General features: G+C 62.5%; 195 protein-coding genes, 7 tRNA genes and 2 pseudogenes. 95 read left to right on the plus strand and 109 right to left on the minus strand.

The annotated features are described in order from the left end of the window. Window positions 1-98: 98 nt before the first annotated feature. From glsA to ACNFCI_RS09235, 3 genes and pseudogenes are all read right to left on the minus strand, one after another. Window positions 99-722 (minus strand): annotated as a pseudogene (glsA, locus tag ACNFCI_RS09225) (glutaminase A); the annotation flags it as partial. Window positions 723-1,568: 846 nt separating this feature from the next. Beyond that, window positions 1,569-2,531: a fimbrial protein gene (locus ACNFCI_RS09230; RefSeq protein WP_368829093.1), complete on the minus strand. Its 963-nt coding sequence runs from the start codon at window positions 2,529-2,531 to the stop codon at window positions 1,569-1,571. Between the two features lie 278 nt (window positions 2,532-2,809). Then, window positions 2,810-3,766: a fimbrial protein gene (locus ACNFCI_RS09235; protein WP_368829094.1), complete on the minus strand. Its 957-nt coding sequence runs from the start codon at window positions 3,764-3,766 to the stop codon at window positions 2,810-2,812. A gap of 370 nt (window positions 3,767-4,136) precedes the next feature. On the opposite strand from ACNFCI_RS09235, the gene ACNFCI_RS09240 reads away from it, so the two are divergent. Next, on the plus strand, window positions 4,137-4,514 hold the full coding sequence (locus tag ACNFCI_RS09240) for a type 1 fimbrial protein (RefSeq protein WP_368829095.1): 378 nt from the start codon (window positions 4,137-4,139) through the stop codon (window positions 4,512-4,514). A gap of 214 nt (window positions 4,515-4,728) precedes the next feature. Continuing rightward, window positions 4,729-5,640, plus strand: coding sequence for an FKBP-type peptidyl-prolyl cis-trans isomerase N-terminal domain-containing protein (locus ACNFCI_RS09245; RefSeq protein ID WP_368829096.1), 912 nt, complete (start codon window positions 4,729-4,731; stop codon window positions 5,638-5,640). Window positions 5,641-5,717: 77 nt separating this feature from the next. On the opposite strand, the gene ACNFCI_RS09250 is transcribed toward ACNFCI_RS09245, so the two are convergent. Beyond that, complete coding sequence (locus tag ACNFCI_RS09250; protein WP_368829097.1) at window positions 5,718-6,668, minus strand: LysR family transcriptional regulator; 951 nt, start codon at window positions 6,666-6,668, stop codon at window positions 5,718-5,720. 145 nt (window positions 6,669-6,813) lie between these two features. Between ACNFCI_RS09250 and ACNFCI_RS09255 the strand changes: the two genes are divergently transcribed. From ACNFCI_RS09255 to ACNFCI_RS09265, 3 genes are all read left to right on the plus strand, one after another. Continuing rightward, complete coding sequence (locus ACNFCI_RS09255) at window positions 6,814-7,989, plus strand: M20 aminoacylase family protein (RefSeq protein ID WP_368829098.1); 1,176 nt, start codon at window positions 6,814-6,816, stop codon at window positions 7,987-7,989. Between the two features lie 25 nt (window positions 7,990-8,014). After that, on the plus strand, window positions 8,015-9,331 hold the full coding sequence (locus ACNFCI_RS09260; RefSeq protein WP_368829099.1) for an MFS transporter: 1,317 nt from the start codon (window positions 8,015-8,017) through the stop codon (window positions 9,329-9,331). Between the two features lie 100 nt (window positions 9,332-9,431). Next, window positions 9,432-10,778: an OprD family porin gene (locus ACNFCI_RS09265; protein WP_368829100.1), complete on the plus strand. Its 1,347-nt coding sequence runs from the start codon at window positions 9,432-9,434 to the stop codon at window positions 10,776-10,778. 1,172 nt (window positions 10,779-11,950) lie between these two features. Here the strand turns inward: ACNFCI_RS09265 and ACNFCI_RS09270 are convergent. The 9 genes from ACNFCI_RS09270 to thrS form a co-directional block, all read right to left on the minus strand. Beyond that, window positions 11,951-12,027 (minus strand) — tRNA-Pro (locus tag ACNFCI_RS09270). A gap of 85 nt (window positions 12,028-12,112) precedes the next feature. Then, complete coding sequence (locus tag ACNFCI_RS09275) at window positions 12,113-12,469, minus strand: MerR family transcriptional regulator (protein ID WP_043213594.1); 357 nt, start codon at window positions 12,467-12,469, stop codon at window positions 12,113-12,115. Further along, window positions 12,450-12,752 carry an integration host factor subunit alpha gene (ihfA, locus tag ACNFCI_RS09280; protein WP_003250679.1) on the minus strand — a complete coding sequence of 101 codons (303 nt, stop codon included), beginning with the start codon at window positions 12,750-12,752 and terminating at the stop codon, window positions 12,450-12,452. Before ihfA ends, ACNFCI_RS09275 begins: the two co-directional genes overlap by 20 nt. A 3-nt stretch (window positions 12,753-12,755) precedes the next feature. Then, window positions 12,756-15,137 carry a phenylalanine--tRNA ligase subunit beta gene (gene pheT, locus ACNFCI_RS09285; protein WP_368829101.1) on the minus strand — a complete coding sequence of 794 codons (2,382 nt, stop codon included), beginning with the start codon at window positions 15,135-15,137 and terminating at the stop codon, window positions 12,756-12,758. 31 nt (window positions 15,138-15,168) lie between these two features. Next, window positions 15,169-16,185 (minus strand): phenylalanine--tRNA ligase subunit alpha, encoded by a 1,017-nt coding sequence (pheS, locus tag ACNFCI_RS09290; protein ID WP_084855587.1) that lies wholly within the window; start codon window positions 16,183-16,185, stop codon window positions 15,169-15,171. A 111-nt stretch (window positions 16,186-16,296) separates the two neighbouring features. Next, window positions 16,297-16,653 carry a 50S ribosomal protein L20 gene (gene rplT / locus ACNFCI_RS09295; protein WP_003250671.1) on the minus strand — a complete coding sequence of 119 codons (357 nt, stop codon included), beginning with the start codon at window positions 16,651-16,653 and terminating at the stop codon, window positions 16,297-16,299. A gap of 28 nt (window positions 16,654-16,681) precedes the next feature. Further along, on the minus strand, window positions 16,682-16,876 hold the full coding sequence (gene rpmI, locus ACNFCI_RS09300; RefSeq protein ID WP_003250667.1) for a 50S ribosomal protein L35: 195 nt from the start codon (window positions 16,874-16,876) through the stop codon (window positions 16,682-16,684). A gap of 60 nt (window positions 16,877-16,936) precedes the next feature. Further along, a complete protein-coding gene (gene infC, locus ACNFCI_RS09305; RefSeq protein ID WP_172402975.1) occupies window positions 16,937-17,488 on the minus strand; it encodes a translation initiation factor IF-3 in 552 nt (183 codons plus the stop codon). After that, window positions 17,488-19,410, minus strand: a complete 1,923-nt coding sequence (gene thrS / locus ACNFCI_RS09310; protein ID WP_084855588.1) for a threonine--tRNA ligase — start codon at window positions 19,408-19,410, stop codon at window positions 17,488-17,490. Before thrS ends, infC begins: the two co-directional genes overlap by 1 nt. Window positions 19,411-19,747: 337 nt before the next feature. On the opposite strand from thrS, the gene ACNFCI_RS09315 reads away from it, so the two are divergent. Both ACNFCI_RS09315 and ACNFCI_RS09320 read left to right on the plus strand, forming a co-directional pair. Next, window positions 19,748-20,050 carry a hypothetical protein gene (locus ACNFCI_RS09315; protein ID WP_368829102.1) on the plus strand — a complete coding sequence of 101 codons (303 nt, stop codon included), beginning with the start codon at window positions 19,748-19,750 and terminating at the stop codon, window positions 20,048-20,050. A 161-nt stretch (window positions 20,051-20,211) separates the two neighbouring features. Further along, a complete protein-coding gene (locus tag ACNFCI_RS09320) occupies window positions 20,212-20,424 on the plus strand; it encodes a cold-shock protein (RefSeq protein WP_084855590.1) in 213 nt (70 codons plus the stop codon). Between the two features lie 148 nt (window positions 20,425-20,572). Here ACNFCI_RS09320 and ACNFCI_RS09325 read toward each other — a convergent pair whose 3' ends face one another. Continuing rightward, on the minus strand, window positions 20,573-20,896 hold the full coding sequence (locus ACNFCI_RS09325) for an I78 family peptidase inhibitor (protein WP_084855591.1): 324 nt from the start codon (window positions 20,894-20,896) through the stop codon (window positions 20,573-20,575). Between the two features lie 263 nt (window positions 20,897-21,159). On the opposite strand from ACNFCI_RS09325, the gene ACNFCI_RS09330 reads away from it, so the two are divergent. Next, a complete protein-coding gene (locus ACNFCI_RS09330; RefSeq protein WP_084855592.1) occupies window positions 21,160-21,372 on the plus strand; it encodes a hypothetical protein in 213 nt (70 codons plus the stop codon). Here ACNFCI_RS09330 and ACNFCI_RS09335 read toward each other — a convergent pair. The 7 genes from ACNFCI_RS09335 to ACNFCI_RS09365 form a co-directional block, all read right to left on the minus strand. Continuing rightward, complete coding sequence (locus ACNFCI_RS09335; protein WP_368829103.1) at window positions 21,344-22,351, minus strand: nucleoside hydrolase; 1,008 nt, start codon at window positions 22,349-22,351, stop codon at window positions 21,344-21,346. The genes ACNFCI_RS09330 and ACNFCI_RS09335 overlap by 29 nt on opposite strands. Window positions 22,352-22,489: 138 nt before the next feature. Continuing rightward, the gene (rbsD, locus tag ACNFCI_RS09340) at window positions 22,490-22,888 is read right to left on the minus strand and encodes a D-ribose pyranase (protein ID WP_084855594.1); all 399 of its coding nucleotides are present in this window, start codon (window positions 22,886-22,888) and stop codon (window positions 22,490-22,492) included. Next, a complete protein-coding gene (gene rbsK / locus ACNFCI_RS09345) occupies window positions 22,885-23,793 on the minus strand; it encodes a ribokinase (RefSeq protein ID WP_368829104.1) in 909 nt (302 codons plus the stop codon). Before rbsK ends, rbsD begins: the two co-directional genes overlap by 4 nt. Window positions 23,794-23,802: 9 nt before the next feature. Next, window positions 23,803-24,825, minus strand: a complete 1,023-nt coding sequence (locus tag ACNFCI_RS09350; protein WP_368829105.1) for a LacI family DNA-binding transcriptional regulator — start codon at window positions 24,823-24,825, stop codon at window positions 23,803-23,805. A gap of 4 nt (window positions 24,826-24,829) precedes the next feature. Continuing rightward, a complete protein-coding gene (locus ACNFCI_RS09355; protein WP_084855597.1) occupies window positions 24,830-25,825 on the minus strand; it encodes an ABC transporter permease in 996 nt (331 codons plus the stop codon). After that, window positions 25,822-27,375, minus strand: coding sequence for a sugar ABC transporter ATP-binding protein (locus ACNFCI_RS09360; RefSeq protein ID WP_084855598.1), 1,554 nt, complete (start codon window positions 27,373-27,375; stop codon window positions 25,822-25,824). Before ACNFCI_RS09360 ends, ACNFCI_RS09355 begins: the two co-directional genes overlap by 4 nt. A gap of 18 nt (window positions 27,376-27,393) precedes the next feature. Further along, window positions 27,394-28,350, minus strand: coding sequence for a sugar ABC transporter substrate-binding protein (locus tag ACNFCI_RS09365; RefSeq protein WP_084855599.1), 957 nt, complete (start codon window positions 28,348-28,350; stop codon window positions 27,394-27,396). Window positions 28,351-28,704: 354 nt separating this feature from the next. On the opposite strand from ACNFCI_RS09365, the gene ACNFCI_RS09370 reads away from it, so the two are divergent. The 3 genes from ACNFCI_RS09370 (at window position 28,705) to ACNFCI_RS09380 (ending at window position 30,928) form a co-directional block, all read left to right on the plus strand. Next, window positions 28,705-29,793 (plus strand): asparaginase, encoded by a 1,089-nt coding sequence (locus ACNFCI_RS09370; RefSeq protein ID WP_084855600.1) that lies wholly within the window; start codon window positions 28,705-28,707, stop codon window positions 29,791-29,793. Between the two features lie 193 nt (window positions 29,794-29,986). Then, the gene (locus tag ACNFCI_RS09375; RefSeq protein WP_084855601.1) at window positions 29,987-30,229 is read left to right on the plus strand and encodes a DUF1654 domain-containing protein; all 243 of its coding nucleotides are present in this window, start codon (window positions 29,987-29,989) and stop codon (window positions 30,227-30,229) included. Between the two features lie 6 nt (window positions 30,230-30,235). Beyond that, window positions 30,236-30,928 (plus strand): endonuclease, encoded by a 693-nt coding sequence (locus tag ACNFCI_RS09380; protein ID WP_084855602.1) that lies wholly within the window; start codon window positions 30,236-30,238, stop codon window positions 30,926-30,928. Between the two features lie 3 nt (window positions 30,929-30,931). Here ACNFCI_RS09380 and ACNFCI_RS09385 read toward each other — a convergent pair whose 3' ends face one another. Together ACNFCI_RS09385 and ACNFCI_RS09390 are read right to left on the minus strand one after the other, a co-directional pair. Further along, window positions 30,932-31,357, minus strand: a complete 426-nt coding sequence (locus ACNFCI_RS09385; RefSeq protein WP_084855786.1) for a GTP pyrophosphokinase — start codon at window positions 31,355-31,357, stop codon at window positions 30,932-30,934. Between the two features lie 133 nt (window positions 31,358-31,490). Continuing rightward, window positions 31,491-32,060 carry an SPOR domain-containing protein gene (locus tag ACNFCI_RS09390; protein WP_084855603.1) on the minus strand — a complete coding sequence of 190 codons (570 nt, stop codon included), beginning with the start codon at window positions 32,058-32,060 and terminating at the stop codon, window positions 31,491-31,493. Between the two features lie 180 nt (window positions 32,061-32,240). Here ACNFCI_RS09390 and ACNFCI_RS09395 point away from each other — a divergent pair, with 180 nt between their 5' ends. From ACNFCI_RS09395 to ACNFCI_RS09415, 5 genes are all read left to right on the plus strand, one after another. Further along, window positions 32,241-33,662: an MFS transporter gene (locus ACNFCI_RS09395; protein WP_368829106.1), complete on the plus strand. Its 1,422-nt coding sequence runs from the start codon at window positions 32,241-32,243 to the stop codon at window positions 33,660-33,662. Window positions 33,663-33,745: 83 nt separating this feature from the next. Further along, window positions 33,746-35,152 (plus strand): NAD(P)/FAD-dependent oxidoreductase, encoded by a 1,407-nt coding sequence (locus ACNFCI_RS09400; RefSeq protein WP_324812652.1) that lies wholly within the window; start codon window positions 33,746-33,748, stop codon window positions 35,150-35,152. 10 nt (window positions 35,153-35,162) lie between these two features. Then, on the plus strand, window positions 35,163-35,498 hold the full coding sequence (locus ACNFCI_RS09405) for a cupin domain-containing protein (protein WP_084855606.1): 336 nt from the start codon (window positions 35,163-35,165) through the stop codon (window positions 35,496-35,498). Window positions 35,499-35,543: 45 nt separating this feature from the next. Continuing rightward, complete coding sequence (locus ACNFCI_RS09410) at window positions 35,544-36,776, plus strand: amino acid permease (protein WP_324812658.1); 1,233 nt, start codon at window positions 35,544-35,546, stop codon at window positions 36,774-36,776. 62 nt (window positions 36,777-36,838) lie between these two features. Beyond that, the gene (locus tag ACNFCI_RS09415) at window positions 36,839-38,335 is read left to right on the plus strand and encodes a PucR family transcriptional regulator (protein ID WP_084855787.1); all 1,497 of its coding nucleotides are present in this window, start codon (window positions 36,839-36,841) and stop codon (window positions 38,333-38,335) included. Window positions 38,336-38,358: 23 nt separating this feature from the next. On the opposite strand, the gene ACNFCI_RS09420 is transcribed toward ACNFCI_RS09415, so the two are convergent. Genes ACNFCI_RS09420 through ACNFCI_RS09430 form a run of 3 tightly spaced genes read right to left on the minus strand, consistent with a single transcriptional unit; the run spans window position 38,359 to window position 40,773 of the window. Then, window positions 38,359-39,234, minus strand: a complete 876-nt coding sequence (locus ACNFCI_RS09420) for a metal ABC transporter substrate-binding protein (RefSeq protein ID WP_084855608.1) — start codon at window positions 39,232-39,234, stop codon at window positions 38,359-38,361. Between the two features lie 9 nt (window positions 39,235-39,243). Beyond that, window positions 39,244-40,104 carry a metal ABC transporter permease gene (locus ACNFCI_RS09425; protein ID WP_084855609.1) on the minus strand — a complete coding sequence of 287 codons (861 nt, stop codon included), beginning with the start codon at window positions 40,102-40,104 and terminating at the stop codon, window positions 39,244-39,246. Next, window positions 40,105-40,773, minus strand: coding sequence for a metal ABC transporter ATP-binding protein (locus tag ACNFCI_RS09430; protein WP_084855610.1), 669 nt, complete (start codon window positions 40,771-40,773; stop codon window positions 40,105-40,107). Between the two features lie 190 nt (window positions 40,774-40,963). Between ACNFCI_RS09430 and ACNFCI_RS09435 the strand changes: the two genes are divergently transcribed. Further along, window positions 40,964-41,455, plus strand: coding sequence for a GNAT family N-acetyltransferase (locus ACNFCI_RS09435; RefSeq protein ID WP_368829107.1), 492 nt, complete (start codon window positions 40,964-40,966; stop codon window positions 41,453-41,455). Between the two features lie 169 nt (window positions 41,456-41,624). Here the strand turns inward: ACNFCI_RS09435 and ACNFCI_RS09440 are convergent. The 6 genes from ACNFCI_RS09440 to ACNFCI_RS09465 all read right to left on the minus strand — a co-directional run bounded on the left by ACNFCI_RS09440 (window position 41,625) and on the right by ACNFCI_RS09465 (window position 46,307). Then, window positions 41,625-41,701: transfer RNA gene (locus tag ACNFCI_RS09440), tRNA-Val, on the minus strand. A gap of 107 nt (window positions 41,702-41,808) precedes the next feature. Continuing rightward, a complete protein-coding gene (locus ACNFCI_RS09445; RefSeq protein ID WP_084855612.1) occupies window positions 41,809-42,744 on the minus strand; it encodes a Dyp-type peroxidase in 936 nt (311 codons plus the stop codon). Between the two features lie 73 nt (window positions 42,745-42,817). Beyond that, a complete protein-coding gene (locus ACNFCI_RS09450) occupies window positions 42,818-44,332 on the minus strand; it encodes a glucose/sorbosone family PQQ-dependent dehydrogenase (RefSeq protein WP_368829108.1) in 1,515 nt (504 codons plus the stop codon). A gap of 67 nt (window positions 44,333-44,399) precedes the next feature. Continuing rightward, window positions 44,400-44,471: a pyrroloquinoline quinone precursor peptide PqqA gene (gene pqqA, locus ACNFCI_RS09455; RefSeq protein WP_084855788.1), complete on the minus strand. Its 72-nt coding sequence runs from the start codon at window positions 44,469-44,471 to the stop codon at window positions 44,400-44,402. A gap of 136 nt (window positions 44,472-44,607) precedes the next feature. After that, window positions 44,608-45,534 (minus strand): SphA family protein, encoded by a 927-nt coding sequence (locus ACNFCI_RS09460; protein ID WP_084855614.1) that lies wholly within the window; start codon window positions 45,532-45,534, stop codon window positions 44,608-44,610. 134 nt (window positions 45,535-45,668) lie between these two features. Then, window positions 45,669-46,307, minus strand: coding sequence for a TetR/AcrR family transcriptional regulator (locus tag ACNFCI_RS09465; RefSeq protein ID WP_368829109.1), 639 nt, complete (start codon window positions 46,305-46,307; stop codon window positions 45,669-45,671). 293 nt (window positions 46,308-46,600) lie between these two features. Between ACNFCI_RS09465 and ACNFCI_RS09470 the strand changes: the two genes are divergently transcribed. From ACNFCI_RS09470 to ACNFCI_RS09495, 6 genes are all read left to right on the plus strand, one after another. After that, entirely contained in the window at window positions 46,601-47,467 is an 867-nt protein-coding gene (locus ACNFCI_RS09470; RefSeq protein ID WP_416767864.1) for a fumarylacetoacetate hydrolase family protein, read from the plus strand. Between the two features lie 193 nt (window positions 47,468-47,660). Beyond that, window positions 47,661-48,656, plus strand: coding sequence for a 2,4,5-trihydroxytoluene oxygenase (locus tag ACNFCI_RS09475; RefSeq protein WP_084855616.1), 996 nt, complete (start codon window positions 47,661-47,663; stop codon window positions 48,654-48,656). A gap of 20 nt (window positions 48,657-48,676) precedes the next feature. After that, window positions 48,677-49,288, plus strand: a complete 612-nt coding sequence (locus ACNFCI_RS09480) for a malonic semialdehyde reductase (protein WP_324812673.1) — start codon at window positions 48,677-48,679, stop codon at window positions 49,286-49,288. Window positions 49,289-49,413: 125 nt separating this feature from the next. After that, on the plus strand, window positions 49,414-50,646 hold the full coding sequence (locus ACNFCI_RS09485) for an MFS transporter (RefSeq protein WP_368829110.1): 1,233 nt from the start codon (window positions 49,414-49,416) through the stop codon (window positions 50,644-50,646). 79 nt (window positions 50,647-50,725) lie between these two features. Then, window positions 50,726-52,228, plus strand: coding sequence for a CoA-acylating methylmalonate-semialdehyde dehydrogenase (locus tag ACNFCI_RS09490; protein WP_084855619.1), 1,503 nt, complete (start codon window positions 50,726-50,728; stop codon window positions 52,226-52,228). Between the two features lie 75 nt (window positions 52,229-52,303). Further along, entirely contained in the window at window positions 52,304-53,158 is an 855-nt protein-coding gene (locus tag ACNFCI_RS09495; RefSeq protein ID WP_368829111.1) for a hypothetical protein, read from the plus strand. A 94-nt stretch (window positions 53,159-53,252) separates the two neighbouring features. On the opposite strand, the gene ACNFCI_RS09500 is transcribed toward ACNFCI_RS09495, so the two are convergent. Together ACNFCI_RS09500 and ACNFCI_RS09505 are read right to left on the minus strand one after the other, a co-directional pair. Continuing rightward, window positions 53,253-54,677 carry an OprD family porin gene (locus ACNFCI_RS09500; RefSeq protein WP_368829112.1) on the minus strand — a complete coding sequence of 475 codons (1,425 nt, stop codon included), beginning with the start codon at window positions 54,675-54,677 and terminating at the stop codon, window positions 53,253-53,255. A gap of 11 nt (window positions 54,678-54,688) precedes the next feature. Further along, on the minus strand, window positions 54,689-55,630 hold the full coding sequence (locus ACNFCI_RS09505) for a pirin family protein (RefSeq protein WP_368829113.1): 942 nt from the start codon (window positions 55,628-55,630) through the stop codon (window positions 54,689-54,691). A 254-nt stretch (window positions 55,631-55,884) separates the two neighbouring features. On the opposite strand from ACNFCI_RS09505, the gene ACNFCI_RS09510 reads away from it, so the two are divergent. After that, window positions 55,885-58,443, plus strand: a complete 2,559-nt coding sequence (locus ACNFCI_RS09510) for an excinuclease ABC subunit A (RefSeq protein WP_368829114.1) — start codon at window positions 55,885-55,887, stop codon at window positions 58,441-58,443. Here ACNFCI_RS09510 and ACNFCI_RS09515 read toward each other — a convergent pair. Beyond that, window positions 58,433-59,323, minus strand: a complete 891-nt coding sequence (locus tag ACNFCI_RS09515; protein ID WP_368829115.1) for a LysR substrate-binding domain-containing protein — start codon at window positions 59,321-59,323, stop codon at window positions 58,433-58,435. The genes ACNFCI_RS09510 and ACNFCI_RS09515 overlap by 11 nt on opposite strands. 112 nt (window positions 59,324-59,435) lie before the next feature. Here ACNFCI_RS09515 and ACNFCI_RS09520 point away from each other — a divergent pair, with 112 nt between their 5' ends. Beyond that, entirely contained in the window at window positions 59,436-60,158 is a 723-nt protein-coding gene (locus ACNFCI_RS09520; RefSeq protein ID WP_368829116.1) for an FMN-dependent NADH-azoreductase, read from the plus strand. Between the two features lie 79 nt (window positions 60,159-60,237). Here ACNFCI_RS09520 and ACNFCI_RS09525 read toward each other — a convergent pair. After that, window positions 60,238-60,314: transfer RNA gene (locus tag ACNFCI_RS09525), tRNA-Val, on the minus strand. 204 nt (window positions 60,315-60,518) lie between these two features. On the opposite strand from ACNFCI_RS09525, the gene ACNFCI_RS09530 reads away from it, so the two are divergent. Continuing rightward, on the plus strand, window positions 60,519-61,802 hold the full coding sequence (locus ACNFCI_RS09530; protein WP_368829117.1) for an NAD(P)/FAD-dependent oxidoreductase: 1,284 nt from the start codon (window positions 60,519-60,521) through the stop codon (window positions 61,800-61,802). Window positions 61,803-61,916: 114 nt separating this feature from the next. Here the strand turns inward: ACNFCI_RS09530 and ACNFCI_RS09535 are convergent, their stop codons facing one another. Next, window positions 61,917-62,591, minus strand: coding sequence for a peptidase C39 family protein (locus ACNFCI_RS09535; RefSeq protein ID WP_368829118.1), 675 nt, complete (start codon window positions 62,589-62,591; stop codon window positions 61,917-61,919). Window positions 62,592-62,804: 213 nt separating this feature from the next. On the opposite strand from ACNFCI_RS09535, the gene ACNFCI_RS09540 reads away from it, so the two are divergent. Then, window positions 62,805-62,981 carry a hypothetical protein gene (locus tag ACNFCI_RS09540; RefSeq protein ID WP_172402976.1) on the plus strand — a complete coding sequence of 59 codons (177 nt, stop codon included), beginning with the start codon at window positions 62,805-62,807 and terminating at the stop codon, window positions 62,979-62,981. A gap of 135 nt (window positions 62,982-63,116) precedes the next feature. On the opposite strand, the gene ACNFCI_RS09545 is transcribed toward ACNFCI_RS09540, so the two are convergent. Beyond that, a complete protein-coding gene (locus ACNFCI_RS09545; RefSeq protein WP_084855628.1) occupies window positions 63,117-63,869 on the minus strand; it encodes a TerC family protein in 753 nt (250 codons plus the stop codon). A 26-nt stretch (window positions 63,870-63,895) separates the two neighbouring features. Further along, a complete protein-coding gene (locus tag ACNFCI_RS09550; RefSeq protein WP_324812696.1) occupies window positions 63,896-64,135 on the minus strand; it encodes a hypothetical protein in 240 nt (79 codons plus the stop codon). Window positions 64,136-64,270: 135 nt separating this feature from the next. Between ACNFCI_RS09550 and nhaR the strand changes: the two genes are divergently transcribed. The 3 genes from nhaR (at window position 64,271) to ACNFCI_RS09565 (ending at window position 66,855) form a co-directional block, all read left to right on the plus strand. Continuing rightward, window positions 64,271-65,164 carry a transcriptional activator NhaR gene (gene nhaR, locus ACNFCI_RS09555; protein ID WP_084855630.1) on the plus strand — a complete coding sequence of 298 codons (894 nt, stop codon included), beginning with the start codon at window positions 64,271-64,273 and terminating at the stop codon, window positions 65,162-65,164. Between the two features lie 103 nt (window positions 65,165-65,267). Continuing rightward, complete coding sequence (gene sstT / locus ACNFCI_RS09560) at window positions 65,268-66,479, plus strand: serine/threonine transporter SstT (protein WP_084855631.1); 1,212 nt, start codon at window positions 65,268-65,270, stop codon at window positions 66,477-66,479. A gap of 205 nt (window positions 66,480-66,684) precedes the next feature. After that, window positions 66,685-66,855, plus strand: a complete 171-nt coding sequence (locus ACNFCI_RS09565; protein ID WP_324812703.1) for a hypothetical protein — start codon at window positions 66,685-66,687, stop codon at window positions 66,853-66,855. Between the two features lie 174 nt (window positions 66,856-67,029). On the opposite strand, the gene ACNFCI_RS09570 is transcribed toward ACNFCI_RS09565, so the two are convergent. The 9 genes from ACNFCI_RS09570 to ACNFCI_RS09610 all read right to left on the minus strand — a co-directional run bounded on the left by ACNFCI_RS09570 (window position 67,030) and on the right by ACNFCI_RS09610 (window position 73,146). After that, a tRNA-Gly gene (locus ACNFCI_RS09570) sits at window positions 67,030-67,105 on the minus strand. 64 nt (window positions 67,106-67,169) lie between these two features. After that, entirely contained in the window at window positions 67,170-67,730 is a 561-nt protein-coding gene (gene pgsA, locus ACNFCI_RS09575; RefSeq protein WP_084855632.1) for a CDP-diacylglycerol--glycerol-3-phosphate 3-phosphatidyltransferase, read from the minus strand. 33 nt (window positions 67,731-67,763) lie between these two features. Next, window positions 67,764-69,587, minus strand: coding sequence for an excinuclease ABC subunit UvrC (gene uvrC / locus ACNFCI_RS09580; protein ID WP_084855633.1), 1,824 nt, complete (start codon window positions 69,585-69,587; stop codon window positions 67,764-67,766). Window positions 69,588-69,593: 6 nt separating this feature from the next. After that, window positions 69,594-70,232 carry a UvrY/SirA/GacA family response regulator transcription factor gene (gene uvrY, locus ACNFCI_RS09585; RefSeq protein WP_084855634.1) on the minus strand — a complete coding sequence of 213 codons (639 nt, stop codon included), beginning with the start codon at window positions 70,230-70,232 and terminating at the stop codon, window positions 69,594-69,596. 58 nt (window positions 70,233-70,290) lie between these two features. Further along, window positions 70,291-70,674: a helix-turn-helix domain-containing protein gene (locus ACNFCI_RS09590; protein WP_324812708.1), complete on the minus strand. Its 384-nt coding sequence runs from the start codon at window positions 70,672-70,674 to the stop codon at window positions 70,291-70,293. Window positions 70,675-70,816: 142 nt separating this feature from the next. Then, the gene (locus tag ACNFCI_RS09595; RefSeq protein WP_084855636.1) at window positions 70,817-71,251 is read right to left on the minus strand and encodes a GNAT family N-acetyltransferase; all 435 of its coding nucleotides are present in this window, start codon (window positions 71,249-71,251) and stop codon (window positions 70,817-70,819) included. A 22-nt stretch (window positions 71,252-71,273) separates the two neighbouring features. Then, the gene (locus ACNFCI_RS09600; RefSeq protein WP_084855637.1) at window positions 71,274-71,660 is read right to left on the minus strand and encodes a DUF488 domain-containing protein; all 387 of its coding nucleotides are present in this window, start codon (window positions 71,658-71,660) and stop codon (window positions 71,274-71,276) included. Window positions 71,661-71,880: 220 nt separating this feature from the next. Beyond that, window positions 71,881-72,576 (minus strand): glutathione S-transferase N-terminal domain-containing protein, encoded by a 696-nt coding sequence (locus ACNFCI_RS09605; protein WP_084855638.1) that lies wholly within the window; start codon window positions 72,574-72,576, stop codon window positions 71,881-71,883. A 72-nt stretch (window positions 72,577-72,648) separates the two neighbouring features. Next, entirely contained in the window at window positions 72,649-73,146 is a 498-nt protein-coding gene (locus tag ACNFCI_RS09610) for a PaaI family thioesterase (protein WP_084855639.1), read from the minus strand. A 179-nt stretch (window positions 73,147-73,325) separates the two neighbouring features. Between ACNFCI_RS09610 and modA the strand changes: the two genes are divergently transcribed. The 5 genes from modA (at window position 73,326) to csrA (ending at window position 77,382) form a co-directional block, all read left to right on the plus strand. Then, window positions 73,326-74,084, plus strand: coding sequence for a molybdate ABC transporter substrate-binding protein (gene modA / locus ACNFCI_RS09615; protein WP_324815415.1), 759 nt, complete (start codon window positions 73,326-73,328; stop codon window positions 74,082-74,084). Then, window positions 74,084-74,764 carry a molybdate ABC transporter permease subunit gene (gene modB, locus ACNFCI_RS09620; RefSeq protein ID WP_368829119.1) on the plus strand — a complete coding sequence of 227 codons (681 nt, stop codon included), beginning with the start codon at window positions 74,084-74,086 and terminating at the stop codon, window positions 74,762-74,764. The genes modA and modB overlap by 1 nt, the downstream gene beginning before the upstream one ends. Before the next feature lies 1 nt (window position 74,765). Then, on the plus strand, window positions 74,766-75,854 hold the full coding sequence (modC, locus tag ACNFCI_RS09625) for a molybdenum ABC transporter ATP-binding protein (protein ID WP_368829120.1): 1,089 nt from the start codon (window positions 74,766-74,768) through the stop codon (window positions 75,852-75,854). 57 nt (window positions 75,855-75,911) lie between these two features. Beyond that, window positions 75,912-76,922 carry a DNA topoisomerase IB gene (locus ACNFCI_RS09630; RefSeq protein ID WP_324815424.1) on the plus strand — a complete coding sequence of 337 codons (1,011 nt, stop codon included), beginning with the start codon at window positions 75,912-75,914 and terminating at the stop codon, window positions 76,920-76,922. 262 nt (window positions 76,923-77,184) lie between these two features. Continuing rightward, the gene (csrA, locus tag ACNFCI_RS09635; RefSeq protein WP_043211735.1) at window positions 77,185-77,382 is read left to right on the plus strand and encodes a carbon storage regulator CsrA; all 198 of its coding nucleotides are present in this window, start codon (window positions 77,185-77,187) and stop codon (window positions 77,380-77,382) included. A 64-nt stretch (window positions 77,383-77,446) separates the two neighbouring features. Here the strand turns inward: csrA and ACNFCI_RS09640 are convergent, their stop codons facing one another. From ACNFCI_RS09640 to ACNFCI_RS09655, 4 genes are all read right to left on the minus strand, one after another. Then, window positions 77,447-77,806 (minus strand): response regulator, encoded by a 360-nt coding sequence (locus ACNFCI_RS09640; RefSeq protein ID WP_084855644.1) that lies wholly within the window; start codon window positions 77,804-77,806, stop codon window positions 77,447-77,449. Between the two features lie 12 nt (window positions 77,807-77,818). Then, complete coding sequence (locus ACNFCI_RS09645; protein ID WP_368829121.1) at window positions 77,819-79,264, minus strand: ATPase domain-containing protein; 1,446 nt, start codon at window positions 79,262-79,264, stop codon at window positions 77,819-77,821. 6 nt (window positions 79,265-79,270) lie between these two features. Further along, window positions 79,271-80,431, minus strand: a complete 1,161-nt coding sequence (locus ACNFCI_RS09650; RefSeq protein WP_416767874.1) for a two-component system sensor histidine kinase NtrB — start codon at window positions 80,429-80,431, stop codon at window positions 79,271-79,273. A gap of 82 nt (window positions 80,432-80,513) precedes the next feature. Further along, on the minus strand, window positions 80,514-80,789 hold the full coding sequence (locus ACNFCI_RS09655; protein ID WP_411969635.1) for a hypothetical protein: 276 nt from the start codon (window positions 80,787-80,789) through the stop codon (window positions 80,514-80,516). A gap of 110 nt (window positions 80,790-80,899) precedes the next feature. Here ACNFCI_RS09655 and ACNFCI_RS09660 point away from each other — a divergent pair, with 110 nt between their 5' ends. From ACNFCI_RS09660 to ACNFCI_RS09670, 3 genes are all read left to right on the plus strand, one after another. Continuing rightward, the gene (locus ACNFCI_RS09660) at window positions 80,900-81,112 is read left to right on the plus strand and encodes a hypothetical protein (RefSeq protein ID WP_143515179.1); all 213 of its coding nucleotides are present in this window, start codon (window positions 80,900-80,902) and stop codon (window positions 81,110-81,112) included. 107 nt (window positions 81,113-81,219) lie between these two features. Then, window positions 81,220-81,304: transfer RNA gene (locus ACNFCI_RS09665), tRNA-Leu, on the plus strand. 160 nt (window positions 81,305-81,464) lie between these two features. After that, a complete protein-coding gene (locus ACNFCI_RS09670; RefSeq protein WP_084855649.1) occupies window positions 81,465-81,878 on the plus strand; it encodes a DoxX family protein in 414 nt (137 codons plus the stop codon). Window positions 81,879-81,906: 28 nt separating this feature from the next. On the opposite strand, the gene ACNFCI_RS09675 is transcribed toward ACNFCI_RS09670, so the two are convergent. After that, window positions 81,907-82,095 carry a hypothetical protein gene (locus tag ACNFCI_RS09675; RefSeq protein WP_324815433.1) on the minus strand — a complete coding sequence of 63 codons (189 nt, stop codon included), beginning with the start codon at window positions 82,093-82,095 and terminating at the stop codon, window positions 81,907-81,909. Between the two features lie 252 nt (window positions 82,096-82,347). On the opposite strand from ACNFCI_RS09675, the gene ACNFCI_RS09680 reads away from it, so the two are divergent. The 3 genes from ACNFCI_RS09680 (at window position 82,348) to ACNFCI_RS09690 (ending at window position 84,347) form a co-directional block, all read left to right on the plus strand. Further along, window positions 82,348-83,019 (plus strand): polysaccharide lyase family 7 protein, encoded by a 672-nt coding sequence (locus ACNFCI_RS09680; RefSeq protein WP_084855651.1) that lies wholly within the window; start codon window positions 82,348-82,350, stop codon window positions 83,017-83,019. A 316-nt stretch (window positions 83,020-83,335) separates the two neighbouring features. Beyond that, window positions 83,336-83,926, plus strand: coding sequence for a hypothetical protein (locus ACNFCI_RS09685; RefSeq protein WP_143515180.1), 591 nt, complete (start codon window positions 83,336-83,338; stop codon window positions 83,924-83,926). A 124-nt stretch (window positions 83,927-84,050) separates the two neighbouring features. Then, window positions 84,051-84,347: a hypothetical protein gene (locus ACNFCI_RS09690; RefSeq protein WP_084855653.1), complete on the plus strand. Its 297-nt coding sequence runs from the start codon at window positions 84,051-84,053 to the stop codon at window positions 84,345-84,347. Between the two features lie 89 nt (window positions 84,348-84,436). On the opposite strand, the gene ACNFCI_RS09695 is transcribed toward ACNFCI_RS09690, so the two are convergent. Further along, entirely contained in the window at window positions 84,437-85,801 is a 1,365-nt protein-coding gene (locus ACNFCI_RS09695) for an HD domain-containing phosphohydrolase (protein WP_368829122.1), read from the minus strand. Window positions 85,802-86,038: 237 nt separating this feature from the next. On the opposite strand from ACNFCI_RS09695, the gene ACNFCI_RS09700 reads away from it, so the two are divergent. The 3 genes from ACNFCI_RS09700 to ACNFCI_RS09710 are packed head-to-tail and all read left to right on the plus strand — an operon-like array spanning window position 86,039 to window position 90,179. Next, on the plus strand, window positions 86,039-86,968 hold the full coding sequence (locus ACNFCI_RS09700; protein WP_368829161.1) for a cytochrome-c peroxidase: 930 nt from the start codon (window positions 86,039-86,041) through the stop codon (window positions 86,966-86,968). Beyond that, window positions 86,965-88,776, plus strand: coding sequence for a DAHL domain-containing protein (locus ACNFCI_RS09705; protein ID WP_368829123.1), 1,812 nt, complete (start codon window positions 86,965-86,967; stop codon window positions 88,774-88,776). The genes ACNFCI_RS09700 and ACNFCI_RS09705 overlap by 4 nt, the downstream gene beginning before the upstream one ends. Next, on the plus strand, window positions 88,773-90,179 hold the full coding sequence (locus ACNFCI_RS09710; RefSeq protein ID WP_368829124.1) for an ATP-binding protein: 1,407 nt from the start codon (window positions 88,773-88,775) through the stop codon (window positions 90,177-90,179). The genes ACNFCI_RS09705 and ACNFCI_RS09710 overlap by 4 nt, the downstream gene beginning before the upstream one ends. Window positions 90,180-90,212: 33 nt before the next feature. Here ACNFCI_RS09710 and ACNFCI_RS09715 read toward each other — a convergent pair whose 3' ends face one another. Next, on the minus strand, window positions 90,213-90,380 hold the full coding sequence (locus ACNFCI_RS09715; RefSeq protein WP_172402980.1) for a hypothetical protein: 168 nt from the start codon (window positions 90,378-90,380) through the stop codon (window positions 90,213-90,215). A gap of 199 nt (window positions 90,381-90,579) precedes the next feature. Here ACNFCI_RS09715 and ACNFCI_RS09720 point away from each other — a divergent pair, with 199 nt between their 5' ends. The 4 genes from ACNFCI_RS09720 (at window position 90,580) to ACNFCI_RS09735 (ending at window position 92,480) form a co-directional block, all read left to right on the plus strand. Beyond that, on the plus strand, window positions 90,580-91,248 hold the full coding sequence (locus tag ACNFCI_RS09720; RefSeq protein WP_084855658.1) for an isochorismatase family protein: 669 nt from the start codon (window positions 90,580-90,582) through the stop codon (window positions 91,246-91,248). 292 nt (window positions 91,249-91,540) lie between these two features. Continuing rightward, window positions 91,541-91,897 (plus strand): type II toxin-antitoxin system RelE/ParE family toxin, encoded by a 357-nt coding sequence (locus tag ACNFCI_RS09725; RefSeq protein WP_368829125.1) that lies wholly within the window; start codon window positions 91,541-91,543, stop codon window positions 91,895-91,897. After that, window positions 91,894-92,196 carry a Fis family transcriptional regulator gene (locus ACNFCI_RS09730; RefSeq protein ID WP_368829126.1) on the plus strand — a complete coding sequence of 101 codons (303 nt, stop codon included), beginning with the start codon at window positions 91,894-91,896 and terminating at the stop codon, window positions 92,194-92,196. The genes ACNFCI_RS09725 and ACNFCI_RS09730 overlap by 4 nt, the downstream gene beginning before the upstream one ends. A gap of 53 nt (window positions 92,197-92,249) precedes the next feature. After that, window positions 92,250-92,480 (plus strand): hypothetical protein, encoded by a 231-nt coding sequence (locus ACNFCI_RS09735; protein WP_368829127.1) that lies wholly within the window; start codon window positions 92,250-92,252, stop codon window positions 92,478-92,480. Between the two features lie 382 nt (window positions 92,481-92,862). On the opposite strand, the pseudogene ACNFCI_RS09740 reads toward ACNFCI_RS09735, so the two are convergent. Both ACNFCI_RS09740 and ACNFCI_RS09745 read right to left on the minus strand, forming a co-directional pair. Beyond that, window positions 92,863-93,060: pseudogene (locus tag ACNFCI_RS09740) on the minus strand (hypothetical protein); the annotation flags it as partial. Beyond that, window positions 93,053-93,361 carry a hypothetical protein gene (locus ACNFCI_RS09745; RefSeq protein WP_416767878.1) on the minus strand — a complete coding sequence of 103 codons (309 nt, stop codon included), beginning with the start codon at window positions 93,359-93,361 and terminating at the stop codon, window positions 93,053-93,055. The gene ACNFCI_RS09745 and the pseudogene ACNFCI_RS09740, both read right to left, overlap by 8 nt. 106 nt (window positions 93,362-93,467) lie before the next feature. Between ACNFCI_RS09745 and ACNFCI_RS09750 the strand changes: the two genes are divergently transcribed. Beyond that, window positions 93,468-94,130, plus strand: coding sequence for an SOS response-associated peptidase (locus ACNFCI_RS09750; protein WP_416767951.1), 663 nt, complete (start codon window positions 93,468-93,470; stop codon window positions 94,128-94,130). On the opposite strand, the gene ACNFCI_RS09755 is transcribed toward ACNFCI_RS09750, so the two are convergent. From ACNFCI_RS09755 to ACNFCI_RS09955, 41 genes are all read right to left on the minus strand, one after another. Then, complete coding sequence (locus ACNFCI_RS09755; RefSeq protein ID WP_416767879.1) at window positions 94,127-94,468, minus strand: hypothetical protein; 342 nt, start codon at window positions 94,466-94,468, stop codon at window positions 94,127-94,129. The genes ACNFCI_RS09750 and ACNFCI_RS09755 overlap by 4 nt on opposite strands. Next, window positions 94,465-94,827: a hypothetical protein gene (locus ACNFCI_RS09760; protein ID WP_416767880.1), complete on the minus strand. Its 363-nt coding sequence runs from the start codon at window positions 94,825-94,827 to the stop codon at window positions 94,465-94,467. Before ACNFCI_RS09760 ends, ACNFCI_RS09755 begins: the two co-directional genes overlap by 4 nt. Then, complete coding sequence (locus ACNFCI_RS09765; RefSeq protein WP_416767881.1) at window positions 94,824-95,255, minus strand: lysozyme; 432 nt, start codon at window positions 95,253-95,255, stop codon at window positions 94,824-94,826. The genes ACNFCI_RS09760 and ACNFCI_RS09765 overlap by 4 nt, the downstream gene beginning before the upstream one ends. 302 nt (window positions 95,256-95,557) lie before the next feature. Next, a complete protein-coding gene (locus ACNFCI_RS09770; RefSeq protein ID WP_416767883.1) occupies window positions 95,558-97,720 on the minus strand; it encodes an SGNH/GDSL hydrolase family protein in 2,163 nt (720 codons plus the stop codon). 60 nt (window positions 97,721-97,780) lie between these two features. Further along, a complete protein-coding gene (locus ACNFCI_RS09775; protein ID WP_416767885.1) occupies window positions 97,781-100,492 on the minus strand; it encodes a host specificity factor TipJ family phage tail protein in 2,712 nt (903 codons plus the stop codon). Then, window positions 100,461-100,865, minus strand: a complete 405-nt coding sequence (locus ACNFCI_RS09780) for a hypothetical protein (protein WP_416767886.1) — start codon at window positions 100,863-100,865, stop codon at window positions 100,461-100,463. The genes ACNFCI_RS09775 and ACNFCI_RS09780 overlap by 32 nt, the downstream gene beginning before the upstream one ends. Before the next feature lie 2 nt (window positions 100,866-100,867). Then, window positions 100,868-101,347: a DUF1833 family protein gene (locus ACNFCI_RS09785; protein ID WP_416767887.1), complete on the minus strand. Its 480-nt coding sequence runs from the start codon at window positions 101,345-101,347 to the stop codon at window positions 100,868-100,870. Then, window positions 101,344-101,856 (minus strand): transposase, encoded by a 513-nt coding sequence (locus tag ACNFCI_RS09790; RefSeq protein ID WP_416767889.1) that lies wholly within the window; start codon window positions 101,854-101,856, stop codon window positions 101,344-101,346. The genes ACNFCI_RS09785 and ACNFCI_RS09790 overlap by 4 nt, the downstream gene beginning before the upstream one ends. A gap of 12 nt (window positions 101,857-101,868) precedes the next feature. Continuing rightward, a complete protein-coding gene (locus ACNFCI_RS09795) occupies window positions 101,869-104,769 on the minus strand; it encodes a phage tail length tape measure family protein (protein ID WP_416767890.1) in 2,901 nt (966 codons plus the stop codon). 14 nt (window positions 104,770-104,783) lie between these two features. Beyond that, on the minus strand, window positions 104,784-105,065 hold the full coding sequence (locus ACNFCI_RS09800; RefSeq protein ID WP_416767892.1) for a hypothetical protein: 282 nt from the start codon (window positions 105,063-105,065) through the stop codon (window positions 104,784-104,786). Window positions 105,066-105,145: 80 nt separating this feature from the next. Beyond that, window positions 105,146-105,589, minus strand: a complete 444-nt coding sequence (locus ACNFCI_RS09805) for a hypothetical protein (RefSeq protein WP_416767894.1) — start codon at window positions 105,587-105,589, stop codon at window positions 105,146-105,148. 57 nt (window positions 105,590-105,646) lie between these two features. Beyond that, window positions 105,647-106,816, minus strand: a complete 1,170-nt coding sequence (locus ACNFCI_RS09810; protein WP_416767895.1) for a phage tail tube protein — start codon at window positions 106,814-106,816, stop codon at window positions 105,647-105,649. Between the two features lie 94 nt (window positions 106,817-106,910). Further along, window positions 106,911-107,162, minus strand: a complete 252-nt coding sequence (locus ACNFCI_RS09815) for a hypothetical protein (RefSeq protein WP_416767897.1) — start codon at window positions 107,160-107,162, stop codon at window positions 106,911-106,913. Window positions 107,163-107,319: 157 nt separating this feature from the next. Beyond that, window positions 107,320-107,517 carry a hypothetical protein gene (locus ACNFCI_RS09820; protein ID WP_416767899.1) on the minus strand — a complete coding sequence of 66 codons (198 nt, stop codon included), beginning with the start codon at window positions 107,515-107,517 and terminating at the stop codon, window positions 107,320-107,322. Window positions 107,518-107,580: 63 nt separating this feature from the next. Beyond that, window positions 107,581-107,988, minus strand: a complete 408-nt coding sequence (locus tag ACNFCI_RS09825) for a phage tail terminator-like protein (protein WP_416767900.1) — start codon at window positions 107,986-107,988, stop codon at window positions 107,581-107,583. Beyond that, window positions 107,985-108,371, minus strand: coding sequence for an HK97 gp10 family phage protein (locus ACNFCI_RS09830; protein ID WP_416767901.1), 387 nt, complete (start codon window positions 108,369-108,371; stop codon window positions 107,985-107,987). Before ACNFCI_RS09830 ends, ACNFCI_RS09825 begins: the two co-directional genes overlap by 4 nt. A gap of 2 nt (window positions 108,372-108,373) precedes the next feature. Further along, window positions 108,374-108,754, minus strand: a complete 381-nt coding sequence (locus ACNFCI_RS09835; RefSeq protein WP_416767902.1) for a glutamate 5-kinase — start codon at window positions 108,752-108,754, stop codon at window positions 108,374-108,376. Window positions 108,755-108,756: 2 nt separating this feature from the next. Next, window positions 108,757-109,149: a protein singed gene (locus ACNFCI_RS09840; protein WP_416767903.1), complete on the minus strand. Its 393-nt coding sequence runs from the start codon at window positions 109,147-109,149 to the stop codon at window positions 108,757-108,759. A 39-nt stretch (window positions 109,150-109,188) separates the two neighbouring features. After that, window positions 109,189-109,407: a hypothetical protein gene (locus ACNFCI_RS09845; RefSeq protein WP_416767904.1), complete on the minus strand. Its 219-nt coding sequence runs from the start codon at window positions 109,405-109,407 to the stop codon at window positions 109,189-109,191. 24 nt (window positions 109,408-109,431) lie between these two features. After that, window positions 109,432-110,463 carry a hypothetical protein gene (locus ACNFCI_RS09850; RefSeq protein ID WP_416767905.1) on the minus strand — a complete coding sequence of 344 codons (1,032 nt, stop codon included), beginning with the start codon at window positions 110,461-110,463 and terminating at the stop codon, window positions 109,432-109,434. Window positions 110,464-110,466: 3 nt separating this feature from the next. Then, complete coding sequence (locus tag ACNFCI_RS09855; RefSeq protein ID WP_416767906.1) at window positions 110,467-111,174, minus strand: hypothetical protein; 708 nt, start codon at window positions 111,172-111,174, stop codon at window positions 110,467-110,469. 67 nt (window positions 111,175-111,241) lie between these two features. Then, the gene (locus ACNFCI_RS09860) at window positions 111,242-112,285 is read right to left on the minus strand and encodes a phage minor head protein (protein ID WP_416767907.1); all 1,044 of its coding nucleotides are present in this window, start codon (window positions 112,283-112,285) and stop codon (window positions 111,242-111,244) included. Further along, window positions 112,275-113,726, minus strand: a complete 1,452-nt coding sequence (locus ACNFCI_RS09865; RefSeq protein ID WP_416767908.1) for a DUF4055 domain-containing protein — start codon at window positions 113,724-113,726, stop codon at window positions 112,275-112,277. The genes ACNFCI_RS09860 and ACNFCI_RS09865 overlap by 11 nt, the downstream gene beginning before the upstream one ends. Before the next feature lie 7 nt (window positions 113,727-113,733). Further along, window positions 113,734-115,221: a terminase gene (locus tag ACNFCI_RS09870; RefSeq protein WP_416767909.1), complete on the minus strand. Its 1,488-nt coding sequence runs from the start codon at window positions 115,219-115,221 to the stop codon at window positions 113,734-113,736. A gap of 2 nt (window positions 115,222-115,223) precedes the next feature. Next, a complete protein-coding gene (locus ACNFCI_RS09875; RefSeq protein WP_416767910.1) occupies window positions 115,224-115,745 on the minus strand; it encodes a hypothetical protein in 522 nt (173 codons plus the stop codon). 48 nt (window positions 115,746-115,793) lie between these two features. Next, entirely contained in the window at window positions 115,794-116,105 is a 312-nt protein-coding gene (locus ACNFCI_RS09880; protein WP_416767911.1) for a hypothetical protein, read from the minus strand. Beyond that, on the minus strand, window positions 116,102-116,428 hold the full coding sequence (locus ACNFCI_RS09885) for an MFS transporter (protein ID WP_084854855.1): 327 nt from the start codon (window positions 116,426-116,428) through the stop codon (window positions 116,102-116,104). The genes ACNFCI_RS09880 and ACNFCI_RS09885 overlap by 4 nt, the downstream gene beginning before the upstream one ends. A 103-nt stretch (window positions 116,429-116,531) precedes the next feature. Then, window positions 116,532-117,065, minus strand: a complete 534-nt coding sequence (locus ACNFCI_RS09890; RefSeq protein ID WP_038409511.1) for a GIY-YIG nuclease family protein — start codon at window positions 117,063-117,065, stop codon at window positions 116,532-116,534. Between the two features lie 92 nt (window positions 117,066-117,157). Further along, the gene (locus tag ACNFCI_RS09895; RefSeq protein WP_058160112.1) at window positions 117,158-117,703 is read right to left on the minus strand and encodes a hypothetical protein; all 546 of its coding nucleotides are present in this window, start codon (window positions 117,701-117,703) and stop codon (window positions 117,158-117,160) included. Between the two features lie 140 nt (window positions 117,704-117,843). Then, window positions 117,844-118,449 (minus strand): recombination protein NinG, encoded by a 606-nt coding sequence (locus ACNFCI_RS09900; protein WP_416767912.1) that lies wholly within the window; start codon window positions 118,447-118,449, stop codon window positions 117,844-117,846. After that, on the minus strand, window positions 118,449-118,697 hold the full coding sequence (locus tag ACNFCI_RS09905; RefSeq protein ID WP_039615284.1) for a hypothetical protein: 249 nt from the start codon (window positions 118,695-118,697) through the stop codon (window positions 118,449-118,451). Before ACNFCI_RS09905 ends, ACNFCI_RS09900 begins: the two co-directional genes overlap by 1 nt. Beyond that, window positions 118,694-119,164, minus strand: coding sequence for a hypothetical protein (locus tag ACNFCI_RS09910; protein ID WP_060514894.1), 471 nt, complete (start codon window positions 119,162-119,164; stop codon window positions 118,694-118,696). The genes ACNFCI_RS09905 and ACNFCI_RS09910 overlap by 4 nt, the downstream gene beginning before the upstream one ends. Continuing rightward, complete coding sequence (locus ACNFCI_RS09915) at window positions 119,161-119,445, minus strand: hypothetical protein (RefSeq protein WP_416767913.1); 285 nt, start codon at window positions 119,443-119,445, stop codon at window positions 119,161-119,163. The genes ACNFCI_RS09910 and ACNFCI_RS09915 overlap by 4 nt, the downstream gene beginning before the upstream one ends. After that, window positions 119,442-119,651 (minus strand): hypothetical protein, encoded by a 210-nt coding sequence (locus tag ACNFCI_RS09920; protein WP_416767914.1) that lies wholly within the window; start codon window positions 119,649-119,651, stop codon window positions 119,442-119,444. The genes ACNFCI_RS09915 and ACNFCI_RS09920 overlap by 4 nt, the downstream gene beginning before the upstream one ends. Continuing rightward, a complete protein-coding gene (locus tag ACNFCI_RS09925) occupies window positions 119,651-120,412 on the minus strand; it encodes a replication protein P (protein WP_416767915.1) in 762 nt (253 codons plus the stop codon). Before ACNFCI_RS09925 ends, ACNFCI_RS09920 begins: the two co-directional genes overlap by 1 nt. Beyond that, window positions 120,409-121,152, minus strand: coding sequence for a helix-turn-helix domain-containing protein (locus ACNFCI_RS09930; protein WP_416767916.1), 744 nt, complete (start codon window positions 121,150-121,152; stop codon window positions 120,409-120,411). The genes ACNFCI_RS09925 and ACNFCI_RS09930 overlap by 4 nt, the downstream gene beginning before the upstream one ends. After that, window positions 121,149-121,727 carry a hypothetical protein gene (locus ACNFCI_RS09935; protein WP_286595188.1) on the minus strand — a complete coding sequence of 193 codons (579 nt, stop codon included), beginning with the start codon at window positions 121,725-121,727 and terminating at the stop codon, window positions 121,149-121,151. The genes ACNFCI_RS09930 and ACNFCI_RS09935 overlap by 4 nt, the downstream gene beginning before the upstream one ends. Beyond that, window positions 121,724-122,074: a hypothetical protein gene (locus ACNFCI_RS09940; RefSeq protein WP_416767917.1), complete on the minus strand. Its 351-nt coding sequence runs from the start codon at window positions 122,072-122,074 to the stop codon at window positions 121,724-121,726. The genes ACNFCI_RS09935 and ACNFCI_RS09940 overlap by 4 nt, the downstream gene beginning before the upstream one ends. Window positions 122,075-122,076: 2 nt before the next feature. Then, entirely contained in the window at window positions 122,077-122,859 is a 783-nt protein-coding gene (locus ACNFCI_RS09945; protein ID WP_416767918.1) for a KilA-N domain-containing protein, read from the minus strand. Window positions 122,860-123,192: 333 nt separating this feature from the next. Further along, window positions 123,193-123,384, minus strand: coding sequence for a hypothetical protein (locus ACNFCI_RS09950; RefSeq protein WP_012053015.1), 192 nt, complete (start codon window positions 123,382-123,384; stop codon window positions 123,193-123,195). Between the two features lie 27 nt (window positions 123,385-123,411). Then, window positions 123,412-123,636 carry a hypothetical protein gene (locus ACNFCI_RS09955; RefSeq protein WP_012273061.1) on the minus strand — a complete coding sequence of 75 codons (225 nt, stop codon included), beginning with the start codon at window positions 123,634-123,636 and terminating at the stop codon, window positions 123,412-123,414. Between the two features lie 99 nt (window positions 123,637-123,735). Here ACNFCI_RS09955 and ACNFCI_RS09960 point away from each other — a divergent pair, with 99 nt between their 5' ends. From ACNFCI_RS09960 to ACNFCI_RS10065, 22 genes are all read left to right on the plus strand, one after another. Further along, on the plus strand, window positions 123,736-124,419 hold the full coding sequence (locus ACNFCI_RS09960) for a LexA family protein (RefSeq protein WP_416767919.1): 684 nt from the start codon (window positions 123,736-123,738) through the stop codon (window positions 124,417-124,419). Between the two features lie 54 nt (window positions 124,420-124,473). After that, the gene (locus ACNFCI_RS09965) at window positions 124,474-124,980 is read left to right on the plus strand and encodes a hypothetical protein (protein WP_416767920.1); all 507 of its coding nucleotides are present in this window, start codon (window positions 124,474-124,476) and stop codon (window positions 124,978-124,980) included. A 1,416-nt stretch (window positions 124,981-126,396) separates the two neighbouring features. Beyond that, on the plus strand, window positions 126,397-126,816 hold the full coding sequence (locus tag ACNFCI_RS09970) for a hypothetical protein (RefSeq protein ID WP_416767921.1): 420 nt from the start codon (window positions 126,397-126,399) through the stop codon (window positions 126,814-126,816). Continuing rightward, window positions 126,813-127,016 (plus strand): hypothetical protein, encoded by a 204-nt coding sequence (locus tag ACNFCI_RS09975; RefSeq protein WP_416767923.1) that lies wholly within the window; start codon window positions 126,813-126,815, stop codon window positions 127,014-127,016. The genes ACNFCI_RS09970 and ACNFCI_RS09975 overlap by 4 nt, the downstream gene beginning before the upstream one ends. After that, on the plus strand, window positions 127,013-127,228 hold the full coding sequence (locus tag ACNFCI_RS09980; protein ID WP_416767924.1) for a hypothetical protein: 216 nt from the start codon (window positions 127,013-127,015) through the stop codon (window positions 127,226-127,228). Before ACNFCI_RS09975 ends, ACNFCI_RS09980 begins: the two co-directional genes overlap by 4 nt. An 85-nt stretch (window positions 127,229-127,313) precedes the next feature. Continuing rightward, entirely contained in the window at window positions 127,314-127,853 is a 540-nt protein-coding gene (locus ACNFCI_RS09985) for an HNH endonuclease (RefSeq protein WP_367604032.1), read from the plus strand. Window positions 127,854-128,027: 174 nt separating this feature from the next. Next, entirely contained in the window at window positions 128,028-129,152 is a 1,125-nt protein-coding gene (locus tag ACNFCI_RS09990; RefSeq protein ID WP_200929262.1) for a hypothetical protein, read from the plus strand. 7 nt (window positions 129,153-129,159) lie between these two features. Beyond that, complete coding sequence (locus ACNFCI_RS09995; RefSeq protein WP_099593537.1) at window positions 129,160-130,104, plus strand: recombinase RecT; 945 nt, start codon at window positions 129,160-129,162, stop codon at window positions 130,102-130,104. Further along, complete coding sequence (locus ACNFCI_RS10000) at window positions 130,091-130,720, plus strand: lambda exonuclease family protein (protein ID WP_099593539.1); 630 nt, start codon at window positions 130,091-130,093, stop codon at window positions 130,718-130,720. The genes ACNFCI_RS09995 and ACNFCI_RS10000 overlap by 14 nt, the downstream gene beginning before the upstream one ends. Then, on the plus strand, window positions 130,717-131,229 hold the full coding sequence (locus ACNFCI_RS10005) for a hypothetical protein (RefSeq protein ID WP_416767927.1): 513 nt from the start codon (window positions 130,717-130,719) through the stop codon (window positions 131,227-131,229). Before ACNFCI_RS10000 ends, ACNFCI_RS10005 begins: the two co-directional genes overlap by 4 nt. Further along, window positions 131,226-131,420, plus strand: a complete 195-nt coding sequence (locus ACNFCI_RS10010) for a hypothetical protein (RefSeq protein ID WP_182815700.1) — start codon at window positions 131,226-131,228, stop codon at window positions 131,418-131,420. Before ACNFCI_RS10005 ends, ACNFCI_RS10010 begins: the two co-directional genes overlap by 4 nt. A 41-nt stretch (window positions 131,421-131,461) precedes the next feature. Continuing rightward, on the plus strand, window positions 131,462-131,809 hold the full coding sequence (locus ACNFCI_RS10015; protein WP_416767929.1) for a hypothetical protein: 348 nt from the start codon (window positions 131,462-131,464) through the stop codon (window positions 131,807-131,809). After that, window positions 131,784-132,146: a hypothetical protein gene (locus ACNFCI_RS10020; RefSeq protein WP_196184867.1), complete on the plus strand. Its 363-nt coding sequence runs from the start codon at window positions 131,784-131,786 to the stop codon at window positions 132,144-132,146. Before ACNFCI_RS10015 ends, ACNFCI_RS10020 begins: the two co-directional genes overlap by 26 nt. A gap of 67 nt (window positions 132,147-132,213) precedes the next feature. Further along, window positions 132,214-133,881 (plus strand): DNA cytosine methyltransferase, encoded by a 1,668-nt coding sequence (locus ACNFCI_RS10025; RefSeq protein WP_416767930.1) that lies wholly within the window; start codon window positions 132,214-132,216, stop codon window positions 133,879-133,881. Window positions 133,882-133,889: 8 nt separating this feature from the next. Next, window positions 133,890-135,014: a hypothetical protein gene (locus tag ACNFCI_RS10030; RefSeq protein ID WP_416767932.1), complete on the plus strand. Its 1,125-nt coding sequence runs from the start codon at window positions 133,890-133,892 to the stop codon at window positions 135,012-135,014. A gap of 83 nt (window positions 135,015-135,097) precedes the next feature. Further along, window positions 135,098-135,517, plus strand: a complete 420-nt coding sequence (locus ACNFCI_RS10035) for a hypothetical protein (protein WP_416767934.1) — start codon at window positions 135,098-135,100, stop codon at window positions 135,515-135,517. Further along, window positions 135,514-135,867, plus strand: a complete 354-nt coding sequence (locus ACNFCI_RS10040; RefSeq protein WP_416767935.1) for a hypothetical protein — start codon at window positions 135,514-135,516, stop codon at window positions 135,865-135,867. The genes ACNFCI_RS10035 and ACNFCI_RS10040 overlap by 4 nt, the downstream gene beginning before the upstream one ends. Then, window positions 135,864-136,064 (plus strand): hypothetical protein, encoded by a 201-nt coding sequence (locus tag ACNFCI_RS10045; RefSeq protein WP_416767936.1) that lies wholly within the window; start codon window positions 135,864-135,866, stop codon window positions 136,062-136,064. The genes ACNFCI_RS10040 and ACNFCI_RS10045 overlap by 4 nt, the downstream gene beginning before the upstream one ends. 94 nt (window positions 136,065-136,158) lie before the next feature. Next, window positions 136,159-136,359, plus strand: a complete 201-nt coding sequence (locus ACNFCI_RS10050; RefSeq protein WP_416767938.1) for a hypothetical protein — start codon at window positions 136,159-136,161, stop codon at window positions 136,357-136,359. 56 nt (window positions 136,360-136,415) lie between these two features. Further along, window positions 136,416-136,739 carry a hypothetical protein gene (locus tag ACNFCI_RS10055; protein WP_084859344.1) on the plus strand — a complete coding sequence of 108 codons (324 nt, stop codon included), beginning with the start codon at window positions 136,416-136,418 and terminating at the stop codon, window positions 136,737-136,739. A gap of 39 nt (window positions 136,740-136,778) precedes the next feature. Further along, a complete protein-coding gene (locus ACNFCI_RS10060; RefSeq protein ID WP_416767939.1) occupies window positions 136,779-137,024 on the plus strand; it encodes a DUF4224 domain-containing protein in 246 nt (81 codons plus the stop codon). A 1-nt stretch (window position 137,025) separates the two neighbouring features. Continuing rightward, on the plus strand, window positions 137,026-138,078 hold the full coding sequence (locus tag ACNFCI_RS10065) for a tyrosine-type recombinase/integrase (protein ID WP_416767941.1): 1,053 nt from the start codon (window positions 137,026-137,028) through the stop codon (window positions 138,076-138,078). Between the two features lie 96 nt (window positions 138,079-138,174). Here the strand turns inward: ACNFCI_RS10065 and ACNFCI_RS10070 are convergent. Together ACNFCI_RS10070 and sohB are read right to left on the minus strand one after the other, a co-directional pair. Then, window positions 138,175-138,248: transfer RNA gene (locus ACNFCI_RS10070), tRNA-Cys, on the minus strand. Window positions 138,249-138,401: 153 nt separating this feature from the next. After that, window positions 138,402-139,427 (minus strand): protease SohB, encoded by a 1,026-nt coding sequence (gene sohB / locus ACNFCI_RS10075; protein ID WP_368829162.1) that lies wholly within the window; start codon window positions 139,425-139,427, stop codon window positions 138,402-138,404. A 196-nt stretch (window positions 139,428-139,623) separates the two neighbouring features. Between sohB and ACNFCI_RS10080 the strand changes: the two genes are divergently transcribed. The 6 genes from ACNFCI_RS10080 to ACNFCI_RS10105 all read left to right on the plus strand — a co-directional run bounded on the left by ACNFCI_RS10080 (window position 139,624) and on the right by ACNFCI_RS10105 (window position 144,666). After that, a complete protein-coding gene (locus ACNFCI_RS10080) occupies window positions 139,624-140,334 on the plus strand; it encodes a histidine phosphatase family protein (RefSeq protein WP_224458761.1) in 711 nt (236 codons plus the stop codon). Window positions 140,335-140,388: 54 nt separating this feature from the next. Then, the gene (locus tag ACNFCI_RS10085; RefSeq protein ID WP_084855671.1) at window positions 140,389-140,706 is read left to right on the plus strand and encodes an SCP2 sterol-binding domain-containing protein; all 318 of its coding nucleotides are present in this window, start codon (window positions 140,389-140,391) and stop codon (window positions 140,704-140,706) included. A gap of 204 nt (window positions 140,707-140,910) precedes the next feature. Next, window positions 140,911-141,978, plus strand: coding sequence for a phosphotransferase family protein (locus ACNFCI_RS10090; RefSeq protein WP_368829128.1), 1,068 nt, complete (start codon window positions 140,911-140,913; stop codon window positions 141,976-141,978). Window positions 141,979-141,994: 16 nt separating this feature from the next. After that, window positions 141,995-142,762 carry an SDR family oxidoreductase gene (locus tag ACNFCI_RS10095; protein ID WP_084855673.1) on the plus strand — a complete coding sequence of 256 codons (768 nt, stop codon included), beginning with the start codon at window positions 141,995-141,997 and terminating at the stop codon, window positions 142,760-142,762. 115 nt (window positions 142,763-142,877) lie between these two features. Next, on the plus strand, window positions 142,878-143,951 hold the full coding sequence (locus ACNFCI_RS10100) for a helix-turn-helix domain-containing protein (RefSeq protein WP_084855674.1): 1,074 nt from the start codon (window positions 142,878-142,880) through the stop codon (window positions 143,949-143,951). Between the two features lie 16 nt (window positions 143,952-143,967). Next, complete coding sequence (locus tag ACNFCI_RS10105) at window positions 143,968-144,666, plus strand: YoaK family protein (RefSeq protein ID WP_084855675.1); 699 nt, start codon at window positions 143,968-143,970, stop codon at window positions 144,664-144,666. 1 nt (window position 144,667) lies between these two features. On the opposite strand, the gene ACNFCI_RS10110 is transcribed toward ACNFCI_RS10105, so the two are convergent. After that, complete coding sequence (locus ACNFCI_RS10110; protein ID WP_368829129.1) at window positions 144,668-145,018, minus strand: hypothetical protein; 351 nt, start codon at window positions 145,016-145,018, stop codon at window positions 144,668-144,670. A gap of 117 nt (window positions 145,019-145,135) precedes the next feature. Here ACNFCI_RS10110 and ACNFCI_RS10115 point away from each other — a divergent pair, with 117 nt between their 5' ends. The 5 genes from ACNFCI_RS10115 (at window position 145,136) to ACNFCI_RS10135 (ending at window position 149,895) form a co-directional block, all read left to right on the plus strand. Further along, window positions 145,136-145,438 (plus strand): RcnB family protein, encoded by a 303-nt coding sequence (locus tag ACNFCI_RS10115; RefSeq protein WP_368829130.1) that lies wholly within the window; start codon window positions 145,136-145,138, stop codon window positions 145,436-145,438. 187 nt (window positions 145,439-145,625) lie between these two features. Beyond that, window positions 145,626-145,850, plus strand: a complete 225-nt coding sequence (locus ACNFCI_RS10120) for a hypothetical protein (protein ID WP_324819085.1) — start codon at window positions 145,626-145,628, stop codon at window positions 145,848-145,850. Between the two features lie 71 nt (window positions 145,851-145,921). Next, window positions 145,922-146,320 carry a glycine zipper domain-containing protein gene (locus tag ACNFCI_RS10125; RefSeq protein ID WP_084855678.1) on the plus strand — a complete coding sequence of 133 codons (399 nt, stop codon included), beginning with the start codon at window positions 145,922-145,924 and terminating at the stop codon, window positions 146,318-146,320. 173 nt (window positions 146,321-146,493) lie between these two features. Beyond that, the gene (locus ACNFCI_RS10130) at window positions 146,494-148,323 is read left to right on the plus strand and encodes an SLC13 family permease (RefSeq protein WP_368829131.1); all 1,830 of its coding nucleotides are present in this window, start codon (window positions 146,494-146,496) and stop codon (window positions 148,321-148,323) included. A gap of 147 nt (window positions 148,324-148,470) precedes the next feature. Next, window positions 148,471-149,895, plus strand: coding sequence for a GGDEF domain-containing protein (locus ACNFCI_RS10135; protein ID WP_416767942.1), 1,425 nt, complete (start codon window positions 148,471-148,473; stop codon window positions 149,893-149,895). Window position 149,896: 1 nt separating this feature from the next. On the opposite strand, the gene ACNFCI_RS10140 is transcribed toward ACNFCI_RS10135, so the two are convergent. Then, a complete protein-coding gene (locus tag ACNFCI_RS10140; protein WP_324815906.1) occupies window positions 149,897-150,658 on the minus strand; it encodes a sulfite exporter TauE/SafE family protein in 762 nt (253 codons plus the stop codon). Between the two features lie 100 nt (window positions 150,659-150,758). Here ACNFCI_RS10140 and ACNFCI_RS10145 point away from each other — a divergent pair, with 100 nt between their 5' ends. Then, a complete protein-coding gene (locus tag ACNFCI_RS10145) occupies window positions 150,759-151,658 on the plus strand; it encodes a LysR family transcriptional regulator (RefSeq protein WP_084855682.1) in 900 nt (299 codons plus the stop codon). Window positions 151,659-152,267: 609 nt separating this feature from the next. Here ACNFCI_RS10145 and cfa read toward each other — a convergent pair. From cfa to ACNFCI_RS10160, 3 genes are all read right to left on the minus strand, one after another. Then, window positions 152,268-153,422 (minus strand): cyclopropane fatty acyl phospholipid synthase, encoded by a 1,155-nt coding sequence (cfa, locus tag ACNFCI_RS10150; protein ID WP_324815902.1) that lies wholly within the window; start codon window positions 153,420-153,422, stop codon window positions 152,268-152,270. Between the two features lie 36 nt (window positions 153,423-153,458). Beyond that, entirely contained in the window at window positions 153,459-153,884 is a 426-nt protein-coding gene (locus ACNFCI_RS10155; protein WP_143515182.1) for a DUF892 family protein, read from the minus strand. 244 nt (window positions 153,885-154,128) lie between these two features. Further along, window positions 154,129-154,299 (minus strand): hypothetical protein, encoded by a 171-nt coding sequence (locus ACNFCI_RS10160; RefSeq protein ID WP_172402982.1) that lies wholly within the window; start codon window positions 154,297-154,299, stop codon window positions 154,129-154,131. Between the two features lie 397 nt (window positions 154,300-154,696). Here ACNFCI_RS10160 and ACNFCI_RS10165 point away from each other — a divergent pair, with 397 nt between their 5' ends. Next, window positions 154,697-154,873, plus strand: a complete 177-nt coding sequence (locus ACNFCI_RS10165; RefSeq protein WP_172402983.1) for a hypothetical protein — start codon at window positions 154,697-154,699, stop codon at window positions 154,871-154,873. Window positions 154,874-154,888: 15 nt separating this feature from the next. On the opposite strand, the gene ACNFCI_RS10170 is transcribed toward ACNFCI_RS10165, so the two are convergent. The 3 genes from ACNFCI_RS10170 to ACNFCI_RS10180 all read right to left on the minus strand — a co-directional run bounded on the left by ACNFCI_RS10170 (window position 154,889) and on the right by ACNFCI_RS10180 (window position 158,011). Beyond that, window positions 154,889-155,641, minus strand: coding sequence for a hypothetical protein (locus ACNFCI_RS10170; RefSeq protein ID WP_368829133.1), 753 nt, complete (start codon window positions 155,639-155,641; stop codon window positions 154,889-154,891). Window positions 155,642-155,708: 67 nt separating this feature from the next. Further along, a complete protein-coding gene (locus ACNFCI_RS10175) occupies window positions 155,709-157,160 on the minus strand; it encodes a DUF5666 domain-containing protein (RefSeq protein ID WP_368829134.1) in 1,452 nt (483 codons plus the stop codon). Further along, complete coding sequence (locus tag ACNFCI_RS10180) at window positions 157,157-158,011, minus strand: DUF6502 family protein (RefSeq protein WP_084855688.1); 855 nt, start codon at window positions 158,009-158,011, stop codon at window positions 157,157-157,159. The genes ACNFCI_RS10175 and ACNFCI_RS10180 overlap by 4 nt, the downstream gene beginning before the upstream one ends. Before the next feature lie 213 nt (window positions 158,012-158,224). Between ACNFCI_RS10180 and ACNFCI_RS10185 the strand changes: the two genes are divergently transcribed. The 3 genes from ACNFCI_RS10185 (at window position 158,225) to ACNFCI_RS10195 (ending at window position 161,567) form a co-directional block, all read left to right on the plus strand. Further along, window positions 158,225-159,139, plus strand: a complete 915-nt coding sequence (locus tag ACNFCI_RS10185; protein WP_416767945.1) for a hypothetical protein — start codon at window positions 158,225-158,227, stop codon at window positions 159,137-159,139. A 250-nt stretch (window positions 159,140-159,389) separates the two neighbouring features. Further along, complete coding sequence (locus tag ACNFCI_RS10190) at window positions 159,390-159,626, plus strand: hypothetical protein (RefSeq protein WP_084855689.1); 237 nt, start codon at window positions 159,390-159,392, stop codon at window positions 159,624-159,626. 183 nt (window positions 159,627-159,809) lie between these two features. Continuing rightward, entirely contained in the window at window positions 159,810-161,567 is a 1,758-nt protein-coding gene (locus ACNFCI_RS10195) for an OPT family oligopeptide transporter (RefSeq protein ID WP_368829135.1), read from the plus strand. Window positions 161,568-161,625: 58 nt separating this feature from the next. Here ACNFCI_RS10195 and ACNFCI_RS10200 read toward each other — a convergent pair. Further along, window positions 161,626-161,713, minus strand: a tRNA-Ser gene (locus ACNFCI_RS10200). A gap of 134 nt (window positions 161,714-161,847) precedes the next feature. Between ACNFCI_RS10200 and ACNFCI_RS10205 the strand changes: the two genes are divergently transcribed. From ACNFCI_RS10205 to ACNFCI_RS10240, 8 genes are all read left to right on the plus strand, one after another. Beyond that, entirely contained in the window at window positions 161,848-162,519 is a 672-nt protein-coding gene (locus ACNFCI_RS10205) for a Bax inhibitor-1/YccA family protein (protein WP_084855691.1), read from the plus strand. A 147-nt stretch (window positions 162,520-162,666) separates the two neighbouring features. Then, window positions 162,667-164,046: a nucleobase:cation symporter-2 family protein gene (locus tag ACNFCI_RS10210; protein ID WP_084855692.1), complete on the plus strand. Its 1,380-nt coding sequence runs from the start codon at window positions 162,667-162,669 to the stop codon at window positions 164,044-164,046. 87 nt (window positions 164,047-164,133) lie between these two features. Continuing rightward, window positions 164,134-164,526: a sulfurtransferase complex subunit TusD gene (gene tusD / locus ACNFCI_RS10215; protein WP_368829136.1), complete on the plus strand. Its 393-nt coding sequence runs from the start codon at window positions 164,134-164,136 to the stop codon at window positions 164,524-164,526. 1 nt (window position 164,527) lies between these two features. After that, a complete protein-coding gene (tusC, locus tag ACNFCI_RS10220; protein WP_224458690.1) occupies window positions 164,528-164,887 on the plus strand; it encodes a sulfurtransferase complex subunit TusC in 360 nt (119 codons plus the stop codon). After that, entirely contained in the window at window positions 164,887-165,183 is a 297-nt protein-coding gene (gene tusB, locus ACNFCI_RS10225; protein WP_084855695.1) for a sulfurtransferase complex subunit TusB, read from the plus strand. The genes tusC and tusB overlap by 1 nt, the downstream gene beginning before the upstream one ends. Next, window positions 165,180-165,515, plus strand: a complete 336-nt coding sequence (locus ACNFCI_RS10230; RefSeq protein WP_084855696.1) for a TusE/DsrC/DsvC family sulfur relay protein — start codon at window positions 165,180-165,182, stop codon at window positions 165,513-165,515. Before tusB ends, ACNFCI_RS10230 begins: the two co-directional genes overlap by 4 nt. Beyond that, window positions 165,512-166,525 (plus strand): glycosyl transferase family protein, encoded by a 1,014-nt coding sequence (locus ACNFCI_RS10235; protein ID WP_368829137.1) that lies wholly within the window; start codon window positions 165,512-165,514, stop codon window positions 166,523-166,525. Before ACNFCI_RS10230 ends, ACNFCI_RS10235 begins: the two co-directional genes overlap by 4 nt. Before the next feature lie 96 nt (window positions 166,526-166,621). After that, window positions 166,622-167,581 carry a glutathione S-transferase family protein gene (locus ACNFCI_RS10240; protein WP_084855698.1) on the plus strand — a complete coding sequence of 320 codons (960 nt, stop codon included), beginning with the start codon at window positions 166,622-166,624 and terminating at the stop codon, window positions 167,579-167,581. Window positions 167,582-167,706 lie beyond the last annotated feature (125 nt).

Consider the following 167,706-nt stretch of genomic DNA (forward strand, 5'->3'; position numbering starts at 1 on the left):
GTACGACCGATTTGTATGGTGGCGCGCTCTTCAACGCTGAGTTCGGTATAAGACATAGGGGCAGCACCGTACCGGAAAGGTCAGGTGTTGCACTCAGTTTTTGCCGCCGCCCAGAATGCCCGGGCCAGATCCAGACAATTCATCTGCAGCGCGCAATAGCTGAAATAACTGCGCAGCACCGCCTCGACTTCGTTATGGAAGTTACCGAACGACTGCATCAGGTAAGCCATGGCCGCATTGCGCGCGCGGAACTGATACTCCGATTCAGCCACACGGGTATCGATCGAGATGTGTGGATTGCCCGACAACCGCCGTACGAAATCGCGCATCGACAACGTAGGTGCCGCGAAGCGCGATTGGTTGATATCGCAAATCACCAGTGCCCCCGCGTTGATGAAGGGATTGCGCGGACGCCCGCGCTCGAACTCCAGCTGCACCAGTGAGTTGAACGGCTGGCCCGAGGGCTCATGACCCAACCGCTCCCAGATCGCCTCCCCCGAGTGGCCAATCGCCTGAACCAGGCTGAACACCTTGGAAATACTCTGCACCGAAAACGGCACCCGCGCGTCGCCTGCGCAGTAATAGCTGCCATCGTTGCCATAGACCGCGATGCCCAGCTGGTTCGCCGGGACATCGGCCAGCGCAGGGATGTAGTCAGCCACTTTGCCCTTGCCGATCAAGGGACGCACTTCGTCGAGAATTTCGTTCAACAGCGTTTGCATGGAAGGCCTTATGTATCAGTCCCCCAGACGACAGCAAGGGGTGGCATTCTTGACGCAGGCTGTGGGGGAGAAATCACATGTTTGCGAAGAAATGGCTGACGCTATTCGCTGTTTGTAGATCGCCCGCCCCCCTTCAGCTCGAGCAGGGCGTTCATTGCACTCACCCCCAAAATGTCTGCCGCAATGCAAGAGCGGCCTTATGCCGCGAAAGGGCAAAGCGGTCCCGCGATGCCTACCCCATCACCGCCATCCAACCGACCCCACCCAAACACCGTCACCACAAAAACAAACGCCCCCGGCATCAGCCGGGGGCGCTTGAAAACCCAGGTGTTCGCCGCTCAAGACCAACCAGGGCAACCAAGCCGACCTACGCAACCCTACGCAGATCTCTGCCCGTAGCCTGGCCAGCCCTCGTCAGTGAAAAACGGCGAACCAGATGAAGCCTAGGAGGCCGCTCAGCCCACCTCAATACCAACCCGAGGGGGAGATCGCTTTTCGGAAACATCCTACGCATGTAGAAGAAAAGCCGTACACGACCTTGCCGATATCCGCCCCAAGGCGCTCGACCCCGGAAGATTGAGTAGCGCTACAGCATGATGAATGTGCAGCCCTCACCATTCCAGGTGGTTGACATCGAAGAACTCCATCAACGTGTGAGACAGAACAGGGACCGCGACCATGATCAAAGGTAGCACTAAAAGATATACAAATTTGCTTTCATCCTTCCTGCCATTGTGCAAATTTACTAGCCGCACGCAGAGTTTTGCTAGCAGCGCTAGCGATAATGCAACCAAGAGAGAGAACGCAATGCACATGCTGCCACCTAATGAGCGTGCTGGCCGAGATCTATAGATAACTCATGATGAAGGTCACCTCGGTATTGGCGGAGCCAGCTTTAAGCGACTCGGTACCGAGACGATAATAATTAGCAATTAAGGGAATCAGGAAGTTCCCGCCACTGGTGTTGTAGCCACTGAAATTGCGCGGTGTGTTCAAAGGTACAGGCACGCCGTTTGCGTCCTTGATCTGCAAGCCGATACCTCGGGCAGTCGATGTCGTATTAAGCCCGACGACACCTTGGGCAGAGTCGATGACCGGGGTAAGCGCCTGGAGTTGGTAATTGACCTTGGTGAGCCCTTGGGGACAGTTGTTCAGCTTGAGGTTGAAGGGCACTTCACGGGCGGTAGAGCCTGGGCCGCCGAAGTCGAACAATTTGTAGTCGTCGCCCATGGCCACCGCTACATCCGGTGTCTCGCAGGAGCCGACTACGATATTGATATCACGACCGAGCACGAGATCCACGATTCTTCTCGGACCGTATCTCACAAGACCTAAATCGCCTCCTCCAATGCCTTTAGCCGTCAAAGGGCCCGTCTTGTAGATCTCCAAGATCATGTCGCCTTCAAGTTTGTAATTGCCCGCCTTGAGTGGAGCCAGTGAGGCGATATAAGTACCGCCATTTACCAAGCCCGTCTTTATTCGAAAGGAAAGACCGCTATTGCCGAGGGGAAACTCTTGTGTTTTCGTCGTCGGGGCTGGACCCAGTCTGGGCGCTAACTCGAGCCCCCAAAGTTCTTGGGTTGTGCATTCAAACTCACTGAGAGGAATGGTCTGGGTTTCGCTGTAAACCAGCGTCCCATCCGGTGCATTAGGCGGAATCGTGAGATTGGCAGGTACGGCATAGGTTACGTAGCGCGTAGAGTGCCCGAAACATATGGCTTGTGCTGTATCAACGACCCCTAGCACTGCCGCCAGGACACTGAAGATGCGAATGGCTAGTTTGCCCCCGGGTAATTTGCCATGGCTCATGCTGCTTGTACCCTCCTACAGGCCTGTCGCTTCTCCTCGTTAGCCCAACAGATTGAGAGCGCTCGGAAAAAGAGCTCAAGTCTATTGAGCACTGATCACTCTCCCAATCAGACAAGTCTTAATACACTTGCCTTTCATCACCTAACCGGCAGAACGCGACAGCGCATGGCATGCGATGCATTTTCTCCTGACGCATGTGTGAAGGTTGCCCCCGAAATAGCATCGCGCTCGTTGCCACACGCCTCGCCCGCTCGCAGAGACCTGCGGGCGCTTTGGAGCTACAGGTAACTCATGATGAAGGTGATTTCGGTGTTGGCGGAGCCGGGTCTAAGTGATTCCATAGCCATGCGGTAGTAACTGGCCGTGAAAGGGATAAGAAAGTTACCACCACCGGTGTCATAGCCGGTGAATGTGCGCGGTGTATTTAAAGGCACAGGCTGACCATTGGCGTCCTTAATTTGCAGCCCGATGCCCACTGCAGTCGATGTTGCATTCAGTCCGACGACCCCTTGGGCAGCGTCAACCACAGGAGTGAGCGCCTGCAGTTGGTAATTGACCTTGGTGATTCCACTAGGACAGTTGTTCAGCGTGATGTTGAAAGGTACCGCACGGGCGGTGGAGCCTGGGTCACCGAAGTCGACTAGCGTGTAGTCGTCGCCCATGGCCACGTTTACATCCGGCGACTCGCAGGAGAGGGCCACTACGTTGATGTTCAGGCCAAGCGCGATATCAACAATGTTCTTGGAACCGAACTTCACGACCCCTAGGTCGCCGGCACGCACGACCCCGCTAGGCGCAAGAGCACCACGTTTGTAGATTTCTAGGATCATCTCGTCTCGAAGATAATAAGCACCCCATTTGAGTGGGTCTAGAGACGCGACATAGCCCATACCACTTCCCAGCCCTACCTTTATTCGGAAGGACAGTCCGGAAACACCGATGGGGAAATCTATCGTCTTCGACGTGGGAGATGGACCTCGCCCGGAGGCCAAATCTAACCCCCAGAGTTCTTGGCTAGTGCATTCAAAACTGCTGCGAGGCAGGGTTTTCGTCTCGCTGTAGAGCAAGGTCCCATCCGGCACATCGCGCGGTACTGAGATGTTTTCGGGTCCGGAATAGGAGATGAAGCGCGTGGGGTCTCCAAAACATATCGCTTGGGCCAACTCCACCCTCCCGAGCAGGATCGCTGCAACACCCAAGGCCAATTTGCCGAGAGACGAAGTACCATGACGCATGCTGCTTTTGCTCCCCAACGGGCCCACGCCCTGTCTTCGCTCAGCGCTTTAAGAACACTCTACAATGCGCCACAACCCTAGAGGCAGCTGCCGCCCTCCCACATCAGACGAACCTTATTCCACCTCGGCGGACACCGGGACAGACGCGCTCGCCGCTAAACGCTCTCAACCGATCCGTTTAGAGGGCACATCGATTCGCAGCGTTTCATGACTACTTTTAGCTGGGGCAGGCTGTACGCACAGATCGCCTAGCTATGCAGCCAATCGCCTTTGCATCTGCAAACTTATCGCCCCCGCAATAAGATAACTCTTAAGAACCCGAAAATTCGGTCGATACTCAAGACGAGGCAATTTTTCGAGGAGATTGGTCATGAACGGCAAGTTTCCGGTAGTGCTCACAATAGCAGTGCTGAGCGCGTTTCCGCTGACCCAGGCAGAAACACGCGTGGGGGCTGGTGTCATCCGCTTTACCGGTCATGTAGTTGAGTCGCCCTGTAGAACCTCGTCCGACTCCACCGGTTGGCGCATGGAGGCTTGTCCCATTCCCTCCCGTCACATTGATGTCAGTGTGCAGCAAGTCCGATCCCAATTGTCGCTCAGCTCAACGGACTTCACACCGGTGCAGGCTAAGTTAGTCGTCAGCCGAACGACCGAAAGCCGCTACTTCGATCAGCAATACACCTTGGTGGACCGCGCTGGCAAACCAATAACCACCGGCAATTTTCTCGTTACGGTGTCCATGCCCTGAGTGACCGAGGGCGTCCCTTGTATCGCGACGCCCTTTGCCTGCGACACCGTAGAAAATAGGATTCATCCTATTCTTCAGCCCACAACACCCATGACCTAATACCTCAGGCGAGTGCAAACTTTTGCCTCTAGCAGGAAAAGTTGCACGCCACCCGCGCTCAATCTAGCAACGCAGCTTTTCTACTCTTAGAAACTGCCAAGGATTCACATGAGCGATGGGAAAGTACTTAAGCGCCGCCGTTTTTAGCCTAACATTGCTGCATCATGCAGTCGCTGCCTCTAACGAAGACGCACACTTCACTCCTGCCCAGCAGAAGGAGTACGCTCGCATCGTCTACCTGCGCAAGCAGCTTGACGATGCACTTGAGCAGCGAAATGGCCTGATGGACACACTGGCCGATTTGGAACAGCGGGCTACCCAGTTGGTAACGGCGAATCTGCAGCTCGCGGACCGCCAAGCAGCACTCTTGGCTGCTCAAGGGCAACACGCGCCCGCTGACGCGGCAAGACAGTTTGTCTTGAGTGATGAGACATCGAACGATGCTCGTGCCAGCTATGTAATGGGCGCGCGCTATGCGGAAAGAGCCTCTCTCGAAACCGAACAACTCGCCTCCATTGGGAAGAAATTGGACCTTCTCGCGCTCACCCAAGGATTCAACGACCGCTTACACGCCCAGATGCAGTTGCCCAAGGATCAGGTTTCCGCAGAGCTCTCCAGCATCGACCTGCAGTTAGAAGAGGTGAATCGCGCCAGAGCTCAAAAGCACCGTCAGGCATTGCTATCAGCTGCCGCTAAGGAAAAAGGCGCGCTCGCATTGCCGGGAGGCGTGATCTATCGAATTCTCGATAAAGGCAAGGCGCCTACGGTGACTGATCAGAGCGACATCTTGTTCGAGTTCGATGAACAGCTCGGAACAGGCGAGATTTTAGCTAGCCGGGAGTCGAGGAACAGCAAGGTGAAACGCTTACCGCCACCGTTTCGAACAATACTCAAACAGCTTGGGCTCGGTGGCTCGGCTAAAATTCATATCCCTATAGACACAGCTGATGATGAACGAGCTGCTCCCAGAGGTATTCCCCCCGGCAACCTCTCAATCGTCACCATCAAGGTAATCGGCATCAAGTAGCTCAGCCTCACACTATTGGCCTGCTACCAACATGACTGTCAGGCACAGGCGGAATCGGCACCTGCCTTGCAGCCAACTTAGAAACTCAGCCGTAGCATCCCGGCCAGTTGCCGATCATCGGCATTGCGTGATCGGCTGCATGCCTTCAGGGCTTGTCGCAGACAACGCACCAAGCAGAGCGCAGCCGGGTCCAGGGCTTGGTCGCGCAGATGGATCACGCTGATCTCTCCCTCGCCCAGCAACTCGTCCAATGCCAACGCCTGCGCCTTGCCGCGAAGCGGCTCGCACAACAGCATCGGCCCGGGCGAATAGCCGAGCATGCCGGCGTCCACGATCAGGCTGCTGAGCATGGCGCTGGACTGGGCGCAGACGATACGCCCCGGCTCGATAGTCAGGCCATGGCGGCCGAACAGCTGATGCATCAACGCATGCTGCCCGGCCTGGGTGAAGTTCATGACCCACTCCTGCTCCAGCAACTGGCCGAGCGAGCGCGCGCCCTGCATCGGGTGTCCGATACGGGCCAGCACATGCATCGGGTAATGGGCCAGCACCTGGTGGCTGAACTCCTGCCCTGGCAAGCCCCCCATCGGCCCCAAGGCGAACTGCATCTGCCCATTGCGCAGCAGTGCCAGGCTGACCGCCTGCAGGCCTTCGTACAGCTCCAGCTGAACCGTTGGCATCTCCTGGCGGAAGGCTTGTAGCGCCGCACCCAACAAGGTCTGCCCGAACCACGGCGTGATGCCTACGCACAAGCGGGTCGGTGCCTCGCCACGCAGGCTCGCCAGGTCGCGCTGGGCCTTTTCCAGCTGGCTGGCGATCTGCCGCGCGTGAGGGAGCAAGGTCAGGCCCGCGCTGGCCAGGCGCGCACCGCCTGCATGGCGGGCCAGCAACGGCAGCCCCTGCTCTTCTTCCAGCTCACGCAAGGCGCGGGTGACCGCGGCCTGGGACAAGCCCAGGGCGCGTGCAGCCGACCGGATACCGCCGTGGTCGGCGACCGCGATCAAAGCCTGTAGCTGATGCAGCTTCACGAAAAGCCTCCCACCTGAACACCAAGGGTCGTCATGACAACATTTTTGCGGCTTATGTCCTACCGCCGCTGGCGCTAGGTTAGAGCACGAGGCCAAGGCCGCCAACGGGCCAGCAGTGTCGCCTCGCAGACCAGGAAAGCACAACATGAACAACACCTGCATCGCCCCCGGCATCGCTGCCATCATCCCTGCCATGGTCGAGCTGCGCCGCGCGATCCATCGCGAGCCTGAACTGGGCTTCGAAGAGTTCTCCACCTGCGCTCGTGTCATCAGCCATCTGCGTCAATGGGGCTACGAGGTTCATCAGGGCATGGCGGGCACCGCGGTAGTCGCCACTCTGCGCAACGGTACGGGCCCGACACTGGGTTTGCGCGCCGAGCTCGATGCCTTGCCCATCGAAGAGCAAAGCGGCCGCCCCTGGGCCAGCACCGTGCCTGGCAAGATGCACGCCTGCGGCCATGACGGGCATACCGCGATGCTACTGGCCGCCGCCTGCGAGCTGGCCCGCGAACGTCACTGGCGTGGCACCCTGCACCTGTTCTTCCAGCCCGCCGAAGAGGGCCATGGCGGCTCGGGCGCCAAGCGTATGCTCGATGAAGGGGTGTTCGAGCGCTTCCCCTGCGATGCGGTTTACGCCCTGCACAACTCCCCCGGCATGCCGTTGGGCATGTTCGGCGTACTCGCCGGGCCACGCATGGCCTCCACCGACAGCGTGACCATCGTCATCCAAGGCAACGGAGGCCATGGAGCCATGCCGGACAAGGCGATCGACCCTGTGGTGATCGGCGCATCGCTGGTGCTGGCGCTGCAGACCATCGTCTCGCGCAACGTCCCCCCCAGCGAGACGGCCATTATCACCGTGGGCGCCTTCCTGGCCGGCGATGCCGCCAATGTGATCCCCGGCCAGGCCGAGCTGCGCCTAAGCGTGCGCACGCTCGACCCAGCCGTGCGCGACCTGCTGCGCAAGCGCATCCAGGTCCTCGCCGAACACCACGCACTCAGCTATGGGGGCACCGCCACGGTGCGCTTCAGCGAAGGTTACCCAGTGCTGCTCAACGACCACGAGGCCACTCGGCTGGCCGAAACAGTCATACGCGAGTGGCTTGGCGACGAGGGATTGGCGTCGGGCCAAAAACCAATCTGCGCAAGCGATGACTTCGCTTTCTGGTTGGAGCGCGTGCCGGGTTGCTATGTGCTGATCGGCAATGGTGACGGCTACGGCAGCTGCGAAGTGCACAACCCCGGCTACGACTTCAACGACCTGGCACTCCCCCTTGGCGCAACCTTCTGGGTGCGCCTGGCACAGCGTTTCCTGGCCTGACGGCCACCGCAAGAGAGCAATGACGATGACAACAAGAACAACACACTTCGCCACCGACACCAGCACCACACAACCCAGCAGACGCCGGGCAATCGCCGCCATCTGCATGGGTAATGCCCTGGAGTTCTACGACTTTCTGGTCTACAGCCTGCTGGCCACGCTCATGGCCAGGCTGTTCTTCCCTTTCAGTGACCACCCACTGATCCCATTGATGCTATCACTGGCCGTGTTCGGCACCGGCTTCGTCATGCGCCCGCTGGGCGGCCTGGTGATCGGCCTGTATGCCGACCGTGTCGGACGCAAGGCTGCCATGCGTCTGACCTTGTGGCTGATGGCAATCGGTTCGCTGATGTTCACCGTTGCGCCCACCTATGCCCAGGCCGGCCTGCTAGGCCCGGCCGTGGTGATCACCGCCAGGCTCTTGCAGGGATTCGCCGTTGGTGGGCAGATCGGCACGTCGACCACCATGCTCATGGAATATGCCGACAAGCACTCGCGCGGCTACTACTGCAGTTGGCAGACCTTCAGTCAGAGCCTCGGCATCTGCCTGGGCGCACTGATGGTCACGCTGCTGAGCAATCTGCTCAGCCCGCAGGCCATGGACAGTTGGGGCTGGCGCGTGATCTTCGCCATCGGCATCCTGGCGATCCCCGTCAGCGAGTACATTCGCCACCGCCTGGAGGAAACCCATGCCCACCGCCAGGCCTCGCGCAGCCGCGCATCGGCGTCCCAAGGCAAACAGCTGGCCCAACTGCTGCAACATCCGCGGCAGATGCTGGCGGGCGTGCTGCTGGTGATCGGTGCCACGGTACCGATCTACACCATCCAGTTCTACCTGGCCAACCATGCCATCGGCGTGCTCGGCATGCCCCTGGCCAGCGGCACCTGGGCGGCGATCGTGGCCTGCCTGCCCCCCTTGCTGCTATCGGCCCATGCCGGGCGCTTGAGTGACCGCATCGGCAGGCGCAAGGCGATCTTCTGGCCCCTGCCCATCCTGCTGGTGGCAATCTACCCAGCCTTCCTGGTACTCAACCAGCACCCCAGCCTGCCCATGCTGCTGACCGTGGTGTTCGTGCTGAGCATCCCGCTGACCTACACCATCGTGCCCAACCTGGCGATCCTGCCGGAGCTGTTCCCCACGCGCATCCGCGCCAGCGGCATGTCCCTTGCCTACTGCATCGGCGTGGCCCTGTTCGGCGGCTTCGCCCAGTTCTTCGCCGCTGGCCTGGTCGGCCTCACCGGCAACACCAATGCTCCGGCGTTCTACATCATCGCGGCAATCCTGCTGTCGCTGGTCGGCCTGAAGCTGGCGCCGGAAACCGCCGGCAAAGACCTCGACTGATAACACCGGCTCACGGACGAGCCCTCCCCTTTCTACGACCACAGGCCAATGGCCTGCGGCACCCGGCTGCGCCCAGAACAAGAACAACAGGTAAACCTCGATGCTCCATCGCCATGCCACACTGCTTTGCAGCGCCCTGCTAGCCACCGACGCCCTGGCTGAACCCCATGGCCTCGTCGAAGACAGCCAGCTGGAGCTGCGCAACCGCAACTTCTATTTCAATCGCGACTTTCGCAACGGTGCCAGCAATGGCCAGGGCAACAATGCTGCCCTGCCTGCCAACCAACGCAACGGGTACCGCCAGGAATGGGCCCATGGTGTCATGCTTGGCCTGACCTCGGGCTTTACCCAGGGCACCCTGGGCCTAGGGCTCGATGCCCATGCCCAGCTCGGCCTCAAGCTCGACAGCGGCCCCGGACGCACCGGAACCCTACTGCTGCCGATCAGCCATAACCGCCAACGCAACGCAGAGGTGGCAGACGACTACAGCCACGCCGGTGCCGCGCTGAAGGCACACGGGCTCGGCGGTGAGTTGAAGTGGGGCCAGATGCGCACCTCGACCCCGGTGTTCACCACCGCCGACAGCCGCTTGCTGCCCGAGATGGCCACCGGCTTGTACCTGCGCCACGATGCTGTACCTGGGCTGCTGCTCGAAATGGGGCACTTCACCGCCTATCACGATTTCACGTCGAACAACGCAGACGACAGCCTGCGCACCCGCTATTCCGATGTAGAAGTGCGCAGCCTGGACTTTCTCGGTGCCACTTACCAAGTCAACGACACCTTATGCCTCAAGCTCTTTCACGCCCGGGCCGAGGACAACTGGTTGCAGCACTACATCAATCTCAACCAGGACGTGCCTCTTTCCTCCGCCAGCGGCCTGAACGTCGACCTACACCTGTACCGCAGTGACGATACCGGCCGCGCCTTGTCAGGCCGGGTGGACAACATCAGTTGGAGCCTCGCGACCGCCTGGCGATATGGCGCCCACCGCGTGACCCTGGCGTACCAGCAGGTCGATGGCGATACCCCTTTCGATTATGTCGGCGGATTGTCCATCGACTTGGCCAACTCGGTGCAGATTTCCGACTTCAACGCCCCCGGCATGAAGTCCCGACAAGTGAGATATGACCTTAACCTGGCCGGGTATGGCGTCCCCGGGTTGAGCTTCATGACCCGCTACGTCACCGGCAGCAGCGCCAGCGACGCGCATTGGCGTCCGGGGCCGCACTATGCCGGCGGCCCGCTGTCGAGCTATGGGGAGTACGACGGCGCTCGCTGGCACGAGCTGGACCTCGAGCTGCGTTACGTGGTGCAACAGGGCTTAGCTCGGGACCTCTCCGTGCGCACCCGCGTTGCCAACTACCGCGGCAACCGCGAGGCACAGGTCGACCTGCAGGATATCAACGAGGTGCGGTTGATCATTGAGTACCCGCTCACACTCTGAGACGCGCCCAGGCTGCGGCAGGGTGTACTGCCGCTTTTCAGGCCTGTGCCTGTCAATCAAAGAGGGAGGAGCTGAAGAGACGAGGCCTTCTAGTACGAACGTGCCGCAGGCATCGCCCTGGATGCTGTCGACCCGCGAGTTTGTCGATCAGGTTCACACTCGCCTTGTGCCGTGCAATGCCGTAGCCACTGGTATAGTTAAGGCCCCGAAAGGATAGCACCTCCGGACGTGGACACAACGTTGGGGCTATAGCAGATCGGTACGATGATCATGCCGTGGTGGCAATCTAGCCAACCGAGGCGCCCTTGGCTCACAAGCCGCCAGTCAGGCCAGGAAATTGCGCATCTGCCCGGACATTTCCGTTCGGAGCACCACACCGACGCGCATGCTGGCGAGCAAGAGCCCAAATACCGTGGGATCACCCTAGAGTGGCGATGGACCACAGTAACAAGGTACCCGCGTGACACCAACGAAGAACGGGAGGTCCGCGCCAGCACCGCTTGCAATAGGCGCAGACTGCGGCTCTAACGCCAGTCTGCACTAAGGCCCCGAGCTTCCGTTCTGCCGGAAACACACTAGCCACCATCCCGCTATTCCGGGTCATCCTAGGCCAGATACTTTGGATACTTCTCAGCAGCATCTCTGCCCCCTCGCACAACGCAGGTGCTGCTTCCACAGCCCGCGCAGCGTCTCGGGCATAAGGTTCCAGCACAGCGCACTTGGCGAGCCAGCGCATAGGCCTGCAATCGCCGAACCTGGCGCTCATCGACCAATCCGGCTTATTCATGCCCTCGCACGGCGCCTACTCAGGAAGGTTCACGCCCTTCAGACCGCGTAGATACCCACTCCGCACGTATTCTTTGCCCAGGCGGGCTGTTCACTTGTGCAGCTCGAACAGCGCGGCAAAGAATTGGCCTATGCCAATATCAGCCATTTAAAGATGGCATGTACCAGCGAGGCCCCCAAGCGTCCGCAGCAGGTCTCTTTGAACCGAATGGTGCTCACACACAACATTGGGGTCATTTAATCCAGACTCTGATGGTCAGGACGCATGAACGAGGTCGCTGAAATTCGGTGGGGTAAAAAGTGGGGTGAAAATAGACGCCGGCATCTATCGGTTGGCCATAAAAAAATCCAGTCACCATTAAGTGACTGGATTCTTTGGAGTTTTTTGGTCGGGACGGAGTGATTCGAACACTCGACCCCTTGCACCCCATGCAAGTGCGCTACCGGGCTGCGCTACGCCCCGACATCATTCTCGATGTTGCTGAGAACGGTGAAGAATTTACCCTAACCTTTTGAATAATGGAAGCTTTTTTTCAAAAAAAATCAGGTCACTTCTTCAACACCACCAGCACATCCTCCAATTCCGCAATCATCTGCCGAATCAATTGCTTGTACTGGGTAGTGTCATCCTTGGCTTCATCACTGGAGAGGCGCAATCGCGCACCGCCGATGGTGAAGCCCTGGTCATACAGCAGCGCGCGGATCTGGCGGATCATCAGCACATCTTGGCGCTGGTAATACCGCCGGTTGCCGCGGCGCTTGACCGGGTTGAGTTGCGGGAACTCCTGTTCCCAATAACGCAGCACGTGCGGTTTTACCGCACAGAGCTCACTGACCTCACCGATGGTGAAGTAGCGCTTGCCCGGAATGGGGGGCAGCTCGTCGTTATGGCTTGGTTCCAGCATAGGCCTCAACCCGGGCTTTCAGTTTCTGCCCTGGACGAAAGGTGACGACACGGCGAGCGGTGATCGGGATCTCTTCCCCCGTTTTGGGGTTGCGGCCCGGCCGCTGGCGTTTGTCGCGAAGGTCGAAGTTGCCGAAACCGGACAGCTTGACCTGCTCGTTCTCTTCAAGTGCGTGCCGAATTTCTTCGAAAAACAGCTCGACCAGCTCCTTGGCCTCTCTCTTGTTGAGCCCCAGCTCCTCGTACAGCCTTTCGGCCATCTCAGCTTTCGTCAGAGCACCCATACGCTATTTCCTTAACGTGGTGTTCAACCTTTGTTCAAGCGAGGTGAGGATGTTTTGCAGGGTAGTGTTCACCTCATCGTCGTTAAGAGTGCGCGATGGATGCTGCCAGGTCAAGCCGACGGCCAGGCTTTTTCTATCAGGATCAATACCTTTACCTTGGTAGACGTCAAACAGCCTGAGGTCTGTGAGCCATTCGCCCGCATTGTCACGAATTACTTCAAGCACCGAGCTAGAAGCTACATCACGTCCTGCGATCAACGCCAGGTCACGCCTCACTTCCGGGAACTTGGACAGCTCACTGAACTTCGGCAGGCGGCCTTCGACCACGTCGCCCAGTACCAGCTCGAAGACGAACACTGGGCGCTCCAGGCCCAGGGTCTTGGCCAGCTCTGGGTGGATAGCGCCGAGGTAGCCGACTTCCTTGCCGTCGCGCTCGATGCGGGCGGTCTGGCCAGGATGCAGAGCTGGGTGGTTGCCAGCGACGAAGGTGAAGTCGCCCAGGGCGCCCGAATAGCCCAGCAGGGCTTCGACATCGGCCTTCACATCGAAGAAGTCGATGCTGTCACGGCCGTTGGCCCAGCCTTCCGGCAGGCGGCTGCCGGTGGCGACGCCGGCGATCATCGGCTGCTGCTTGAGGTCGCCCAGCTGGCCGACGAAGCGCAGGCCGCTTTCGAACAGGCGTACCCGGTCCTGCTGGCGGTTGAGGTTGTGTTGCAGCGCCTTGACCAGGCCCGGCCACAGGGACGCGCGCATGGCGGCCATGTCGCTGGAGATGGGGTTGGCCAGCAGCAGCGGCTCGACGCCTGGGGTGAACAGCTCGAACAGTTTCGGGTCGATGAAGCTGTAGGTGATGGCTTCCTGGTAGCCACGGGCAACCAGCAGGCGGCGCAGGGTCGGCAGCTCGCCACGGGACTCCGGACGGGCCTGGGGAGCCAGGCGGGCCTGCGGGTAGCGTACCGGCAGGTTGTTGTAGCCGTACAGGCGGGCCAGTTCTTCGATCAGGTCGACTTCCAGGCTGATATCGAAGCGGTGGCTGGGGACTTCGACGGTCCACTGCCCTGCTCCGCTGGCGCTGGTTTTCAGTTCCAGGGCGTTGAGCAGCTGCTCGACCTGGGCAGCGTCCATGTCCATGCCGAGCATCTGGTTGATGCGTTCGGCGCGCAGGGTGACCGGCGCGACCTTGGGCAGGTGCTGCTCGCTCACGGCCTCGACGATGGGGCCGGCTTCGCCGCCGACGATTTCCAGTACCAGTGCGGTGGCGCGCTCCATGGCTTCACGGGCCAGCTGCGAGTCGACGCCGCGCTCGTAGCGGTGCGAGGCATCGGTGTGCAGGCCGTAGGAACGGGCCTTGCCAGCCACGGAAATCGGCTCGAAGAAGGCGCTTTCCAGGAACAGGTCGCGGGTCTTCTCGGTGTTCACACCGCTGTGCTCGCCCCCCATGACACCGGCGATGGCCAGGGCACGGGTGTGGTCGGCGATGACCAAGGTGTCGGCACGCAGGGCGACTTCCTGACCGTCCAGCAGAACGAGCTTCTCGCCCTCCTCGGCCATGCGCACGCGGATGCCGCCATTGATTTCGGCGAGGTCGAAGGCATGCATCGGCTGGCCAAGTTCGAGCATCACGTAGTTGGTGATGTCGACGGCGGCGTCGATGCTGCGCACGTCGCTGCGGCGCAGACGCTCGACCATCCACAGCGGGGTCGGCTTGCTCAGGTCGACGTTGCGGATCACGCGGCCCAGATAGCGCGGGCAAGCAGCCGGGGCCGAAACTTCGACCGGGCGCACTTCGTCGTGGGCGGCCGGTACGGCCGGCACCACTGGGCGGGTGACCGGGGTGTCGTACAGGGCGCTAACGTCACGGGCCAGGCCCGCGATGGACAGGCAGTCGCCGCGGTTCGGGGTCAGGCCGATCTCGATGCTGGCGTCGTCCAGGTTCAGGTAGGCGCGAATGTCTTCGCCGACCGGGGCGTCAGCTGCCAGCTCCAGCAGGCCGTCGTTCTCTTCGCTGATTTGCAGCTCTGCAGCCGAGCACAGCATGCCGAAGGACTCGACGCCACGCAGCTTGGCCTTCTTGATCTTGAAGTCGCCTGGCAGTTCGGCACCGATCATGGCGAACGGGATCTTGATGCCAGGGCGTGCGTTCGGGGCGCCGCAGACGACCTGGAAGGTTTCCTGGCCGTTGCTCACCTGGCACACGCGCAGCTTGTCGGCGTCCGGGTGTTGTTCGGTGGTGAGGATCTCGCCCACCACGATGCCGCTGAACTGGCCGGCAGCAGGGGTTACGCTGTCGACTTCGAGGCCGGCCATGGACAGGCGGGCGACCAGTTCGTCACGGGAGACTTGCGGGTTGACCCAACCGCGCAGCCACTGTTCACTGAATTTCATGCTGTTCTCCTAGAAAGTGCGTCGATCGGGCCTAGCGGAATTGGGCGAGGAACCGCAGGTCGTTGTCGAAGAACAGACGCAAATCGTTGACGCCATAGCGCAGCATGGCCAGGCGCTCGGCGCCCATGCCGAAGGCGAAGCCCTGGAATTCTTCAGGGTCGATGCCAGACATGCGCAGCACGTTCGGGTGCACCATGCCGCAGCCCATGACCTCGAGCCAGCCGGTCTGCTTGCACACGCGGCAGCCTTTGCCGGAGCACATCACGCACTCCATGTCAACTTCGGCAGACGGCTCGGTGAAGGGGAAGAACGACGGACGGAAGCGTACCGCCAGCTCTTTTTCGAAGAACACCCGCAGGAATTCCTCGATGGTGCCCTTGAGGTCGGCGAAGTTGATGCCGCGGTCGACCAGCAGGCCCTCGACCTGGTGGAACATCGGCGAATGGGTGATATCCGAGTCGCAGCGGTACACCCGGCCCGGGCAGACAATGCGGATCGGCGGCTGGCTGGCCTCCATGGTCCGCACCTGCACCGGCGAGGTGTGGGTGCGCAGCAGCATGTTGGCATTGAAGTAGAAGGTGTCGTGCATCGCCCGGGCCGGGTGGTGGCCGGGGATGTTGAGCGCTTCGAAGTTGTGGTAGTCGTCTTCGACCTCAGGGCCTTCGGCGATGCCGTAGCCGATGTGGGTGAAGAACTGCTCGATGCGCTCGAGAGTACGGGTGATCGGGTGCAGCCCACCGGTGGTCTGGCCACGGCCTGGCAGGGTCACGTCGATGCATTCGGCGGCCAGGCGAGCGTTGAGCTCGGCTTCTTCGAAGGCGGCCTTGCGTGCGTTGAGCACGTCGGTGACGCGTTCCTTGGCGTCGTTGATCAGCGCGCCGACCTTGGGGCGCTCGTCGGCTGGCAGGTTGCCCAGGGTCTTCATCACCTGGGTCAGCTCGCCCTTCTTGCCGAGGAATTGGACCCGGATCTGTTCCAGGGCAGTGATGTCTTCAGCGCGTTCCACGGCCTCGAGGGCTTGGGCAACCAGCGCGTCCAGGTTTTCCATGTACAGACTCCAGATACGAAAATAGGGGAAGAGCTTTTGAAAGCTCTTCCCCTATCGATGACGTTTTACACCCGACGGCGCACAGCGCCGCCGGATGATTGTCGTGGGTACTTAAGCCAGGACGGCTTTAGCTTTCTCGACAATCGCAGCAAACGCCGCTTTTTCGTTCACTGCCAGGTCGGCCAGAACCTTGCGGTCGATTTCGATCGACGCCTTTTTCAGGCCAGCAATCAGACGGCTGTAGGACAGACCGTTGGTGCGGGCACCGGCGTTGATACGAGCGATCCACAGAGCGCGGAACTGACGCTTCTTCTGGCGACGGTCACGGTAGGCGTATTGGCCAGCCTTGATGACCGCTTGCTTGGCAACGCGGAATACGCGCGAACGCGCACCGTAGTAGCCTTTAGCCAGTTTCAGAATTTTCTTGTGACGCTTACGAGCGATGACGCCACGCTTTACACGAGCCATGAGTAACTTCCTCTATCGTTGACCAGAATTAACGTACGCGCAGCATGCGCTCGACTTTTGCCACGTCAGACGGGTGCAGCAGGCTGGCACCGCGCAGTTGACGCTTACGCTTGGTCGACATTTTGGTCAGGATGTGGCTTTTGAAAGCGTGCTTGTGCTTGAAGCCGGAAGCGGTTTTCAGGAAACGCTTCGCAGCACCGCTCTTGGTTTTCATCTTTGGCATGTTGGAACTCCGCATTCGATAAAATTACACATAATCATCAGGCCTGCCGTGCCCGGGAGATTACTTCTTCTTTTTGGGGGCGATGACCATCATAAGCTGGCGTCCTTCCATCTTCGGATGCTGCTCAACGGTGCCGTATTCAGCGAGGTCAGCTTCGACCCGCTTCAACAGCTCCATGCCCAGCTCCTGGTGGGCCATCTCACGGCCGCGGAATCTCAGAGAGATCTTGGCCTTGTCCCCATCGCTAAGGAAACGTACCAGGTTGCGTAGTTTTACCTGGTAATCCCCTTCTTCCGTCCCTGGACGAAACTTGATTTCTTTGATCTGGATCTGCTTCTGGTTCTTCTTGGCCTCGGAAGCCTGCTTCTTCTTCTCGAAGAGGTGCTTGCCGTAGTCCATCACCTTGCAGACAGGCGGTTGCGCGTCTGCAGAGATCTCCACCAGATCCAGCTTCGCTTCATCAGCGATACGCAGCGCTTCATCAATCGAGACGATGCCAATCTGCTCGCCGTCAGCGCCAATTAACCGAACCTCGCGTGCCGAGATATTCTCGTTGATCGGGGCTTTCGGTGCAGTTCGTTTATCGTTTCTCATTTCACGCTTAATAGTCATTACTCCGATTCTAGGCGACCGCGCTGAGCCACGGCTTCAGCGAGCAGTTGGGTGAATTGGGAGACGGGCATGGAGCCCAGGTCTTTGCCATCACGGGTACGCACTGCAACGGTCTGCGTTTCGACTTCGCGGTCCCCTATAACCAGAAGGTATGGGACCTTGAGCAAAGTATGCTCGCGGATTTTAAAGCCGATCTTCTCATTTCTCAAGTCGGACTTGGCACGGAAACCGCTTCCGTTCAGCGTTTTTTCCACCTCGAGCGCGAAATCGGCCTGCTTGTCGGTGATATTCATGATCACCGCCTGGGTTGGCGCCAGCCACGCCGGGAACACGCCCGCGTAGTGCTCGATCAGCATACCGATGAAGCGCTCGAAGGAGCCGAGGATAGCACGGTGCAGCATGACCGGGCGCTTGCGGTTGTTGTCTTCGGCAATGTAGCTGGCGTCCAGACGCTCAGGCAGGTTCGGGTCGTACTGCAGGGTACCGCACTGCCAGTTACGGCCAAGGCAGTCGCGCAGGGTGAACTCGATCTTCGGGCCGTAGAAGGCGCCCTCGCCCGGCTGGTATTCCCACTCCAGGCCCGACTCGTTCAGCGCATCGGCCAGGGCGCCTTCGGCGCGATCCCACAGCTCTTCGGAGCCCACGCGCTTGGCGGGACGGGTGGAGAGCTTCATGGCGATGTCGGTGAAGCCGAAGTCCTTGTAGACGTCCAGGGTCAGCTTGATGAAGTCGGCAGCCTCCTTCTTCACCTGGTCTTCGGTGCAGAAGATGTGCGCGTCGTCTTGCACGAAGCCACGCACGCGCATGATGCCGTGCAGGGCGCCGGACGGCTCGTTGCGGTGGCAGGCACCGAACTCGGCCAGGCGCAGCGGCAGGTCGCGGTACGATTTGAGGCCCTGGTTGAACACTTGCACGTGGCACGGGCAGTTCATCGGCTTGACCGCGAAGTCGCGGCTTTCCGACGAGGTGGTGAACATGTTCTCGGCGTAGTTGGACCAGTGGCCGGAGCGCTCCCAGAGGATGCGGTCGACGACCTGCGGGGTCTTGATTTCCTGGTAGCCGTTCTCACGCTGGACCTTACGCATGTACTGCTCGAGCACCTGGTACACGGTCCAGCCGTTGGCATGCCAGAACACCATACCCGGAGCTTCTTCCTGCAGATGGAAGAGGTCGAGCTGCTTGCCGATCTTGCGGTGGTCGCGCTTCTCGGCTTCCTCGATGCGCTGGATGTAGGCGGCCAGCTGCTTCTTGTCGGCCCAGGCGGTGCCGTACACACGCTGCAGCTGCTCGTTCTTGGCATCGCCGCGCCAGTAGGCGCCGGACAGCTTGGTCAGCTTGAAGGCTTTGAGGAAGCGGGTGTTCGGCACGTGCGGGCCACGGCACATGTCGACGTATTCTTCGTGGTAGTACAGGCCCATGGCCTGCTCGTCGGGCATATCCTCGACCAGGCGCAGCTTGTAGTCTTCGCCACGACGCTTGAACACGTCGATGACTTCGGCGCGCGGGGTCATCTTCTTGACGACGTCGTAGTCCTTGTCGATCAGCTGCTGCATGCGCTGTTCGATGGCGGCCATGTCTTCAGGGGTGAAGGGGCGCTCGTAGGCGATGTCGTAGTAGAAGCCTTCGTCGATCACCGGGCCGATCACCATCTTGGCGGTCGGGTACAACTGCTTCACCGCGTGGCCGACCAGGTGGGCGCACGAGTGGCGGATGATCTCCAGTCCCTCTTCATCTTTAGGGGTGATGATCTGCAGGGTGGCGTCGTTCTCGATCAGGTCGCAGGCGTCGACCAGCTTGCCGTCGACCTTGCCGGCCAGGGTGGCCTTGGCCAGGCCCGCGCCAATGGAGGCGGCGACTTCGGCAACGGTGACGGCCTTGTCGAACGAACGTTGACTGCCATCGGGAAGAGTAATTACGGGCATGGCGCCTCCTCTCCTAGTGGTGACCCCTACCAAAGGTCACATGGGTTGGGATGAGCCAGTACAAGATCCGCCCTGCCTTTCCCGCGGGAAAGCCTGCCTCACAGTGGCAGAGACCTTTCGGCCTGCCAGGGACGAACCAGAGTGACTGGAAAATGATAAATGGAATGCAGGCCGCGTATGGATGCGCTGCAAGCCGAGCATCCTAGCACGCGGCTTGGGCGCCAGGCAGAAATATTTGGAAATTACACCGCTTCGGTGAACTTGTTCGGAAAATTCCACCTCAGAGTCTCTGAAGCATCCTACTCTTGATGAGACTCAACCCAAGGAGTGTGTGGTTATGCGACTTCAGTCTCTTCTGGCGCTGACGGCTGCCAGCGCCCTACTGCTGCCGCTGGCGGCCCAGGCAGAATGGCCTGCTGGCAAGAAAGGCGCCTACATGGACCAATGTGTCCGGGTGGCCACCGCGCAAGGCGTCGATGCCAAGACGGCCGACCAGCATTGCAAGTGTGGCGCCGACGCCATCGAGAAAAACTTCACCAAGGCGGAAATCGAAGACCTCGACAGCAAGGACGGCGTGGACGCCAAGCTGATGCAGCGGGCCCAGAGCGCCGTGAAACAGGCCTGCGCGCCAAAAGGCTGAGGCCTTTTGGCGGGCGATTTATACATTGTTTGTCGCAGATCAGTATCCTGCGAAGGTAACAGGCGCTAGATGCGCAGAATTAGACTATGATGTGGCCGGTGCTGCGTAGCCTCGGCGACATTGCACCCTCGATAAAAATCATGTTTCTGGAGATTCACCCCATGTCCAATCGCCAAAACGGCACCGTCAAATGGTTCAATGATGAAAAAGGCTACGGCTTCATCACCCCACAAGGCGGCGGCGACGACCTGTTCGTACACTTCAAGGCCATCGAATCCGACGGCTTCAAGAGCCTGAAAGAGGGCCAGTCCGTTTCCTTCGTTGCCGAGCGCGGTCAGAAGGGCATGCAGGCTGCGCAGGTTCGTCCGGAGTAATTCGGATAGAAACGCAAAAAACCCGCCTTCGTGGCGGGTTTTTTGTGGGTGTCATGCTGGTATTGCTGTGGCGGCGAAACTGCCCTATCGCCGGCAAGCCGGCTCCCCCAGGTGGCGCTGCACCTGAGAAGCAGGCTTCACGGGCTCGCTAGCCGCAGTTGACGCGGGTGACGACGCCTTTGTCATCGACGTTCAGGTTCAGCCGCTCGGAGCGGTACTCCAGGGTGATGACGTCGTGGGGCTTGAGGATGCGCGCCAGCTGCGAGCCGCTGGCCTTGCGGGCCTGCTCGAGCAATTCGGGGGTGGCCTGCTTACCGAGGGTGAAGTCGGCCGCGCTGGCTTCGCAGCGCCCGCCATTGTCGGCCGGGGTGGTCGGGGCCTTGTCGCCACCGCCCGAGGAACCGCCTGTGCTGCAACCTGCCAGGACTGCAGCCGCCAGCAAGGTCGCCAGGTAAGCACGGGTACGGAACATGAATCCTCCTAATCGATCACGGGAACTGCCTAATGCGACAGTTCCATTCCACATTTGTTGCAAAACCGGACAAGTCTGCCTGAAGCGAGGCCCCCAGGCCAAAAGCCAATCGTGACCGGATTTTGCGACGGATGCCCGGCATGCCACTGTGCGCCCAAGGCCAAGGCATGATTTACTGCTGCAAGCGGAGCGCACCACGCCTCCCTTCGAATGCCAAGGTCAGGTGTTCGACCCACAGCCCGGGCCCGCCACGAGAGCCTTCCATGAGCAGCCACAGCATCGATGCCGACATCAAGGTCAAATGGGCCGAGGGCCAGAGCGCCTACAGCCCCGGTACCCCCGAGGAATTGCTACTGATCGCCATCGACCTGCTGGTGCGCGACCGCGGCAGCGAGGCGGCGCGCAGCTTCATCGAGCAGGTGTTCGAGCGCTACGCACCGCACGCGGCTATCGCAATCGAGCCAGGCGCGCGCTGAGCAGGTCGAAGAAACCCTGGGCGTCGCCTTCGTTCAACCACAAAACGTTGGCAGGTTGCTTGAGCACGGCGTACCAGTCCACCACGGTCTGGCCGAAGGTCGGCCCTTCGCGGCTGTCGATCACCATGTGCGCGCGGCGGCCGCTGAACAGCTCGGGCTCGAGCAGGTAGGCGATGACGCTGGCGTCGTGCACCGGGCCGCCGGGCATGCCGTACAGGTCCATGTCGCGCTTGACGTAGACATTGAGGATATCCACCACGCGCCGGCTGGCCTGGTTGTTGACGGCGGCCAGCTGCTTGAAGCGGGCCTCGCTGGTGATCACCTTGTGAGTGAGGTCCAGGGGCACATACGTGAGCTTCACGCCGCTGGCCAGCACCACTTCGGCGGCATGGGGGTCGGCGTAGAGATTGAACTCGGCCACCGGGGTGATGTTGCCGCCGTTGAAGTGCGCACCGCCCATCACCACCACTTCCTTGATGCCCTTGGCGATCTCGGGCTTCTGGATCAAGGCCAGGGCCAGGTTGGTCTGTGGGCCGAGCATGGCGAGGGTGATGCTGTGGGGCTCGGCGCTGGACAGGGTGTCGACCAGGTACTGCACGGCGTTGCCCTGGGCCAGGCCTTGCCGGGGCTCATGGACCGTGACGCCTTCCAGGCCTTCTTCGCCGTGCACATCGGCAGCGTAGATCGGCTTGCGCACCAGCGGGCGCCCTGCCCCGGCGTAGACTGGGATATCCTCGCGACCCGCCCATTCACGGGCCAGGCGGGCGTTGCGCGAGGTCTTGGCCAGGCGCACGTTGCCGGCGACGGTGGTGATGGCGCGGATGTTGAGCTCGTCCGGGGAGGCCATGGCCAGGAACAGGGCCACCACGTCGTCGGCGCCGGGGTCGGTGTCGATGATCAGGTCGCGCGGGGCGGCCTGCAGGGGAGCAGTGGCGAGGATAGACATGAGGATGGCTCCTTGTAGCAGGTGCTTTAGCATGAGGCACTCCTTGTTGCCTTTGAGATGTTTTTGGGGCCGCGCTGCGGCCCAATCGCCGGCAAGCCGGCTCCCACCTGTCCTGTGCTGCTTCAAAGACACCGCCCTACCTGTGGGAGCAGGCTTGCCCTGCGCTGCGCCCTAGAAGGTAACGCCAGCTATCAGGGCAATATTGCTGTAGGGCTTGCACTCGCCGGTACGCACCACGGCCTTGGCCTGTCGGCAGAGCTCTTTGAACGCCTGGTGCGACAACAGTGCCTGCGAGCCGAGCTGCCCCGAGCATTGCTGCACCACCACCAGCGCTGGCGGTGCGATGTCGAGCATCTCTTCGGCCAGCACATGCCGCTCCACCTGCATCTCGGCCAACACCGCCCGCAGCACACTGGCGAAATCCGGCACACCCGGCACCACTGCCAGGTCGATCAACTCGATCCCAGGCGGTACTGGCAACCCGGCATCACCGATTACCAGCATATCGCCATGACCGAGCCCGGCGATCACCCGCGAAAGCGCGATGTTCAGCACCCCGGCCTTTTTCATGGCACCAGCTCCGCCAGGTAGGGAATCGAGGGCTGGGCACCGGCACGGGTCACCGACAAGGCCGCGGCACGCTGGCCAAAGGCAATGGCGTCGCCCTCCTCCAGACCGCGCACCAGGGCCGCGGCAAAGCCGCCGATGAAGGTATCGCCTGCCGCCGTGGTGTCCAGCGGCTGCACCACCGGCGCGGGGAAGTGGCGGCTACCCGCCGGCGTGACGAACAAAGCCCCCTGCGCGCCCAGGGTGACGATCACCTTGCCCGCGCCGAGGGCCAGCAACCGTTCGCCGGCGCTACGGGCGCTGTCGAGATCGGTGACGGCTAGCCCGGTCAGGGCATGGGCTTCGCTTTCGTTGGGGGTCAGGTAGTCGATATGCGTGAACCAGTCCGCCGGCAACGGGCCGGTGGCTGGTGCCGGGTTGAGGATCACTGTCTTGCCCAGTTCGCGCCCGCGGGCCAGGGTCCAGGCCACCGTGGCCATGGGCACTTCCAGCTGGCAGATGATCACCTCGGCCGCCTGCAGCAACGCATCGAAACGCTGCACGGCCTCCGGCGTCAGCAGCCCATTGCCGCCGGCAATGATGACGATGGCGTTCTGGCTCGCGGCATCCACGGTGATCAGCGCCACGCCACTGGAAACGCCCTCGCACACGCCGACCGCCCGGCAGTCGATGCCTTCGTGCGCCAAGGCCTGGCGCAATTGCTGGCCGTAGGCGTCGTCGCCGACGTTGCCGACCATCGCCACGCTCGTCCCCAGGCGTGCCACGGCCACCGCCTGGTTGGCACCTTTGCCGCCAGGCACGGTGAAGAAGCTGTCGCCGGCCAGGGTCTCGCCGGCCCGGGGCAGGCGCTGGGCGCGGGCCACCAGGTCCATGTTGAGGCTGCCGACCACCACGACCTTCGCGCTCATGGCACCTCCTTAGCGGTAATCATTGAACAGGTCCGGGCGCGGCCCGGTGGACTCGCGCAGCACGATGCGTGGGGCGACGATGCGTTGCTCGGCGTCACCACTGCGAGGCGTGGCGATGCGCGACAGCAGCAACTGCGCAGCGCTCTCGCCCAGCTCGCGAATCGACTGCCCGACCGTGGTCAACGGCGGGTAGACGTAGCGGCTGAGTTCGATGTCGTCGAAGCCGATCACCGATAGTTCGCCAGGCACGCTGATGTTGCGCTCGGCGGCGGCGCGCAATACGCCGAAGCCGATCATGTCGTTGCCGGCGAAGATCGCCGTCGGGCGCGCGCCGTCGAGCAGGCGCCCGGCGGCGACATGGCCACCGGGGCTGCTGAAGTCGCAATGCAGCACGCGGTCTTGCGGCACCTCCACTCCCTGCTCGGCCATGGCCCGACGAAAGCCCGCCAGGCGCAGCTGACTGGCACCGGTGTCCGCCGGCCCGCCGATGCAGGCGATGTCGCGATGGCCCAGGTCCAGCAGATGGCGGGTAGCGAGGTAGCCGCCCTGCTCGTGGTCGATGCGCACGAGGTCGGCATCCACACCTTCCAGGGCGCGGTCGACGATGACCATGGGCGTGCGTACGCCCGTCAGGCTCTCCAGCAGGTCGCGGTCCTCGCCCACCGAGGCGACGATCAGGCCGTCGATGCGTTTTTCCAGCAGCACGCGCAGGTAGCTACGCTGCTTCTGCGGGTTGTCGTCGGAGTTGCAGAGGATCACGCAGTAGCCGTTGCGTTCGCAGCCGTCCTCGATGCCCCGGGCCAGTTCGGCGAAGTACGGGTTGACGCTGTTGGGTACCAGCAGGCCGATGGTGGCCGTGCTGCGCGCTTTGAGCGAACGGGCTACGGCGCTGGGCACGTAGTCGAGCTCGGCGATGGCCGCCTCGACCTTCAGGCGCACCTGCTCGCTGACCGGGCGGGTCTTGTTCAGTACATGGGACACGGTGGTATAGGAGATACCTGCCAGTGCCGCGACGTCTTTGATGGTTGCCATGGGTTCAGTTCCGCCGGCCTGCACGCCGGCTACGGTAAGTGTCGAGCACCACGGCGATGACGATGACCGCCCCGGTGATGATGCGTTTGGTCGGCTCCGACGCGCCGATCTGCGCCAGCCCCGCGGCCAGCACGGAGATGATCAGCACGCCGAAGAAGGTGCTGATGACCGAGCCGCGCCCGCCCATCAGGCTGGTGCCACCGATCACCACGGCGGCGATCACCTGCAGCTCGAGGCCCGCGCCGGCATTGGGGTCGGCGGCCTCCAGGCGGGAGACCTGGAACAGCGCGGCCAGGCCCGCGAGCAGGCCCATCAGGGCGAACACCAGCACCTTGTACGGGCGCGGGTCGATGCCGGCCAGGCGCACGGCCTCCTCGTTGGTGCCGATGCCGATCAGGTAGCGGCCGAACACGGTGCGCGTCAGCACCAGCTGGGCGAGGACGATCACCAGCAAGGCGATGATGAAGGCTGGCGAGATGCCGAAGGCGATGGGGTTGGAGAACCAGGCGAAGGCATCGCCGATGTAAGCGGTGCGCGAGTCGGTGAATTGGTAGGCCAGGCCCCTGGCCATTTCCAGCACGCCCAGGGAGACGATGAATGAAGGAATGCGCCAAGCCACGGTGATGCCACCGGTAATGCTGCCGGCCAGCGCCGCCACGGCCATGCCCAGCAGCGCGGCGGGAAGCGGGCTCCAGCCCCAGCCGAGGATCGCCACGCTGACCGCCGAGGCCGCCAGCGCCAACACCGAGCCGACCGACAGGTCGATGCCGCCGATGATCAGCACGAAGGTCATGCCCACGGCCAGCACCATTAGGTCAGGGATTTGGTTGGCCAGGGTGCTGAAGGTGGCGTAGGACAAGAAGTGGCTGCTCAGGAACGAGAACAGCACGATCATCGCCAGCAAGGCGCCGGCCAGGCCCAGGTAGGTGCCCAGGCCGAAGTAGCTGGCGCTGCGGCGCACGGGCGCGTTGCCCGGGGTGTCGAGGGGTGTGATTTTCATGGGGCCATCCTGGGCGCTGCCTCATGCAGCAGCGCGTCACGTTTCTGGTAGCCGGCGAAGGCTGCGGCGAGCAGTTGGTCCTGGCTCCAGCGGTCGCGGTCGAAGGTGTCGACCAGACGGCCGGCGGACAACACCGCGATGCGGTCGCAGATCAGCATCAGCTCGCGCAGGTCACTGGACACCACCACCAAGGCCTTGCCCTGGCGGGCCAGCTCTGCCAGCAGACCGTAGATGTCGAACTTGGCACCCACGTCGATGCCGCGGGTAGGTTCATCGAACAGCAGCACCTGGCAGTCGCGCTCCAGCCAGCGGCCGATCACTACCTTCTGCTGGTTGCCGCCGGAGAGCTCACCCACTGCCTGCGCGGGGCTGGCACTGCGGATGCGCATGGCATTGATCTGCCGCTCGGCCAGGGCCCGTTCGGCATCAGCGTCGAGGATGCCGGCACGGGACACGGCGCCCAGGTTGCCCAGGGCGATGTTGGCGCTGATCGACTGGCTCAGCAGCAGGCCTTCGCCCTTGCGGTCCTCGGTGATCAGGGCGATGCCGGCGCGCACGGCCGCCTTGGGAGAGTCCAGGTTCACGTTCTGCAACGGCTGGCCAAGCTCGACATGACCGCTGTCGGCACGGTCGGCGCCGTAGATCAGGCGCAGCAGCTCGGTGCGCCCGGCGCCGATCAGCCCGGAGATGCCGAAGATCTCCCCTGACCTGACCTCGAACGACACGTCGCGCACCTTGTCGCCCCGGCTCAGGCCTTGGACCTTGAGCAGCGTCTGGCCGATTTCGCGGCGCCCCAGGTCGATGTGCTCGCCCAGCTCGCGCCCGACCATCAGGTTGACCAACTCGGCGCTGCTGTAGCGCTGGATCGGCTCGACGCATACCAGCGTGCCGTCGCGCAGCACGGCGATGCGCTGGGCCACGCGCTGCAGCTCTTCCAGGCGATGGGAGATGTACACGATGGCCACGCCGCGCTGGCGCAGACGCTCGATCTGGGTGAACAGCAGTTCCACCTCGCGGGCGGTGAGCATCGCCGTGGGTTCGTCGAAAATCAGCACATGGCAGTCGCCGATCAGGTTGCGGGCGATCTCGACCATCTGCTGGTGGCCGATGCCGAGTTCGCCGACCGGGGTGTCCGGGTCGATGGCGTCCAGGCCAACCTGAGCCATCGCTGCACGGGCCAGCTGGCGCAGGCGCGTGCGGCTGATCCAACCGAAGCGGCTGGGCAGGTTGTCGAGGAACAGGTTCTCGGCCACGGTCAGGGTCGGCAGCAGGTTGAGCTCTTGCATGACCATGCGCACACCCAGGCGCTCGGCCTCGCTGCGACTGCCAGGCGCATAAGGATCGCCGCGATAGCGCATCTGCCCTGTGGTGGGCGTTTCCAGGCCACTGATGAGCTTGGACAGTGTGCTCTTGCCTGCGCCGTTCTCGCCGGTGAGCGCCAGTACTTCGCCGGCACGCAGTTCAAGCGTCACATCGCCGAGCACCGGTTGGGTGTAGGTCTTGCCCAGGCCGCTGACGGCGAGGGTGGCGTGGTTGCCCGTGGCTGACATGGCCGACTCCTGCCTGGCTCAGGGGTGGGTGACCAGCTCGACCGGCGTCTGGATGACGTTGTCGGCATCCACCGCTGGCTTCTCGCCCTTGAGCATCTGCAACGCCGCCTGGATGCCGAACACCGCCTGGTCGGCGCCATGCTGTTCGAGGGTGGCGAGTACGCGGCCATCCTTGAGCATGGGCTTGATGGCGCGGATGTTGTCGTAGCCCACCACCTGCACCTGGCCGGTCTTGCCGGCAGCGCGAACGGCCGAGACGGCCCCCAGGGCCATGCTGTCGTTGCCGGCCAGCAGTGCCTTGAGGTCAGGGTATTCATTGAGCATGGCCGCGGCCACCGCATTGCCTTTGTCGATCTCCCAGTTGCCCGACTGCACCGAGACCACCTTCATCTGTGCGGCGTCCATGGCGTCCTTGAAGCCTGCGGTGCGCTGTTGGGCGTTGGTGGTGGTGGGCACGCCTTCGATGATGCCGACCTGGTCGCCCGCCTTGAGCTTTTGCTGGGCCAGGTAGTCACCGACCAGGCGTGCGCCCTTGCGGTTGTCGGGGCCGACGAAGGGCACGCTGATGCCCTTGCTCTCTAGCACGGCCGGGTCCAGGCGGTTGTCGATGTTGACCACGGTGATGCCGGCATCCATGGCTTTCTTCACCACCGGCACCAGGGCCTTGGAGTCGGCCGGGGCGATGACCAGGGCGTTGACGCCGGAGACGATCATCTGCTCGACGATGCGGATCTGGTTACCGGTGTCGGACTCGTCCTTGATGCCGTTGGCCACCAGGTCGAAGTCGTCGGGGTGTTGCTGCTGATAGGCCTTGGCGCCGTCTTCCATGGTCCGGAAGAACTCATTGGCCAGGGACTTCATCACCAAGGCGACCTTGGGTTTCTCTTCGGCATGGGCACCGGACAAGGGCAGTGCGAGGGAAAGCGTGGAGAACACAGCCAGGGCCAAAACGCGGCCAGGGAATGGCAGTTTCATGGAATTGACTCCGAATCTTGTGGTTTTTATCGGATCGCAAACGTTTGCGTTGCCTAACTATGGAAACAAGACCTGCTTTTGTCAAATTCCGCACGCGGTTTGGCTCGGGTCACGTACGTCGGGATTATCGGGAATATTTCCGAAAAACCGAACACCTTTTCCTACGCTTGTTCGGTGCTCCGAATGGAATACACCCTGCAGGAACGGCCTTGTGCCGCAATGGGGTGCCTAGCAGCCCCGGCAGTTCGTGGTGGGGCACAAGGCCGTTCCTGCAGGGCCAAGCTGGTATGAAACCTGCCTGACAGCCTATGCGTTACAGCAACAACCTCAACAGGAAGAGAGAGAACAATAACGATGAATGCTGCACTCAAAACCTTCGCCCCCAGCGCACTGGCCTTGCTGCTGGTCCTGCCCTCTACCGCGTCTGCCAAGGAAGCCGAAACCCAGCAGAAGCTGGCCAACGTGGTCATCCTCGCCACCGGCGGCACCATTGCCGGTGCTGGCGCCAGCGCTGCCAACAGCGCCACCTACCAGGCCGCCAAGCTGGGCGTCGACAAGCTGATCGCCGGCGTGCCGGAGTTGGCCGACCTGGCCAACGTACGCGGTGAGCAGGTGATGCAGATTGCCTCCGAGAGCATCTCCAACGACGACCTGCTCAAGCTGGGCAAGCGCGTCGCGGAACTGGCCGACAGCAAGGACGTCGATGGCATCGTCATCACCCACGGTACCGATACACTGGAAGAGACCGCCTATTTCCTCAACCTGGTGGAGAAGACCGACAAGCCGATCGTGGTGGTCGGCTCCATGCGCCCGGGTACCGCTATGTCCGCCGACGGCATGCTCAACCTGTACAACGCCGTGGCCGTGGCCAGCGACACGCAGTCCCGCGGCAAGGGCGTGCTGGTGACCATGAATGACGAGATCCAGTCCGGCCGTGACGTGAGCAAGTCGGTCAACATCAAGACCGAAGCCTTCAAGAGCGCCTGGGGCCCGATGGGCATGGTGGTGGAAGGCAAGTCGTACTGGTTCCGCCTGCCGGCCAAGCGCCACACCGTCAACTCCGAGTTCGACATCAAGCAGATCAACAGCCTGCCGCAGGTGGACATCGCCTACGGCTACGGCAACGTGACCGACACGGCGTACAAGGCGCTGGCCCAGAACGGTGCCAAGGCGTTGGTCCATGCCGGTACCGGCAATGGCTCGGTGTCCTCGCGCGTGGTGCCGGCCTTGCAGGAGCTGCGCAAGAACGGCGTGCAAATCATCCGTTCCTCCCACGTCAACCAGGGCGGTTTCGTGCTGCGCAATGCCGAGCAGCCCGACGACAAGAACGACTGGGTCGTGGCCCATGACCTGAACCCGCAGAAAGCGCGCATCCTGGCCATGGTGGCGATGACCAAGACCCAGGACAGCAAGGAGCTGCAGCGGATCTTCTGGGAATACTGATACTCGCAAGGTCTGGCCGGTGTGCACGGCATGCCGGCCAATCGCGGGTTTCTGTGGGAGCGGGTTTGCGTACCCGCAACTACGGAACCAACCGCTCTACCACGGTCATATAGGCTTTTCACCTTACACGCTGTTGCGAAAATACCTACAGTGAAATACTGTATGCGCATACAGCAAAACAAGGAAAAGCCCCGTGGCCAGTACCTCCGCAGCAACCCCCAGCAGCTATGAACAACTGGGTATCCGTATCCAGAAGATCATCAACAGCCCTATCGCCCAGCGCAGCCGCGCCGCCTTGATCTTCCGCCTGGAGCACGAGTCCCCCGACGATTGGGAAACCCTGCTCGAGGAGATCGCCGAGAACGACAACGTCACCCTCGCCCATCGCGACGACGGCGGTGTGCAGATCTTCTGGACCGTGCCCAAGGAAGACTGACCCCGCATGAGAGTTTCGCTTTTCGCTGTCGCTTGCCTGCTGTTCACCGCCACCACCGCCCACGCCGACGCCCCACGCACCTTCCAGGAAGCCAAGAAGGTCGCGTGGCGGCTGTACGCGCCGCAGTCCACAGAGTTCTATTGCGGCTGCAAGTACAAGGGCAACAAGGTCGACCTGGCCTCCTGCGGCTATACCCCACGCAAGAATGCCCAACGCGCCTCGCGCATCGAGTGGGAACACATCGTGCCGGCCTGGCACATCGGCCACCAGCGCCAGTGCTGGCAAAACGGCGGGCGCAAGAACTGCTCGCGCCATGACGAGGTGTACAAGCGTGCCGAGGCCGACCTGCACAACCTGGTGCCAAGCATCGGCGAGGTCAATGGCGACCGCAGCAACTACAGCTTCGGCTGGCTGCCCCAGCAGCAAGGCCAGTACGGCAGCTGCCTGACCCAGGTGGATTTCAAGGCCAGGAAGGTGATGCCGCGCCCATCGATCCGCGGGATGATCGCGCGCACCTACTTCTACATGAGCAAGACGTACAACCTGCGCCTGTCCAAGCAGGACCGCCAGCTGTTCAACGCCTGGAACAAGACCTACCCGCCACAGCCGTGGGAACTGCAGCGTAACCAGCGGGTGGCCTGCGTGATGGGGCACGGCAATGACTTCGTCGGGCCGGTGAACCTCAACGCCTGCGGTTGAGCCTCAGGCCAGCGTCTGCAAGTAGGCGCTGGCCTGCTGGTAGCGGCTGAGCCGGGCCAGGTCGGCCGGGCCTGGGCACGGGATGCGCGACAGGTCGCTGTTGTCGGCAAGGTCGGCCAACTTGACCTGCCGCGCCAGCGGGTCGACGCCCAGACGCATGACGAAGGCCTCGTAGCTTTCCCCATCGCGCCGGCTCAGGGCCAGCACGGCGGCGAGGATCTTCAGGGGGAACCCTTCACGGGCGAGGTCCGAGAGGGTCAGAGGGGTGTCTTCGAGTACGTCGTGGAGCACCGCGACGATCCGCTGCTCCGGCGTGGTGACCCGCGCCATCACCCGCAACGGGTGGAGGATATAGGCCGCACCACCCTTGTCGAACTGCCCTTCGTGGGCCTTGGTCGCCATGGCAATGGCCCGTTCCAGCGTAGACATGAGCCCCTTCCCCTCAGCAGCCTGCTTGACCACAAGCATAGCTGCACAATCCTGCCTATCCCTGTGCGCCCCCTTGTAGCTACTTGCATCCACTTATGGGAGCGGGCTTGTCCTGCCCCTGCCTAGGGCTCTTTCAGCGCTTGGCGCCGTGCTGGATGACGATCGAGTCAGTACCCAGGCGTGCCATGACGTCGGCCTTACGCGCCTCGGCCTCGGCCTTGGTGGGGAACGGCCCCATCAGCACCACCGGCTTGCCGTCACGGTACTCGACCGACGACGGGATGCCCTTCTCGATCAGGCGTGCGGTCATGTCGCTCAGTGCGCCCATGTTGGCCCCCTGGATCACCTCCACATCCCAGCCTTCCGGAGCCGGCTGGTCGGCCAGGGCGTCGGCACGACGCTGCAGGTCGGCACCGCCGCACACTTCGCGGATGCGCAGGTTGTTGCCGGTTTCATCGACGATGATCTCGTATTGGCCGTCGTGCTTGATCGCCACGTAGCTGCGGTATGCCTCGTACTGCCCGGCGTCGTCCTTGCCGCGGACCTGGCCGCAGATGGAGCCCTGGGTGTCGATCCGCACGTTGGCGAACTTGGCCGTCTTGGGGTTGTGCAGGTATTCGGCAACCTGCTTGTGTACACCCTCGACCTCGTTCTCACAGCCGGCCAGGGCCAGCACTGCCATTACCACCGCCAGTTTGCGCACGCGTCTACCTCCTGATTCGAAGGGGCGGATTCTAGCATGACCGCTGCCCCCGATCAGGGTGTCGGTGTCGCAGGCGCGGGCGAAATTCGAATTCCCACTGCAGGCGATGCCGATATTTAATTTCTGCCCTCGGCGATCTTTTCCTACCATGGGCCCGCGCTTCATTGCCCTGACCTGCCCATGAGTTTCGCCTTGTTCGCCTTCAAGCAGACCGCCCTGTCGCCCCCTGGTGAAGGGGTACCCCGACCGCAACGGCTGATCGCCGTGATCGCGATCATGCTCAACATCGCCATGGCCAACCTGGAAACGGCGATCGCCAATACCGCCCTGCCGACCATCGCAGCCGACCTGGGCACCACCGACGCCCAGGCGATCTGGGTGGTGAGCATCTATCACCTGGCCATGATCGCGGCCCTGCTGCCGCTGGCATCGCTGGGCGACATCATCGGTTACCGGCGCATCTCCATGGCCGGGCTAGTGCTGTTCATCCTGGCTTCGCTGCTCTGTGGGCTGGCGCCTTCGTTCGAATGGCTGCTGGTCGGCCGCCTGGTGCAAGGCCTGAGCGCCGCCGGGATCCTCGGCGTCGGCGTGGCGATGACGCGCTTCGTCTTCCCCAACCACATGCTCGGCCGTGGCATGGGCGTCAACGCCCTGGTGGTGGGGGCGTCGCTGGCGGCCGGGCCGAGCGTGGCGTCCCTGATCCTGAGCCTGGGCAGCTGGCACTGGCTGTTCCTGATCAATGTGCCCCTGGGGTTGGTCGGGGTGGCCCTCGGCCTGCGCTCGCTACCACCCACGCCCACCAGTGGGCGGCCGTTCGACTGGCTGGCCGCCGCCCTGTGCGCGGTATTCCTTGCGGCGCTGGTCTATGCCATCAATGGCCTGGCCCAGGGCGCACTGTGGCGTCTGACACTGGGCAGCATGGGGCTGGCCGGGTTGGGGCTGTACCTGCTGCTCAGACGCCAGGCCGGCACCCCCGCGCCCCTACTGGCGCTGGACCTGCTGCGCGAGCCACGCTACGCGCTGTCGGCGACCAGTGCCGGGGCCTCCCTCACGGCCCAGAGCCTGGCGTTCGTCGCCCTGCCCTTCATGTTGCAATACCAGTTGGGTTTCTCCCAGGTGCAGACCGGCTATCTGATCACCCCGTGGCCGGCGATGGCCGCGATCATGGCGCCCATTGCCGGGCGGCTGTCCGACCGCTATGCCACCGGCACCCTTACGGCGCTGGGCATGGCCATCCTCGGCCTGGGCCTGGTGCTGCTTTGCACCTTGCCACCCTCACCCGGGCCGTGGGAGATCGCCCTGCGCATGGCGGTGTGCGGCGCCGGCTTCGGCTTTTTCCAGTCACCCAACATGCGCGACATGATCGCCTCGATCCCGGCCGAGCGCAGCGGCGGCGCCGGCGGCCTGTCGAGCACGCTGCGCATGCTCGGGCAGGTATTGGGCGCGGCACTGGTGGCAGGGTTCTTCCAGGTGTATTCGGCACGCGGCGCTTCCCTGGCGCTGTGGGTCGGCGTGGGGTTCGCGGTGCTGGCGTGCGCCGCGAGCCTGTGGAAGCTGCTGGGCTGCGAGCGCGATGCTTTGTACGAGCGTATGAAGTGCTAATACGAATTCTTATGTGCGTCTAATTGTCGCCCCGGTGGGTAGTGGAAACACTAGAGCCTTCCAACCACCACCAGGGGCCAACAATGAAACTGACACCCACCCCGCCTTTGAAACCCAGCCACTGGATGACGGCGACCTCCTTGCTGCAACAGGCCACGCAGCCGCTGCAAGGCAACCATGACGCCGATGTGGTGATCATCGGCGGCGGCTTCGTCGGCCTGTGGACGGCCCTGACCCTCAAGGAGCAGGAGCCTGGCGCGCGGGTGATGGTGATCGAGCAGCACGTCTGTGGCGGCGGCGCCTCCGGTCGCAACGGCGGCTTCGTGATGTCCTGGTGGCCGAAGATCGGCACCCTGCGCAGCTTCTGCGACCCCGACCAAGCGCGCCTGCTGGGCGAAGCCGCTGAACACGCCATCACCGAGCTGGGCACGTTCTGCGAGCGCCACGGCATCGAGGCGCATTTTCGCCAGAGCGGCTGGTTGTGGACCGCCACCACGCCCCAGCATGTCGACACCTGGAACGCCACCCTGGCCGCCTGCGAGCGCCTGGGCGTGCAGCCGTTCGAACGCCTCGACGCACGTGAGGTAGCCCGGCGCACGGGCTCATCGGTGCACCTGGCGGGCGTGTTCGAGCGCAGCAATGCCACCGTGCAACCGGCCCTGCTGGTCGAAGGCATGCGCCGCGTGGCGCTGGCCAGCGGCGTCGAGATCCACGAGGGCACCGCCGTGCACCACATCGAGCCCGGCCAGCCCGCCAGCGTGAAGACGGCCCTAGGCTGCGTACGCGCAGGTTCCGTGGTACTGGCCGTCAACGCCTGGGCCGCCGCCCTGCCCTCGCTGTCCAAGCTGATCGTACCGGTCAACAGTTCGATCGTGGCGACCCAGGCCATACCTGGCCGCCTGCGGGATATCGGCTGGACGGGCGGCGAATCGATCACTGACTCGCAACTGATGGTCGACTATTACCGCACCACCCATGACGGGCGCATCGCCTTCGGCAAAGGCACCGGCGCCATCAGCTACGGCTCACGTATCGGCCAGGTGTTCAGCGAGGACGAGGCCAGCCTGGCACTGACCGAAGCCGACCTGCACCGGACCTACCCGATGCTCCGGGGCGTACCGGTGGAGGCGCGCTGGTCCGGGCCGATCGACCGTACCTACGACAGCCTGCCGGTGTTCGGCCGCCTCGACGGCCACCACAACATCCACTATGGCATCGGCTGGAGCGGCAACGGTGTGGGGCCCAGCCGCCTGGGCGGGCGCATCCTCGCCAGCCTGGCGCTGGGCCGCAACGACCCTTGGAGCCAGTGCCCGCTGGTAGAGCGCAGCTGCCGCACCTTCCCACCGGAGCCGGTCCGCTACCTGGGCGGCTCGCTGGTACGCAACGCCGTCTTGCGCAAGGAGCGCTCGGAACTGGCCGGGCAACGCCCGGCCGCCATGGACCGCTACCTGGCCCGGTTCGCCCCGGCCGGCCTCGAAGACAAAGCCTGAGGAACCTTTCATGTCCCTGATCCGTATCCGCCTGGACGACCAGCCAGGTTTCAGCCAACCCACCGTCCTGGGCGACGATGGCGCCCAGGCGCGCACTGCCGCGCACCGCACCTTGCCAGACGGCAAGGGCACCACCGGCGTATGGGAATGCACCCCCGGCACCTTCCGCCGCCAGGTGGCCCAGGCCGAATACAGCTATATCGTGGCCGGCGAAGGCAGCTTCACCCCCGAGCATGGCCAGCCCATCGCGTTCAGGGCGGGCGATGCACTGTACTTCGAGGCCGATACCCAGGGCACCTGGGACATCCGCACCACCGTGCGCAAGACCTACCTGATTCTCGACTGACCACACACCAGCCGCTTTCCCACAGACAAATACGAGGTACAAGAAGTGGGTGTACAACAACAGACGCTCCAGGAGTCCGGCCTCAAGGCCCACGCGCTGGGGCGCTTCGAAACGCTCGGCATCATCATCGGCACCAACATCGGCGCGGGCGTGCTCAGCATGGCCTTCGCCGCCCGCAAGGTCGGCTACATCCCGTTGCTGGTGTGCCTGCTGGTCACCTGCCTGTTCTGCGTAGTGACCATGCTCTATGTGGCCGAAAGTTGCCTGCGCACGCGCCAGAACCTGCAGTTGAGTGGCTTGTCGCGCAAATACCTGGGCACGTTCGGCGGCTGGTTGATCTTCTTCGCGGTCGCCGCCAACAGCTATGGCGCGCTCATCGCCTACATCAGCGGCAGCGGCAATATCCTCGCCGATTTCTTCGGCCAGTACGGCCTGACCCGGCAACAAGGCAGCCTGCTGTTCTTCATTCCCGCAGCGCTGGTGCTGTACCTGGGCCTCAAGGCCCTGGGCGTGGCGGAGAAGCTGATCAGCTCGGGCATGGTACTGATCGTCTGCCTGCTGATCGGTGCCACCGTGCTGCATGAAGACTCATCCCTCGTGCACCTGTGGCAGAGCCAGTGGCAGTACGTGGTACCGATCTTCAACCTGGCCGTGTTCGTGTTCGGTGCGCAGTTCCTGGTGCCGGAGATCGTGCGCGGCAACCTGGAGACGCCCAGGCGCATCCCGGGGCTGATCATCGGCGGCATGCTGTTGACCCTGGTACTGGTGGCGGCCATCCCGGCGTCGGTGATCGCACTGGTGGGCACCGAGCACTTGAGCGAAGTGGCCACCCTGAGCTGGGGCAAGTCGCTCGGGCAGTGGGCCTACTATGTGGCCAACGCCTTCGCCTTGCTGGCCATGCTGACCTCCTACTGGGGCCTGGGCGGCTGCCTGTTCACCAATATCTTCGACCAGATGCGCCTGGGCGATGAGGGTAACAAGCGCAAGCGCCTGATGGTGCTGGCCATGGTGACCCTGCCGCCGATCGTGGTGGCGTACTCGGGCTTCAGCGGCTTCGTCAATGCGCTGTACTTCGCCGGCACCTTTGGCGGCGTGCTGATGGGCATCATTCCGATCCTGTTGCTCAATGCCGCGCGCAAGGCAGGCGATCAGCAGCCGGCATTCACCTGTGGCTGGTATGCGCACCCGGTGATGCAGGGGCTGATCGTGCTGATCTTCGTTTCCAGCGGCGTGTACGCGGTGCTGTCGGCCCTGGGCATGTTGCCCGCCAGTTGGTGACACTGCACGCTTGAGGCAGTATGGGAGGCCTACCCTTGACCACCGCCTGGAGCGGCCTGCGCATGTTGCAACGCGTTCGTGACCTGATTGCGATACCGGAACTCCGTTCGCGGCTGCTCAGTGGTGCCAAGGGACTGGACCACAACGTGCGCTGGGCCCATGTCTGCGAATTGCCTGACCCCACCGAATGGCTGGGTGAAGGCGACGTGCTGATGACCACCGGGCTGGGCATCCCCAAGGCGCCGGCCGAGCAGCAGGCCTATGTCGCGCGGCTGGCCCAGGCAGGCATCGCCGGCATGATGATCGGCGAACACATGCAGGCCCCTGCGGACATCAGCGCCCTGGCCGAACAGGCCGAGGCGCTGGGCTTCCCGGTGATCCTCACCGAATACGGGGTGCCCTTCGCCGCGGTGACCCGAGCCATCATCGATGCCAACCAGCAGGATGAATTCGCCCGACGCGGGGCCCTGGCCAAGGTCTACGAAAGCGCCCGCCTGAGCATCCAGGGCCTGGGCCTGCCGGCCCTGCTCACGCGCCTGCAGGCGGATATCCAATGCCATCTGTACCTGGTATCGATGGGGAAGTTCACCCCCTGGGCTCCCGGTCTGCCTGAACTACCGTCGGCATTGGTGGCCAGCCTCGGCGCGGCACGCCAACGCCAAGGCGGCCATCAACCGATGGTACGTCGTCATGCCCTGCCAACCGGCGAAGCCCTGAGCATCGAGCTGCCCAGCGAGCCGGGCTGCCTGCTGGTGGTCAGCGGCACACGGCTGCCCGACTACGGCATGCTCCACCACCTGACAGCGGTGCTGGGCCTGGAAGTGCAACGCCTGCAGGCTGAGCGGGAGCGGCGCCTGCGCCTGGGCTCGGAGCTGCTCGATGACCTTTTGCAGCAGCGCCTGCAAACGGATGCATTGCTCGAGCGTCTGGGTGCCCATCTGCCAGGCGTGACGCTGGCCGACACGGTGATCTCGGCAGCGCGCCTGCCAGCCAATGGCAACACCTGGGAAGATCAGCTGCGCCCTCTGGACGAGTGCGCGTTGGTCCGCGCCCAGGGGCAGGAGCTGATCCTGCTGCACCGCGATGGCCTGCAGGAGGGCTACAGCGCCCAGCTCGACCTGCAACTGGGCTCCAGCACCGCGCTCGGCCAAGCCCAGCGTGGCCCGGACGCCCTGCGCGAAGCCCGCCTGGCCCTGGCGCATACCCATGGCCAGCGCCGGGTGTGCCGCTACGCCCAGCTGGAAACCGACACCCCCTGGCTGCCGCGCACGCCCGACGAGGCAGACCGCGCATTCCGCGCCGTGCTCGGCGCGCTGCATGACTACGACCAGGCCAACGGCACCTACCTGTTGCACACCTTGCAGGTGTTTCTCGAAGAGAACCGCTCCTGGGTCAATGCTGCCCAGCGCCTGCATGTGCACAAGCAGACGCTGGTGTACCGGGCGCGCCGCATCGAAGCGATCAGCGGCCGTTCGCTGGACAGCACCGCCGACGTCGCCACGTTCTGGTTCGCCTTGCAAAGTGCGCGGGTGCTTGGGGTGTCGTTGCAGCCGAGGTAGATGCACCGCAGGTCACTTGGCAATCACTGGCCTCCCAAGGCCTGGGTAATGGTCTGCACGTTCAGCCGATACATCCCCAAGTAACTGCTAGCCGGCCCTTGGGCTGCGAGCGCATCGGAGTGCAGCGTGCCGCCGATACCCGCCCCCGTCTCATCGGCGATCTGCTGCAGCAGCCGCGGGTCCTTGATGTTCTCGATGAACACCGCCTTGATACCCTCTTTGCGGATCAGCGTGATCAAGTCCGCCACCTCCCGTGCCGAAGCCTCTCGTTCAGTGGACAGCCCCTGGGGCGCGACGAAGGTGATGCCGTAGGCTTGCCCGAGGTAGCCGAACGCATCGTGGGACGTGACGATCTTGCGATTGCCGGGCGGCAGTGCCGCGAAGCGCTTGCGCACCTCGAGCAGCAGCGCATCGATCTGCTGCGTGTAGGCCGCCAGGTTCGCGCGGTAGGCCTGCGCATGGCCAGGGTCCACTTGTTCCAGCGCCTTGGCGATGTTGCTGGCGTAGAGCTTGGCATTGGCCAGGCTGTTCCAGGCATGGGGGTCGGCCACCGCGTGGCCGTCTTCCTCCAGGGTACGTGGGATGATCCCCTGGCTGGCGCGGATCACCTTGGCCTGGGTGTCGCTGCTACGCACCAGCCGCTCCAGCCATGGCTCGAAATGCAGGCCGTTCTCGACGATCAGGTCGGCAGCTGCGACATGCCTGGCATCGTCGGGGGTCGTTTCATACACATGCGCATCGCTGTCGGGGCCCACGAGGTTGATGATCTCGACATGCCTGCCTCCCACCTGCTGTGTGATGTCGGCAAGGATGCTGAAACTGGTGACGACCTTGACCCGCTCGCCGGCAGACAGCACCGGCGACAGCAGCAGGATGATCAGAAAGAGCGATAGGCGCATACAGGTTCCTCAATGAACGACCGGCGAATAATGGCGACGCAACAGGCCATGCACCGGCCCGCCCATCACCGACAACAGGTACGCGGCCCCCGCCATGACGACGATTGCCGGGCCACTGGGCAACGAAACGTAGAAGGAAAGCAGCAACCCCAGCCACACCGAGGCCATGCCGATCACCGCCGCGATGGCAATCAACCGAGGCAGGCTCTGGCTCCAGAAGCGCGCGGCGATGGCCGGCAGCATCATCAGGCCCACCACCATCAACGCCCCGATGGCCTGGAAGCCGACCACCAGGTTGAGCACCACCAAGCCGAGGAACAGCCCATGGGCCAGGGCACCATGACGGCTGACGGTGCGCAGGAACACCGGGTCGAGGCTGTCGAGCAGCAAGGGGCGGTAGATCACGGCGAACAGTACGAGGCTGCCAGCCGCCACGCTGTACATGACGTGCAAGGTCGCTTCGTTGACGGCCAGTGCCGAGCCGAACAGCAACCCCAGCAAGTCCAGGCGCTTGCCGGCCAGGCCCAGCAGCAGCACGCCCGAAGCCAAGGAGATCGGGTAGACCGCAGCCAGGCTGGCGTCCTCGCGCAAGCCCGTGTGCCGACTGACCAGGGCCGAAAAGCCCGCCACCACCAAGCCGGCCATGAGCCCGCCGAGGGTCATCGTCATCACCGACAAACCGGCCAGCCAGAAGCCCAGTGCCGCCCCCGGCAGGATGCCATGGGAAATCGCATCACCGATCAGGCTCATGCGCCGCACCACCAGGAACACCCCGAGCGGCGCGACGCTCAGCGCCAATGTCAGGCCGCCGAGCAATGCGCGGCGCATGAAGGCGAATTCGGCGAAGGGCTGCCACAGTAGATCGACCATTCAACCCACCTGGGCCAGGCCGGGCTGGGCGATCAACGCGCGGCTCGGCCCATGCCGGCAGCCTTGCCGGTCGATCACCAGGCACTGCTCTATCGATGCTTGCACTCGGGCCAGGTCGTGGCTGACGACGACAAGTGTGCAACCGGCCTTGTGCCAAGCCTCGATGTGCCGCCAGAGCAGGGCCTGGCCATTGTCGTCGAGCGCCGCATCGGGCTCGTCGAGCAGCATCAGGGAAGGCTTGGTCAGGCTCAGCCTGGCCAGCAGGGCACGTTGCAGCTCGCCACCGGAAAGCGCCTGCAAGGGCTGGGACTGGAGCTGGCCGAGGTCCCACGCCTCCAGCACCTGTTCGAGTTGGCAATTGCGCTGCGAGCGCGTGAGGCGCTGCCCCCAGAAGCCGCCGCTGACCAGCCCGGCCAGGTCGATGGGAAACTGGCGGTCGATGGCCGATTGCTGAACTAGATAGCCGATTCCCCCAGCATCTGGAAGCGCCACGCGCACGCGGCCCGACAAGGGCATCTGCAACCCCGCGATCACCTTCAACAGGCTGCTCTTGCCACTCCCGTTGGCGCCCACCACCGCAGTGAGGCTGCCGACAGGCAGCCTGAGGTTGAGGCATGGCGTCAGTGGGCGATTGACGGCGCCCCATTGCAGGTCTTGGCACAGGATCACGGGCAAATTCCCAAGGTGGAGACACGGAATAGCCATGTCGGCATGGTCGCCCACAACAATATGTTATGTTATAACGCTATGCAATGATGTTTTTCCTTTCGCCACGCTTGATCTTGAGGCTGGCAAACGGACAATCGGAGGTCTTCGACGGCACTTGCCAAGACCGTCAGATCACCTGAACGAGATCGCCATGAGTACACCTTCCTTCCGCACCGCCAGCCCGTCGGATGTCGACCGTTGCTTCCAGATCGAGACCGAGGCCTACGAAGGCGACGAGGCGGCCACCCGCGAAAAGATCGCGACGCGCATCGCCCAATACCCGCAAGGCTTCCTGATCATGGAACTCGATGGCCAGATCATCGGCTTCATCAACTGCGGCTGCGCCCACGACGTGGTCATGTCCGACGAGGCATTCAAGGAGCTGGTGGGCCACGATAGCCAGGCGCCCAATGCCGTCATCATGTCGGTGGTGGTCGACCCCGCGCACCAGGGCAAGGGCTATGCCACGACGATGATGGACACTTTCATCGAGCGCATGCGGGCCATGGGCAAACGCACCATTCACCTCATGTGCAAGGAGCGCCATGTGCCGCTGTACACACGCATGGGCTACCGCTATGTGAAGCCTTCGGCCTCTGACCATGGCGGCATGGCGTGGCATGAAATGGTGATGGAGCTGTGAGAGCTCTGGATTGAAGCAGAGGCGTTCGTGCACGGCCTGCAAAGAGACAGGACTGCGTTGCGGTCCTTTTGCGGTACCAGGTCGCTCCTGCAAGGGGCATGGAGCGAAAGCAAAAAGGGCGACCCTTTCGGATCGCCCTTTTCGTGCCCGGAACACCGGGGCTTGTATTTGGTAGGCACAATTGGACTCGAACCAACGACCCCCACCATGTCAAGGTGGTGCTCTAACCAACTGAGCTATGTGCCTGTCGTGTGGCGCGCATATTAAGGGGGTTACGAAAGCCTGTAAAGCGTTTTTTTCAAAAAAATCAAAAACTTTGCGCCAGCCCCCTTCGCCGTGTTTTGGCTCGTTTATTACGCCAGGCCATCCAGGAACGTGGCGGAAGGCACGAAGAACAATCCACCCGTGACCGCGCGGCTGTAATCGAGCAAGCGGTCATAGTTCCCGGGCGGCTTGCCGATGAACATGTTCTCGAGCATCTCCTCGATAGGCGCGGGCGAGCGTGCGTAACCGATGAAATAGGTGCCGAACTCCCCTGCCCCCGGACGCCCGAACGGCATGTTGTCGCGAAGGATCTTCACTTCCTGGCCGTCCTTGTCCAGGGTGGTCAGGGCGCTGTGGGAGCAACTGGGCTTGACCGAGGCATCCAGCTCGATATCCGACAGCTTGGTGCGGCCAATGATATTTTCCTGATCGGCGGTGGACAGTGCGTTCCACCCCGTCATGTCATGCAGGTACTTCTGCACGAGCACATAGCTGCCCCCCACGAACGACGGGTCTTCGTTGCCAACCAGGGTGAACTTGGCGACTTCGCGGCCGCTGGGGTTCTCCGTGCCGTCGACGAAGCCGATGATGCTGCGCATGTCGAAGTAGCGAAAACCCTGGACTTCATCGACGACCGTCACAGCCGCCCCCAGGCGTTTCATGACCTGCGCCGCCAACTCGAAGCACAAGTCCATCTGTTCGGCACGGATATGCAAGAGGATATCCCCGGGTGTGGCGACTGCCACACGCTCCCCGGTACCGATTTCGCGAAACGGGTGCAGCGATGCCGGGTATGGCGCGCCGAACAGCACACCCCAGGCCGTGGCGCCGAAACCCAGTACACAGGAAAGGTTGCCCGACGGTACGCGCTTGCCGACCGAACGGACCAGCCCGGCCAGGTCGCCACACAAGGCGCGCACGGTGTCACGGTGTTCGTTGCCCGGCATCAAGGTCGCCACGAGGAAGATCGCACTGCGGGTGATCGCGGTGTCGACCGCTTGGGGTTCGATCTCAGAAACGTTCATTGCATGCCCACCGCCTTGAGTGATCGTCAGGCGTTAGACGCTACACGCCATGGCGGGAGCATGCAATCAGGCCCTACCGCGACTTGCCCGTACTGCGAAACGCCAGGATGGCACCAGGGTTCTCGAACTTCGCTGTCGCGCTGCCCTTGTCATTGGTGCCCAGGCTGCTTTCGATATCCGTGGCCACGTAGATCACCTCACCGCTGGGGTCGACGGCGATATCCCGGTAGCGGTTCAGCGAGCGGAACACCGGCGTTGCATCGCCCATCGGCACGGTCTTGGAGCCATCGAGCTGGACCCGGTACACCACGCCACGCTTGAGGCTGGTGATCAGCAACGAGTTGCCCCAGCCTTTGGCAGCGTTACCGGACGCGGAGTAATAGGTGACCGAGGACGGCGCGATGGTGGGCCAGCAGATGTAGAACAGGTTGTTCTCTTTGCAGGCCGGCTGGTTGTAGACGTAGTCATTGCCGACGCTGAACAGCGTCTTGAGCGGCTCGACGAATGCCGTGGAAGACCATTGGGTTTCCTGCTGCACCGGAATGCCTTCCGGGACTTTCAGGCCGTTCTGGTACTGGTCTTCGTTGCCCTTGCAGCCACCTTTGGCAGCGCTGTAGTTGGCGTAGGCGTAACCCTGACCATCCTTGAAGCCGGCCACATAGGGCCAGCCGTAGTTGCCACCCTTGACGATGAGGTTGAGTTCGTCATCGCTGTTGGGGCCCTGCTCGGTGGCGAAGAGTTTGTCACCGACGAACACCATCCCCTGGACGTTGCGGATCCCGTAGGCATAGACGTGGCTCTTCACACCGTTGATCACCGGGTTGTCATCAGGTACCGACCCGTCCAGGTTCAGGCGCAGGATCTTGCCTGCGTAGTGAACCCAGTCGCTTTTGCTGACTTGCGCAGCGGTCGGCGTCATCTGCGCCTTGTTCTGTTCGCACAGGTAGGAGAGCTGGTTCGCGCCCTGGTCACCGATGGAGTAGTAGAGCTTGTCGTCCGGGCCGAAGAGCAGGCGTGCGCTCTGGTGGTCGCGGGCCGAGGGCAGGCCTTTGAGCAGGTCCGTAGCTTCGCCCAGGGTGTTGGTCTTGGCGTCGTAGGTGTAGCGACGGATCAGCGTGCGGTTGGGGAAAGCCTCGGAGTCGCCGCCGGCATAGGTCAGGGATACGTAGACATAGTCCTGCCCCGTGCCCTTGAGCAGCTGTGGGTGCAAGGCGATCCCGAGCAGGCCATCCTGTTCATGGTGCCCGTTGGCCGCTTGGGAGTGCACGGCATCGGCAACGGCGAGGGCGACTTTCACCTCACCGGTCTTGGGGTTCACGCGGGTGATCTTCCGGCTGACCTGCTCGGTCAGCCACAGGTAGCCGTCGGGGCCCAGGACCATATTGTGTGGGTTCGCCAAGCCCGTGGCGACAACACGCTTCTCGAAGCCTTCGGTAGCCGGAATCGGCGTTCCCGGCGCCGGCGGGGTATCGGCCATGGCCGTCAGCGACATGCCCGCCAGGTTGGCAACCAACAACAATGACCCCAGCCTCGCGAAGGTACGGGCTTCGCCGAGGCGGTTTTCAGACGTGCAATGGTTGAGCTTCATGCGATTTCCTCAGGGCTTTAGGCAAGCACCACGACACCTATGCCCCGGCAAGCCGGGGCTCGGCCTGTCAGCGATTGGCGAAGTACATCGTCACTTCGAAGCCAATGCGCAAGTCGGTATAGCTGGGTTTGCTCCACATCTCTCGATCTCCTCTGCTTGGATAAAGACGCGCTGGCGTCGTTGGGAAATTAGTGGACCCATTCCCGCTTCGCCAGGGGGGTGAATGGCACACAGCGTTCCATTTCCTGAACGAAAAAACCGAACGCCCGTTCGCGCTAGAACGGCAAGAGGTAACGCAAGGTGAGCTGGTTGCCTTCGGAACGGTTCCTCGCGCCCTGCTCGACATAGTAATTGGCGTAGAACATATGCCGCGCATGGTGGTACATCACCCCCGGACCAAAGGCCAGCACGCGCTCGCGGGAGTCGCTCTGCCGGTGGCCATCGACCCGGTCGGCCGATATCTGTTCCAGCTGATAGCCGGCAAGGCCTACGCGCCAGGCGTCGGACACCGCGTAGGAGACCGAGAAATTGCTGTGGATCGCTTCGCCCGGCTGGACGCTGTCGGCCTGCAGCCGGCTGGCCGGATCGTCGTTGCGGCTGGACCAGGCATAGTGAAGGCGCCCGCTGACTTCGAGGCGGTCGGTCAGCTCCCAGGTAAAGGCGTAGTGCGGGCTGACCACCCATAGGTTGCTGCCGGTGTTGAGGCTGGCGTCCCGGTCATAATCACCGGTCGGTGCAGTGATCACCAGGTTCAGGCGCTGCCAGTAGGGTCGCCCGAACAGTTGCACGGGGTCCCACTGCAGCAACAGGGGGCTGAAGATCAGGTCACCCTGGCGCGTGCGTGACGCGTCCGGGCCGTCGTCGATATCGACGTCCAGGTGCACCAGCGGCAACAGCACTTCCATCCCGTAGTTGGCGCCCAGGATCTTGTGCTCGGTGATATAGGCCAGGTGTGGCAGGACCGTGGTGCTGTGCACTTTCTGCCGCCCCGGCACCGCGCTGCCATGGGCGTCGGTGGCGTCTTGCGCACGGTAATGCTGGATCGGCAACTCGAACAGCATCCCGGGTCGCACGATCCCGTCCATGAAACTGGTATTGCCCAGCGGCAAGGGTGGAAGGCTGATGGCATCGGCGACGACCTCGGCACTGCCCAGGGCCGTGGCCAGTGACAACAGCGCGGCGGATTTTCTGCAAGGCCTCATCCAGGTCTCCTGAAGGCGTTCATGTAACGGTGCCAAACAGAAAACGTTAGTGATCTCTCACAACGGCCGCTAGAGCCCCTGGATGGGCCACAGCGTTCCGCCTGCAGAACGCGCTGCCAACGAAGCTCCGGACCTTAGCTCGACGGCAGGCCGGTCGCGGGTTTCAGCCCATCCAGGAACACCACGATGGCATCGTCGATGCGGCGCTGTCGTTCGACCTGGGTGGGCGTTTCCATGAAGCCCAGCAGGCAACGCAGCTGGAAGTCCCCCGTCAGCGCGTCGAGAAAGAGCACGGCGCGGGTCTGTGCATCCCCTGGGCACACGAGGCCTTCTTGGGCTGCCCATTCGAAATAATCCTGCAAGCAACCGTAGGCCGCACCCGGCGCAGCCTCGAAGAATGCCTTGGCCGCCTCCGGCGCCCGCAGCGCCTCGGCCACGATCAAGCGGTGGATGGCGATCGTGCGCGGGGCGAGCACCACCCCGAGGAAGGTTTCGGCAATGATGCGCAAAGCTTCGGCCAAGGGCTTGCGGGCCAGGTTCATGTGTTTGAGCGGATTGACGATCTCGTCACACAAGCGGGCGATAATCGCGGCGAACAGGCCATCCTTGTCACCGAAATAGGCATACAGCGTGCGCTTGGAGCCGCCGATGCGGGCAATGATCCCATCGACGCTGACGCCCGCGTAGCCCTCTTCCAGGAACATCTCCGTCGCCGCGGCGAGAATGCCTTCACGCTTTTCGACCTGCCGCTGACTCTCCACGCGCTCGCTCAAGCAACACCTCTTCATCGAATAACACATCACTATTTGATTTTGCGCCCCTTCCCACAGGCATCAGCGCTAGCGGCCTGTACTGCGCGCGCGGGCTCGCTTCATAGCCTACCTGCACCACGACTGGAGCTCCAGGCATGTAATGAAATCGAAGCGTCCACCACCCGCTCTATTCGAAAAACGTCTTAGCGCATTGATTGACACCCGCCACGACTAATGGGAATCTCGACGAAACGGTACGGTACCGTACCCTTTTACTGGAAACCTTGAACAACAATAACAGCGAGGTACAGATCATGCGTTTCGTACATTTTGTCCAAGGCACCACCAAGGGCCTGGCTGTGGAAACCGACAGTGGCTTGCGTGGCCTTACCGAGAACCTGCCAGGTTACCCCGGCTCGCTCCTGACGCTGCTCGGCCGTGGCCAGGAGGCGCTGCGTGAGGCCCATCAGCAACTGAGCCAGGCGCCCCAGCTCGATACCTCACGCATCCGTTACCTGCCCCCCATCGAGCGGCCTGGCAAGATCGTCTGCGTCGGCCTGAACTATGCCGACCACACCAAGGAAAGCCCCTACGAGCAGCCCAGCTACCCCACCTTCTTCCCGCGCTTTGCCACTTCCTTGGTTGGCCATGGCGAGGCCATCGTCCGCCCGCACGTTTCCGAACAGCTCGACTACGAAGGCGAGCTGGCCGTGATCATTGGCCGCCACGGCCGCCATATTCCGCAGGACCAGGCGCTGGAGCATGTCGCAGGCTATGCGATCTTCAACGAAGCGTCGGTGCGCGACTACCAGTTCAAGTCCCCGCAATGGACCATCGGCAAGAACTTCGATGCCACCGGTGCCTTCGGCCCGACCTTCGTCAGTGCCGATGAACTGCCGCCCGGCGCCCGCGGCCTGACCCTGACCACACGCCTGAACGGCAAGATCGAACAACAGGCCAACACCGCCGACATGGTCTTCGATTTGCCGCAGCTGATCAGCGTGCTCAGCGAGGCGGTGACCCTGGAGCCTGGCGATGTGATCGTCACCGGCACCCCGGCGGGCATCGGTTGGGCCCGCCGGCCGATGCTGTTCATGCAGCCTGGCGATGTCTGCACCGTCGAGATCGAAGGCCTCGGCACCCTGAGCAACCCGATCGTCGCCGAGACGCCGCCGGCCTGAGGCCGCGCCACAGTCGTTCGCCCAACCCCGTTCGCTTCCCGCAGGGACTTCCCCGACCGGCCCAGTGCCGTGTCGGTGATCCCGGCTGCCTGCGCCCGGACCGATTCGCGGTCCGCGCCTGCGGCCGCCTGGAAAAAGGCCCTGCCCGCGAATGCCCGAACCTGTCGACGGCCCTCTGCCAAGGAGCGCAGCCATGTTGCACATCAAAGACATCAACCATGTGGTCTACCAGCACACCGATCTTGACCGCCTCGAACGATTTTTGGGCGACTTCGGCCTGGTCGTCAGCCACCGAACCGAACAGCGCCTGTACCTGCGGGGCACCGGCCCCCTGCCCTACGTCTATATCGCCGAACGCGCCGATACCCCCGCGATGGGCGCCATCGCCTTCGCGGTCGAGTCCTTCGCCGACCTGCAGGCTGCCGAACGCCTGCCCGGGGCGTCGTCGATCCAGGCGCTGGCGCACCCGGGCGGTGGCCAGTGCGTGGTACTGCACGACCCCTCCGGTCGTCGCATCGAGCTGGTGCATGGCATCCAGCCCGTGGAGGCCCTCCCCCAACGCAGCGCGCTGGTGCTCAACTCGGCGGTGGAGAAACGCCGCTTCGGCGAAGTCCAGCGCCCCGGCAAGGGGCCGGCGCAGGTCATGCGCCTGGGCCATGTCGCCATCGGCGTAGTCGACATGCCCCGGATGATGGCCTGGTACCGCGATGTGCTCGGCATGCTGCCCTCGGACCTGATCGTCGAAGGCGACCAACAGTGCCCATCCGCTGCCTTCCTGCGCCTGGACCGTGGCGAGAACTGGACCGACCATCACACCATCGCACTGTTCCAGGCCGGGCGGGACGTGGTCCATCACGCCTCGTTCGAGGTGCAGGACTTCGATGCCCAGTGCCTGGGGCACGCCTGGATGAACGAGCAAGGCTGGACACCATTCTGGGGCGTCGGGCGCCATGTGCTCGGCAGCCAGATCTTCGATTACTGGCGCGACCCCTCGGGCAACCTCATCGAGCATTTCACCGACGGCGACCTGTTCAACCATGCCTCGCCCATGAACTGCACCCAGGCCTGCGACTCCAGCCTCTACCAGTGGGGCCCGCCGATGTCGGTGGAGTTCTTCCTGGGCGGTAGCAACGAAGGCGAAACCGTCACCCCCCGTTCGCTGGCCGAGCGCCAGCGCCATACCCGCTGACCACCAAGGAGTTCGGCACCATGAGACAGACACTGTCGGAACAGGGCCTGGACCTGCTGTTTCGCGAAGCCCGCAGCCAGAACGGCTGGCTCGACAAGCCCGTCGAGGACCACACCCTGCGCGCCATCTACGACCTGGTGCGCTGGGGCCCAACCAGCACCAATGGCTGCCCGGCGCGCATCGTCTTCCTGCGCAGCGCCCAGGCCAAGGCCCGGCTGCTGCCGGCGCTCGCCGCGGGCAACGTGGACAAGACCCTGAACGCGCCGGTCACCGCCATCATTGGCTATGACGCGGACTTTCACGAGCAACTGCCGAAGCTGTTCCCGCACAACCCGGGCATGCGCGACTGGTACGCCGCGCAGCCACACATGATCGAGGCTGCGGCGCTGCGCAACGGCTCGCTGCAAGGCGGCTACTTCATTCTCGCCGCCCGTGCCCTGGGCTTGGACTGCGGGCCGATGTCGGGCTTCGACCATGCCCAGGTCGAGGCCGAATTCTTCGGCGATGGCGGCAGCTTTCCCGGACAACGCGTCCGGGTCAATTTCCTCTGCAACCTCGGGTACGGCGACCCCGCCAAACTGTTCCCGCGAAGCCCGCGCCTGAGCTTCGAGGAAAGCTGCACCCTGCTGTAGACACCTCCTGGCCGGCGCCATGTGCGCCCGATGCCGTACACAACAAGAACAAGGAGAACACCATGCGGCACACCGACCCGACCCTTTCCTCCCACCACCGGCCGAACCGCTGAAGGAGCCCGACCATGCGCAGCATCTCGAAATGGCATGTGCTGGTGGGCGGTTTCCTCGCCTACCTGTTCGACGCAATGGAAATCATCCTGCTGACCATCGCACTGCCGGTGATCCAGCAGGACCTAGGGCTGACCATCGGCCAGGCCGGCATGCTCGCCTCGGCCACGCTGTTGGGCATCGGCATGAGCAGCATCACGACCGGGTGGTATTCGGACAACCACGGCCGGCGCAAGGCCTTGCTGCTGTCGCTGGTGAGCTTCGGCGCACTGACCATGGCGGTGGCCTGCACCCACAACTGGTACCTGCTGCTGGTATTGCGCTTCCTCTCGGGCCTTGGCCTGGGTGGCGTCTGGGGCATCGTCTCGGCCTACATCGCCGAAACCTGGCCTGTACACCAGCGGGCGCGCGCCACCGGTTTCGTGCTCAGCTCGTTCCCGGTGGGCGCGGCCATCGCGGCAATGGCCGGCAAAGCGTTCCTGCCGAACTGGCAGATGCTGTTCCTGGCGGCGGGGGTTTCGACCCTGATTCCGGTGCTGTACCTGTGGCTGTTCGTGCCCGAATCTCCCGAATGGAAAGCGCAGAAGAACGCGGCCCGCGCGGATGCGCCGGTGAATGCTTCGGTGCGTGAGATCTTCGGCCCAGGCCTGCTGCGCGTAACCTTGCTGGGCACTGCCGCGGCGAGCTGCTCGGTGATCGGTTTCTGGGGCGCCAGCACTTGGTTGCCGACCTACCTGATACACGAACGAGGGCTTGCGATCGGCATGATGGCGCATTTCATGACCATCCTGAACATCGGCGCCTTCATCGGGATCAATGCCTTTGGCCTGATCGCCGACCGTATCGGCAAGCGCAACGCCACCTTGCTGTCGCTGCTGGGCAGCGCGGTGATGCTGGCACTCTATGCGCTGACCACCGACAACCAAGTCCTGTTCTGGCTGGGCCCGGTGTACGCCTTCTTCTATGCCTTCGCCAGCCTGTTCGCCTCGTACTTCAGCGCCTTGTATCCCGTGCGTGTGCGCACCATCGGTGCCGGCTTCTGCTTCAACTTCGGCCGCGGCCTCGCCGCCTTCGCGCCCCTGTTGCTCAGCGGTATCGCCACCCAGCACAGCCTGGGGCTGGGGCTGCTGGTATGCGCAGGCTTCTTCGCCATGGGCATGCTGATCATGTGCTTCATGCCCCAAACCGACGTGCCGCTCGGCAGCCGGGCAACCCCGCTGAAACCGGCCGACACCGCTTCATCCTGACCACCCACCCGTAATCGCAGCCTGCAAGCCCGGCACCTGTGACGTGCCAGGAAGAAGCTGCTCGCCTGGAGAAAACCCCATGATCACCTTGCAGCACTTCATCGATGGACACCTCAGCGAAGGCCGCAGCGGCCGCTTCGCCGACATCTGCAACCCCGCCACCGGCCAGCGCAGCGCCCGGGTTCCATTGGCCAGCGCCGAGGAACTGGACCAGGCGGTTGCCGCAGCCAAGGCCGCCTTCCCGGCCTGGTCGGCCACCACGCCCCTGCGCCGCGCACGCATTCTCAGCCGCTTCAAGGAACTGCTGGAACACAATGCCGAACGGCTCGCCGCGTTGATCACCGCCGAGCACGGCAAGGTGCACTCCGATGCCATGGGCGAGGTCGTGCGCGGTATCGAAGTGGTCGAGTTCGCCTGCGGCGCACCGCACCTGCTCAAGGGCGAAGTCAGCGAAAACATCGGCAGCCACATCGACTCACACGCCATGCGCCAGGCGCTGGGCGTGGTCGCGGGCATCACGCCGTTCAACTTCCCTGCCATGGTCGCCTTGTGGATGTTCCCGGTGGCCCTGGCCTGCGGCAATACCTTCGTGCTCAAGCCCTCCGAGCGCGACCCCTCGGCGGCCCTGCTGCTGGCACAGCTGCTGGCCGAGGCGGGCTTGCCGGCTGGCGTGTTCAACGTGGTCAACGGCGACAAGGCGGCGGTCGATGCGATCCTTGCCCACCCCGACGTGCAGGCCGTGAGCTTCGTCGGTTCCACGCCCATCGCACGGCACATCTATGCCACCGGCGCGGCCAACGGCAAGCGCGTGCAGGCACTGGGCGGCGCGAAGAACCACATGGTGGTGATGCCCGACGCCGACCTGGACAAAGCCGCCGATGCGCTGATGGGCGCCGCCTATGGCGCCGCCGGCGAGCGCTGCATGGCGATCTCGATTGCGGTGGCAGTGGGCGATGCCACCGCCGACGCGCTGATCGAGCGCCTGGCGCCACGGGTCCGCGCGCTGAAGGTCGGCCCCGGTACCGACCCAAGCGCAGAAATGGGCCCGCTGATCACCCGCGAACACCTCGAACGCGTACGCGGCTACGTCGATATCGGCGTCGCCGAAGGCGCCACGCTGGTGGTCGATGGCCGCCAGTTCCGCATGCAGCAACCTGGCTTCGAGGGTGGTTTCTACCTCGGTGGCAGCCTGTTCGACGACGTCACCTCGCACATGCGCATCTATCAGGAAGAGATCTTCGGCCCGGTCCTTGGCGTGGTGCGGGTGCAGAGCTACCAGGAGGCGGTGGCGCTGATCAACGCGCACCAATACGCCAACGGCACCGCCATCTTCACCCGCGACGGCGACTCGGCGCGCATGTTCGGCCATGAGATCCAGGTCGGCATGGTCGGTATCAACGTGCCGATCCCGGTGCCCATGGCCTTCCACAGCTTCGGTGGCTGGAAGAACTCGCTGTTCGGCGACCACCACATGCATGGCCCTGAAGGCGTGCGCTTCTACACCCGCCTCAAGACCATCACCTCGCGCTGGATGAGCGGCATCCGCACCGGTGCCGACTTCGTCATGCCGACCATGAAGTGACCCCTGGGCAGTCCTGGACTGCCCTTCCCCCGCCGCCTCACATGCAGGCGGCAACCAACCCGGAAACGCACCTAGATGAACGCAGAACAATTACAAGAACGCATTTGCAAGGTACTGACCGCACTCTCCCTGGGCACGCTCGCCACCACCTGCCAAGCCGCCGAATGGAGCGACACATTCATCGGCTTTCGCTACGGCCAGCACTTCAGCGAACCGCCCGTGGGCAAGAAGATTCAGAAGGAGATCTACCAGCTCGGCCATACCCGCGGCAACGACTGGGGCATGGATTTCTTCAACCTCGATGTGCTCAAGTCCGACGCCAACGACCCGAAGAAAGACAGCGACTCCGGCGCCGTGGAAGCCTACCTGGCCTACCGTCACCAGCTGTACCTGAGCAAGGTCTTCGACCGTTCGCTGCGCTACGGCCCGATCAAGGACATCGCCCTGAGCGGCGGCGTCGAGCTGAACTACAAGAACACCGACTTCTCCACCCGCAAGCGCCAGCTGCTGGTAGGGCCCACGCTCAAGTTCGACGTGCCCGGCTACCTGGACCTGAGCCTGTTCTACTCCATGGAGTGGAACCATTGCGGGCTGTCGGCCTGCAAGACAGAGAACATCGAGTTCGACCCGTACTATGTGGTGCACTTGGCATGGGGCTACCCGTTCCAGGTGGGCGAGGTGCCATTCAAGTTCCACGGTTTCGCCAGCTACAAGACCGAGAAAGGCAAAGACTACTTCCACGACGATACCGGTGAAGAGAGCCTGGTGCGCGGTGCGTTGATGGTCGACGTCGGCAAGCTGGCCGCCGGCGTCAGGAACACCTTCTGGGTCGGGCCCGGATACGAGTGGTGGCACCACAAGTACGGTGCGGTGAACAAACCTGGCGTCAACACCCGGGCACCGACGCTGCATATGGAGTGGCACTTCTAGCCCGATGCCCCCTCTGGTCTGCCCCAAGGGTTGGATTGGGTGTCCAACTTCCTGGGGCAGTCCACTCTACAGGAGCGTGCGAGCCCAATAGCCGTCAGAACAGGCTGATCGGATAGTCGACGATCAACCGGTACTCATCGGCGCTGGAGTTGCCCCGGGTATTGCCCGGTGCGGTATAGCCACCCCCTTCGCGATGGGCCGCCCAGCGCAGGGTCAACGACAGGTCCTTGGCCGGCCCCGACGGCACCTGGTATTTGAGGGCAAGGTCACGCTCCCAGTGTTTGGCGTGCTTGCCATCGGGGTTGTAGATATAGCCATAGCCGATGCTGTCCGGGTCCACTCGGGTCAGGTCCGCCTCACCCCGTGTGTAGGTCGCGATGAACTGCAGCGACGGCGCCCCGAGCACCGCCAGGTTCGTTTCGTACTGCAGCCGCCAGGACTTTTCGCCCGGGCCATTGAAGTCGGCGAATTGCTGGGAATTGCTCAGGTACAGGAAGATCCGGTCGTTCTGGGTGATGTAGTCGAACGGCGTACGGCCATCGACCTTCTGCAGGCCCAAGGTCAAAGTCTGGCCATAGGCCGTCGCACTGATACCGCCGCTGTAGGTGTCATTGTCGATGGCGCCCAATTGGCTACGCCCTTCGTCCCGGGTCTTGTAGTAATGCAGGTAGGGCTTGAGCACGAGCGCATCATTGACCCGAAACACGTGCGAGATTCCCAGGTAGTACTGGTTCCACATGTCCTCGAGCTGGCCACCGTAGGCCGTCAGCTGCAGCCCTCGAGGATGGTCGTAGACACCCCCAACCCAGCCGATATGCGGGCTTTCGCGGTCCGCAGCCACGCCTGCACGGTTGCGCGCGCCATAGGCCGTGACCAGGTGGGAATGGCCGCTCTGGTTGCGCAAGCGTGTGGACTCGACGAACCCCGCATCCAACCACAGGCCCTGGACGCTATGGTTCTTCAGCGTGACGCCACGATACGACTGAGGAAACAGCCGGCTCGTCCCGCTCGCCACGATCGGCGTCTCGACCAACTGGTCGCCCGCCTTCACCAAGGTGTCGTGGTACCTGAGCTTGAGCGCCGCACCGGCACTGGAAAACTCATCCCCAGGCCTGAGCGAGGCGTCCAGCGGGAGCAGGCCAGCGCCGCCACTGCCGCCGCCGCCATCGAGCTTGACCCCGAGGAAGGCATGGGCGTCTACGCCCACCCCGACCGGCGTATCGGTGAAGCCGGATCTGAACGAAAACAGAAAACCCTGGGCCCACTCCGTCGGGTCGCGGCTGACCAGGTCGGAGTGGTTATCGCGCTGGAAATAGTAATTCCTGACCAGCGCATCCAGGCGTGCGCCTTCGACCAACCCTGGCGCGATGCCGAGCTCCACCGCCTGCCGTTCGTTGATGCCGGTGAAGATGGTGTCCTTCTGGCCCAGGGCGTTATCGGCCTGGGCCGGTGAAGCCAACACCAGGCCCAGGCTCAACGGGGCGAACAGCCAGCACTTGCCAAGCGCACGAGCCGCCATCGCCGAGCGCCTCATGCTTGCCAGGGAATGGCCGGCGCGGTCAGGCGCGGCCCATCGAAACCGCTGACCTCGCCAAACCTGGCACCACCCCGCTCCCATTCTTCCTGGGCCTGGGCGATCTCGGCCTTGCTGTGGCCGACGAAGTTCCACCACAAGAAGATTTCCTCCTCGAACGGCAAGCCGCCCAGCACAATGGCACGTGCGCCGGCAGAAGCCTCAAGGTCGAGGGTGTCCAGGCCGCGTCCAAGGTAGGCGAGCTCGTTTTCGCCGAATACTTCGCCATTGACCCGCCACTGCCCGCTCAAGGGCAGCACGCCATATTCATACCGGGCATCCAGGGCAAGCCCGGTATCCACTGCGCTCTGGGCCACCAAGTCCAGGCCTACCAGAGGCGAGAAGATGCAGGTAGGCGCCTTGTACTGGTCGAATGCCCCGGCCAATAGGGTCAGCTCCAAGCCATCGACCCGCCATTTCGGCAGGTCCGCATAATGGTTGAAGGCCGGCGGGCGCTCCCGTGCCGCGTTCGGTAACGCGATCCACAACTGTACGGCATGCAACCGATCCTGCCCCTCGAGCGATTCCTCGGTATGCGTGATCCCGTATCCGGCAGTCATCAGGTTCACCTGGCCGGGACGGATCACCTGGGTGTTGCCCAGGCTGTCGCGATGCAACACCTGGCCTTCGATCATCCAGGTAAAGGTCTGCAGGCCGATGTGTGGGTGCGGCCCTACGCGCAAACCATGATCCGACTCGAAGACCGCCGGCCCAGCATGGTCCAGGAAACACCAGGCGCCAATCATTCGCCGGTGCCGAGAAGGCAACAGGCGGCTGACGGGAATGCCGCCGCCGACTTCGGCACTGCGCGAAGTAATCCGCTGGATCGCCCGGACCCCATCGTTGATCGGACAATCGCGCGAGGGCGACAACTCACTGTGGGTTTCGTGGGTGCTCATGTACTGCTCCTGTGGCGTGCAAGCCGCATGTGCCTGCGAAAGGTGCGGCCTTCGCCTTGTAACGGCTCCGACCCTATACAGTAGTTGCCCAACGGGCCGCGCGGTAGATCGACACATCACCCTTCAGCGTTCCATTTGGTGAACACCCACGCCCACGAAAGGGCGCTCCTCGTCTCACCATTGACGGCCTGGGGTAGGCGCGCCAGAGGGTTATTGGCTAACGTAGACCTTTTTGCCGCATACCGAGCCCCTCCATGACCCAGAAGTTGTCTTCACCCACCGGTGCCCCCTGCGTCTCGACCGAAGACGGCTACGTGGTGGTGCGGGGCGCCCGTGAACACAACCTGAAGGACGTGGATGTAGCCATCCCGCGCAATGCGCTGGTGGTGTTTTCCGGGGTGTCCGGCTCAGGCAAGTCTTCGCTGGCCTTCGGCACGCTGTACGCCGAGGCCCAGCGCCGCTATTTCGAGTCGGTGGCGCCCTACGCCAGGCGCCTGATCGACCAGGTGGGTATTCCGGACGTCGATGCCATCGAGGGCCTGCCGCCGGCGGTCGCGTTGCAGCAACAGCGTGGGGCGAGCAACGCGCGCTCTTCGGTCGGCAGCGTGACAGGCCTGTCCAGCCTGGTGCGGATGATGTACTCACGCGCTGGCAGCTACCCGCCCGAGCAGCCCATGCTGTATGCCGAGGATTTCTCGCCGAACACCCCACAGGGCGCCTGCCCGGCCTGCCATGGCCTGGGCCACGTGTATGAAGTCACCGAAGCGACCATGGTACCTGACCCGACCCTGAGCATCCGCGACCGGGCCATCGTCGCCTGGCCACCGGCCTGGCACGGGCAGAACCTGCGTGACATCCTGGTCACTCTCGGCTACGACGTGGACCGCCCCTGGAAGGACCTGCCGAAGAAAGACCGCGAGTGGATCCTGTTCACCGAAGAAACACCCACGGTGCCGGTGTATGCCGGGCTGTCCCCCGCCGAAACCCGCGAAGCGCTCAAACGCAAGCTCGAACCCAGCTACATGGGCACCTTCACCGGCGCCCGGCGCTATGTGTTGCATACCTTCGCCAATACCCAGAGCGCCCTGATGCGCAAACGCGTGTCACGCTTCATGGAGGGCCAACCCTGTGCCACCTGCGGCGGCAAGCGCCTGAAGCCCGAGGCGCTGTCGGTGACTTTCGCCGGGGTGGATATCGGTACCCTGGCGCACATGCCGCTGGACCAGGTGGCAGGCCTGCTCGAACCGGCCAGTCGCGGCGAAGCCGACAGCCACGACGCGCTGTCGGCAGAAAAACAGCTGGCCGCCCGGCGCCTGGCCGAAGGCGTACTGGGTCGTCTGCGCACCCTGCGACACCTGGGGCTGGGCTACCTTACCCTGGACCGTGCCACGCCGACCCTGTCGACAGGCGAGCTGCAGCGGCTGCGCCTGGCCACCCAGTTGAGTGCGCTGCTGTTCGGTGTGGTCTATGTGCTCGACGAACCCTCGGCAGGCCTGCACCCGTCCGACAGCCAGGCGCTCTACGACGCCCTCGACCGCCTGCGCGACGCCGGCAACTCGGTGTTCGTGGTGGAGCACGACCTGGAACTGATGCGTCGGGCCCAATGGCTGGTGGACGTGGGCCCGGATGCCGGTGAACGCGGCGGACGGGTGCTCTACAGCGGCGCCCCGGCAGGCCTGCGCGAAGTGGCCGGCTCACACACCGCCCGCTACCTGTTCGACCAATCGCCCGCACCTGCCAGCCGAGCCCGTGTGCCCACGGGTTGGTTGGCCCTGAACACTATTCATCGCCACAACCTGGCGGGGGTCGATGCCCGTATACCGCTGGGCGTGCTCACCGCGGTCACCGGTATCTCCGGCTCCGGCAAGTCGAGCCTCGCAGCCCAGGCGTTGCCAGAGCTGATGCTGCTGCATCTTGGGCACGAGCCGGAAACCGACAATAGCGACGCTGCGCCCGAAGGGCCCACGGTGATCGAGCGCACCCACGGCCACCTGGGCGGCGACGTGGATGCCGTACAGCGCGTCGTACAGGTGGACCAGAAGCCGATCGGCCGCACCCCACGCTCGAACCTGGCCACCTACACCGGCCTGTTCGATCCGGTCCGCAAGCTGTTCGCCGCCACCGCCGAAGCCCGTCGCCGCGGTTACGACGCGGGCCGCTTCTCGTTCAATGTGGCCAAGGGCCGTTGCGATACCTGCGAAGGTGAAGGCTTCGTCAGCGTCGAGCTGTTGTTCATGCCCAGCGTCTACGCCCCCTGCCCCACCTGCCATGGCGACCGCTACAACGAAGACACCCTCGCGATACGCTGGCACGACCGCAGCATCGCCGACGTGCTGCGCATGACCGTCGAGCAGGCCTGCGACTTCTTTGCCGGTGAAGACGCCGTGCTGCGCTCGCTGCAGGTGCTGCGCGAAATCGGCCTGGGCTACCTGCGCCTGGGCCAGCCGGCCACCGAGCTGTCCGGCGGCGAGGCGCAGCGCATCAAGCTGGCCACCGAGCTGCAACGCAGCCAGCGCGGCCGCACCCTGTATGTACTCGACGAACCCACCACCGGCCTGCACGTGGCCGATGCCGACCGCTTGATGGCGCAATTGCAACGCCTGGTCGAGGCCGGCAACAGCGTGGTGATGATCGAACACGACATGCGCATGGTGGCGCAGGCCGACTGGGTCATCGACATCGGGCCAGGCGCCGGCCACGCCGGCGGGCGCATCGTGGCAGCCGGCCCCGCACATGAGGTGGCCCAGGCTCAGGGCAGCCGCACGGCACCTTACCTGGCCCAGGAACTTGCACGCGGCGCGACTAAGCGCTGACGGAGCCCGCCACGTCCATCAACCAGGCATGCACCAGCGCCGCCGCTTCCGACAGGGGGCGGCGGTCGGTATTCAGCAGGTGATAGGACATACCCTCCAGCACCGGCTCGTCTGCCACCTGCAACACGCCCATGCGCAGTTCTTCCTCGACCAGCAGCACGCTCAACAGCGCCACACCCTGCCCGGCCACGGCAGCCTGGATGGCATGGCTTTCCTCGGAATAGCGTATGCCCGTCGACATGTCTCCGGCCGCGCGCCCCTTCGCCCGTGCCCAGGCGCGCCACGTGAGGTCCAGCGCTTGCGGTCGATGCCAATCGAAATGAATCAAAGGCCATTGCGCCACATCCTTGCCAACCCGAGCGAGCAGGGCCGGGTTGGCGACCGGCGCAAAGCGGTCTTCGAGCAGCAACCTGGCCGTGACACCCGGGTAGCGGCCGTGCCCATAGCGGATCGCCAGGTCGACGGTTCCACTATCCAGATCGACCGGCGCGTTGGACGCCAGCACATGCAGGTCGATCTGCGGATGCGCGTGCTGGAACGCCGCCAGCTTGGGTACCAGCCACTTGGTGGCGAACGCGGGCGTCGCCGACAAGGTGACCGACGCCCGGCGAGGCCTGCGTATCTGCTCCACTGCACCGGCCATTGCCTGGAACCCGCTGCTCACCGCCGCGGCCAATACCAGCCCGTCTGCTGTCAGCTCGACCGCACGCACCTTGCGCACGAACAGCGGGCGCTCGAGGTCATCTTCCAGCACTCTGATGCGGTGGCTGATCGCCGTCGCGGTCACGGCCAGTTCATCGGCAGCCTTCTTGAAACTGCGCAGCCGCGCTGCCGCTTCAAAGGCTCGCAATGCACTCAGGGACGGAAGGCGAATGGCCATTATGGATGACTCCAGATCATCTGTTGACTGAACAATCATCGTTTGTAGCCCGAGAGCTTTCAACACAGACTCCTCATCAATGAACAAACGTCATCCATAAGGAGTCTTGCCCATGACCACGCTTCTACACATCGATGCTAGTGCCCGTCCGGGCGCATCCGACACGACGCCCCACGGCTCGCATACCCGGCGATTGAGCGCACGCTTCGTCGAGCAGTGGATTACGCGCCACCCAGATACGAACGTGATCTACCGTGACGTGGGCCAGCAGCCCCCTCCCCCTGTCTCCGGTCGCTGGATACATGCGGCGTTCACCCCCGAAGCCGCACGCCAGGACTGGATGCACGAGGTATTGCGCACCAGCGACATGCTGATCGACGAACTGCTTGAGGCCGACCTGATCGTGGTCGGCGTGCCGATGTACAACTTCGGTCCGCCGGCACAGTTCAAGGCCTATATCGACAACATCGTGCGGGTGGGGCGCACCTTCGGCTTCGACCGCAGCCGCCATGGCGAGCCCTACTGGCCACTGCTGGCCGATGCCGGCAAGCGCCTGGTGATCCTGTCATCACGGGGAGACTACGGCTACCAGGCGGGTGGGCGCCTGGGCGAGCGCAACCATGTCGAGGCCTCGATCCGCACGGCGTTCGCCTACATTGGCGTGACCGATACCCATGGTGCGTACATCGAATACGACGAGTTCGGTGACGAGCGCCTGGCGGAATCGATCAGGCAGGCGGAGACGAATGTGGACCGGTTGGTGGAGAAACTGGGTAGCGGTTCACCGTCCCCCGCCCCCACCTCGGCCGCTCGTGAGACAGGTGTACCGGCGTAATAACGACAGTTAAAAAAGCAAAAAAAGGGCGACCCTTTCGGATCGCCCTTCTCACGCCCGGAAAACCGGGGCTTTTGTTTGGTAGGCACAATTGGACTCGAACCAACGACCCCCACCATGTCAAGGTGGTGCTCTAACCAACTGAGCTATGTGCCTGTCGATGTGGGCGCATTCTACGCGTTCCCAAACGGCTGTCAACTGTTTTTTTCACGCTAACCCACTGAATCCTAAAACTATTTAGCGAAAGGAGCCTGCCCAGGGGCCGAGTAAAGGATTTTCAACGGACGACTAGCGGGTGTTTATTATTATTGATAGCATCGGTACATTCGTTAAAAATATAAAACACGAGGTTTCCTTAGCATGGCCAACACCCCCTACCCCCAGTCCTACTACGCCGCCTCGGCCAACCCGGTGCCGCCACGTCCGGCGCTGCAGGGTGAGGTGGAGACCGATGTCTGCATCATCGGCGCCGGCTACACCGGCCTGTCCAGCGCCTTGTTCCTGCTGGAGAACGGCTTCAAGGTGAGCATCGTCGAAGCGGCCAAGGTCGGCTTCGGTGCGTCGGGCCGCAACGGCGGCCAGATCGTCAACAGCTACAGCCGCGACATCGATGTCATCGAACGCACCGTCGGTCCTAAGCAGGCACAACTGCTGGGCCAGATGGCCTTCGAAGGCGGCCGCATCATCCGTGAGCGCGTGGCCAAGTACAACATCCAGTGCGACCTGAAGGACGGCGGTGTCTTCGCCGCCCTCACCGCCAAGCAGATGGGCCACCTGGAGTCGCAAAAGCGCCTGTGGGAGCGTTTCGGTCACACCCAGCTGGAGCTGATGGACCAGAAGCGCATCCGTGAAGTGGTGGCCTGCGACAACTATGTCGGCGGCATGCTGGACATGAGCGGTGGCCACATCCACCCATTGAACCTGGCCTTGGGCGAAGCCGCCGCAGTCGAGTCGCTGGGCGGCATCATCTATGAACAGACCCCGGCCGTGCGCATCGAGCGTGGCGCCAGCCCGGTCGTGCACACCCCGCAAGGCAAGGTGCGCGCCAAGTTCATCATCGTCGCTGGCAACGCCTACCTGGGCAATCTGGTGCCGGAACTGGCCGCCAAGTCCATGCCATGCGGCACCCAGGTGATCACCACCGAGCCGCTGGGCGAAGAACTGGCTCGCACCCTGCTGCCCCAGGACTACTGTGTCGAGGACTGCAACTACCTGCTCGACTACTACCGCCTGACCAGCGACAAGCGCCTGATCTTCGGCGGTGGCGTGGTGTACGGTGCCCGTGATCCGGCGAACATCGAGGCGATCATCCGCCCGAAGATGCTCAAGGCCTTCCCGCAGCTCAAGAACGTGAAGATCGACTACGCCTGGACCGGTAACTTCCTGCTGACCCTGTCGCGCCTGCCGCAGGTCGGCCGTATCGGCGACAACATCTACTACTCCCAGGGCTGCTCCGGCCATGGCGTGACCTATACCCATCTGGCGGGCAAGGTGCTGGCCGAGGCCCTGCGCGGCCAGGCCGAGCGCTTCGATGCCTTCGCCGGCCTGCCGCACTACCCGTTCCCGGGTGGCCAGCTGTTGCGCGTGCCGTTCAGCGCGCTGGGTGCCTGGTACTACAGCCTGCGGGACCGCCTGGGTATCTGATTTGTCGCCTGCCTAGGCCCGACCTCGGCGCTTCGGCGCCCCGGACAAGCCCGCCCCTACAGGCCGATCCAAGATCCTGTGGGGGCGGGCTTGTCCGCGATGAGGCCAGCGCGATTACTGCCCTATGCTGCGAACGGCCTGCTTCGCCGCGATCTCCTGGCCCGCCCTGGCCAGCTCATCGGCCGCCTGCAGCCAACGCTGCCGGTCCACCTGGGCCGGCAGTTGCCGCGGTGGTTGTACCAGCACCGCCCAATTCCCCTCCTTCGCCCACGCAGCTTCGAAGTCATCGAAGGCCATCAACTGGCGACGCTGCATCCCCGAGCGCAACAGCACGCGCTGCTTGTAGCTGTCATAGCCGATCAGCACCGCATAGCGCGGTTCGCTCCACCAGGCCGACCCCTCCTCGTAGCGCAGCAGCACCGGATTGCCCGCTGCCACCTGGGTCAGCAAGGCATCCAGGCGTTTGTCCAGGGGATAGACCACCATGCCGTATTCACGGGCCACCTTGGGAATGCGCTGCCCCAACGCATCGGCGCCCTGCGGCAGGTTCAAGGGCTTGTCCAGCAGACCGGGGGTCACCACGACGCCCTGTTGCGACAGCAGTGCCGCCAAGGCCATGGCGCCGCTGTGGTTGGCCTTGCCACGGTAGAACGGCATGCTGCTGATCTCGACCCGCTGCGGCAGGCCCTTGGCGATCGGCGACGGGCCGCCGGCGCAACCGGCGAGGCTGGTGGCGACCAGGCAAGCGGCCAGCAGGCAGCGTGTGGAAGTGAAGGTTCGTTGCAACATGGACACTCGCTTGTTCCTCGCCAGGCAGGCAGCGCCCGGCCCCGGGCTCCGATCATAGGCCTGGCGCGTGCCTGGGTATAGCCCGGGGCCTGCTTGGAACGAAACGGCCCAAGGGAATAGACCTTCGGTCAATGGAACGTCACGGGCTGCGAGCTAGACTAAAGCAGTGTCTGGAAGGCGAGCCCCGCGCCCGCCCGAGCGAAGGAGGCACATATGAGCCTGACCATGGCAATCCTGATGCTGGTGGGAATGTGGTTGAGCGTCGCCGCCGCCATGCTGTGGGGTGTATTGCGCATCGTGCGCCGCCACGCCCATCACCACCTGCCGCCACAGACCCCGCCCAAGCCACAACCTGCGCGCCATGCGCGGCGCCATGCAGGGGCGCACTGACCGGATGATCTCGGGCTGCCATGCAGCCCTATCGCGACACAAAGCCGCTGCCACAGGTACAACACACCCCATCGTGCTGTACCTGTGGCAGCGGCTTTGTGTCGCGAAAAGGGGCGCCGTGCGCCCCTTCTTGCATCAGCCTTCGGCAGCCTCACGCTTGAGCCGCGCCCGACGCGCCATGATGTTGAGCACTTCGATCGCCGTCGAGAATGCCATCGCCGCGTACACATACCCCTTCGGCACATGGGCACCGAAGCCTTCGGCGATCAGGGTCATGCCGATCATGATCAGGAAGCCCAGGGCCAGCATCACCACGGTCGGGTTGTCGTTGATGAACTTGGCCAGCGGGTCGGCCGCCACCAGCATCACCACCACGGCACTGATCACGGCGATGATCATGATCGGCAGGTGTTCGGTCATGCCCACGGCGGTGATGATGCTGTCGATCGAGAAGACGATGTCGAGCATCAGGATCTGGCCGATCGCGGCGGCGAAGCCCAAGGTCACGGTCGAGCCGGCCTTGGCTTCTTCCTTGGCGCCGTGAGGGTCGACGTTTTCATGGATCTCTTTGGTCGCCTTCCACAGCAGGAACAGGCCACCGGCAATGAGGATCATGTCCTTCCACGAGAAGCTGTGGCCGAACACGTCGATCACCGGCTCCGTCAGCTGGACGATCCAGGCCACGGTCGAAAGCAGCGCCAGGCGCATGACCAGCGCCATGCTGATACCGATGCGTCTCGCCTTGGAGCGGTAGGCCTGCGGCAGCTTGTTGGTCAGGATGGAGATGAAGATCAGGTTGTCGATGCCCAACACGATCTCCATGGCCACCAGGGTGGCCAGAGCAACCCAGGCGGCGGGGCTTGCAGCCAGTTCCAGCAAATATTCCATTATCAAATCCTTTCAGCGGGCCGGGCTCAGATGCCCTGGGTCTTGTCTTGGTTGGCGTCGGCCTTGGGCTGGGTACCCTCAGGGTGAAGGGTATCGCTCAGGGCTTGCTGGGCAGCCTCGTTGGTCTTGTCGATGGCCTGTTTGGCCGACTCGGCAGCCTGGTTGAGCATCTGCTGGGCGGATTTCTCGGCCTGGTCGCAGCCTGCCAGGCTGAACAGGGCCAAGGCCAGCACCAGCGGCGTGCCAATGGATTTGAATTGCAACATGGGGTCCTCGCTTGTCGATATCCCGGCGGCGCACGAAACGCCTGATGGGGTCGCATTCTAAAGACCGCGATACATCAGGAAAATTCGTATTTTCAGCGGTTATACTTCGGTTTTTACGAACAGAGACCCCAGCGGATGCTCAACTACCGCCAACTCCACTACTTCTGGGTGGTGGCCAAGACCGGCAGCATCGCCCGCGCCAGCGAGCAACTGAACCTCACGCCACAGACCATCAGCGGGCAGATCAGCCTGTTCGAGCAGACCTACAGCCTGGAGCTGTTTCAGCGGGTCGGCCGGCAATTGGAGTTGACCGAGACCGGCCGCCAGGCCCTGGGCTACGCCGAGCAGATGTTCCAGATCGGCAGCGAACTCGAAGCCCTGCTGCGGGCCGGCCCCCAGGAGCAGATCCTGTTTCGCGTAGGCGTGGCCGACGTGGTCCCCAAGTCCATCGTCTACCGCTTGCTGGCCCCGACCATGGAGCTGGACAACGTGCTGCGCATCAACTGCCGTGAAGACAAGCTCGAGCGTCTGCTCGCCGACCTTGCGATCCAGCGCCTGGACCTGGTGATCTCCGACAGCCCTATGCCCAGCCATCTGGATATCAAAGGCTATAGCCAGAAGCTCGGCGAATGCGGCCTGAGCTTCTTCGCCACCCCGGCACTGGCCGACCAGCACGACCAGCCCTTCCCCGCCTGTCTGGATGATGCGCCCTTGCTGATTCCCGGCCAGGAAACCGTGCTGCGCAGCCGCCTGCTGCGCTGGCTGGCGGAACAGCACGTACAGCCACGCATCATCGGCGAGTTCGACGACAGCGCATTGATGCAGGCCTTCGGGCAGTCCGGTAGCGGTATATTCGTCGCGCCCAGTGTGATTGCCGAGGAAGTCTGCCGGCAATATGGGGTGCGCCTGATCGGCCAGACCGAAGCGGTGAACGAGTCGTTCTATGCCATTTCGGTGGAACGCAAGGTGACCCACCCCGGGATCGTGGCCATCACCGAGGGGGCACGGCGGGAGCTGTTCCATTGGTGATCCTTGATACCCCCACTCGCCGGCAAGCCGGCGATGGGTTCGGAACAGGCCTACACCGGTCTGTGCTAAAGTGGCCGGTTTTACAAGAACGAGATTCTGCTGCATGACCCCCGTCCTTCGCTTCATCAACCGCACCAGCCTGGTGACGCAGATTTGCATCGGCCTGGTGGCCGGTATCGCAATCGCTTTGCTGTCACCCGCCACGGCGATCACGCTGGGCTTCCTGGGCAAACTCTTCGTTTCAGCGCTCAAGGCCGTGGCGCCGATCCTGGTGTTCATTCTGGTAATGGCCTCGATCGCCAACCACAAGCACGGCCAGGAAACCCACATCCGCCCTATCCTGGTGCTGTACCTGCTCGGCACCTTCGCTGCCGCTGTGGTGGCCGTGGTCGCCAGCATGGCCTTCCCGTCCCAGTTGGCCCTGCGCGCCAGCGAAGCCGCGCTCACGGCACCGGGCGGCATCAGCGAGGTTCTGCAGAACCTGGTGCTCAGCGCCGTGGACAACCCGGTCAATGCCCTGTTGAACGGCAACTTCATCGGCATCCTGACCTGGGCCGTCGGCCTGGGCGTAGCGCTGCGCCACGCCGGCCAGACCACCCGCACCGTAGTGGAAGACCTGTCCAACGGCGTCACCCTGATCGTGCGCATGGTCATCCGCTTCGCGCCACTGGGGATCTTCGGCCTGGTGGCCGCGACCTTGGCCGAATCGGGCCTGGACGCCCTGCTCGGCTACGCGCACCTGTTGGCCGTGCTGATCGGTTGCATGCTGTTCGTGGCCCTGGTGGTCAACCCGCTCATCGTCTTCTGGAAGATCCGCCGCAACCCCTACCCATTGGTGCTGATGTGCCTGCGCGAAAGCGGCATCACCGCCTTCTTCACCCGCAGCTCGGCGGCCAACATCCCGGTCAACCTGGCCCTGTCGGAAAAGCTCGGCCTGCATGAGGACACCTACTCGGTATCGATCCCCCTGGGCGCGACCATCAACATGGCCGGCGCGGCGACCACCATCACCGTCCTCACCCTGGCTGCGGTGCACACCCTGGGCATTCCGGTGGACCTTCCCACCGCTGTGCTGCTCAGCGTAGTGGCGGCCGTGTGCGCCTGCGGCGCCTCGGGCGTGGCCGGCGGCTCGCTGCTGCTGATCCCACTGGCGTGCAGCCTGTTCGGCATTCCCAGCGAAGTCGCCATGCAGGTGGTGGCGGTCGGCTTCATCATCGGCGTGCTGCAGGATTCGGCAGAGACTGCGCTCAACTCATCCACCGACGTGCTGTTCACTGCCGCGGCCTGTATGGGCGAGGAGCGTCAGCGGGCCTGACGTGCCCACAGGCACACGCCTTCGGGCACTGCATCAAGGACGGATGCAGTGCCACACACTTCTACCTTGAGGCCAAGCGGCCGCATCCTGCGGGACCAATCGGCCATTTCAGATGGATGGACTGCCATCCTCCCCAAATTCGGCTGCGTAATTGGAGCCCGAGCGTTATCGTTGAGGCCTCACCTCAACTGCCAGGGAGGCAGCCATGACCACTCTTTTCCGCCTGAGCCTGATGCTGCTGATCGTCGGCATGATCCTGGGCGATATCGTGCTTGCCACTGTAGGGCTGTGCGGCGTGTGTGGCCTGGCTGTCTACAACACCATTCAGCAGGACGCGCAGGCAGAACCGCCGGCCGAGTCGGACTTTATTGCGTAACGGAACAGAAGAGAACCAGGGCAAGCCCATGAGGACGTCCGGCATCGCGACAGCGCCTTGTGCGGCTGTGCAATGGAGCCTGACGGCAAGCCCTGCTGCAAAATCGCAGGCATAAAAAAAGAGGCCATCAGGCCTCTTTTCCGGTGACCCTACAAGAACTTGAAGGATCGAATTTGGAGCGGGAAACGAGACTCGAACTCGCGACCCCGACCTTGGCAAGGTCGTGCTCTACCAACTGAGCTATTCCCGCGTCGTGATGGCTGCCATTTTAGCGATCTGCCAAACGACGTCAACCCCTTGATTCAAAAAAACTTTTACTTCTGCTCGGTGCCTTCGCGCAGGTGCGGCCAGGCAGCGACCAGGTAGTGGACCATCGACCACAGGGTCAGGCCCGCCGCGACCAGCAGCAGCCCATAGCCGAGCACCACCCAGGCGTTGAGCACCGGCGGGTTGGCGAGCAGGATCACCAGCGCCAGCATCTGCGCGGCGGTTTTCCATTTGCCGAGGTTGGACACCGCCACATGCGCCCTCGCCCCGAGCTCGGCCATCCACTCGCGCAGCGCCGAAACGACAATCTCGCGGCCGATGATCACCGCGGCCGGCAGAGTCAGCCAGAAGTTGGCATGCACCTGCACCAGCAACACCAGGGCCACCGCAACCATGAGTTTGTCTGCCACCGGGTCGAGGAAGGCGCCGAAGGGCGTGCTCTGCTGCAGGCGACGGGCCAGGTAGCCGTCGAGCCAGTCGGTGGCGGCAGCGATGGCGAACACCGTGCTGGCGGCGATATAGCTCCAGTGATAGGGCATATAGAACAACAGGATGAAGATCGGGATGAGCAGGACGCGAAGAACGGTGAGCAGGTTTGGAATATTCATCGGCACGACTGGCTGCAGGTTGAGGGTGGCATTCTACTCGCTATGCAGGCTGGCATAAATCGACTCGGCAAGCTTTTTACTGATGCCTGGCGCCTTGGCAATTTCGTCGATGCTGGCGCGGTTGAGTTCCTGCAGGCCGCCGAAATGTTTCAGCAGGTCGCGGCGGCGCTTGGGCCCTACCCCGGCTACATCCTCCAGGCTCGAGGTGCGACGGGCCTTGCCGCGGCGGGCACGGTGGCCGGTGATGGCGAAGCGGTGGGCTTCATCACGGATCTGCTGGATCAGGTGCAGCGCTGGGGAGTCACCCTTGAGGGTGAACTCATGAGCCACGTCGTTGAGGTACAGGGTTTCGAAACCAGCCTTGCGGGTCACGCCCTTGGCCACGCCAAGCAAGGTCAGGTCGGTCAGGGCCAGTTCCTGCATGACCTCGCGCGCCATGTTCAGCTGCCCCTTGCCGCCGTCCACCAGGAGCACATCCGGCAACTTGCCCTCGCCGTCCTTGATGCGTCCGAAGCGCCGGGTCAGCGCCTGGTGCATGGCAGCGTAGTCGTCGCCGGCAGTCACGCCCTCGATGTTGAAACGGCGGTAGTCGGACTTGAGCGGGCCCTCGGGGCCGAACACCACGCAGCTGGCCACGGTGGCCTCGCCGCTGGAATGGCTGATGTCATAGCACTCCAGGCGTTGGGGCACTTCGTCCAGGCCCAGCACCTGGGCCAGGGCCTCGAAGCGGGCAGCCATATGCTGGCGGTTGGCCAGGCGAGCGTTGAGGGCTTGCTCGGCATTGGTGACCGCCAATTGCTGCCAGCGAGCCCGCGTGCCACGTACCCGATGGCTGATGGCCAGCTCACGGCCCCGCAGGGTCTGCACGGCCTCGGCGAGGGCGTTAAAGTCCTCGTGGGTCACGTTGACGATCAGCTCGCCTGGCAGTTCACGTTCGGCATTACCCAGGTAGTACTGCGACAGGAAGGCGGCCATCACCTCGGCCACGTCTTCCTCGATACCCACTTGGGGGAAGAAGTTCTTGCTGCCCAGTACCCGCCCGCCCCGCACGCTGATCAGGTGCACGCAGGCACCGCCCGGGTTGACGAAGGCGGCCACCACGTCAACGTCGCCCGAGCCACCTTCCATGTACTGCTGATCCTGGACACGGCGCAGCAAGGCGATCTGGTCGCGCAGTTCGGCCGCCCGCTCGAAGTTCAGGGCCATGGCGGCCTTTTCCATTTCCGCATTGAGCTCGTTGCCCAGCTGCTGGCTGCGGCCTTCGAGGAACATCACCGAATGGCGCACGTCCTCGGCGTACTCCTCTGGCGCCACCAGCCCCACGCATGGGCCCTTGCACCGCTTGATCTGGTACTGCAAGCACGGCCGGGTGCGGTTGGCGTAGTAGCTGTCCTCGCATTGGCGCACCGAGAAGGCCTTTTGCAGCAGGCTCAGGCTTTCGCGGATGGCGCCGGCGCTGGGGTATGGGCCGAAGTAGCGCCCCTTGGCTTTCTTGGCGCCACGGTGAATGCCCAGGCGTGGGAATTGGCCGTCAGACAAGAACACGTAGGGGTAGGATTTATCGTCGCGCAGCAGAATGTTGTAGGGCGGCCGCCACTCCTTGATCAGTGTCTGCTCCAGCAGCAACGCCTCGGTCTCGTTGGCGGTGATGGTGGTCTCGACCTGGGCGATGCGCCCCACCAGTGCAGCGGTCTTGGGCGCCAGGCCGGTCTTGCGGAAGTAGCTGGCCAGGCGCTTCTTGAGGTTCTTGGCCTTGCCCACGTAGAGCAGCCGCGCCTCGGCGTCGAACATCCGGTAGACACCGGGGCGACCGCTGCAGGTCGCCAGGAAGGCGCTGGCATCGAAGAGTTGTGACATGAAGGTTTACAGGTTCGCGTCAACCATACCGTGGCGAACGGCCAGCAAGGTCAGTTCGACGTCGCTGGTGACCGAGAGTTTTTCGAAGATCCGATAACGGTAAGTATTGACGGTCTTGGGCGACAGGCACAACTTGTCCGAGATGATCTGCACCTTCTGGCAGCCGACGATCATCAAGGCGATCTGGATCTCCCGCTCCGACAGCGCATCGAACGGCGAGCCCTGGGGCTGGAACGACTTGAGCGCCAATTGCTGGGCGATCTGCGGGCTAATATAGCGCTGCCCGGCAAAAGTCAGGCGGATGGCCTGGACCATTTCATCCAGGCCCGCGCCCTTGGTCAGGTAGCCGGCAGCGCCGGCCTGCATCAGGCGGGTGGGGAACGGGTCGTCCTCGCACACGGTCACCGCGACTACCTTGATGTCCGGATGGCTGCGCAACAGCTTGCGGGTCGCCTCCAGGCCGCCGATCCCTGGCATTTTCACGTCCATGAGGACTACGTCCGGCTTCAGCTCGCGAGCCAGCTTGAGCGCCGACTCGCCGGAATCCGCCTCACCTACTACCTGCAAGCCGTCGATATCGGCCAACATGCGGGTGATGCCAGTACGCACCAGATCGTGATCATCGACCACCAAGACCCTAATCAAGCAGACACCTCGTCAATGGGGCGATTGGATCCCGCCACCTTAACAAACTTTCCCGCCGCTAACCTAGTTCGAAAAGTGCCTGCCGGTCCATCTTGCGCATTCTCGGCGCTTCTCGCTCACCCACCTCGACGGACAGGCGGCTCAACAGATGTCGTACCGCGGCCTGGTCTGCCTCGGGCAGGCGCCGGAAGATCCCCAGCAGGCGGTCTTCCTCGAGGGTGAGGCTGGCCAGGGGAGCAGGCGTATGCACACCGCTGAGCACGTAGAGGGCATCCACGCCTCGGTTCGCCAAGGCAGCCAGATAGTCGACCCGAGGCGTACGCTCGCCGCTTTCATACTTGCCTTGGGCATTGGGCTCGACGCCGCCGATCTCGCCGAACACCCGTTGGGTCAGCCCCAGACGCTCACGCTCCTCCCGCAGGCGCGGGCCAAATCCATTCATGCGACTCCCTTCCTCTTGTCCTTCGACTACGATGCAGCGCGACCTTCGAGTGAATGGTCGACAACCCAGATGGCACTATGCCTTTTAGGATCCAATCTGTGCAAGCCATCGTTGGGCTATCAGTCAGAAATTGCCCGACCAGTCAGCCACCAATCGTGCGCTGCATCCGGACGAAGCATTCGTCCTCGCCCATTTCGACGAAGCCGTGCCGGCTGTACAACCTACGGGCCGGGTTGCTGCGGAACACCATCAGCCGCAGCAATGGCAGGTGCCGCTGGGCCGTCCAGCCGGCCAAGGTCTCCAGCACCCAGCCACCTACGCCTTGGCCACGGTATTCAGGCAGCAAGTGCAGCTCGCGGATGAACAAGGCCTGGCGATCCTGGCTGAGGCTGCAGTAGCCCAGCAGGCGCTTCCCCTCCACCACCAGCCATTGCTCGCGCCAGTGCCAGGCTTCGTCGAAGGCTTCCTCGATCCACAGCAAGTCGAACTCGCGGTAGTAAGGCAGCATGGCCCGACGGGTCAGGTCCCGGGCGAAGGTGCAATGGGCATCGCTGGCCGGGGTCAGTTCAAAGGGCATCGGCAGCCTTCTCCCATGACGGCTAGTGGGCGTAGCACACCGGCGAGCTACCCGGCCCACGACGCTCCAGCTCATCCTCCAGCCAGGCGGCCAGCACCTGGGCATTGTTGTGCTCGGTGTCCTTGCCCGCATACAGCAGGGTCAGAGGCCCTTTTGCAGCAAGGTCCAGCAGCGGGTACCAATGCTCGGGGTGGGCGGCCAGTTCCTGCTGGTAGCGTTCGGTGAAGCCGGCAAAATCGACCTCGCCATGATGGAACGCCTTGCGCAAGGCATCGGAGGGCGCCACCTCTTTGGCCCATTGACCGTGCAGGTCCTCCTTGCGCTTGTTGCGCGGCCACAGGCGATCGACCAGCACCCGCTGGCCGTCGCCATCCTCGATCGGGTCATAGACACGCTTGCAGCGGATCATCGTGTTCTCCTGGGCCATTCTTTCCTGACAAGCCTAGGGCGAACATTGACCGAGGTCACGCGCAGGCATGGGCTGTGAGGGAAATTGTGCAGCATCTGTGCGAGAGCGGCCTTGCGCCGCGATCAAGGGCGAAGCCCTTGCCAGGCGACGGTGATTAGCCGGCCTGGCCTGATCGCGGGACAAGTCCACTCCCGCGGGGCTGTATACCCAGGGGCTGGGCTCAGCCTGGGATGGTCAGGCCTCGCTGCACAGCGGGGCGCGCGAGGAAGTTGGCCAGCACGCGCTGGACGTCCTTGAACTCGTCGAAATGCACCAGTTCCCGGGCGTTGTAGCGCTCAACCAGGTTGCGCACCCACGGGAAGATCGCGATATCGGCGATGCTGTATTCGTCCACCATCCATTCTCGGCCGTTCAGATGCCGGTCGAGCACGCCCAGCAGGCGCCTCGACTCGTTGACGTAGCGGTCCCGAGGGCGCTTGTCTTCGTACGCCTTGCCAGCGAAGAAATGGAAGAAGCCCACCTGGCCGAACATCGGCCCGATGCCGCCCATCTGGAACATCAGCCACTGAATCGTCTGGTAGCGGGTCGCCGGGTCCTGGCTGAGCAGTTGGCCGGTCTTCTCGGCCAGGTACTGCAGGATCGCCCCAGACTCGAACAACGGCAAAGGTTGGCCACCCGGCCCGTTAGGATCGAGGATGGCAGGGATCTTGTTGTTCGCGCTCAAGGAGATGAACTCGGGGCTCATCTGCTCGTCGTTGTCGAAACTGACCTTGTGCGCCTCGTAGGCCAGGCCGATCTCCTCCAGCATGATCGATACCTTGACACCGTTGGGCGTGGGCAGTGAGTACAGCTGCAGGCGCTCGGGATGCTGCGCCGGCCATTTGCGGGTAATGGGGAATGCGCCGAGATCGGTCATGGGTCAACCCTTGGGAGAAATGGACCTATCACTCTAGAACCAACCCGCCGCGCCGGCTACTTCCCCGTACAGTCACGCCTGGCCGTGGGCCTTGAGCTTGAGTTTCTCGGTATCCACCCGGACGAACAGCGAGTCGGCGGTGACGGTCAGCACGTCACCAGCCCAAACCTCGCAGACAACCCGGCTCTTGCGCCCTACCTCACCTTCCACCCGGGCCTTGAGCAGCAGCTCGACGCCCATCGGGGTGGGCTTGAGGTAGGTCAGGTTGAGCGTGCCGGTGACGCAGTCGATGCGCGGCAGGCTGCCTGGCTCGCGCCCTTCGGCACGGTAGTGGTAGGCCATGGCGGTCCAGTTGGAATGGCAGTCCACCAGCATGGCCAGCAGGCCACCATAGACCAGGCCCGGCCAACCGATGAAACCGCTGTCGGGGGAATGCCGGCACAGCAGGTGGATACCGTCGGCGTCCCAATGGCTTTTCAGGTGCAGGCCGCTGGGATGGGAGCAACCGCAGCCGAAGCACGTGCCTTCCGGGGCCGCCAGCTCCTGCAAAGAGAGAGCTTGTTCGTTCATACGCTTCCTGTGCTTGTTGAAGTGGGAAGGACATCGCCGCCGATGGTAGCGCCCTGCCCCGGTGCCCGCCAATGCCCTTTCCGGCCGGGCCGCCCCTGACGCTCCAGCCCCTTCCCGGCCAGCACTCGATCGCTATATAGTTGACGCCATAACGATACCCACCCAGCAAGGACCACCCCATGCGCATCCGCCTACCGTTCCTGGCTACCAGTGCCTTGGCCAGCCTGATCACCTGCAACAGCGCCTGGGCCGACGACGTCCAGGTGGCTGTAGCGGCCAACTTTACAGCGCCCATCCAGGCCATCGCCAAGGCCTTCGAGCAAGACACCGGCCACAAGCTGGTGGCCGCCTATGGCGCCACGGGTCAGTTCTATGCGCAGATCCGCAACGGTGCTCCGTTCGACGTGTTCCTCGCCGCCGATGACAGCACCCCGGCCAAGCTCGAGCAGGAAAAGCGCATCGTTCCCGGCTCCCGCTTCACCTATGCCATCGGCACCCTGGCGCTGTGGTCGGCCAAGCCCGGCTATGTGGACGCGCAAGGCGCAGTCCTGAAGATCGGCGACTACCGGCACCTGTCCATCGCCAACCCCAAGACCGCGCCCTACGGCCTGGCCGCCACCCAGGTGCTCGACAAGCTCGGCCTCGCCGAAGCCACCCGACCCAAGCTGGTGGAGGGCCAGAACATCACCCAGGCGTTCCAGTTCGTCTCCACCGGCAATGCCGAACTGGGCTTCGTGGCCCTGTCGCAGGTCTACAAGGATGGCAAGGTGCAGAGCGGCTCGGCGTGGATCGTCCCGGCGCAAATGCACGACCCGATCCGCCAGGACGCGGTGATCCTCGATAAAGGCAAGAACAACCCGGCCGCCAAAGCCTTGGTCGACTACCTCAAGAGCCCGAAGGCAGTCGCGGTGATCAAATCCTATGGGTATGACATCTGATGCCATTGGACGCCACTGACCTGGGCGCGATCTGGCTGACGCTCAAGCTGGCCAGCCTGACCACCGTGATCCTGCTGGTGCTGGGTACGCCGATCGCCTGGTGGCTGGCGCGTACCCGTTCGTGGCTGCGCGGGCCGATCGGGGCCGTGGTGGCCCTGCCCCTGGTACTGCCACCGACCGTGATCGGCTTCTACCTGCTGATCGCCCTCGGCCCCCACGGCTGGATCGGCCAGGCGACCGAGGCCGTGGGCCTGGGCAGCGTGGTGTTCAGCTTTGCAGGGCTGGTGATCGGCTCGGTGGTGTATTCCATGCCGTTCGTGGTGCAGCCTTTGCAAAACGCCTTCAGCGCCATCGGCCAGCGGCCGCTGGAGGTGGCCGCGACCCTGCGCGCCAGCCCCTGGGACACCTTCATCCATGTGGTACTGCCGCTGGCCAGGCCCGGCTTCGTCACCGCCAGTGTCCTGGGCTTCGCCCATACCGTAGGCGAGTTCGGCGTGGTGCTGATGATCGGCGGCAACATCCCCGACAAGACCCGCGTGGTCTCGGTACAGATCTTCGATCACGTCGAGGCCATGGCCTACCCGCAGGCCCACTGGCTGGCCGGTGTCATGCTGGTGTTCTCGTTCCTGGTGCTGCTGACGCTCTATGCCGGGCGCCGTGGCAAGGCAGGCTGGAGCTGACATGCACCCATCGATCCTGGCGCGCCTGAAGCTGGCGCGCGGCGACTTCACCCTGGATGTCGACCTGCACCTGCCCGGGCGCGGCGTCAGCGCGCTGTTCGGCCACTCCGGCTCGGGCAAGACCTCCTGCCTGCGCTGCCTGGCCGGGCTGGAGCGAGCCGACGGCTATATCGAGGTCAATGGCGACGTCTGGCAGGACAGCGCCAGCGGCTTTTTCCTGGCACCGCACAAACGGCCGCTGGGCTATGTATTCCAGGAAGCCAGCCTGTTCCCCCACCTGTCGGTGCGTGGCAACCTGGAATTCGGCTGGCGACGTATCGACCGAGACGGACGCAAGGTCAGCCTGGCCCATGCCTGCGACCTGCTGGGTATCGGCGAGCTGCTCGAGCGCCGGCCGGCGACGCTGTCGGGGGGGGAGGCGCAACGGGTCGGCATTGCCCGCGCCTTGCTCGCCAGCCCCCGCCTGCTGCTGATGGATGAGCCGCTCGCGGCACTGGATGCGCCGCGCAAACGCGAGATCCTGCCCTATCTGGAACGCTTGCACGATGAACTGGAGATCCCGCTGGTCTATGTCAGCCATGCCCAGGATGAAGTGGCGCGCCTGGCCGACCACTTGGTGTTGCTGGAGCAGGGCCGCGCCCTGGCCTGCGGCCCGGTCGGCGAAACCCTGGCGCGCCTGGACCTGCCCCTCGCCCAGGGCGAAGACGCCGGCGTGGTGCTCGAAGGCGTCGTGGTCGGCCATGATGCGCATTACCAATTGTTCGATGTGCGTCTGCACGGCAGCGACGGGCCGCTGCTACGCATCGCACACCCTGCGCTCACCCTTGGCAAGCCGCTGCGCCTGAAAGTGCAGGCCCGCGACGTGAGCCTGGCGCTGGGTGCCGACCATGCATCCAGCATCCTCAACCGCCTGCCGGTGCGTATCCGCGAATGCCGCCCGGCGGACAATCCGGCGCACGTCCTGGTGAGCCTCGATGCCTCTGGCAGCCCGTTGTTGGCACGTATCACCCGCTATTCGGCCGACCACCTCGACCTGCACCCAGGCCAGATGCTGTGGGCGCAGATCAAGTCGGTGGCGCTGCTGGGCTGAGCAATGGCCTGGGGGCCGTTGTCCATTGATCTGTGACCGTTCGATGGACAACCGCCCATGCTCGATTGCCCGCTGCCTGCAGCGCTTCATTACGTAGACGACAGCCAACCTGGCCTGAGCCGGCGCCGCTGGCGCGACCGCTTCCATTATTTCGACACCGAAGGCCAGCGCATACGTGACGCCCAGACCCTCGCCCGCATCGCCGCCCTGGCGATACCACCGGCCTACACCCAGGTATGGATCTGCCCCGACCCTCAGGGCCATCTGCAAGCCACCGGCCGCGATGCCCGCGGGCGCAAGCAGTATCGCTACCACCCGCAATGGCGGGCACTGCGCGACCAGCACAAATATGACCGCATGCTGGCCTTCGCCCAGGTACTGCCCGACCTGCGTCGGCAGCTGGAACAGCATCTGGCGCGGCCTGGCCTGGATCGGGAGAGGGTCATGGCCCTGGTGGTCAGCCTGCTCGACAGTACCTTGATTCGTATCGGCAACCGGCAATACCTGAAAGAGAACAAGTCGTATGGGTTGACCACCCTGCGCAACCGCCACGTCAGTGTCGAGGGCAGTACCATACGCTTTCAGTTCCGAGGCAAACGGGGCGTCGAGCACAATGTCAGCTTGCGTGACCGGCGCCTGGCGCGGCTGATCAAGCGCTGCCTGGATCTGCCTGGGCAAACGCTCTTCCAATACCTGGACGAAAACGGCCAGCGCCATGCGGTGGGGTCGAGCGAGGTCAACCAGTTCCTGCAGCAGCTGACCGGTGCCGACTTCACCGCCAAGGATTACCGCACCTGGGCAGGTAGCGTCCTGGCCCTGGACCTGTTGCGCCCCCTGGCCTGGGAGTCGGAAAGCGAAGCCCGGCGCCAGGTCGCGGCGATTGTCCGACAGGTAGCTGCACGCCTGGGCAATACACCCGCGGTCTGTCGGCGCTGCTACATTCACCCCGCCGTGCTCGACCATTACCAGCAGGGGCGGCTGGCCGCCTTGCCACGGGTCAAGCCTCGCCGGGGGCTGGAGCCTGAGGAGGCGTCATTGCTACTTTTCCTACAGGCGTTAACGAAATAAACGCTTATTGTATTGCTCTATTTACTCTATCTAGCAGAGAAATTTCCCATCTGGCCGCCAGCCCCCTATCCTTGCCATCGAGCGCCTTCGCCGCATCACCTTACGGTTGGTTTCGGCACCTGCGACTGAAGACAAGTAACAGAATTTATCTGCGGGGGAATTACTCTTCGCCGAAAGCGTCTTTAATGAGAAGGAAGAGGGACCAGCTCCCACCGCTGCGGTAAAAGGCCGCGCGGACTACATCATCACCAAGGAGAACTACATGCTGATACTCACCCGCAAGGTTGGCGAAAGCATCGTCATTGACGATGACATCAAAGTCACCATTCTGGGAGTCAAAGGGATGCAAGTGAGGATCGGTATCGATGCACCAAAGGATGTCCAGGTCCATCGCGAAGAGATCTTCAAACGCATCCAGGCAGGCAACCCGGCCCCGGAGAAAAACGACGACCAGCACTGACCGCCCTTGCCTCGAGCCGCACGGATGCGCTTGACCATTCGGCCCGCCCACGCGGGGTAGCGCCTCAGGTGCCCAGTAGTTCGCGTACCTTGGCGATCATCCTGTCCATGTCGAACGGTTTGTCGAATACCGCGTCGAACAACTCGGGGCAAATACGCCCCTGGTTGGCCTGCGCGCCGCTCATGAGAATCACCGGCAGGTCTGCCAGTTGCAGTTCATCGCGAATCGCCCTGACCAGCTCCTCGCCATTGAGCAAGGGCATCATGTAGTCGGTGATCACCAACTCCACGCGTTTTTCCTTCAGCGCATCCAGGGCCTTGCAGCCATTGCTCGCCTTTTCCACCAGAAAGCCCTCGTCCTCCAAGGCAAACCCGAGGATGTCGGCTATCAGGTATTCGTCATCGACGATCAGGATCGTGTTCATCGCGCTATACCATCAGTCACTCCCCGAGGGTACGGGCGTGCCCGACAGCACCCCGCTGGCACCTTCGAAGGCCTTGTGCAGGAAAATGCCCTGCGGGCCCATGCGCAGCTCATGCAACGCCGGGTCGTGATGGCTGTCGCGCACCTTGAGGACCGAAACCATGCGCCGCAGCCGGGAGTCCAGCTCGACGAAACGCATCAGCAACAGATTGTCGACAATGCTCGAAAGGTCCGGGGCGGGCGCGGTGATCTCGGAACCGAAGATATCGCGCATTTCCCAAGTCGCCAGGACACTCACGTCCCGCGCTCGCAACTCGCCCATCAAGGCACGGAAGAAGGCATTGAGCCGGGCCGGATCGATAGCCAAGCGGCTGAAGGCACCCAGGCTGTCGATCACCACCCGCTGCGCCCCCAGCAGCTCGACACGCCGAAGCAAGTGCGCCCCGAGTTGATCGAGCAACCCCTCGGTGGTGGTCTGCCAACAAAGCTCCAGGGCTTTCTCGCGCTCGAGCCGCGCGAAATCGTACCCCAGCGCCGTGGCTTTCAAGCCCAGCCGGGCAGGTGTTTCGTAGAAACCGAAATGCAGGCCCGGCGCTTGCGCGGTCGAGGCAGACAAAAACGCCAGGCCCAGGGAGGTCTTGCCGATACCCGATGGCCCCATCACCAGGCTTACCGAACCCTGGCCCACGCCGCCGCCGAGCATTTCGTCGAGCGTGGTGCTGCCGGTGGACACCCGGGTGAAGGTGGCCGAGCCCGGATGGCTGGGATGGCTGTACAGCGCCTCCAGACGTGGGAAGACCTGCAACCCACCCTGGTCGATCAGGCATTCATGCAAGCCCGACAACGCGCCGCTTCCCCGCGTCTTGCGCAGCTGGATCTGGCGCACCGCACGGCTGCCCACCAACTGCTCGCTCAATTCGAGCACGCCATCGACCATGGTGTGCTCGGGGCTGCCCTCCTGGAGGCGAGCACTGGTCAGCAGTAGCACGGTGCACCCGGCGAATGCCGCGTGCCCTTGCAGTTCCGAGACGAACTTCTTGGTATCGAGGCTGGTTTCCGCGCGCACGCGGGCATTGAGCAGACCATCGACGATCAACAGGCTGGCTTGCTGGCGGGCGATTTCCTGGCGCAACAGCCGCACCACCGCATCCAGACCCTCTTGCTCGAGGGTATCGAATGCGCTGACGAACTGGATCTGGTCACCGACCAGGGCCGGGTCGAAGAACGCCAGGGTAGACAGGTATTGGAACAAGCGCTCGTGGGATTCGCTGAGCAACGTCGCCACCAGCACTCGGCCACCGCTTCGCACATGGCTACACGCCAGCTGGTTGGCCAGGATGGTCTTGCCTGCCCCTGGCGGCCCCTGGACGATATAGGACGCTCCCGCCAACAGGCCGCCCTTGAGCAGTATGTCCAGCCCTTCGATGCCCGTCGCCAGGCGCTTGAGTGGTTCTGCCATGGGTCGTTACCCGTTGTGGTCGAGGTCGATGGCGCCTGGGCAGGCGGGCAGGTAGAGGGTCATGCAGGTCCCCTCGCCCACTTGGCTGGCCACGCAGATGGCGCCGTTGCTCTGCCTGGCGAATCCATAGGCCTGGCTCAAGCCAAGGCCGGTGCCCTTGCCAAAGGGCTTGGTGGAGAAAAACGGCTCGAAGATCCGTGGCAATACCTTCGGGTCGATGCCTTCGCCGGTGTCTCGCACGTCGAAGCGAACGAAACGACCGTGCAGGCCTTCCACCTCGCCGGCCAGTTCGACGCAGCTCACCTCCAGCACGATGCGCCCTTCGTTGCCGGTCGCATCCCGGGCATTGAACAGCAGGTTGAGCAACACCATCTGCAACTGCGCGACATCCACCTCGATCAGCGGCAGGTCGGGCTGCAGGCACTCTTGCAATTCGATGCCCGGCGGCAGCCCATGATGCAGAAGACCTCGGGTGGAGGCGATCAGTTCAGCCGGGGCGACGCGTGTGGCACTCAATTGCCGGTGGCGGGCGAAGGTCAGCAGTTGCCGGGTGAGCTGGGTGCCCCGCTCACCGGCGCTGACGATATGCTCGAGCAGCCGCCGGACCCGTTGCAGATCCTGGCTGCCCTGGGCCAACCGGGCAGCACCTAGGATGATGGTGAGCAGGTTGTTGAAGTCGTGGGCCAGGCCACCGGTGAGCTGGCCGAGAGCTTCGAGTTTCTGGGCCTGGAACAGCTGGGCGCGGATGGCATCGAGCTGCAGGGACGACTCGCGGCGGTCGGTGATATCGCGGGTTACCTTGGCCAGGCCGACGATCTGCCCATTCTCGTCGCGAATCACATCCAGGGCCGCCAGCGCCCAGAACTGACTGCCGTCCTTGCGTACCCGCCAGCCTTCGTCTTGGGCCACGCCTTGCTCCAGGGCTTGGCGCAGCAGTTGCTGCGGGCGGCCATCGGCACGGTCCTGGGGTGTGAAGAACATCGAGAAATGCTGGCCGATGACCTCGTCGGCACGGTAGCCCTTGATCCGCTCGGCACCTGTGTTCCAGGACACCACCACGCCCGACGGGTCGAGCATGTAGATGGCATAGTCCACGACCGACTGAACCAGCTGCTCGTAGCGGTTAGGTGGCATTTCCGGGCGAGAGGGACTGTCGGGTAAAACCATGCAAGCTCCGCGGGCACTACCAAGGCCACCCACTGAGCGTAGTCAAAAGTCCCGGTCTCTCATAGCACCGGCTGCAGATTCGTCAGATTTCTCGCTCGATCACCTTGGGGCCGAGACGCCGAGGCATCGCGACCTTGAGCAGCCACAGGCAGACCAGCACGATCACTGCGCCGCCCGCCAACGCCAAGGTGCGCTGTGGCTGTGGGTGCAGACCATCGAAGCCCAGCATCAGCAGGTACCCACCCAGCGCCGCCAGGCTCAGGTAGAGAAAAATGGCCAGCAAGTAGACCTGGGCGAACACTAATCGCCAGAACAGTTTTGGCCGCACGACGCGGGTGTTCGCGGGAGAGGGCGTCACGGAGGTCATGTCGAAGGCTCATTGGATCCTATGACTGGAACAGTGGCGTAATGACAGCAGTGTGTCAATTGCCCTATAGTCCACCCGCCGCCGGCCAGCCAAGGAAGACCATGCCCGCCAACCATCGAATGCAATGCTTGCAGGAGGACCTGCAGCGTACGGCTACGCAGCTCGAAGAGGTCTGTCGCGGGCTTGCCGGCCATGTCCGCTATCTGCACCACACGATGCATGGCAACGATGCCAAGGTGATGGACGGCCATACCCGAGGCCTACTCACCTCGGCCTGGAACCTACGCGAGATCGCCAAATCGATTACCCCCTGAAATAAGGGGTATGGTTGACTCGTCTATAACGATGGGTTATAAAGCGCGCTTGATTGCCAGGCCCTTCCACCTTGGAAGCGCGCCGGTCGCAAGACCCTTTCAAGCGTGCGAGTGTGGTGGAATTGGTATACACAGCAGACTTAAAATCTGTCGGCGTGAGCCTTGCGGGTTCGAGTCCCGCCACTCGCACCATCTCATTCTGAAAAGGCGCCCTGGTGGCGCCTTTTTTATCGCCGCTGTATCGGCCGGAACGCGGCTGCATGCAGGCGTGCGAAATCTTGCAGGGCCATCTCACAGCGAACAGCGAAGCGGCTGCTACAGTGAAATTGTCCCTTTCCACTGGAACGCCACCATGCGCTACTCCCTGTTCGAAGGCCAACGCGACATCATCATCCTGCTTGCCCGTATCCTGCTGGTGATCCTCTTCATCCTCTCCGGCTGGAGCAAACTCACCGGCTTCGAAGGCACGGTGGGCTACATGACCTCACTCGGCGCCCCTGCCCCGATGTTGGCAGCCGCCGTCGCGGTGATCATGGAATTCGCGGTGGGTATCCTGCTGCTGCTCGGCTTCTACACCCGCCCACTGGCATTCCTGCTCGCGCTGTTCGTGGTGGGCACCGCCTTGATCGGCCACCCGTTCTGGAGCATGGTCGACCCTGAACGTAGCGCCAATATGACCCAGTTCCTCAAGAACATGAGCATTACCGGCGGCCTGTTGTTGCTGGCCGTGAGCGGTGCCGGGCGGTTCTCCCTCGACCGCCGCTGATGCGCGCACCGGCACGGCGACGATGGGCTCAATCGTCCACGTCGTCGTGCCAGGCCGGGTGTTCGTCGTCATCGAAATCATCCAGCAGCTCTTCGTCTTCCTCGGCCTCGTCCAGCGCCCCATGGGCATCGGCCTCCGGGTCTGAGTCGTCATCGAAAAACTCATGGTCGAGCAGATGATCGTGCTCGGGCTCGTGCAGGTCGTCTTCGTCGTGCATGGCAGGGCTCACGAAATTAAGGCACGCCTGTATAGGCTGATCGCAGGCGTCGGTCAATGGCGCAGCACTTAACGCTCGCTTAACTGCCGCCCGGTTAATGTCGAGGCTCTCCCTTCAAAACGTCCTTGCCCGCCGCCCTGGCGGGCTTTTTTATGGGCGCCTTTTCATCTGGCCCTGGCGCATTTTTCGGAACCCTGCCTGCTGCCCCGATTCGCACAAGTGTGGACCTATCTTTTTGCAAGGAGAACCCGCATGGCCGTGAACATCGATAACCTGATCATCACCACCCCCGTTGCCAAATCCGCCACCGACCCCACCGCACTGGAAGTCACCGGCGCCGTAGCCCTGGCCACCCTGCCCAACTACGTTGCACGCCTGCCCGACGGTTCAGTACGCATGAGCGCACCGACCAAGGGGGCTTCCAGCAAAAGCACCCATCGCACCCGCTGCGAATGGAAAGAAGCCGTCTACTGGGCCCTGGACAGCGCCGCCAACCATCGCAACTACCAGTTGTTCAAACTGGAGAAGGTCAACTCGATACAAAAGGTGGTGATCTCCCAACTGCACGTAAAGGACGATGACAGCCCCCCCATCAAGGTATTCTGGAACAAAGGCAAGCTCACCTACGGCTTTCGTGCGGAGTTCAACCAAGCCACGGCCCCCACCAGCACCCTGCTGGCGGAGGTCCCGCTCAATGCAACGTTCGAGATCAGCATCGAGGTAGCTGCCTCCGGCGCCGTGGTTCTGGGCGCGAGCTGCAATGGCCGCACGGGGCGTATTGCCTTGCAACTGGCCGAGTCATGGCGAGCGCGCATTTTCAATTTCCATGGCGGGGTCTACAACCAGGTGGACTACAGCGACACCACCTCGCCCGAGGATGGCTCGGTTTGCGTGATCAGCCAGTTGGACCTGATCCACCTATAGGCCCCCAACAGGTTGTGAACATGCTCTTCACGTTTTTCTGACAAACGTATAGGCACACTGAAACTGCTTCGTACGTTCTTTAACCCGCCTCCCCCATCGGCGGGTTTTTCTTTTCTGCCTCTTGGCGAGCCGCCCCCTGCCGAAAAAGTGTGAAATCTGTCACAATTTTCCGCTTAAAATTGAACTTATCCGAAACGTCTTACTCAACCGGCAGAATGCTATTACGTCTGGCATAGCCTATTGACAGCATTGAATGCGCTGCGCGGGTGAGTATTCTGCAGCCCTATATCCACTTTTCCTTCCAAGGACGGACTCCATGAGGCCTCTCTCCCTTTTGGCTGTTTCGGCGAGCCTGCTCGTCGCCCTCCCTGCCTGGGCAGGCCCAGGCCAGGCCAACCGCGTCTGGAGCCAGGAACCGAGTTCGTTCCTGGGCATCGACCTGCAAGGCGACTTCCTCAAGCAGGTTGCCGAATGCCCTACCGATGAGACCAGGCCAACCGAACCCTGCCGCGTCGCCACCTCCGACCCGGATCGTTTCGAAATCCGCGGCCTGCCCTACCTGCCCATTTCCCCTGGCTACAGCCTGGTGGCGACCCTGGCGGGCGGACAGGTGAGCGAGCTGGTCTTCAGCGGCAATGCCAACAGCCTCTACCTGGTCACCGACATGCTCACCGAGCAGTTCGGCGAACCGGCCGAGCAAAACAGCCGTTGGATCAAGATGAGCTCTGGCGCGTCCTACCTGACCGAAGTCATGTCCTGGAAAGGCGAAAAGGTGGCGATCAACTTCCAGCGCCAGGAGCAGGACCTAGGCAAGTACGCGGTGACCGTGTCCAACCTGCCCACGCAGATGGCCACCACCGAAGAGACGCCCGTCGAAGCTGTACAGCCGGACGTATCCAAGCTCTGAGCCGAACAGGAACCACTGCTGGGAGCGGGCTTGCCGGCGATAGGGCCGATGCAGCAATACGAGACACTCGCTCCCGAATCGGTGATGATGAGGCTCCTGTTCCACACGCCACGGATGCCCGACGATGCCCCTTCACCAGGCCCCTTCGATACATCTTGCCGCAGCCCTGCTGGCGATCGCGCTGCTACCCGGCTGCACCACCCAACTGACCGAAAAGGGCCAACAGGTAAACCTGGTGACCGCCTCGTCGGTCAACGCCTGCGACCTGGTCGACACCTTCACCCTGCAGGGCAACTCCGCGGACGATGCCATCAACCTGGCATTCAACAGGGCGGGCGAACTTGGCGCCGACAGCATGGGCGTGAAATCGGTCGATGAAGAGGGCGAGATCAAGGCATTGGCATTCAACTGCCAGCGATGAACGAGCCGTTTACGTGAGCTGGATGAGAGGCTCAGGCTACTGACCCTGCCTCCTTGACATGACCGCGACGGGGCGCACTGCGCCCCAGGTCATGGGCTATCGCTCGCTGGCGTGCTCTCGCCCTCCTGCGGCGGGAGCCTCACGAAAACACTGTACTTTCCGCCCTCCATCTCCTCGAATGCGATCAGCTTGTCGATCAGCGGCCCGCTCAGCACCTTCCCGGCATTGAGCAGCAGCATGCCGTTCTCTGCATTGAGGTTGCGCGCCAGCACCATCCCCGCTTCCAGCTCCCCCGTGGGCAGCATCTTGACCTGCGGATCGGCGAGCGTCACATCGCTCAGCATCGCCGCGCATACCGCGATGAAATCCTCTACCAGACCCGGGTCATACACACGCCCGGCATACTTGCGCAGGTGCAGCAGGGCTTCGTCACTGTTCAATTGCCGTTCGAGCACCAGGCCGCGCTGCAACTCGACGAAATCGACCGCCAGCTTGAGCAGCCGTGCGCCGAACGGGATGGCATCGCCTTTGAGCCGGCCGGGGAACCCGCTGCCGTCCCAGTGCTCCTGGTGATGCAAGATCAAATGGGCCGCATCCCTCATCGGCTCCAGGGCCATCAACAACGACTCGCTCTGCTTCGGATAGTCACGATAACGGTCGCGCTCGGTATGGCGCACCAGCTCCGACGGCGTGACCATCATGCTGTCCGGCCAGCTCAGCTTGCCGATGTTGTACAGGGCGGCGGCCATGGCCAGGTCGCGGCAGTCGGTATCGTTGACGCCGTGAGCCGCGCAATAACTGCGCACGAGCTCGATGATCTGTCGATTGGTCTGCTTGGCCGGCGGCAGGCGCAGGTTGGCGAGCAATGAAAACACTTCGGTGCTGGTGACATAGCTGTGCTTGAGCGCTTCATAGGCGAGGTCGAGCATGTCGGCGGTCTGCTGCAATTCGGCGGTGCGCGCCGCAACCCGCTTTTCAAGGCTCGTATTGAGCACCTTGAGCTGGGTGTTCTGCTTGCGGATCAAGCGCTCCAGGCGCTGGCGTTCGCGCTCGGAGTGCTGATGCTCCAGCGCCTGGCGCAAGACCAGTAGCAGCTCATCGTCGTTCCACGGCTTGCTGATGTAACGATGGATCTGCCCTTCGTTGATGGCCTTGATGATCGCCGTCGGGTCGGCATAGCCGGTGAGCATGATCCGCATGGCCGTGGGGTACTGATGGCGCACGTGAGCCAACAGCGTGGCGCCATCCATTTTGGGCATGCGGGCATCGCTCACCACCAGGTCCACCGGCTGCTCGGCCATGATTTCCAGCGCCTGGGCACCACTTTCGGCCAGCAGCACATCATAGAACTGACCGCGCAACAGCCGGCGCAAACTGTTGAGGATCGGCGCCTCATCGTCGACCAGCAGCACCTTGGGTCGATGGATCGCCTGCGCGGCGGGTTGCTCTTCCATGGCATGGCCTCAAGCAAACTGAACGGTGACGACTCGACCCCAGCCAAGGGGCTCGCGGTTGACTGACAGGCTAGATGACTTTTTCACACACCGTGAAGTATCAGCCGCTTATACGTAGCAGGCAAAGTGCCTGCCAGGCGACTAAGCTTCGAACCAAAGCCCGGCACACGCGCACATCACCAGGGATAACGGATGCTCCCGATGATCCATTCACGCCCACCTGTTCTTTGCACTGTCATGCTGTTGCTCTGCGCCGTGGCCGCGGGGAGCATCGCCGTCCCGCTGGATCAACCCCTCAAGCCCTTGCCCGACCCACCGCCAGCCGACCCCAGGCGCGTCGAGCTCGGGCACCAGCTGTTCCATGACGCCAGGCTGTCGATCAACAACACCTTGTCCTGCGCCAGCTGCCATCGTCTCGACCATGGCGGCGCGGATGATCGCCCTCGGTCCAGCGGCTTCGATGGTCGCCCCCTGCTGGTCAACACGCCGACGGTCTTCAATGCTGCCTTGAATTTTCGCCAATTCTGGGACGGCCGGGCCGACACCCTCGAGGATCAGGGCAGCGCCGTGATCACCAGCCCTCACGAAATGGGCAGCGACTGGCAAAGCGTGCTGCAGCGTATCGCCGACGACCCGGGTTACCGGGAGCGTTTCAGCGCCGCCTACCCCGACGCAGTGACCAAGGCCAACATCCTGGGCGCCCTGGCCGACTTCCAGCGCACGCTGCTCACCCCCGGTTCACGCTTCGACCGCTACCTGCAGGGCGACACCGCCATACTCACGCTGGAAGAAAAGTACGGCTACCAACGTTTCAAGGACTACGGCTGCATCGCGTGCCATCAGGGCGTGAATATCGGCGGCAACATGTTCCAGAAATTCGGTGTGTTCGGTGACTATATCGCCGACCGAGGCAACCCGACGCAGGCTGACCTGGGGCGCTTCAATGTCACCGGCGATGACGCCGATCGTGCCGTGTTCAAGGTTCCCAGCCTGCGTAATGTCGCCTTGACCGCGCCCTACTTCCACGACGGTTCGGCGCCCACCCTGGAGCGCGCCGTGGACGTGATGTTCCAGTACCAGCTGGGGCGTATACCCAGCGAAGAGGACCGCACCCTGATCGTCCTGTTCCTGAAGACGCTCACCGGGCAATGGAATGGCCAGCCATGAAGTATTCCCCTCGTTTCAGCCTGTTGGTGCTGAGCATCGTCGTGCTGCTGCTGGCCTCGACACTGATGTTTCTCTACCTGAAGTCCAGTTCCGAGCAGACGTTCACCTACACCAGCTCTCGTGACTTGATACGCCAGATCAAGCAGCAGGACTCGCAATGGGAAAACGAAATCCTTAAGGCGCGGGTAGCGATTTCCCACAACTATGACCCATTGGTGTCTCCTATCCACGAAATAACGCGCCTGTGGGCCCGCTTCGATGCGCTGGAGTCCGACCATGGGCGCAACGATGCCCAGCAATGGAGCGATGCCCACGAGGGTTTTCTCAAGGCCTTGCAAGAAAAGACCCGCCTGGTGGAGCGCTTCAAGTCCCATAACGCATTGCTACGCAACTCACTGGCCTTCCTGCCGGCAGCCGAGGATGACATCCAGGCCCAGCTCAGCAACGTGCCCGACCCTGATCGGCAGGAAGTCCACAATTTCGCCACCGATACCTATGACCTGCTACTGAGTGCCCTGGAGTTCGCCCAAGTCACCTCCCCCGAAAAAGCCGCTGAAATCGAAGTAGGCCTGAACAAGCTTGCGGCGAACGTGCAGGACATGCCGGATGACTTTCGAACGCCGGTCGACATTCTGAGCAACCACGTCGCCTTGATCTGGCGTGAGCAACCAGTCGTCAACCAATTGCTTGAAGCGATCGAGGCCGTTCCGGTGGCCGAGCGCCTGGACGCCATCACCACGATGCTCGAACAGGACCAGCAACTGCGTGAGAAAACCAACAAGCAATACCACTTCTACATGCTGTTGTTTTCCGTGCTGCTGATGTGCTCCCTGGTGGTCCTGGCCATTCGCCTGATCCGCAGTTTCAGCGAGATCAACCAGGCCAATACCGCGCTGCAGACCGCCAACGATGTGCTCGAGCAACGGGTCGATGAACGTACCCGCGAACTGAAGAACGCCCAGAGCGAGTTGCTGGCCTCAGCCCGCCAGTCCGGCATGGCCGAGATCGCCACCAATGTTCTGCACAACGTCGGCAACGTGCTCAACAGCGTGAATACTTCCTGCGACCTGATCACCCGCTGGCTGCGCAACAGCAAGAGCCAGGGCCTGGGCAAGGCCATGCAGCTGGTCAATGCGCACCCGGACGATCTCGGCCGCTTCCTGACCGAGGACGAAAAAGGCAAGTTGTTGCCGGGCTACCTCAACCAGTTGGTCGATGCCATCGCCCAGGAGCACCAGGAGATGATGGAGGAGTTGGGACGGATGACCAAGAGCATCGACCATATCAAGGAAGTGGTCGCCACCCAGCAATCCTATGCCGGGACCAAGAGCATGGCCGAACCACTGTACATCCAGGAGCTGATCGACGACGCCCTGCGCATGAACGCCGGCGCCCTCACCCGCCACCAGGTCACGGTGATCAAGGCCTACAGCGATGTACCCCAGATCATGGGTGACAAGCACCGCCTGCTGCTGATCCTGATCAACCTGATCAGCAATGCCAAGTACGCCATGTCAGGCATGGGCAACGCCACGCGAACCATGACCCTGGGCGTCAGAATCGTCGACGACGCCTTCCTGGAAATCAGCGTCAAGGACGAGGGGGAAGGCATCGCCCCGGAAAACATGGCGCGGATTTTTGCCCACGGCTTCACCACCCGCAAGGAAGGCCACGGCTTCGGCCTGCACAGCTGCGCCCTGGCGGCGATCGAAATGAACGGCCACCTGACGGCCCACAGCGACGGCCCCGGCCAAGGCGCGTTGTTTACCCTGCAACTACCCTTGATCACCGTCCCGGAGAACGCATGAGTGAACTCTCGAACCGGCGCATCCTGCTGATCGACGACATGCCGTCGATCCACGACGACTTTCGCAAAATCCTCTGCCCAGCCAACACCCGGTCCACCGAGCTGGATGCCATGGAGGCGACGTTGTTCGGCGTGCAGGCGAAATCCGAGCAGCCTTCCTTCGAACTGGACTCGGCCTATGGCGGCGAAGAGGGCCTAGGCAAACTCACGCTCGCCGCCCAGCAACAACGCCCCTATGCCCTGGCGTTCGTCGACATGCGCATGCCCGATGGCTGGGACGGCGCCAAGACCATCGAACACCTATGGCAGGCCGACCCCAAGCTGCAGGTGGTGGTCTGCACCGCCTATTCCGATTATTCCTGGGATGATCTGCTCGACCGGCTGCAAGCACAAGACCGCCTGCTGATCCTCAAGAAGCCGTTCGATAACATCGAAGTACAGCAGATGGCCAATACGCTGCTGACCAAATGGGAAATGACCGAACGTGCCAGCCTGCAGATGCACCGCCTGGAGCAATTGGTCGAACAGCGCACTCTTCAGTTCAGGCAAGCCAGCGAAGCCCTGCAAAGCGAGATCGACGAACGCAAGCAGCTGGAAAGCCAACTGGTGCAATCGGAGAAACTCGCCTCCCTCGGCCAGCTTGCAGCAGGCGTCGCCCACGAGATCAACAACCCGATCGGCTTCATTTCATCGAATCTCGGCACGCTGGACAGCTACTTCCAGCAGCTATCGAGCATGCTCGACGCCTACCGCGCGGCGGAAACGGCTCTGGGCAACGGCGACACCGCGCAGCACTTGCGCCAGCTGCGCGAACAGATCGACCTGCATTTCCTGCTTGAAGACGTTCCGCTGTTGATCAGGGAGTCCAAGGAAGGCATCGGCCGCGTCAGTCAGATCGTCAAGGACCTCAAGGACTTCTCCCGGGTCGATAGTCAGCAACAGTGGCAGTGGGCCAACCTGCAACAAGGCATCGAGTCGACGCTGAACATCGTGGCCAGCGAACTCAAGTACAAGGCGGACCTGGTCAAGGAATACCAGCCCCTTCCCGACATCGAATGCCTGCCGTCACAGATCAACCAGGTGGTCATGAACCTGGTGGTCAACGCCGCCCAGGCCATGGGCCCGGAACGCGGCACCATCACTTTGCGCACGGGCCACCAGGACGATTCGGTATGGATCGAAGTGGCCGACACCGGGGCGGGCATCGAGCCGCAGGTGCTGCCGAAGATTTTCGACCCGTTCTTCACCACCAAGCCGGTCGGCCAGGGGACAGGGCTCGGCTTGTCACTGTCCTACGGCATCGTGAAGAAGCACGGCGGGGATATTTCGGTGAACAGCACCGTGGGCGCCGGCACAACGTTTCGCGTGCAATTGCCGCTGCGCCAGAGCCGGCCTGCGGCATGACCGGTTCGGCCCTGGCGGGTTGCGACAGCCTGGTCAGTCTTGCGATGGAACCAGCTCATAGCTCAACGGCGCGCCAGGAAAAGACGCGACCCAACGCGTCGTGTAACGCGACTTGCAGTGCGGGCATTGCACCTGCTGGCCGTCCTTGCGGTCGTCTGGCTCGAATTGCAGGTCCTCGTTGCATTTCTTGCACTTAGCCATGGGAGATCTCCTGAGGTGGGTCTCTTCTCAGCATAGCCTTCCCACTTTCAGCCCTGGCGAGTGGCTTTTTCGAGCTCCCGCGCGCGCAGGTCGATCCAGCTGCCCTTGCTTGCGCAACAAGTAGGGCGCGTCTACTTTTTCTGGTGCTCTCACCTCCCGAGAGCGGTGAAACACAACCCTAGGCTTGCGAGGTGTCAGCATGGCTTCTACCAACGGAATGCTCGACCCGGATGATTCTGTCATCCTGCTTATCGACCATCAGAGCGGGCTGTTCAACACGGTTCGCGATGTCCCCATTCCAGACCTTCGCAACTACGTGATCGCCATTGCCAAGACGGCCACCTTGCTGAACATTCCGGTCATCACCACGGCATCCGTGCCGGATGGGCCCAACGGGCCATTGATTCCGGAAGTCCACCAGTACGCGCCGCATGCGGTCTATGTACCGCGCACCGGCCAGATCAACGCCTGGGACAACCCACCTTTCGTAGAAGCAATCGAGAAGACGGGGCGCAAGACCCTCATCATCGCCGGCACGCTCACCAGCGTGTGCATGGCGTTTCCCGCCATCAGCGCAGTGCAGGCTGGCTACAAGGCGTATTGCGTGGTCGATGCCTCCGGCAACTGGAGCAAGCTCGCGACCGATACGACCATTGCCCGCGTCACCCAAGCCGGAGCGATCCCTACCGATACCTTTGCGATCGTCGCGGAATTGATGCGCACATGGAACAGAGCCGAAGGGTCGCGCTTCGCAGAAATCCTGGCGGAACATGTGTGCCCTGAGTACAAGTGTTTGATCGAAAGCTATGGCAAGGCGCAGGAGATTGCCAAGAATGGGCCGGAGACCAAGCTCGATAAATACAAGTGAGGGCGATAGCGGCCCTGATGGTCGGGTGTTAATGAGCCTGCTTAACGCCTAGGCCAATGCGAAGCACAGCGACCCGTAGGTCACATACACATAGACCCCATTCTATACGTATAGAATGGGGTCTATGTGTATACACGGGCGGCCCTACAACCGCCATCGGAGGCCATCGTATCCGAACCCACCCTCATCTTTGATTCACGCCTCGGAAGCCGAATCAAGCCACGAATTCGTCGCCGAATCCCCCATACATCCCCCCAGTTGAATAGAGAACCATTTTTGGTACACTGGCCGCATGGATAAAACGCCGCCTACATTGACCGTCAGTTTTTATCGCACGGAAGCGGGCAACGAACCGGTACGCGAATGGCTGACCGATCTGCCCCGTGACCATAAGCGGATGATCGGAACCGAAATCAAAACGGTTCAGGTCGGCTGGCCAATCGGAATGCCGGTTGTCAGGAAGCTTGAGAAGGGCCTTTGGGAGGTCAGGGTAAACCTCGTAGATACCATCGCCCGGCTGCTCTTCACCGTAGACGGGAGCGTCATGGTTCTGCTTCACGGCTTCATCAAGAAGAGTCAGAAAACATCAGCGTCTGACCTGGAAACCGCCAGACAACGCAAAGCGACACTAGAGAGGAGCAAGCAATGAACCAGCACATCGGTTCCGATTTCGACGATTTCCTTGCAGAGCAAGGTCTCGTAGAGGAAGTGTCTGCTGCCGCCCTCAAACGAGTCATCTCTTGGCAAATCGCTGAAGCCATGAAAAGCCAGAAGGTAACAAAGAAAGCCCTGGCTGCACGCATGCATACCAGTCGTACTGCAGTGGACCGCGCGCTCGACCAAGACGACCCAGGCATGACATTGGCAACCCTAGCCAGCGCCGCGCGCGCACTTGGTCAGCGCGTCGAGGTGCGACTGGTGCCAGAGCGAGAGGCTGCTCATACATAACCTCACCACACTCCACCGAGCCCAGCCCAGCGCCGGCCATACAGGACTACGTAATGACTGAAAGATTGACCAGTGAAGAACTGCAACTCGTTATAGATAACATCCGCATCGAGATCGGGATCTCGGGCTCGAACGTTGCGACAGTCAAACTCAAGCCTGAGGAGGCCGCTGCGCTGGAACACATCAAGCGGAACCTAGACATTGAAGGGCGTACATTCCAATTCGATGAACGCACCTCCAAGCTCACAATCGATTCAAGCGCATGCTCGCAGCACTATGAGTGATCCCCGCAATATTCACAAAGCCCCATTCTATACGCTATAGAATGGGGCTTTTTCGGTGTCCCAGATTTGTCCAAACTGAACGGCAGAGACACTCTGCAGGCATGAAAAAAGCCCCGCAACCTCAATGGCTGCGGGGCTTTCGAATAGTGGAGGCCGAGGTCGGAATCGAACCGGCGTAGACGGATTTGCAATCCTATACAAGAATCGCCACATCATGCTGCCTGTACTAGAAAATCAGTTCCAAAACGAAAGGGGATTCGCTCGCCTATAACCCGCATTGTACAAGGGTCGCCATTTTAGTTTTGGAATCGATTTCCACCCCGCCTTCGGCGTTCTGCCGACCCGCCTCCAGCCCTGGCAGGCGTCACTCTTCCCCTTCGTTTTCATGCTCGACCAGGGCCCACAGTCTGGCCGCCTCGGCGAGCTCCAGCATATCGACCAGTTCGCCCTCGCCTACTTCTCGCCGCCGATGTGCGGCCTTGGCCATTTCCGATAAGACTGCGGCGCGCCCGTCCGGGTCTGAGACCAGGGCGAACTGATCGTGCAGCTCGTCGAGCCAGGCGCGCGGTAGGTCAGTCATCGTAATTTCCCGCTGCACGGCACCACCAGGATTGCGCATAGAGCACGCCGTCGACCTCCTCGAAGCCGGTGATGTTCATCCCGAGTGTGGCCATTCCATTCACGGAGGCATCATGCAGAGGCGGGATGATGTCGCCGCTCGGCATAGGATTGAAGACACAGGCCTCGATGCACGGGCGACCCAGCACTTTGCTATAGCCGTACTCTATGTGCACGTCAGCGCGTAGCGGCTGGATTTTGGCTAGCTTTTCGTTCGGGATGGCGATGCCGCGCTCACGGCGGCGAACGAGTAGGAAGTACATGTGGCACCAATACTGTATATCGATACAGTATTTGAACACCCAAACGGATACCCAGGCCAGTACCGCCTGGCGGGCTATTCTTTCTGCTCGAGCAGGAGGGATGGGAATGTGCGGAAGATTGAGCCAGTACCGAGGCATACACGACTTCGTCGAGACACTCAGCCTGCCGGAGGCCTGGAGGAACAACGTAGGAGACCAGGCTCTCGAGCGCTACAACGTTGCGCCGACAACACAGGTCTCCGTGCTTCGGGTAGATGACGCGGGCCCGCGGGCGGACATGGTGAGGTGGGGATGGCGGCCGCACTGGGCGACCGATCGAGCGCCGTCAATCAATGCGCGGGTCGAGAAAGTGGCGCACGGTCCATTCTTCCGCGCCATCTGGCCGAGCCGAGCAATTACGCCAGTTGACGGCTGGTACGAATGGGTCGACGAAGACGGGCCGAAGAAGCAGCCGTACTACATCCGGCGGCGGGACGGGCAGCCGGCCCTGTGCGCCTCGATTGGGCAGTTCACCGGCGGCGAGCATGACGGGTTCGTCATCATCACCGCCGATGCCTTGGGAGGGCTGGTCGACGTGCACGATCGCCGGCCGGTCGTGTTTTCGCCTGAGCTTGCTAGGGAATGGATTGCACCAGGCACGCCCCGGGAGCAGGCCGAGCAAATGGCGCTCAACCTTGGCGAACCGGCTGAAGCATTCGAGTGGTACCGGGTGGGCACAGCCGTGGGTAACGTCCGGAACCAAGGGCGAGAGCTGATACTGCCTATTTAGCGACACGCTCTCACCGCGGCCTCCAGCTGCTTCTCGTACCCAATCCGCTGCCGACGCTCTGCCAGCAGCGCCCTCACCTTCACCTCCAGACTGTCGGTCTTTCGCATGCCGGCGGCCGCCCAGGGCGGTACCGCCACCTCCGGCGCCCGGCACGGCACCTGCACAGGCACCTCGACGCGCACGTACTTGACCTGCGGCTCTACCTTGCCGGAGCACCCAGCTAGGCCCAGGGTCAGCACTAGCCCGCTCCCACAGGAAACGCCACGGATCACGTGGCTTGCAGCTCGAAACCACCATGCTCCGCTCCCACAGAAACGCAATTTCAGCCCCAGGCTCATAACCCCAGCTCCTTGTCGATGATCGAGGTCGCGGCCTCGCACTGGTCGCCGCCGGCATGCGCCTGCTGCAGGCGGTTTGCCGCCTCGTAGTCGGCCTGGGCGCTGGCCTGGGCATCCTTCACAGCCTGCTCTGCCCTGGCCTGACGTTCGTTTGCGGCCAGGGTCAGGTCGCCCAGGGCCTTGCCTTGCTCCGCTGCCAGGCCAGCGAGGTTCTCGCGCGCAATTTTGCACTGCACCGCCAGGTCCTGCTGATTATCGAGCAGCGGGCGGAAGTGGCTGGTAGTAGCCCAGGTGCCAACGGCCATGCCGAGCAGGATGAGCAAGCCGGCGCCGGCAAGGCGCAACGCCCAGCCGTTCACGCCGCCTCCAGGAACATGTCGCGCTCAGCTGCGCGCCGACGCACTAGCCCCGGCAACACCTTGCTACCAGCCTTGTTCCAACGCGGGAACTGCTCTGCGGCTGCGGTGTAGTCGCCAGCGTTGAGCAGCCGACGCAGAGTCGACGATTCCAGGTTGGCGGAGCCCAAGTTGTACGTGAAGCTCACCAAGGCATCCCACTGGTTCTGGCTGAGCGGCACGTCCACCAGACGCTCTATCTCTGGCTCGAAGCGCTGCACGTCAGTCAGCAGCATGCGCTCGGCCTGTTCCTTGCTGATCTTCATGCCGGCCTTCACACCACGGGTAGTGCCGTAGCCGATAGTCCAGACGCCGACGGCATCTTGGTAGGCCTGCAGGCGTAGGCCTTCGAACGACTTGATCAGGCTCAAGCCGCGCTGCGATGTACGCATGGGTTTTCTCCAGGCAAAAAAATACCGCCAGGCGGCGGTATGGGAGGTCGTTCTATCTATGAAATTCATTCGTCTGGACTATGGATCTCCGAAGGATTAGAAATATCGCCAATCTCTATAGCTATGTTCTCCAAGCTATTTTGGCCGCCCTCAACTCCATCTGACGGACCAATGACGAACTCGCGGGCGAATACGATAACTACAAAAAGAACAGCCGCTGCTTTGTAGGGATGGTTAAAAACGTCCCTCAACAGATTTCGTACGAACATGATGCACCCCTTTTTTGATGAGGCATTTTAACATCACGCTATGCGGCAGCGCACCTCTCCGGTAGCTGTACGATACAGCCCTCCGATTGGAACGCCGGCAGTCAGCGCTCCGGCGTCGTTTGCGGCGACGACCATCGCTCCGCCTGGAGCCAGAGCAGGAATCGTATAGGGCTGGATCTGGTTGAAGTTCGCCGCACCTACCGCAGCCGAGTATATGGCTACCGCGCCGACGCTAGTTGGGTGGTTCAGACCATTGCCGCCATACGGGATCTTCGTCCCGACTGTGTTAGATCCAACCCCCCAGACGTCATCATTGAGCAGGCTAGGCCTAAAAAGCTCGTCGTCAAAAACGTGCGAGGTAACCAGGGTGGCCGGACCAGTTAGGGTCCCGTAGTAATAGAGGCGCGGCAAGAAGACGCCGCCGTAACGTAGTATTTTTGGCACCACGACAGGCGTGGAGCTTACCAGGCCATCAGCGCTGGTGGTGGAAAATCGTAGTACATTATCCCGCACCTCCACCGCCATGAAGATTGACGTGGTCGGAATCGGGATTCCAGTGTCTACGGTATCCATCAGGGCGCCTGAATCGTGATACAGCTGAAGCTGGATGTTCCCGCCGCTCGTGCGGTTGATGAAGCATACGTCGCCGGCATGGTTGCTCAGCTGCAGCGCCATTGGCGGGCTATTGGTGAACTTTGCAGCCAGCTCAGCCGAGGTTCCGGTGATGGAAAACCTAATGAGGAAATCTCTGCAGGCTTCCGAGCACTGGTAGTACCCATTGTTAGCCGCAGCGTTGTAGTTAACGTCTTTGAGCCTGTTATGGGAATTGCGGACATCGAACCCGTCCCTGATTAGATTTCCCACGCGGTTGATGTCAATCAGGCCGTAGTTGTTGCGCTCGGCATAGTTTCGGATGTACCCAGCAACTTGGTCCCGGCCCTCTTGGCCAGAACGGTCTCCATACCCCGTCATGTAGTCGGACCCTGGCTCCATTGATGGAACGAGGTTCGTGCAGAAGACTATGTCTGGAACTTTCCCCCAGGCCTTGATCTTGGCGATCATTTGATCAAGGGCTGCATAATTGAAATTGCCGCTGTCGTTCATCCCGAACGAAATAATAAGTAGTTCCGGGGCTTGGTCCTGGATGTACAGCAGCCAGTCCCTGTTTGGATCTGTATACCACGGATACAAATTAAGATCTGGCGGTGTGCCAGGACGAGTATTTGCTGTGGTGAATGTTTGCCCGCCAATTGCACGGTTCACGAAGGTAACGGTTCGGGTGGGGTTGTCGCTCTTGATTTTCTGTTCAAGGAACCCGGCAAGCATGGTGTTCTGTGCATAGCTGTTGGCGCCGTAGGTGCTGATACTGTCTCCCATCAGCACCACTTTCGGCGTCGCGGTACGACTGAACTGAACCAAATGCTGCCCTGGGCGTATTCCTGGGAAATAGAGGTTCGGATGCCGATCAGGAAATACTGGTCGGCGATAGGCACCGCCCAGCATACTGGTGAATTTACCCTTGCCGATAGGAATGATGTTCCCTCGACCAGTTACCGTTCCATTGACAAGAAGATCACCACTCACCTTCACATATCGTTTGCCTTCGGCGATCGCCTTGGTGATAGCAGCCTGATAGGCCGCGGTCTCATCGGATCCATTGTAGAGCGCATCAACCACGACGTAGTCCTGCGCCGAGCTGATACCGTCGACTTTATCTGGCAGGCCATCGAGCTTACTAAGTGCGTCGCCAACGGTTCCTGCGTTGTAGGTTGTGCTCTCGCTGTACTCAACCAGGTTTGCACCACCTGGATCTGCCAGCGCCTGGCGCAGCGCGGCATCACCAACGGCCTGCAGCTTCGGCGCATCGGTCGCCCAGGTGCCGGTTAGAGTAAGTGGAATGTCAGCTGCATTCATGACCCGGTACAGCTCGCCATCGCGCTGCACGAGTTGGGTCTGACGCTCTACGACGACCCCAGCGCCATAGGTGAGGTAGACAGACTCGTAGCCCTGGGCGATCAGGTAGTCGGTCACCTGCTGCATGATCCCGCGCCAGGACTTCAGCGGCACGCCAAGTCGGCTCAGGTACTCCCCAAGCGGACCATTCATCAGCAGATCAATTACGCCAGAGTTATCGTGCAGATCGAATGGACTGCTCGACCCATCTGGTCCAACAGGATTGCCAGTGTTGTAGCGCATAGTTTCTCCGGGCATAAAAAGCCCGCACTAGGCGGGCTTGCTTGATTCGATGTGGTCGGCTCAGGCCGGTGGGAATTGATCGTCGTAGGTGTAAACGCGGGCGTCGTACGGCATGCCCTTCATTGCGAAATTGCCGTTTGCGGGGTCAGAGCTGGTGATCAGCACGGGATAGGCCCATTTGTCAGCCGGTCCGAACAAAATGTGCGGAGGCTCAAGCGGTCCATCCACTTCCGGAGCGAAGTCCAGCGCATCGACGCGCACTGTGTAGGTGTCGACCTGAGTAGCGGTCCATGGGCCTGAGAGCGTGCCATCCAGCTTGCGGACGCCTATGCGGTGCTCCCCACCCGCTGACCAGTCCAGAGGTTCAGATGAGCGAAGTAAGGTCCCGCTAGGTGTGACCTCAAACCCAAGCAGGATCGCGCTTTGGCAGCGCTTTGGCGTGTCATCGGCAACCGCGGCGAAGCTAAGGTATCCGCTGTTGCCGCCGTCCATTTCGGTTTCCCAGCTGTACACGTCGGTGCGGAACTTCTGGTGGCCACGGCGACGCATACCGAAACGCCAAGCCCTTGTTTCATCGCTGAATCCGGCCATTTTGATCTTCTCGACCTTGATGCCGAGATCGCCTGGCCAGCGACACTTCACCGTCTCCCAGGCCCAAGTCGTGCGGGAGAAGTACTCCACGTCCACGCCGTCGAAGTCGTTGATCGACGGCATAGGTCCGCTGATCTTGAGCATCTTGGTCATGTTCTGGGGCGAGTAGGTTTGGGTCTTGGGCCCATACGTCGCGTCAAATACCGCTCGCTCCTCGTCGCGAACAGGTCGCAACAGGCCGCGATAGACAACGAGCTCACCGAACCCACAAGCAAGGGCATTGTTGATCATGTCCTTGACGGTGATCGGCGAATCAAGCGTCTCGTCGTATGTATCGCCCCTGGCAACGCATTTTTCGTGGAAGGCCTGCCACTCAGGCATGTCCAGATCGTCGTCGGTGTATCCGCGCTGCTTGAGTTGGTGGATGCACCACGGAACGATGTCCCGGGTTGGTCCGGCGCCGCCTTCCATCAAGGGGAGGATACGGGTTGCCTCGACGCTAATCTGGCTCTCCGACTGGGCTGAGAGCCGGTCGCCGCCGCGGATCTTGAAGGACATCACCGTCAGTCCTTCGTAGCTCAATGGCGAGTTCTGCATGCGTCCACGCAGGTCATACCAGGTCGTGTCGTCTCTGGCTTCTTCGTTGGCGCGGCCTCCGAGTTGAACCCAGCGCTTCTTGATCCTGGCCTCGGCGCGCATCGGATACGGCAGGACGATTCGATTGGTGAAGCCCTGGGCGTCAAGAGAACTTCCGCTGTGGACCTTTTCGACCACGGTCCAGGGCCCTGCAACGTCCATGTCTCGGTATTCGAACGTGTGATAGGCGGGGATGCCGTAGATCTGCCCTTCCCGCCCGATGCCGCACAGGCCGTTGGCGAAGAACACGCTCCACTCCAGTTCGGTGACCTTTTCGCCCTCTGGGCAGCAGGCGAACGGCCCGCGGTAGCCACCCTGAAGGTTCGAAGCGTCCAGGGAAATCACCGCAACTACCGACTGCATGGTGTCGAAACCTGGCCAGTCAGTGTCGGTAGAACCATCCGACGCCAGGCGCTCCAGCGTCATGAGGCTTTCGCTGAAAGCCGTGATGCGGTAACGAAGCCCACGCGGGCCAATACTGGCTTGGCCAGTCCCCGGCGTAAGCCCGATGACGGGCGATCCGCCGTCGTAGTCCAGGGTCATTTCTGCTGGATCGCCGCCGGCGGCCGGGGTGTAGCTGTTAACGATGTAGTAGCCGGCGTTGCTTCCTGCGACCTCGATCTCCATGCCAGGGCTTGGATTCAGCATCTCCAGCGGCCCTTTGATGATGTCCCGGCTCGCGCCGCCGTCAACAGCTTCGTACGAATACGGGGCGACAACGCGAATGATCAGCCCAGTAGACCAGTCGGACGGGAACGATCCCGAACCGGAGGGGATACTGATGGTGTCTCCAGAGAACTGGTAAACATCGGCGTTTGCGTACTGGGTCAGCGTCGTGGCCACCGTCAGCTCAAGTCCCGCGGCACCGCTCGAGCTCGCCCCGACTTCCGGAACGTTGAACCAGTTGATATGGGCGGTATCAGCAGACAGGTCGGCGCCTGGCTGATAAATCGAGAACTCGGCGTCTTCACCAAGCGAAATGAGCGGGGTCTGCCCCACCTTCACCTTGCTGATCGGAATGTCGTACTCGCCTTCGCCCACATAGAGCAGCATCTCGACGCGCTGATCACGCGGCCCAGCGAAGTACCGGCGAGGCTGGGTCAGGTAAGACGGATAGGTCCGCTGGTGACCGGCAATCTGCCGAACCACATCGCCGAGCTTTACCTTGTTGCCCTTCGCGCTAGCCTCAGTCAGGGGGTCGCCCTGCTGCGCACCGGCAGTAGAAGGCATGCCGGGCATCTTTGGCATCAACGCCTTCAGTACCGCCTTGGCACCCTTGAACAGAGCGAAGGTGATGGAGAACGGGTCCGTCCCCTTAGGCTCTCGGTACAGCTGCAAAAGGTCGGACGGCTTGAATTTGACCTTGTGCCAAATTGAGTGGTCGATCAGCTCATCATTGAGGACTGCGCTGATCGGCGGACTTTCGCGGCGCTGGTAGGAAGGCGCCTGAGATTTCAGCCAATCCTCGATCGTCATGCGGCGATCGGTCTTCCAGGTGCACAGAGGCGCCGTGTCAGACAGCTTGTTCGGGTAGAACTCGATCACGATAGAAAACCACTCTCGGGTAAGAGGCCTCAAACTCGCCGACAGTCCGAAGACAGGCGCCGCCTGGGTTTGTGTCCAGAACCTTCAACTTGCCTTCTGCCTCAACCACCACGCCTACATGCAGGCACAGCGCGCCTCGGAACACGGCGGCAACGGCCCCAGGCTCAGGGTCGCACTCATCCATGCCTTGGCGCAGGTCGTGGTAGGCTGCGGTATTGGCCCTGAGCTTGCCCTTGCCCACGGCGCCCAGGCTTGGCAGCAGCGGCAGGCCGAACACCTGGTGGCGAACAGCGATGCACAGACCCCAGCAATCGAAGGCAAAAGGGCCCCGTGCACCCTCGCGATACGGGGCGCGCATGTATTTCTCGATCATGGTTAGAGGTACTTAAGGCCGGGGGCTTTCGCGGCTGTCAGGTACAGGCGATTACCGTTGGTGTTGAGCATGTCCATGAGACCGCAAGTGAGCTTGGCCACATCGTCCCCGTAATCACGGCTGAGAACGGTCATGCGGTAACGCTCTGATGGGAAAGACAGGTCTTCAGCGAGATACCGCCGGAACGTCAGTACGACGCGCTTTCCGGCTGCTTTTGACCCCTCGACGACCTCTTGCACCTCTCCCGTCACGTTGTCCATACCGATGACGATGTTCTGGAATGCGCTGTTGTCATTGTTGGGAAGAGCCAGATCCATAGCCATTGCTACAAATGTCAGCGTCCGGCCATCCTCCGTCGTGCAGGTCACGTCGGAGTAGCCTGAGCAATAGAGGTGCGAGACAGAACCGCCCTCTTCTTTCGCCTCGATCGTGTCGACCAGCATCCCGCGACCGGAGGCATAGCACTCTTCGATCGCGCTCATGCTTCTGGCCACTCCCTGTTAACGCCGTAGTCGAAGGAGTCCATGTAGATCTCGTATTTGCTGAGAGGCCATTGTTGGTTCACAGCAATATCAATGACCCCCTTGTTGAACCAATACTCTGGGAACTGCTCCCATCCTTCTGGAATCAACGGTCGATCCTTCAGCTCTGCCTCGAACGAGTACCGCCAGCGCGTCACCTGGTCGAGCTCAGTCCGGCTGTAGATTCCGGTGAATTTAACCTGGTACTTCTGGAACCCCGGCTGGAGCTGGAGCGGCATTTCGAACCACTCCAGCCCGTCGTTCAGGGTCCGTGCGTACCAGGCATCAAAAAACGCTGCCTCGTCCCACTCGAAGATGAAGTTGAGCGTCAGCGTCGATGGCACATATCTATGCACCCTTCGATATCGGCGTCGACCGGTGACCATTGGCGTGGAGCGCATTGGGTCAGCGGTCGAGTAACCGTATCCATCCTGCAGTGGGAGGGGCAGCTCTGCTGGGTACTGAATCATTGCCTCTCCTTATCAGACGCCAGATCGGCGGACTGGATATGCGCCCTCGAATGAGTCAACGACCTGGCCGTAGCCTGTCGCGAACTGGTTTGAAATCTCATCCACGGCAGCCTGAACAATCACTTCAACGTCTCCGTTTGGTGTCTGCCTGGCCTGTACCTTGCTGTTGCTGTAGTTGTGAATAATCACGTTTTGCTGGGGCGCTGTCTGTTGGATAGAACCACCGGCACCGGCCGATCCAGACGAAGGAGATCCAGAGAAGGAAACGCGCTCGTTTGAGTTGATGGCTTCGAGCAGGGCGCGGTTTCTCTTTGTGGCTGCGGCATTGACGATGAACTCCCCATCACTGAGCCAGGCAAGGTTGCTGTCAGAAGTGGCAGTGCCAGAGCCGGTGAAGTAGCCGCCAGTGGCGAACCCTGGAATGGCCGCCAGCGATGTGGCCAGCGCAGTAGTAGAAGTCAGCGCTGCGGCAGCTGGAACAGAGTTGCCACCGAAGCTTGCCAGAGATGCCAACGCGGCCGCCGGCGCCCACGCGGCAGCGGTTGTGCCAGCCAGCGCGATGGAAGTGCCAGCAGTAGCGGTGCCGAGAGTTGCAGCCAGGGCCGCATTCAGCCCCATTTGCACGCCCATCTTCACGAACCCAGCCACGATCTCCCGCAGCACGTTCTTGCCCAGGTCGCCCAGGCTTTGGAACGACAGATTCAGGTTCATGATCTGGTCAGTAATACCCTGGGTTACCGAGCCGAACGCCGTAGAGAAAATCGACTGCGTTTGACCGGCCACATTCATGGCCTGCACGCCGAAGTTCTGGATTGCTGCTGTCCACCCGTTGATCGGGTTGAGCATGGCCTGGTCCATCTGCGCCCAGCCTGCCTGGAGCGCTGCAAGTTGCTGCGGGAGAAACTCGTTCGTCAGATCGATCTGCGCCTGCAGATCCTGGCGCTGCTTCTCCGTCGTGGCATTGGCCAGTTCGGTGCGCAGTTGCAGGATGCGGTCGTTGGTCTGCTGCTCGAGCTGCACGCGCTGCTGAAGGCGCTGGGTCTGCTGGTCGCCCATGCCGACGCCTGCCGCAGCAACGCTGTACTCGTTCTGCTGTCCAGCCAGTTGCCGCTCAAGCTGAGCCCGGTACTGCTCGGCCTGGGTCAGGCCTTGGGCGCCCTTGATGGCTGCGGCATAGTTGATCGATGCTTGGGCCAGCGCCTTGCCGTACTCATCCTGGCTGATCTTGCCCCTGTCCAGAGCGAGCTGCAGCTGGGTTTGCTCTTTGGTGAGGGTGCGCGCCGCCTGGGCTGCAGGGTCGTACTGATTGTACAGCCGGGCGAACGTCGTTTCCGCCTCCGAGACGCCCTTGTTGACCCCCTTCGGTGCGTTTTTCTTCGCCTCGCGAGCTTTGATGTCCGCGATTTCCTGCTCGATGTTCTTGCGCGACTTGGCGTACTTCTCCTCCTCTGCCGCGGTGAAGCCTCCAGCGGCGATCGCGTCGGACCGGGCCTTATCCAGATCAGCAAGCTCTTTCTGCAGCTTCTGGGTCTGAGTCAGGCTCGACTTGTACGTGGAGTTGATGAGGTCGATGCCTTTCTTGCCCGCGTCCTGCGTGGCCTTGTTGGCTGCATCGGCGGCGGCCTGGGCGGCATTGTTTGCCAAAGCGGTTTGCAGCTGCTTCAGCCTGGTTTCGAGCCCGCGCAGGGTCTGATCGTCATCGCCCGCGAAGAAACCGATGATGCCCCCTTTGCGCTGGGCAATCAGTTTCTCGGTGTTGGCGATTTGCTCCTCGATCGTCTGATCGCGGCCAACGTCGAGCATGGCATCCCAGGCCTTCTTGGCTGCCCCGGTGATGGACTGCCACGCGGACTCCAGCGTGCCCAGGTTGCGCTCAATCTCCCCTGCCCGGCTGGTGATGGCCTCGGCGTACAGCCCGGCCGCCATAGCCGCAGCGTCCATTGTCTTACCCTGCTCCTGCAGGGACTGGATGTTTGCGTACTGTGACGCTGTGAGGATATTCAGCTCGCCGTCTAGCTTTTTGATGGCCTCGACAGGGCTCTTGCCGATCTCGTTGAAGGTCTGGACGACCTCTGTGATATCCCGACCGGTCTGCTTCGACCAGGCCAAAGAGGCCTGGGTGATCTCCACGTACATGGTGCGCAACGGATTGCCAGAGGCGGCCAGTTGGGTCAGGACCCCAGCGGCCGCTCCTACGGTCCCGCTCGATGCTGCCACCTGGTTGGCCATATCGGCCAGCTGGTTGGCGGACAGCCCAGCGGCGTTGCCGTTCTCGATAAGCGCATTGGCGAAGCGCTCGGTTTCTTCCGAACCTTGGTAGTAGGCTACAGCCAACACGCCCGCGGCTGCGGCTGCGGCTGTGAACGGGTTGACCAGGCCAGCGATGTACCCGCCCATGGCCCTTGCGGCCGGCCCTATGCCGCCGAACATGTCCTTGAGCTGGCCGCCCTGCTGAAGCAGAACAGTGAGGGGCGCCTGGCCTGCCTGAAGGCTTACCGCGATATCGGTGAATTGGGCGGGCAAGCCTCGGAGCGCAGCCTGGTAGGCTTTGGCAGACATGCCTGCCCTATTCATGCCATCAGAGGTCTCGCCGAGCGCATCGCGCATCGTATTGATGCGCTGCGTGTACTCGACGAATGTGTCGCTCTCGACTATCCCGGCCTTCTTGAGCTTGGCCAGCTTCTCCTGCATGTCGTCGAGACGACCGAGCGCAGCAACCGTTGGGTTGATCTGGCCCAGCAGTTGGGAAAGCTCTTTGCGCTGATCGTCCAGGCTGCTGGTCACGCTATCGGCTGAAGCGGCTGCGGCGTCGCCAGCCCGCTCCATCCGCTCGAGCGAACCAGTCAGGTCATCCGCATTACGCTTTGCTCCGCGCGAGTCAATCGTGATGGCAAGGCGGGATTCTTGCGTCATTTCGCCCTCCGGCGTCAGCGCCTCTTGGGCTTGGATTTGGATTCAGCGTCCGCTCTGGCTTCCTCGTTCTGCTCCTCCCAGTGCTTGCGGAACTGGTCGTCGAGGGCAAAGACGGCTGCGTCGAACTCTTCGCGGCATATCGCAGATGGGTAGCGGTCGAGGTATTCGGTGATGGCCGAAGGCGTGATGGGTGCAGGTGCACCTACCATGCCGACGTACTGCCGGGACCGGCTGATGTAGGCGTAGGCCTCAAGGATCTCGGCGGTTACGCCGTCGATCTCGGGCGCATCAGGCACGCCTGAGCCAAGCCGCTCTTGCTTCCAGCGCTTCTTCTCGTTTGCATCGCCAGCCCACTCGCGCCCCCACAGGTATGCCGCTACTGCTTTTCCGCAGTGGCTGCGGCCTTCTCCTCGACCCGACGGGCGATGTCGGTCGCGGTGCGTAGGGCCAGGAAGTAGACGCTTGGCATCTGGTTGATCAGCGCGATGCAAAGCTCGGCGCTGTAAGGAGCTGGTTCGCCTGGCTTCTCTTCGACATCGACGCCCTTCCAGTCCTTGATGAGGTGCTTGGCCGCCAGCTCGACGAACAGATCATCGTCGGTCTCCAGCTCAACATCAGGGATGTCTGCCAGGTTGAACTCGGCAGTGCCAACCCGGGCTTGCTGATTGATCGCGGCCAGATGCCGGTTGATCAGAGCTTGATGCGACTTGTACAGCGGGTTGGCGATCGAGCCGACGAGGATCTCGGCACCTGGGGCGAACTCGACCCAGCGCTGACCGTTGATATCCAGCTCAGGCTTCTTTGCAATGGTGATGCCCATGGTAATCCTCTGCGGTAAAAGGCCCGACGCACACCGCAGGGCGCGCCGGGCAAAGGGTTAAGCGGTGACGGTGACAGCGCAGGTGTCGGTCTTTGTGCCGTCTGCGGCGCTGGTCGCGGTGATGGTGGAGGTGCCCACGGCCAGGCCGGTGACAAGGCCGGTCTCGCTCACGCTGGCGATAGCTGGGTCGGAACTGGTCCAGACGACCTGCTGGCTGGCGCCGGCTGGAGTGACGACAGCCTCGAGGTCTCCAGTTTCGCCAACAGCCACACTGAGGGTGGCCGGGGTGACATCTACGGCAGCCACAACGATCGGCGCCGGCAGGCGGGTGATGGTCGGCGGCACACGGCGGGCGGTGTAGTTCAGCTCGACCTGGATGATGTCGGTCGATCCTCCATCCGGCCAGTCGCCAACCACTTCCATTTCAGGGATCAGGACGTTGTACCCGCCGTCGGCGTTGCCGATGGTGAACTCCAGGCTGATTGCGTCGTTGCTCTGCTGCTTCTTCCAGAGCTGATAGGCCATCTTCGACCAGCTGATCGTGATCGAGCCGGACGGGGTGAACGTGGTGGCGATGATGTTGCCCGGGTACGGGTTGCCATTGCCGATGCAGCGCTGGGTCTGGACGGCGTTGTCGAACTGCAGATTGAACGAGTCGACGCACGCGTTATCTTCGCCAACCTGGACGCCGTTGAGCTTCAGGCCGCTGATGTCCTTGAAGCTGAACCGGCGGTCGCTGATCTCCGGCTGGGCATTGACGATGAAGGATGTGTTGTCGCCCTTGTCATCCCAGGCGCGGGCGGCCATGGTCGTGGTGACCGTGACCTCGTTGTCGCCAGGGAAATCGAAGTTCATGGTGGCGACTTGAACGCCTCGGGCGATGGCCGACACACCGATGTCGGTCGCGTAGGAGGCGATCGAGAAGGTAATGCGGTCGTCGCCCATGGTCAGGACGTTGCCGGCCCAGTTTTTGCCAAAACAGGAGGCCATGAACTCGTCCAGCGCGCCGTATCGCCACTTCGTTTCGATGTCGCCGCCAACATCCACGGTGGTCTGAGCCGTGCCCTGGGACATCCGGTCGAACCCGATCTCGTTGTTCTCTTCCGAGTTGTAGGTCGGGGTAAGGCCGTTGCTGATGCGGGTCAGGACATTCCAATCGCCAGGCGGGGTTACGCCGGGGGTTACTTCTTTGATCCAGGCCAGCTGGACCTTAGCGCCCGAACTCATCGGTGCCTCCTTAGATCGTAGTGATCCGGGGAGGCGTGGCGATCAGAGGGGCCTTACGGCGTGTCTGATCAGCGTGCCCGGTGAATTTGGGGTGTTAGCTGAAATCAATAAGCGTGTTGGCGCCTACGCCGATTTTTGGGCGCACCTGCAGGTCAAGCTGGACGTCAATGTTGCCAATGTGGCATTCGATTCGACCGTCCATGTAATTCTGCGAGATGGTCCGCACATCAAGTTCACGTATCGCTACACCAGTTTTGGCCTTGAACTCATGAATCATGCGCTCCAGCGCCGATGCCACTTGCTCTGCGAAAGCCAGGCGCTCTGCCGCCAACTCTTCAATGGTCATGGCTGCTCTCCTTCGCCAAAAGCCAGCGCTCCCAGGCGGCAAGCGCAGCCTTAGCCGCGCGGATCAAGCTGCGGTGCAGCTCCACGGTTGTCTTGGACATGCAAACCTCTGTGTGACGAGCACAAAAAACCCCGCCAATGCGGGGTTATCAATTTTGTCAGATCTTTCGGCTGGTCAGCTTTATCTGAAAGTCGACATCTTCTCGAGTCTCAGCCTCGTAATGCCACCTTTTACGACCGGCAAGCCAGTGGCGCGACACCACAATCTGAACACCACCATCCATGGTTAGTCCGACCAGGTGACGCTTGCGATGCGAGGAATCTTTCCATGTTTTTGGTGGTTCAGTGCCTGACATGACCGGCTCCATTAAGGTTGCGCCATCCTACATACGGATTTTACGAAGTGTCGACTCTGAAAGTCAGTAGGCCCGGTATGGCACGCTGACGTTGACCTGGTACCAGCCGTGCCCGTCATCGCCGATGTTGTTGGCCGAGGCTGCGTAGCACTCGAATGGTCCGGTCGGGTCGCTGTAGAACTCGAAGTGCTGGACCAGCGTGTCGGCGGCCTTGGTGATGGCCAAGGTGCCCTTGTAGCTGGGCACGAACAGCTGAATCATGATGATGCCGGTGCGGCGCACGCACGGGCCGATTCCGACCTCGGGCGCACTGGACAGTCCTGGCACATCCGCCAGCCTGGCCCAGATTGCTTTGCCTGCTGGGTCGAACGGCCCCTTCGGGTTATTCGGGTAGTCCACAGCGTCAGCGGGAATGCCCGCCCACTGCGTCATACGGCCAGTGACGATGGCCCGGATTTGTTCGAAGGTCATGTCCTGTAGGCCTCGGCAACGCCATTGAACGACACCGCGTAGATGCCGGCCGGCGCCTGTTTGGAATGGCCATCCTCAAGCGGACCTGCATACGGCAAATTGTTCTGGATGAAGACCTGGGTGTATGGCTCAAGGCCTGTAACTGCCCTTACACCGGCCTGGATGGTCTCAGCGCCAGTTGGGTCGACATTCACGGTGCTGGTGTACACCGGAGCGCCCACACTGACGATGTTGTTGCCACGGAACCGTCCGGTGTCTACCGGTGATCGCAGGACTATCTCGTTGAGCATCGCAATAGCGATGACGCGCACGCGCTGGCTCAGCTGCTCCTCAACCACGCCCGCGAACAGGCTGGGGGGTGTGCTCCAACCTCTTTTCGCCATGGCTATTTCCTCAGCTGAATCTCGTAGTGCGCCTTGGCTGGATCTATGCCTGGGCTGACAATGCGATAGGTCACTGGCTCGCCCGTGATCAGGTCGTTGGCGGCGATCTCGTGGCCTACCGCTGGCTTGTCCGTGACTTCGTTGGCCAGGCAGATAAGTAGTACATCACCCACTAGAATGTTGATGTTGTCGATACGGCGGCTGTCGTAGTTGTCGAACACGCCGCGCCCGGTGTAGGTCACCGGCTGGGCCGTGCTGGTCTCGCTCACTGGGTCCCAATCGCCTGGCCCTATGTAGGAGCCGGTGAAGGGGAACACGGCATCGGCAAGGTCGTCGTCGAACGCCGCGGCGAGATCAGCCTGTACTTCGTCTCGCAATCCCATGGCTACCCCCTGTCCACAGCAAAGGTGAACGGGTTGCAGCGCCAGGGCGATACCAGGGCCAGGGCGAACTGCACGCCCTCAGGCTGCGCGCCCGCGCTGGTACGGTCGAGCGCGGCATAGGTGCGGCTGGTCGATACCGATCCGGCCTTCACGCTCTTCGCCTCGAGTGAACCCTCGGTCTGCTGCTGGTACAGCTGGCCGGTGGATGCGACCAGAGCCAGCTGGGCACCGGCCTGTTTCACCTCCTCCGGCACGGCATCCATGTCGATGCCACACAGACGGAGCGAGGTGAGGTATGCGTTGGCCTGCGCTACCGCCATGGCCTTCTTGTCGTCGGGCGCCCAGGTCGAACCCAGGATTTCGTCGACGTCCGCGACGGTGATGTAGGTAGCCATCAGGCCTCCGCTGAAATGAGTGGGGCCGAAGCCCCGGTGTTACTTGGCGCTGGGCTTGCTGGCTTTGGCGGTTTCGGTCTTCTCGATACCGGCACCATTACCATGCGCGCCTTCGTTGTCCTGCTCGGTGCGCACGCTTTCAACGCCACCGGTCTCGCCCACCGTCTGGGGGCCAACGGTGATGTTGCCAGCCGTGCCGCCGAAGCCCCAGCGTGCCTTGTTGTTCGGGTCGATGTGGTTGTCTTCTGCGAGTGCCATGGTGATCTCCTCGAAGGGGCTCTGTTACGAGCCCAGGGTGGAAGTGATGAACGCCAGCGGCACCTGCTTACGCGACCATTTGCGCTGCCAGTTGGTGGCCAGGGCCAGGTCGGACCAGTTCGCCGATACCGGGCGGGTGGTGCCTGGGGTGCCGGTGATGGTCGCCGACAGGAACGAGTAGCCCAGCGGGTGAACAACGAAGTTGCGACGGGTCCACAGGGTTTCCGCGCCACCACCGTTGCCGCGGGCCGCCTCGCGGTCGTATTCCATGTCGTCCTCGTCCTGCTCCTCGGCGTAGCCGATGGCGCCAGGGCCAAAGATGATCGACAGGTACTTCTGGTTCGGCGCAGTGCCGACCACCGGCAGGCCGTCGTCGATCACCACCAGCATGTTCTGGTAGCGGCCGAACTCGGGCACCTGGTCTGCGATCGGGGTGAAGTCGATCAGGTTGAGGATCGTCATCTCGGCGTAGACGGCCGAGTGCATGGCGATCACGCTGAGCGCCTTGGTGCCGTTCGGTGTGACGATCTGCGGGGTGTAGTCACCCATGGTCGCCCGGGCACGGATTACAGCGGCAGCGGTAATCGGGCCGCCGGCGTCCACCACCATGTCGCCGCCGTTGTCGGCCACGTTGTCGTTGTAGATACCCACGACAGTAGCGATGGTGCGGCGCTGGGCCACGCGCTGCCAGTAGCTGGTCAGGCGGCTGGCCACGAACTCAAGCGGGTCCTGGTTGGTGATGTTCTTCACCAGGCTCATGGCTGCCCAACCTTCGTTGAGGTAGGCGGCACGGGCCTGCATCTCGGCGCTGGTCACCGCCAGCGGCACGGCGATGTCGGTGTACACGTCGTTCGAGTAGTTCGACTCGATGGACGCGTCCAGATCGACCCACCACGGGATGGTGAAGGTATTGGACGGGCTGGCCAGCAGGCTGGACATGTCGCTGTTGTTGACCAGGATGCCCGACTGGAAGAACGCGGTCTTCTCAACAGTGTTGACGCGCATGTAGTCGCGCAGTTCGTCGCGGAAGACCACATCGGAGAGGATGGTTGGCATTGCTTACTTTCCTTTTTTCTGGGCCGTTTCATGCGCTGCCTTGAGGCGCGCATGCTCGGCGGGGTCATTTCGGCGGAGCTCTACGCGCTCCATGCCGGTCAGTTGGTCCCACGTTTTGGTGGCCCCGCCACCCCCGCCACCGGCAGCCCCGCCGCCACTGGCCTGCGAGCCGCGCACCAGGGAGGCGTAGCGCGGCTCTTTCTGAAACTCTTTGCCGAGGTCTTCCAGCGTGGAGACCGTGAGGTTCCCGCTAGCATCGGTGACACGTACCTGGCCATCGACAATGCGCAGCCGGCGCTCGAGGAATTCGGCCAGGATCTCGGCGTTCGGGCCGTCAGCGATCTGCGCCGCGATCTTGGAGGCCGCACCGGTCAGGTCGCGCTTCTCGATGCCGGCCTGCAGGTCTGCCAGCTTCTGGCGCTCGGCGGCCAGGGCTTGCTCGCTGCTGGTGTACAGCGACTCGTAGTCGCCGCGGGCCTTGGCTGCGTCCAGCTCTTTCTGGGTCAGCTGCTCTTGGGCCTCACGCGCCTTGCGCTTGGCCTCCTTCGCTTCGTCCAGCAGGGTCTGGTTCTGGCGCTTGAGGCCTTCAACATCCTCGTTTTGAGGGAGCCCCTCGACCGCGAGGACGTAGTTTTCGCCCTGGGCCTTGTAGAGCGCTTGCAGGGCTGGTTCCAGAGCGTCGAATGCTGCTTTGTCGATCAGGTATTTCATGTCATCCCCCGGATGATTTGCCGTTGGCTCAGCCGCGGGCGTAAAAAACCGGCTCATGGCCGGCTGTTCAAAGTCCTGCACGCTCGAAGGCGCGCGGTTCAAGCTGTCTCAGCTCGTCCAGCGTGATCTGCTTGCCGTTCTGGTCCACGAACTTGTCCAGGGTCAGCTCGCCCTTGCTGAACAGCTTGTAGCGGGCCGGACCCAGGACATCGATTTGGAAAGCGGCAGGCTGGCGTGCGAGCCACTGCTGGTAGGTGGTCTTGCTCGACACCTGCTCAGCACCGTCAGGCCCGACTGCCGGCCTGGCTGAGCCAGGAATCTCCCGCTCGAATTCAGGCTTGAGCACCGGTATTTCGGACGTTCGGCAGTTCCAGTGGAACGGAGGCGACGGCGCGCTGAATGGCACCACCGTGTTGTCGATCGAGCGGCAGAACGGCGATGTGCGCCCGTCCAGCGTGGCGATTCGTCGTTTGCCGGCCAGGATGTCGTCGTTGGCCTTGAACGTCTCAGCCCGCGCTGTGCTGGCAATGTGGTTGGTCATGGTGCGCACCAGCGCCGATGCCTGATCCTGCTGCAGCTGGTGCATGCTGGTCAGGCGCCGGTTGATCTGCTGGCTGGTCTCGCCCAGGGCAGAGCCGATCTGGACCTCTCCGATGATCTGTGCTGATTTTGCTGTGCCGAACTGGTCCAGCGCACCGGCAATGCTGATGCGCTGCACCCCGGCCCGGGCCTCAAGCTGCATGGGCTCGACCAGCGCAGCAGCGGCAACCAGATCGGCGGCCGGCACTCGGGTCTGGACCAGTGCGGTGACCACCTGGCCAAGCATCCGCGCACTGAATGCAGCCTCGTATCCGGCGAACTCGCCGAGATCCAGCATGGCCTGCCCTTTGAGATCGCTGTAGATGCCCTGCAGGTCGCGCTGCAATGCGTCGATCTCGCTGGTGTACTTGCGCGTGCCGTAGGCGCTCAGGCCGCCGCGAACGGCTGCCTTGGCGGTGTTGATGGCCTTGGTGATGAACTTGGCCACCCGCTTGAGGTTTCCGGCGGCATACCGCTGGACGTAGGCCTGGTGCCGGGTGGCTGCGTCAGCCAGATAGCCTTCACTGCTCATCGCCGTCACCTGGTGGCTCGTTGCCCGGGTCGCTGCCCACTACCGGAGGCTGAGCCTCGATGTCGTCGTCGATATCCTCATCCGTGCGGTCCGACTCGATGGTGCCGGCCTGGCGCAGGTTGGTGCGCAGGTCGCGCTTGGCGATGATGCCCTGCTGCCACAGCTGGACTTGGGCCAGGATCATCTGGGCATCCATGGCCTCGTCGAAGAACTCCTGGTTCAGCCAGAAGACCGTCCCCTCCATGTCAGGCTGACCCATCATGAACAGTTCAGCGTCGAGGATGGCCAGTTTCAGCGCCTCCGACACGTTGCCGGCGATGGTGCCCAGCACGCTGTTGTCCGAGCTGTAGCGGATGCGCACGGCCTCAGCCGTTTCTGCACCGCCGCCCTTCTGGACGATGCGGGCGCCGATCATCAGCATCTGGTCCTGCTTGTCGCGCATCAGCTCCAGGGCAAGCTGGGTTTCCTTGGCCTGCAGCATGGTCGCGCCGCCCTGATTGCCGAGCATAATTCCGCGCCGCGAACCGATGTGCACCCCGTTCGGGTTGAACTTGGCGAACTCATCGGCGGTGATGCTGCTGGTCATGAACAGCGTGGGCTGTGAGCTAATGAACCCGGCCTCCTCCACCGTGGCGCTGTTGCCGTAGTGCAGGATGTTGACGTCGGCGATATCCTCCAGCGGCCCCTTGTCCACTGCGGCGTCGTTGTTCTCCGAGCCGTAGAAGTGGAACGGGATGTGATCGAACTTCTTGCCGGCCTGGTCGGTGGGGATGCTTTCCTCGCCATCAGGGATGTCATCTCGGTACAAGCGCTGCTTGTAGACGCCATCCTCCAGCACCAGGGCGCGGTACTGGTCGACGATTTCGAACTCAAAGCCGTCGGCACTCTCCTTGCTGATCTGCTCATGCAGGACCACCAGCACCAGATGCTTGCGACCTTCGATGACCTTCTCGCGCCAGTTGATGATGCTCAGTGCGGGATAGTGATGAATCCAGGCCTGCTTGCCGGCTGATTCGGCGGCTGTGCGCGGGCGCCCGGATTCGCCTTCCAACTTGGGGTAGTCAGTCAGGAATCCACCCCGGCCCGTATCCAAGCACTCTCCAACCGCTTCCTTGGACAGCTGCTCCAGGCTCGCACCGTCGCCGCTTGCGTTCTCCAGCAAGTACTGCACGCCGGATGGCAGCCGAACCTCGGCTGTCTTGCGGAACACCGCCCCCAGCAGGCCAGTGCGGGTGCGGCCGGTCACGTTGAGAAACATGGCCCGCTTCTTCAGCTGGCGGTACCGCTCCAGATTCTCCTCCGACTGATTCGTCGGGTCTGGCATCGGCAGGTATTCGTCGTGCTTCCTGATCTCTCGGGCGCCGGCCACGCATCGCTTGACCAGGCGCCAGCTCGGCAGAGCATCGTTGTACTCCTGCCGGGTAGCGCTGTAATTCGGCATGCTGGCCTCAGAATGTGAACGTGACAGGTATGTGCTCGACTCTCGAGCGTTTGGTCTTGGCTACGGCGAAGTAGCGGAAGGCGTCGGATGGGTGGGAAGACCAGTCATGGAGCGGCTTGTCTTTCCAGCAGCCGCGCTTGTCGTCCCATTCCTTGCGGTAGCTCTCCAGGGCGGTGATGCCCTCCTCGCACTTGGCCTCGTCGAAGGCGCAGCGGGGCAGAATCTCCCGCGCCTGCTCGATGCCTTCGTCGATGCTCAGCTTCGGCACCACCTGGAAGGTGAGCGAATAGCGCTGGCCGTCGATCTCGTAGCCCTCTCGCGCGATTTCGCGTCTAGTCTTGCCATCGCTACCAAATTCCCGGTTATCGATATCGTGAGGGCCCCAGTGCTCGCCGTATGTATATCCGCGATCCTTGAGCACCTTCATGTAGTGCCGCAGGCCTTCGCCGCTGTTCTGGTAGAAGTCGATTACGTGGAATTCCTCGCCCACGATCCGGACGAACCAGATGGCGGTCGAGTCGCCCACACCGATGTCCCAGAACGTGTGCACGGGCAGGTGGCCGTTGTCTGGCAGCTTGCCGATACGCTGGGCGGCGTAGAGCTTGGTGAACTGCTTGGCGTAGTAAGCGCCCTCGATCGTCTGCTGGAATGCCTCGGCAGGGATCGACGGGTACTCCCGCTTCATGTCGTCGCCGAGGGTCTTTTCCTTGGCGGCGTACCAGGCGCGCTGGCCTGGGTTGGTGACGATCCCGTGCTTGGCGGCCAGGTCGTCGAAGTACTTAGTCAGGCGGTCAGGTATGACTGCATCGGTCGGGTCAAGCCAGTAGAGCGGGTTCCGCCACCAGCTGAAGAAGAAGAATTTCCAGTCCAGCAGACCCAAGGGCACGCCGGCCAGCTGCTGCTTCTCGGCAGACTGGCTGTAATCGAAAAAGTACCCGGACCGGCCCTCTGCCGTCGACTCGATGGTGACGAAGCACTCAGCGGCCACGGCCTCGAACGCACCGGTCACGATCTCCCGCGCCTTATGCGGGAACTTAGCGCAGATCTTCCCAAACTCAGAAACGTGCAGGTAGCGCAGCGTGCCGCCCCGGAAGGAGGTGGACACGTACAGCGACCCGCCCTTGCTGAACACCAGTTCGCCCGCGGCGTCGTTACGCGCCGGGTTGGCCGCCTTGATCTCTTTGGGCAGGTGATCGTAGGCGTACTTCACCTTCTCCCGGAACAAGCGCTTGGCGTCGTTCAGGGTGTGGGCGATCAGGGCGCACTTGGCGGCCTCGAACAGCGCGGCATCTAGCTGGACGATGCAGACCAGCGTCGTGAAGCCCAGCTGCCGAGCCTTGAGGATGATGTTACGGGTGTGCATCCCCTGGAAGTAGTCGACCTGCTCCTGCGTCATGCGGAAGCGGACCTTCTTGCCCTGCTTGTCCGTGATGAAGTACAGGTTGTTCAGTCGCCAGAACCGATCCCGGAGCAGTTTCATGTGCTCGGGCTTCATGGTCAGGCATCCTTCGATAGTTCATCCATCAGGGCGGCCAGATCATCGACGGTCTTGTTGCCTTCCTCGCTGTCCAGGCCGTACGCCTGGCGCTCGCCCTTGATGACCTTGAGCTGGGCATCGACACCAGCATTGAGCGCTCTGGAGAAATCGCCCAGGTTCTCTTCGTTGACGTCCATCTCGGCAAGAGCCACCGAAAGCTTGTCGGCGATCGAGCGCCAGTTAGCCAATCCAGTGCGGTGAGCGAGAACTACAGAGGCAGCCTGACTGGATGCCTCGTCGATGATATCGGCGTCGGTAACCGATGGTGACTGGTTACTGGTGCTGGTTACCGATGTGGTTACCTTCTGTTTCGTCGCTATCCGAACCTGCTCGGTCAGGTCGCGGGCCCACCCTTCTTTCTTCGCTCGCTTGAGGATGGTGGCGTGGTTCACGCCTTGAGATTCCCCAATGGCACGAACCGAAAGCGACCCGGCCCGGTAGGCTCGTTCGATCGCCTCCCAGTCGGGTTGCTTGATTGTCATGTGCTACCTCGCGCCACGAAACGGCGCACCTCGAATTTGTGGCGCCGATCACTCAACCGGCTTGCAGCCTTCGCATTGGAGGTGTCGGCAGATCCAGCGCTTCACACGCGGCCAGTAGGTAAGCATGAACATGTGCCGTATACCCGCCAGGGCCAGCGATACCATCAGCGTGGCCCAGGCCGTGTTGGCGGTGATGAACATGCGCTCGGACCTGGCCAGGATGGCGTAACCGCTGATGGCGATGACCGCGTACAGCACCTTGCCAATCACCCCGTCGCGTACCTTTCCGCTCAGCACGCACCATGTTGCCCAGATGGCGATGAGGCCAGCCGCGATGGCGTTGATGTATTCGTATGTCATGAGCTAGGCCCTCCGAACTTGGACCTGATGACAGACCATATATCGGCGGCTTTGATCGCTCGGTTGATGGCGGCAATGAGAGAACCGCCGAAGGTGCCGAGAAGAAAACCCACGCCCGCAACGCTGCGGGGCTCGGTGATACCGAAGTAATTGCTGACCATCCCTGTGAGGTAGTGGGCGCAGGCCATACCAGTGAGCAGAAAGAGCAGCCAGGCCTTTCGGTCGGTCAGGTCGTCCTTGTGCCAGCGGGTCGCTACCAAGGCCCCCAATAGGCCCGCAATCATCCAGTCGAACTTCTCGAGCAGTCGGTGGAAGAACTCCATGCTCGACCTCTCGCTGTGCATGAACAAAAAACCGACTCTCGGCCGGGACTCTTGAGGCCCTCAGAGGGCAACAAAAAACCCGGCTTTTTGGGCCGGGCCTTGATTAGGTGCTAATTGTGAATCTTGGTCGCTTACGGCGTTGCGCTACTCCCCGGCCATCCCAAGGGTGGCCAGACTCGTTCCACTCGCTGATGACCGACTCTACTTTGAGCCTCATCCTGGTGTATCGGCATTTCTGGAGCTTCTCGCACAACGCCTTTACCGGCTCTGCCTTAAACCACTCTCCACGCACGTGATGCTGCTGCATCTCCAGGTGAAGAATTGATTCCACCTTGATATCACCCTCCAGCACGCAGTGCACCAGCAGCTCTCGCGCTGATCCTACCTGCATGTTGACCAGGCGGGCGCTCAGGTCTGTGGCGTAGCCAATCTTAACGAATTCATCACCAGCAGCGCCGATGATGTAGACGACCTTCTTGCCAGCCCATGCGGCATCAGGAGCTTTCGGCTTTGGTTGATGTGCTGCGCAGTAATGCGTGCCTTCCAAGGCGTCTCGGAGGCAGCGTGCTCGTTGGCAAATGTTGTAGCTGGGGAGACTGGACGTCTCAATGAAGGGGAAGCGATGGATCTGGGTCATGATATCTCCAGACCATCCCGCGACAGTTGCCTACATCATCAGACGCAGGAATCACAGGATGGACGTATATTGGCTCACTGGCTCAGTCGCAGTCAAGCGACATTGGCCACCAAAAGTCCTTCATGGTCGAGAATGTGCTGAGCCTCGACCAGTGCAGCGTCTACTTCGCGCTCCAGGGCCTTGCGAATGTCACGCCTCCAGCGCTCCTGAGTCTTGATCGGGTGCGGATCGTCGCTCCAGTTGTCCATCTCGTACCAGGCCGCTGGCAACACGCTGGTGCTGCGCTTGCCGTCGATCCCGGGAAGCTTGGGCATGGCCCAGGTCAGAATGGCGCAGTGACGGAAACGCTCCGGTGCCGGTGAACGATGGCTGCGCGTGATTTCCTCGATCGCGGCGTGCTTGCGGTCGACGTGCGTCGAATACTTCGCCACCAAGTGCCGCCAGTGCTCCGAGGTGAGGTTTTTGTGCAGCCGGCTGAACACCATGCAGTCGAAGAGGAAGGCAGCCTCCTTGCCCACGATGGCGCCCTTCTGCTTCGCCGCTTGGACCTTCGGCTCGAAGTCGCAACCGCCCGCGCTGTTGATCGTCTCGGCCGCCAGGGCGCGGACCACTGCCGATACCACGTTCTGATAGTTCACTGTCCACCCCCTGCCCGCTTGGCCTTTCTCAAAATGAATTCTTCGTAGCTGCGCTTGCGGCGCACTGCGCCTGCCCAGGACAGCGCCACGCCGGCCACCACCATGAGGGCGGCCAAAATCAGAAACCCCCCACGCTGGCGTCATGCCGCTGCCCTCCTCAGGTCTTTGAGCTTCTGCCTGTATAGAACCTTGATGGCCTGCAGGTCTTCGATGGTCAGGCGCTGGGGCTTATGAGGCCCTTCGAGCCAGTCCACCTGGTCGGCGCCGATGCGCTTCACCAGCCGGATGCGGTACTCGACCGCGTTCCCGGACAGGTTACGGTTGCACTTCACGCACTGACGGTGGACGTTCAGCGGCTCGAAGCGCAGCTCCGGGCATGCGCCCACAGACCGGTAATGTCCGGCATCCCAGCGACTTCCGGTGATGAGGTCGTGGTCGCTCGGGAGCGAGTCGCAGCTGATGCACGGCAGGCCAGAGTCGCGCTCGCGGATGTACGCATTGAACGCCATCTGCGCCTCGGCCATGTGCTCGCGGCGGGTCTTCAGCTTCTCCCGGCGCTCCTGCAGGTCCTGGCGGGCCTGCTTGGTGATAGCCTTGGCCGCAACCTTCTGCAGCTTCGGATCCTTGGCCATGACCTTGGCGCAGGCAATGCTGCACACCTTCTGCGTGGTCATGGTCGGCTTGAAGGGCTTGCCGCAACCTGGTGCCTTGCACTTCTTCGGCTTGATCTCCTTGATCCCAGTCATCAGCGATCCTCCCGTTTCTGCCGCTGGTAGAAGCTCGTGACTACCTCGGCCAGGAACCGGCAGCCCATCTCACTAAGCCCGCTGGCAAAGTCCGCCGCGGCACCGGCACGCCCGGCGTACTCTTGATCCAGTCGCTGAGCCACTGCAGAACAGAACGAGCCAATATCCTCGGCGTCCATCTCTTTCACGACCTTCTCGGCCGAGAGGAACACTGTGGTTTGCGTTGTGATTCCAAGTCCGTCGCTCATGCCGCCTCCTCGCTCAGCAGGTCACTGAACACGACACCCTGCGGCGCGAACTCGGCGACGATGCGGTCGGTGTACTGGCAGCCCTGGGCCCGGTCGAACAGCCGGGTCACCGGGAAGCCATCCGGACCGAACATGGCGCACGGCCCCATCAGGCGAAGCTTCACCTCATACGGCAGGTGGATGAACGACTCGGCCCAGCCGGTGCGGAACTCATCACAACCGGCGCGCATGATCGGAACGCCGAAGTGCAGCTTGCAGTACCGGCGCACATCCTCGATGTCGCCCATCTCGGTGCTCTTGGCGATCCGGTCGTACATGGCGAACCACAGGGCGTTCTGGTCCAGGGTGCGGTCCTTGCCCGGGCGCATGCTGACCACGACGAACTTCTTGTCGCGGAACATGCGGGTGAGCATGGTCACAGCCTCGGAGAGCTTGGCCTGGCTGTTGACGCTGATCTTCTCGGTCATTGCGCTACCCCCTTCACCAACGTCTCAGCCTTCTGATCGGCGCGCATCACGTGCTTGGCACGTGAACAGTCCAGGTTGCCGTAGCCGCTGACGCTGTATCCGATCAGTTGCATGAGCTGGGACCTGTCATCCTTTTCGTAATCGCGCGCGGCGATCTCATTCAGGTCGAGACCATGCTTCCGGCAAAGGTCGAGCATGTCGCTGACGATCTGATTTGCCTTGAAGCGGATAACGCCGTCGGCCGCCACCACGACTGGCTGCATGGGTTGTCTCTTGCTCATGGCTTCTCCTCGATCTTGTTCAGCAGCCAGGCGGTAGGGATGCCAGCCAGCAGGATCGACGGGCCGCACATGACCGCCAGCTTCGCGGGCCACGAAAGATCCAGTGACACTGCGAACTTGAACCACAAAGTGGCCATGGCAGATCCCGCGATGATTACGGTCGGAGCAAGCACGATCATCAGCACCGCTTTCAGATAGGTGCGCATCACACCCCCTCCCCGGCCGGCTGACCGGCGCGCTTGATGTTCAACTTGGCCAGCAGGTGTGCACGGCACACGGCGGCGCTGGTTGGGATCTGCTGGATCTCCAGCAGGCGGACCTGCTTCTGGCTGGCGTACTCGTCGGCCAACTCGACCAGGCTCTTCTGGCTGTCGTGGCCGATGCCGGTGGCGATGTCGCCCAGTGGTTCGCCGGCGACCAACATGCGGATGGTGATGTCGTAGGCCCGGGCGAATACTTTCTCGGCCCGCTCCACCTCCATCGACCCCAAGTTCTGCGCCTCGCATTGCAGGGCCGCGTGGCGGACCGCTGCGTGCGTCCAAACGCGTGACCCTGCCCTGCTGGGGTGGAAATTCTCCAGCGCCTCTGCCAGGGCCCGCGCAAGCGGCGGGATGCCCATCTCCTCCGGTGTCGGCTGGCACAGCTTGATGAACTTGCCGCTGCTCGGGGCGAAGTCGGTACCCAGCACCCGGCACTTCTGGATGCCGAAGCGGATCTGCTCGAGCGTATTGATGCCCGCAGCGACGAAGGACTTGATCCAGCTGCGCTTGGCAGCCTTCAGCGCCTCGTCATCCGGCCAGGCCTGCTTCCATGCCGGGAAGATGGCCTGCAGCTCCTTGAACAGGGCGTTGACCACTTCGGTGGTGCCTGGGTCCAACTGCTTGGCCGGGGTGTGCACCTCGGCTGGCAGGTTGCGGGCCGTGGCCATGATCTGCGTCACGCTGCGCAGTTTCGGTTGTGCGGTCATAAGCCCCCCAGGTCATCAGCCCAGCTGGTGTCGTTGAAGTCGGGACCGTTGCGGCGCTGGCCCTGCTGGGCGCCCGGCAGCACCTTCTCCGGGAACAGGCCAGTCCAGCCGTTGCTGATCGACTGGTTGATCACAGCGTCAGGCGAGTGGTGGCCGGCCAGAGTCTTGGCTTGGCGGTCGCAGGTGGTCTTAGTCAGGCGCTTGCCGATCTCGCGGCGGTGCTGGCACCAGTCGGCCCATACGGATGGGGTGACGTTGGCAGGGCAGGCGGTCATAGGGTCAAACTTCGAGGCCTTGCGCGAAGCGGTCGGGGACGCCTTGGCGGCCGCGCGCTCACCCTCAGTTGTACTGTTGCTCTTTGTATTACTCTCCTCCGCCTTTTCCGAATAGGGTTCACCGCCTTTTCCGAATAGGGTCGCCGTGTTTTCCGAATAGGTATTCGACTTTCCGAATAGGTTCGTGAGGCGCACACGGCGCTCTACTACCTGCCGACCATCGCGGATCAGTTCGACCCGCAAAAGGCCCTTGGCCGACAGAGCACTGATGATCTCGGACACGCGGGAACTCGACAGGCCGAAGAACCTGGCGAAGTGGCTGTTGCTGGCGTAGCAGCCGCGCACAGGGTCTTGCAGGCTGCCGATCTCTACCATCATCACCTTCTCGGTGATCGACAGGGAGTGATCGAGCCAGACCTCAGCAGGGATCCAGACACCCTTGAATTGACGCGGGATATCGGTCATTGGCCGCGCTCCTTGTCCTTCTCAGCACGGCGCTTATCGCGGTAGGCGTACACCTCTTCCAGGCCTTCCTCGATCTTCACTACCTCGCGGTCGAAGTAGGCCTGGGCCTGGGTTTCTTCTTCAGGCGGCAGCTCGCCAGGGCCACGCAAGCCGTTCCAGATCCACTGCATCGCGGCATCGGCACCCTTCCCTTTTTGCCACTCCACAACGGCGGCTCGCATGCCAAGCAGGTAGCGCCCGAACAGTAGGTCGAGCTCTTTGACTTGCATGCGCAGAGCCTCGTTCTCGTCAGAGATGCCGCGCTTGATGAGACGCTCAGCCTCAACGGTAAGCCTCCACGCCTCGTTATCGGTTTTGAGCTTTTCCGCTTCCTGGTGCGCAGACTGAACCGCTCGGAAATTCGGGTTCTCGTCGCGGCGCTCGATCTCCTCGATAAGCCCCAGGATGGTGTGGCAGTGCATGTGCAGCCAGAGCGCATCAGCAGCTTCGGCGTGCTCGTCAGCAATCTCAGGCCGGTCCTCGCACTCTGCGACTTTCCGGGCGAGCCGTTTGAGTTCTTTGATGTCGATGCTCATGCTGCACCCCGCACGGCCTTGTCGTGGGTGTGCAGGCCGTGCTCGGCGCATTCACATGCAGCGGCGAGGGACGCTACAGCCCGCTCATGGCGGCGCCTTGCGTTGTACTCGGCCTTCTTCGCCGCCTGGACGCGGTCGTATTGGGAGTTGGTGAACATCATCACCGGCAGGAAGGCGTCGTTATCTGGATTGAATTTCCCCTCCGGTCGCCCATGGGCCTGGAAGTAGCTGTCGTACATCGAGCGAAGTTCAGCCTTGAGGGCCTTGGTTGCCGTTGAAGCCTTATGCAGGTCAAGGGCCGTCATGGCCGCCCGCTCTACCAGTTGCTGATAGGTCAGGGTGGTCATGGTCAGAACTCCAGGCGCTTGATTTCGGACAGCAGCGCACGGCTGTGACGCTGGATGTAGATCTGGCTCAGCTTCTTCTTGCGCGACTCGAAGTCCATGCCTACGTCAATCAGGGAGGCATTCACGCGCTGAAGGTGCTCAATGCAGCGGATTTCGCACGGAGTCAGGTGGTCGCGGATCGAGTCGGTTGGACTGATGCAATGCGCTGCCCGGTACGCCTTCGAGGGCATACCCAGTGCGATACGGTTGATCAGGTCGAACTCGTTGCTGAAGTGGTAGTGCTTTACTTCCTTGCCGACAGACAGGCGGCCATGCTTGATGGCATCGGTCAGGGCCGGAGCCTCAAGACGTGCACGCTCGCGGGCCTGGCGCCCTTCCACCAGCTGGATGTGACCGACAACCACGGCATCGAAGGTGCGGATAACGTGCAGGTGAAATGCAGGGCTGATCCACATGGCATAGCTGTAGATGAGGTCCCGGCTTGCATAGGTGCCGCCATATCGGCCCGCTTTCGACTCGACAGGTTTAAAACCCGGATTTTCCGTAATTAGAAAACCCTCTATTTCCTTGGTTGCCTGGAGGCTCAGCCACTCGTTCGGCCTGATGTCCTTTGCAACCCCATCAGCCTTTGCAGCCTTCTCAAGGTCGTTCAGAGAATAACGTCCCTCGCTGTCCTGCCGGATCTTCACTCCGCAGATAGCTATTGGCTTATCTCGCGCCACGAAATCGTGGCTCGCATTTTGTGGCGCGGGGGCCACGGTGTTGATTTGGCTACCAAGGTGCATATATGATTGCCTCGCACATGTGTTACGAATGCAGTACAAGAAGCCGGTCTAGCCACCGGCTTTTTTGCGTCTGCGGTTTGGGTGTTGGTGTTTTCAACGGCAGTTCCTCATGAGTCCCTCAGGGGCTTATTAGCCCTTGCGAAACGACCGAACATTGCTTCGGCCAGGCTCTGTTCTCGTCATACGGTTGAGAGCCTCATTGATGATTTGTGCCGCCAGTTGCTCAGGGGTTAAGCCCTTCTGCCTGGCTAGATACGCCAGATCCGAATTGCCCTTCCCGTCGAGCTGGATCTCCAGCTCTTTGCTTTCTGGCACAGGGCCTCCTCGGCCACTTCAGGCCACGTCAGTCTTCGCGTTAAGCTCTTGCATCATCTGGTCGAGACCGCGCTCCAGAATTTCCCTGGCGAGCACTGCCTTCTGCGTGCGCTTGAAGCGAGCCATCGCCGACAGCAGATCGTCGGCAGCCTCATCCAAGCGAACCTTGGTGGGCTTGTTGTGCAGGTGGTCGGGGTCGAAGTACGACACGGTGGGTTCCTTTGTGGTTGAAAGTGGTTAAGCAGCGGTTTTCTTTGCGCTAGCGCTGGGCTGGGAAGCTTCTTCCTGGGCTTCTTCCTCCAGAGCCTTGAAGACGTCCGGGCGAGCTACGCGCAGGAACATCATTCGGGCACGAGGAATGCCGTGCTTTTTCCAATCGCTCACCGATGGCGGGCGTACCTCGCACAGCTCGGCTACGCGAAATGTCCCGCCCAGAGCGTCGATAATTGCGCTGGGGTTCATGCCTGGTCTCTCCGGCTGGAATCTTAGGTAGAGATATTAGGCATACCTTTTATGCAGGTCAATAGGAATACCTTAGATGGCAGCTGTTAGGCTCCCCTAATGAGCACACTTCAAGAACGACTTCGGCAGATCATGGCCGGGCCTCCGAAAATCTCGCAGGCCGCTTTGGCGCGGGCGTGCGGCATCAAGCCGCCATCCGTAAACGACTGGCTTTCAGGCAAAACCAAGACCATCGAGGGTCAGAACCTGCTTCTTGCTGCCGACTTTCTGGGGGTTGCGCCCAAGTGGCTTGCTACAGGTCGCGGGCCAGTGCGTAAGTCCGCAGGCCTGGCCGAGGGGTCGAATGTAGAGGCTGCACTACAGCCAACCAGGTCCTTTTCCTACCCGGAGATCAGCTGGGTTCAGGCGGGCGCAGCAAGGGAGGCGGTTGAGATGGGTAACGTTGCGCTATGCCCTCAGCACACCTCAGATGTATGGGCTGGTGAGGATGCGTTCTGGTTGAGGGTGACGGGCGACTCAATGACTGTTTCGTCTGGTAGCCCCTCATTCCCCGAGGGCTTCCTGATCCTGATAGCCCCGGACATCGAGCCGAGGCCTGGACAGTTCGTTGTCGCCAGGATGATCAGCACCAATGAAGCAACGTTCAAGCAGTTGATGCGCGATGCCGGTGAGCTCTATTTGAAGCCTTTGAACTCTGCCTACCCTACTCGCGCAGTCGATGACGCCTGGGAGATTGTGGGGACAGTGGTTGATGGAAAAATGCCGAAGTCGATCTTCCTATAGACCGATCAGGCTTCGCGTAGTGATAGCATGGCGCCTTTCCTCAAGGAGAGAGTTATGCGAAACACCCTGGCCGCATTTATCATTTCTGCAACATTTCTGGCTGGCTGTGCTCCGGTTCAGCCTGGTACCGGCGGATATGCCGAAGCGCCAGCCAAGAAAGAGCCTCACGTTTTCAAACCGCGCCCCTACACCTATGACAAGGAGTCGCCAGAGGCGACCAACTTTGCCAGCCAGCTCGATATGCCGGCATTCCAGTGCGATCTGGAGGCAATGCTTGGGCGCGACGCTGTTCGATATGGCCTGCGCGACCTGCAAGCCGAGTACAGCAACTCATTCATGGAGTGCGTGAAATTCGCTCACGCCCAGGGCAATGAGGCTGTAGCTCGACTGAAAGCGTCCAAGCTGCCGGCCAAGCAGCTGGAGCTGAGCAAGGATCTTTACGCCAAGTGGTCAGCCTATCTTTCCTCGATGAGCCCATACAGAATTCCTGATCATCGCGCAAAGTCTGATTACCAGGCCGCCAAGCAGGCTCTGGCCACCGAGGTTAAATTCTCGAAGTAAAAAAAATCCGCCGCCTGAAGCCCGCCCCGCGCGGGCTTTTTCGTGTCTACGTGAAAAAAGTTAGGAATACCTATTGACGACAAAAGAAGGAATGCCTAATGTTCACATCACCGGGCGGCGCTACACAGCCCCTCGGGAGGCCCTCAAGCCTCACACCATCTGGACACGCCAGATAGCAGACGACAGCGAAGTGTCGATCCAGGCCCCGCAAGGCGAAAGCATCAAGCGGACCCGACCTGAACAAGCTCTTTAGGAAACGAGATTTCCGGCCCTCCAGACTGGGCCGGATGCTCTCCAGGTGGCCCTATTTCAGGACCACGCGGAGAGCAGGAGAGTGAGATGAGACGACTGTTTTGCAGGTTCGTTTACTGGCTGATTGAGCCGCTGCTTGAACGGCTAGATCGGCGACGCCGCATGGCTCAAATTGTCAACGAATCGACCGGAATCACTTTGGGATTCCAAACTGATCAATCTTCGGAGCCGGAACATCGCTGCCAGTGACGATGCCGGAGAACACACCATGTATGTGTCCGCATACAGCGCAAAAGCAAACTTGAAAAAGGGTTTGATTGGTTTTCGATTTGTGCGGTGCTTTCCCGGCAGCGATTTTGTCCAGCCCTTCAGCTCCGCAGCCAGGGCACTTCGGTTGCGCGATTTCCATTCGGTATTGCCTCAACGGTTGTAGGGACCATGAGGCTAGCACGGCCCGGCGTGGGTAAATATCCGGGCACCAAATACAAGCCTACGACCGACGCCAGTAGCGGGTCGCGGCGAAACGATTTCACTGATGCAGCTTGGCGACAGGCTGCATTGGGAAATCAACCGCCCTGGAGGGCAAGACGATGCCACGCTACTGCGGTTTCTGCGGATGCGAAGCAAAGCTTCAATCTGACACCGAAACGAAACGCCTCTACCAATGTGATGCGTGCGATGCCGTTGAGACCATAAGCAAGGCATCTGGCGGAACTTGGTGGTACCACGGCTGGAAGCGTGCAGACGGCGCGAAGCTTAGGGCGCCCACCTGCGCCGAGATGGACCATGGCAAGTTCGGATGGCAGCCAGACACCTAACAACCAGCGCCACGTCAGCCTGACGTTAACTGCCCGATGCCCTGCTCCCCATCGCAGGCTGCATCGGAGTGTGATCTGAATGCGCAGGCTGATGCGCTGCGAGCGGGTCTAAGGTGCTTGCGAACGCAACGACGAGGGCGGTTCAACTCCGCCTTGCATCCGAAGCTAACGATGACGCTAGGAATGCCGGGGATCAGCACCGGCCAGATCACACCCCGATGCATCCCGCATCCCCTTCCCTTCACATCGACCGCATTGGCGGGCGCCAGGCTGGCTTTTCACGCCCAGTTTGGTCACTGCGCCTGGTGCCCGACCAATGCGGCCGCACAACCCCCAGGAGGACGCCATGGGCGCACTTCGAGCAGCACAATGGCAGTACGACAACCAGTTGCCTCCTGAGGTGAGTGAAACGCCCCAGGAGCGCGCGGAGCGCCACTGGATCGAGGAAGGCATCGACCAGCTGATGCGCGGCGCGGATTACGTGTTCCAGCGCCGTATGCGACCACAGCAAGGCGTGACCTACGAGCGCTTCGCTTTGGCCGTGGACGAGTTCGCAATGGATCAGCTTGCCCAGTCTCGCAGCAACTCTGCACTTGGGCACCTGGTGCTGGACGGTCACCGCCGGAATGGGTCAGACGCTCAGGCGAGCACGCACAAGCTGCTTTCGGTGGTCGATCCTGACGCAGCGTTGCGCCAAATCGCTGCTGAGCTACTCGCCCCTTTTGCTGAGCAAGGAGTGCTGGCCCAGGCCGAGGAGGCGGAATGAATCCGCACAGTATCGCGGTCAGCGCCATTGAAGCCGCAATCGAAACGATGCTTCTGCCGGGCTCTGGCCCGGTTGAGGATGCCAAAGCAGAGACGCTCGTCGTCGCCTACTTCTCCATCCTCGCCATCAATTCCGACGAGTTCAAACACTACTGCGAGCGCATCCGGCGAATTGCCGTTCGGCGCAAGGAGGCTGCATGACAACGCCGATCTTCCCGTCGATCATCGATGACCAGGTGGCCGAGGTCGCCCAAGCCGTGCCAGACGATCGAATCTTGCTGGTGTTCAAGGGCCTGACCACGGAAGACGCCATGAACCAGGCGCGTCTGGCCCACATCGAGAACCCTGCAGCCTGGTCCGGCCGGGCCTACCTCTGTGGTATGTGCACTCTGGCCTACGAGGTCCGCACGTGAGCCGCCAGCAGGCCGGACGCTTGGCGTTCTGGCGCGGCTCCTTCTCCATGCTCTTCGCCTGCACTCTTGCGTACTGGATTCTGATATGAACGACCAAGGTGATGATGTCTTTTTGCAAGTCGCACGACTCCTCGTTTCCTACGACCCAGAATCAGGATTCTTTACCTGGGCTACTGACAGGAGTGGATTTGCCATGAAAGGCGAGCGCGCCGGATCTCTACTGAAAAGTGGATATGTTTCGATCATGGTTGCTGGCAGGAAGATGAAAGCCCACCAGCTTGCCTATCTGATGATGACGGGAAAAATGCCTGAGAAAGGGCAGTGCATTGATCATATCGACATGTGTAGATCAAACAACGCATGGAAGAATTTGAGACTTTGCACGCCTGCCCAGAACAGCCAGAACACTGCAAAAAGGAAAACAAATTCCAGCGGATTCCTTGGGGTATCCAGAAATAGAGGCAAGTGGCGGGCGACCATAACAAAGGATGGAAAGCAGATTCACCTCGGAAACTTCGATACGCCAGAAGAGGCTTCCATGGCCTATACCGCGCGAAAGCAAGAAATCCATCCATTCAGCGACCCAAGCCATAAGGCTTGCACGCCATCTTCGATCACTTCCTGAATTCACACCCGGCGCACGGCGGCCCTTCGGGATAACCGTACCCCTTCGGGAGCGTAAGCGGCGAGAGCGCGCAACCATCCACCGCAGCCAGGGCCTGGAGCGTACCTCCGTGCCTGGGTGACCTGGCGATTCCCTATTCCAACTGACGGCGCCGGCCTGGCGCGAGGTTTTCTAATGTCCGCAGAACAGAAACTGATCGCGATCGAAGAGATCAGCGAAGCGAACGCCCCGGCCATCTACGTGGCTGGCGGCCTGCAGCAATTCATCGACTTGGTGAAGGGTGAGGTACTGGGCGAAGTGCCTGACCTGAAAACCCGCAAGGGCCGCGAGCGCATCGCCAGCCTGGCCGCCAAGGTCAGCAAGTCCAAGACCGCTGTCGAAAAGCCTGGCCGCGACTACCTGCGCCGGCTCAAGGAAATGCCGAAGGTGGTCGAGGCTGAGCTGCGCGACTTCGTGACCAAGATGGACACCCTGCGGGATGAAACGCGCCGGCCGCTCACCGAGTGGGAGCAGGCAGAAGCCGCCCGTGTTGCCCGGCATGAGCAAGGCATTGCAGCCATCAAAGCGGAAGGCGCCGAACTCGGCCTGCTGACCGCCGAGGACCTTCTGGCCCGGATCGGAAGGGTTGAAAGCGTTGCCCTGGACGACGCCTGGGAGGAATTCACCGCCGAGGCCGGACAGGTGAAAGACCAAGTGCTAGCCGTGCTTCGTGAAGCGCTGGCGGCCCGGCAGAAGTACGACGCCGAGCAAGCCGAACTGGCTCACCTGCGCCGCGAAGCTGAAGAGCGCGCCGAGCAAGACCGCATCAGGCTGGCACAAGAGGCCGCGGTCGAGGCAGAGCGTCAGCGCGTTGCCCAGCAACAGCAAGCAGAACGCGAAGCCGCAGCCCGCCGAGAGCAGGACCTGCTTGACCAGGCCGCTGCGCAAGAGCGCGAAGCTGAAAACCAGCGCCTCCAGCTCAAGTTGCAGGCCGAGCAAGCCGAGCGCGCCAGGCTTCAGGCCGAGGCCGACCGTGTTGCCGCCGAGCAGCGTGCTGAGCAAGAGCGCCAGGCTGCCGTCCGCCGGGCTGAAGAAGCTGCCGAGCAGGCCCGACAGGATGAACGGCGCCGGGCCGACGCAGCTGCCGCCGAGATTGTCCGCCAGCAGGAAGCCCGCGAACGCGACGAAGCCCATCGTCGAAGCATCAACCGCGCCGCCCTGGAGGCCTTCGTGGCCGGCGGCATGACCGAAGAATGCGCCAAGCAGGCGATCACGCTGATCGCGCAGCGCAAGATCCCGAACATCGCCATTTCCTACTGAGGTCGCTATGAGCCAAGCAGTAGCCATCATCTCGCAGGACATTTATGCGCAGCGGAATCAGTTTGCCAACGTGCTGACTGACCGCTCGCTGAACTTCGAGCGCGAGGCCGAATTCGCCATCCAGGTGATTACCTCAAGCGAGTACGCCACCAAGGTGGCCATGCAGAACCGGCAGTCTGTGGCCAACGCGATCACCAACATCGCCGCCATCGGCATCAGCCTGAACCCGGCCAAGAAGCAGGCGTACCTGGTACCGCGCGACGGCCGCATCTGTCTGGACATCAGCTACATCGGTTTGATGGACCTGGCCATGTCGACCGGCGCAATCCGCTGGGCCCAGGCTGAACTGGTCTACGCCGCAGACGCTTTCAGCCTGAACGGCTTCGACAAACCGCCGACCCATTCCTACAACCCGTTCGCCAAAGATCGCGGCGAAGTGATCGGCGTGTACGTCGTCGTCAAGACCGCCGATGGCGATTACCTGACCGAAACCATGAGCATCGAGGATGTGAACGCCATCCGTGACCGCTCCAGCGCCTGGAAAGCTTGGGTCAGCAAGAACAAATCCTGCCCATGGGTTACCGACCCGGGCGAGATGGCCAAGAAGACCGTGGTGAAGCGCGGCTACAAGTACTGGCCGAAGACAGAGCGACTGGAGCAGGCGATTCACCACTTGAACACGGATGGGGGTGAGGGTCTTGCCAACCTGGCTGGCTCGGCACCCACTGATCCAGAGATGGTGAACAGCTGGATCGCATTGGCACAGAAGGCCTGCAGCCTGGAGGCGCTGACCGATGTGTATCAGCAGGGAACCGCAGCCATGAAACAGGCAAAGGATGCGGCCGGTCACGCCCACTTCAAGGCTGAGGTCACCAAGCGCGCCGACGCCATCAAGGCAGAGGCGGCGCCCATCGAGGGCGAATCTGAGGAGGTGTTAGATGGAGCAGCGTAGTGCTGAATGGTTCGCGGCACGCCTTGGGTGCGTGACCGCCAGCCGAGTGAAGGACGTTATGGCGAGCGGCCGAGGTGGCGCGCCGTCTGCGACCCGCAAGAACTACATGATGGAGCTGCTGTGCGAGCGCCTCACCGGCCAGCAAAGCGGACCTGACCTGTCCAACAAACCTGCCGTGCAGCGCGGCGTCGAGCTTGAGCCATTTGCTTGCATGGCCTACGAGGCAGACAAAGGCCTGATGGTGGTTGAAACAGGCCTGGTCATGCACCCGAGCATTCCGGGTTTCGGCGCTTCGCCGGATGGATTGGTCGGCGACGATGGCGTGCTGGAGATCAAGTGCCCAAACACTGCGACCCACATCGCCACCATGCAGTCTGAGCGCCACGACCCGCAGTACGAGTGGCAGATGCTGGCCCAGATGGCCTGCACTGGCAGGGCCTGGGCAGACTTCGTTAGCTACGACGACCGCCTGCCTGAGCCGCTCCAGTACGTGTGCCATCGCTTCGAACGCGACTTCAAGCGCATCCGCGAGATGGAAGCTGAGATCAAGGCGTTTCTGGAAGAGCTCGGCGACCTGGAGAAGGAGATGCGCGAGCGGATGAAGGAGGCAGCATGAACCAATCAATCGACCTGGAGGCCGCCAAAGCGGCCTTCTTCGCGTCTGGCGGCCAGCTGATCGTGCTGGAGGGCTTCACCTACCGGCCTCTGCCGCAGCGCAAGCACCCTGAGCCCAAGCCGAAGCGGGCCAAACCTGGTTCGTCCAAATCCGAACACCCGCAGCAAAGCCGTGCCAAGGCGCGCGCAGCACAAATCGCAGAGCTTGCCAAGACCATGAGCTGTGGAGAGGTCGCGAAACTTTTGGGGGTGACCAAGAGCGCGTTGTGGGGCGTTGCGGCACGGGAAGGTTTCAAGTTCTTCAAACCGCCACGCCAAGCGCAGCCGGTGAGAGACGTCGCCGACCAGGAAGCTGCTGATCGGAAATTTGCTGATCGGATCATAGCTTTGCGCGACGCAGGCATGTCCCGCTGCCGTGTGACGGCGGAGCTGGGAATCGGAAACCGCAAGCTGGAGCGGATCATTGCGGCCTTCGAGATCGACTTCCCGCTCAAACGGAGTAAGCCATGAGCAATCGCGGCGAGCACCCCAGCGTTTACTACGAAGGCCGGGACTGCCGCCGCGCCGGTGGCAGCAAGCTGGCTAACCCATTCGCCTCTTACACGTTCCACGGCTCTTGGTTTTTGGCGGGCTGGAACGACATGGACCTTGAGATTGAGCAGAAAAATCCGAAGCGCGCTGCAAAGAACAAGGCGGCGTGAGCACCTACACCTTCCCCCAAGCGGCCTGCAGGAGGTCGAACATGGCATCACTTTTCGACGCATCAATGCGCAAGCCGGTGCGAAAGCTGTACATCACCCGCAGCGGCGGCCAGTACCGGCCTGATGATGTGGCCCTGGCCTTTGCGCTGAGCCTGAAGTTTCACGACAGCGCCGATGAGCTGCGCAGGCTGGCCCGCCGCCTGGTCGACAAAGTCTGCCTGGAGCACCAGCCGAACATGAAGCGCCTGGCCCGTGAGCCGGACGACGCCAAGGTGTTCGACGCCGCGCTCAAGATCATCAACCGGGTGTGCGACCTGCTCGACATAGGGCCGGGCACCCGCTTTGTGCGTAATGGAGAAGATGATGGCTCTGACGCAGCAGCAGCGTGACGAGAAGCGCAGGGCAAAGGCCGAGCGCCTGCAGGAAGAAGACCTGCGCTTAAAGGTTCGACCAGGGACTAAACAGGCCCTGCTGGAACTTATGGAGTGGGCCGGGATCGAGGAACAGGGCGAAGCGATGACGCTGATGATTCATCGGCTTCATGAGCTGACCCGAGAAGAAGCGGTCAAGTTGCTCAAACCTCCGCGCCACACGATTGAATTAAGCCCTTCCGTGGCGCGAAAACTAGACCGGTTCCGCATCAGCCGCGAACTTCGCACACCAGACCTGATGCTTGGCAACGACCCGGACGATACCGGCCTGATCCTGCTCGCAGAGCGGGCCTGACCCTCCCGCGCTGCCCGCCAGCGCCTTCCCCTATTCAACGATAACGCCTCCCCGGCGAGGATCACCAATGCCCATCACCTACGGAAGCGTCTGCAGCGGCATTGAAGCTGCGACCGTAGCCTGGCACCCGCTGGGCTGGCGTGCCGAGTGGTATGCCGAGATCGAGCCATTCCCCTGCGCGGTGCTGGCTCATCACTACCCCGACACACCGAACCACGGCGACATGACCCGCCTGGCGGCCATGGTGCTGTCCAGCAAGATCCCGGCGCCCGAGGTTCTGGTCGGCGGCACGCCCTGCCAGGCCTTCAGCGTGGCCGGCATGCGCGAAGGCCTGGCCGATCCCCGCGGCGCCCTCACCATCAAATACGTGGAGCTGCTCGATGCAATTGACCATGTTCGAACCATGCGCGGCGAACCCGAGGCCGTGTGCACCTGGGAAAACGTCCCCGGCGTCCTCTCCGACAAAGGCAACGCGTTTGGCTGCTTCCTCGGCGCCCTGGTGGGCGAATCCGAAGAACTCCAACCGCCAGGGGGCAAATGGAAGGACGCTGGTTGTGTGTATGGACCCACGCGAACAGTCGCATGGCGGGTTCTGGATGCCCAATATTTCGGCCTGGCCCAACGACGCCGCCGTGTGTTCGTTGTCGCAAGTGCTCGAGCAGGGTTCGATCCCCTCGAAGTACTTTTTGAGCGCGAAGGCGTGCGTAGGGATACTCCGCCGCGCCGAGGCGAGGGGCAAGACCTTGCCGGACGAGCTCCATTCGGCCCTGCGCTGCAGTGCGGATGTGGATGGGTCTTTAGCCTAGACCTGGGCCACTACGGCTGCCCGAACTGCGAGGGTGATGAAGGGCCGGCTGTCGAGGTACTGGCCGGTGTGCCTGCCTACGGCGGCCATAGCCTGAAGGGCGATGTCAGCCAGGCAGCTACCCTGACTGCCAAGGACACACGGCTGGACATGGAGAGCGAGACTTTCTGCATCCAGGACCAGGTCGCTGGGACGCTGCGAAGCACTGATGGCGGCAGCGATGTTGACCACGCCATGGCAGGCCACATTGTCGCCGGCACACTGCAGGCGAACGGCAAAGCGGCCGGCAGCGCAACTCAGCAGGACGCCGAGAACGGCATGCTTGTGGTGCACGGCACGCAAGACCCCGATGTGCTGAATGGCCTGGCACACACGCTGGGCCGCAACAGCGGCCAGGAAAACGCTGTCTTGGCATTTGCCGAGAACAGCAGAGCCGAGCTGAGACTTGAGGGAGGTGACGGGCAAGTGGTCGGCACGCTCTCCGCCGGCGGCGGTAAGCCAGGCCAAGGTCAGCCCTGCATCGCCTTCAGCTGCAAGGACCACGGCGCCGACGCTGGCGACCTGGCTCCAACCCTCAGGGCTATGAACCACAGCGCCAGCCACCCCAACGCCGGCGGACAGGTCGCCGTATGCATCACCGGCGAGATTACCCACACGCTGAAGGCCGAAGGCTTCGACGCCAGCGAGGACGGCACCGGCCGTGGCCAGCCTATGGTCCAAGGGGGGGCTGGTGTTCGCAGGCTCACCCCGCGCGAGTGCGAATGGCTCCAGGGTTTTCCCGGCGACCACACCCGCATCCCCTATCGCGGCAAGCCCGCCGAAGAATGCCCCGATGGCCCGCGCTACAAGGCGATCGGAAACAGCAAGGCCGTGTTCGTCGTTCGCTGGATAGGCCGGCGCATCCAACAACAACTTGAACGTCTCGCTTGAGGTTCCCCATGCCCACAGAAAACCGATCCAGCAATACAGAGATGATCAGCGACAAGCTGCCGCCCTGCGCAGATGAGGTGTTCAAGAATGGCGTCAGCGCCTGCCTGGTTGGCGACGTGCCAAAGCATGCGGCCGAGACGATCTGCCAGAGTCTTTCCGCAGTCACCGGCTGGAAGATCGACTGGCACTACTTCGGCGGCCGGACGCACATCAAGGCGCTCGCGCCAGCCCCGCAGCCCCGCCCCGACCCTATAGCCTGGATGGTTGGTACTGCCATCTGGTGGACCAAAGAAGAGGCAGAGAGGGATGCGGCGGAGACGGTCAAGACCATCACACCGATTGGGCCGATGTCCGGTATCGCGCCTGCCGAAGAGCACCAGGGCGAGCCGGTGGCGCGCGTCGAAGTCGGAGCAGATCGCAACGCCTGCGCGATGATCATCGACCAGGAATGGCTGCGTCAGCTCAAGGACAAGGCGGAGCACCTGGTTGTGCATCTCTACACCCACGCCGATCCTGGCGAGGTTGAGCGGCTTCGCGAGGGCATCAGCAAGCACTGGAAAGTCGTCTGCGATCAACGCGCAGAACTCGACTCCCTGCGCGCCCAATTGGCCACTGAAACTGCCAGAGCAGACTCCGCAGTCGGAGACGCAAATGAGGCCGAACGCAAGCTGGCCGAGCGGGATGCGCTGCTGCGTGCAGTTCCTGTCATGCCGACTTCGGTTGACCGCCGCCCTAACGATGAGGATCAGCCAGATGGATACTTAGAGGGCGACCGCTCTTGGTGCGACAACAACAAGGACGCCGTAGAGTGGCTGATCGAAAATCATGCCGCCATTCGTGCAGCCCTATCCGCCAGCGCAGAGCCGAGCGCTCCGAAGTGCGGGAAATGCGCGGGTTCAGCGCTTGTGCAGTATCCGGAGCATGCCGGAGCGTGGAGTGATTGCCCTGAGTGCAAGCCGAGCGCGCCGGTTGAGCGCGATGAGCGGGCGGAGTTCGAGGCCTGCTTTGACCGAACGCTGAAAGAGCAGGAGGCCGGGCTTGAGCATTACCAAGTCAGCACGATGCGCTTCGGCAAGGAAGTCATGTGGGAGGGTTGGAAAGCCCGCGCCGCCCTGGAGCGCAAGCCATCCTGACCACTGGAGTACATCCGTACTCCTTTCGCTGTAACCCCTCTCCCCTCTATTCACTGCCGCGATATGGCGGCCAAGGAATGCCTGTGTCTGAAGAAACGCGTATCGACCTTGAAAGCCTTGAGCAGAAAGCCCGTGCAGCCAGTCCAGGCCCATGGGTTGTTCACGCCGACGGCATGGAGTTTGGTAGCTCAGATCGCTCCACCAACCCTGGAGTCGACACCGCAGACGGCCAGGTGGTCTGCTGGTGGGGAACTGGCCTTTGCGGCATCCCACAGAACCCAGACGCCGATTTCATTGCCAGCGCCAATCCTGAAACTGTGCTGGCTCTGATTACAGAAATTCGCGCCCTCCGGTCTGACGCAGAGCGGTACCGCTACTTGCGCGACCCACAGCGAACCCAAGAAGTTATGGCAAAAAAGCAAGTCGGCCATGATATCTGGGAGTGGGCTAGCGCGGATGAGCTGGACCGTCTGATCGATGAATCGCGAGGCTGCGCGTCATGACCCGCCTCGCCCTCTGCCTCCTACTCCTGGCTACCCTGGCCGGCTGCCAGGGGGAAGCTGAATCAACCACGCGCGCCGGTTCCGACTTCAAGGTCGACCGGCTCTTCAAGGTCGATGGCTGCACCGTCTACCGATTCCACGACGGCGGCCGGGCACGGTACTTCACCAACTGCGCCGGCTCCACCCAGTGGGAAGAGAGTTGCGGGAAGAACTGCTCGCAACAGAGCGGCGTTACCGGAAGCAACTACCAGGCCGGCAACGAGCGCCAGCTCTCCCCGCACGAAACCCAACCCGAACCTACACCTGCTGCCGCGCCTGGGCGCTGGATTGATGATAGGTATCAGCTGTGAGTAAACCACACTGGATCGACGCGCCAGAGTGGGCCGAATGGCTCGCCCAGGACAGTGACGGTGAATGGTTCTGGTGGGAGTCGATGCCGATCCTGATCCCCGGCAAGGCTGGCTGGACTGGCGGCGGGCGCTACAAGTGGGCGCGGAAAACGCCCAACTACCAACCCTTTGGACTGACATTGGAGAGGCGGCCATGACCGAACTGATCGAAGTGAAGACCTGCACCTGCCCATCCGGCGACGGCTCGCTGCGCTGGCCGTGCCCGGTTCATCCGCCAGAGGAACTGTGGCAATGACCAACCACCAGTACCAGCCATTCTCTGCTCGAGGCTTCGGCAGCTGGCACACCTGCAGTATCTGCGGGACATCCAAGCACAGCGGCTACTACTGGCTTGGAGGCTACAAGAGCAAGACCGAGCCGCCCTGCATTGCCTGGAAGATCGACCCAGAGTGGAAGGCCCAGGCCATTCCCGCGCCGATCACCGAAGCCTAACCCCTACCCCAACTACTCAAGCCCGCCGACATGCGCGGGCGAGGAGACTCTTTGCCATGACAAAAGAAGAACTGGCCGCCCTTCCTGCAAAGGTCCGAATTGCGATCGAGGCCGGCAAAGCTGCGGCGGCTGCGTGCACCGACGACGGCGGCAGCGCCAATTTGGACCGCGTAGTGATTCCTGTGCCGGGCCTTCGCGCCAGCCAGCTACAGGGGTTGCCCGGCTACGTTCAGAAGAAGAGCCGCTACCACCAGCAGGGCGTGCACCTGGATACGCCTTGGCCAGGCATCGGCAACCAGCACAGCGCTGGCGTACAGGCAATGCATAAGTCGCTGAAAGACCAAGGCGTCAACTGCTACGTCTACTACCAGGTCGACTGACCACCAACCTGCCGCCACCGGCGGCGTGGAGACCATCCCATGGAAACCGAGATTCTTTCGGACGAAGAGCTGGTGGAGATCACCGGCTATAAACCCAGGGCGTGGCAGCGCCGATGGCTCACAGAAAAAGGCTGGCACTTCGTCGAAAGTCGCGGTGGCAGGCCACTTGTAGGCCGCCAATACGCCCGCCAGAAGCTCAGCGGCGTTGTGATCGACACCGTGCCCGTCGCTTCCACCCCTCCCCCGGCGCCAGCCTGGACCCCTGATTTCTCCCGAGTAAAGTGAAATGCGCCCCAGAAGTACCGAGAACCGCGATCTGCCGCCGGGCATGTACCGGCGAAAGCGCACCAGGAAGAACGGAACCATATGGGTCGGGTACTACTACCGCGATCAGACCGGCAAGGAAATCCCACTCGGTACCGACCTGGTGCAAGCCAAACTGAAGTGGGCCGACCTCGAAGCCAAAGCGACACCAGCAGAACTCACAACTATGAAAGGGATCTTCGACGAGTACGAGCGCAAGATCATCCCGGGCAAAGCCGCCCGGACCCAGAAAGACAATATCTACGAGCTCAAGCAACTGCGCGCCGTGTTCGACACGGCGCCGATCGACGCAATCACGCCGGCCATGATCGCGCAGTACCGGGACTCACGATCGGCGAAGACCAGAGCCAACAGGGAAATCGCTCTGTTCTCTCACGTATTCAACACAGCAAGGGAATGGGGGCTCACTACCCGGGACAACCCGTGCCTGGGAGTGAGAAAAAACAAGGAGAAACCGCGTGACTTCTACGCCAACGAAACGGTGTGGCAGGCGGTGTATGAGAAGGCTCCACCGGAGCTGAAGGATGCAATGGACCTGGCGTACCTGACTGGCCAGCGGCCATCGGACGTACTTTCCATGCGAAAGGATGATGTGGAGGGGGTCTATCTGCTGGTCAGCCAAGGCAAGACCGGTAAGCGGCTGAGGATCATCCTGGAGGAGAATGGTGTGAGAAACAGCCTGGGCCAGCTGCTCGATAGGATCATGCGCAGCACCAGCCAGCACCTATCGCCATTCTTCATCATCAACGAGCATGGCAAGCGCATGAGCTGGCCAATGCTGCGCAATCGGTGGGCCGAGGCCCGCGAGGCCGCCCGGATGGAAGCTGAGCTGGAGAAGAAGCCGGATTTGGCCAATCGCATAGCGCAGTTCCAGTTCCGCGATATCCGTCCAAAAGCCGCCTCGGAGATCAACGACCTGGGCGATGCGAGCGTGCTGCTGGGCCACTCGAAAGAGGGAATCACCCAGCGCGTTTACCGTCGCGTCGGAGCAATCGCCAAGCCCTCGAAAGGCTGAAGTTTTGGAACTCCTAGCTTTTTGTTTCGGAACTCCTGCCTTTTCCAGCCCATAACGAAAAACCCCGTAGACCTAGATCTACGGGGTTTTGAATAGTGGAGGCCGAGGTCGGAATCGAACCGGCGTAGACGGATTTGCAATCCGGAGCATAACCACTTTGCTACTCGGCCTCAAAGTTCGGATCTAGCAGCTTACGCTTCGCTATCTCCTTGAAACTTCAGCACTTTTTCAAGCTTGCTGCGTTTCGATGGACGCCATTATGTCTACATTCTTTGGACCTTGCAACCCCCTGATCATAAAAAATCTTCAAGGGGCTCAAGGTGTTAGCGCAGGCGGCCGAGTTTGCTCCACAGCCCCACCAAGGTGTTCTCGACGGTGCCGCTGGCGGCCATGCCGATGCGCTCCTGCAGGCTCTTGCGTTCGGCGTAGTGCAGGTGGAACAGGTTGGCTTCACGGGCGCGGTCGCTGAGGTATTCGTCGCTGGTGCGCAGCTCGTCGACCAGCTTGCGGTTCAGCGCGGCGACGCCGAGCCAGACTTCGCCGGTAGCCACTTCATCGATGTGCAGCTGCGGGCGATAGCGGGAGACGAAGTCCTTGAACAGCTGGTGGGTGATGTCCAGGTCTTCCTGGAACTTCTCCCGGCCCTTCTCGGTGTTCTCGCCGAACACGGTCAGGGTGCGCTTGTATTCGCCGGCGGTGAGTACTTCGAAGTCGATGTCGTGCTTTTTCAGCAGGCGATTGACGTTGGGCAACTGGGCGACCACGCCGATCGAGCCGAGCACGGCGAATGGGGCGCTGACAATCTTTTCGCCGATGCAGGCCATCATGTAGCCGCCGCTGGCGGCTACCTTGTCGATGCATACGGTCAACGGAATGCCGGCCTGGCGGATACGCGCCAATTGTGAGGCCGCCAAGCCGTAGCTGTGCACCAGGCCGCCGCCGCTTTCCAGGCGCAGCACCACTTCGTCACGCGGGGTGGCCAGGGTCAGCAGTGCGGTGATCTCGTTGCGCAGGCTCTCGGTGGCCGAGGCCTTGATGTCGCCGTCGAAATCGAGGACGAACACTCGGCCTTTCTCCTCGACCTTGGCCTTGCCCTTCTTCTGCTGTTTTTCCGCCTTGGCCTGCTGCTTGCGCAGGGCCTTGAGCTGGGCTTTGTCGAACAGGCCCGATTCCAGGCGTTCGCGCAAATCCTTGTAGAACTCGTTCAGGCGGGTGACCTGCAACTGCCCGCCCGACTTGCGCCGCCCCTTGCCCCGCAGGCCGGCGATAGCCGACAGGACCACCAGGATGGCGATCACCAGGGTGGCGGTTTTGGCGAGAAAGCTTGCGTACTCGGCAAGAAACTCCACATTGACTCCTTGATAGACCAGCGCCTCAGGGCGCGAAACTGTTGCAAGCATACCGGTGCGCTTGGGGCGCTGCCAGCCGGGGAAAACGCTGGCAACACAGTTCAAACGACCTTTTCAAACGCTTGTATGTTTTTTCGTTGACAGCCTGTCTGTCGCATCCTAACCTCGCAGCAACTCCAATCGGCCGGACCTCTACGTGGGCAACATCTACCTGATCCGACATGGCCAAGCCTCCTTCGGCGCCGACGACTACGATGTCCTCTCGCCCCTGGGCGCACGCCAGAGCCACGCACTGGGCGAGCACCTGGCCCAGCTCGGGCTGCGCCTGGATCGTTGCCTGGCCGGCGACCTGCGCCGCCAGCAGGACACCGCACGCCTGGCCCTTCAGGCCATGCAGGCCCAGGGCTGCCGCACGCCCGCCCTTGAGACCGACGCCGCGTTCAACGAGTTCGACGCCGACGGCATGATCCGCGCCCTGCTCCCCGGCCTGCTGCCGCAGGAGCCCGAAGCGCTGCATATCCTGCGCAACGCCGCCAGCAACCGCAGCGAGTTCCAGCGCCTGTTCGCCCTGATGGTGCAACGCTGGCACGACGGCGAACATGAAAACGACGGCCTGGAGACCTGGCAGGCGTTCACCGCCCGGGTCGGGGCTGGCCTCGAGCGGGTGCTCGAAGGTGCCAACAGCGGCGACAACATCGCCATCTTCACCTCAGGCGGCACCATCGCCGCCCTGCTCCACCTGGTTACCCGTATTACCCCCAGCCAAGCCTTCGCGCTGAACTGGCAGATCATCAACACATCGCTCAGCCACTTGAAGTTCCGTGGCCGCGACGTGGTACTGGCTTCCTTCAACAGCCAAGCCCATGTGCAGCTGTTGAGGACGCCGGAGCTCGTCACCTACCGATGAGCCCGGCCTGTTGTCCCCGTGGGGACGTGAATATCACTCTATAAGGAATGCGCCATGACCTCCGTAGCTGATGCCGTCAAGAAGATGCAAGAGAAGTTCAACCCATCCGCTGCCGCCGGCCTGGACCTGGTGTTCGGTTTCAACATCACCGATGAAGACAAGCACTACGCCCTGATCGTCAAGGATGGCACCTGCGACCTGCAGGAAGGCGAAAACCCGGACGCCAACTGCACCCTGGTCATGGACAGCGAAACCCTCAAGGGCATCGTCAGCGGTGATACCGATGGCATGCAGGCTTTCATGAGCGGCAAGCTGCGCGTCGAAGGCGACATGATGCTGTCGATGAAGCTCAGCGAGCTATTCCCGGCCTGAGTGGCATGGGCACTCGCCGATGAAAAGAACCGGAGCCGATGGGCTTCGGTTTTTTTTTGCCCCGCTGCCTGAAGCCAAGCGTTCATCAGGCCTACTGATCGCGTGCCAACACCGGCATCTATCGAGCCGCTGGCACGCTTGTACCAAGGGCCTACGGAAATTAGATTAGCCAATAGTCCTCGCGCTCGATAATAAGGTAAACGCATGACGCTCACCGACCAGTCCACCCAGGTACGTCCCGGCGAAGAACTCGACGCGGCCGTCATCGACCCTTACCTCAAGGCCCATGTGCCTGGGCTGAGCGGCACCCCGATCATCAGTCAGTTCCCAGGCGGTGCGTCGAACCTCACCTACCTGGTCGCCTACCCGGAGCAGGAGTTCGTGCTACGCCGGCCGCCGTTCGGCCACAAGGCCAAGACCGCCCATGACATGGGCCGCGAGTTCCGTATCCTCAACCAGCTCAACAGCGGCTTCCCCTACTGCCCCAAGGCCTACGTGCATTGCACCGACGAATCGCTGATCGGCAGCGAGTTCTACGTCATGGAACGGGTCAAGGGCATCATCCTGCGCTCGGACATTCCACCGTCCCTGGGCCTGGACGCCAGTCGCACCGAGGCGCTGTGCAAGAGCTTCATCGACCGCCTGGTGGAGCTGCATCAGGTCGACTACAAGGCCTGTGGCCTGGCCGACCTGGGCAAGCCCGAAGGCTACGTGCAGCGCCAGGTGGAGGGGTGGACCAGCCGCTACGAAAAAGCCCTGACACCAGACGCACCGCACTGGGAACAGGTGATCGCCTGGCTGCGCGACAAGATGCCCGCCGACCACCCGCGCCCGGGCATCGTGCACAACGACTACCGCTTCGACAACGTGATCCTCGATGCCGACAACCCGATGCGCATCATCGGCGTGCTGGACTGGGAAATGACCACCCTCGGCGACCCGCTGATGGACCTGGGCAACAGCCTGGCCTACTGGATCGAGGCCAATGACCCACCGCCGGTACAGCTGATGCGCCGCCAGCCGAGCAATGCTCCGGGCATGCTGACCCGCCGCCAGTTCGTCGATTACTACGCCGAGCGCGCCGACATCCGCCTGGACAATTTCGATTACTACTATTGCTATGGCCTGTTCCGCCTGGCCGGCATCGTCCAGCAGATCTACTACCGCTTCCACCACGGCCAGACCCAGGACAAGCGCTTCGCCCAGTTCATCCACATGAACCGGCTGCTGGAGCAGATGGCCCTGCAGGTGATCGGCAAGTCCTCACTCTGACAACAAGGAAAACGGCATGTCCAAGACCACCCTGTTCGACCTCGACGGCAAGATCGCCTTCGTCTCCGGCGCCAGCCGCGGTATCGGCGAAGCCATCGCCCACCTGCTGGCCCAGCAAGGCGCCCACGTGATCGTCTCCAGCCGCAAGCTCGAAGGCTGCCAGCACGTAGCCGATGCCATCGTCGCCGCAGGCGGCAAGGCCAGCGCCGTGGCATGCCACATCGGCGAGATGGAGCAGATCCAGCAGGTGTTCGCCGGCATCCGCGAACAGTTCGGTCGCCTGGACATCCTGGTCAACAACGCCGCCACCAACCCGCAGTTCTGCAATGTGCTGGACACCGACCTGGGCGCTTTCCAGAAGACCGTGGACGTGAACATCCGTGGCTACTTCTTCATGTCGGTGGAAGCCGGCAAGCTGATGCGCGAGCACGGTGGCGGCAGCATCATCAACGTGGCCTCGATCAATGGGGTCTCACCGGGGCTGTTCCAGGGCATCTACTCGATGACCAAGGCCGCAGTGATCAACATGACCAAGGTGTTCGCCAAGGAATGCGCGCAGTTCGGTATCCGCTGCAACGCCCTGCTGCCGGGGCTGACCGACACCAAGTTCGCCTCGGCCCTGGTCAAGAACGACGCCATTCTCAACGCCGCGCTGCAGCACATCCCGCTCAAGCGCGTGGCCAACCCCAACGAGATGGCCGGCGCGGTGCTGTACCTGGCCAGCGAGGCGTCCAGCTATACCACCGGCACCGCGCTCAATGTCGACGGCGGCTACCTGTCCTGACCGTACTGCTTGCCCGTTCTCATGGAACTGCACAAAAAGGTTGACGCAACCCGTCAACCTGAAGTTTACAGCTCAGGTATACTGCCGGCTTCGGCCCAAGCCCAGGATCCTGACTATGACGGAAAACAGCTTTGCCTTTCGCCTCAAGGAACTGCTCGAACACCACAAGCTGACCCTGCAGGCGGTAGGCACGGCACTGGGCATTTCGCGCACGGCCGTGCACAAATGGACCCGCGGCGGCGAGATCGACTACGACAACCTGCGCAAGCTGGCGGACTTTCTCAAGGTCAACTGGATCTGGCTGCGCTATGGCGAAGAGGCCCTGCAAAGCGTGCAACATGCCGAAGTGGTCGAGTTGCCGATGACCGACCTACGTCGGCGCTACACCGCTGAGATCATGGAAAGCGAAATGCGCATGAAGCTGGCCCAGGAAGGTGCGCGCATCGTCACCTGGGAATGGAACCTGGTCAGCGACGAGGTGACCTATTCACCCAACGTCGAAGACGTGTACGGCTGGCCAGTACGGCACAACGAAGACTTCTGGGTGCACGTGGCCCCCGAAGACGCCATGCAAATGCACGCCATGTACACCCGCGCCGTGGCCAGCGGCACCCGCTGCGAATGTGATTTCCGCATCACCCGCCCCGACGGCAGCCAGCGCTGGATCGCCTCGCGCGCCACGGTGCTACAGGACAGCGCCGGGCGTTCGGTGAAGATGGTCGGTATCAGCATGGACGTCACCGAACGCAAGGTGGCCGAGGCGGAGCTGCGCCAGAGCGAGGAGCGTTTTCGCACCATCTTCGAACTGGCCTGGGGCGCCCTGGCCTACATCGAACCGGATGGCACCTGGAGCCGCGTCAACGGCAGCTTCTGCGAACTGTTGGGCTATACCGAACAAGAGCTGTATGGCATGACCTTCCAGCAGCTCACCCACCCCGACGACCTGCCCGGCAACCTGGTGCTGCTGGAACGCATGCTGGCGGGCGAAATCGACCGTTACGAAGTGGAAAAACGCGTGCGCCACAAGGATGGCCGCTACATCTGGGTGCGTGCCCGTACCTCGTTGCAACGTCACGCCGACGGCCAGCCCGAGCACCTGATCAGCGTGTTCGAGGACATCACTGCCGAGCGCGACGAACATGAACGCCTGCAGGCCCATATCGCCGGCCTGCAAGCTCGCCTGAACTAGACGGAGAAGCATGACGATGCTGCCCGGGAGCCTGTCGACCAATGGCCAATGCCGTAACCATGTGCAGCGCCGCGGCACCGTGGGGCTGTATTTCGTCGCCGGGCTCTCGGTGCTGGCGGGCATGACCGACGCCATCGGCTTCATGGCCACCGGCGATTTCGTCTCGTTCATGAGTGGTAACACCACCCGACTGGCCGTCTCGCTGGGCAGCGCCGAGATGGGCCTGGTGCTACGCCTGGTGCTGGTGATCGGCGCCTTTATCCTGGGCAACGCCCTGGGCGTGATCATCGCGGCGAAAAGCGGCCGGCGCCCCTGGCCGCTGCTCAGCCTGATCGGCGCCCTGCTGGTGTTGGCTGCCTTGCTGCCGGCGTTGCTGCAACTGCCCGCGCTGCTGGCGGCGGTCACGGCCATGGGCATGATCAACGCCGTGGTGGAGGAAGTGAATGGCCTGCCGATTGGCCTGACCTACGTCACCGGCGCCCTGTCACGCTTCGGCCGAGGCCTGGGGCGTACCTTGCTGGGCCAACGCCGGCTGGGCTGGCGGGTGCAGTTGATCCCTTGGTGCGGCATGTTTCTGGGTGCCATCGCCGGGGTCCTGCTGGAGCAGCGCTTCGACCGCACCGCCCTGCTCGCCAGCGCCCTGCTGGCCCTGCTGCTGGGCCTGGTTTCGCTGAAGATCCCGCGGCGCTGGCAGCTGCGCTACATGCCGCGCTGAATCACAGGCAGGTCGCTGCGGCAGCGCGACGGCGCAAGGCGTTGGTGTCGTTGCTTTGCGCGTAGTAGTCGACGCGGGTCCCACCGGCCTGCGGGTAGATGTCGGCGAACGACTCCGCTTCACGGGTATAGACGGTGAAGCCGCCCTGCTTGCGCGGTGCCAGGTAGCCGCTGGCATCGACACCGAATGCCGCCTCTTCCTGCCAGCTGAACTGGATGCACTGGGCGACAAGGTCGGGCGTCTTGGCCGAGTCGAGCTGGGCGGTCGGCGCACCGTTACGCGCGGCGTCCATGGTCGCTGAAGCACAACCGGCCAGTACCAGTGCTGCGGCGATCGGCAGAATTGCTCGCATGTTCCATCCTCGGGGGCAAAAAAGAAGGCGACTCTAGCACTGGCGCCAGCACGAGTGAATTGTCCTGCGCGAACCGTTGTCGCAAATAGGCCATGCCCTGCTTACAAGGAGCCCTCCATGAAGCCACGCCAAACCCTGTATGCCCTGCTGCTCGGCGCCACCTTGCCTTGCCTGCCCCTGGCAGCGACCGCGGCGGGTGCGCCAGAGGAAAGCGTCACCGCACCGCACACCGAACGCGAACTGAAGATCGGCGACAAGGCGCCGGACCAATACAAACGCCACGAACTGGCCGTGCGCGACTGGCGCGCCAAAGGCCTGCCTGCACCGGAAACGGACAGCCACTGGGTACGCCTGGCCGATCATTACGTGCTGGTGCAGACCACCAATGGCGTGATCCTCGCCATCCAGCCCGCCACCTGACCCCACGCCCGGGCAAGTCCGCCAACCCTGGTGACCTGCGCACCGGCACTGGCCCGGGCCCTTTCGCGATCGAACCCATGCCGCTTATCGCTGGCGCGGGAAAAACTTGCGCGCGCAAGAAACCAAATCGAGCGATGCCTGTCTCACGAAGTACCCCGTAAACCTTTGCGGATCAAGGACCTATATCGTGATCAAGCGTATTGCGAGCTTTTCGTTGATTGCCACCGTGCTGCTGCTGAGTGGCTGCTACCACCATTACGACGATGATGACTATGGCTGGCGGGACCGTGATCGCGACCATCGCTACTACCGCTATGACCGCGATGACGATGACCATCGCTACCGCGACCGGGACCGTCGCGACCGTTACTACCGTCACCGCGACCGTGATCGCGACGACGATGATGATTGATACCACTACCAACCTGACCCGCCGCCGTGGCGCGGCACTTTTACCCTGATGATTCCTTTGAGGTTCATATCATGCGTCTGACTCTGCCTTCCCTTGCCCTCGGCTTGCTGCTCTGCCAGGGCGCATTTGCCGGCGACGGCACCGCGGCCATCGGCGGCGGCCTGGGTGGCGCCCTGGGCAACATCGTTGGCCAACAGATCGGCGGCAGCACCGGTGCTGCCATTGGCGCAGGCCTGGGCGGTGCGGCCGGCGGCGCGGTCGGTGCCCGCAAAGGCAACCGAACCGAAGCGGCCATCGGTGGCGGCCTGGGCTCGGCCGGTGGTTCGGTACTGGGCCGTGCGGTAGGCGGCTCCACCGGTTCGACCATCGGCGCAGGCCTTGGTGGTGCTGCAGGCGGTGCCCTGGGTAACCACATCGGTGACAACGACCGCGACCACGGCCACCGCCACCACCGTCGTCACCGCCACTGATCCATCGTACGCAGGGGGCTGCTGCGCAGCCCTCTCGCGGCACGAGGCCGCGCCTACCGAAAGCCCGTCATCCAGACTGCAGCCTTGCAGTGCATCAATACCTCCTTCACCACACGTCGGCACACTAGCGCTACTCTCTACCGTGCCCCTCGCGTGAAGGATCACCCCTCTCCATGAACCATGAGCTGCTCTGGGTCCTCGGCCTTTTGGCCATCGTCGTCTTTCTCTTCGTCGTCAACCGCCCGCGCATGGACGTGGTCGCCCTGCTGGTGATTCTCGCCCTGCCGCTTTCGGGCATCCTCACCATCGAGCAGGCCCTGGCCGGTTTCAGCGACCCCAACGTGGTGCTGATCGCCGCGCTGTTCGTGATCGGCGAAGGCCTGGTGCGCACAGGCATCGCCTACCGGATCGGCGAATGGATGAGCGAACGCGCCGGCAACAGCGAAGCGCGCCTGCTGGTGCTGCTGATGATCGCCGTGGCCGGCCTGGGCTCGGTGATGAGCTCGACAGGCGTGGTGGCGATCTTCATCCCAGTGGTATTGAGCATTGCCGCGCGCCTGCAACTCTCGCCCAGCCGGCTGATGATGCCGCTGAGCTTCGCCGGGCTGATCAGCGGAATGCTCAGCCTGGTCGCCACACCGCCCAACGTGGTGGTGCACAGTGAACTGGTGCGCCATGGCGAGCAGGGCTTCAACTTCTTCAGCTTCACCCCGTTCGGCCTGGTGGTGCTGGTGCTCGGCATTGGCTACATGCTGTTCGCCCGCCGCTGGCTCAGCGGCGAAGTGCGCAAGGACGGCCGTGTGGAAACCCGCCGCACCCTGCTCGACCTGGTGCTGGACTACAAGCTCAACGGTCGCGAGCGACGCCTGCGCATTCGCCCTCATTCGCCTCTGGTCGGCCATACCCTGGGCGAACTGGAACTGCGCACCCGCCATGGCGCCAACGTGATCGGCATCGAGCGCCAGCACAAGTTCACCACCCGGGTCATCGCGGCCGACTCCAGCACCGTGCTGCAACAGGGCGATGTCCTGCTGCTCGACCTCTTCGCCAACCTCGACGACCTGCGCAGCCTGTGCCAGACCATGCAGCTCGAACCCCTGCACTTCAAGGCGGCCTACTTCATCGACCAATCCCAGGAGCTGGGCATGGCCGAGGTTTCCCTGCCGCCCGGCTCGCAATTGATCGGCAAGAGCATCCTGGAACTGGCCTTTCGTAGCCGCTTCGGCCTGAACGTGGTCGGCCTGCGCCGGGAGCAAACCGCTATCGAGGCGCAGCTGGTGGAGGAAAAACTGCGCCTGGGCGACACACTGCTGGTGGTGGGGCCCTGGAAGGCCGTACGCCAGTTACAAGGCCAACCCCAGGACTTCCTGGTGTTGAGCCTGCCTGCGGAAATCGACCAGGTGGCGCCGGCGCGCACCCAGGCGCCGTTCGCGCTGCTGAGCCTGGCGGTCATGGTGGGCCTGATGGTCAGCGGCGCCGTGCCCAATGTGGTGGCCGCCCTGATCGGTTGCGTGCTGATGGGCGCCGGGCGCTGCATCGACATGGACAGCGCGTATCGCGCCATTCATTGGCAAAGCCTGGTGCTGATCGTCGGCATGCTGCCGTTCGCCCTGGCCCTGCAGCGAACCGGCGGCATCGACCTGGCGGTGAGCGGCCTGGTCGGCGTGCTGGGCGGCGCCGGCCCGAGCGCGATCCTGGCGTGCCTGTTCGTGGTTACCGCCGTGATCGGCCTGTTCATTTCCAACACCGCCACGGCGGTATTGATGGCACCGGTGGCGATCAGCACCGCGCAACAACTGGGCATGTCGCCCTACCCGTTCGCCATGACCGTGGCCCTGGCAGCCTCGGCAGCGTTCATGACGCCGGTGTCCTCCCCGGTCAATACCCTGGTGCTGGGGCCAGGCCAGTACCGCTTCGCCGACTTCGTCAAGGTCGGGGTGCCGTTCACCTTCTTGGTGATGCTGGTCACGGTGTTCATGGTGCCATGGTTCTTCGGACTCTAGCTGACGTCAAGAAACCGACGAAAAATCAATGTGTTCACATTTCGACCGACAGGACACCAGCTAATTGACATTGTCCCCGCTCTCGAAACACACTGACACGATATTGCCCCAGGTGCCTTCGGTCGTTTTCCTGGATTCAGTTCCCGCTTGCCGGTCGAGCCCATGGTGTTTCCAGCCCAGTCGCGCCTGCTTCCCCTCCTGGTCCTGTTCGGCCTGACGTTCGCTTTGACCGTGAGCGGCATCCTGGCCCGGCCGATCGAATCCCTATCGCTGTTCTGGCCGGTGAACGCCGTGCTCGCCGGCCTGCTGCTGCGTTATCCGCGCCAGGCGAGTGCAAGGGGCTTCGTGCTCATCTGGGTAGCCATGGTCGCCGCCGACCTGGCCAGTGGCAGCGCGTGGAAGCCTGCCTTGTGGTTCAATCTGTGCAACCTGAGCGTGATCGCCACCCTCTGGCAGGTATTGTCGCGCTTGCCCCGTGTGCACCGGCGCATGCGCACGCCACAGGGCGTGCTATGGGTATTCGGCGCCTGTGCCGCAAGCGCCATGGTGGCGGCGAGCCTGGCCTGCGTGGTGGCAGCGCCGTGGTTCCAGGAGTCGCTGCGGGCCACCTGGCTGGCCTGGTTCAGCGAGCAGTTTTCCACCAACGTGCTGGTGCTGCCGATGCTGCTCACCGCACCGAACCTGCGAACCCTGGTACGCGGTGGTACCCAGGCGATCCGTGTGACGCCCATCCTGGTGTTGTTGGCCTCCCTGGCCCTGGGCATCGCATTCGGCGGGCCAGGCGCCATCGCCTTTCCCATCGCGGCGCTGCTCTGGTGTGCCTGGATCTACTCACCGTTCCTGGTGTGCGTGCTGGCCTTCACCGCCGGCACCACGCTGATCGTCGCCGTGGCCCAGAGTCTCATGCATTTCAGCCTGCCGCAGAGCGTGCCTGGGGTCACCACGTTGATGTCGGCGCGCCTGGGCATCGCCATGCTGGTGCTCGGCCCGCTGGTGGTGGCCTGTGTCAGCCAGGCCAACCGCTGCCTGCTGGCACGCCTGGCACACCAGGCCACGGTGGATCACCTGACTGGTGCCCTCACCCGCAGCGCCTTCACCAAACGCGCCATGGCCCTGCTCGACAGCCGTCAACAACATGACCAGGCCCTGCCACTGACCCTGATGATGCTCGACATCGACCATTTCAAGGGCATCAATGACCAGCATGGCCATGCCGTGGGCGACCAGGTATTGCGCCAGTTCGCCCGCACCCTGCAAGACCAGCTGCACGAAGGCGAGCTGTTCGCCCGCCTGGGCGGCGAAGAATTCGTGATCATCGTCCCTGGCCTTGCACCGGAGCAAGCCAAGTTCACCGCCGAACGCCTGCGCCGTGCCGTGCAGGACCTGCGCGTAGTCCAGGCCGAGCAGCACCTGCAGGTGACCGTCAGCATCGGCGTGGCCGGTTGCGCCCCCGAACAGCGTGCAGTGAACCTGGACACCTTGCTGGCCCGCGCCGACCAGGCGCTCTACCGGGCCAAGGCCGATGGCCGCAACCGCGTCGAACAGGCCGAGGCCCAGCGCCAAGCGATATGACCTACCCCGCCAGCAAGTCCCAGGACAACTTGGCGATCAGCACGCACAGCAGTACCAGGAACAGCCCGCGCACGAAGCCTGCGCCCTTGCGTACCGCCAGCCAGGTACCGGTCAGGGCGCCGAGGATGTTGAACGCCGCCATGGGCAAGGCGATGGCCCATAGCACATTGCCCGATGGGATGAAGAACACCAGCGCGGCCAGGTTGGTGGCGATGTTCACCAGCTTCGCCGAGGCCGAAGCGTGGAGGAAATCCAGGGCGAAAAAGCGGATGAACAGGAAGATCAGAAAGCTCCCGGTGCCCGGCCCGAACAACCCGTCATAGAAGCCGATGGCGCCTCCGATCAGCACTGCCAGGCACTGCTCCTTGCGGCCGATCTGGGCGGGCTTGTGCAAGGTGCCGAAGTCTTTCTTGCAGAAGGTATAGACCGCCATCAGCACGATCAGCACCAGCACCGCCGGGCGCATCAGGCTTGGCGGCACCAGGGACACCGTCGCCGCGCCAGCGAATGACATGACGAAGGCGCTGAGCATCGCCGGGACGATCAACCCCCAATCCAGTTTCACCTTGCGGACGAATGAGCGCGCCGCGAACGATGTGCCACAGACCGAGGCCAGCTTGTTGCTGCCCAGCAGTGCTGCCGGTTGCGCATTCGGCAACACGTTGAACAGCGCGGGAATCTGGATCAACCCGCCACCGCCCACAGCGGCATCGATCAAGCCCGCGGCGAAGGCGAACAGCGAAAGCAGGGCTATATCCATCATGAGGCGGGCTCCAGGCATCAAGGCGAGCGCCAAGGCTAATCAAAGCTGCGCGCTTATGGTGAAATGCCGTATTGCGAAAACTGCAATCAAGGAGCCTTTCATGGCATTGGATATGCTGCGCGAGATCCAGGCGTTCGTAAGCGTCGCGCACAAGCGCAGCTTCGTTGCCGCGGCCCGCGCCCTGGGGCGCTCGCCCAGCTCAGTGACCCGCGCGGTGCAAGCGCTGGAAGACAACGCCGGAACCAAGCTGCTCAATCGCAGCGCCAGTGCCGTGAGCCTCACCGAGGCGGGCGAACGCCTGCTGCCTCACGCTGAGCGCTTACTGGATGTGCAACGGGACGCGACGGACGAACTGGCCGCGCTCAGCGGCACCGCCCAAGGCTGGATCCGCTTCGCCGCGCCGGAACTGCTCAGCCAGCAATGCTTGCCCCAGGTCTTGGCAGGGTTTGCCCGGCAACACCCCCAGGTCACCCTGGATGTGCAGTTCAGCGACCAGGCGTTGGACCCGCTGCAAGGCAAGTTCGATTTCGTCATTCGCGGCGCCTTCCCGCAGTCCAGTGAGCTGATCGGCTACCCGCTGTGGCGCTATCGACGCTACCTGTACGCCAGCCCGGACTATCTGGCCCGGGAAGGCACGCCTGGGCACCCCGAAGCCCTGGAAGAGCACGCGATCATCCTGCATACCGCACCCCGCATCCTCAAGGCCTGGCACTTCTATCGCGATGGCCAGATCACCAGCCTGCGCCCGCACCCTCGCCTGCGCCTGAGCTCAGGTGGCGCGGTGCTGCAAAGCGCTCTGGCCGGCGCCGGTATCGCGCGCCTGGCGGATTGGGTGGGTGACCCGTACGTACGCGCCGGGCGCCTGGTAAAGGTCTGCCCCGACTACCGATTGACCTCCAGCACGGGCCAGGACCCACAGATGCATGCCCTGTATCCGGCCGGCGAGCTACCGGCGCGGGTACGGGAACTGTTGCAGATGCTGCGTCGGGCCTGCCCATGAGCGAAGGTTCGAGCTGGGTTCGACAGCGCTGCTCAAATTCTGTTCAATTTAACAGAGCCCGCCGCCAGCTTGGGTTGCAGAACTTTATCCACAGACCTACCCACGTTTTTTGTGGACAGATTTCCCAGCGCAAAGAACGACTTATCGTACAGGCTGGGCCCTCGAACAACGGGCTCAACTGGGCGGAATGGTACCCAGCAGGCCGATCAGGATTGTCAGGAACAGGAAACCACCCAGGAACAGTGCGAGCTTGCCCATCGGAACCTCTACAGAGATGTACGGGAACGGTGAGGCTGGCTGGCGCGGATGCGGCGCAGCTCAGCGTGCCCAGCGCTCTCCGGTTGGAAAGGCTGGGCCTGATGGGTATTGTCGGCGCGAGACTGATACGGTTACAGATTCAGGTTCATGGAAAAAAAGCATATCAGATGAACGCTGGCGACCAGCAGCTGCCCGCTTTGGGTGACCTTGCGCAGAGAACAGTGGATCTGTGGGAGCGGGCTTGTCCCGCGATCAAGGGCGAAGCCCTTGCCAGGCGATAGTGATATCGAGCCTGCCCCAATCGCAGGGCAAGCCCACAGGCTCACGCTAAATCAACGAGTTATGCATGACTCAACTGACCCGTTGGTAACCGCCGAGCACACCTCGGCGTGACATCACCCATTGCCACAGCTGAATGTCCCGGGCACGGAAAGCCCCCGCACAGGACAACAGGTAGTAACGCCACATGCGTCGGAAGCGTTCGCCCAGCTCGTTGGCGAAGTACTGCCAATGGGCCTCGAAGTTTTCGTGCCAGGCCATCAGCGTGCGGTCGTAGTCGGCGCCGAAGTTATGCAGGTCCTCGACCACCAACAGGCCATCGGCGGCATCGCCGATCTGGCCGATCGAAGGCAGGTCGCCATTGGGGAAGATGTACTTGTCGATCCAGCGGTCCGGCACGTCGCGCCGTCGATTCTTGCCAATGGTGTGCAACAGCAACAGGCCATCGTCCTCCAGGCAACGCGCGGCAACTTCCATGAACGTGCGATGATTCTTGCGCCCCACGTGTTCGAACATGCCAATGCTGACCACGCGGTCGAAGCGCTCGTCGAGCTCACGGTAATCCTGCAGGCGAAACTCCAGCGGCAGGCCTTTGTAGCGTTTCTCTGCCCATTGGCACTGCTCGCGGGAGATGGTCACTCCGACGCACTCGACACCATAGCGCTCAGCGGCAAAACCCATGAAGCTGCCCCAGCCGCAGCCGATATCCAGCACGCGCATACCAGGGCGCAGGCCCAGCTTGCGGCAGATCAGGTCCAGCTTGGCTTCCTGGGCCTGGGCAAGGTCGCCGGCCTCTTTCCAATAGCCGCAGGTGTAGGTCATGCGCGGGTCGAGCATGGCGGCGTAGAAATCGTTGCCCAGGTCGTAGTGGCGCTCGCCCACGGCCCAGGCGCGCCGGCAGGTCTGGCGATTGAGCAGGCGAGCCTGCAGCGCATGGTAGATCAGCGCCATCGGGCTGACTTGGTCGGCCACGCCAGCGCGCAGCAGGCGGGTGAAGAATTCGTCGAGTTGCTCACAGTCCCAGTCACCGTCCATGTAGGCCTCGCCCAGGCCAAGGTTGCCCTGGGCCAGGGCGCGCTGGGGTACATCGGCGGTGTGCAGTTGCATGTCCCAGGGCTGCTCGCCTTCCAGGCCAAGGCCGGCCTGAGCCAGCAGTTCACGGGCGAAGCGGGTGGTGCGGTTGGCCGGCGCGGCGCCGGGCAAGTTGGAAGAAAACTCGGAAGGCATGGTGTGTCCTTGTGGGTATTGGAAATCGGACGCGCTTCAAACGTCGGGGGTGTCCTGGTGCAGCCCCAGCACCACTTGCAGCTCCTGGCGTAGCCAGGGCTGCTCGATCGAAGGCAGGCGGGCCTGCAATTGGCGGGCGACCCAGCGCTGGCCGCGGGCGATGAAATGCAGGCGCTCGTGCAGGTCGGCGATGGCCATGGCCTTGCCATAGAACTCGCCCATGCCCCCGCCAGGCTTGGCGTCGAGACGTTCCAGGCAGTTGCGCAGGCGGCGGCAGCTCTCCGCCTCGCCGTGGTGCAGCTGCTCCAGGCGCTGGAGCAGCAAGGGGTCGTTGGTCTGCCTGGCACTGTCGAGCATCAGACGGGCACCGGCACGCTCGGCGCGCATGAGCATGCGCAACCAGTCGATCAGGTCATCGGAAGGCGGTACGGCAGGGCTCTGTGATTCACAAGCATGCGACATGGAAAACTCCTGAAGCCGCTGGACTGCGCGGCGACAGGACGAGCTTAGAATGCTGGCACGCTGAAATTAATTGAAATTAAATGGGGGTTGAGTGCAACAAAACGAATACTTGCACAACACTCGAAACCCTTTTCATAGGGAGCTGGCCAGCCGTATTCAGGGCCTGGCCCGGATCAGCCAGCACGCCTTCACTGCAACTTTGCTGCAACTTTTTTGATGCAATCGGCATGAGGCGTCCCGCCTATTATCGGGCCCCTTTCTTGCCCTGCCCCGTATCGCCTTCCTGCTCGGCGGTGCGCTGGGCCGTGGTCTTGCCTCCTTCGGGTTGTCGGGCGTTCGGTCGCAAGGCATCGTTGTCCCGTTCGACTTCACCTGGCGTGCATTGAGTGGGCGTGCTGCCGGTGTTCTTTTTCATGATCCACCTCGGTGCGAACCTTTGCAGGGTTCGAGCCGTGCATCAGCTGAAGGGTTCAATCCCTCTGTTCTTTCCGCCTGCAAGTACGTGCTCTGGGCCAGGCAATTGAAACATTTCTTTTCCCATAAACCCGGCATGACTTGCCGTGACCCCTGCAGGCCGCTCGAACGCGTAACGAGCACCTCCCCCCCCTATCTACGGGGTAAAACACCCTGTTCCAGCTCATCAGTAGAAACGTATCTCGCGCTCACCTTGTAGGACTCATCTGAAGTACACGTAGCCGGGGTATTACATAAAGCCCAGTTCCTGTATGAAACATCAGTTTCACCTGTTTGAACGAGCTGATACGGTCGCCGCTTTCCTACAGCGGCACGGATGCCAGCAGCACGAGACCGACATGGACCCGTATCAGACCTCTGCCCTCGCCCTACAAAAAAACCTGCTCAAGCTGCGCCAGAAGCGCGACCTGTTGAGGTCCCAGGCACGTCATGAAGAAGCCGACAGGCTTGCCAAGCGAATCGCCGATATCGAGGCGACGCTTCGTGGCCTACCAGCCGTACCGACCTTACAGTGACTGGCCAGGCCAGCCTCAGAATGCACGGTTGAGAAGTAATCCACCGCCAGTGTCGGGGCTCGCATCGGAAAAGCCTTTCAATGCGTAGAACTGGACCTTCCAATGCGCATCGAGTTTTTGCGTCAGGAACAAGGTGAGCTCCTGGATTTCATCACCGTCGGCGGTCACTTTCTGCCGCCAGTCGTAGGCCGCCCCGGCGGACGTGCCGGGCGCCAGGCGAGCGACCAGGCCCACGGACGTGAAGATCGGATCGCGAAAATCGCTGCCCGCCGGGTCACCGAACTTCTTCCAGCCCAACGTGGCGAAGCCGCTCATGGCGCCGAAGGCCCGCACCAGGTCGACCTGGGCGGAGTAGTCGGTTTTGCCTGTCCCCAGGCAACGGTCTTCGTCAGCCGTGGGCAATTTCACCTTGCCCACCAGGTCCACCAACAGGTTGCCGCCGTCGCGGCCATCGAACACTGCGTAGTCGACGCTGGCCACCGTGTCTCCGAGGCCGTTCTCGACGCGCCCGCAATCATCACCCGCCAACGGCTCGCCGCCGGGGCCCACTGCAGGGTTGGTGATGCGCAGGTAGGGGATGGTGAGCTTGTAGATCATCGGGCCGGCTTCGTACTTGCCGATCACCGGCATGTACCAGGTCTCGCTGGTGGCGCCCGTGCCATAGTCGCCCCGGGAATAGTCCAGTCCCGTCGAAAGGCTGAGGTCATCGGCCAGGGCAGGCAATGCCAGGGTCATCAGGCAGGGAAACAGCGCGCGCATCGGTATCATGCTCACCTCGTGGCGATTGCATATCGACGTTTACATCGCTCACCCAGCGATCAGGCCAGGCCCAGTGCTAATGCGGCCCCGAGTGGTCCGGACGCTCGACCTTCTCCGGCCGCTCCACTTTTTCGGGACGCTCGATTTTCTCCGGGCGGTCGGGCTTTTCGGGGCGTTCGACCTTCTCTGGCCGTTCGACTTTGTCCGGCCGCTCTACACGTTCCACCCGCTCGATCTTTTCGATGCGCTCGGGCTTGTCCGACCGGTCGGAGCGCTCGATTTTCTCGATCCGCTCGATGCGCTCCACACGCACACCGTTTTCGAACACCTCGATCCGCTCGCGGGTCTCCACACGATCTCCATCGTCACGCGTCTCGATCCGCTCCCGACGCTCGAGCTCCCCTGAACCTGACACTTGCTGGCGCTCGATCTTCTCACCGGAGCCATCGTGTTCGATGCGCACCCGGGCTCCGGCCTGCCCGTGCCCGGCCTTTGCGCCTTCATGGTTGTGCGACTCGACCTTCCGCCCGCTCGCGTGGCCGGCCTCGCCGGAATGCCCGTGCAGAACCTCGACCCGATCGACCCGAATGCCGCGCCCCTGCTCGAATACACCGCTCACCCGAACTCGCTGGCCGATGGCCAGGCTCGCCGCCTGGCTGGCGCCGACATGGGCCGTGAAACCGCCGACGTCGATACGATCACCTTGTCGCCCGCGCACCAGCCCTTCTATCAACGCGTTGCGCACTCGCCCAGCGAAGGGGAAAGCGGGATCCCGGCTCGCCTTGGCCACCTCCAGTTGCTGGCCATTCCATGCACCGCGCACCAGCATTTCACCGGTGGCCGGCAGCGGCTTGCTCAGCGCCAGGCCCTGCAGGTTGCCTGCTTGCCGGATATCGCCAATAGCGCTGGCCTGCCTCAGGCCTGGCGCACGATCGATCCGGCTGGCCATGACCTCACCCTGGGCATTGCGCAGGCCGCTGACGCGCACCGTTTCACCGATGCGCAGGCCGGGCGCCAAGCGGGCACCCATGGCCACGCGCACCGGCTGGCCCATCACACGCAGGGCCGTATCGCCAGAGGCAAGCCCTGTTACTGGGCCTTCATAAGCATTGAGGATGGCGATGCTGCGCGCCTCCAGCCCCCGGTGTGACGAGTATGCCTCCACCGCGACGACCTGGCCGATCGCCAGGCGCCGGCTGCTCGCTGGCAGGCCGTTCTCGCTGAAGGCCGCCTGGTCATCGAAATGCACTTCCGCCCCATTGACGCAAATCGAGCCAAAGCCGGTGATGGTGCCGACAATGCCGGTGCCACCCACCCCACCGTCCTCGACCGGGGCCCCGGTGCCACCGATTCCTCCGCCACCTGGCCGCGCACCGGTGCCGCCAATGCCCCCGTTGTCCGCTGGCGCGCCGGTGCCGCCCATACCGCCAGGCTCGACGCAAGCCGGTGCTGCCGATGCCAAAGGTGGCAGCACAAGCAGGCCGAACAGCACGACGAGGCTGGCGACCAGGCGCGCAATCCTGTTCATGGCGGGCTGGCCTTGGCTTCAGAGGGCGCCTCAGCCGGGCTGGGTTCAGTGTAGAAATAGAGCCCGACGGTGATGCGCTGGCGGGCATCGGCAGGCGGTGGGTCGCGCGCCTCCAGCTCGGCCGCCAGCTGGTTCAGAGCGACGAGCACTTGCATGCCGTCGGTCTGCACCAGCGTCTTGAGGTGCTCGACACCCGCCGAGGACAGGCTGTCGTAGTGCACCGCGCGCTCGAAGAACGGCTCGCCCGTCTCCGTCAGGTTGTGCACCGCGGCGCAGGCATGGTCATGCAGGTTGTGGCGCAGGTACGCCACCTTTTCCTCGAAGCCCCGCTGCGGGATGAACGCCCGGGTCTGCAGATGCACCTGGTCCTGCTCGTCCACCCGCACCACGCCCAGCCGCAGCCATTCATCCAGCACGACGCGCGCGCGAATATCGGTGCTCAGCGCCGCGACCAGGCTATCGAACGAGCCGTCGCCACCCACGCTGGCCAGGCGCGGCAAGGCCCGCGGCTGGCCGGGCTGATCGCAGAACGGGGCCTGGTTCAGCCAGATGCTCACCAGGTGCGCACCGAAGGAAACCGCCTCCGGCATGCCGGCGTCGCCTGCCGCTGGCTGGGCGCGCAAGCGCCGCACATCCTTGCGATGCACGCCGGTGATCAGGCTGATCCGGCTGTCGCTCGCCGGCTTGCCATCAATACGGAATTCTTGCTCGGCGACCTCCACGAAGATCTCCTTGAGCACGTGGGTGAAGCTGTTGAAGGTGACCCCTTTGCGCAGCATCAGCCTCACCAGCGGTCGCATGACATGCTTCAACGCTGGCAAGAGGGAAGGAGGCAAGGTAGGCAATTGCATTGCAGGTCTTCCTTATCGACGGGCGAGCGGTGTGGTCCCAGGCCATTCCAGCAGCTTGCCCAAGGCATCACAACCATCCTGGCCTACGCCCTGCCCCACCACGGAGCCCGACCATCGCGCCGGGCCCCGTCGTCCTGGGTTCAGCGGTCAAGCACCGCCGCGATCATCACCTACGTCATGGGCCGGGCCGTCGTCGGCACCGTGACCAACGCCGTGGGCTTCGCCGACATCGTGGCTGGGGCCATCATCGGCGCCATGGCCAACACCATGGGCTTCACCGACATCATGGTTGGGGCCATCGTCGGCGCCGTGACCTACGCCATGCGCCTCGCCGACATCGTGGTTGGGGCCATCGTCAGCGCTATGGCCAACGCCATGCAGGCCGCCTTCATCGTGATCACGACCATCATCGCGGCCACGCCCGCTGTTCGCGCTTCCCGGGTCACTGTTGCCGGCATGCCCACCCTCGCCGCTGTGGCCCGAGCCGCTGTGGCCACCGTGGCCGCCGCCGTCGCCGCCGTGGCCGCCACCACCGCTACCGCCATGGCCACCACCACTTCCGCCGCCACCGTGACCGCCTCCACCTCCACCATGCCCACCGCCGCCGCCGTGACCGCCTCCTCCATGGCCACCACCGCCGCCATGGCCGCCACCACCGCCATCTTTCGCATAAGCGCTGGAGAAATCACTGATCTGGTCAGGTACCAAAGCCAGCGATGCCGAAAGAGCGCCGCCAATGGCGAGCGCCAGCAAGCATTTCTTGAGCAGCATGATGAATCTCCGCTTCAGGGTTGCAGTTTCACGCTTGAAACAAACGCAACAACCAACGAATCCCGATTGCCTTACGGGCAACCAGCCAACCAGCGGGTGCTCCATCCCGGTGTCTGTGCCGATGTGCGTATGCACGTTCCTTCCGAGGCCAGTCAGCCTGTTCTTTTGCGTGGGATTTTTTCCCACGTTTCGAGCATAGACCTGTGGTACAGAGAGTCAATGACCAGCTATCCGTTAGCGATCTGGCCCAAGCCCCAGCCTGTAGATGGGCCCTTTCGCGGCGCAAGGCCGCTTCTGCATAAGCTGCACAAGGTCGGCGAACGAGGGTTTGCCCCACTAGAGAGACCAAACCCGTGACATCAGCGGGTTGCCGTCGCTCGAGCCGCTGCAGACCATGGCTTATCTCACTAAAAAGGACACAATCCATGCCCCCCCCAAAACACCCCCGCCACGCGGCGAGCCAGCCCCATTGAACGGTAACTCTGACGTTTACCGCGCTGATACCGGGATCATGGCTGGCTGCCCATCCAGGTGGATGCAAAGCCAGTAACCAGAGGTGGCCACAGCGTAGTAGCGTGGGGCATTGCCGGTATCACGGAGGGGCTATATGAGCATTCGCAGCCTGGCCAAGAACCTTCCAGCAGACCCTGATCATGAAGGCAGGGTCCTGGGTTGGGGCGTACTGAGAGACCGGCACCCCTGGCATTTCGTGGATGTCTATGCCGACCAGCAAACGGCCCGAGCGGAAGCGCAACGGCGCGGTGAGGGGTACGTCGTGGAATACGGCTCGTACCGGTTGGGATCGGATGATTTTATCTGCGGCGTAACACCGCCTGAGGGGTAAGGCTGCAATTGCCTTGCTCGATTTTCTCCTGCTTTACGCCCCTCTAGGTGGGAGCGCACATGGGTTTTATAACCCCTATCCATCCACTAAAACACCTCGCGACAGGCCGCTGCGCGGTGAACCTTAGTGGCATTCGGAACTCAGTACTCGAGACTGCGCCTGCAACGTCTACAAAGGATTGCCATGGGACATGCTCCACCCACAGTTCTTCCCACGATTCGCGTAGAACGTGAACTGAGCCTGCGGGCGGTGCTCACCGGCATGGTGCTGGGCATCTTGCTCACGCCATCGAATGTCTACGCGGGGCTCAAGATCGGCTGGTCGTTCAACATGTCGATCATCGCCTTGCTGGCCGGTTTTGCCCTTTGGCAGGGCCTGGCGGGGAGCAGGAAGGGCCGCCCAACATGGTCACTGCACGAAAGCAATATCAACCAAACCGTGGCCTCGGCCTCCGCCTCCATCGTTTCCGGCGGGCTTGTCGCACCCATCCCCGCGTATACGCTGCTCACCGGCCACCAACTGGACCCGGTGCCAATGATGGCCTGGGTCTTCTCCGTGAGTTTTTTGGGCATCTGGATCGCCTGGTATCTGCGCCCCACCCTGCTCGCCGACCCTAACCTGAAGTTTCCCGAAGGCATGGCTACCCTGGAAACGCTGCAGCAGATCTATAACCACGGGCGGGAAGCCATGACGCGAATCAGGGTTCTTTTCAGCGCCGCGCTGCTGTCAGGGTTGGTGAAATGGATTGACGTGTTCGCCTGGACGATACCGCGTTGGTCGCCCACCCCTACGCTAGAACGCCTGACCTTCACGGCCGACCCATCGCTGATGCTCATCGGCTTTGGCAGCATCATCGGCATTCGCGTGGGTCTTACGCTGCTGCTCGGCGCCGCGCTGGCATGGGGCGGGCTAGCGCCGGGGCTGATCGACCATGGCTGGGTGGTGCTCGCCCCAGACGCCAGCGGCCCACAGTTTGCCGCACTGGTGGAATGGCTGTTGTGGCCCGGCGTGAGCCTGATGGTTTGTGCGACCCTGACGTCCTTGGCGGTTCGGCTGTTGCAAGAGCGCCGACGAGTGCCCGCCGACCTCAGGGCAACTCGCGCACCGTGCACCAAGATACGATTCTCCCCCTGGCCCGCTTCGGGGCTGTTGCTCTCCATCGCACTGGTGGTGCCCCTGCAAGCGCTACTGTTCGGGATCGACTGGTGGATGGCCCTGTTGAGCATTCCATTGGCGGTTTGCCTGGCCGTGGTCGCTGCGCGCGTGGTCGGCGCCACCGGCATCGCGCCGATTGGTGCTATCGGCAAGCTGTCACAATTGAGCTTCGGCTTGATCGCCCCAGGCCAGGTGACCATCAACCTGATGAGCGCCAACACGGCGGGTGGCGCGGCCGGGCAATCCACCGACCTGATGAACGACTTCAAGGTCGGCCAGGCGATCGGCGCCACGCCGCACAAGCAGCTGATCGCGCAGTGCATCGGAATCCTTATCGGCAGCGTGTTTGGCGTACTGGTCTACCTGACGCTGATTCCCGATCCGCAGGCCCTGCTGCTCACCCAGCAGTGGCCCGCACCGGCCGTGGCGACCTGGAAGGCCGTGGCCCAAACGCTGACGCAGGGGCTGCAGGCACTTTCTCCGGAAATCCGCTTCGCGATCGTCGCCGGTAGCTTTGTTGGCGTGCTGCTGGGCGCGTTGGACAGCCTGCTGCCGCAACGGGCGGCTCGCTGGCTGCCGAGTACGGCCGCGTTGGGGTTGGCCTTCATATTGCCGGCGTCGATCAGCATGATGATGGGTTCGGGGGCAGTACTTACCTGGCTGGTCAGCTGTCGTTGGCCGAACGTCACTGAACGGTTTGCGATTACAGCGGCAGCGGGGTTGATTGCTGGTGAGAGCATTCTTGGGGTGGGGGCGTCGTTCTGGGAGATGCTGCGGACGTTGTAAGCGCGAGAATGCACCACCCACAAAAAAGCCCCATTTCCAGGGGCTTTGATGAAGAATATGGCGGAAGCGTAGAGATTCGAACTCTAGGATAGTTGCCCATCGACGGTTTTCAAGACCGTTGCCTTAAACCACTCGGCCACGCTTCCAGCTTGCTTTGCGGCGGCAATCATACCGTAATGAAACAAGCTGTCAAACTCTCTGTGTCGCGGGTTGCGGCAGCTCTGATATCCTCATTGCAACCATACGTTTCAACCCACAGGTTTCATCAAGGAGTGTCGCCATGCGCGAACAGGATTATGCCGTACAACACGGCCAGCAGGCCGAGCAGCAGGAGGTCAGCCGTGTCCTGCGCAACACCTACAGCCTGCTGGCGCTTACCCTCGCCTTCAGCGGCGTCATGGCCTTCGTGGCCCAGCAGATGCGCGTCGGCTACCCGAACGTGTTCGTGGTGCTGATCGGTTTCTACGGGCTGTTCTTCCTCACCGCCAAGCTGCGTGATTCGGTCTGGGGCCTGGTGTCCACCTTCGCCCTCACCGGCTTCATGGGCTTCATCCTCGGCCCTATCCTCAACCGCTACCTGGGCATGAGCGGTGGCGCCGAAGTGGTCAGCTCGGCCTTCGCCATGACCGCCCTGGTGTTCGGGGGCCTGTCGGCGTACGTGCTGATCACCCGCAAGGACATGAGCTTCCTCAGCGGCTTCATCACCGCAGGCTTCTTCGTCCTGCTGGGTGCCGTGGTGGCCAGCTTCTTCTTCCAGATCAGCGGCCTGCAACTGGCGATCAGCGCGGGCTTCGTGCTGTTCTCGTCGGTGTGCATCCTGTTCCAGACCAGCGCGATCATCCACGGCGGCGAGCGTAACTACATCATGGCGACCATCAGCCTGTATGTATCGATCTACAACCTGTTCGTCAGCCTGCTGCAACTGTTCGGCCTCATGGGCCGCGACGACTGATCGGCCTCGATGCAACAAGAGCCCGCTTCGGCGGGCTTTTTTGTGGATGATGCCCACCCTATCGCGGGGCAAGCCCGCTCTCCCCCTACCCCAAACCCGCCTCGCCCCGTAGAATGCGCTCCTTTTTTCTACCGGGGCAGCTTTCCCATGAGTTCCATCGAACACGGGCCGGGCGCGGCGGCGCCTGTCAATGAACTGGTCCTCGGCCTCGAGGACAAGCCACGGCCGTTGATCGGCCTGCTGGCTGCGCTGCAGCACCTGCTGGCGATCATCGTCCCGATCGTCACCCCGGGCCTGCTGATCTGCCAGGCGCTGGGCGTGTCGCCGCGCGATACCAACTTGATCGTGTCCATGTCGCTGGTGATTTCCGGTATCGCCACCTTCGTCCAGTGCAAGCGCTTCGGGCCGTTCGGTGCCGGGTTGCTGATCGTGCAGGGCACCAGCTTCAATTTCGTCGGGCCCCTGATCGCAGGTGGCGCGCTGATGGTCAAGCAAGGCACGCCGGTGGAAGGCGTGATGGCGGCGATCTTCGGTGTGGTGATCGCCGGCTCCTTCGTGGAGATGGGCGTGTCACGCATCCTGCCCTTCGTCAAACGCCTGATCACGCCGCTGGTGACCGGTATCGTGGTGCTGATGATTGGTCTGACCCTGATCAAGGTCGGCCTGATCAGCATGGGCGGTGGCTTCACCGCCATGGGCAATGGCACTTTCGCCAACGGTGAGAACCTGCTGCTGTCGGGCGTGGTGCTGGCGATCATCGTGGTGCTCAACCGCATTCCGGTGGTGTGGATGCGCAGTTGCGCCATCGTCATCGCCCTGGCCGTGGGGTATGCCCTGGCGGGCTACCTGGGCCGCCTGGACTTCACCGGCATGCACGAGGCGGCACTGTTCCAGGTACCGATGCCCCTGCATTTCGGCCTGAGCTTCTCCTGGGCGCTGTTCATCCCGATGCTGGTGATCTACCTGGTGACCGCCCTGGAAGCCATCGGTGACGTCACCGCCACCAGCAAGGTCTCGCGCCAGCCGGTCGAAGGCCCGTTGTGGATGCAACGCATCAAGGGTGGCGTACTGGTCAACGGCGCTAACTCGCTGCTAGCTGGGGTGTTCAACACCTTCCCCAGCTCGATCTTTGCCCAGAACAATGGCGTCATCCAGCTCACCGGCATCGCCAGCCGCCATATCGGCGTATGGATCGCCATCATGCTGGTGCTGCTGGGCCTGTTCCCGAGCGTCGCCGGGGTGATCCAGGCAGTGCCGGAGCCGGTGCTCGGTGGCGCGGCCATGGTGATGTTCGGGGCGGTGGCGGCCTCGGGGATCAACATCCTGGCCAGCACCCGCCTGGACCGCCGCGCGCTGCTGATCATCTCCGTTTCCCTGGCCCTGGGCCTGGGTGTGGCCCAGGTGCCGGAGTTCCTGGCGCACATGCCGTCGGCCCTGCGCAATGTGCTGGAGTCGGGGGTGGCCACCGGTGGCATCTGTGCCCTGGTACTGAACTGGTTCCTGCCGGAGAGCAAGGAAAACGCCTGACAGGCACCTGGCCAACCGACAAAGCCCGCGCCTGCCTGCACGGGCTTTTTGCTTTATCATGGCCGCATTACTTTGCACGAGTTGTCCATGAAATTCGCTATCGCGGTGTTTTCACCAGCCCATGCGCCCTCTTCGCGCCGTGCTCTGCGCTTTGCCGAGGCCGCGCTGGCAGGCGGGCATGAGATTGCCCGGCTGTTTTTCTATCAGGATGGGGTACACAGCGCCTCGGCCAACGTGGTCGCGCCCCAGGACGAACAGGACATCGCCGCCCAGTGGCGTACCTTCATCGAGGCTCACCGGCTCGATGCCGTGGTGTGCATCGCCGCAGCCCTGCGCCGGGGTGTGCTCGACGAAGCCGAAGCCAACCGCTACCAGCGCCCGGCGGTGAACCTGCCCAAGCCTTGGGAGCTGTCGGGCCTTGGGCAGTTGCATGAAGCCGCGCAAACCGCCGACCGTCTGGTCTGCTTCGGAGGCGACTGAGATGGCCAAATCCTTGTTGATCATCAGCCGCCAGGCGCCCTGGAACGGCCCGTCCGCCCGCGAGGCACTGGACATCGCCCTGGCCGGCGGTGCCTTCGATCTGCCGCTGGGCATGCTGTTTCTCGATGATGGCGTGTTCCAGCTCGCCCCAGGGCAGCAGCCTGCAGCGCTGCAGCAGAAGAACCTGGCCGCCAACCTCCAGGCGCTGCCGATGTTCGGCGTCGATGAGCTGTTCGCCTGTGGCCACAGCCTGGCCGAACGCGGCCTGGCCGGTGACGCCCTGGAGCTGCCGGTACAGGTGCTGGACGATGCGGCCCTGGCCGCCCTGATTGCCCGTTTCGACCAGGTGGTGACACTCTGATGACGACCCTGCATGTAATCAGCCACTCGCCCTTCGGCGACAACCGCCTGGACAGCTGCCTGCGCCTGCTGGGTGCCGAGGACGCCCTGCTGCTGTGCGGCGATGCGGTCTATGCCCTGCGCCCAGGCAGCGAGCCGCTGCGCAAATTGCAGACCGCCGGCCTGCAGGGCCGCCTGTTCGCCCTTGCCGAAGACCTGCAGGCCCGCGCCATCGACAGCCCGCTGGCCCAGACGGTGGACTATCCCGCGTTCGTCGAGCTTTCCCTGCATCACGACAAGGTCAACAGCTGGCTATGAGCATTCTGACTGTCGGTGATCGGCAGATCGCCCTGGACAAAGATGGCTTCCTGGTCGACCTGCAAGACTGGTCCCACCCTGTCGCCGAAGCCCTGGCCGAGCGCGAAGGCATTCCGTTGACCGGCGACCATTGGGAAGTCCTTGAACTGCTGCGCCAGTTCTACGCCGAATACCAGCTCTCGCCGGCGACGCGCCCGCTGATCAAGTACACCGCACTCAAGCTGGGCCCGGAAAAGGGCAACAGCCCGCACCTGAACCGCCTGTTCAACGGCACTCCCGCCAAACTTGCCGCGAAGCTCGCGGGCCTGCCCAAGCCGACCAATTGCATATGACCGAACGCCCCTCCGAGCTGCGCCCGCTCACCCTGCAAACCCCAGCCGAACACCCCTTCGCCGAATTCGTGCGTATTCTCGGCAAAGGCAAGCGCGGTGCCCGCGGCCTGACCCGCGAAGAGGCCCGTGCGGCCATGACCTTATTGCTCGAAGGCAAGGTCGAGGACACCCAGCTGGGCGCCTTCCTGATGCTGCTGCGGCACAAGGAAGAAAGCGCCGAGGAGCTGGCCGGCTTCACCGAAGCCCTGCGTGCGCACCTGCAGGCACCCAGCATCGCCGTGGACCTGGACTGGCCCACCTACGCCGGCAAGAAGCGCCACCTGCCGTGGTACCTGCTGGCGGCCAAATGCCTGGCCGCCAACGGCACGCGTATCCTCATGCATGGCGGCGGCGCGCATACCGCCGGGCGCCTGTACAGCGAGCAGCTGCTGGGCCTGCTGGATATCCCCCTGTGCCGAGACTGGCCGTCGGTGGACAAGGCCCTGGGCACACACGGCCTGGCCTTCGCGCCCCTGCAGGATTGGGCACCCCAGCTGCAACGGATGATCGACCTGCGCAACACCCTCGGCCTGCGCTCACCCATCCATTCCCTGGCCCGCGTACTCAACCCCCTGGGGGCCCGCTGCGGCCTGCAGAGCATCTTCCACCCCGGCTACCAGGCCGTACACCGCGAAGCCAGCCGCCTGCTGGGCGACCCTGCCGTGGTGATCAAGGGTGACGGCGGCGAGATCGAGGTCAATCCCGATGTCATCAGCCACCTCTACGGCACCACTGCCGGCGAAGCCTGGGACGAAGAATGGCCGGCATTGAGCGCTCAACGCCACGTCAAGCCAGCCAGCCTGCAACCGGAGCACCTGCTCGCGGTGTGGCGTGGCGAAGCCGAGGACAGCTATGGCGAACTGGCCGTGGTCGCCACCCTAGCCCTGGCCCTGCGTGGCCTTGGTCAACCCCGGGAGCAGGCGTTCGAAACGGCGCGCAGCTATTGGGCGAACCGCAAACACATCGAATAAATCGATCTGAATGGCGCGGTCTTTGCGCTATTTATTCGAACGCTTTTGCCTAGACTGAGCTCCAACGACAAACGACTTTGTTCCGAGGAGCTCACCATGGGCCTTTTGATCGACGGCCGCTGGCATGACCAGTGGTACCAGAACAGCAAGGACGGCGCGTTCCAGCGCGAGAACGCCCAACGCCGCAATCAGCTACCAGCTGCCGAAGCCGGGCGCTATCACCTGTACGTCTCGCTGGCCTGCCCCTGGGCCCACCGCACCCTGATCTTCCGTGCCCTCAAAGGCCTCGAGCCGCTGATCGACGTCTCGGTGGTGAGCTGGTTGATGGGCGAACATGGCTGGACCTTCGACCAGCAGACGGGCTCGACCGGCGACCACCTGGACGCCCTGCAGTACCTGCACCAGCGCTACACCCAGGACGACCCGCACTACACCGGGCGCGTGACCGTGCCGGTGCTGTGGGACAAGCAGGAAAAGCGCATCGTCAACAACGAGTCGGCCGAGATCATCCGCATCTTCAACAGCGCCTTCGACGAACTGACCGACAACCGCCTGGACCTCTACCCCGAGCCGCTGCGGGCGACCATCGATGCGCTGAACGAGCGCATCTACCCGGCAGTGAACAACGGCGTATACCGCGCAGGCTTCGCCACCACCCAGGATGCCTACGAGGCCGCCTTTGACGAAGTGTTCGCCGAGCTGGACCATCTGGAAGCGTTGCTAGGTCGCCAGCGCTACCTGGCCGGCGAGTACCTGACCGAAGCCGATGTGCGCCTGTTCACCACCCTGGTACGCTTCGATGCGGTGTACCACGGGCATTTCAAGTGCAACCTGCGGCGCCTGGCCGACTACCCGAACCTGTCCAACTGGCTGCGTGAGCTGTACCAGTGGCCGGGCGTGGCAGGCACAGTGAACATGGAGCATATCCAGAAGCACTACTACTTGAGCCACAAGACCATCAACCCGAACGGGATCGTGCCCAAGGGGCCGCTGCAGGATTTCAACCAACCTCATGATCGGGAACGATTGGCGGGGAAAGGGATCTGGCAGGGTTGATCAAAACGGGGCTGCTTTGCAGCCCTTTCGCGGGCGGAGGGCGCGCCGCAAGGGGGGGGGTGGGGGGGGCGGGTGGGGCGCAAAGGGCCCCCACCGGGCCCCACCGGGGAACGGGCCCGCAGGGC

The sequence above is a fragment of the Pseudomonas sp. NY15356 genome (genome assembly GCF_048068175.1).
Taxonomy (GTDB): domain Bacteria; phylum Pseudomonadota; class Gammaproteobacteria; order Pseudomonadales; family Pseudomonadaceae; genus Aquipseudomonas; species Aquipseudomonas putida_K.

What these genes read in the sequence shown, in the direction of transcription:
- ACNFCI_RS09795 (WP_416767890.1), bottom strand. Translation starts at nt 104,769, where the DNA reads ATGACGCAAGAATCCCGCCTTGCCATCACGATTGACTCGCGCGGAGCA.
- ACNFCI_RS10140 (WP_324815906.1), bottom strand. Translation starts at nt 150,658, where the DNA reads ATGATGGATATAGCCCTGCTTTCGCTGTTCGCCTTCGCCGCGGGCTTG.
- ACNFCI_RS09805 (WP_416767894.1), bottom strand. Translation starts at nt 105,589, where the DNA reads ATGGGCATCACCATTGCAAAGAAGCCTGAGCTGGATATCAACGGTCAG.
- ACNFCI_RS09965 (WP_416767920.1), top strand. Translation starts at nt 124,474, where the DNA reads ATGCGAAACACCCTGGCCGCATTTATCATTTCTGCAACATTTCTGGCT.
- rpmI (WP_003250667.1), bottom strand. Translation starts at nt 16,876, where the DNA reads ATGCCAAAGATGAAAACCAAGAGCGGTGCTGCGAAGCGTTTCCTGAAA.
- csrA (WP_043211735.1), top strand. Translation starts at nt 77,185, where the DNA reads ATGCTGATACTCACCCGCAAGGTTGGCGAAAGCATCGTCATTGACGAT.
- ACNFCI_RS09745 (WP_416767878.1), bottom strand. Translation starts at nt 93,361, where the DNA reads ATGTACTTCCTACTCGTTCGCCGCCGTGAGCGCGGCATCGCCATCCCG.
- ACNFCI_RS09890 (WP_038409511.1), bottom strand. Translation starts at nt 117,065, where the DNA reads ATGACCCAGATCCATCGCTTCCCCTTCATTGAGACGTCCAGTCTCCCC.
- ACNFCI_RS10180 (WP_084855688.1), bottom strand. Translation starts at nt 158,011, where the DNA reads ATGCAATTGCCTACCTTGCCTCCTTCCCTCTTGCCAGCGTTGAAGCAT.
- ACNFCI_RS09995 (WP_099593537.1), top strand. Translation starts at nt 129,160, where the DNA reads ATGAGCCAAGCAGTAGCCATCATCTCGCAGGACATTTATGCGCAGCGG.
- ACNFCI_RS09450 (WP_368829108.1), bottom strand. Translation starts at nt 44,332, where the DNA reads ATGAAGCTCAACCATTGCACGTCTGAAAACCGCCTCGGCGAAGCCCGT.
- ACNFCI_RS09750 (WP_416767951.1), top strand. Translation starts at nt 93,468, where the DNA reads ATGTGCGGAAGATTGAGCCAGTACCGAGGCATACACGACTTCGTCGAG.
- ACNFCI_RS10165 (WP_172402983.1), top strand. Translation starts at nt 154,697, where the DNA reads ATGGACCCGTATCAGACCTCTGCCCTCGCCCTACAAAAAAACCTGCTC.
- ACNFCI_RS09480 (WP_324812673.1), top strand. Translation starts at nt 48,677, where the DNA reads ATGAGACAGACACTGTCGGAACAGGGCCTGGACCTGCTGTTTCGCGAA.
- ACNFCI_RS09530 (WP_368829117.1), top strand. Translation starts at nt 60,519, where the DNA reads ATGGCCAACACCCCCTACCCCCAGTCCTACTACGCCGCCTCGGCCAAC.
- ACNFCI_RS09475 (WP_084855616.1), top strand. Translation starts at nt 47,661, where the DNA reads ATGTTGCACATCAAAGACATCAACCATGTGGTCTACCAGCACACCGAT.
- ACNFCI_RS09925 (WP_416767915.1), bottom strand. Translation starts at nt 120,412, where the DNA reads ATGACCGCACAACCGAAACTGCGCAGCGTGACGCAGATCATGGCCACG.
- ACNFCI_RS09385 (WP_084855786.1), bottom strand. Translation starts at nt 31,357, where the DNA reads ATGTCTACGCTGGAACGGGCCATTGCCATGGCGACCAAGGCCCACGAA.
- ACNFCI_RS09735 (WP_368829127.1), top strand. Translation starts at nt 92,250, where the DNA reads ATGACTGAAAGATTGACCAGTGAAGAACTGCAACTCGTTATAGATAAC.
- ACNFCI_RS10040 (WP_416767935.1), top strand. Translation starts at nt 135,514, where the DNA reads ATGACCCGCCTCGCCCTCTGCCTCCTACTCCTGGCTACCCTGGCCGGC.
- ACNFCI_RS09650 (WP_416767874.1), bottom strand. Translation starts at nt 80,431, where the DNA reads ATGGTTTTACCCGACAGTCCCTCTCGCCCGGAAATGCCACCTAACCGC.
- ACNFCI_RS10240 (WP_084855698.1), top strand. Translation starts at nt 166,622, where the DNA reads ATGGGCCTTTTGATCGACGGCCGCTGGCATGACCAGTGGTACCAGAAC.
- ACNFCI_RS09415 (WP_084855787.1), top strand. Translation starts at nt 36,839, where the DNA reads ATGTTGCAACGCGTTCGTGACCTGATTGCGATACCGGAACTCCGTTCG.
- ACNFCI_RS10105 (WP_084855675.1), top strand. Translation starts at nt 143,968, where the DNA reads ATGCTGCCCGGGAGCCTGTCGACCAATGGCCAATGCCGTAACCATGTG.
- ACNFCI_RS09365 (WP_084855599.1), bottom strand. Translation starts at nt 28,350, where the DNA reads ATGAAACTGCCATTCCCTGGCCGCGTTTTGGCCCTGGCTGTGTTCTCC.
- rbsK (WP_368829104.1), bottom strand. Translation starts at nt 23,793, where the DNA reads ATGAGCGCGAAGGTCGTGGTGGTCGGCAGCCTCAACATGGACCTGGTG.
- ACNFCI_RS09420 (WP_084855608.1), bottom strand. Translation starts at nt 39,234, where the DNA reads ATGCGCCTATCGCTCTTTCTGATCATCCTGCTGCTGTCGCCGGTGCTG.
- ACNFCI_RS10235 (WP_368829137.1), top strand. Translation starts at nt 165,512, where the DNA reads ATGACCGAACGCCCCTCCGAGCTGCGCCCGCTCACCCTGCAAACCCCA.
- ACNFCI_RS09640 (WP_084855644.1), bottom strand. Translation starts at nt 77,806, where the DNA reads ATGAACACGATCCTGATCGTCGATGACGAATACCTGATAGCCGACATC.
- ACNFCI_RS09360 (WP_084855598.1), bottom strand. Translation starts at nt 27,375, where the DNA reads ATGTCAGCCACGGGCAACCACGCCACCCTCGCCGTCAGCGGCCTGGGC.
- ACNFCI_RS09500 (WP_368829112.1), bottom strand. Translation starts at nt 54,677, where the DNA reads ATGGCGGCTCGTGCGCTTGGCAAGTGCTGGCTGTTCGCCCCGTTGAGC.
- ACNFCI_RS09320 (WP_084855590.1), top strand. Translation starts at nt 20,212, where the DNA reads ATGTCCAATCGCCAAAACGGCACCGTCAAATGGTTCAATGATGAAAAA.
- ACNFCI_RS09595 (WP_084855636.1), bottom strand. Translation starts at nt 71,251, where the DNA reads ATGCCCTTTGAACTGACCCCGGCCAGCGATGCCCATTGCACCTTCGCC.
- ACNFCI_RS09690 (WP_084855653.1), top strand. Translation starts at nt 84,051, where the DNA reads ATGCCCCTTCACCAGGCCCCTTCGATACATCTTGCCGCAGCCCTGCTG.
- thrS (WP_084855588.1), bottom strand. Translation starts at nt 19,410, where the DNA reads ATGCCCGTAATTACTCTTCCCGATGGCAGTCAACGTTCGTTCGACAAG.
- ACNFCI_RS09325 (WP_084855591.1), bottom strand. Translation starts at nt 20,896, where the DNA reads ATGTTCCGTACCCGTGCTTACCTGGCGACCTTGCTGGCGGCTGCAGTC.
- ACNFCI_RS09710 (WP_368829124.1), top strand. Translation starts at nt 88,773, where the DNA reads ATGAGTGAACTCTCGAACCGGCGCATCCTGCTGATCGACGACATGCCG.
- ACNFCI_RS09670 (WP_084855649.1), top strand. Translation starts at nt 81,465, where the DNA reads ATGCGCTACTCCCTGTTCGAAGGCCAACGCGACATCATCATCCTGCTT.
- modC (WP_368829120.1), top strand. Translation starts at nt 74,766, where the DNA reads ATGCACCCATCGATCCTGGCGCGCCTGAAGCTGGCGCGCGGCGACTTC.
- ACNFCI_RS09755 (WP_416767879.1), bottom strand. Translation starts at nt 94,468, where the DNA reads ATGAGCCTGGGGCTGAAATTGCGTTTCTGTGGGAGCGGAGCATGGTGG.
- ACNFCI_RS09335 (WP_368829103.1), bottom strand. Translation starts at nt 22,351, where the DNA reads ATGCTAAAGCACCTGCTACAAGGAGCCATCCTCATGTCTATCCTCGCC.
- ACNFCI_RS09875 (WP_416767910.1), bottom strand. Translation starts at nt 115,745, where the DNA reads ATGACAATCAAGCAACCCGACTGGGAGGCGATCGAACGAGCCTACCGG.
- modB (WP_368829119.1), top strand. Translation starts at nt 74,084, where the DNA reads ATGCCATTGGACGCCACTGACCTGGGCGCGATCTGGCTGACGCTCAAG.
- ACNFCI_RS09990 (WP_200929262.1), top strand. Translation starts at nt 128,028, where the DNA reads ATGTCCGCAGAACAGAAACTGATCGCGATCGAAGAGATCAGCGAAGCG.
- ACNFCI_RS09645 (WP_368829121.1), bottom strand. Translation starts at nt 79,264, where the DNA reads ATGGCAGAACCACTCAAGCGCCTGGCGACGGGCATCGAAGGGCTGGAC.
- ACNFCI_RS10205 (WP_084855691.1), top strand. Translation starts at nt 161,848, where the DNA reads ATGCGCGAACAGGATTATGCCGTACAACACGGCCAGCAGGCCGAGCAG.
- ACNFCI_RS10160 (WP_172402982.1), bottom strand. Translation starts at nt 154,299, where the DNA reads ATGAAAAAGAACACCGGCAGCACGCCCACTCAATGCACGCCAGGTGAA.
- tusD (WP_368829136.1), top strand. Translation starts at nt 164,134, where the DNA reads ATGAAATTCGCTATCGCGGTGTTTTCACCAGCCCATGCGCCCTCTTCG.
- ACNFCI_RS09260 (WP_368829099.1), top strand. Translation starts at nt 8,015, where the DNA reads ATGACAACAAGAACAACACACTTCGCCACCGACACCAGCACCACACAA.
- ACNFCI_RS09860 (WP_416767907.1), bottom strand. Translation starts at nt 112,285, where the DNA reads ATGAGCAGTGAAGGCTATCTGGCTGACGCAGCCACCCGGCACCAGGCC.
- ACNFCI_RS10020 (WP_196184867.1), top strand. Translation starts at nt 131,784, where the DNA reads ATGGCTCTGACGCAGCAGCAGCGTGACGAGAAGCGCAGGGCAAAGGCC.
- ACNFCI_RS09245 (WP_368829096.1), top strand. Translation starts at nt 4,729, where the DNA reads ATGGGAAAGTACTTAAGCGCCGCCGTTTTTAGCCTAACATTGCTGCAT.
- ACNFCI_RS10125 (WP_084855678.1), top strand. Translation starts at nt 145,922, where the DNA reads ATGCGTCTGACTCTGCCTTCCCTTGCCCTCGGCTTGCTGCTCTGCCAG.
- ACNFCI_RS10060 (WP_416767939.1), top strand. Translation starts at nt 136,779, where the DNA reads ATGGAAACCGAGATTCTTTCGGACGAAGAGCTGGTGGAGATCACCGGC.
- ACNFCI_RS09460 (WP_084855614.1), bottom strand. Translation starts at nt 45,534, where the DNA reads ATGAGGCCTTGCAGAAAATCCGCCGCGCTGTTGTCACTGGCCACGGCC.
- ACNFCI_RS09355 (WP_084855597.1), bottom strand. Translation starts at nt 25,825, where the DNA reads ATGAAAATCACACCCCTCGACACCCCGGGCAACGCGCCCGTGCGCCGC.
- ACNFCI_RS09520 (WP_368829116.1), top strand. Translation starts at nt 59,436, where the DNA reads ATGACCACGCTTCTACACATCGATGCTAGTGCCCGTCCGGGCGCATCC.
- ACNFCI_RS10085 (WP_084855671.1), top strand. Translation starts at nt 140,389, where the DNA reads ATGACCTCCGTAGCTGATGCCGTCAAGAAGATGCAAGAGAAGTTCAAC.
- ACNFCI_RS10170 (WP_368829133.1), bottom strand. Translation starts at nt 155,641, where the DNA reads ATGATACCGATGCGCGCGCTGTTTCCCTGCCTGATGACCCTGGCATTG.
- ACNFCI_RS10055 (WP_084859344.1), top strand. Translation starts at nt 136,416, where the DNA reads ATGACAAAAGAAGAACTGGCCGCCCTTCCTGCAAAGGTCCGAATTGCG.
- ACNFCI_RS09715 (WP_172402980.1), bottom strand. Translation starts at nt 90,380, where the DNA reads ATGGCTAAGTGCAAGAAATGCAACGAGGACCTGCAATTCGAGCCAGAC.
- infC (WP_172402975.1), bottom strand. Translation starts at nt 17,488, where the DNA reads ATGACTATTAAGCGTGAAATGAGAAACGATAAACGAACTGCACCGAAA.
- rbsD (WP_084855594.1), bottom strand. Translation starts at nt 22,888, where the DNA reads ATGAAAAAGGCCGGGGTGCTGAACATCGCGCTTTCGCGGGTGATCGCC.
- ACNFCI_RS09725 (WP_368829125.1), top strand. Translation starts at nt 91,541, where the DNA reads ATGGATAAAACGCCGCCTACATTGACCGTCAGTTTTTATCGCACGGAA.
- ACNFCI_RS10155 (WP_143515182.1), bottom strand. Translation starts at nt 153,884, where the DNA reads ATGTCGCATGCTTGTGAATCACAGAGCCCTGCCGTACCGCCTTCCGAT.
- ACNFCI_RS09705 (WP_368829123.1), top strand. Translation starts at nt 86,965, where the DNA reads ATGAAGTATTCCCCTCGTTTCAGCCTGTTGGTGCTGAGCATCGTCGTG.
- ACNFCI_RS09535 (WP_368829118.1), bottom strand. Translation starts at nt 62,591, where the DNA reads ATGTTGCAACGAACCTTCACTTCCACACGCTGCCTGCTGGCCGCTTGC.
- ihfA (WP_003250679.1), bottom strand. Translation starts at nt 12,752, where the DNA reads ATGGGTGCTCTGACGAAAGCTGAGATGGCCGAAAGGCTGTACGAGGAG.
- ACNFCI_RS09830 (WP_416767901.1), bottom strand. Translation starts at nt 108,371, where the DNA reads ATGGCGAAAAGAGGTTGGAGCACACCCCCCAGCCTGTTCGCGGGCGTG.
- ACNFCI_RS09545 (WP_084855628.1), bottom strand. Translation starts at nt 63,869, where the DNA reads ATGGAATATTTGCTGGAACTGGCTGCAAGCCCCGCCGCCTGGGTTGCT.
- ACNFCI_RS09955 (WP_012273061.1), bottom strand. Translation starts at nt 123,636, where the DNA reads ATGAACCCCAGCGCAATTATCGACGCTCTGGGCGGGACATTTCGCGTA.
- ACNFCI_RS09610 (WP_084855639.1), bottom strand. Translation starts at nt 73,146, where the DNA reads ATGAACGAACAAGCTCTCTCTTTGCAGGAGCTGGCGGCCCCGGAAGGC.
- ACNFCI_RS10065 (WP_416767941.1), top strand. Translation starts at nt 137,026, where the DNA reads ATGCGCCCCAGAAGTACCGAGAACCGCGATCTGCCGCCGGGCATGTAC.
- ACNFCI_RS09470 (WP_416767864.1), top strand. Translation starts at nt 46,601, where the DNA reads ATGCGTTTCGTACATTTTGTCCAAGGCACCACCAAGGGCCTGGCTGTG.
- ACNFCI_RS10010 (WP_182815700.1), top strand. Translation starts at nt 131,226, where the DNA reads ATGAGCAATCGCGGCGAGCACCCCAGCGTTTACTACGAAGGCCGGGAC.
- ACNFCI_RS09380 (WP_084855602.1), top strand. Translation starts at nt 30,236, where the DNA reads ATGAGAGTTTCGCTTTTCGCTGTCGCTTGCCTGCTGTTCACCGCCACC.
- ACNFCI_RS09495 (WP_368829111.1), top strand. Translation starts at nt 52,304, where the DNA reads ATGAACGCAGAACAATTACAAGAACGCATTTGCAAGGTACTGACCGCA.
- ACNFCI_RS09395 (WP_368829106.1), top strand. Translation starts at nt 32,241, where the DNA reads ATGAGTTTCGCCTTGTTCGCCTTCAAGCAGACCGCCCTGTCGCCCCCT.
- ACNFCI_RS10145 (WP_084855682.1), top strand. Translation starts at nt 150,759, where the DNA reads ATGGCATTGGATATGCTGCGCGAGATCCAGGCGTTCGTAAGCGTCGCG.
- tusB (WP_084855695.1), top strand. Translation starts at nt 164,887, where the DNA reads ATGACGACCCTGCATGTAATCAGCCACTCGCCCTTCGGCGACAACCGC.
- ACNFCI_RS09935 (WP_286595188.1), bottom strand. Translation starts at nt 121,727, where the DNA reads ATGAGCATCGACATCAAAGAACTCAAACGGCTCGCCCGGAAAGTCGCA.
- ACNFCI_RS09730 (WP_368829126.1), top strand. Translation starts at nt 91,894, where the DNA reads ATGAACCAGCACATCGGTTCCGATTTCGACGATTTCCTTGCAGAGCAA.
- ACNFCI_RS09765 (WP_416767881.1), bottom strand. Translation starts at nt 95,255, where the DNA reads ATGCGTACATCGCAGCGCGGCTTGAGCCTGATCAAGTCGTTCGAAGGC.
- pheT (WP_368829101.1), bottom strand. Translation starts at nt 15,137, where the DNA reads ATGAAATTCAGTGAACAGTGGCTGCGCGGTTGGGTCAACCCGCAAGTC.
- ACNFCI_RS10025 (WP_416767930.1), top strand. Translation starts at nt 132,214, where the DNA reads ATGCCCATCACCTACGGAAGCGTCTGCAGCGGCATTGAAGCTGCGACC.
- ACNFCI_RS10030 (WP_416767932.1), top strand. Translation starts at nt 133,890, where the DNA reads ATGCCCACAGAAAACCGATCCAGCAATACAGAGATGATCAGCGACAAG.
- ACNFCI_RS09330 (WP_084855592.1), top strand. Translation starts at nt 21,160, where the DNA reads ATGAGCAGCCACAGCATCGATGCCGACATCAAGGTCAAATGGGCCGAG.
- ACNFCI_RS09920 (WP_416767914.1), bottom strand. Translation starts at nt 119,651, where the DNA reads ATGCGCACCTATCTGAAAGCGGTGCTGATGATCGTGCTTGCTCCGACC.
- ACNFCI_RS10175 (WP_368829134.1), bottom strand. Translation starts at nt 157,160, where the DNA reads ATGAACAGGATTGCGCGCCTGGTCGCCAGCCTCGTCGTGCTGTTCGGC.
- ACNFCI_RS10015 (WP_416767929.1), top strand. Translation starts at nt 131,462, where the DNA reads ATGGCATCACTTTTCGACGCATCAATGCGCAAGCCGGTGCGAAAGCTG.
- ACNFCI_RS10210 (WP_084855692.1), top strand. Translation starts at nt 162,667, where the DNA reads ATGAGTTCCATCGAACACGGGCCGGGCGCGGCGGCGCCTGTCAATGAA.
- ACNFCI_RS09980 (WP_416767924.1), top strand. Translation starts at nt 127,013, where the DNA reads ATGACAACGCCGATCTTCCCGTCGATCATCGATGACCAGGTGGCCGAG.
- ACNFCI_RS09720 (WP_084855658.1), top strand. Translation starts at nt 90,580, where the DNA reads ATGGCTTCTACCAACGGAATGCTCGACCCGGATGATTCTGTCATCCTG.
- ACNFCI_RS10000 (WP_099593539.1), top strand. Translation starts at nt 130,091, where the DNA reads ATGGAGCAGCGTAGTGCTGAATGGTTCGCGGCACGCCTTGGGTGCGTG.
- ACNFCI_RS09505 (WP_368829113.1), bottom strand. Translation starts at nt 55,630, where the DNA reads ATGAGCACCCACGAAACCCACAGTGAGTTGTCGCCCTCGCGCGATTGT.
- ACNFCI_RS09600 (WP_084855637.1), bottom strand. Translation starts at nt 71,660, where the DNA reads ATGATCCGCTGCAAGCGTGTCTATGACCCGATCGAGGATGGCGACGGC.
- ACNFCI_RS09695 (WP_368829122.1), bottom strand. Translation starts at nt 85,801, where the DNA reads ATGGAAGAGCAACCCGCCGCGCAGGCGATCCATCGACCCAAGGTGCTG.
- ACNFCI_RS09850 (WP_416767905.1), bottom strand. Translation starts at nt 110,463, where the DNA reads ATGCCAACCATCCTCTCCGATGTGGTCTTCCGCGACGAACTGCGCGAC.
- ACNFCI_RS09970 (WP_416767921.1), top strand. Translation starts at nt 126,397, where the DNA reads ATGGGCGCACTTCGAGCAGCACAATGGCAGTACGACAACCAGTTGCCT.
- ACNFCI_RS10195 (WP_368829135.1), top strand. Translation starts at nt 159,810, where the DNA reads ATGGGACATGCTCCACCCACAGTTCTTCCCACGATTCGCGTAGAACGT.
- ACNFCI_RS10095 (WP_084855673.1), top strand. Translation starts at nt 141,995, where the DNA reads ATGTCCAAGACCACCCTGTTCGACCTCGACGGCAAGATCGCCTTCGTC.
- ACNFCI_RS09845 (WP_416767904.1), bottom strand. Translation starts at nt 109,407, where the DNA reads ATGGCACTCGCAGAAGACAACCACATCGACCCGAACAACAAGGCACGC.
- ACNFCI_RS09485 (WP_368829110.1), top strand. Translation starts at nt 49,414, where the DNA reads ATGCGCAGCATCTCGAAATGGCATGTGCTGGTGGGCGGTTTCCTCGCC.
- ACNFCI_RS10190 (WP_084855689.1), top strand. Translation starts at nt 159,390, where the DNA reads ATGAGCATTCGCAGCCTGGCCAAGAACCTTCCAGCAGACCCTGATCAT.
- ACNFCI_RS09540 (WP_172402976.1), top strand. Translation starts at nt 62,805, where the DNA reads ATGAGCCTGACCATGGCAATCCTGATGCTGGTGGGAATGTGGTTGAGC.
- ACNFCI_RS09910 (WP_060514894.1), bottom strand. Translation starts at nt 119,164, where the DNA reads ATGACCGAGAAGATCAGCGTCAACAGCCAGGCCAAGCTCTCCGAGGCT.
- ACNFCI_RS09265 (WP_368829100.1), top strand. Translation starts at nt 9,432, where the DNA reads ATGCTCCATCGCCATGCCACACTGCTTTGCAGCGCCCTGCTAGCCACC.
- ACNFCI_RS09900 (WP_416767912.1), bottom strand. Translation starts at nt 118,449, where the DNA reads ATGACTGGGATCAAGGAGATCAAGCCGAAGAAGTGCAAGGCACCAGGT.
- ACNFCI_RS09840 (WP_416767903.1), bottom strand. Translation starts at nt 109,149, where the DNA reads ATGGCTACCTACATCACCGTCGCGGACGTCGACGAAATCCTGGGTTCG.
- ACNFCI_RS09930 (WP_416767916.1), bottom strand. Translation starts at nt 121,152, where the DNA reads ATGACCGATATCCCGCGTCAATTCAAGGGTGTCTGGATCCCTGCTGAG.
- ACNFCI_RS09565 (WP_324812703.1), top strand. Translation starts at nt 66,685, where the DNA reads ATGACCACTCTTTTCCGCCTGAGCCTGATGCTGCTGATCGTCGGCATG.
- ACNFCI_RS09315 (WP_368829102.1), top strand. Translation starts at nt 19,748, where the DNA reads ATGCGACTTCAGTCTCTTCTGGCGCTGACGGCTGCCAGCGCCCTACTG.
- modA (WP_324815415.1), top strand. Translation starts at nt 73,326, where the DNA reads ATGCGCATCCGCCTACCGTTCCTGGCTACCAGTGCCTTGGCCAGCCTG.
- ACNFCI_RS09815 (WP_416767897.1), bottom strand. Translation starts at nt 107,162, where the DNA reads ATGACCATTGAAGAGTTGGCGGCAGAGCGCCTGGCTTTCGCAGAGCAA.
- ACNFCI_RS10050 (WP_416767938.1), top strand. Translation starts at nt 136,159, where the DNA reads ATGACCAACCACCAGTACCAGCCATTCTCTGCTCGAGGCTTCGGCAGC.
- nhaR (WP_084855630.1), top strand. Translation starts at nt 64,271, where the DNA reads ATGCTCAACTACCGCCAACTCCACTACTTCTGGGTGGTGGCCAAGACC.
- ACNFCI_RS09880 (WP_416767911.1), bottom strand. Translation starts at nt 116,105, where the DNA reads ATGACATACGAATACATCAACGCCATCGCGGCTGGCCTCATCGCCATC.
- ACNFCI_RS09780 (WP_416767886.1), bottom strand. Translation starts at nt 100,865, where the DNA reads ATGATCGAGAAATACATGCGCGCCCCGTATCGCGAGGGTGCACGGGGC.
- uvrC (WP_084855633.1), bottom strand. Translation starts at nt 69,587, where the DNA reads ATGTCACAACTCTTCGATGCCAGCGCCTTCCTGGCGACCTGCAGCGGT.
- ACNFCI_RS09435 (WP_368829107.1), top strand. Translation starts at nt 40,964, where the DNA reads ATGAGTACACCTTCCTTCCGCACCGCCAGCCCGTCGGATGTCGACCGT.
- ACNFCI_RS09770 (WP_416767883.1), bottom strand. Translation starts at nt 97,720, where the DNA reads ATGCGCTACAACACTGGCAATCCTGTTGGACCAGATGGGTCGAGCAGT.
- cfa (WP_324815902.1), bottom strand. Translation starts at nt 153,422, where the DNA reads ATGCCTTCCGAGTTTTCTTCCAACTTGCCCGGCGCCGCGCCGGCCAAC.
- ACNFCI_RS09975 (WP_416767923.1), top strand. Translation starts at nt 126,813, where the DNA reads ATGAATCCGCACAGTATCGCGGTCAGCGCCATTGAAGCCGCAATCGAA.
- ACNFCI_RS10090 (WP_368829128.1), top strand. Translation starts at nt 140,911, where the DNA reads ATGACGCTCACCGACCAGTCCACCCAGGTACGTCCCGGCGAAGAACTC.
- ACNFCI_RS09905 (WP_039615284.1), bottom strand. Translation starts at nt 118,697, where the DNA reads ATGAGCGACGGACTTGGAATCACAACGCAAACCACAGTGTTCCTCTCG.
- ACNFCI_RS09370 (WP_084855600.1), top strand. Translation starts at nt 28,705, where the DNA reads ATGAATGCTGCACTCAAAACCTTCGCCCCCAGCGCACTGGCCTTGCTG.
- ACNFCI_RS09865 (WP_416767908.1), bottom strand. Translation starts at nt 113,726, where the DNA reads ATGCCGAATTACAGCGCTACCCGGCAGGAGTACAACGATGCTCTGCCG.
- ACNFCI_RS09675 (WP_324815433.1), bottom strand. Translation starts at nt 82,095, where the DNA reads ATGCACGACGAAGACGACCTGCACGAGCCCGAGCACGATCATCTGCTC.
- ACNFCI_RS09825 (WP_416767900.1), bottom strand. Translation starts at nt 107,988, where the DNA reads ATGACCTTCGAACAAATCCGGGCCATCGTCACTGGCCGTATGACGCAG.
- ACNFCI_RS09550 (WP_324812696.1), bottom strand. Translation starts at nt 64,135, where the DNA reads ATGTTGCAATTCAAATCCATTGGCACGCCGCTGGTGCTGGCCTTGGCC.
- rplT (WP_003250671.1), bottom strand. Translation starts at nt 16,653, where the DNA reads ATGGCTCGTGTAAAGCGTGGCGTCATCGCTCGTAAGCGTCACAAGAAA.
- ACNFCI_RS09985 (WP_367604032.1), top strand. Translation starts at nt 127,314, where the DNA reads ATGAACGACCAAGGTGATGATGTCTTTTTGCAAGTCGCACGACTCCTC.
- ACNFCI_RS09915 (WP_416767913.1), bottom strand. Translation starts at nt 119,445, where the DNA reads ATGAGCAAGAGACAACCCATGCAGCCAGTCGTGGTGGCGGCCGACGGC.
- ACNFCI_RS09810 (WP_416767895.1), bottom strand. Translation starts at nt 106,816, where the DNA reads ATGAGTTCGGGCGCTAAGGTCCAGCTGGCCTGGATCAAAGAAGTAACC.
- sstT (WP_084855631.1), top strand. Translation starts at nt 65,268, where the DNA reads ATGACCCCCGTCCTTCGCTTCATCAACCGCACCAGCCTGGTGACGCAG.
- ACNFCI_RS09490 (WP_084855619.1), top strand. Translation starts at nt 50,726, where the DNA reads ATGATCACCTTGCAGCACTTCATCGATGGACACCTCAGCGAAGGCCGC.
- ACNFCI_RS09350 (WP_368829105.1), bottom strand. Translation starts at nt 24,825, where the DNA reads ATGGCAACCATCAAAGACGTCGCGGCACTGGCAGGTATCTCCTATACC.
- ACNFCI_RS09590 (WP_324812708.1), bottom strand. Translation starts at nt 70,674, where the DNA reads ATGAATGGATTTGGCCCGCGCCTGCGGGAGGAGCGTGAGCGTCTGGGG.
- ACNFCI_RS09230 (WP_368829093.1), bottom strand. Translation starts at nt 2,531, where the DNA reads ATGAGCCATGGCAAATTACCCGGGGGCAAACTAGCCATTCGCATCTTC.
- tusC (WP_224458690.1), top strand. Translation starts at nt 164,528, where the DNA reads ATGGCCAAATCCTTGTTGATCATCAGCCGCCAGGCGCCCTGGAACGGC.
- pheS (WP_084855587.1), bottom strand. Translation starts at nt 16,185, where the DNA reads ATGGAAAACCTGGACGCGCTGGTTGCCCAAGCCCTCGAGGCCGTGGAA.
- ACNFCI_RS10005 (WP_416767927.1), top strand. Translation starts at nt 130,717, where the DNA reads ATGAACCAATCAATCGACCTGGAGGCCGCCAAAGCGGCCTTCTTCGCG.
- ACNFCI_RS09960 (WP_416767919.1), top strand. Translation starts at nt 123,736, where the DNA reads ATGAGCACACTTCAAGAACGACTTCGGCAGATCATGGCCGGGCCTCCG.
- pgsA (WP_084855632.1), bottom strand. Translation starts at nt 67,730, where the DNA reads ATGAATATTCCAAACCTGCTCACCGTTCTTCGCGTCCTGCTCATCCCG.
- ACNFCI_RS09685 (WP_143515180.1), top strand. Translation starts at nt 83,336, where the DNA reads ATGAGGCCTCTCTCCCTTTTGGCTGTTTCGGCGAGCCTGCTCGTCGCC.
- ACNFCI_RS09820 (WP_416767899.1), bottom strand. Translation starts at nt 107,517, where the DNA reads ATGTCAGGCACTGAACCACCAAAAACATGGAAAGATTCCTCGCATCGC.
- ACNFCI_RS09240 (WP_368829095.1), top strand. Translation starts at nt 4,137, where the DNA reads ATGAACGGCAAGTTTCCGGTAGTGCTCACAATAGCAGTGCTGAGCGCG.
- ACNFCI_RS09275 (WP_043213594.1), bottom strand. Translation starts at nt 12,469, where the DNA reads ATGCTGGAACCAAGCCATAACGACGAGCTGCCCCCCATTCCGGGCAAG.
- ACNFCI_RS09790 (WP_416767889.1), bottom strand. Translation starts at nt 101,856, where the DNA reads ATGATTCAGTACCCAGCAGAGCTGCCCCTCCCACTGCAGGATGGATAC.
- ACNFCI_RS09680 (WP_084855651.1), top strand. Translation starts at nt 82,348, where the DNA reads ATGGCCGTGAACATCGATAACCTGATCATCACCACCCCCGTTGCCAAA.
- ACNFCI_RS09870 (WP_416767909.1), bottom strand. Translation starts at nt 115,221, where the DNA reads ATGAAGCCCGAGCACATGAAACTGCTCCGGGATCGGTTCTGGCGACTG.
- ACNFCI_RS09235 (WP_368829094.1), bottom strand. Translation starts at nt 3,766, where the DNA reads ATGCGTCATGGTACTTCGTCTCTCGGCAAATTGGCCTTGGGTGTTGCA.
- ACNFCI_RS10100 (WP_084855674.1), top strand. Translation starts at nt 142,878, where the DNA reads ATGACGGAAAACAGCTTTGCCTTTCGCCTCAAGGAACTGCTCGAACAC.
- ACNFCI_RS09785 (WP_416767887.1), bottom strand. Translation starts at nt 101,347, where the DNA reads ATGAGCGCGATCGAAGAGTGCTATGCCTCCGGTCGCGGGATGCTGGTC.
- ACNFCI_RS10230 (WP_084855696.1), top strand. Translation starts at nt 165,180, where the DNA reads ATGAGCATTCTGACTGTCGGTGATCGGCAGATCGCCCTGGACAAAGAT.
- ACNFCI_RS10110 (WP_368829129.1), bottom strand. Translation starts at nt 145,018, where the DNA reads ATGCGAGCAATTCTGCCGATCGCCGCAGCACTGGTACTGGCCGGTTGT.
- ACNFCI_RS10130 (WP_368829131.1), top strand. Translation starts at nt 146,494, where the DNA reads ATGAACCATGAGCTGCTCTGGGTCCTCGGCCTTTTGGCCATCGTCGTC.
- ACNFCI_RS09630 (WP_324815424.1), top strand. Translation starts at nt 75,912, where the DNA reads ATGCTCGATTGCCCGCTGCCTGCAGCGCTTCATTACGTAGACGACAGC.
- ACNFCI_RS09700 (WP_368829161.1), top strand. Translation starts at nt 86,039, where the DNA reads ATGCTGTTGCTCTGCGCCGTGGCCGCGGGGAGCATCGCCGTCCCGCTG.
- ACNFCI_RS09855 (WP_416767906.1), bottom strand. Translation starts at nt 111,174, where the DNA reads ATGAAATACCTGATCGACAAAGCAGCATTCGACGCTCTGGAACCAGCC.
- ACNFCI_RS09255 (WP_368829098.1), top strand. Translation starts at nt 6,814, where the DNA reads ATGAACAACACCTGCATCGCCCCCGGCATCGCTGCCATCATCCCTGCC.
- ACNFCI_RS09945 (WP_416767918.1), bottom strand. Translation starts at nt 122,859, where the DNA reads ATGCACCTTGGTAGCCAAATCAACACCGTGGCCCCCGCGCCACAAAAT.
- ACNFCI_RS09660 (WP_143515179.1), top strand. Translation starts at nt 80,900, where the DNA reads ATGCCCGCCAACCATCGAATGCAATGCTTGCAGGAGGACCTGCAGCGT.
- ACNFCI_RS09510 (WP_368829114.1), top strand. Translation starts at nt 55,885, where the DNA reads ATGACCCAGAAGTTGTCTTCACCCACCGGTGCCCCCTGCGTCTCGACC.
- ACNFCI_RS09445 (WP_084855612.1), bottom strand. Translation starts at nt 42,744, where the DNA reads ATGAACGTTTCTGAGATCGAACCCCAAGCGGTCGACACCGCGATCACC.
- ACNFCI_RS09515 (WP_368829115.1), bottom strand. Translation starts at nt 59,323, where the DNA reads ATGGCCATTCGCCTTCCGTCCCTGAGTGCATTGCGAGCCTTTGAAGCG.
- ACNFCI_RS09605 (WP_084855638.1), bottom strand. Translation starts at nt 72,576, where the DNA reads ATGACCGATCTCGGCGCATTCCCCATTACCCGCAAATGGCCGGCGCAG.
- ACNFCI_RS10115 (WP_368829130.1), top strand. Translation starts at nt 145,136, where the DNA reads ATGAAGCCACGCCAAACCCTGTATGCCCTGCTGCTCGGCGCCACCTTG.
- ACNFCI_RS09940 (WP_416767917.1), bottom strand. Translation starts at nt 122,074, where the DNA reads ATGACCACCCTGACCTATCAGCAACTGGTAGAGCGGGCGGCCATGACG.
- ACNFCI_RS09400 (WP_324812652.1), top strand. Translation starts at nt 33,746, where the DNA reads ATGAAACTGACACCCACCCCGCCTTTGAAACCCAGCCACTGGATGACG.
- ACNFCI_RS09425 (WP_084855609.1), bottom strand. Translation starts at nt 40,104, where the DNA reads ATGGTCGATCTACTGTGGCAGCCCTTCGCCGAATTCGCCTTCATGCGC.
- ACNFCI_RS09885 (WP_084854855.1), bottom strand. Translation starts at nt 116,428, where the DNA reads ATGGAGTTCTTCCACCGACTGCTCGAGAAGTTCGACTGGATGATTGCG.
- ACNFCI_RS09835 (WP_416767902.1), bottom strand. Translation starts at nt 108,754, where the DNA reads ATGGGATTGCGAGACGAAGTACAGGCTGATCTCGCCGCGGCGTTCGAC.
- ACNFCI_RS09405 (WP_084855606.1), top strand. Translation starts at nt 35,163, where the DNA reads ATGTCCCTGATCCGTATCCGCCTGGACGACCAGCCAGGTTTCAGCCAA.